This window comes from Ottowia sp. VDI28, assembly GCF_049532675.1.
Lineage (GTDB): Bacteria > Pseudomonadota > Gammaproteobacteria > Burkholderiales > Burkholderiaceae_C > Ottowia.
Genome location: NZ_CP149820.1, coordinates 226925 through 457610 on the forward strand (window position 1 = coordinate 226925; position 230686 = coordinate 457610).

Below are 230686 nucleotides of genomic sequence, written 5' to 3' on the forward strand. Positions count from 1 at the left end.
GCATCCCCAAGGCAAGCGCCGAAGCCAAGTCAGCATCGGACTCGAAAATGCTGAAGGAAAAAGGCGAGTAGCCTGAGAACGTATTCGGCATTGTGCCGGGCCTCACCGCCGAACTTTTCGGCGAAAGCCCCCAACCCTTGGGAAAGGGGCTGAGGAAAAGAGGGCGGTGCTTGTGCATACCGCGCTGGCTCGGCAACGCCGCTCCCCCTCCCTCAACCCCTCTGCCGCAAAGGGCCGGGGGGAAAATGGCCTGCACACTTTCTGTGGTGAGATGGCTCGGCGGCCCCTGCAAGGGGTTTTTCGATAATGGCTGCGGAGAAAAAGCCCGTTGCTGCCAGTGGCCGCAGCGGACTCTCCTTCGCTTCTAGCGCTTGGGCGCGGGCATGGCGGGCGCAGGCATCGTGCCCGAGGTGCCCGTGCTGCTGCCTGAACCAGGCGCCATGCCTTGCGGTGCCGTTGGCGCGGCGCCGGAAGCGGTGCTCGCGGGCATTGCAGGAACGATGGCAGGCGGTGTGCGTGCCGAAGGAGCGCCAGGGCTGCCGTTCGGGTTGCTGGTCAATCCGCCGGAGTTGCCGGAGGCTTGTGCCACGTTCATCGGGGCCTCGGAGCGCGAAGTGGCCACGGCCGGTGCGCTGCGACTGGACTCCATGCCGACGCTGCTCAGTGCGGCGGCCGGCAGGCACCAGGCTGCCGCAGTCGTCACCAACAGGGCGGCGGGAATTGCACGCAAGGTACGTGTGTTCATGAGAAAGACCTCTTCATCAAGTTGAACAGGTGGCCCAGTCTGCACGCTTTGTCCGTTACAAGGTAGCTCTGGGATGTTGGTGTTGTAACGGTATGAATGCATACTGACATTACAAATTTCCACGTGCCCGAGTAAGGCGGTCCCGCTAACGAGGCCGCAGCTTGCGTGCTCCCCCATTTCGCCTGTCGGCCTTTTCCGCCACGGGCCGTGAGGCTGCCACACGTTCGGCATGCTCGGTGAGCTTGCTGAGCGCGGTGTCGAAGGCCGTTAGTTCGGAAGGCGTCAGTACCGACAGTACCTCGGCATTGAAAGCCATGGACTGCGGGAACAGCTCCGCATAAAGGTGCTTGCCGGCCTCGGTCAACTCGATCTTGGCCCGCCGGCCGTCTTCCAGTACCGGCACACGCTGGATGAGTTGGCGCCCGGCCAGCTCGGTGATGTGACGCGAGGTCCGGGCGCGTTCGAGATGGGCGCGCTCGGAAAGCTCCGAGGGCGACATCGCTCCGTGCGCCGCCAGCAGCGCAATTAGGCGCCACTCCCTTCGGGTGATGCCGTAGCGGCCTTCGCACAAGCGGATGACCATGGCGCCGCTGGCGGCGAACAGATGGCTCAGCCGGTAGTTCAGCAAGTCATCAACCGTGCGTGGGTGTGCCAGCGACATGGATACGTGCGTCTCCAAAGTAATTGTTTAGATGAATTATGGGGTCGGCTTCTAGACTTGGTTCGACCTTATCAGGAAGACGCCAATGACGACCCCGCAACTCATGCCAGGTGCCCGGATTCAGGGCTCCGAGGTTTTCGATCTCGCCAGTTCATGGCGTGGCTATCGCATCAACAAGATGTGTAATGCGCTGTCGCAGGCGCCTCACCGCGACGCCTTCCGGCAAGACGAGGAAGCCTTCATGGCAATCCACCATCTCACGGAAGAGGAAAAGCAGCTCGTACGAGACCGCGACTTCTCCGGGTTGCTGGCCGCTGGTGGCAACATCTATTTTCTGCTCAAGCTCGGCGTGGTCACGGGCAACGGCCTCTATCACATGGGCGCCAGGATGCGCGGCGAGACTTATGAGCAGTTTCTTGCCACACGCAACGATCGGGGAGCCGTCTGATGGGCCGTATCGTCGCCGGCATCGGCACTTCTCATGTTCCTTCGATCGGTGGTGCATACGACCGCGGGAAGACGGCGCTTCCTGCCTGGAAGCCCTTGTTCGATGCGTATATTCCGGTTCGCGAGTGGCTGAAGGCGCAGCGGCCTGACGTCTGCATCATGGTCTACAACGATCATGGCGCGGATTTCTTCTTCGACAAATATCCCACTTTCGCTGTCGGCTGTGCCGACCGCTATGCGATCGCGGATGAAGGGTTCGGCGTGCGGCCCCTGCCCGCCATACGCGGCGACCTCGCGTTCTCTCAGCACCTCTGCCGGTCGCTGGTGTATGACGAATTCGACATCACGATCTGCCAGGAAATGGCGGTGGAACACGGTTTCCTGGTGCCGATGCATCTCTGCTTCGACCCGCAGGATGGCGGCTGGCCTGTGGCTTGCGTCCCTCTGGAAGTCAACGTGCTGCAGCACCCCTTGCCGACAGCGCGCCGATGCCTCCATCTCGGCAGGGCTATCAGGCGGGCGGTGGACAGCTATGAAAAAGACATCAAGGTCGCGGTGATCGGCACAGGCGGCATGTCCCACCAATTGACGGGCCCTCACTTCGGGGCGATGAACCGCGCCGAAGACCTGGAGTTTCTGGAGCGCATCGAAAAGGATCCCGAAAGCCTGGCTGGATTGACGCACCAGGAGATGATGGAGAAGTATGGCGTCGAGGGTATTGAGTTGATCATGTGGCTGGTGATGCGGGGCGCCCTGAATGGTCCGCTGCGCAAAGTGCACCACAACTACTACGCGCCCATGACTACCGGCATGGGCCTCATCACGCTCGAGGAGGCTGCCTGATGCGCACACAAGTCGGCATCATCGGTGCGGGGCCCTCGGGTCTGATGCTCGCGCAGATCCTGCATACGCAGGGCATCGAATCGGTCATCATCGAGCGCTCAGCCAAGGAGCATGTACGCACCCGGCTGCGGGCAGGCGTTCTCGAGCAAGGTACGGTCGAGATGATGCAGGAGTTCGGGGTCGGTGACCGCATCGGGCGGCTAGGCCTCAAGCAACGCGCCATTGATTTTCGGGTGAACGGAGAGTCGCGTCCGATCGACTTTGAATCGGTATGCGGCCGCAACACCTGGGTCTACCCGCAGCATGAAGTGGTCACCGATCTGATGGCCGCGCGCGAGCGCAGCGGCCTGCCAGTCATCTACGACGCACCGGTTTCGCGCATCGAGGAACTGGAGGGCGCGCGGCCCACTATTCATTTCGAGCGAAACGGAGAAACAAGCACGCTCGAATGCGACTACGTGGCCGGTTGCGACGGCTTTCACGGCATCGCGCGCGCATCGATTCCCGTCAGCAAGCTCAAGGTGTACGACCGTATCTACCCTTTTGGCTGGCTCGGCATCCTGGCCGAGGCGAAGCCCGCAGTAGAAGACATTGTCTGGGGCTGCCACGAAGACGGCTTCGCGATGATGAGCATCCGCTCGCCCAGTGTCACGCGCTTGTACTTGCAGTGCGAGCCTGATGAGCATCCGGACAACTGGTCAGACGACCGAATCTGGGCCGAGTTGCACAAGCGCCTCGATGTGCCTGGCCTGCCGCCGCTGCAGGAGGGGCGGATCACTCAGAAAGGCGTGACGGCGATGCGCAGCTTTCTGGCTGAGCCCATGCAGCACGGGCGCCTGTTCCTGGCAGGCGACGCGGCCCACATCGTCCCCCCCACGGGCGCCAAGGGCCTGAACTCCGCCATGGCCGATGTGAAGGTGTTGGCCAACGCGCTCACCGAAAAAATCGTGCATGGCCGCGGCCAGCGGCTGGAGAACTACTCTGACATCTGCCTGAAGCGTATGTGGCTGGTGCAGCGCTTTTCCGCCGGACTGTGCACCATGGTTCACCAGTTTCCTGGCGACAACGCTTTCACCCGCCGGTTGCAGCGCGCCGATCTGGAGTACATGACCACCACCGGCCCAGGCCGCCTCGAATTCTCCGAAAATTTCACCGGGCTGCCGGTGGACGCATGAAAAGGCAGGTCATGAATCACGCTTTCAGTCTCTCCCGGCGCTGCTTGTTGTCACGGGCAGGTCTTGCGGCTGCAAGCCTCGGCTTGCCCGCTCTTGCGCGAGCCCAGGCGGACCGATGGCCTTCGCGACCCGTCAAGATCGTGTGCAATTTTCCTGCCGGCAGCTCGCCGGATGCATTGATCCGCGCGGTCTCAACACCGCTGCAGCAAGCACTGGGCCAGCCCGTGGTGATTGACAACCGCGCCGGCGCCAGCGGAATCATCGGCGCGGACATCGTGGCCAAGTCGACGGCGGATGGATACACATGGCTCATGACGGCCGGCAGCACCATCACGACGAGTCCGCACCTTTTCGCGAAGATGCCTTTCGATCCCCACAAGGATCTGGCACCCGTCGCCGCGGTGGCACGGCTGAACCTATTCCTCGTGACCCGCGGCGATTTTCCCGCCAGCGATGCGCGCGAGTTTCTGGCCTACCTGAAAAAGAACCCGGGCAAGGTGACCTATGGCTCGGCGGGCAATGCCACCGGCTTGCACCTGGCGGGGGAGATGCTCAAGAGCCAGGCCGGGGTCAACATCGTGCACGTGCCCTACCGCGGCGCCTCTCTTGCCATGCAGGACCTGCTGGGCGGCGCGATCGATTTCTACTTTGATCCGGGTATCGCATTGCCGCATGTGAAGGCCGGCAAGCTGAAGATGCTGGCGATTGGCGCTCCTCAGCGCTCGCCGCTGTATCCGGACGTCCCCACGCTGGACGAAGTAGGCCTCAAGGGCTTCGACGCAGGCACGACCCATGGCTTGTACGCGCCCGAAGGAACTCCCGCAGCCATCGTGAACAAGGTCAACAAGGAAGTGAATGCTGCATTGATCCTTGAAAACGTCAAGGCCCAGATCGCTTCGCTGGCTGCCGATCCCACGCCCCTGACAGCGGCACGGTTCGCGGCAATCATGCAGAGTGACAGCAGGCGCTACGGAGCCCTGATCAAGGAGCAGCACATTACCGCCACTTGAGCCTCCTGCCGCGAGGGGCTGGGTGGCCGCCGCCCACTCCTAATCTTTTCTGCAGGAATTTCCGCATCCCAGTACAATACCGGGTTAGCCAAAAAGGGTGAGTGGTGCCAAGGCGGGCAAATTGCCCGAGTTGCCTCGCGTGCGGCGCCCGCATGCGGGCGCCGCCAATGGACCTTGATGAGGGCCGCCGCGTTGACCGTCTGGCGCTGATTGTCATATTTTCGCCGCGCCCTTTTCTTGCCGCCGCCCGCGCATACGCCAAGCGCCCGCGCCGGCTGTATCTGTTCAAAGTACAAGGAGTGGCGTATGGCCAAAGAAGAACTGATTGAAATGCAGGGCGTCGTCAACGAGGTGCTGCCCGACACACGCTTTCGCGTCACGCTGGACAATGGGCATGAGCTGATTGCCTATTCCGCCGGCAAGATGCGCAAGAACCACATCCGCATCCTGGCAGGCGACCGCGTCTCGCTGGAGCTGTCACCCTACGACCTCACCAAGGGCCGCATCAACTTCCGCCATCTCAATGGCCGCGGCCCGATGCCGCCGCGCAACCCGAGGTAAGCTGCTTGCAGCTGGCTGCACCTGTCCCTTGGGGGGCGAGGGAGCAGCATGATGTCTGGAAATGGAAAAGGAGCGCGTTTGCGCTCCTTTTTTTATGTGTCCAGCGCTCCCTTGCAAGGCGTTGGCTGACCCGCTGGCTGCGGTGAATGCAGCGCCAGGAAAGTACAACTACCCGTCTTCAGCATCAGCGACATTGGCGCATCTCAGTAGCTTGCTATGGCACTATCAGGCACTTGAGCGGACGTAATTGCCCGATTCAGCGAAGATGGGGTGAGGTGATCCGCAAGAACAACCTGAAGGTGGATTGATGACAACGACTGAAATGCAAGTACCTGTGCTGTGGCGTGTCGAAGAGGGAGTGGGCCATATCATCTTGAACCGTCCAGACGCGGCCAACGCGCTCGACAGCGCGACTGCTCTGGCATTCGGCCAGGCGATAGAGCAAGCCGCTCGGGCTGACATCGGGGCCGTACTCATTTCGTCGACTGGCAAGCAGTTCTGCGCGGGTGGCGACATTCGCGAGTTTGTGGAAAGGCGCGCCGACCTGGATCGGTTGGTGCAAGCCATGCTGGACATACTGCATCCTGCGATGCGGAAGCTGGCCGCGTTGCCATTGCCGGTGGTCAGCGCTGTGCAAGGGCCGCTCGGCGGCGCGGGCATTTCCGTGGGGCTGTGCGCGGACATCGTGTTGGCTTCCACCGCCATGAAACTACGTGGCGGGTACTCTGCCATTGGCCTGAGTCCCGATCTGGGCGCTTCGTATTACCTGGCGCGCCGCGCTGGCGCCGTGCGTGCCAAAGTCATATTGATGACCAATCGGGTGATTGGCGCCGAAGAATGCCTGCAGTGGGGCTTGGTCGATGAACTCCATCCCCCTGAAGCCTTGGCCGATGCCGCACGCAAGCTGGCGGCCGGCCTTGCGCGAGGTGCCACCGGCTCGCTCGGCGGCATCAAGCGCCTGTGCGACAGCGCGCTCTCGCATGATCTGGGCACTCACCTCGATCTTGAACGCCAAGCCCTGTTACGCTGTGCCCTATCCGCCGATGGGCGTGAGGGTGTCAGCGCCTTCATCGAGAAGCGAATGCCCCAGTTTACAGACAAGCGATTTTCCTGATGGAGGTTTGAAACCATGTCATTGCAACAGCCGCTGCAAGGCGTACGCGTCGTCGAATTCGAAGGCATCGGCCCGGGGCCGGCAGCCGGCCGCATGCTGGCCGGCATGGGTGCTCAGGTGACCGTGCTGGCACGCCCCAATGCGCGTCCTGTCGTTGGCGAGCTAGCGGATGACGCTGTCAATCCGTTGCGGGAGGGCAAGCAGATCATCAGCTGCAATCTGAAGTCCGCGGAAGGTCTTGCACAAGCGCTTGAACTGGTGGCCAGCGCGGATGTGCTGATCGAAGGCAACCGGCCCGGCGTGATGGAGCGTCTCGGCCTGGGGCCTCAGGAATGCCTGGCCCGCAATCCGCGCCTGATTTACGCGCGCATGACCGGCTGGGGGCAAAGCGGGCCCCTCGCGCAGGCCGCGGGACATGATCTCAACTACGTCGCACTCACCGGGCTGCTCTCCCTGGCAGCGCGCCCCGGACAAGCGCCTGTCATTCCGCCCACGGTGGTCGGAGACGCTGGTGGCGCACTGGGCTTGGCGTTCGGCGTGGCTTGCGCGCTGGCCGATGTCCGTGCGGGCGGGCCTGGGCGCGTGGTCGACGCAGCCATCGTCGACATCGTGGCCATGCTTGGCATGATTACCCAATGGGTGCGGGGACGAGGCGAAATTGACAACGGCAAGCCGAGCCCTTTCCACGACTCGCCTCACTACGATACCTACGAGTGCGCCGATGGCCGGTATGTGAGCGTGGGCGCCCTGGAGCCGCAGTTCTATGATCTGTTGCTCACCAAATTGGGACTGGACGAAGTCGATCGAGGCCGGCAGAACCAGAAGGCTGACTGGCCCGCATTGAAAGAGCGGGTGGCGGCGATCTTCAAGAGCCGCACGCAGAAGCAGTGGTGCGAATTGCTGGAGGGCACCGACGTCTGCTTCGCTCCGGTGCTCTCGATGGCTGAGGCCGCAGTGCATCCGCACAACGTGGCGCGTGGAATATTTCGGCAAGCAGGCGAAGGCGATATCCGCCCTGCCGTGGCACCTCGGTTCCTGGACGGGCGCTGAACGAACGATGGAGGCATGGCGCTTGAATTCAAATCCTAGCTTCGAGATCCTCCAGACGCTTCAATCACGGCGAGTTGATGAGTGACCGTTCGCAATTCCTTGAAGAGGGCGGACATGCGGGAATCCGGGATTCGTGAAGAGATGGCCGCAATGCTCACGGCCAGATAGGGAACGCCTATCTGCGTGGGCACGACAACGGCGATGCCAATTACGCCTTCCGTAATCGTTCCGTAGCTGATCGCATGGTCTGGCTGCGCGTTATTCAGACGCTCGAAAAGCGTGTCGAGCGAGAGCCCGTGCCGGTTCAGGCTATCCACGTTGCGTTCCATCATCGCACGTGCCTCGCTCGCAGGCTGCGCGGCCAGCAACGCCAAACCGGCCGCTCCCATGCCCAGGGGGCGCCGGGCGCCGATCTCGAAGGTGCGTGCCCGGATCGGGTAGCTGCCCTCTGCCAGGTCGAGACAAACGGCTTCATCCCCGCTTCGCATGACCAGATAGGCCGTATCGCCTGTCAGGTCCGCCAAAGCTTGCAGCCGAGGACGCATTCGATCCAGCCTCTGGATGGGCGAGGGAGCGGCCAGCCCAAGCTCGTACAGCAGGGAGCCCGGCAGGTATCGGCGGTCCTGCCCCTGGGTGAGCAACCGCTCGGCACATAGCTGCTTCAGCAGGCGATGGGCGGTAGGGCGAGCAAGGCCGGTTTCCGCCGCTACATCCAGAAGACGTGCGCCATCGGGGCCGTGTGCGGCTACCACGCGCAACAAAGCGGCCGCACGCTCCACGCTTTGCGCTGCGGAGGGGGAGGTGTTCTTTGAAGAGTCCATTATTTGAACTTTAATTGAATTCTTTTGACGCCAAGGTAGATGGTTCTATATCTTCCATCATTGTTGAATGGATTTAATGGAAAGTCCATTTATTGGAATCATGATCAACTACGAAAATATCCTCTACGAAAGCCTTGGTCCGGTTGTTCGCATTTCGCTCAATCGTCCCGAGTTGCGCAATGCACAGAGCCGCATGTTGTTGCGCGAGTTGGACGAAGCGCTGCGCCGTGCGGAGGCTGACGAGGGTGCTCGGGTGGTCATCCTCGCTGGCGTGGGCGATCACTTTTCGTCTGGCCACGACCTGAAGAACGCTCGAGCGGAGCGGCCCAACCCCACGGTGGAGGAACGATGGCTCTACGAGGAAGAGCACTTCTACGACTACTGCCTGCGTTTGCACGACTTGCGCAAACCCACGATTGCGCAAGTGCAAGGGGCATGCATCGCCGCCGGCTTCATGCTGGCCAACATGTGCGATCTGATCGTCTGTGCCGAAGATGCATTCTTTTCCGATCCTGTGGCGCATTCGATGGGAACCGCCAGCCTTGAAGTGCTGGTTCATCCCTGGGTCATGGGGATGCGTCTCGCCAAGGAACTGCTTTTTACGGGCAGGCGTTTGCCGGCTGTGGAGGCACTGCAGATAGGAATGATCAACAAGGTCGTGCCGCGAGCAGCGTTGGAGGACGAAACACTTCGGCTTGCCAACACCGTTGCCGATGCACCCCCTTCGGGTTGAAGCTGGTCAAGCGATCGCTTAACCGCACTTGGGATGCACAGGGATTCCGGGTCGCGTTGAGCGCTCACTTCGACGGACATCAACTCTCGCACGTCAGCGGCGAGTTTCAGAAGAACTTGCAGCGCGGCCTCGATGCCACGATCTCCGCCGCGAAGAACATGGGTGCCAAATGAGCCGCGGGATCAAGCGTCTTCACCCGCTGCTGGAACCGGGCTCCATCGTCGTAGTGGGTGCTTCGCAAGAGCCTTCGCGCATCGGTGGGCGGCCGCTGCAATTGGCGCGCATGCATGGTTTTGCAGGGAAGGTGGCGGGTGTCAACCCGAAGTACACGTCAGTACAGGGTTACCCATGCTTTGCACGCCTGGCTGAGGTTCCGTTCGTGCCTGATCTGGCCATCCTGGCGGTCGGCGCGAAGGACGTTCTGGGAGCGCTGCATGAATGCGCGGAACGCGGCGTACGAGCCGCAGTGGTCTTCGCCGGAGGATTCGCGGAGCTTGGCACTGTGGAAGGCCGGCAGCTGCAGCAGGCGCTGCAACGCTTTGCCGAGCGCACGGGCATGCTGGTGGCGGGGCCCAACGCGATCGGCCTCGTCAACGTGGGGCGGCGCATGTATGCCACGTTCATGACTGCGATGGCAGAGTCGCCGCCAATGGACGGCGGCGTGGCGATCGTGGCGCAAAGCGGTGGAGCGGTGATTGCCGTACACAACACGCTGCAGGCGCGCGGAGTTGGCGTGCGCTATTTGCTCAATACCGGAAATGAGGCCTGTGTCGATTTCAGCGACTATCTGGAACATGTTTCCGCCGACACCGGTACAAAGGTCGTTGCCGGCTACATCGAGGGCTTGGATGATGGCGGCCGTTTCATCGAGCAATTGCAGACTTTGCGCGACCGCGATGTGCCCGTCGTGCTCTACAAAGTTGGAGAGACTGCGCAGGGTGCTGATGCCGCGGCCTCGCACACGGCCCGGCTGGCCGGAAGCCACGCTGTCTTCAAGGCAGCGTTCGAGCAACTAGGTGTGCTGCGGGCTGATGACATGGAGCAACTGGCGGAATTGAGCTACCTCGCAAGCAAGGGAGGGCGTAGCAGCGGCACGCGCGTTGGCATCCTGACGACTTCAGGCGCGTTCGCCGCCATCTTGACTGACAAGTTCGGGCCAGCCGGTGTCTGCGTTCCGCGGCTCAGCGAGGACCTGCAGGCGCGTTTGCGCCCGAATGTGCCAGCCATGGCCAGCACGGCCAATCCCGTGGACATCACTGCCAACGTAGTGAATGCGATCGGTGGTTTCGGAGCAGCGTTATCCAGTCTGCTGCAAACACAGGAGCTGGACTTTGTCGTGCTTTTTTCCACGTCCAACTTGATCGACAAGTTGGCTGACGAAATTCTGCGGGCAGCAGAGGGATCGACGCGCATGCTGGCGGTCATGGTGACCGGTGTCAGCCGGGCGCAGCCAGCCCTTGAAGCAGCCGGTATCCCCGTATTCCATGATGTAGGACGCGGCGTCTCAGCCCTGGCGGCGTTGGCGCGCCGGGATACCCAGCGGCGGGCCGGCAGGCCGTGGCGGCGCGACGTCGATCAACCACGTACTGCCGCGTCGGCGGAAGCCCGGCAGATACTGACAGAGGCGCGCGCTCGTGGCGCGTCCAGCCTGACCGAGCGCGAAGGCAAGTGGCTTCTTGCAAGCAAGGGCGTGGCGGTTACACAGGACATTGTGTGTGGCGATGCGGACGCGGCGGTGATGGCTGCGCGCAGAACGGGTTTTCCTGCTGTGCTCAAGATCCTTTCGCCTGATATCCCGCACAAGACCGAAGTCGGAGGCGTGCGCTTGGGACTTGTGAATGAGGATCAGGTGAGAGCGGCTCACGATGCGATGCGTTCGGCGGTGGCCGCCGCGGCTCCTGGGGCCCGTGTCGAGGGGGTAGTGCTGCAGCGTCAGGTACACGCCGGCATTGAGTTGCTGGTGGGCGTGCATCGGGATCCTTTGTTTGGCCTGGTGTTGACGCTTGGGTTCGGAGGAGTCATGGCCGAACTGGTGGACGATGTGCAGCATCGCCTGCTGCCCGTAGACGCAAGCGATGTGCGTTCCATGCTTGAACGTCTGAGGACGTTTCCCTTGTTGGCGGGGTATCGCAACCAACCCGGCTGCGATATTGAGGCAGTGGTGCGCGCCGTTATTGCCGTCGCCAGCCTGGCTGAGGAACTGGATGATCAACTGGATGAGATCGAGATCAACCCGCTCATCGCTGAAGTGGGTGCGGAAGGCAGCGCGGTTGCCGTCGACTGCGTGGTGAGGTTGCGTGCAGAGGAGAGGCCGAGTGAGGGATCACCGGCGTTGGCGGAGATGGCATCGTGAGCTATATCGAGTTCAGCAGCAAGCCACCGGTGCCGGAGTTCGAGGACCGCGGCACCCATATGGCCAACTACAGCCGCGTATATGCCTCCACCAAGGAGGATGTCATGCCGGTAACCGATCGCGATGCGGCATTACGTCGCTATCTGGATACCTACGAGCGCACCGGTGCGAAGCGTGTCATTCTCAAAGGACGTGACCTCACTACCAGCCAAGGTTTCAAGGTTTCCAACGAGGACGTTGCCGGCTTTTGCCGTGCTCACGGCGATCGTTATGTGGGATTGGCGGGCGTCGATCCCTATCAGGGCATCAAGGCCGTTCGTGACCTTGAGCATGCAGTGCGCGATCTGGGCATGCGCGGGCTCAACCTGCCGTGCTTTGAACTCAAGTTGGCCATCAACGATGCGCGCATGTACCCGCTCTATGCGAAATGCATCGAGCTAGACATCCCGGTGGTGCTGCACAGTGGCGTCAATTTCTCGACTACCTCGCCGATCCGCAACAGCCACCCGCAGTTGCTCGATGAGGTCATGGTTCATTTTCCTGAATTGACCGTGGTGGTCTCACCGCCGGGCTGGCCCTGGATTCAGGAGTTGATCGCGGTGGCGTGGAGACACCGGAGCGTCTATATCGGCCTGGCCGCCGTGCGTCCCAAGTACCTGGGCGTGGCGGGCAGCGGTTACGAATCGCTCCTGCAGTACGGTGGCAATGTTCTGAAGAACCAGATTCTTTTCGGCTCCGCCTTCCCGCTCATGACGGTGGAGCAAGCGCTGGCCGACATCGATGCACTGCCGCTGGCCGATGACGTACGGCGGAAATGGCTGCATGACAACGCCGTTCGCGCTTTCCAGCTCGACACCTGACCATATTTGCTACGGAGGAAACACCCATGAAATTTGCTCGCTTTCTTTGCGTTGCCATAGCGGCCTGCGCATCTTTTGTGTATGCGCAGACGCCAGCCTCAGGCTACCCGGTACGTCCTGTCAAAATGGTGGTGGGCTATCCGCCTGGCGGGACGCTCGATATCGTGGCGCGCAGCCTTGCCAATGAACTGCAGAAAGAGCTGAAGCAATCCTTCGTGATTGAAAACCGTGCTGGCGCGGGAGGGTTGGTCGGAGCGCAATCCGTACTTAACGCCCCGCGAGATGGTTATACCCTTCTAATGGCCATTGGGAGCCACACGGTACTTCCGGCGGTCCAGCCGAAGATGCCCTATGACACGCTCAATGACTTTGTCCCGGTGACCATGGTTGGAACCTCTCCCAACATGTTGGTGGTTCGGGCTGATAGTCCGGCACGTACGCTGGCGGAGTTCTTTCAACAGGCCAAGGCGTCGGGGTTGCCGCCGAACTATGGGACACCCGGCATCGGAACCACTACCCACGTGACCGCCGTGATGCTCGAGCGCGCCAGCGGCGTGCCTATGAACCATATTCCTTTCAAGGGTTCCGCCGATACCAATCAGGCTTTGCTGTCGGGGCAGGTGCCTGTGATCTTCGCCTCCATCGTGTCAGCTGGCCCCGCCATTCGGGACGGCCGCGTGCGAGCCCTGGGTATCGTGGGCGAGAAGCGCTCTGCGCTGCTTCCCGATGTCCCGACCTTCGCGGAGAGCAAGGTACCCGGTGTTCTGGGCAACAACTGGCTTGGCCTCCTGGCACCGGCCGGTACGCCTGCGGCGATTGTCAACAGGCTATCGGCAGCCATTGCCACGATTGGGGCGCGGCCGGAGTTTCAGGCAAACCTGCGCTTGCAGGGGGTTGAGCCGCAGAACGTCGGCCAAGCTGAGTTCGGACGCATGCTGGCGCATGAAGTGGCGGCATACAAGGAAGTGGCACGTTCCGCGAAAATTTCCAACGAATGAGCGCAGTGGCCAAACCGGGGCAGTTTTCCCCGAGCACCATGCGGGCGGTTGTATGCGAGGGCTTTGGTGACCCCAGTGTGCTGCGGGCCGTGGAGCGGCCTGTCCCCGGGATTGGTGCCGGGGAGGTGCTGGTGCGGGTGGCCGCCGCTGGCGTGAATCGTCCGGACGCCACGCAGCGGCTCGGCCTTTATCCGCCACCGCCAGGTGTCACGGATATTCCTGGTCTCGACATTGCGGGAGAGATCGTGGCGTGTGGGGCAGAGGTCGGCGCATGGCGTGCCGGCGATGTCGTCTGCGCGTTGATTCCAGGGGGAGGCTACGCAGAATATGCGGCAGCTCCTGCCGCGACTTGTCTTCCGGTTCCCGCAGGACTGGAGATGCGCTCTGCGGCTGCTTTGCCCGAAGTTTGTTTTACCGCCTGGACGAAATTGATGGAAGCCGGGCGCTTGGGGTTCGGAGAATCGGTGCTGATCCAAGGGGGCACCAGTGGCGTTGGCTTGGCCGCGATTCAGATGGCGAGGGCATTGCGTGGGGCGCGCGTGATCGTGACGGCGAGCACGGCTGAAAAGCGAGCCCAGGCTGAGGCGTTCGGTGCGGATGCAGCCATCGACTACCGCGTGGACGACTGGCCTGATCAGGTGCGGAAAGCTAACGCCGGCCTTGGCGTGGATGTGATTCTCGATGCCCAGGGTGGCGATTACGTACCTCGTGAGCTGGCACTGCTTTCCGAAGGTGGGCGCCTGGTATTGCTGGGCGCGCATCGCGGCGTGGAATCCACCATCAATGTGCGCGATTTGATTCGGCGGCGGCTTAGCATCGTAGGTTCCGTGATCCGAAGCCGCACACTGGCGGAGAAGCGAGCCATCGCCAAATCACTGGTCGAGAATGTCTGGCCGCTGCTGGCCAAAGGGGTCATGCGCATCCCGGTCCATGCCACATTTCCACTGGAGCGAGCCGAAGACGCGCATTGGATGCTGGAGCGAAACGAGCAAGCCGGCAAGATTGTGCTTGACGTCCGCTGAAGCCCTGTGTTCGGCAAGCATCTGCTTGCGCGCCTAGCTCAGCGTCCGCGCCAGCGCCTGAGCAGCCGCATTCAGGCGCGGCACTTTTTCAACGGCTTGCGCCAGCGTCATGCGGGCCACGGGGGCCTGCAGCGCCACGGCGCAGCGGACATGGCGTCCGTCGCCGCTGAACACGGGCACGGCGGCGCAGACGAGGCCGTCCACGAATTCCTCGGCGTCCACGGCATAGCCCACCTTGCGTATGCGCACGAATTCGTCTTCCAGCGCCTCGCTGCTGGTGAGCGTGGTGGCGGTGTAGCGCACGAGTGGCAGGCCGCTCAGGAGTTCGGCACGCTGGCGTGATGGCATGTGGGCCAGGATGAGCTTGCCGCTGGCAGAGCAATGCACAGGCACCCGTGTGCCAGGGCGCAGGTTGAGCTGCAGCGGAAAAGCGGACTCGATGCGGTCCAGATACACCACCTCCACGCCCGAGAGCGTGGTGAGGTTGCAGCTTTCACCGATGTCGGCTACCAGTTGGCGCAACACCGCATGGCGCACGCCCTGCTGGGTGCTGCCGGCCAGCGTGGCCTCGGCCAGGCGCAGCAGGCGCGGTGCCAGGGCGTAGCGGCGGCCATCGGGCTCGCGGGCCAACAGACCACCGCTTTCAAGCTGAGCCAACAACCGGTGCACGCTGGGTTTGGGCCAGCCGCTGGCAGCCACTGCCTCGGCCAGCGTGAGCGGCCGGGCCTCGCGGGCCAGGATTTCCAGCAAGTCGAACAGGCGTAGACCGGGAGAAGTAGCTTCTTGCATAAATCTCATAATCCGAGACGAATCATGAAAATTTTCCGAGATTTTTATTCATTCTAATAGAGTGACCTTCATGAACTCCACCTTAGCTCCGACGCCTCGCTTTGCGAATGTGGTCTTGACAGGTGCCTGTGGCGGGCTGGGCCAAGCCCTGGCCAGGGAGTTGATCGCCCAGGGCTCCAAGGTGGCGCTGATGGGGCTGCACCGTCCCGCTCTGCAGGAACTGGCCGCTCTGTCGCCTACGCACTGCCGCATCTACATGCTGGACGTGGCCGATGCCGACGAGATGCGGCGAGCGGTTGAAGATTGGATGGCGTATGCGGGCCTGCCCGATCTGGTGATTGCCAATGCCGGTGTGGCAGGAGGTTTCGATGGGGCGCGTGCCGAGGATCTGGCTGTGATGCGCCGCATGCTGGAGATCAATCTGCTGGGCCCCGCCACGACCTTTCAGCCTTTTCTGCATGCTCTGCGTGGACGACCTGAGGCGGCTTGCGCGCTGGTAGGCGTCGCCAGCATTGCCGGCTGGCGTGGCATGCCGGGCAATGGGGCCTATTGCGCCAGCAAGGGCGGACTGATCCGCTATCTGCAGAGCCTGCGGGCGGAGCTGCGCGGCAGCCTTGTCAGCGTGCATACCGTCAGCCCTGGCTATCTGCGTACACCCCTGACGGCCGGCAACCGCTTTGCCATGCCCGGGCTGATGGAGCCGCATGAAGCGGCCCGCATGATGTTGCGGGCTGTGGGCAGGGGGCGCGAGCACATCGTGCTGCCCCGGCGCATCGGCTGGCTCTCGCATCTGCTGAGCTGCCTGCCTGACGCCTGGCATGACAAGCTGCTTCGCGGCCAGCCGCGCAAGCCTCGGCCAGGGGAAGCTGGGGCCACTGATATTCCAGGGCTTGGCGCACCGCCTGCCAAGCGCTGAGAACGCCTGAGAATCTGACATCACAAGACCATGACGGAGACAGAGACGATGCGAAGCGACAGCCATACAGGGCCTGGGCCCGGGGGGATCGGGGCGCGGCCAGCTGTGTCCACCGAAGAGATGATCGCGCTCATCGGTGCCGGGCCATCGGGCCTGGCCGGCGCGCGCAATCTGCAGAAACTGGGAATTCCCTTCCAGGGCTTCGAGGCCCATACCGACGTGGGCGGGCTTTGGAACATCGGCAATCCTCGTTCCACGGTCTATGAGTCCGCGCACCTCATTTCGAGCAAGCGCACGACGGAGTTCTCCGAATTCCCCATGGCCGATGAGGTGGCCGACTACCCCAGCCATCGCGAGTTGAACCGGTATTTCGCGGACTTCGCGGATCATTTCGGCCTTCGCCGCCACTTCCGTTTCGGCGTGCGTGTGGAACGCGTCGAACCGCTGCGGCAGGACGACCCGGCAACACCCTGGCGCGTGAGCATCCGCAACGCCGCGGGCGAGTTGGAGAGCGCTGTCTACAAGGGCGTGGTGATTGCCAACGGCACGCTGGCAGAGCCTAATATTCCACGGTTTGAAGGGCAGTTCACGGGCGAGTTGCTGCACACCAGCCAATACAAGAGCGCCGAGCAGTTCAAGGGCAAGCGGGTGCTCATCGTCGGCGCGGGCAACTCCGGTTGCGACATCGCAGTGGATGCCGTGCACTATGCGCAGAGTGTGGATATCTCCGTGCGCCGCGGTTATTACTTCGTGCCCAAGTATGTCTTCGGCAAGCCGGCGGACACGTTGGGCGGGAGGAAGCCGCTACCGCGTTGGCTCAAGCAAAGGCTGGATACCGTCGTGCTCAAGTGGTTCACAGGCGATCCCACGCGTTTTGGTTTTCCCAAGCCCACCTACCGGATGTACGAGTCCCACCCCATCGTGAACTCGCTGATCCTGCATCACCTGGGCCATGGCGATATTCATGTCAAGGCCGATATCGCGCGCTTTGAGGGGCATACCGTGCACTTCAAGGATGGCAGCCGGCAGGACTATGACATGGTGCTGGCCGCCACGGGCTATGCGCTGCACTATCCGTTTATCGACCGCGCCCACTTGAACTGGCAAGGCATGGCGCCGCAGTTGTACATGAATATCTTTGCACCGCGTTACCGGCGCCTGGCGGTACTGGGGATGATCGAGGCCAGCGGTATTGGCTGGCAGGGGCGCTACGAGCAGGCCGAGCTGATGGCGCGCTACTTCAAGGGGTTGGATGGCCATACACCCGCGGCTGAGCGCCTGCAGGCGGCCATCGCCGGGCCGGCGCCAGACCTGACGGGCGGCTACCAGTATCTGCAGCTGGAGCGCATGGCCTACTACGTCCACAAGGACACCTACCGCAATGCCGTGCGGCAGGCCTCTGAAGCCCTGCGTTGAACACGCTCCAATAAGAAGAAGGAGGTTTCCATGCTGCCGGTAGATGAAATACGGCTGAACTTCAATCCCGCTTCGCTCATGCTGCTCAACGCGGTGCTGGCGTTCCTGATGTTCGGCATTGCGCTGGACACCAAGCTTGAGGATTTCCGCCGCGTGGCCCGCATGCCCTGGGCCATGGCCGTGGGCATTGCGGCGCAGTTCGTGGTGCTGCCTGCAGTGACCTTCGCGCTCACGTTGTTGCTGGGCGTGGGGCCCAGCATCGCGCTGGGCATGATCCTCGTGGCCTGCTGCCCGCCGGGCAATATCTCCAACATTCTTACGCACCGTGCCAAGGGCAATGTGGCGCTGTCGGTGTCGATGACGGCGATCTCGAACGCCATCTCCATCGTGGTCATGCCGCTCAACTTCTCGTTCTGGGGTGGCCTGCATCCTACGGCCTCAGCCTTGCTCAAGACAATTGCCCTGGATCCGCTGGAGATGCTGGGCCATATTCTCATCATCATTGGTATTCCATTCGTGTTGGGCCTGTGGTGCGCGCACCAGTTTCCGCGCGCCACGCAGAAGGTCACCAAGCCGGTGCGCATCGTCAGCTTCCTGGCGCTGATCGGCTTCATCATCGGGGCTATTGCTGGCAACTGGCGCTTCTTCCTTGACTACGTGGGCCTGGTGCTCCTGGCCGTGGCGCTGCACGATGCGATTGCGTTTGCCACCGGCTACTTGTGCGCCCGAGCCACCGGCTTGCAAGACTATGAACGCCGCGCGGTGACCATGGAAGTCGGTATCCGCAATGCAGGGCTGGGTCTTGTATTGATCTTCAGCTTCTTTGGCGGCCTGGGCGGCATGGCCGTGGTGGCAGGTGTCTGGGGCTTCTGGGACATCATCGCGGGCTTGGTGCTGGCCAGCGCGTGGGGCAGAAAAGCACCCAAGGGAGCGCCGGCATTGGAGGTGCGTGCCGTATGAATTCCATGGTTTCTTCGAGGGCCGCTCAGGGTGCGGCATATGCTCAGCGCGTGCTGGTTACCGGGGCAGATGGCTTTCTGGGCCGTAGCGTGATCCAGGCTCTGGGTCAACGCGATGCGACGGCGGCGGTCGCCCTGGATGTACGCCCCGTGCCTGCGGAGCGGCGGGTGGCTGGCGTGCACTATGCCGCCATGGATGTGCGCGATCCGGCGCTGAGCCAGGTGCTGCGCGAACACCGCATCGACACCGTAGTGCACTTGGCCTCCATCGTCACGCCCGGCAAGGACAGCAATCGCGCGCTCGAATACGACGTGGATGTCAACGGCACGCGCAATGTGTTGAGCGCGTGCGTGGCGCAGGGCGTACGACATGTGGTCGTTTCTTCCAGTGGTGCAGCCTATGGCTACCATGCCGACAACCCCGCATGGATCGAGGAACACCACGCGCTGCGCGGCAACCAGGCGTTCGCCTATTCCGATCACAAACGGCTGGTGGAGGAAATGCTGGCGCAATGGCGGCAAGATCAGCCGCAGCTGGCGCAGACCGTGCTGCGCATCGGCACCATTCTGGGCGAACGCGTGGACAACCAGATCACGGCCTTGTTTGAGAAGCCACGCCTGTTGGCCATCCGTGGCAGCGACAGCCCGTTCGTCTTCATCTGGGATCAAGACGTCACAGGCGCGATCTTGCACGCCCTCGATGGCGGCGCACCCGGCTGCTACAACCTGGCGGGCGATGGTGCGCTCACCATTCACCAGATCGCGGCAAGATTGGGCAAGACCACGCTGGATCTGCCCGCAGGCTTGCTGCGCGGCGCGCTGTTCGTCGGTTCGCGCCTGGGCGTGAGCCGCTACGGGCCCGAGCAGTTGGATTTTCTGCGCTACAGGCCCGTGCTGCTCAATACCGCGCTCAAGCGCTGGGGCTATGTGCCGAGCAAGACCAGTGCCGAAGCCTTTGATGCATTCGTGGCCGCGCGCCGGGCGCAGGGCCGGAGCATCACTGCATGAGCACCCAGGCGGTGAGTCTTTCGCGCGGGGACCAACTGCGCGTGCTCGGTGTCGTCCTGATCTGGGGGCTGAACTTCGTGGTGATGAAGCTGGGCCTGCAAACGCTCAGCCCCATGCTATTGGGGGCACTTCGTTTCATGGTGGCGTCGCTGCCCTTCATTCTGTTCGTGAAGCCACCTCCCGTTCCGGCGCGGTACGTGCTGGCCTATGGATTGGCGCAGGGCCTCGGCCAGTTCGGCCTGCTGTTCCTGGGGCTGAAACTGGGGATGACGGCGGGTATGGCTTCGGTGGTCATGCAGACCCAGGCCTTCTTCACGCTCGTACTCGCCGTGGCCATGCTCCATGAAAAAGCCCGGCCATCGCAATGGGCCGGGCTGGCGTTGGCTTTTGGTGGCCTGCTGGTCATTGCACTGGGGCGCGGCGAAGGCGCCGGGCAGATGACGCTCGCCGGGTTGGTGCTGACCGTGGGGGCGGCCCTGATGTGGGCGTTGTCCAATCTGGTGGTGCGCAAAGCCGCGCAGGCGGTGCCCGGCTACAAACCTTTGCCGTTCATCGTATGGAGCAGTTTGGTGCCCATCGTCCCATTCGTTCTGCTGGCCTGGTGGTCAGAAGGCTGGCCAGCGCTGACCGCCCAATGGCAGGGCATGGACGGCAAGGCTTTATTGGCCGTGCTTTATCTGGCCCTGCTGGCCACCTTGCTGGCCTACAGCTGGTGGACCGAGCTGCTGCAGCGCCATGCGGCCGGGCGGATCACACCATTCTCATTGCTGGTGCCCGTGGTCGGCTTGCTCGCGGCCATGCTCCTGCTCGGCGAGCGGCCCACCGTGCTGCAGTGGCTGGGCACACTGGGCGTGCTGGCGGGCATGATGGTCAATCAGTTCGGCGGGCGCTGGATCGGGCAGGGTGGAAGCCGACGATTGCGCTGGGACCGATAGAGGGTGTTGGAGGCTAGGAGCGGGGGCGCCGAGCCGCCCACGCTCCTAGGGCGCCTACCTGTTCCGCCGGGCACGCACCGCGTCAGCCAGCCCGCGCAGCACGGGCTGGGTTTGTTCAAAGCTGATGCAGGCATCGGTGATCGACACGCCTGGCTTCAGAGGCTGGCCGGGAACGATGTCCTGGCGGCCCTCTTCCAGATGGCTCTCGATCATCACGCCCATGATGCGCGCATCGCCTCCGGCCACCTGCCGGCCTACATCTTCGGCCACCACGATTTGCCGCGCGTGCTGCTTGGATGAGTTGGCGTGCGAGACATCGATCATGACCTGCTCACGCAAGCCGGCGGCTTTCAGGAGCGCGCAGGCCGCGCTGACGTCTTCACTGGAGTAGTTGGGCGCTTTGCCGCCGCGCAGGATCACGTGGCAATCGTCATTGCCGCGCGTTTCAAAAATGGCGCTCAAACCCATCTTGGTCATCCCCATGAACGCATGCGGAGAGCGGGCAGCCACGATTGCATCGGCCGCCACTTTCACGCCGCCATCGGTACCGTTCTTGAAGCCCACCGGGCACGACAGGCCGCTGGCCAGCTGGCGGTGGCTCTGGCTCTCGGTGGTGCGCGCGCCGATGGCGCCCCAGCTCACCAGGTCGCTGATGAATTGCGGGCTCAGCAGATCCAGGAATTCGCAGCCCACCGGCAAGCCAACCTCGAGCACATCGAGCAGCAGGCGCCGTGCCAACCGAAGCCCTTCGTTGATGGCGAAGCTGCCATCCAGATGCGGATCGTTGATGTAGCCCTTCCAGCCCACGGTGGTGCGGGGCTTCTCGAAATACACGCGCATGACCACGAGCAGGTCATCCGCCAGGGCGTCGGCCTCGGCCTTCAGTCGGCGAGCGTAGTCCAGCGCCTGGGCATGGTCGTGGATCGAACAAGGCCCGACCACCACCACAAGCCGGTCATCCTCGCCGTGCAGCACGCGGGAGATGGCCGCCCGGCTTTCCTCCACCAGGGCCTGGGCGGCGTCTGCCGCGGGTAAGTCTTCCAGCAGCAGGGCGGGCGTGATCAGGGGGCGCACCGCGCCGATGCGCGTATCGTCGATGCGGGTCGTGTCGTGGGTGGATTCCGGGTTCATCCCCGAATTATCGCCCTGGGACCGCCAAGCTCCAGCTTGGCACCGGCGCTACCTGGGTACGCTGCAATGCCAAGCTGGAGCTTGGCGGTCCCGGAAATACTCAGCGGCCCAACGGCGCAATACCGATCAACAGCGCATGAAGCCAGAACGCGAACACGGCCCAGATCACCACGCCAGCGACCACGGTCGTCAAGGTGCCGCCCAGCGTACCGGCCGGATAGGTAATGCCTTGCGCCCGATCGCGCTGGCGCGCCGCGCGGAACGCAAGAATCGCCCACACCAGAAACGCCCCGAACAGAATGGTGTCCGCCAGCGTCCTGGTGGCCAGCAGGTGGCCGAATGCCCATAGCTTCACGCCCAATATCATCGGGTGGTGCAGCTTGGCCTTGATCTGATTGCGCGGCACATAGGCCGCCGCAATCAGTATGAAAGCCACCAAGGTGAACAGCGCGTTGAGATGCCGCAGCCCCGTGGGCGGTGTCCACCACACCACGGGTTGTTGCCGCGCGAACCCGAATCCCCAGATGATGAGCGCGAAGCCCGCTAGCGAGATCAGAGTGTAGATGCCCTTCCAGCGTTTTTCGCCCACGCGCGCGATGGTTTGCGTGCGCCAGTCCTCGGCAAAAATGCGCGCCGAGTGAACGCCCAGGAACAGGATGAGGCCGAGAATCAGAATGGACATGGCAGCAGAACTCCAGATGCGCGCGGCGCGGATGGGCCATTATGCGCAGGCTGGATGAATCCTGCGTCTCCCTCCTGGGACCGCCAAGCTCCAGCTTGGCATTGCAGCGTGTCTAGGTGGCGCCCATGCCAAGCTGGAGCTTGGCGGTCCCAGGGGCGTCTCTCTCAATCTGGCCGCGTGAGCGTGCCGGCCTGGTTGTTCAGTTCCATCAGCAAGTCGTAGTAGCTGATATGCACTGGTCCGCCCGTGCGCTTCTCTGCCTGGGCGATCCACTCGGCATCGTGGCCTTGTTTGGCCGCTTCCACCGAAGGCCAGACATAAACGCCCACGCCTTCGGTGTTGTCCTGGCTCGCCAGATAAAGCTTGCGCTGCAATTGCGCGTTGGCGCGCCAGCGGTCAACGGTGGCCTCCGCGCCCGCGAGGATGTCGCTTCGCGAACTGCCCGGCGGGTGCCTGAAGCGGACGATTTCCACGATCATGCCTATCCTCCTGGGTTATTCAGCCTTGATGCCGCGCGTGCGGATCAGCGCACCGAAGCGGTCGCTGTCTTCATGGCCCTTGGCCGCGAATTCCTGTGGGCTGAGGGCTGCCGGAATGCCGCCGATGGCGGTCATGCGGGTGGCGAAGGCGGGCGTGCGCACGATCTTGCCGATCTCCGCGTTCAGCTTCGCAATGACGGCCGGCGGGGTGCCGCCCGGCGCATAGAAGCCGAACCAGGTATCCGCATCGAAGCCCTTCAGGCCGACTTCTTCCATGGTGGGCACGTTGGGAAACTCGGGCGAGCGCTGCGAGCTGCCAATGGCCAGCAGCTTCAGCTTGCCGGCTTTCACATGCTGCAGGCCCACGCCCGGATCAAACATGAAATCGAGCTGGCCCGCCAACAGATCCTGTATGGCCGGGCCGCCGCCCCGGTAAGGCACGTGCAGCGCAAACACGCCGGCCTGCTGTTTGAACAGCTCAGCCGCCAGGTGCGGCGAGCTGCCAGTGCCGGGAGAGCCGAAACTCAGCTTGCCGGGGTTGGCTTTCACGTACTGGATGAACTCGCGGGCGCTGTTCACCGGCACCTTGGGATGAACTTCCAGATAGACCAGGATGCGGCCGGCCGACACCACAGGCACAAGATCCTTGGCGGGATCGAAAGGCATCTTCGCATACAGGTGCGGATTGATCGAGATCGTTCCGCCGGAGCTCATGAGCAACGTGTAGCCGTCGGCAGGGGCCTTGGCGACATAGTCCGCGCCGATGTTGCCGTTGGCGCCTCCCCGGTTTTCTACCACCACGGGCTGGTGCAGCGCTTCCTGCAACGGTTGGGAGATCGCCCGCGCAATCTGATCGGCCGCGCCGCCCGGCGGAAAGTTGACCACGATCTTGACCGGCTTGTTCGGGTAGTCGACCTGAGCCCAGGCCAGCGGGCTGGCGCTTGCCAAAGCCAGCGCGGCAGCGGCCAGCCAACGCCGGCGGGGGAATGGTGCAGTGTTCATCGTATGTCTCCGTTGTTATTGAATGAGCCAAAAATCGAGATCAAGTCCGGGCTGTACTCCGGTTCTGGGGATTGCGCATCCAGCGGATGGGCTGCTCACGCACCGGCCGCGCGGGCGCACCGTGGGAGCGCAAGGTAGCATCCAGGGCCTTGCCGCTTTCGTCTTTCAGCGCGGCTTCCCGGGCCACGGCCACGGCGGCAGCGCGTGCGGCAGGGTCTGGCATCTGAGGCGACTGGGCCAGGTGCTCCAGCACGTGCAGCAGGTTTTCCTTGCCGCGCTCGTTGGTAGACCCATAGCCTTTGATGAGCCGGCCGCAACGGGCGATCTCCAGGCCCAGCGCCGGGCTGGCCCGCAAGCCCTGCACGATGCCACCCAGCCATTGATCGATGAGCTTCTGTTCGGTGGCGTAGCGCTGGCCCTTGGCCCGCAGCCATTTCATCGACGCCAGCGTGCGCAGCGCCAGCATGCCGAACACGGTGTGCGTGCCCACTTTCATGGGGCGGGCCCAGGGCTTCTCGCCGCGTGCTACGCGGGCGGCATCCCACCGCGTCAGCCGGTCACCCAGCGAGCCGGGCAGCAGCCCGGCAAACTCGGGCACACCGGGCTTGAAGTGGTCGTAGATCTTGAGCAGATCCCCTTCGCGCGCTTTCACCTCGCGCTGAACCCGTTCGCGCCGCGAGGCAACCGCCTTCAGGTGGGCCACGCGCACGATGTCATCGAAAGCCATCCATAGCGCCAGCCAGCGCGCGGTCTCGTGCGTGGTTTCGCCTTGCGTACCGCCGGCAGCCTGCTCGGCGGCCCACACGCGTTGCAGGCGGTCAAGATACATCTGCCCATAAGCTTGATTCTGGTATTCGGCCGCGCGCGCGCAGCCCTGGGTAATGCGCTCACGCAGCCCCGCCGGAAAATCCGCTTCGATACGGTTTGCCAGTGCCGCCGCCAGAGCGGGCTGAGCGGGGTTTTGGGCCACCGGCGCTGCCTGCGCCAGCAGATCCAGAACAGACTGGCCCTGATCGCGTTGCCGCTGCACGGCTTCGAACCCCAGCGCGAAGCCGCGCAAGCTGGCCTTGGCTGACGCACCGCCGCCTTCACCCACCACCGATTCATAGTCGGCGCGCGCGAAGGGCAGCACGCCACTGGCGGCGATGCAGCCCAGCATCACGCTGCTGACGATTGTGCCGGCTTCGCGCGTCAGCGCGGCCATGTCCAGGATATGGTGGCGTGCCGCATGGGCCTGCACCAGCGAGGTTAGTTGTGCTTCGTCCCAACGCCCATCGCCCAGGTGTGTGCGCTCGGCGGTCGTGAGCGCGCGCGCCGTCGAGGCAATCACGCAGGTGCGTTCGTTAGAGGCCATGCCGTTGCCGATCTGCCTGGCGGTTTCCAGCAACTCGCTCGAGATCAGCAAATCCAGCTTGCCCGGCAACGGTGTCAAGCCGAAGATGGGCCGTTTGCCTTGCAGCGTGCGCTCGTGTTCGGGCCAGAACTCAAGATAGTAAGTGGTGGCACCGGTACGTTGGGCCACGCCTGGGATCGACGTCGCCTGGGCCGGGTAGCCCGCGTGGCGCGCCACGGCGGCTAGCCACTCGGCCAGTACGCCGCCGCCTTCGCCGCCCAGTGCACAGATCAGCAAGGTGACGGGTTGTTGTGGGTGGGTCATATCGATTTTTCTTTTTATGCAGGTTGCAAAGCTCGCACGATGGCGCCGCGCACGCTGTGGAGCAGCCGCTCATGCCACTTGGGGTTCTGGATCACCTCGCTCCGGTAGAACGAGGGGCACAAGGTGGCCGCATGGGCGTTCTCGCCGCACAGGCCGCAGCCCACGCAGCCGTCGATCACCGTGGCCACGGGATCCACCTTGAGTGGATCGGGGTTGTCTTTCAGCGTGAGCGTGGGACAGGCCGAGAGCCGGATGCAGGCATGATCGCCATTGCACACGTCCTCATCCACGCCATATTTCACGCGCACCACACGCTCTCCCTTTTTCAGGAGATTAGCAATCCAGGGCTTGAGCCGGCGTTGGCGCTCCAATTGGCATTCGCCCTCGGCCACGATCACTTTCAGGCCCTTGAAATCACTCGTCAAGGCGTCTTCTAGCGTATCGCGCATCTTGGAAACTTCGTACGAGTGCACCACCCGCATCCATTTCACGCCAAGGCCTTGCAGCGCGTTCTCGATCGTCTGGTTCGTGTGCACCAGGCTGCGCCCTTTGTCCTCGGCGTTGAACTTGGCGTCCTCGTCCGGCGTGGAAATGATGTCTTGCGTGCCGGTGGCCGAGGTGTAGCCGTTCTTGAAGATCAGCAGCACCGCATCGTCGCCGTTGAACAAGGCCGCCTGCACGCCGGTGACGATGCCGTTGTGCCACAAGCCGCCGTCGCCCATAATGGCCAGAACGCGGCGGTTCATGTGCGGCGACACACCCGCGCGGCTGGCCAGGCTCATGCCGAAGCCCAGGATGGTGTGCCCCGTGTTGAAGGGCTCGAAGGTGCCGAAGGAGTGGCACCCGATGTCGGCGGAGATGTGAACCGGCCCCACCGTCTGCTGCGCCAGCTTGATCGCCGAGAACACGGGCCGTTCGGGGCAGCCGATGCAAAAGCCCGGCGGGCGCATGGGCAGGGGCTCCGGCAATGCCTTGGCGGCATTGCTGCGGCGTTGCTGGTTGCCGGCGAGCCAATCCTGCACCGGTTGCGTATCCAGTTGAGGCGCCACTTTGGCCAGCCATTTCGCCAAGCCGGCCGCCATTACTTCCACCGTGTACTCGCCGCCCATCGGGAGAACGTCCTTGCCCGCGAGCGGTGTCTGGATATCCCGCCGGCGCAGCAGGGTGGCGATTTCCTGCTCGATGTATTCGGGCTGTCCTTCTTCCAGGACCAACACCGCTTCCTTGCCCTGGCAGAAACCGGCGATCTGATCCGGCACCAGGGGGCTGGTCACGTTGAGCACCAGCGTGGGCACATCGAGTTCGCCAAAGGCATCAGCCAGGCCGAACTGCTGCAAGGCCCGCACGAGTGTGTTGTAGAGCCCTCCCTGCACAATGAGCCCCAGCCCGTCTCTCTTGCCGGGGCGCAACTCATTCAGGCCGTGCTCCACGATGTAACGGCGCGCGGCCGGAATGCGCTCTTCATATTTGAGCTTCTCGTGCTGGAACAGCGCGGGGGCATGCGCCAGACGTCCATAGTCGAACCCGGCAGGGTCGTCCATCAGGGCCTTGGTGGAAATCGCGGGTGCGCGGTTGTCGCGCGCCTCGAAACTGCCGCGCACATGGCAGGCGCGAATGCGCAGCTCCATGATGGCCGGCATGTTGCTGGCCTCGCTCATGGCAAAGCCATGCTCCACCATGTTCACCATCTGCGCCAGATCGGGGCGCGGATCGAGCAGCAGGGTGCCTGATTTCAAGGCATACGCATGCGTGCGCTCCTGGATCACGCTGGCGCCTTCGCCATAGTCCTCTCCCACCACGATCAGCACGCCGCCTTTGACCCCCGGCGAGCAGAGGTTCGAGAGCGCATCGGCCGCCACGTTGGTGCCCACGATGCTCTTCCATGTCACGGCACCCCGGATCGGGTAGTGAATGGAGGCGCCCAGCATGGCACCGGCGGAAGCCTCGTTGGAGCAGGCTTCCACGTGCACGCCCAACTCGGCCATCAGGCCCTTGGCTTGCACCAGCACATCCATCAAATGGGACACGGGCGCGCCCTGGTACCCGCCCACGTAGGCCACGCCCGATTGGAGCAGCGCCTTGGTGATGGCCAGGATGCCTTCCCCGTGGAAGACCTCCCCCTGGCCCAGGCGCAAGGATTCGATTTCACTGGCAAACGAGACTTCCAAAAAACTTCTCCTTGATAAACCTGATCGAGTGTCGGGTTTTGCCGCTCATCCATCAATACAATGAGCCTAATAAGAGATATGCAATGAATGGATATCCATGGATATCAAGTCCCTCGATCTGAACCTGTTGCGCCTGTTCGATGCCGTCTGGCGTCTGCGCAATGTCAGCCGGGCAGCGGTTGAACTCGGTTTGTCCCAGCCGGCGGCCAGCCAGGGTCTGGCGCGCTTGCGGCGGCATCTGGGCGACGCGCTATTTGTGCGCACTGGCGTGGGCGTAGCGCCCACCAGGCGTGCCGAGCTGTTGGCGGTGGCGGTTCAGGCCGCGCTGGGTACGCTGGAGCAGGCGCTCTCCACCACGGAGTTCGAGCCGGGCAGTTCCCGCCGCGTGTTCCGGTTGCACCTTTCAGATATTGGCGAAGCGCGGTTCCTGCCTCGCCTGGTGGCCATGATCGAGGCCGAGGCTCCCATGGCCCGGATCGAAACGCGCCCGCTGCCACCCGAGGACATTGTTCCCGCGCTCGACAGCGGCCGCCTGGATGTGGCCATCGGCTACCTGCCCGCGATCGTCACCGAAACCCTCTCCGTACCGCTCATCCAGGACCACTATGTCATCCTGCTGCGCCGGGGCCACCCCATTCTGCGGGCATGGAAGCAGCGCCAGCCCGGGTCCGATGTCGAACTGCTCTCGCGCCTGCGGTACGCCTCCGTGCGTTCACACGCCGACACCTTGCGCATCCTGAACCTGCTGGGCCTCGAAAGCAGCGTGCGCCTGACGGCGGCCAATTTCCTGTCGTTGCCGGGTACTGTCAAAGCGACGGACCTGGCTGTGCTCATGCCCAGGGAAATCGCAGAAAAATTCTTGACTGGCCAGGACTACGCGATGATCGAGCCTGAACTGCCCAAGCGGCAATTCACGGTTTCCTTGCATTGGAGCCGACGCTTCGACCGCGAGCCTGCGCTGAGCTGGCTTCGCAAGGGTATCGTCGACATGTTTCAGGACGAGGTTGAGGCTCATCCTGACGGCCTGTAGCCGTAGGCACACGCACGCAAACGCGGCGTATCAACGCGCTTGCAGGTCCGTGGCAGCGGTCCGGATGGAGACGTCGTCCCGAAGCTTGAACTTGGCTACCCGATGAGTGGGTGTATGAGGCAATTCATCCACGATCGCGACATAGCGCGGCACTTTGATCGCGCTCAGATGATTGCGGCACCAAACTTCGATGTCCTCTGGTTTTACCGTCATTTCCGGCCGTGGCACCACGGCCACCAGAATGTCGTCCTCGCCGAGCTCTGAAGGCACGGGAATGGCCGCGGCTTCGAGAACTGCGGGATGATTGCCGATGACGCGGTCGAGTTCGGCTCCTGAGATATTCTCTCCGCGTCTTCTGATGATGTCCTTCTTTCGAGCGACAAACCAGTAGTAGCCTTCCTTGTCGTAATAGGCAAGATCGCCAGTCAAGAACCAGCCGTCACGGAAGGCGGCTTCAGTCTGTCCGGCATCCTTGAAGTACCCCTGCATGACGATGGGGGTCTTGACGACAAGCTCTCCGATTTCGCCAGGCGGCAGCAATGCGCCGGAATCATCTGAGATGCCCACCTGAGCCAGCTGTACTGACGCCTGGGGGTGCCTGCTAGGCTGGCCCATGCTCCGGATCTTGTGAGGGCCCGGAAACGGGTTGTTCAAGGCGCCTGGAATTTCCGACATCCCATAGCCTTCAATGAGCGTCGGTACGGCAAACTCCTCTTGGAACACCCGGTATGTTTCTTCATCGAAGGGGGCGCCATACATTTTTTGAAGATGATGCCCCTCCACGAACTCTGTGCGAGGCCGGCGCATCAGAATGCTGGCTGCCGCAGCAATGGTATTGACCTCGGTTGCTCTCGTCTCCTTGACGATTTTCCAGAAATTCGAGGCGGAAAAGCGGCGCTCAAGGACCAAGGTGGCGCCTGCCGCCAGCGCTCCGCCCAAGGAGTAGAAAATGGCGTTGACATGGAACAGCGGCAGGATGCACAGCAGGCGGTCCGCGGGCTGCAAGTGCATTCGCTCGACAAACCCTTCTCCTGCCGTGACCAGATTTCCCTGACTGTGCATGACCGCTTTGGGGAACCCGGTTGTGCCAGACGTATAAATGAATACGCAGGTGCTTGCGGCGCTCGCTTGATGGTTTTCGATAGGCGAGCTGCCTTTCAGAATTTCATCCTGCAAAGTGGCGTTGCCGCCGCTCGATTCCGCTGTGGCGGTGGATTCGTTCAGAATGATCCATGGCCTGGAGGGCATTCCTGAGCAAGCGAGAACAGCTGTTTCATACAAATCCGGCGCGCACACGATTCCGCAAACCTCAGCGTGGGAAAAGATGTACCGGACCTCCTCGGCCCCATATTCCGGATTGACCGGCGCCATGATGGCGCCGAGATCAGCGAGTGCGAGCAGCAAGAATACGCTCGTCGGGTGGTTGGTCGAGTAAACGCCAACTCTGTCGCCCGCCTTGACGCCTCTTCTCTTCAAGGCTGCCGAGGTGGCTTGAACATAGCGCTCAGCTTCCCGGTAGGAATAAGACTTGCCCTCAAAAACAATAAATTCCCGGTCGGCTGCAACTTTCAATCTGCTGCGGAACATGGATCCGACAGTGCCCTCGTGCGGCGGATACAGGTCCAGTACTTCAAGGGGGTCAACATGGATCAACTTCCCTTGTGGCGTAATTGGCCCCGCGTATGCGCTGAGGTTTCCTCTTCGGCGCGGTGCCAAAGCTCCATGGCGATGGGTTGGCGGGACTCTTCCAGAATGTGCCCGACCAGGCCGACAGCCCTGGCCATGACCCCCAGACCCCGGGAAACCTGCCATGGCATGCCCAGTTCGCAGCAAAGCGCACCGATGGCCCCTGTGGCATTGACGGGCAATGCCTTGCCGTAGATCTCGCTTGCTTGCTGCGCGACGCGCTCCATGAGATCCACATAACGCCCATGAAACCCTGTTTGCCTGGCGATTTCAAACAACCGTACAGCGCGCGGATCCTGCGGCTTGTGAGTGGGGTGACCTAACCCGGGAACAATCTTCTTTTGTTCCTTATGCGCCTGGACAATATCCTTGGCCATTCGATCCCGTTCCTGAGTCTGATCGCCGGGCGCTTCGGTGTCTGTCAGCGAAAGAGCATCCGACAGCATGCGAGCTGCGCCTTCCGTCGATCCGACAAAGACGCTCCCGAGGCCCAGCAAACCAGCCGCTACCGAGGCTTGCATGGCTTCCGGTGCGCCGGCGTGTGTCATCCGGGCCGCCAGTGTCGAAGGCACTATCCCGTGCTCGACCAGGGTGACAAGAATGGCGTTGAATAGGCGGGACTCATTCTGCGCGGGCAAGCGGCCTGTGACTTCCAGAAATGCCATGTCTCCGAAATTCAGAACACCGATCAGGTCGTTGCAGAGATCGAATCCATGCACGCCGATCTGGTCTGGGGTGCTCCAGGCAATATCGGAGCGCAGAGGTTTCTGTTCTTTCATCTTGATCCTTTGTCTTTAATTGATGGCGCTTGATGCCTCACTCCAGCTTGGCGCCGGAAATCTTGACCTTCTGTGCCGCCATGGCCCGGTCCTTCGTCAGGAACTCGGCAAACTGTTCCGGGGTATCGCCGACCGCGTCGAATCCCAGCGGCTCCATGTATTTCTTCTTGAACTCCGGCGTATTGATGACCTTGCTCATGTCTCGAGCAAATCGGTGGGCTATTTCTGCTGGTGTTCCCTTTGGGGCCACTACGCCAAAGTAGTAAGAGGCGTCAAAAGCGGGGAAACCCACTTCTCCAAAGGTCGGCACCTTGGCGGCTGCAGGTTGACGGTTTTTGCCGGATACCGCCAAGCCCTTGATTTTTCCGGATTCGATGTAGGGTGCGACGCCGCCCGTGACAGAGAACATGACATCGATTCTTCCGGCCATCAGTTCCTGGACAGCTGCAGGCAGGCTCTTGAAGGCGACGTGCTCGATCTGAAGCCCATTCATGTTGTTGAACCAAGCTGACGAGAGATGATTGACTCCGCCCACTCCGAGGGATGCATAGTTCATCTTCCCTGGCCTCTGCTTCGCATAGTCGATGAGCTCCTTGACATTGTTGACAGGAAGATCAGGCCGGACGACCAGCATGAGATTTCCAATGGCGAGCTTGGCGACCGGCACGAAATCCTTCGCGGGGTCATACGGGAGCTTGGGATAGAGGTATTGATTGGTGCTGAACGCTCCGTCGGATGCCACCAGGAACGTGTACCCGTCGCCGGGGCTCTTGGCGACAGTGTCCGCGGCAATGATTTCATTGGCGCCTGGCTTGTTGTCCACCACGAGCGGCTGGCCCCAGCTTTCCCCCATTTGCTGTGCGATGGCCCTCACCATGACGTCAGCCGGCCCGCCCGCACCATAGGGCAAGACGATCCGGATGGGCTTGGCGGGATAGGTTTGCGCGTGGGCGGTCAAGCCACAAGCTGCCACGGCAGCGAAGCCAAGGGCCGCCATTCGGCGAGTCAGTTGCATTTTCATTCCTCAATTAAATTTAAAAAGTACGGTATATGGTCAATTCAATGGAGCTCATTTATGATAGGGATATGAGAGAAAAATTAGACGAGTTGAGAGTCATATCTAGCGTTTGTCCTAATCTTTTTATTATTAGTAGTCCGATATATGGACTATTCAGGAGGCTGCTTGAAAACTGACGATCAAAGTGATGCCGGGGTGCAGGGTGCGCAAACGGTGGACCGCGCATGCCGGCTTATGAGGGAGATTGCGCTGGCTGGCTCGGCAGGGGCTCGAATGCTTGATCTTTGCGAGTCCTGCGGCTTGAGCAGGCCTACAGTTCATCGGATACTGCGGTCGCTTCAAGCGGCAGATCTCGTAAGCCAGGATTCCAAACGGCGCTATAGCCTCGGCGCTGGCCTGTTCGAGCTCGGGTTGGCCGCTCCGAACCCTATCAAGCGATTTCCTCAGGTGCGGGATGTCATTGACGAACTCGCCGCAAGAACCGATGACACGGTGTATCTCATGTTGCGAAGCCATGAGGATGTGGCGTGTGCATGGCGGGCGCAGGGGGGCTATCACATCAAGGCGAATGTGGTCGCCTTGGGAGATCGGCGTCCCATCTCGGCGAGCGTCGCAGGGCTGGCGCTGCTCGGCAGCCTTCCCGTATCCATGGCCGCTGAAATCATCTCCGCGAATCGGCCTTATCTTCCGGATCGCTGCAGTCTCAGCTTTGCCGAGGTGCAGGAGCACGTCGAAAAGTGCCGCGCGACAGGCTATGTCGTAGGCATTGGCGCTGTCATGGACGGCGTGACCGCGGTGGGCGTCGCGGTACCGTCAAGTTATGGGCGTCCGTTTCTCGCTTTGAGCGTATCAGCGATTTCCTCCCGCATTCCTTCAGAGCGCATCCCGCAGCTTGTGTCGGAGCTTCGATTGGCCGCGAAGAAGATATCCAATCTCACGTCGCTTGATCTGAATTAGTCTGTAGACAAAGCCGCCACCAACCGGCGGATCGCGGCACTGTTCCTGGCGGGCCTGCGTGGCCAGAAAAGGCACACCTCGTAATGGGGAAGCCGCTCGTCGACGCGCAGAGGCACGATCCCAGGGAGCCTGGATTGCGGAACCAGGCGCGGGTGAGGAAGCGTGCCCAGCAGATCCGTCTCCGCCACGATCTGAGCCAGCATCGCGTAGTCCGCGCAATGCACCGCAATTCTTGGCGGGGCCCAGCGCCGGACGCGAAAGGCCTCCTCGACCGTGTTGCCGGGCGTGCCCGCCTGGCCCGCGACGACCCATTGGGCACGGGCGATGGCGCGCAGGGATGTGGCGTTAGCCAGAGGATGTCCAGTGCGGCAATAGATGACCGGCTGGCTTACGTACATCAGCCGCTCGAACAGATCCGCGCGGTTCAGGCCGCGTGGCCGGGGCGTGATCACAAGATCGAGTTCCTCGCGCTTCAAGGCATCCAGCATGGCCGGCGCCGTTCCCGTGACGATGGACAGCTTGGTTCGCTTGCCCCCAGCGGCCAGGGCATTGACCATGGCAGGGCTATAGAGCAGGCCGGCCGCCGGGGCGAGGCCCACGCGAACGGCGGAGGCATCTATGCCGGGGTTGGCTGCTCCCCGGTGCCCGCTGTGCAGGCTGAAGCTGTCTTCGGCAGCGCGCATCGCGTGCGCGAGTTCCAGGGCCCTGGGCGTGGGAACCCGTCGGCGGCCTTGTTTTTCAAACAGCGGTTCGCCTACCTGGCGGGTCAGCCGCTGCATGGCTTGCGAGACAGCAGGCTGCGAGATGCCCGCTGCCCGTGCCGCCTGTGCAGTGCCTCCGCTGTCAATGATGCATCGCAAGAGTTCCAGCTGGCGCCATTCCAGTTCCATAACTTCATATTATGTTTTAGGTTCTGTTGAATCTTGTGCTCTGTTTCCAAGATCCGAACAATGGGTGCCTGGAACACGCTCTTAGAACACCCACGGGGACGCACATGCCTGAATCGAACCGCCGCCACTTCCTGGGCTCGCTGGCAGCGAGCCTGTCCTTCGGGAGCCATGGCCTGGCTTTCGCACAGGACTATCCGGCCAAGCCGCTGCGCATGCTGGTTGGCTTCGCGCCGGGCGGGCCGACCGATATCCTGGCCCGCATCGTGGCGGCGGCGCTTGCCAAGACGCTAGGCCAAAGCGTGGTGGTCGACAACCGCCCTGGGGCGGCCGGCGCGCTCGCGGCGCAGGTGCTGGCGAAATCCGATGCCAACGGCTACACCGTCATGTTCGCAGGAGATGGGCAACTGACGCTGCTGCCCCAGCTTTCAGCCAATGCGGGCTACGTCACACAGAGAGATATCGCACCGGTCCGGACCGTGGCGGGCCAGTCGAATGTGCTGCTGGTCAACAAAGCCTCCGGTCTGACGGATCTGCCCACCTTGATCCGCCAGGCCAGGAGCCGGCCGGGCAAGATCAGTTTTGGCTCCGCGGGCAACGGCACGCCCACCCATCTGGTGGGCGCTCTGCTCGAAAACGCGGCGGGCATCGAGCTGTTGCATGTCCCATACAAGGGTGCCGGCCCAGCCATGACGGATTTCCTGGGCGGGCGGCTGGATCTGATGTTTGTGGGCATGCCGGTGGCCACCCAGTACGTGCAGAACGACAAGCTCGCCTTGCTGGCGGTCACCGGCGCGCAACGCGCGGTCCGGCTGCCATCGGTTCCGACTTTCACCGAACTGGGCATCAAGGGCCTGGGCGAAGAAACGGACGTCTGGTGGGCAGTGACGGTTCCCGCCGGAACCCCGGCACCCGTGCGCGCCCGGCTGGATGCAGCCCTGAAGACGGCCATGGACGATCCGCAGCTCAGGCAGGCGTTCACCACCCAGGGCGTCGACCGGCTGGACCGGGATGCCGCTGCCACCCTGCAGCGCATCGATGCCGATCACGCGCGTTGGGCGCAATTGATCAAGGCCGGAAAAATCAGCAATGAGTGAATCTTCCATGCGCCAACCCAACTTCCTGATCTTCCTGACCGATCAGCACCGCGCGGATCACTTGGGGTGCTATGGCAACGAGACTGTGCGCACGCCGAACATCGACGCAATCGCCGGACGGGGGTGGCGTTTCGAGCGTTGCTACGTGAGCAATCCAGTCTGCATGCCCAACCGCGGGGCCATGATGACAGGGCGTATGCCTTCGGTGACGGGCGCCAGAGGAAACGGCGTGCCGTTGCCGCTGGAGAGCGTGACCTTTGCGGATGTGCTCTCGGAATTCGGTTACCGCACGGCGCTTATCGGCAAGAGCCACCTGCAGAACATGGAGGATCGTCCGCCAGCGTTGCCCCCGTCGCCGCCGGTCTCGACCCGGCCCAGCCTGCGCTATCCCGAGGCGCGGCGGGCGGATCTGCGTGATCCAGCGTACAGGCAGGAACTACGCTCCAGCTGGGAGCGCCCCGAACACCAGTTGAGCCTTCCCTACTACGGGTTTCAGGATGTGGTGCTTTGCAACCACCACGCTGACGAATGCTTTGGCGACTACCTGCGCTGGCTGCAGGTGAAGCACCCTGAGGTGGCTGACCGCATCGGGCGGGAACATGGGCGGCGAGACCCAGGTTATGTGGCCCCCCAGGCATGGCACACCCAATTGGATGAGTTCCAATACCCGACCCATTACATCGCCGAACAGGCCATGGGCTGGCTCGGCCGCCATGCGAGCGAACGCCCGGGCCAGCCGTTTGCCTTGATGTGCTCCTTCCCGGACCCGCACCACCCCTGGACACCTCCCGGGCGCTACTGGGACATGTACGACCCCGATGACATGGCGTTACCCGCCTCTGCCATGCAAGCGGGACAGGCTGAGCGTCACGTGCAATGGCTGCAGCGCGAGCGTGCCGAAGGCCGGGCGCAACTGGAGACACCGCGCATGTTCGCAGCCCAGGCGCGCGAGATCCAGGAAATCATGGCCTTGACCTACGGCATGATCACCAACATCGACGATCGCATCGGCATGGTCATGGACAAACTCCGTGCGTTGGATCTGGAGCGCGACACGGTGGTCATCTTCACTTCCGACCACGGTGATCTCATGGGCGATCACGGCATCATGCTCAAGGGGCCGCTCCACTACCAGGGTCTGGTGCGTGTGCCCTTCATCTGGGCCGATCCCGAGGGTGGCATCGGCGCCAGGGACGATTTGGGCAGCAGCATGGACCTCGGGCCCACGATCCTGCGCCGGGCCAACATCGGGGCACCTCATGGCGTCCAGGGCTGCGCGTTGTTTGATGAACAAGGCAAATCGTTACCGTCCGGTCGGCATGCTGTGTTGATAGAGGAAAGCCAGCAGCGCGCCTACGTAGGTTTTGACACGCCAGTCCAGGTGCGCACCCTGGTAACTGCGCGCTACCGCCTGAGCCTCTACCACGAGGGTAGCTGGGGTGAGCTCTACGATCTTCAGGCAGATCCCGAGGAGTGCCGCAACCTGTGGGACGATGAAAGTAGCCGCGCGGTGCGGCAGGCACTGGTCGAGGAACTGGCGCGCACGCTGATACGCCATGCCGACATGTGCCCCAGGCCTACCAGCCTGGCGTGAGGAAGATCACGCTGGCGAGCCCTGAGCCTGCCTCGCCGTGCTCAATGCAAAGCCTTGATAGCCGTTGCGCGCCACTTCATCGCAATGCGCGCGAAACGCGCCCACGCCACCCATGTAGGGAATGAACCCGCGCGGTTTACCAGGGATGTTCGCGCCGGTGTACCAGGACGATGCTTTAGCCAACAGAGAGCGGCCCGCCACTTCGTTCACGTGATCTCCCCAGGTCTGCTGAGCATCGGCGAGCGCCTCAATGTGATCCAGACCGCGTTCTTGCATGTGCGCCAGGCAGTTCGTGATCCACTCGACGTGCTGCTCGATCGAGACCACCACGTTGCTCAGCACCGAAGGGCTGCCTGGGCCGGTCACCATGAACAGGTTCGGCAAACCGGCCACCATGAGACCCAGGTAGGCATGCGGGCCGTCCGCCCACAGTGACCTGAGAGTAGGGCCGTTCTCGACACCGATGTCAATGGCCAGCAGCGTGCCGGTCATGGCGTCGAAACCGGTGGCGAAGATCAAGGCATCTACCTCATAGGTGGCCTCTCCGGTCTCGACGCTGTGCGGTCCCATCGCGCGGATCGGCGAGCGCCGGATGTCGACCAGCGTGACATTGTCGCGATTGAAGGCCTGAAAGTAGCCGGTATCGGCGCACAAGCGCTTGGTGCCGATGGGGTAAGTCGGTGTGAGCGCATCGGCCACCTTGGGGTCTTTGACCACCTCGCGCATCTTCCGTTTCACATACTCGGAGGCGATGCGGTTGGATTCTTCGTTGAACAGCACGTCGTTGAAGGCGCGCGTCAAGCCGATGCCGCCCCAGTTCCAGCGGCGCTCGAATGCGGCCTCGCGCTCCTCGGGCCGCACTTCCAGCACGGATTGGGTGGGCACATTGAAGCCCGCCACGCCCGATGGGCTTTCCCGTGCCTGCTTGCGCACTGCGGCGTACCGGCCCTTCACGTCGCGCTCGATGCCAGCGTCCTGCGGGCCATTGCGCAGTGGGATGCAGTAGTTGGCGGTGCGCTGGAACACATACAGGTGCCGCGCCTGTTCGGCGACCCGAGGTACCAGTTGGATACCTGTGGAGCCCGTCCCTACCACGCCCACACGCAGCCCGGTGAAATCGACGGGCTCCTTCGGCCAGGCGCTGGTGTGGAACCACCGGCCCTTGAAGCTCTCGATACCCGGAATGTCGGGCACGCTGGCCTTGGAGAGATTGCCCGTGGCCATCACGCAGTAGCGCGCGCGGTATTGTTCGCCGGCTTCGGTATTCACGGTCCATTCGTTGCGGGCCGGTGAGAACCGTGCGCGGGCCACGCGGGTGTTGAACAGCACGTCGCGCCGCAGATCGAAGCGGTCGGCCACATGCTGCAGATACCGGAGGATTTCAGGTTGGCCCGCGTAGCGTTCCGACCATTTCCATTCCTGCTGAAGCTCTTCGGAGAACGAGAACGAGTATTCGAGGCTTTCCACATCGCAGCGCGCGCCGGGGTAGCGGTTCCAGTACCAGGTGCCTCCCACGTCATCGCCCGCTTCGAACACCTTGACGCGCATGCCCTGCGCGCGCAGGCGGTGCAGCAGGTACAGTCCCGCGAAACCCGCGCCGACCACGAGCACGTCGTAGTGTTGATCATTATTTTCCACAGACATCATCCATTCCTTCCTGTCATTGGAGTGTGTTTACGATCTCGTCGCGAACATTTCCCCCGTCATACCGGCGAAAGCCGGTATCCAGCAACGGCCCTTCATTTACCGCTGCAGGTGGATACCGGCTTTCGCCGGTATGACGAGGAAAGGAAGCTCTATAAGCCCCTCGAGAGGAGATCGTGAGCACGCTCTTAAGCCTGCTTCGCGCAGGCTGATGCCATCGCCGCGGTGGCGTTCTGAACGGCGTCGCGCGCGGTGTCAACCAGGTTGAACATCCGCACGAAACCGTGAGGCACGCCGGGTATCCGATGCAGCTCCACCTTGGCGCCAGTAGCGCGCAGGCGTTCGGCATACTCTTCGCCTTCGTCGCGCAGTACGTCGTACTCGGCAGTGGCGATCCAAGTGGGGGGCGTGTCCGAAAGATCACCGCGGAGCACGGCGATGCGCGGATCACTCCAGAGCTCCTGGGGGGCATAGTGGCCGAAGAACCAGCGCATGTCGCTGGCGAGCAATGGCATGCCATTGCTATAGTTTTGGTAGCTCGGGCGGTCCATGTCGCAATCCGTCACCGGATAGAAATAGACCTGCAGGGCCACCTCAACGCGCCCGCGCGTGGCGTTGACCGCCGCAATGCCCAGGTTGCCGCCCGCACTGTCGCCAGATACGATCAGCGGCGCGCTCCGCCCGAGCAGCTGTTGCAGGCCTTTCTGCTGAACCCACAGAAGGGCATCTTCGCTGTCCTCCAAGCCCGCCGGAAACGGATATTCGGGCGCGAGCCGGTAATCCACTACCAGCACCGCACAGCCGCTTTCGGCGGCAAGAAAGCGAGCCAGGGCGTCGTAGTCTTCCAGCGCGCCGCAAACCCAGCCGCCGCCATGCAGATAGACCACCAAGCCATGTGTGGGGACGGCAGGCCGGTAGCAGCGCGCCGGCACGGAGCCTGCACGGGTGGGAATCTCAAGCGCTTCCATGCCGACCTCCGCCGGACCAGGGCCCAGCGCCTCGCGCGAGGCGATCAGCAATGCGCGCGCATCATCCGGTGTGCCGGCGCCTAGCGCGGGGCGTCCGGCCGCGCGTCCAGCCGCCAGCATCTTGTCCACGAATGGGTGTAAGGCCATTGAATCCTCCAGAGGTATTCAGGGGACGAGAACCACCCGGCCCACCACGCGCCCGGCACGCAAATCCTGCAGCGCCTGGTCTGCGTCGGCCAGCGGGCGGCGATCCACCCGCACGGCCAAGCCTCCATTCTTCCGTACCAGCGCAATCAGCTCACGCAACTCGCCCGGGCTGCCGATGTAGCTGCCCTGGATGGTGGCTGCGCGCATGGGCAAAAGCGGTACGGGCAGTGCCATGGCGCCGCCGAACAGCCCCACCACCACCATCTTGCCTGCACGGTCGAGCAACTCGAAGCCGATGCCCGCCGATTCAGCGCTGCCCACCAGATCCAGCACGAAGCTCACCGGATGGCCCAGCGCGGCGCGCACCTGCTGCACCGCGTCCGCCGCGCCAGGGTCGATGGCGGCCACGGCACCAGCTTCGAGTGCCGCCTGGCGCTTCTCGGCATTGGGCTCCAGCACCACCGCGCCTTTCGCGCCCAGCAGGCGCATGAGGTTCAGCGCCATCAGCCCCAACCCGCCCGCGCCGATCACGACGATGCGGTCTTGCTGCAGCACGGGGCCGGCCTTCTTGAGCGCACTGTAGGTGGTCAGGCCCGAACACACGAGCGGCGCCGCCGCCACCGGATCGAGATCGCCGATGTCGATCAGATAGCGTGCGTCAGGCACCAGGATGTGGTCCGCGTAGCCGCCGTCGCGGTTCACGCCCAGAAAGCGTGGGGCCGCGCAGAGATGTTCGTCGCCAGCCGCACAGAAGCGGCATTCGCCACAGCCGATCCAGCTGCATACCGCGTAGCGGGAGCCCACGGAAACGCCTTTCGCCTGCGGGCCCAGGGCCACGACTTCGCCGGAGGTCTCATGCCCCATCACCAGCGGAAAGCGAATGCGCTCGGCCATGGACATCAGGCGGCCGCCGCCCAGGTCATAGTGGCCTTCCCAGATGTGGGCATCGCTGTGGCATACGCCGGCGCCCAGCACCTTGAGCAGGACTTCCGTGCCCATTGGTACGGGCGTCGGCTTGTCCACAAGTTCCAGGAGGGACTGAAAACCCTTCAGGTGTACGCATTTCACTTTGATCTCCTTTTCATAGTGATGAAGGCACGGAAGGTGCCGGCGATGCCGCGGGGCAGCACCAGAACGGCAAGCACGAACACAACGCCTTGAGCGACAGGCATCCACTGCGCCAGCCCCTGCAGAAGGCCTTGAAGCGTCAGCATGAAGGCGGCGCCGAGCAAGGGCCCTGTGACCGTGCCGATGCCGCCGACGAGCGCCATGAGAATCACCTCGCCGGATGTGCTCCAGGAAACGTCCACCAGCGTGGCCAGGCGGAACACGAGCACCTTGAGCGATCCGGCCAGACCTGCCAGCGCGGCGGAGAGCACGAAGGCCAGGAGCTTGTAGCGACCCACCTGGTAGCCCAGTGACACCGCGCGTGCTTCGTTGTCCCGGATCGCCCGCAGCACCTGGCCGAAAGGCGAGTTCATGACGCGGTAGACGAACAGGAAGCAGGCGAAGAAGCAGGCGAGCACCACGTAATAGAGCACGCGGTCATCCGCGATCTGGATCACCGAGAACAGCGCGCGCCTGGGCACGGAATTGATGCCGTCATCACCGCCTGTGGCGGGGAAGGACACGCAGAAATAGAAGAACATCTGCGCCAGCGCCAGCGTGATCATGGCAAAGTAGATGCCGTGCCGGCGAATGGCCACCAGCCCCACGATCAAGCCCATGACAGTGGCGAACGCCACGCCCAGCAGAATGGCCAACTCGGTGGGAAGCTGCCATTCCTTGAGCGCGTAAGCCGCTACGTAGGCCGAGCCGCCAAAGAACATGGCATGGCCGAACGACAACAGCCCGGCCTGCCCCACCAGCAGGTTGAACGCCATCGCGAACAGGGCGAAACACAGCAGCTTGGTCATGAAGATGGGGTAGACCATCAGCGGCGCCACCGCCAGCACCAGCAACAGAACGGCAAAGAACCCCCATTCGCGTGGCCGCGCCTGGCTGCGCACAGCGTTGTCCGTGCCGGAGATCAGGGCCGACGCGGAGACCGATGTGGGTGTCGATATGGATGAACTCATGCCGGTCTCCCGAACAAGCCTGCGGGGCGCGTCAGGATTACCGCCGTCATGACCAGGAAGATGACCATGCTCGAAGCCGGCGGGTAGTACACCTTGGTCAGCGCTTCCAGCAGTCCCAGCGCGAAGCCGATCACGACCGAGCCTGGGATCGATCCCATGCCGCCGATCACCACCACGGCGAATACCGTGATGATCAGGCCCGAACCCATCGCGGGCTTGACCTGGTCCATGGGAGCCGCGAGTACGCCCGCCAGCGCGGCCAGCGCCACGCCGAAGCCATAGGTCAAGGTGATCATGCGCGGCACGTTGATGCCGAAGGTGCGCACCAGTTGCGGCGACTCGGTGGCCGCGCGCAGGTAGGCGCCCAGGCGCGTGCGCTCGATCAGCAGCCAGGTGGCCAGGCAGACCAGCAGCGAGGCCACGATGATCCAGGCCCTGTAGTACGGCAGGAACATGAATCCCAGGTCGATGCCGCCCGGCATGGGGTTGTCGTAGGGCAGGCCCGAGGAGCCATAGAGCACCGACAGAAGCCCCTCGATGATCAGCGCCAGGCCGAAGGTGAGCAGCAACTGGTACAGCTCATCCATCCGGTAGACACGGCGCAGCAGGGTGCGCTCCATCAACACGCCCAGCAGGGCTGTGGCCAGAGGCACCAGGAGCAGCGCACCCCAGTAGGGAAGATGAAAATACTGCATCGCCGCCCAGGCCCCGAATGCGCCCAGCGTGAACTGCGCGCCATGCGTGAAGTTGATCAGGCGCAGCATGCCAAAGATCACGGTCAGGCCCAGGCTGAGCATGGCATAGAACGCGCCGTTGATCAGCCCGAGCGTGAGTTGCCCCGCCAGAGCCGGTAGTGGAATTCCAAAGAGGTCGGTCATAGGCTCACACACCCAGGTAGGTTTGCAGCTGGTCCGGATCGGCCAACAGCGAATCATTGGTGAAGGCGCCGACCACTTGACCGTGCTCGACGACGTAATGGTGGTCTGCCACCGACATCGCGAAATCCAGGTTCTGCTCCACCAGCAGGATCGTGTAGCCGCGTTGCTTGAGGTTGCCCAGCACCTCGCCGATGTGTTCGACGATGACAGGCGCCAGGCCCTCGGTGGGCTCATCCAGCAGCAGCAGGCGTGCACCGGTGCGCAGGATGCGCGCAATGGCCAGCATCTGTTGCTCACCGCCCGACAACTTGGTGCCCGGGCTGCGCGAGCGCTCGGCCAAACGGGGGAACAGCGCCAGCACGTCTTGCGCCGACAGCCCGCCCGGATTGAGCACGGGCGGCAACATAAGGTTTTCCTCCACGCTCAGTGAAGCAAAGATGCCGCGGTCTTCCGGGCAATACGCCATGCCGAACGGGGCGATTTTTTCCGGCTGCAGGCCAATGGTTTCGTGGCCGTTCACGCGCACGCTGCCGGTGCGTTGGGAGAGCAGCCCTATCAAAGCGCGCATGGTGGTGGTCTTGCCTGCGCCGTTGCGCCCCAGCAGTGTGACCACCTGGCCGCTCGGCACGTCGAAATTCATCCCGTGCAGCACGTACGATGGGCCGTAGTGGCCATGCAGATCGCGTACGCGCAAGGCCAGTTCAGCGGCCGGAGCCTGTGCATCCATCTGTGCATTCATCTCAGGCTGCTGCATGTTTCTTCTTCCCGATATAGGCCGTGCGCACTCGCTCGTCTGTCGAGACCTGCGCGTAAGTGCCTTCCGCCAGCACTTGCCCTTCGGCCAGCACCGTGATGCGGTCGGCCAGATCGGCCACTACGCCCAGGTTGTGCTCCACCATCAGCACCGTGCGCCCCTTGGAGACGCGGCGGATCAGGGCGGCAGTGGCTTGCACATCTTCCAGCCCCATGCCGGCGGTGGGCTCGTCCAGCAGCAGCATCTGGGGCTCCAGCGCCAAGGTGGTGGCAATTTCCAGGGCGCGCTTGCGCCCGTAGGGCAATTCACCTGCCACACGCTCGGCCAATGCCGTCAGCCCCACGTCGTTCAGCAGGGCCATGGCCTGTTCATCCAGGGAACCCAACACCCGGTCGGATTGCCAGAAGCGCATCGACATGCCCCGCTTGCGCTGAAGCGCCACGCGCACGTTGTCCTTTACGGTCAAGGTGGGAAAGATCGCGGAAATCTGGAAGCTGCGCACCATCCCGAGCAAGGCCACCCGCGCGGGCGGCAAGCCGGTGATGTCGCGCCCGTCATAGAGAATGCTGCCGCTGGTGGGCTCCAGCGCTTTGGTGAGCAGGTTGAAGCAGGTGGTCTTGCCGGCCCCATTGGGGCCGATCAAGGCGTGGATATGTCCACGCTTGACCTGCAGATCAACACTGCGAACCGCCTGGAAACTGGCGAACTGCTTGCACAGTCCGCGCGTCTCGATCAGATGCTCGCTCATGAAAGTGGCGCTTCGCCTACTTCACCAGCGGACAGACCGACTTGTCCGCAGGCTGGAACGCTTCTGTGGCCGGCACGGTGGAGACGGGCGCGTACAGATCCCACTCGTTCTTGGATTCAGAAGGCTTCTTGATCCGGAAGATATAGAAGTCGCGCATCATGCGGCCGTCTTCCCGGATCGAGCCGTTCTTGGTCATGAAGTCGTTGACGGGCGTGCTCTTCATCTTCGCGAGCACGGCTGCTGTGTCGTCTGTGCCCGCGGCAGCGACTGCTTTCAGGTAGTGCGAGACCGAGCTGTACATACCCGCCTGAACCATGTTGGGCATTTTTCCGAAGCGCTGCTTGTAGCGGTTGGCGAACTTCCGGGTTTCGTCGTTCTGGTCCCAATAGAACGCTTCGGTCACGTACAAGTCCTGCGCGGGCTTCAGGCCCAGGGCCTTGACATCGTTGAGCACCAGGCTCAAGGGCGCAAGCTTCTGTCCGCGCGCCCGCAGTCCGAACTCATCCGCTTGCTTGATCATCGCGGCGGCATGGGCCGTGGTGGTGGCCAGCGCGATCACGTCAGCCTTCGAGGCCTGTGCCTGCAGCAGTTGCGACGAGAACTCGGTGGCGCTGAACGGGTGCGTGGTGGAGCCGATGACCTTGCCGCCGCCCTTCTCGATGATGGCGGTCGCGTCGCGCTGCACGTTCTTGCCGTAGGTGTAGTCGACGGTAATGAAATACCAGGTCTTGCCGCCCGCAGCCAGCGCGCCCTTGATGGCGCCATAGGCCTGTGCATAGGAGTTGTAGGTCCAGTGGATGCCGTTGGGCGAGCAGTTCTTGCCAGTGAGGTCGGAGCTGGCCGAGCTGCCATAGATGACGATGCGGTCTTTCTCGCGTGCCAGATCCTGCATGCCCAGCGCCACGGTGGTGATGCCGATGTCGAAAATGGCGCGCACGCCGCTGTCATACCACTGGCGGGCCATGGTCAACCCGGTGTCGGGCTTGTTGAGGTGATCGCCTTGCAGCAACTCGATGGGGCGTCCCAGCACCTTGCCCCCGAAATCCTCGATCGCCATCTTGGCGGCCGCCACGGACCCCGGGCCCGACAAATCCACCACGATGCCCGACATATCGCTGAGCAGGCCGATCTTGAGCGGGGCTGGCTGTTGCGCCCATGTAGCCCACGGCGCCATGCCCAGGCTCAGGGTGGCCGCCGCGCCCAGCAAGGTGCGGCGCGCGGCGCTGCGGACGCCGGCCGGATTGAACGAACTTTTCTTCATGCTTGTCTCCTTTGCTTGTCAAATGGCTTGAGTTATCAGAGCGTGTTCTCAGGCGTGGTGCACGTACTTCTGGTGCATGTAAGCCTCCAATCCTTCGGGGCCTCCCTCGTGGCCGTACCCGCTGTCCTTGAGACCGCCAAACGGAGCTTCCACATGAGAGACCGCGAAGGAATTGATGCCGATACCGCCCGCATGAAGGCCTTCACTCACGGCCACCGCCGTTTCAGCGGAGCGGGTAAAGGCATAAGCGGCGAGGCCATAAGGTGTTTGATTGGCGCGTGCCAGGCCTTCTTCCAGCGTGTCGAAGGCGCTCGCCAAGGCCAATGGTCCAAAGGGCTCCACATTCATGGCTCGTGCGCTGGCGGGCACCTCGGCGACCAGCGTGGGCCGGTAGAAGTTGCCGCGTTCTGCCGAGCGTTTACCGCCAGCGACCACGCGGGCTCCGGCGCCTGCCGCGTCGGCCACCAGCTCTTCCATGGCCGCGAGGCGCCGGCGGTTGGCCAGAGATCCCATTTGGCTGGATGCATGGGTGCCATCCCCCACGACCAGGGCATCGAAGGCTTTCCCGAGGGCAGAGATGAATCTGTCGTGAATGCCGCGCTGCACGAGAAATCTCGTGGGCGAGGTGCATACCTGTCCTGAGTTGCGCGTTTTGCCCAGCACGCAGGTAGCTACCGTGCGGTCGAGATCGGCGTCGTCAAAAATCAGCACGGGCGCGTGTCCGCCCAACTCCAGCGTGCAGGGCTTGGGCGCTTCCGCAGCCAGCCGCGCCAGTACGCGGCCCACGGCGGTGGAACCCGTGAATGTGATCTTGCGGATGATGGGCGAGGCGATGAGATGCTCGGAAATCTCCTGCGGCACCCCTAGCACCATGTTCAGCACCCCGGCAGGCAGGCCTGCATCCGTGAGCGCCTCGGCCAAGGCCAACGCCGAAGAGGGGGTTTCCTCGGCGGGCTTCATCACCATCGTGCAGCCTGCGGCCAGCGCGGGTGCGATCTTGCGTGCGGGCAGCAGAGCCGGGAAATTCCAGGGGGTGAATGCGGCCACCGGCCCCAGGGGCTGCGGCAGCACCATCTGCCGGCCGCCGCGTACGCGCGAGGGCATCACGCGGCCATTGGCGCGCAACCCTTCGGCGGCATACCATTCGAAGGTCTCCGCGCTGAGCTCGACTTCCATGCGCGACTCGCCCAAGGTCTTGCCTTGCTCGAGCGTCATGCGCAGCGCGATGGCGGGCGCTCGCTCGCGCAGCAGCTGAGCGGCCCGGCGCAGCACAGCGCCGCGCTCATGGGCGGAGGTGATGCTCCATCCGGTGAAGGCGCTCCCGGCAGCGGCCAGGGCGTCATCCAGATCCTGGCGGCTGGCCCGTGGCACCTCGGCCAGCACCTCGTCCGTGGCGGGGTTGGTCACGGTGCCTGCCGTACCGGCACCGCCGTCACGCCATTGGCCATTGATGTACTGGCGTGGCGCAGGATAGATGGAAGGGTCTTTGGCGTTCATGATGGTCTCCTTTGGCGCGCTGGGCGGGTCGTTCTTTGATGGCCAGGCTGCCCCGAAACAAAAAGCACCCCTCACCGGGGGCGGCGGACCGCTCGAAGCGGCATCTCTCTCAGGCCGCGGGCGAGGGGTCGTGTTCCCATTGCCGCGTGACCACGCCCTGGCGCAGCAGCGCATCGATCTGCTCCTCACCGCAACCAGCTTCGCGCAGGATTTCCACGCTGTGCTCTCCCACCATGGGCGGCGGCAGCCGCTGGGCCGAGCGCTCGCCATCGAAACGCAGGGGCTGGGCAATCCCCTTCAGCGATCCAAAATGCGGATGCTCATAGCGCAGCAACATGCCAGATGCCTCGGTGTGCGGATGCGTCGACATCTCTCCCAGCGTATGCACGGGCGAGCAGGGAATGCCGGCTTCGTCCAGCAGTGCCAGCCAATGCCCGCGTTTGTGTTGTCTGAGGGCATGGCCTACCAGCGCCTCGGTGTCCTCGCGGTTCTGAACCCGGGCGTGGTTTGTGGCGTAGCGCGGGTCATTGATCACGTCCTCCAGCCCGGCCAGCGTGCAGAACTTGCGCCACAGGGCGTCATTGGCAATGCCCACGATCACTGGCTTATCGGCCGCCTCGAACACCCCGTAGGGACAAAGCGAGCCGTGGCCCACGCCCACTTTGCGCGGCTCGTTCCCGGTGAACCAATGGTTCTGCAGAAAATAGCCGAGGAACGCGGCCGAGGTATCGAACAAGGAGGCTTCCACACTGCAACCCTCGCCCGTGCGGTCGCGCCGCAGCAAGGCGGCCAGGATGCCGATCAGGGCATGCATGCCCGTCCCTTGGTCGACTGGAGAAAACGGACTGCGTGTCGGCGGACTGCCTTCCTCACCGGTGATCGCCAGCATGCCGCTGAAGGCTTGCAGGATCAGGTCGTAGCCTTTTCCATGGCGCATCGGCCCTACGCTGCCAAAGCCCGAGATGCTGCAATGGATGAGCCGCGGATTGAGGTTCCGAAGCGTCTGGGCATCCACGCCAAGCCGCGCTGCCACGCCGGGTGCGAAGCTCTCGATCACTACGTCCACCGAACCGGCGAGGCCATGCACGACGGCCCGCCCCGCTTCACTCTTGAGATCGAGTGCCAGGCTGCGTTTGTTGCGGTTGGCGCTGAGGAAAGGTCCCGAGGCGCGTTGCCCATCCGCAGAAGCGCGGAAGTCAGGCCACGAGCGTGTGTCATCGCCTTCGCCAGGTGCTTCGATCTTGATCACGTCGGCCCCCATGTCACCCAGATACTGCCCGCACAGCGGTCCGGCCAGTACCCGGGACAGATCGAGGACGCGGATGCCGGAAAGCAACGCGGTGGATGAAGGGGCCGGCGAATGGATAGACATTGACGGGCATTGTGGAAATTGCCCTGCCATATGTAAAATTAAATTAATATCTATATCAAGTAATTTTTCTAATTGAATGGGGTGCCCTCATGCACATCTCCGATCACGTGCTGCGCTGCTTTCTTGCGGTGGCGGATACGGGCCAGTTCACGCTGGCGGCGGAGCAATGCCACCTCACGCAATCGGCGCTCAGCCAACTGATTTCCCGGCTGGAGGAAAGACTGGGTGTTCTGCTTTTTCACCGAGAGCCGCGCTCCGCCACCTTGACCAACGAAGGGCGGCGGCTGGCCGAAACGGCGCGGCGTGTGCTGGCTGAGCTCAACCAGGTCGCGGCCGAATTCCGCGACATCACCACCTTGCACACTGGCTCGGTCTCGCTGGCTGCGGTGCCCTCGCTTTCGGTGATGTGGCTGCCCAAACTGCTGAGCCTCTTCAGCTCACAGCACCCGGGCGTCAGGTTGCGGCTTTACGACCAGTCTTCGGTCCGTTGCCTGGAGCTGGTGCGGCAGGGCGCGGTGGATTTCGCGCTCAATTCGCAGCCGGGCACGCAGCACGAAATGGATGCCGAGCTTCTCTTCGAGGAGTCGCTCTACGTGGTCTGCGCGCCCGATCACCCGTTGAGCCGGGTGAAGGAAGTCACGCCGGCGGACTTGCGCGGCGTGCGCTTTCTGCATCTGCAGGGAACGGACGACATGATCGTGAACACCCCGACGGGACTGCGTGGTGCCCGGCTTGTATTCTCCGAAGCCGGCGTGATCGACACGGGCTTCGAAGTCAGCAACCTCGCCACGCTGGCAGGCCTGATTTCGTCTGGGTTAGGTGTGGGCCTGGCGCCCGAGACCTCGCTGGCGCAGTTCAGCGTGTTGCCTGCGCATGCGGCGCGCATCAGCTCCAAGATGATGACGCGTCCGATTTATTTCGTGTACCCGAAAGGCCGCGCGCTCACCCATGCGGCCACCGCCATGCATGCGCTGTTGCTGAAGAACCTGCCCAAGCTGGCGGCTATTGCATGAGGTTGCCTGCGGCTCGTTCTACCGTCACTCCGGTGTTGGCCAATTGAACTTCGCCGGTTGGCGCTGAATGAATCGCTCCACCGCATCGCGGTGATACTCGGATGAGAAAGCGATGCCCTGTGCCGCGGACTCGAGTTCGACCATGGTCGCGAGATCGCTGGAGAATGACCGGTTGAGCGCGGCCTTGGTCATGGCGCTGGCGCTGGATGAGGCTGTGGCCACGCCCTGGGCGATGGCGATAGCACGTTGCAGGGCCTCACCATCGCTCACCACTTCCATGGCGATACCCAGTTCCCGAGCCTCATCGGCATGCACTTCGCGTGCGCTCAGCATGATCTCCTTGGCGCGCTGAAGGCCCACGATGCGCGGCAAGGTGTACATCGACGCGTTGTCCGGAACCAGGCCGATGCGCGAGAACGACATGCAAAAGCGCGCGGATTTCGCCGCGATGACCAGATCGGCCAGCAAGGCCAGCCCAAACCCTCCACCGTATGCGGAGCCTTCCACGGCGGCCACCACGATCTTGTCGCCGCTGTAGAGCCTTTCGGCATTCTGCAAGGTCCTGCGCATGCGGGCCCGGCCGGCTTCGGCCGTCATGGGTTTGCTGCCTTGCATGTTGGAAATATCCCCACCCGCGCAGAAATGCCCTCCGCGGCCGGTGATCACGATGGCCTTCACTTGCTCGTCTTCCATCGCTTGCTGTACTGCGGACGCGAAGTGCTCGCGTGCGGCCATGTCCAAGGCGTTGCGCTTTTCCGGGCGGTTCAGCGCGATCACGCGAACGGGGCCATGTGTCTCGAGTGCAATGGTTTCAGGGGCATTCATGGTGTGGGATCTCCTCGTGTATGAGCTGAATGGCTATTTCTCGCCAGGCAGCAGCGTAACGCCAAAGCCAGGCGTTTTCCTATTGCCTGGCACGCATATTGCGTGAGTGACTCCATGCACGCTTGCGCCAATAGATTTCTTGATCCGCGGTCACCTGCCTCCGATGACATGACGCTGCTGTTGGAGTCCACCAGCGAGGGCGTCTACGGCATCGACAACACGGGCGCCTGCACTTTCATCAACCGGGCTGGCGCGCGCCTGCTGGGTTGGCCGGTGGAGGATCTGGTGGGGCGCAACATGCACGCCGTCACGCACCATTCCCATGCGGATGGCCACGGCTATCCGGAATGCGATTGCCCCATCTTTCAGGCTTTCCGGCTGGGGCAGCCTTGCCGGGTGGATGCCGAGGTATTCTGGCGGCGCGACGGGAGCAGCTTTCCGGTCGAGTATTCAAGCTCTCCGATCATCGACCAGGGTCAGGTACATGGCGCGGTGATCACCTTTGTGGACATCACGGAGCGGCGCGCCCTGGCCGATACGCTGCAGCGCGCCAACGAAGGTCTTGCGCAGACCAACGAATTCCTGGAAACGCAGGTGCGTCAACGAACGGCGGCGCTCTCGGCCGCGCTGGCGCAGGTGCGCGAACTGGCCGCGCACGCGGAATTCGTACGGGAACAGGAGCGCACCCGTATCGCGCGCGAGGTGCACGACGAACTCGGCAGCCTGCTGGTGGCGCTGAAGATGGATGTGAACTGGTTCGAGAAGCGCCTGCGCGAGCAGGACGGCCGGACGCCTGAGGATGCCCACCTTGTGCGAGACCACTTGCGCGCCAAATGCCGCCACATGAGCCGCCTGATCGAGGACGCGGTGTCCAGCGTGGGGCGCATCATCACCGATCTGCGTCCCAGCGTGCTGGATCATCAAGGGTTGTGGGCAGCCTTGGAGTGGCATGCCCACGAGTTTCTGCCCGCGGCCGAACTCTCGCTCGACTGGCACATGGATGTTCCCGGCGGGCTGGTGCTGCCTGAGGCACAGGCCATTGCCGTGTTCCGCATCTTTCAGGAAATACTGAGCAATGTGGTGCGCCATGCGCAGGCAACGCAGGTGCGCATCAGCATCAAGGCCCATGCCGACGCGCTGTCTGTCCGGGTAAGCGACGATGGCCGGGGTGCCGAGCCGCAGGTCTTCGAGGCGCACGATGCTTACGGTGTGATGGGCATGCGCGAACGTGCGGGCCATTTTTTCGGCGCGATCGAGATCCACAGCGTTCCCGGCGAAGGCTCCACTTTCTCGTTGTACTGGCCGCTCAAGCACCATGGCTGAATCTGTCATACCTGTCGTGCTGTGTGACGACCACCGCATCGTCCGTGAAGGTCTCAAGCAGATGCTAGCCGATGATTTCCGCATCCGGGTGATCGCGGAGGCGTCTACCGGCGAGGAACTGATGGTGCTTGTCACCAATTTGGTGCATGACGGTGTCAAGCCTGTGCTCATGCTGGATATCGCGCTGCCCGGCCAGGACGGGCTGACGATGCTCAAGTCGATCCGCGAGCGCTGGCCGCTGCTTCCGGTGCTCATGCTCAGCACCTACCCTGAGAAGCAGTACGCCGTGCGCTGCATCCAGCTTGGCGCTTCCGGCTATGTGCACAAGAGCGCCGATCCTGATGTGATGATGGCCGCGGTGCTGCAAGCCGCCAATGGCGAACGGTACCTGAGTGCCGCCACAGCGCAAGCCCTGGCGGCGGCTGCGGCCCGGAGGCACAGGTTCACAGCTGCGGCCGAAGGCATCCCGGCGTTGTCTCACCGCGAACATCAGGTCTTTCAACGTTTGATCGAAGGCCAGGCCGTGACCCAGATTGGTGCGGCGCTGGGTTTGGCCGCCAATACCGTCAGTACCTACCGCGCACGCATTCTCGAAAAAACCGGTGCCCGCAACGATGTGGAGCTGGCGTTGCTGGCTGAAAGGCACGGCCACAGAGGCTGAGATGGGCACTGCGGGGCGCCGGTTGTAGGGCTGCCACTACACGCTGTCGACAGTCCGGGCACGACATGGTGCTCCGGACGGCATGGGCTCCTGAGTTGGCCCGCACCTTGCATTGGAGGGCCTATCCATATCAGGAGTGCACCATGTCCAATATTTTCTCGCCCTACGACGCCGATCGCCCTTTGCGGCTGCGCTGCAGTTGCGGCCGTGACCACTCTGAAGCCGAGCATGCTGCGGAGGCCTCTTCCAGCTCGGCTATCGCCGAGCTGCGCCAACGCACCAGTACGCCTGACTTCGAAAGCTACAGCCGCCAGTTCATCGAGGCCACGCTGGTCAAGGCGTTGTTCCCGCAGGACGCGGTGCGCCGCCGTTTCCTGCGCGCCGTGGGCAAGGGCACGGCCATGGCCGCCATTGCCAGTGTGCTGCCCATGGCCAGCCTGCAGGCCATGGCCCAGGAAAAAAGCACGCTCGAGAAGAAAGACCTCAAGATCGGCTTCATTCCCATCACTTGCGCCACGCCGCTGATCATGGCGCACCCGCTGGGCTTCTATGAGAAGCAGGGACTGAAGGTCGATCTGATGAAGACCGCCGGTTGGGCGCTGGTGCGTGACAAGATGCTGAGCCGCGAGTACGACGCCAGCCACTTCCTCAGCCCGATGCCGCTGGCCATCAGCATGGGCCTGGGATCGAACGCCGCGCCCATGAACGTGGCCACCATCCAGAACGTCAATGGCCAGGCGATCACGTTGGCGATGAAGCACAAGAACAACCGCGATCCCAAGCAATGGAAGGGTTTCAAGTTCGCTGTGCCGTTCGACTACAGCATGCACAACATGCTGTTGCGCTACTACCTGGCCGAGGCCGGCCTGAATCCCGACAGCGACGTGCAGATCCGCGTCGTGCCGCCCGCGGAGATGGTGGCCAACCTCAAGGCCGGCAACATCGATGGCTTCCTCGGCCCTGATCCTTTCAATCAGCGGGCGGTGTTCGAGGAGGCCGGTTTCATCCACATGCTGACCAAGGATCTGTGGGACGGCCATCCGTGCTGCGCCTTCGGTACCAGCACGGAGTTCATCCAGAAGTACCCCAATACCTTTGCCGCACTCTACCGAGCCGTGCTGACTTCAGCCGCCATGGCCTCCGAGGCCCGCAACCGCGAACTGATCGCCAAGGCCATTGCGCCAGCGCAATACCTCAATCAGCCTGAGGTGGTGCTGCAGCAGGTGTTGACCGGCCGCTTCGCCGACGGCCTGGGCAAGATCCAGAATGTGCCGAACCGCGCCGGTTTCGATCCGATGCCATGGCAGAGCATGGCCGTGTGGATGCTGACGCAGATGCAGCGCTGGGGGTACATCAAGGGCGACGTTAACTACCGGCAGATCGCCGAGAAGGTGTTCCTGATCACCGACGCGCGCAAGTACATGAAGGAACTGGGCCAGAAGGTGCCGGAAGACAGCGCCTATCCCAAGTTCCGCATCATGGGCAAGGAGTTCGATCCGGCCAAGGCAGCCGAGTACGCGAAGAGCTTCGCCATCCAAAAAACGGCATGAGGAGGCGGCGATGAAAACACTCAACTTTCGCGCGGCGCTGTTGTCATTGCTGCTGTTGCTGGCGGTGCTGGGGATCTGGCACCTGGCCACCAAGCCGGCGGGCGTTGGCGGCACCACGGCCGGCATGACAGCCGAGCAGATCGAGTACGCCCGCATGATGGGCAAGAACGTCGGTGATGCCTCTTCCAGCGCCACATCAGGCGGCTTCCCCACCCTGACGCTGATGGGGCAGACCGCCTTGGGCCATCTGTCGAACCCGTTCTACGACAACGGCCCCAATGACAAAGGCGTTGGGATTCAGATCGCGCACTCGCTGGCGCGCGTGGGGCTGGGTTTCGGGCTGGCTTGCTTGGCCGCCATTCCGCTCGGCTTTCTGATCGGCATGTCGCCGCTGCTGAGCCGCGCGTTGGATCCTTTCATCCAGGTGCTGAAGCCCATCAGCCCGCTGGCCTGGATGCCGCTGGCCCTTTACACGATCAAGGACTCCTCGATCAGCGGCATCTTCGTGATCTTCATCTGCTCGATCTGGCCCATGCTGCTGAACACCGCGTTCGGCGTGGCTTCCGTGCGCCGCGATTGGCTCAACGTGGCGCGCACGCTGGAAGTCAATCCGTTGCGCAAGGCCTTCCTGGTCATCCTGCCCGCCGCGGCCCCCACCATTTTGACAGGCATGCGCATCAGCATGGGGATTGCCTGGCTGGTGATCGTGGCCGCGGAGATGCTCGTGGGCGGCACGGGCATCGGGTACTTCGTCTGGAACGAGTGGAACAACCTGTCGCTGCCCAACGTGATCTTCGCGATCCTGACCATCGGGATAGTGGGCATGGGCCTGGACTGGATCTTTGGCCGTTTGCAGAAGGCGGTGACCTATGTGGAGTGAAGACCGTTCCCTGATCCGCCACGTGGCGCGCGCCGCCGGCACTTTCCCTCACACACGAAAGGCGTCCGTGAAAGGCTTCCTCTCCGTCGAAAATCTCTCGAAGGCTTACGTGCCGGCCAAGCCGGTATTTGCCGACGTCTCCTTCACCATCGAGAAAGGTGAGTTCGTCTGCGTGATCGGCCACTCCGGCTGCGGCAAGACGACGATCCTGAACGTAATGGCCGGCCTCGATACGGCCACCTCTGGCGACGTCATCATGGACGGCAAGGAGATCACAGGCCCCAGCCTCGATCGCGGTGTGGTGTTCCAGGGGCACGCGCTGATGCCCTGGCTCACGGTGCGCCAGAACGTGGCGTTCGCCGTCAAGTCGCGCTGGCCGCAATGGAGCCGTGCCAAGGTAGACGAGCAGGTCGAGAAGTTCGTGAAGCTGGTCGGCTTGCCGCATGCCGTCGACAAGAAACCGAGCGAGCTTTCCGGCGGCATGAAGCAGCGGGTGGGCATTGCCCGCGCCTTCTCGATCGAGCCGAAGATGCTGCTGCTGGATGAACCCTTCGGCGCGCTGGACGCGCTGACCCGCGGCACCATTCAGGACGAGCTGATGAGCATCGTGCGGGAAACCCGCCAGACCGTGTTCATGATCACACACGACGTGGACGAAGCCATTCTGTTGGCCGACCGCATCCTGCTGATGAGTAATGGCTCCGAGACCCCAGGCGGCTACGTGCCGGGTGGCATCGCCGAGATGGTGACCAACCCGCTGCCTCGCGACCGCAAGCGGGCTGATCTGCACCATCTTCCCGGTTACTACGACCTGCGCAACCACATCGTCGATTTTCTGGTGAAGCGCGCCAAGGCAGGTCATTGAAGTACCTGAAGCTCTTTTCCCTTTTCTTCGCTCGTTCTTTTTTCTATTTTTCTAAACAGGAGTCTTCATGAACCGCAACGACGTCACCGAAAAAATCATCACCACCAAGGTATCCAAGGGCATCAAATGGGAGGATGTGGCCAAGAAGCTCGGCCTTTCCAAGGAGTGGACCACCGCCGGCTGCCTGGGCCAGATGACTTTCGATGCTGCCCAGGCCAAGATCGTCGGCAAGATTTTCGGCCTCACGCTGGAGGAGCAGAAGTGGCTGCAAGTGGTGCCCTACAAAGGCTCGCTGCCCAGCGCCGTGCCGACCGATCCGCTGATCTACCGCTGGTATGAGGTGGTGAGTGTGTACGGCACCACCATCAAGGAGCTCATCCACGAAGAGTTCGGCGACGGCATCATGAGCGCGATCGATTTCAGCATGGACATCAGGCGCGAGAAGGACCCCAAGGGTGACCGCGTGAACGTAGTGCTCTCGGGTAAGTTCTTACCGTATAAACAGTATTGATCCCCCCTGAGTCGCTTCGCGCCTTCCCCCAGGGGGACGCACCTGGCGGCCGGGCAAAGCCCGCTCCGCGGGTGCACGGGCATGGCCTGCTCCGCGGCCTTCGGCGCGTGTCAGCCCCGTAGGGTGTGCACGCGGAGGAACCTCTCCGGAGCTGTTCGCTACTGGGCAGCTTCCCCGAAACCCCCACCCCCAGGCGTGTCGATCTCGAAGATATCGCCGGTCAGCAGGTCGGCACGCGCCGCATGATCGAGCTGTTCCACGCGCCCATCGGTGCGGATCACGCGGGCGCGGCCCGGTGCGCCGGGTTGCCCACCTGCCAGCCCGAAGGCGGGATACCGCCAGCCATTGGCCAGTAGCGATACCGTCATGGGTTCCAAGAACCGCAGCGTGCGTGTGCCGCCATTCCCACCATGCCAGCGGCCTTTCCCGCCAGATCCCTCGCGGATGGAGTAGCCCTCCAGCCGCACCGGAAAGCGCAGTTCCAGGATTTCCGGGTCGGTCAGCCGCGAGTTGGTCATATGGGTCTGAACGACTGAGGTGCCGTCGAAGCCGCCGGTCTGCGCGCCATGGGCATCGAATCTGGCGCCAGAGCCCGACCCTCCGGAAATGGTCTCGTAGTATTGGTGGCGTTCGTTGCCGAAGGTGAGGTTGTTCATGGTGGGCTGGCTGCCCGCCAACACGCCCAGCGCGCCATAGATGGCATTGGTGACGCAGCTCGAAGTCTCGACATTGCCAGCGACCACGGCGGCCGGATAACGCGGATTGAGCATGGAGCCCTCGGGGACGATCAGCGTGAGCGGCTTGAGGCCGCCGGCATTCATCGGAATATCGTCATCCAACAGCGTACGGAATACATAGAGCACGGCAGCCGTGGTCACGGCGCGCGGCGCATTGAAGTTGTTTGGCAACTGGGCAGAGCTGCCGCTGAAGTCCAGCGTGGCGCTGCGCGCGGCGTGGTCCACGGACAGCGTCACCGACACCTGGGCGCCATTGTCCAGGTGCACGGTGAAGCGCCCGTCGTGCAGCCGTCCTATGGCGCGGCGCACGGATTCTTCCGCGTTGTTCTGTACGTGGCGCATGTAGGCGCTCACCACCTCCAGACCGTAGTAGCGCACCATGGCCAGCAGTTCCTCGCGGCCTTTTTCGTTGGCGGCGATCTGAGCCTGCAGATCGGCGATGTTCTGTTCCACATTGCGCACGGGATGGCGCGCTCCGGTCAGCAGCGCGCGCAATGCATCCTCACGGAATTCACCGTTCTCCACCAGCACGAAGTCCGTGATCAGCACACCCTCGTCCTCGATGGTGCGCGAATCCGGCGGCATCGAGCCCGGCGTCAAGCCGCCAATATCGGCATGGTGGCCGCGCGAGCCTACGTAGAAGAGAACCTGGGAGCCCGCCTCATCGAACACGGGCGTGATCACGGTGACGTCGGGCAGGTGCGTGCCGCCTGCATAGGGATTGTTGAGCGCGTAAACACTGCCCGGCCGCATGGTGCTGCCAAAGCGGTCCATCACGGCGCGCACGCTGGCCCCCATGGAGCCCAGGTGCACGGGGATGTGGGGCGCGTTGGCCACCAGTTCGCCATCGGTGTCGAAGATCGCGCAGGAGAAGTCCAGCCGTTCCTTGATGTTGACGGAGTGCGCGGTGTTCTGCAGGCGCCAGCCCATCTGCTCGGCGACCGACATGAAGAGGTTGTTGAAAATTTCCAGCATCACCGGATCGGCCTCAGTACCAATGGCCCGCCGTTCCGTACGGGGCAGATAGCGCTCCAACAGCAGATTGCCGCTGGCCGTCGCCGTGGCGCGCCAGCCCGCATCGACCACCGTGGTGGCATTGGCATCGGTAATGATGGCCGGCCCGTCGACGGCGTCGCCCGCGCGCAGGTGCTCGGCACGGTACAGCGGCGCGGTACCCTGGCTCGCGCCGTGGAAAGCGACGTGGTCCAGAGGCTGCAGGCTGGTGCCTGCCTCGCGGAGAGGGCGCTCGAAATGTGCGGTCTCTCCGGCTCGGCCATCGCCTGCCGTGGCCTCGGCGACGACGGAGTCGATCACCAAAGGCCGGCCTGGCATCAGGAAGGCAAAGCGCTGACGGTAGGCACTCTCGAAGGCCGTTACCATGCCGGCAGTTTCTCCCAGCGGGACGGGAAGCGCCGTATCAGTGCCCTCATAGCGCAGGTAAAGGCGCTGCACCACGCGGATGCTGGCCCCCGGGTTGCCCTGTGCTTCAAGCTCGGCCCGCGCAAGGCCGGTCACCTCCGCCAGCACGGCGCGCGCGGTGGCCTCGCCTTCCGCGTCCAGGCGCCGCTCGATGGAGCGCTCGCGCACCGCCGTCGATACCGCCAATCCCATGCCATACGCGGAAAGCACGCCCGCCAGCGGATGTGCCAGTACGCGTGGCATGGCCAGCGCGTCGGCCACGGCGCAGGCATGCTGCCCGCCGGCGCCGCCAAAGGTGGTCAGCGTGTAGTTCGTCACGTCATAGCCGCGCTGCACGGAAATGCGTTTGATCGCATTGGCCATGTTGCCCACGGCGATTTCCAGGAAACCTTCGGCGAGTGCCTCGGGCGTCGTGGCGGTACCGGTGGCTTGCGAGACTTCTTCGGCCATGCGGGCAAAGCGCTGGCGCACCACTTCGGCGTCCAGGGGCTGGTCACCATTCGGGCCAAACACCGAAGGAAAATGAGAGGGCTGTATGCGGCCCAGCAGCACGTTCGCGTCGGTCACCGTGAGTGGGCCGCCGCGCCGGTAGCTGGCTGGCCCGGGGTTGGCGCCCGCCGATTCCGGCCCCACGCGCAGGCGGGTGCCGTCAAAGCGCAAGATGGAGCCGCCGCCTGCGGCCACGGTGTGGATGCTCATCATGGGGGCGCGCAGGCGCACACCGGCCACGAGCGTATCGAAAGCCCGCTCATACTCACCGGCGTAGTGCGACACATCGGTGGAAGTGCCGCCCATGTCAAATCCGATCACGCGGTCATAGCCCGCGGCGGCAGAGACACCCGCCATGCCCACGATGCCGCCCGCTGGGCCGGAGAGCACCGAATCCTTGCCCTGAAAAGCCTGGGCATCGGTCAGCCCGCCGCTGGATTGCATGAACTGCAGCCGCACGCCAGGCAGCTCGGCGGCCACGCGGTCCACGTAGCGGCGCAGCACGGGCGAGAGATAGGCATCAACCACCGTGGTGTCGCCGCGCGCCACGAAGCGTATCAGGGGCGAGATGCGGTGGGAAACGGAGACCTGGGTGTAGCCCAGCTCACGCGCCAGTTCCGCCAGCTGCTCCTCGTGCGCCGGGTTGCGATAGCCGTGCATCAGTGCAATGGCAATGGCCGTGAAGCCCTGTTCGCGTCCTTCCGCCAATGCTGCGCGGGCCTGGGACTCGTCCAGTGGCGTGACCACACTGCCATCCGCCGACAGGCGTTCCTCGATTTCCTGAACGCGGCTGGCGAGTTGCTCGGGCAGCACGATCTCGCGGTCGAACAGGCGGGGGCGGTTCTGGCAGGCGATGCGCAGCGCATCCTTGAAGCCGCGAGTGACCGCCAGCAGCACGCGCTCGCCCTTGCGCTCCAGCAGCGCGTTGGTGGCGACCGTTGTGCCCATGCGCACCACGGCCACGCGTTCGGCAGGCACCGGCTCGCCGGCGGCCAGCCCGAGCAGCCGGCGGATACCTTCTACCGCGGCATCGGGGTACTGCTCGGGGTTTTCAGACAGCAGCTTGGCCGTGGCCAGGGTACCGTCGGGGCGCTGGCCGATCACATCGGTGAAGGTGCCGCCGCGGTCGATCCAGAATTCCCAGGCGCCTTGGGAGATGTCTGCCGAAGTCTTGTCTGTCATAGTGATGAAGCCGCGCGTGCGGCCTGGTCATAGAGCCCCGAAAGCAGGCGCAGGCGGCGGGCCACATCGGAGTGAGAGTCGCCATCGCTCAGTTCCCCCTCGATACCGGCCAGCAGGCAACGGCTGCGAACGTCGCGGAAGCGCTCGATCAGCGCAGCGCCTTCCGCCGTGGTGGAGTACAGCACTTCCTTGCTGGTTTTCTTGCCCTGGATCAAGCCCATGGAGGCGAGTTTCTTCAGTGCGTAGTTGATGACATGCGTGTCCTCGTAGTTGAGGGTGAAGCAGATATCCGCCAGCTTCTTGCCGCGCTCACGGTGGTGTACATGGTGCAGCACCAGAATGTCATTGGATGCCAGCTCAGGTACGCCCGCGGCGGCCATGCAGCGCATGACCCAGCGGCTGAAGGCATTGTGGGCGATGATGAGTCCGAACTCCAGCTCCGACAACTCGGCATGCGGGCCTTTGGCGAGATGGGCGGAGGACAGGATCCGCATCCGCCCGCCATCAGATGGTTCAGTGTCCTTAGTCGCCATCGGCGTCCTCTCCTGCATCGCCGGCAAACAAGCGCTCCTTGGAGGGCGCGATTTCGGTGACCAGATCGCGCACCAGCGCCTTGTTGGGCAGCGGTGCAACCTCGTAGCTCTGGCCGGACTCGATGCGAGCCGTGCATGCATACACCGTCTTGCCATTCAGCCTCATCATGCATTCCTTGCAGGCGTTGGCGTTGATGCATGCATAGCGGAAAGCGAGCGTCTCGTCCTGGTGCGTGCGGACCCAGCGCAGGCCATCAAGCAAGGATGCGGCGGCATTGCCCGGCAGGGTGTATTCATGGATGCGTCCTTGTGCTCCGGCGCCGCCGCGATGCACACGCAACTGTATGGTGTCCTGGTTCATGCGCTGATCTCCTGTGTGCGCTCCGTGGCTTTTGAAGTGGGAAGCAGAGTTTCCAGCCGGCTGACGGGCTGGGTTGACAGCGCGAGGCCGCTCTCACGCAAGGCGATGGTCTGGTTCAACGTCCAGGTCTCATCCTGGCCTGGATAGTCCTCTCGTTGATGCGCGCCCCGGCTTTCCTTGCGAGCCAGTGCGCTGAGGGCGACCGCCTCCGCTACCAGCAGCATGTTGCGCAGATCCAGCGCATCGAGCCGCACGGGATCTTGCGCACCACCACCGGGCAATGCGCCACCCGTGCGTGCTTTCAACGAGACGATGGCCTCTAGCGCACGGCGGATGCCCGCATCTGTGCGGAACGGCCCTACGTCGCGTTGCATCACAGCTTGCAGTTCTTCGATCAGCGCGGCCTGGCTGTGGCCGGTGTTTTCGGCGGCTGGTTCAAGCCACGCCAGCAGAGGCTTGGCCAGCGCATGCAACTCCTCCGGCGAAGGCTGTTCGGGTACCGCTTCGCTCGCAGCCAGGGCCGCCGAGCGTCCCGCGCGCAGGCCGAAGGCCACGGCTTCGGTGATGGCGTTGCCCGACAGGCGGTTGGCACCATTGGCGCCGCCCACGGCCTCGCCTGCGGCAAACAGGCCCGGCACATCCGTGGCCATCTCGGTGTCCACCCGGATGCCGCCCATGTGATAGTGGGCAATGGGCGCCACTTCAATCATCTGCTGCGTGAGATCGATGCCTGCCGCCGCCAGCTTCTTGATGATGGGGCCGAAGGCGGTGCGCAATGTGGCCTCGGGTACGTGGCGGAAGCTGAGGTACGCCCCGCCCGCGGGCGAGCCGCGCCCGGCTTCTACCTCCTTGATGATGGCGTAGGTGGCCGCATCGCGCGTGGTGGTGTAGCGGCCCTCCTCGTTGGCGTTGCCATACCGTTCGACGAACTCCTCGCCATCGCGGTTGAGCAGCTTGCCGCCCAGCTTGTAGCGGAACGGGTCCCACATGATCGGATCGAAACCCACCAGCCGGGGCGCGAGATGACCGATGGGGAAGAACTGCACGAACTCCATATCGAGAAGCTGCGCCCCGGCGCGCAGTGCCAGCGCGAAGCCGTCGCCTCCCATATTGAGCGAGGCGCTGTTGCGCCGGAACAGCCGCGTCAGCCCACCGGTGGCGATGATGGTGGCACCTGCGCGGATGAGCACCGCATCCCCGGTGGTCAGGTGCAGCGCCACGGCGCCAGCGACGCGGCCTTCATGCAGCAGCAGATCCACGATGGCCAGATCGCCCACGCGCTGCACGCCTTGGGTGTGCGCCACTTGCGTGCGCAAGGTCTTGGCCACCGCGGGGCCGGTATTCAGATAGTCCACATACACGCAGCGCGGGCGGTCATGGCCCGGCGCTTGGACCTGGGTCATGTGGCCATCCGCGCGGGCCCAGCCGGCGCCCCAACTGTCGAGCAGGCGGATCGCCTCCACGCCCTCTTCGCAGAGAATGCGCGCAAGCGGTTCGTTGCACAGGCCTCGGCCCGCCTGAAGGGTATCGCGCAGGTGGTGGCTCCAGTGGTCCTCTGTCTGCTCGCCCAGCGCCACCGCCACGGTCATCTGCGCCATGATGGTGGCACCGCCGCGGCCAATCAGGCTGCGGTCGGCCAGCAGCACGCGGCTGCCGGATTGGGCGGCGGCGATGGCTGCGCTCATGCCGGCGCCTCCGGCGCCGATAACCAGCACATCGGTGTCCAGGCTATGAACCGTGTGCGCCTTGGTCGGGAGGGATGGATCGTGGGTCATGGTTGTTTTCGCGGCCTTTACGCCGCTCCGAGATAGGCTTTCTGAACGGCGGGATCGGCGGCCAGATCGGCCGCGCTGCCTTGCAGCACGACATGGCCGTGCTGCAGCACATAGGCGCGGTCGGCCAGCTCCAGCGCGATGCGCGCGTTCTGTTCCACCAGCAATATGGTCTGGCCCGCGGCTTTCCAGCGGAAAAGCACTTCGTATACGGCGTCGACGAATCGGGGCGACAAGCCCATGGAGGGCTCGTCGATGCACACCAGCCGCCCGCGCCGCAGCCAGGCCCGTCCGAGCGCCAGCATCTGCTGCTCGCCTCCGGACAGCGTGCCGGCCGCCTGGTGGCGCCGCTCTGCCAGGCGCGGAAAGGCGGTGAAAACCTCTTCCAGGTCTTCGGCAATGGCGGCTTTTTCCTGGCGCCGCGGATAGGCGCCCATCAGCAGGTTCTCGTGCACCGACATCTCCGGGAACACGCGGCGGCCTTCCGGCACACTGGCGATACCCAGCGCGATGACGTCGGCCGGGAGCAAGCCCTGGATCTCCCGGCCTTCGAGCAGGATCCGCCCTTTGGTGGGCGTGACCAGGCCCAGCACGGACTTCAAGGTGGTGGACTTGCCCGACGCGTTGCCACCGAGCACCGAGACCACCTCGCCGGCATGCACCTCAAGGCTGACGCCATACAGCGCCTGCACGGCGCCATAGTGCACATCGATGGCGTCGATGGTGAGAAGGGGGAATTCGAAGAGCTCATGGCGATGGCGTTTCATTCTTGCGCGCGGACACAGGGGGCGTCCGTCAACCCAGGTGGGCATCCGAGCCCGCGGGCCGGGTGCGCGTGCGGCCGAGATAGGCCTCGACCACTTCGGGATGATCCAAGGCATCCGAGGGCGATCCGGACACCAGCACGCGCCCTTGGTTGAGCACGATGACCCGGTCGGCGATGCGGCGCACCAGCGACAGCTTGTGCTCCACGACCAGCATGCCCAGGGTGGGTTGTTCGGCCCGCAGCTCCAGCAGCAGCTCTGTCAGTTCCGCGGTTTCGCTGGGGTTCATGCCCGCGGCGGGTTCATCCAGCAGCACGTAGCGCGGTTGTGAAGCCAGCACGCGGGCAATTTCCAGGCGCCGCCGATTGGCATAGGACAAGCTGAAGGCTGGTTGGTCGCGGCGCGGCCACAATCGCTCGCCAAAGCGCTTGAGCGCGGCTTCGGTCCGGGCGTCGGCCTCGGCCTGCCTGGCGCGCCAGGAAGACAGGCCCAGCAACTCGCCGGCCACTTCGGTCAGCGGATTGACCAACCCGCCATGGGCGCGGCGCAGCAGCGTACTTTGCGTGCCCAGGCGCACGCTGTCCCAGACGGTGAGTGCGGGAAACACCCGCGAAGTCTGGAAGGTGCGGCCAAGGCCCCGGCGGGCAATGCGCTCCGGGGCCAAACCATGGATGGACTGGCCATCGAGGAGAACGCTGCCGGCGTTGGGTTTTTCCACGCCGCTGAGCAGTTGGATCAGTGTCGATTTTCCGGCCCCGTTGGGACCGACCAGCGCCACTGTTTCACCTGGAGCCAGTGTAAAGCTCACGTCGTCCACGGCTTTCACGCCGCTGAAATGGCGGCTGAGTCCCTGTACCTGCAGGCCTTGGGGCGAAGTTTTTCCAGAGGTCTGCATGGTCAGCGCGCTCCCAGCAAGCCATGGGGGCGCAGGCGCAGCATCAGCAAAAGCGCTACCCCGTAGGCGATCATGCGCCACTCGGCGAAAGGCCGCAGCAGCTCCGGCAGCAGTGTCAGCACAAACCCCGCCAGCGCGGCACCGGTCAGGTTGCCCAGTCCGCCCAGCACGGCAAGAGTCAACAGAAGGATCGAAGCGCTGACGGTGAAACTCTCGGGGCTCACCACGCTCTGCACATAGGCGAACAGTCCGCCTGCCGCGCCCGCCAGCACGCCCGACAATGCAAAGCCCAGAAGAATGTAGCGGCGCACTGGCAACCCAATCGCATGGGCCGCTAACCGGTCCTCCCGGATACCGCGCCAGACCCTTCCCACGCCGGAATTAAGCAACCGCTGGGCCAGTGCCAGCACGACGGCCACCACCGCGGCGATCAGCCAGAATTTCTGCGTCAGCGTGGATAGTGTTACACCGCCCAGCAGTGCCAGCTTGGGTGCCGGGATCCCGATGAAACCCATAGGGCCACGCGTCACGTCCAGCCAGGTCATGAAGACCAGATAACCGATTTGCCCCACCGCCAGCGTCCCCAGCGCGGCCGTATGGCCGCTGAGCTTGAGCAGGGGCAGCGCGGCCACCATGGCCACCAGGGCCGTCACGGCCGCGGCGCCCAGCAGCGCAGCTTCGGCTGACCAGCCGTGGCTGCGCGCCAGAATGCCCACCGCATAGGCGCCTACGCCGTAGAACGCCATATGGCCGATCGAAAGAATGCCCAGCGAACCCGAAACGAGCGTCACGCTGGACACGAGCAGCGCGAAGATCATGGCGTAGGCCACCGCCTGCAATACGTAAGCGCTGCTCACCGCCAGCGGCAGCAGCGCGAGTACCGCCCCAGCGGCCAGAAAGCCCCAGGGCGGCAGCTCCCAGACCCGCTCCACCCGGCGCTGGCTGGAAGAAGAGGCCAGCACGCTGGTGCTGGGCATGGCGCCAGACGCGCCTCCTGCGCCACCCAGCGCCTCCAGCCGGCGGTCACCCAGCAGGCCCTGAGGCCTGAACACCAGGAACACCAGCACCAGGGTGTAGGCCACCAGGTCGCGATAGCCCTCGCCCACATAGGCGCTCGCCAGCGTTTCAACGATCCCCAGCAACAGGCCGCCCAGCACGGCCCCGGGCGTGCTGGTCAGCCCGCCCAGCAGCGCCGCGGCAAAGCCCTTGAGGCCGTAGGGCAAGCCCATCTGCGGAAAGACGCTCTTGAAATACAAGGCCACCAGAATGCCGCTGATGGCGCCCAAGGCGCCGGCCAGTCCGAAGGCCAGGCGTTTGACATCAGCCGTGCGCACGCCCAGTTGCGCGGCCGCATCGCGATCCTGCGCCGTGGCGCGCAATGTGCGGCCCAGCCACGAACGTGACAGGAACAGGGTCAGCGCCACGGTGGCCACCAGGCCGAAACCGAAGATCATCAGGTCGGTGCTGGTCACGTAGGCCGCGCCGAAGAAGAAGGTGGTCTCCTCGAACGGAACGGGAAAGGCTTGCCCCTCGGGCGACCAGATGATCTCGGCCAACTGATCAATGATGAGGCTGATCGCCAATGTGGACAGCACCGGGGCGATATAGGGCGCGTTCTCCAGCGGTCGCAGGGCCAGCCGCTCCAGCAGCATGCCCAGCAGCGTGACTGCCACCACCGAGAGCACTGCCGCGGCCGCCAGCGGCAGGTGCAGCACCGTCACACCGGTAAAGGCAATGAAGGCGCCCAGCATGAACAGGGCGCCTTGCGCAAAGTTGATCAGGTTGGCGACACCGAAGACCAAGGAAAAGCCCAGCGCGATCAGTGCGTAGACCTGCCCTATGGCCAGACCGTTGACGATCTGGCTGATGAAAAGTTCAAGCACGGGGAGTCCTCACGGAAAGCGCTCGCGAGAAAATCACTTCTCTAACAAATGGAACGCGCCGTCGCGCACCATCAGGAAGGTCGGATCCTTCTTGACGTTGCCGTTCTCGAACTTGGACACGCCCGTCACACCCTGGTAGGCCGGCCCATTGGCCAGCTCATCACGCACGGCCTGGCCCGTCAGCGGCTTGCCCGACTGCACCACACGGCGAATCGCGGCCACGCTCACACCGGCTGCGTCGTAGGCCAGAGCGGCAAACTGATCGGGCAGCTTGTTGTATTTGGCCTTGTAGGCATCCACAAAAGCCTTCTTGGAGGGATCACCCGGGAAGAAGAGGCTGTGCACCACCGTACCTTCGGCTGCCTTGCCTGCCAGCTCGATGAACTTGGGTGAAGTCAGCGGAATACCGCCCCCCACAGGAATATTCACACCGGCCTGGCGCAATTGCTGGAGAAAGATCGAAGCTTCCTGATAGGGCAGGGCGAGGAACACGCCATCCGGCTTGGCGGCCTTGATCTTGCTGATCAGCGGCCTGAAATCCTTGGCGCCGGGAATCACGGCTTCTGTCAGAAGCACCTTGCCACCATCCTTTTCGATGGAAGCAGAAGTCGCCTTGACGGTGAAGACACCCCAATCGTCCTGAGAGTAAGGAATGACGATGCGGTTGGCCTTGAGCTTCTTGTGGATCGTGTCCGCGTTGTATTGCGCCAGCACGTCGTCCGTGTTGTTCTGGCGAAACTGATACGGGCTCTGGCGGCTGTAATCGGGGTGCGATGAAGTGGGGCTGATCTGGGCGATCTTGGCCTCCGCGAAGATCGGGGCCGCGGCCATCGAGGCGGTGGTGGACCATGAGCCGATCGCCAGCACCACGCCCGGCGTGGCGACGATCTTGCGTGCGACCGTGGCCGCTTCCTGGGGTGAATTGCGGTCATCTTCCACGACCAGCTTCACGGGCCGGCCGTTGATCCCGCCATCCGCGTTGACCTTGTCCAGGAACAGGTCGATCGCGTTCTTGGTGCTGGCGCCGTATTCGGCAAAGTTGCCCGAAAGATGGGTGAACAGGCCCACGCTGATGGGATCAGCAGCCTGTGAAGGGGCAGCGAAGGCCACGGCCAGCGAAGCGACCGTGAGGATCTGAGGGAGGCGGTTGGGCATGATCATCCAGGGAAGGAATGTTTTCAGAGGCCTTATGTTGAGGTTTTATCAACAAAACGACAACGTTTTTTTATAAATATCCATATATGAAATTCAATTGAATCATGCGTAATTCGTTCTTTGAAGACGCTCTTGGCTTCCCCTCCAGGGGCGTCATTCCTAGCTCGAATCCATCAGCAGGGGGCGGCCAGGCAAGTCAGCTGGACTCCTGTTTTCGCCAGCCTCGGAAAAATCAACCCCGAACGGTTTCGGAAAAAATTTCCCACCGGTTACCGGCTTTGCGCCAGTACTGCCGCAGCGACAGAGGTTTACCGGCACGTTTGCTGCTCACCTGCAGGTCTACGATCCGGATCTCGCCCTTTGCATCTTTCCAGGCGTAGACGGATATGTTCTTCATTGCGGCTTCGGGCCGCTGAAAATGTTCGCCTATGCGATTGCCGGAAAGGCTTTCGAGAGGATGGGGCGAATACAGCTTGGCGAGCGCCTGCTGGTCTGCTCTTTTCCAGGCTTGCTGCCAGGTATCCATGACGCTGAGAAAAGGGTCGACGCCGGGGTGGGCCGCTTTCTCCGGCTGAGCCGTCCATTGAATCTTGTCGCGGATCAGAACAGGGGTCTGACGATCGACTGTCTTCATCAGCGAGATCAAATCAGGGTTAGCCAGGACCACGCAGCCATCGCTGGCCTCAGGAAGGCGCGCGAACTGATCTGGCGGGGAACCGTGCAGCCAAATGCCGTCGCCCGATCGCCCGACGGATTTATCCCACTCGTTGGGATAGTTCATGGTGAGGGCGCCCTTGCCGTAGAACTCCGGCAGCCTGGGTCCCGGAATCTGGCGGCCGATGAAATACACGCCTTCCGGCGTACGCTGATCACCCTCCAGGGCTTTGCCTGTTCCCAGCTTGCCCACGGAAATATAGTAGTCGGCCTTCAAGCGCAGCTTACCGCCCTCATTGGAGAAAAGATAAAGCCGCGATCTGCTGGCATCAATGGCCATGGCGTACCGTACGGACGCTCCAAGCTGCGTGAATTCGTGCGGCACGCTGCCAGCCGGTGGTGAGGCATTGGCGCTTTGCACCCGGCGCCGGAGTTCATCGCGCAGGCCGCGCAATTGCACCTGCCAATCCTGGGCGCTGGCGTCGGGGGCCGGTGAAGCGGCCGCAGGCGAAGGGACGCTGTACTTGACAAGCACTTCCTTCACGGGAGGGTGCCTGCCGGCCGCCGAGGTATGCTGGGCGGGGCTGTTGAGGACGGGAGCGGCCAATACAGGCTTGCCTGTTTTGAAGCGCAATAGATCGGCGTAGACCAACTGAGCCGCTTGAAAGTTGGGCACGTCTGCGGTCAGTTTCGCCGCGGCTTGCAGTGCCGCGTCGAGCTGCTTGCCTTCGATCAATTCGATCACGCCAAGCAGCCTTGCTTCGGCGTTGTTCGGCAGGGGTTGCGAGCGGTTTTTTGGGATTACTGCAGTGGCGGCCGTTGCTGCGGCAACGGCTTTTTCGCGCGGCTGCGCGATTTTGCTGCCGATTTGGAGGCGGATTTTGCCGATGACTTGACCGCGGCTTTGGGCTTCCTGTCCTTCCCCACGGCCGCTTGGGCAGGAGCGATGAAGACCGCTCCCATGGTAATGGCGGTGGCGGCCACTACTGCTTGCCAAAGCTGCTTGCGAAGAAACATAGCCCGAAATTACCTGTTACCCGACCATGCCCGCGCATAGGCAAAGCGAAAAGTGAGAGAGATTAGCAGACTTAGCCGCCGGTAGTTTCCCTCAAGATCTTCCAGTGCCCCTTCTCGCGTTGCAAGGCCAAGGTCTTTCTCGTGGTGGTTTTGAGGCTTCCCGCGGCATAGTTCTGGCGGAACTGGGCGGTGGCCTGCTCGCCATTGACCTTCACCTGCAGATTGCGCAGCGACACCGAGATGCTGTTCTTGCCCACGATACGCACGCGGCGAGCCTCTTTCCATTGGGGCAGGCTGGAGCCATCCGCAGGCGTGAACTTGTCGCTATAGGCATCCAGATAGCGCTGCATGTCTTGCTTTTCCCAGGCGGCGGCCCAGGCGTTGACAGCGGACTCCACCTCCGAGGCAGCTTGCTGAGCAGCCGATTTGGACGGCGCTTCAGGCGGTGGTTTTGCCGCGGGCGCAGCCGGCGCTGACGCGGGAGCTGGCGCAGGCTTGGACGCATTGACCTCGGCTTTGGCGACGGTCTTGGGTTCGGCTTTGGGCTCGGGCTTCGCTTCTGTCTTGGATTCGGGCTTGGCCTCTACCTTGGGCGCAGGCTTCGCCTCCACTTTGGGGGCCGGAAGCACTTCCACCTTGGGCTCAGGCTTCGTTTCCGCTTTGAGCTCCGGCTTGGGTGCAGGCTTGCTTTCAGGTTTCGGTTCGGGCTTGGGCTCGGGTGCTTTGTTCTTGAGCGCTGGGGCCGGGGGAGCTGCGGCAGGTGCTGAAGGCGCACCCGCCTCAGCTACCAGTGTTTTGCCGGCAGCTTGCTGCAGCGGTGTGAGCTGCGTGATCAAGGCGAGCTTGGGACGAAGTCCTTGCCTGGATTCATCCAACTGGAGTGCTTTGGCGTACGCCTCGCTGGCCATGCGTGCGTAGAGATCACCCAGATTCTCGTGGGCTGTGGTGTAGCTGGGGTTGGTCCGGATGGCTTGCTCAAGCGCTTCGGCGGCCTTGCGCTCCTGCCCTTCAGCTGCATACAACACCGCGAGGTTGTTGTAGGGCTCAGGCATGCTCGGATACTCACGGGTCAGTGCCGAGAATATCTTGATCGCCTGTGCATTCTGTTTTTGCTCCGTGGCGATCACACCCCGCAAAAAGCGCATCTCCACATCGTTCGGGTTTTGCTTGAGATAACCATCCGCCTGTTTGGCAGCCTGGTCAGCCTTTCCCTGGTCGAGCAATTGGCCTACTTCATCCGCCACGCGCGCAGCGAACGCGGGCAGGTTGCAAAGGGAAATGCCGCAGCCCACAAGTATGGCGAGCATGACGCGGGAGAAACGCGAAGGGTGTGGCGAGAGGTGTGAACTGGCGCGATCGCGCTCACAGGACATGGCTTGGGACGCAATCAGCATGTGGCGTTCTTCTCTATGCAGTGAATGGACGGGCAATAGCCTGGAACGTGAACACGTTTCCTGGAGACGCTTCACCCAATTTCGACCGATAGATTCCTGTGCGCCTGCGGTCGAGAGCCGACTCATTATATAGACGCACGTCACTGGCCGGCAGCTTCGCCGGGCTGTATTCGGAGGCGGTGCAAAGCCCGAAACAACGGGCCTTTTAAGGTCCGGCGTTACGTTACGCCAGCCGTAGCACTCCGCGTAACGTCGCGCGTAACACGCGGTCCCCAAGCTCTTGACGTTACTGGCGGTTACTGATCGTCATGGAAAAAATCAATGTAAATCAATGAGTTAGAAGTCGGCTGACAAATTATCAAAGATTCTCATACTTTGGCATACATATTGCGTTGATGTTGTCCAGACGAGCTTTCCGGCACCTGCCGTGGCTTGCCGAATGATCTTCTAACTCATCTGGAAAGTACACATGACGACCTCTGCAACACAACCTTCTTCCGTTACGGTCGCGCAGTTGGGCGCTACGAAGACGGACTCCAGTGCTTCCGCTGCTGGCGCCGGTGCCGGTGCCGGTGCTGCAGCGGCTTCCGGTGCCAAGGCTGCGCCGGCGGTGATTTCCGAAGCTTCCCCAGGTGTACAGATCGTTCGCAATGGGCAGCCGATCGCCGCCGAAGCGGGTGCTCAACTGCAATTTGGCGACAAGATCATGGTTCCCGAGAATGGCAGTGCCAAGGCGGTATTTACCGGCGACGGCGGCCAGAAGCTGGTGGGTACGTTCGCAGGGGGCACCGAAGCCACGGTGAGTTCCCGCGAATCAAACGATGGCGGTGGCGCCGTGGTGTTGGATCTTGCTTCCGGGAATGTGGATGTGGCGCCGGCCAGCGATTCGGATGCAGTCGGCCTGGTGGTTACCAAGGAATCTGCTGACGCGGGTGGCTCGGCACTGGGTGATTTTCTGCTGGCAGGTCTTGTCGGCCTGGGCGCAGGCGCGCTGATTGCCTCCACTGGGGGCGACGATGATGATGATGACAACTCTCCGAGGCCGACGGAGCCCACGGACAGCACGGATCCGACGGACAACACTAATCCAACGGACAACACTAATCCAACGGACAACACCAATCCGACGGATAACACCAATCCAACGGACAACACCAACCCAACAGACAACACCAATCCGACGGACAACACCAACCCAACAGACAACACCAATCCGACGGATAACACCAATCCGACGGATAACACCAATCCGACGGATAACACCAATCCGACGGATAACACCAACCCAACAGACAATACCAATCCGACGGATAACACCAATCCAACGGACAACACCAATCCAACGGACAACACCAATCCGACGGATAACACCAACCCAACAGACAATACCAATCCGACGGATAACACCAATCCAACGGACAACACCAATCCAACGGACAACACCAATCCAACGGACAACACCAATCCGACGGATAACACCAATCCGACGGATAACACCAACCCAACAGACAATACCAATCCGACGGATAACACTAATCCGACGGATAACACCAACCCAACAGACAATACCAATCCGACGGATAACACTAATCCAACGGACAACACGAATCCGACGGATAACACCAACCCAACAGACAACACCAATCCGACGGACAACACCGATCCCACGGATGGAAGCCATGGCCTGGTGACGTCGGTTCAGGAGCTGGTAGATCATCTGCTGGATGGCACGGTGGCGGCGCCGGTGATCGACCTGATCAATTCGCTGGTCGACCCCGAAAACAGCACGTTGTCATCCGTGACCAGCGTGCTGGAAAATCTCACTGACACCGAGGGCGCCCTGGGCGCGCTGACGGAACTGGTGGATGCGCTGGTCAATACCAACAATGAAGCGCTGGATCCCCTGATCGACACCTTGAACGGTCTGCTCACCGGACTCTCGGATACTTCCGGCGGCGGCAGCTTGCAGGATCTCGTCAATGACGTGGTGGGCGGCCTGCTGGGTGAGGGCGGACTGGGTGGTTTGCTGGGCGGTTTGCTCACGGGCGGCAGTTCCGGCGGCGGTGAAGGCGAGGGCCTCATCACCACCGTGCAGGATGTAGTCGACCACGTGGCCGGCGGCACCGTGGCCGAACCGGTGGCCCATCTGATCAACGCCCTGGTGAACCCCTCCACCGGTACGCTCTCCGCAGTGACCGGCGCGCTGGAAGCTCTAACCACCGCCGATGGCGGCCCGCTGGGTGTGTTGACTGAACTGGTCGATGGGTTGACCAACGTGCAAGGTGAAGCCCTGGAACCTCTGGTTGACGCCCTGAACGCCCTCATCGGTGGCCTGGCTGAAGCCGGTGATGGTGCAGGCGGCCTGCAGGAGGTGGTGGAGTCCGTGTTTGGTGACGACGGCCTCCTGGGCGGCCTATTGGGCGAAGATGGCCTGCTGGCCGGCGTCGGCGATCTGCTGGGCGGCCTGCTGGGTGGCGGTTTGGGCGGTGGCGGTGGTAGCGGCGGTGAGGGCGAGGGCCTGATCACCACCGTGCAGGATGTGGTCGACCACGTGGCTGGCGGCACCGCAGTTGAACCGGTGGCCAACCTGATCAACGCCCTGGTCAACCCCTCCACCGGCACACTTTCCGAAGTGACCGGCGCGCTGGAAGCGCTGACCGCCGTCGATGGCGGCCCATTGGGCGTGCTGACCGAGCTGGTCGATGGGTTGACCAACGTGCAAGGTGAAGCACTGGAACCGTTGATCGAAACTCTGAATGCGCTCATCGGCGGCCTGTCGGAAGGCGGCGAGGGTGGTCTGCAGGAGCTCGTCGCCTCCGTGTTGGGCGAAGACGGCCCGCTTGGCGGTCTGTTGGGTGACGATGGCCCGTTGGCCGGCGTCGGCGATCTGCTGGGTGGCTTGTTGGGTGGCGGCTTGGGCGGTGGCGGCGGTGAAGGCGAAGGCCTGATCACCACTGTGCAGGATGTGGTCGACCACGTGGCTGGCGGCACCGCAGTTGAACCGGTGGCCGACTTGATCAACGCCCTGGTGAATCCTTCCACCGGCACGCTTTCGGCAGTGACCGGCGCGCTGGAAGCGCTGACCGCCGTCGATGGCGGCCCGCTGGGCGTGCTGACCGAGCTGGTCGATGGGTTGACCAACGTGCAAGGCGAAGCCCTGGAGCCGCTGATCGAAACTCTGAATGCGCTCATCGGCGGCCTGTCGGAAGGCGGAGAGGGCGGTCTGCAAGAGCTTGTCGCCTCTGTGTTGGGAGAAGACGGCATCGTCGGCGGCCTGCTGGGCGATGATGGCCCGCTGGCTGGCGTCGGCGACCTGCTGGGCGGTTTACTGGGTGGTTTGGCCAGCCTGCCTGATGGCGGCACTGGCGACACCGGCGATGGTCTCGTCACCACGGCGCAAGAGGTGGTCGATGGTCTGCTGGGCGGCACGGTGGCCGAGCCCGTCAACCAACTGCTGAACGAGTTGCTTCATCCGAGCGATGGTGCCTTGTCGGTGGTGACGGGCGCCCTGGAGAGTCTGACTGGCGTTGAAGGCGGCCCGCTGGGCGTGCTGACCGAGCTGACCAGCGGCCTGACCCAAGTGCAAGGCGAAGCGCTGGAGCCCGTGCTCAGCACCCTGCATGATCTGATCGCCGGCCTGTCCGGGGCAGAGGGTGGCACTGAGGGGCTCGGCTCCATCGTGGAAGGCGTGCTGGGTGACCACGGCCTGCTCGGCGGGCTGCTGGGCGGCGAAGGCGGTTTACTGTCCGGACTGACCGGTGAAGACGGCCTCCTAGGCGGCCTGCTCGGCGGCAGCGGTTCAGGCAGCGAAGGCGACGGCCTTGTCACCACAGCGCAGGAGGTGGTTGATGGCCTGTTGGGCGGCACAGTGGCTGAACCGGTCAACCAACTGCTGGGCGAGCTTCTCCATCCGAGCGAAGGCGCACTGTCCGTGGTGACAGGCGCCCTGGAAAGCCTGACCAGCGTCGAAGGTGGCCCGCTGGGCGTGCTGACCGAACTGACCAGCGGCTTGACCCAGGTGCAAGGCGAAGGGCTGCAGCCTGTGCTGAGTACCCTGCATGACCTGATCGCCGGTTTGTCGGGCGCAGCAGGTGGCACTGCGGGCCTGGGCTCCATCGTGGAAGGCGTGCTGGGTGACCACGGCCTGCTCGGCGGGCTGCTGGGCGGCGAAGGCGGCTTGCTGTCCGGGTTGACCGGTGAGAGCGGTCTGGTTGGCGGGTTGCTCGGCGGTGAAGGTGGTCTGCTCGGTGGCCTGACCGGTGAGGACGGCCTTGTGGGTGGCCTGCTGGGCGGCGAGGGTGGTTTGCTCTCCGGCGTGACTGGCGAGAACGGCCTGGTCGGCGGCTTGCTTGGTGGCAACGGCGGTCTGCTCGCGGGCCTGACCGGTGAGGACGGCCTTGTGGGAGGCCTGCTGGGCGGTGAGGGTGGTTTGCTCTCCGGCGTGACTGGCGAGAACGGCCTGGTCGGCGGCTTGCTTGGTGGCAACGGCGGTCTGCTCGGTGGCCTGACCGGTGAGGACGGCCTTGTGGGTGGCCTGCTGGGCGGTGAGGGTGGTTTGCTCTCCGGCGTGACTGGCGAGAACGGCCTCGTGGGCGGCCTGTTGGGCGGCAACGGCGGTCTGCTCGCGGGCCTGACCGGTGAGGACGGCCTTGTGGGCGGCCTGCTAGGCGGTGAGGGTGGTCTGCTCTCCGGCGTGACTGGCGAGAACGGCCTCGTGGGCGGCCTGTTGGGCGGCAACGGCGGTCTGCTCGCGGGCCTGACCGGTGAGGACGGCCTTGTGGGCGGCCTGCTAGGCGGTGAGGGTGGTTTGCTCTCCGGCGTGACTGGCGAGAACGGCCTGGTCGGCGGCTTGCTTGGTGGCAACGGCGGTCTGCTCGCAGGCCTGACCGGTGAGGACGGCCTTGTGGGTGGCCTGCTGGGCGACAATGGGTTGCTTAGCGGACTGCTTGGTGCCAACGAGGGCCTCCTGTCAGGCTTGATCGGTGAAGATGGCCTCGTGGATGGCTTGTTGGGCGATCAAGGCGCGGTCAACGGCCTTGTCAACGGTTTGCTGGGAAGCAACGGCCTGATCGGTGGTCTGCTGGGTGGCAACAGTGGCTTGCTGGGTGAGTTGCTCAGCGCCAGCGCTCAAGGGACTGCTGGCAGCACCGTGCTCGCATCCGAGCTCATCCAGAGCATTGCCTCTCCGATCAGCAGCCTGGCCGACGCCACCAGTGATGCAGCGCAATCCCTCCTGACGGACCAACTGCACCACAACCTGGTGGCCTGATCACCGGCTCAACCGCGGCGAATGAACGCCGCGATATCGCCCACGTCGCAACCTCTTTCTCAAGAAGCCGCGACGTGGGCATGCAAAGGAATCTCATGTTCAAGAACTACCAGCTCTACACCACCCTGCTGCTGGCCTGCGGTCTCGCCGCGTGCGGCACGGTCTCAAGCAGCAGCTCGCAGCGGAGCGAACATCATTACGCGTTCGGGAAGCCGCGTGAGGCAACCAACGCGGGCAGTTCCTCCGCCGTGGCTCCAATCGTCGTTCAACCGCAGCAAGGCAGGAAGGGGCCGGACAACACCGCGCACATTGTCTACTTCGACTTCGATTCATACGTCGTGCGCCAGGCTGACTACGGCACGCTCGAAAGCCATGCGGGCTGGATGCGTGCCCATCCTCAGCAATCCCTGATGCTGCAAGGCCATACTGATGCGCGAGGCAGCTCCGAATACAACCTGGCTCTCGGACAAAAGCGTGCCGAGGCAGTGCGCAAGAGCCTCGAAGTCATGGGGGTGGAGCACAACCGGATCGAGGCGGTGAGCTACGGTAAGGAGCGCTTGGCCGATCCTGGCTCCAGTGAGGAGGCGCACCAGCGCAACCGCCGCGTGGAGTTCGAGTACCGCTGACGCAGGCACAGGGTTGTCTCACCCCTCGGCGTTCCATGAGCACGTTGATCAGCAGCCTTCCTTTCAATGGAGATGTGTACTTCTTGCGAGCCGAGCGTGATTTCATGCCACCTGAGCGCGGAGTCACGCTGTCGCACCAGTTGAGCACGAGCTTCAGGTATGTGGAAGAGCACATCACTCATCTGCCGGAGCCTTACTCCTGCTGCATGCTGTTTTTTTCTGTGGCGGCTCCTGGGCAGGAGGCGGGCGTTTTCTTTGTCCGCCGGCCGACCCTTGAGGCTGCCTGGCGCGAAGGCTCTACCCGCGTCCGCCAGTGGGCCTGGGTGCGCAAACTGAAGGCGGTGGAGCTTCGTATCGACTGGCCGCATCAAATCTTTTCACTCGAAGGACGTCCTTTCGATGAAAGCATGGTGAAGCCCTACCAGGGGTCGGCATGGGCGCTGGCCGATGAAGACCTGGAAAACGCCGAACTCATTCCCCCGGTCCGGCTGCGTGGCGATACCCGGCGTCCTGCCGGACCTATTGAATCACCCAGCACCGCCGCTCCTGCTCCTCATTGGCTGTTGCTGATGCGCGGCATGCACATGGGCAGCGACGGCTCGCAACTCGCGTTGCCGAGGGTTCACACGCCCTTTCAATCGACCTTGTTTGGAGACGCCCGTTCCGCGGCCTCCCGGCTGCCCTATGTGGCCACTTTGAAGATGCTGTGCGACCAGCAGCAACCAGAAGGCAGTTGGGAAAGCGCGGTGGATGTCTGTGAGCATCTGGGCATGGCTTATGCCTTGCTCCTTGCACAACGCCATATCCCCGAGTCCGAGCCTGTGCATGGCACCTTGGCAGACACGATCGACCGGGCTGTGGCCTACCTCAAGGACAACCTGGCACCTCTGCTACTCGGGCCGGGCGGCCTCCACGTCGAGCAGGCCATATGCATGGTGGTTTTTGCCCGTTACCTGGAGAGCCGCAACGATTTTGGCGAGTCTTCGGACCTGGCAGTTCCCATGGAACAGCTTGAGGAAAGCCTGGGCTCCGCCGAGAGCGTGGAAGCATCGGCCAGCCAGGAGTGGGTTGCTTTGGCGCGCGAGATATTCAAGCAGTTGCGGGTACATGGCGGTCATCGGACTTCACCCACGTACCCCGCGGATACAGCAGCAGCGGAAGCCTATAAGCTGGAAGGATTGCTGGGGTCCTTTCTGGCCTCGCTACCAGTCAACCAGGACGGCACCAGTGATTGGCTGAACGAGGGCAAAGGGCCTGAGCGCTGGCACGCGATGGCCGTTGCCGAAAGCCTGTATGTCATGCCGTATCCGCAAATGTGGCGGGATCATCATCTGCGGCGCCGGAGCGCCGATCTGCAGGCGTTTCTATCGTCGGCGCGCATGCAGATCGTTCAGCCGGAAATCGCGCTCTTCTGGCCGGCGGCCATCCGGGAAAACGCCGCGTTCATCCGCATCGCCCGCGAAGGTAACGAGCTGCTTACGAATGCTTGCGCCGCAGCCCGGTTGTTGGTGAGTTTTTGCGTCGTTTGTGAGTTACTGGACATCTGAAAAACCTCACCTAAGACTGTGTTTCGTTACATGAATGGGTACTTTGTAATTAAGTACTGCATATAACGATTCCTCATGTAACCTTGATACATAATCAATAAAAAATTAATTAATGCAATAGTTTTTTGTAAAAAGCTGACGCTGCAACGTTGATAGATGTGTAGAAGTTTGATACAAATCACTGAAATTGTTGCAAACTCGCTCATTGGCTCACGGAGGGTGCCACGGCTTATGCAGTCAGATGTATTAAGCCGAGCAGTATCAGATCACCGGCGAATTTTGTTTTGAATCGCTACCGGGAGACAGCCTGACATGATCGAATACCTGCTTCCCCGCAAGTTGGGGGCTGCAGTTGCCCAGGAGGTACAGGGAGAGAAGCGCTCCGGGTATTACTCGGCCATTGCCGACGCCTTTGACAGGGCATCCGGCCATCTGCGCCAAGCCGCATGGCTCTCCTTGCCGATCAGCCTGCTGGGTTTGCTGCCTTCCATCTTCATCCTGCAGGTCTACAACCGGGTGATTTCGCGGGGAGGTACGGCCACGCTGACGGCCATGGTGGCTGGCGTGCTGTGTTTCCTGTGCTTGGAGTTGTGGCTGCGTCGCCGGCGTGCCCGCGCCCTGCGTGAAGCAGGGGCCACGATCGACCGCCAGGTCTCGCGTGCGCTCATGGATTCCATGCTGCGCCGCCCTCTTCTGACGCTTGAACAGCGCTCGGCGAGCCAATGGCTGCAACTGTTCCGGGACATCAGTTCCATGCGTTCTTGCGTCACCGGCGGCCTGGCCATGTCCATGCTCGATCTGCCCATGGCGCTGGTGGCCTTGATCCTGGTGGGCATCATTGCCTGGCCGGTATTGCCCGTGATGCTGGTGGCCATCGTGATTCTGGGAGTGCTCGCCTGGTGGTGGGCGGATGAAGTGCGCAGCGGCCGCGTGGAGGAAATCGAGCAGGCCCGGCAACTCGACCGCGGCACGGCGGAGATCTGCAATGCGCGATCCACGCTCAAGGTGCTTGGCTATGACGGCGCTGCCAAGCAGGCCTGGCAAACCGGCTACGACCGCTGGCTGGCGGAGAGCTTCCGCAAGAACGGTGAAATGGAAAACGCCAAGGAGACCAGCCATGTGCTGCTGACCTTCTTCTCCATCTCCGTCATCACCATGGGTGCCATTGCCATCAACGAGCAGTGGATGAGCATAGGCAGTCTCATGGCCGTCAACCTGTTGTCCGGCAGGGCATTGGGGCCCATCGCGCAGTTGGCGGGCAACTGGCGCTCTCTGGCGCGGGCCAACGAATCCACGGCCCGCCTCCAGGCGGTTCTGGAGGAGCCGCTTGAACACGAAGCGCAGACCATCGACTTGCCTCGCCCGCGAGGTCTGTTCCAGCTCGAACAGGTCAGCTTTCAGTATCCGAACGGTCACGTCGCGCTCGATCAGGTATCGCTGCAAATGGGCCCCGGCGGTATCCACGTCGTCCTCGGGCGCAACGGCGCCGGCAAGTCGACTCTGGCGAAGTTGCTGGCGGGCCTTTATGCGCCCACGCAGGGCAGCATCTCGATCGATGAGTACGATATCGCGCAGTTCTCGCGCGGCGATCTGGGCCGTTGGGTGGGTTGTCTGGCGCAGCAAACCTATTGGTTCGGCGGCCCCATCATCGACTCGCTGCGCATGGTCAATCCAGAGGCCGACAGCGGCAACATCGTCACGGCTTGTCAGCTCTCAGGCGCGCACGGATTCATCAGCCGCCTTCCCAACGGATATCAGACCGTGCTTGGCGAGGGGGGCTCCGGCATATCGGCGGGAGAGCTGCGCAAGCTCGCCCTGGCTCAGCTGTTCTTGCGCAATCCGTCCATCCTGATCCTGGACGAGCCCAGCAATGATCTCGACTTCGAAAGCGAAACTTCGCTACTGAAGACGCTGCGGCAAATCGCGCAAAAGCACACGGTCATTGTCGTGACCCACTCGCTGCGCGTGGCATCGCTGGCCAACCGGATCTATCACGTGCGCGGCGACGGCAAGGTCGATCACGGATCCCCGCAGGAAATGCTACCCGAGCTGTTCGGTGTTCCGCAAAGCGGCGGCGCTGCGGCAGGCCAGGCCGACACCACGCCGGCAACGCTTGACACGCCTGAAGCGCAGGAATTGGTGTCGTGATGAAGGCTGGAGTTCATAGCGATCTTCCCCAGGTTTTGCGTGATGCACGGGCAGAGGAAGAGCGTGCTCAAGCCGCTGCGGGAGATGTGGCGGCGGGCGAAGGGGCCACGGCTGAGGCGGGCCGTGGCCACAAGGCCAACAGATTCAGCTTCAAGCAGAAGCTGCTGGTCAACGCCATCGTCGTGCTCGTGATGATCGGCCTTTTCTACCCGGTAGAGAACGTGGTGGTGGCCAGCGGCCAGGTCATCCCGTCGGACCGCGTGCAGACCGTGCAGCATCTGGAGGGCGGCATCGTGACTGCCGTCAAGGTGAAAGAGGGCGATGCGGTCATCCAGGGGCAGCCGCTTCTCGAAATCGATCTGGGCGGTACCAGCCTCAACCTGGAACAGCTCACCGCACGCAGAGGCTCGGCCATGGCAGCCAAAGTGCGCCTCACCGCGGAAAGCCAGGGGCAGCCACTCAGGGCGGCTGATTTTCCTGCAGAGCTCGAACTGAAGATCGTGCACGCCGAATTGGGCGCTTTCAATTCGCGCGAGTTGGAATACCAGGGCACGCAGGCTTCCGCCCAGGCCATGCTGGAGCAGGCGCACGGCGACGTCGCCCAGATTCAGGCGCGTATCCAGGGCCTTGAGAGAAGCCTGCGCCTGTACGAGCAGGAGGCCGAGATCGCCAACCAGTTGGCGGCGGAGCAGCTGATCGGCCAGCTTGAGGTGATCGACAAGCAACGCGCGCTGGAACAGGTGCGCGCCGATCTGGCCGCTGCCCGCCAGAACCTTGTGAGCAACCGCGCCAAAGTGGAGCAAGCCAAGGCCAAGATGCTGGAAGCGCGTGGAGCCTTCCGCAGGCGTGCCTCGGAAGAGCTCGCCCAGACTGAGCGCGAACTGTCGACACTGTCGGAGGATCTTTCCCGGGCGCAGAGCCAGCGTACGCGCACCGTCGTGCTGGCGCCCACCGATGGCATCGTCAAAGGCCTGCGCAGCTCCGGAGCCGGCTGGGTGGTCAAGCCTGGCGAGCCGATTCTTGAAGTCGTGCCCGATAAGGACGAAATCATTGTCGAGGCGCGCCTGAACCCTTCGGACCGCGGCTACGTTCATGCGGGGCAGGCCACCAAGGCCAAGATCTCGGCTTACGACTATCTCCGGTACGGTTTCGTGCCCGGGAAGGTGCGGCTGGTGTCTGCCGATGCCGATCACGATCCCAATGTGCAGGATTCCCCATCCTATTTCCGCATTCAGGCCACATTGCAACAGCCGTGGGTGGGCCGTGTAGACAACCGCATCACCGCCGGCATGCAGGCCGAACTCGATCTGCTGCTCGGTCATGAGCCCTTTATCTGGTATTTGCTGCGCCCGGTGCTGCATATCCAGAGCGAAGCCTTCAGGGAGCCGTGATCATGATCACTCGTCTCCCTTTCCGGCTCGGCTCCAGTCATACCTGGCAGGCATTGGTCGCGGTGCCGTGCGCGCTTGTCATCCTGGCGGTCCAGGCTCAAGAAAACCCCGGCGCTGCCACAGCGGCGCCGCAGGCCGAAGCACCCTCTCTCCGGCTGGCGCACAAGCTCACGCCTCTTTCGTTGTCTGACAACGCTTCTCGCAACCAACTGCTGGAAGCGCTGAACGCCATGCTGAGCGAGCACCCGGATGTGCTCAAGGCCCGCTCCACGCTGGATTCGGCGCGATACGACGTCAACACCGCCAAGGGGGCGCGCTGGCCGAGCTTCAAGGTCGGCACCTCCTACGGCAATGCGTCGCTCGGGCAGAACCGGGAGCGGCAGTCCTATAACGCCATCAACGCCGAAGTGCGCATGAATCTGCTCGATGGCGGTGCCATTGACGCGGGCATCCGCTCCGCCGAAGAAATGGAATCTGCTCAGGACAGCGTGCTCTTCGGAACGCGCCAGAACGTTCTGCTGGATGCACTGACCGCGCTGCTCGAGCTTCATCGCTTCGATGCCAAGGTGCGTATCGCCGCCGAATCCGCCAGCGTGATCGGCCAGCTCGCGCATGTCGAGGAGCGGCGGGCGGAGTTGGGCGCCGTGGGCCGCAACGACCTGCGCCGGGCGGCTTCGCGCCAATCCAGTGCCTTGGCGCAACAGCATGCCCTGGAGTCGCAGCGCATGGATGCGCTGGCCCGCTTCACGCGCTTCTACAACTACACGCCCATCAGCAATACGTTGCCCGATCTGCAGGTGCCCGCTCGATGGATGCCTGCCAGCGAAGAAGCGGCGAAGGTGTCTTCTGAAAGCCAGAGCGCCGAACTCACGGAAATCGCCCACATGATCGAGCGCGCCACGGCGGAAGTCGAGCGCAGCAAGGCGCAACGCTTTCCCACACTGGCCGCCGTGGTGGCGCACACGCGCGATCCCAAGGGCGTGCTCTACAACGAAGGCACGCGCTACGGCCTGGAGCTGAACTGGAACATCGGCAACGGCTTTGAGCTGCGCGACCGCATTCTCAAGTCCATCAGCGAGCTGCAGGCGCAAGAGGCCCAGCAGGAGTCCGTGCGCCGGCAGGTGCATGAGGCCGCATCCGCCGCGTGGGGCCGCACGCAAGCGGGCCGACAGCGTGAAACGCAACTGACCGATGCGGTGCGCGAAGCACGCTCCGCGTTCGAGGGTTATCGCCGCCTGCTCGAAGTCGGCCGAGGTAATCTTTCGCTCGTGCTCGATGCCCAGCTCGACATGCAGCGCCTGATGCTCGACGAAGCGGACGCCATCTATGACCAGCGCATCAACGAGCTGCGGCTGGTGCGCACCACGGGGCAATTGCTTCCCAAGGACATGCCCGAGCAATGGCTCAGCCAATTGTTTGACACCCCCCTCGGCCAATCCGCCTCCCGTCGTGGCTCGCAAGGGGTTCCCAGTGCCCTACCCCTTCGCCAGGCCAAGCTCGCTGTCGCGAGCACTGATCTTCCGCCTGGCCAACCCCCTCTTTCCTCTTCTCTACCTCTTCTGAACACGCAGCGTGCGCAACTACGTCTGGAAAAGAAACTGGACTCCACGTTGTTCGCGCTCCCCCGAAGCACTCCCGAATCCATGGCGGTGCGATGGTAAAGCTCTAGTTTCCCCAGCAGTAGCTGATGCTGGCCCATCGTCAGCGACTGCTTTTTCCCATGGGCTTTTGAGCAATGGAGATTGAATCATGTCCAACATCATTAAGCAGTTCTTGAAGGACGAAGAGGGTGCGACCGCCATTGAGTATGGGCTGATCGCAGGGTTGATTGCGGTGGCGATTCTTGCGACCGTCGGCGATATCGGTACGCAGCTCGAACGACTCTTTGGATTGATCAAAACCAAATTGACGGCTGCAGGCACCACTACAGGCGGAACAGGCGGAACAGGCGGGGGGACGACTACTCCATAAGGCGCGCTAGTGCATATCCCAGGCTTGGTTGCGTTTACCAGCCTGCTGTGGCTTGTCGTCATAGCAGTGATGGATCTACGCGTCCGCAAAGTCCGCAACTGGATGGTGCTGCTAGGCCTCTTCATGGGACTGGCTGCCATCTTGGTTGGGGTTCAGCCCTTCCAGGTTTCGATCTGGAATGGGTTGAACGGCATGCTCGTGGCCTCTACCGCACTATTGCCGTTTTATGCGTTGCGCTGGATGGGCGCTGGCGACGTGAAGTTTGCCGCCGTCATGGGCCTATGGTTTGGTTTGTCAACGAACCTGTTGCTCATCTGGATCGGAGGCAGTTTGCTGGCGGGAATGCATGGCTTGCTGGTGCTGCTGTGGCGCAGCTTGCTATGGAGTCCTGTCGCGAGCTGGGTTCAAGCTCATGTGCCATTGCGCATGGCGGCAGTGCTGGCCGTTCCTGCGAATCAATATCTTCCGCAATCCAATGGACGCCAGCAGATTCAGCGCAGCATTCCTTATGCAGGTTACATGGCTCTGATGGCTATCTGGGTGCTGATGAACCGATAACGAGCACTGGCTAATACCCCGCAGTGCTATTGAGCATTGTCAACTTCATTCGTTTTCTCAAAACAAAAATTATTCAAGGAAGTGCGCACCATGAACCTCACCAAGATTCTTGCCGGGCTATTGATCGTGGCAGCTATCGGTTTGGCCGTGGGAGCATGGATGCTGAGCCGCCAACCAAACCGCCTAGTGATGCAATCCGCAGCCTCAGCGCCTGCCGTTGCACCCAAAACACCTTCCGAACAGCACGCCGTGGTAGTGGCGGCCAAGGCTATTGCCGCAGGACAGCGCCTGGTGGCTGAAGACGTCAAGGTGGCCCAGATGCCCGCCGCCGTGGCTAACAGCTTTGACAGCACGGACTTAGTGGTGGGCCGCACCACGGTTATGGCCTTGCCAGCTGATGCGCCATTGTTCGATCAGAATCTGCTGAGCGGGCTTGCTCTACAGCTGGAGAGCGGCCAGCGCGCAGTATCAATCGCCGTCAAGGAGGCCATGGCTGCAGGGAACCATGTGCGCCCTGGCGATTTCGTGGATGTGTTTTTCACACTCGACGGTAAGAGCGAGCATGCGAGCGTGGATACACAAGCCCGCTTGCTGCTATCCCGCAGTCGTGTGTTGGCCTACGGCCCAGCCAGCGTGGAGAGCCCTCCACCCACCGCTGCGCAGCGAAAGGCTCAGCAGGAAGAGGCGAGCAGTGCTGTTGGACGCCGTGGTAGCGGCAGCCGCGATCAGCAAGCCGGTCCTGCCAGCGCGAACACAGCCGTCCTCGCCGTTCCCCTGGAAGACGTGGAGCGCCTGACGCTGGCTGAGAAATATGGACAGTTGACACTGGCCCTGCGCCATCCAGACGATATGGCCGTACCCGATTCCTCGATGTTCGCTGCGCTTCCCACTGTTCTTCAGCCCGTTGCAGGCCGGCTCAAGAAAGGCGAACAGTTGCAGGGCGCTGACCGTTCGTTTGCCGGCTTGCGCTTCAAGGATCTGGCCAGTGGTGCAGATGCGAAAAGAACCCGCAGCCCGGCTGCCAGTCCCGTTCTTCAACAAGCCGGTGCAGCGCGCGTGCCCGCACCACATCTCGCGCCGCGCCAGAACACCGTCGAGATGTATCAGGGAACCGCTGTCCAGATCGTCAGTTATTAAACGGCCACAGATCACCGATTCAGAGACAACCCTTGCGGGCCTACATGGGCGACCATATGAAAGCAGTTTGCATGAAACCGTCCACGCTCCTCTGCCTTGTGAGCAGCATGGCCTTGTATGGCTACACGCCATCCAGCCTGGCACAAGCCGCCGTTGAGCAGGTGGGAGCGGGCGTATCCACTCCGCTAAGCCTTACTACTGGCAATCAACGCATGATCAAGACGGCGGGTGCAGTAGCGCGTATTGCCGTAGGAGACCCGAACGTACTGGATGTGAAGGTGCTGCGCGACTTGTCCAAGGTCGGCGCGGGAGCCGGCTCGTCGCGGGCAGCGCAGCTACTGCTTACGCCCAAGGCGCCGGGCCGAACTACCTTGACGGTCTGGCCCACGGAGGGTGGATTGCAGAGATGGGACGTGCAAGTCAGCGGTCCACGGCTGATATTGGAGAAGCGGCTGGCATCGTTGCCTGAGCATGGCGAGGCGCTGGCGGAGTTGGCGCTGAGCGCCCCCAAGGGCGCGGCATTGTTTGACCGCTCCTCGGTGGATGCCGCAAGCAACACCGTGCAGGTCGACGTGCAAGTGGTCGAATTCAAGAAATCCGCTCTGCGCAGAGCGGGCATGAACCTGAGCAGCGGCGGTCCCAATAACCACGGGTTCTCGTTTGGTATCACCACGCCAGGATCGGGAGGTGGAGATTCTGGTTCGGAGGGCAGCGGAAGCGGCGGCACCTCGGCTATCGCCAGCGCCATGAATTTGGTCCTCGGTTTTGGCCGAGCTTTTTCGGGACGGGGTATTACCGCGCAGCTCGGATTCATGGAAGGCAACGGCCTTGCTCGCGTGCTGGCCAAACCCACGCTCGTGGCGCATACCGGCCAGAGCGCCAGCTTTCTGGCCGGCGGTGAAATCCCGATCCCGGTGCCCAGCCGCGATGGCAACGTGGCCATTCAGTACAAGGAGTTCGGCGTGAAGCTGCAGCTTACGCCCACGATTCTTTCCAATGAGCGCATCGCGCTGAAGGTAGCGCCGGAAGCAAGCGATCTGGATTTCACGCAAGGCGTCACCATCAGCGGTGTTTCCGTACCTTCCGTTCGCACGCGGCGCGCGGACACCATGGTGGAGTTGGCCGATGGCGAGAGCTTTGTCATAGGCGGGCTCGTCAGCCGCTCCACCATGTCCAGTGTCAACAAGGTGCCTTTGCTGGGTGATCTGCCGATCTTGGGTACCTTCTTCAAGAACCTGAACTACTCGCAGGAAGAGACCGAGCTGGTGATCATCGTGACGCCGCATCTGGTGCAGCCTCTTCCGCCAGGCACCGATCTGGAAGCCATGTTGCCGGGCGAGCGCTCCGAGCAGCGCAACGCCGGAAAAGTTTGGGGCCCCTATGTGGTGGGTGCTCCGTACGTCAACTCGGCCGTACCGGGATTTTCGTATTGAAATGCCATGCTCAACGAACCCGTCCTCCATCAACCGCCACCCAGCCCACGGCCTGAGGCGCCTTCGCTCGCGGAGTTGCTCGCCGCTCGTCCGAGAGTGAGCATGAACGACGGCGCGCCCGAGGCGGCGGCCCAACCGGCCGTGCCGAATAGCGAGTCCGCGCAGCCACGGCGATCCTCCCCAAACTTTCAGTCGAGGCTTGGACCTTCGGTACAGCCCCCTGGTGCACCAGCTTCCGTTCCGGAGCCCGGCGTGGAGGACCTTGCAGAGGTGACGAGTTTGCAAGAGCAGGACACAGTGGAACTCGATGCAAAAGTGCCGCTGCTGCTCGTGCATGCCGGCCAGTCCGAGGGGGCGCTCATTCAAAGCTGGATGCGCAACATCCTCAAGGGCGCTCAGCCGCATCTTGCTCAGTTTCAGGACGCAGTGGCTGATGTCGTGCAGTACCACCAGCCGCACGCTGTCTTGATTCAGTTCGACTCGGGGTGTATCGATGCAGCCGTTGCGCTGGCCGCCTATTTGAAGTTGCATCATCCCCAGATTCCCCGGTTGGCAATTGGCCGCACACGCGACCCATCGTGCATGCTGGCGGCGTTGCGCTCAGGCGTTCTGGATTTTCTTGATGTCGATGCTCCAAGCGCGGCCACTCAGCAAACCATTCAGCAACTGATCAATAGGCCACCAGGTGCTGCGCCCGGGGCGATCCAGGCGCCGCAGACAGCGATTCTTTCTGCACGGGCCGGCCTAGGTTGCAGCCTGCTTGCGGCGCATCTGAGCTGGTACTTGCAAACTCGCCTGGCCCGCTTGGCGCCATCAAATGCCATTTCAGGCGATGCATCCGCGGCCGGCCACGGCAGCGGGACCGAAGCCCTGGCTAGTTTGCTGATCGAGCTTGGCACGCCAGGCGGTGATTGCGCCATTTACCTGAATACGCCTGGCGAATTCAGTTTCACCGACGCGGTAAGTCAGCAGCTCCGTCTGGACCGGCGGATGGCCCAGACCGCGCTCGGGCGCCACGAGAGCGGGCTGCGCCTGCTGACTCAGCCGAGCCGGTCGTATCCATCCGCGCCCACTGAGGTGGAAGCCTTGCTAAAGAGGTTGAGCCAGTATTTTCGCCACATCGTATTGGATCTCGGAGCGGTTGAATCGCCGCAGCTCAGCAAGAACGTCCTCCCGCATGCCAGCGAGATCTGGGTGGTCTGCGATCAGAGCGTGGCCAGCGTAGTTTGGACCGCTGAGTTGCTTCAGCAGATCGAGCAGATTCCGGTAACGCGCGATCGGATTCAGCTGATCGTCAATCGCCATGATCCGCGCCTGGAGCTAAGCGCCGAGCAGGTCGCCCGTCAACTCAAGCTGCCTTTGCTGGCTGTGATTCCTGAATGCCGGAGAGAGCTATCCGAGGTGGTCAACCAAGGCATGCTGCTGGCGCCCGGCAGCAAGCGCGAGCCCTATGTGCACGCTGTTGAAAAACTGGCGGCCCACTTGCTTGCCGCGCATCACCCAGGCATGGGGGCGCCGGAAGCGGCTTCGGAAAAATTACTGACTGGCTCCGCCACTGCTCACATTGCAGGCTCAATCACCGGCCCGATTGCACGCATGCTGCAACGCATCAGAGGACATTGAAAGCATTATGACCACTACGGTTTATCCTCCTGCTGCGCAAGCCAGCATGGCCGAGTTCGAAACCAGCGCGTTGTTTGCCGATCTCAAGAACAGCGCCTACGAACACCTGCTGAGCCGCATAGAGGAGCTTGGCGCCGAGTTCGGCCGCTGGTCGCAGGCGGCGATCGCACAGTTCGTGGCACTGGAGATAGACAGCTACATCCGCCTTCATGCGGTGCCTGTCAATGAGCAGGAAGCGCAGAAGGTGGTGAGCGCCCTTACGCGCGAACTTACCGGGCTCGGTCCGCTGCAGCCGCTGCTCGACGACCACAATGTGGAAGACATTCTGATCAACGGTCATCAGGACATTTATGTGTCGCGCGGAGGCATTCTGCAGCGCGAAACCTCCCACTTCAAGGATGACGAGCACGTGCTGCGCATCGTGCGCCGCGTGCTCGCGCCTCTGGGCCGCAGGCTTGACGAATCCAGCCCGATGGTGGATGCCCGGCTGCCTGACGGGGGGCGTATCAACGTCATCATCGCGCCTTTGTCCATCGACGGCCCCTCCGTTTCCATCCGCAAGTTCCGCAAGGACCCGCTGACGCCGCAAGATCTGGTCAAGCTGGGAACGTTCAATGAAGATATCTGCCGCATCCTGGAGATGGCCGTGCAGGCGCGCTGCAACATCCTGGTCAGCGGTGGAACGAGTTCAGGCAAGACTTCGCTGCTCAACGCGCTGGCCAGCTTCCTTCCCAGCCGCGACCGCATCGTCACTATCGAAGATACGGCGGAACTCTCACTCAATCACGCCCACGTGGTCCGCCTGGAAAGCCGGCCCGGCAGCTTTGACGGCACAGGCCACGTGAGCATCCGGGATCTCCTGGTCAACAGCCTGCGTATGCGGCCCGACCGCATCATCGTGGGCGAGGTGCGCAGCGGCGAAGTGTTGGAACTGCTGCAGGCCATGAACACCGGGCACGACGGTTCCATGGGAACGATCCACGCCAGCTCGCCGCGGGAATGTCTGTACAGGGCCGAGATGCTCGCGGGCTTTGCCGGCTTTCAAGGCAGCGAGGTCAGCCTGCGCCGGCAGATTGCCAATGCGGTGGATTTCATCGTGCAGATCGGCCGCCTTTCCAATGGCCGCCGGCGCATCCTGTCTTTGACCGAAGTTACCGGTATGACGGACAACGTGATTTCCATGCAAGAGCTCTACCGCTACGAGCCGAAGATGGGCGCGGACGGGCAGGAGATCGATCAATGGGTGTCGATGGGCATCTCGCCGCACTCGCCCAAGCTGCTGAGTTGGTGGCGCTCACAGCAGGGTAGCCAAGGGGGCGCAAGATGACAGGCCTCGCGCCGGGTGTTCTGGTCTTGAGCGCCATCGCTTGCGTGTTGCTGGCACTGGCGCTCTGGCTTTTTGCCCGCGCCAAGCACAAGGCTAGCCAACAGTCCATTGACAGCAACATGCAGCGTAGCCTGGAAATTCAGCGCGATCTGCGTGTCAGCGCGCCGTTGGTATTGCCCGGCGCGTCAGTTGCACAGGCGCTTGCGCTGAATGCGCAAACCCGTACCAGTACATGGCGGCGGCTTGAAGACCGTCTTGGGGTCGCAGCCTGGGGCATTCCTCCGCGCGCGCTGGCCCTTCTGTCTGCCGCCGCTTTGCTGTTTTCCCTGGGTACGGGGGTGCGCGGTGGGGTGTTCATGGGCGTCATAGCGTTCGCGTTGTGCATATTGCTCGGCACCTTTGGCATCTGGTGGCGCATGAGCCGGCGCCGCGCCAAGATGCTGTCACAACTACCCAGCTTCCTGGATAACGTGGTGCGGCTCATCTCCATTGGTAACTCGCCGCACGCAGCATTTCAGTTTGCCACGAGCAACGTGCCCGAGCCCTTGAGTGGCGCCTTGCAGGACGCGTCGGCATCGTTGAGTGTCTCGCCCGACTTGGGTCAGGCCATGGCCCAGCTTGAGCGTACCTGGGGGTTGCCGGAGTTTGGCCTGCTGGCAGCCGTCTTTCGCATGAGCACCCGATATGGAGGACGCGCCGATCTGGTGCTAGAGCGTGTTTCCGCCTATATCAGGGACCGCCAGTCGGCTGAACGCGAATTGCACGCGCTGTCGGCGGAGGTTCGTCTGTCGGCCTGGATTTTGGCGCTGCTACCAATTGTGGTGGGGGCCATGATCATGTTCCTCAACAAAGGTTATTTCATGCGCATGTGGAACGACCCCGCAGGCCATAAGCTGATTTTGATGGCCGCTGCTTTGCAGGTTTTCGGCTCATTCCTTCTGTATCGCCTGGCTCGCCTGAAGTAGAGCAGCTTATGCAGGAAAAACCCATGATACTGAGCTCAATCCAGTGCCCTATGATGGGCTTCGAAGGAAGCTCGGCATGACTTCGCAGCAACTGTGGATCATGAGCCTTGCCTGCGGCGCATTCGGTATTGCCGTGTTTGCGGGAGGATTGGTTTGGCATTTGCGCCGTTCGGCTCGCGCCGAAGCTCGTGTGGGCGAGATCTTGCAAACGCGCGAAGCCAGTGCAGCGGCGTTCAATCCATTTCTGATGCCTGGCGTCAGTTCGTCTGCAGTATCTAGCGAAACCAGCCAGGACGAAGCCGATGCAGCTCAAACGGTAGCCGACAGCTTGAAGGTCCCGGCATGGTTGGAGTCTGGCCTGTCGAAGGTGTTATTGGCTGACGAAGACCGCAAACTGATGGAGCAAGCGGGGATCGAGATTGCTCGCGGCGGCCTGATTTATCTGGTTAGCCGGGTGGTGCTGGCAGCGGTGTTGCCCATGCTGACGCTTCTCCTGCTCCAACCCAAAGGCAACTACACGCTGCTCTATGGCTTTCTTGCATTTGGCCTAGGCTTGATGTTGCCAAAATGGATCATGCGCTCGAAGGCCAGCAAGCGCCGCACGCAGGTGGTAGAAGAGTTACCGCTGTTTGTCGATCTGCTCCGACTTTTGCAAGGTGTCGGGTTGAGCATTGACCAGAGTTTGCAGATTCTGGCTACAGAGTTCGGTAGCGTGCTGCGAGTGATCAGCTCAGAGTTGATCTTGGCCAACCGTCTCCATAGTAGCGGGCGTACGCGTGCGCAATCGTTGCAACGGCTTTCCCTGCTGGGCGCCGACGACGACATGAATGCCGTGGTCAACTTGCTTGTGCAGGTAGATCGCCATGGAGGCGCCGTCCAGGAGCCGCTAAAGGAATTCAGTCTGCGCCTGCGCGAGAAGCGTCAGGCCGGGTTCAAGGAAAAAATCGGAAAGATCACGGTCAAGATGACGGGCGTGATGGTGCTCACCCTTCTCCCCGCGCTGCTGGTGATTACGGCCGGCCCGGGCTTCACGGCGGTCATTCGCTCACTCTCATCCATGGGAGGCAAATAAGCCATGCTCTTCCGTATTTTGATGCCAACTATCCGCCGCTTGCCTGCCCGAGCCGCCTGCGCGGTGGTTGCAGGCGCGCTGACATTGACGGGCTGCGGTTTCAAAGGGCCGCAAGGCTACGGTGTAGATGATCAAAGCACGGCCGTCCAGGCGCAGCAGCAAATGGAAAAGGCAGAGCTCTCTACTCAGGTGGATCCCCAGAAGACCTATCTGAACCTGATCACGCAAATGCAGCAGGCCAACCAGTGGTACGCCTCGCTGGCACACACGGAAGCATTTGAGCGTCAATACGGTACGAACCCTCAGATCCGCTTGTTGCGTGCCGACGCGCTGCGCAACACCGGCCAACCACAACAGGCGGAAAAAGAGTACCGGGATTTGTTGCTGGTACCGGACGTCAACACGCAGTCCCGCGCGCGCCGAGGCCTGGGCCTGCTGTATGCCAGCCAGAAGCAATTCACCTTGGCCGTTGCGCAGTTGGAATCGGCGAGGCAGCTCAACCCTATCGATGCCGACGTACTGGGCGATTTGGCCTACGCCAACATGTTGGATGGACGGCTATCTGCTGCGTCTCTGCCTATTTTTCAAGCTGCACAACTGGCGCCGGCCAATGCGCGTGTGCAGTTGAATCTGGCCTTGTACTGGCTCGCGAGTGGAGAGCAGGGACAGGCGGCTCAACTGCTGCAACGGCTGCGCCAGCCGCAAGCCAAGAATGCGCCGCCATTGATCAACGAAGCATCGCTGAACGATTTGCACAGTCAGCTTCTCATCGTTCAACAAGCCGTTCGGGCCCGCGCCGATGCCTCATTGATGCCTGCAGCACCTGGAACATCCGAGGCGGAAGCGCCCGCATCGCATCAGCCGAGAACCGATCCGCCTGGACCTACTGCCACGATGCGCACGGTGGTGATCAGGAGAGAACCCAGCAGCGATCCGGCGATGCAAGTTACCACATCCGATGCCGAATCGGCCGCAAGTGGCGAAACGGCTGTACCCCATTGATCAGGAGCACGCGATGATTTTTTCTTTTTCCTTGAAGTCCAGGTCGCTGTTGCCGATGCTGTTGAGTTTGGCCTTGACAACCTTCGTATGTACGGATCGCGCCGAGGCAGATCAATCCGCCAATCAGGCCGCGGTCGCTGCAGAGAGCAGTGCTGCCTTGAATGCATCTTCCAGTGGACCCACGACGGCTGAACAGGTTACGGCCATGCCAGAGCATGCGAATGGCGGTAGACATATCGATATCGGCGCCGCGACTGGCGGCTTGTTCGCCATGCAGCGCCAATCAACGGGAGTACGTCCTCGTCCGATCGATGGTGAGCAGGCCAGGCGCAGTTATCAACGCTACCTCAAGAGCTTCGAAACCACCATTCCCGAGTTCTTCGACACCGGGTTGGGCGTCAAGAAGCAGTAGCGCTTCCATCCGTCTGAATAGAAGATAAACGTTATGGATCCGCGAACGCTCTCCGCATTTGCCGCGTTGCCCAAGTGCCGCCATCAGCGGGGGGTGTACGCGCTTGAGTGGGCGCTTATCTTCGTGCTTTTCTTCATGTTGTTGTACGCCATTGTGAGCTTTGGCTTGGGGTTCCTCGTGCGCGAATCCATGCAGTGGGCTGCAGAAGATGGTGTACGCGCAGCGTTGCAGCATCAATATGGGAGGGACTTGCGCAAGCAGCGTGCCAAAGAGGTTGTGCAATCCAATCTTGCCTGGTTGCCCCCGGAGTTGTTGGCCGCCATGAATCAAGGCGACAACTTCAGCTTCAAGGTCTGCAGGCTTAATGACGGCACCACTTGCACCGACGATATGGCACCTACCGCAATGAAGTGCGACTTGGATACGAACAGCCCCTGCATGCTCCAGGTGCAGATCAAGCTGCCTTACGCGCGCTATTCGTTCACTCCGTCCGTCACCATGGGCTTGCTGGAGTTGGCCATGCCCGATTTGCAGGCGCAGGCGCAGATCCTGGTGGACCAGAAGGGGTTCTGAAATGCGTTATCTCGCATCCTCTATCTCCTTTTCGCTGAGGCGCGGCAAACAGCGAGGCATGGCGGCGCTGGAGTTCAGTTTGTTGGTGTTGTTTGTGATCATTCCGGTTTTTCTTGGAGTTTTTGTTTTCTGGGAGGTTCTTCAAACTCAGCAAGTCGTGACCCGTGCTGCAGGCGATGGTGCACGCGAGGCTTATCGGCTGTTGCAGAGTGCGCGAACACCTAACGCGGATGGCTCGTACCCTACGGATGCGCAGGCCATCAGTGCCGCGGAGACCCGTGTGCGCGAATCGGTTAGTGCCGCACTACGCAACCATCTTGGCGGTTCGGCTGACATGGACAACCTGATCACCGTCACGCTGGCTCCCTTCGAAGCCAACCAGTTGGCGCTGAGCGTGAGCTACGCCAGGCCAGCATTGCTTGGTACGGGCGGGCTGAACTTCATTGAGCCGGAAACGCTCGAGGCGCGAAGCCTCATTAGCTGGCATTGACGAGGCTTGGTCATACAACAATGAAAACCGAGGAGAGCACCTTGAGCCAGCCGATAGCTTTACAGCGCTCATCGCGCATCTGTGCGAGCAACGCTGCATTACGTACCGATCAGAACGGTAGCGTGTTGATCCAGTTCGCCGTTTTTCTTTTCATCATTGTTGCGATACTTGGGGTAGCTGACTTGGGCTATTCGTTCTATGCCAAAAGGGATTTGCAGCGCATCGCTGATCTGGCAGCTATTGAAGCGGTTCAAGGTATTGATTTTCAAACGCCCAACAACAGCGCTCCCTGCAAGGCGGCGGGTGATCGAAGTGTTGAGAATAATTGGCCGTCGCCTCTCAATGCAATCACCAAGACCGTGGTTTGCGGGGAGTGGGATGCAGGGAAGTACGCTAGTCCTCGTTACTTTCAGGGCGAAGCGAAGCCACTGAATGCTGCCCACGTGGTGCTGGAAGGCGAAACTCCAAGTTTTTTTCCAGCACGATGGGATCGCAATGTTCGAGCCGAAGCCATTGCCCAGCGAAGTGCGCCTAGCGCCGCCTTTCAGGTGGGATCTCAATTGCTCAATCTGAACAATGACGCACCTCTGGGTAGATTGCTCACGCTCATGGGCTTGGATCCGGAAAAGCTTACCGTTCTGGATGCGAATGGTCTTGCAAATGCCAAGATTTCTCCATCAGGTTTGCTTAAGACACTGGGCGTGGATCTTGGCATTAACGGACTTTCGGCTCTAACACCTCAGCAGCTTGCTGATCTCAACAACTTGACGTTGCTGCAAATCATGGATGCGTCTTTGGAGCTGGTTTCCGATGACACGCTCAAAGCCGACATTGACGCGGCCATAGCGGTACTCAGGGATCTGAAAATTGGCAGTGTCAGGCTACTGGATATGAAAATTCCCTTGCTGCGTGATTCAAGCTCATCGGACAGCGGCATTTTCACTTTTCTCTCGCTCGGCAGAAGTGACTCTCCCGATGGGGCCGCGTTGAATTCTCAAATCGGCGTCGGCGACTTGCTGAAAACAGCGATCATGATCGCAGCGAAAGACAATGCGATAAAGATCAGTGGTGCGTCTCTGACGGATGCTGTTCAGTTGGGTTTGACGGTCGTCGAAGCACCAACGATCGCGGGTGGTCCTATCGGAACGAAGGCGAACAATGCACAGGTTCGCGCGGAATTGGATATTGACTCATCGAAGATACCTCTGCTCGGATCTTTGTTCGAAAGTCTGCTAGGCGGCTTACGTATCAATCTACCCGTCAAAATTCAAGGTGTAAGTGCTGATGCCACTTTGACTGATGTGTACTGCCCAGACCCGGATCGCGGAAATCAGCCCTCCATCGATCTGGGCGTGAAGTCACGTGTGGCAAAGGTTGTCATTGGGGATGAGAGCGCGAGTGCATCTGATCCGAAAAATCTTTTGATCAAGACACCTATTTCGGGGATCAATGTTCGCGGTCCGATTACGACAGATGTGCTGGCGGCGCGTGAGGAGACCGTCAACTTGGTAGTGGGACAAGTTGACTGGACTAAGGAAAACACGCTTTTGTTGGGCGACACCGTCGGATCGCTGACCGACGCGCTATTCAGCCTGCTTGGCGGTATTTTTTCACCCCCGCGCTGGCGTCCAACTGGGAAGGCATGACTCTCGAGGGGAGTTCTCAAGACATCACGAATAAGCAGATCGAAGCCCTCTCTAAGTTCTATCTTGAGGAATCCAAAGTCAATGGGTTTTACAACATAGAGGGCGCTTTGAGCCTCCTCCTCGGCGGCAGAGGGACAGCGGGCTCTGACGGATACATAGGTGCCTTAGTAAAAAATGATTTCAATATCGACCACGGGATTCCTACTTCGTGTGTTGTTTCCGCATGTCCGCTCGGAAACTGGAGGGCAGGGACTTTCTCCGAGTCGTTTACGGCATTGACAAGCAAGCCAATAGGGCTACTCCCCTTGATCGGTATTTCTCCTTTGGACGGGGGTTTTTCAGTTGCGCGGGGGTACTCTCTGCTCTGTTAGCCTGGAACTCCTGCGTTCTCGACAATTTGAATAACCTGCTGAAGCGCAATGTCGTTCAAGTGAACATTACTGATGCCAATGCATTGACTGCCTCACTGACCGGCAACACGACATGTCCTGGCGCGCTCTGCGCACTTCTGAAACCTCTTCTTGACCCAGTCAAGTGGCTCCTCAACGGCTTGGGCGAAGGCATTCTTTCTCCACTGCTTACCAAAGTGTTGGGTCTTGAGTTAGGCCGCAATGAGGTCAAAGCGATCGATATCAGCTGCAATTCAGCTCAATTGGTGTTCTAAGAAATGCTGCATGGGACCACGTTACCCGCGAATGAACGATAATGAATAGCACAGTGAATCCGAGCGATCTGGTCATCTACGTTTGGGAAGGCCAAGCCGATATTGCCGAGCGGGTGGAGCGCTGCATGCTCAACATGGACGTGGAGGTGATTCGCGCGGACGGCCTGAACCTGCCGCCCGCTTCCACCGCCACACCCAACGCCATTGCTGTCGTGAGCGTCTCGGTGCTGGAAGGCGCGCGCTTTACGCGCCAGAACGTGGAAGGCACTTTTGGCGGCATGCCGGTGCTGTGGGTCAGCGCCAATCAACGTGGCGCCAGTACGGGAACCTACGCCACCGAGTATTCGCATGTGCTGCCGTTCGACTTCACCGGCGCGGAACTGCGTGCCATGCTGGCGCGCATTCTCAGGCGCCTGCAAAGCACCCAGCGGCAAGCACAGCGCTCTGAGGACATCATTGCCGTCGCGGAGTGCATGCAACGCCTGCTGCACGACGTGGACACCTTTGCGGACTGCGAGCACAGCGTATTGATCATCGGAGAAACCGGTACCGGCAAGGAGCGCATTGCGGAGCGCCTGCACGAGCGCAATACGCATTACGGACAAGGCCCGTTCGTGGTCGTCAACTGTGGCGCCATTCCGGATGGCCTGTTTGAATCCCTCTTCTTCGGCCATGCCAAGGGCTCGTTTACCGGCGCCGTGACCGCGCATAAAGGTTTCTTCGAGCAGGCCAACGGCGGCACGCTGTTCCTAGATGAAATTGCCGACCTGCCGCTGTATCAGCAAGTCAAGCTGCTGCGCGTTCTGGAGGAGCGCACCATCACCCGGCTGGGCTCCGCCTCTCCTGTGCGGCTTGATTTCCGGCTGGTGGCAGCCACCAACAAGCCTTTGCGAGAGCAGGTGCATGCCGGCAAGTTCCGCGCGGATCTATTCTTCCGCCTGGCGGTTATCGAACTGCAGGTCCCTAGCCTGGAGGAGAGGGGCGAGGCCGACAAGCTCGCGATTTTTTCCAGCATCCTGAACAAAGTGGTCGGCGAAGAGCTCATGGCCGCGCTGGGTGAACCGCCGTTCTTCATTCTCGATACCGTGGCCCAGATGTACTTTCCCGGTAACGTGCGCGAGTTGCGCAATCTCACCGAACGGGTCGGGGTGGCCGCACGCCAGACGCAGGACTGGATGGCGGGTGGCGCCACCGAGCGCATCCTGCGCCAGGCGCAGAGCATGTCCGCGCTGACGCTTCCGGCTGAGCCCACAGGCGCCGGCGAAGCCGTCCTGGCCGACCGCAGCAGGTGGGACATGGACGAGCGCAACCGCATCATCGCGGCGCTCAATGACAACGCCTGGAAACGCCAGAACACGGCGCAGCAACTGGGCATCAGCCGCAAGGTACTTTGGGAAAAGATGCGCAAATACCAGATCAGCAATGGCGAGCCCGAGGTGCCTATGACCTCTGGTGCCACGGCAGACGCAGATATGGAAGAGTGAGGGCGCTCGCATTTGTGAGTCACATGCAGATAGCCAAGGTCCGTCATTCCCGCGCAGGCGGGAATCCAGTGCACCCTTCCAACGCCCTCTGGATTCCCGCCTGCGCGGGAATGACGGCCGGGAAAGATGTCAGTGCGTAGACCAAAAATGCTCTAGTGGCTTGAGTGCACTCCTTCATACCAATACCAAAGAAGAGATAGAGAACAATGCAAAAACCGCTAATCGTTTTTGTAGGAGCGGTGTATCCGAGCCAATACAGCCTGCTGTGCAGCTACCTGCGTTCGACCGGCATGGCCGACAGCTGGTTCATGACCACGCCGGGCCACAAGGCCAACCACGAGAAGAACTGCGATCACCTTCTGTCCTTCCAACCGGACGGCAAGATCGTCGGCCCCCAGAGCTACTACTATTCCAGCAAGGTCGAACGTTCCGCGCGCATTTGCCGTGGCGTACTCAAGGCGCTTCAGGATTTCGAGAAAGCCCAGGGCCGGCCGATCGATCTGGTCGTGGCGCATTCGCTCTGGGGCGCACCCAACTGGTTGTACGGTGAAATCGAAGCTGCGGTGGTCAGCTATATCGAGTTTCCGAGCTACCTGGCACATGGGTGGGATCCTCAGTATCCTCCCGACGCCTCGCAACGCCTGGGTGACCGCAACATGGAGATGCTGCATTTCCACCAGGTACTGTGCAGCGATCTGACCATTGTCCCCAGCGCCTATGCGCGTTCTCTGTTTCCCGCGCTGCTGCAAGACAGAATCGCCGTGCAATTCGAAGGCTTCGACATCAAGCCTCCATTGCCACCGCCCGCACCGTCAGGCGCTTCGACAGCCAAACCCTTCACTATTGCGTTTTCGGCGCGCGATCTTTCCAGCTCCAAGGGGTTTGAGACCTACATGCGCCTGGTCGATCGTCTGGTGCGGGAAGGCCATGCGGAGAACACGCGCTTTCTCGCGATCGGAGATGCGGAAGCAGTGACCTATGGCTACGAGCAGCAATGGGTGGAGCGCCGGTACAAGGGTCAGGTCAAGAGCTTCCGAGATCATCTCCTCAAGACCTATCCGGCCGCTCAGGTCGTCGAGTTTCCTGGAAGACTGCCCTACGATGAGTTTGCCGAAATGCTCGGCAGCGTCGATCTGTTTCTCTATCCTTTGCGCTATGGCGTTGCCAACTGGGGCTTGATGGAGATCCTGGCCCGCGGCGGTTGCGTCATTGCGTCCAACTGGGGGTTTGTTCCTGAACTGGTGCAGCACGACGTCAATGGTCTGCTCATCCCTGACAACGATGATGCTTGGATCGCCGCCATTCGCTTGATGCGCGCAGACACCGCACGCCGCGCGCGCTATTCAGCTGCGGCCCAGGAGACGGGCCAGCGGTATCACATCTCCAAGGTGGCGCCGCGCTACATGGCCCTCTTCGAGCGGGCCATGACTCAGAAGCGGGCGCCCCTGGTTTAGCGCCAATACGGTTCAACTGGCCACTCTCCTCGTAGGCCGGATGTGTGCTCAGCCGTTGTACAACGCGCTCAGCGCGCGCTGTTGTTCGGGAGATTGGTTGAGCATGTCCTTGATCACTTGCTGGCGTGTGAGCGGCGGCTGAGCGGACGCCTTGCCCGGCACAGGCACGTTCCACTGGTAATACCGCAGCGTGCCATTTGCGATGATTGTGTTCAACTCCGCGTTCACTTGTGCGCGTGTCTTGGTACTCGCCACATGCTCAGGCGTGAAGCGAACGATATCGCCATTGCCCTGGTGCCAGGCGGAATTTGCCTGTGCCAAAGAAGGCAAGGTCAGCAGTCCGGCGATGATCGCCCATGCGGAAATTGCGATGAATCGGCTTTTGTTCATGAAGAAGACTCCTAAGCGTTGAAAATACGGCCTCAGACCGCGCTGCATGCCGGGAAGGCATGAGCCCAACTATAGGAATCGGTCCCCAACAGGAAGGGGACATGAACGTGACGGTTTTGTCATATGCGCGCAGACGGCGCGCTATGGGCTGTATATACAGGCTGTGTGCTATGGGCTGCGCGTTTCCCAGTTCGAGAGCTGCGTGCGCAGTGCGGTGACCAGCGCCAACGGTTCGTCGAGCATGATGTGATGCCGCGCATTGGGAATCTCCACCATCGGCAGCACGCCGGTGAAAGTCTCGTAGCAGAAGCGGCGCACGGAATCATCAAGCCGCGCGCTCAACTCGCCCCACATCAGGGAAACAGGGCAGAGCATGCTGAGCAAGTCCGGAACGAAGTCACGGGGGCGTGGATGCGCGAGCGCGGCGGGATCGAATTTCCAGCGCCAGCCCCCTGCCTCCTGCTTGATCGAATGTTCCGCAATGTAGCGCAGGTAGAAAGCGCAACTCACCTCCTGCTGAGGCAATACCTTGAAGCGTGCCAGGGCGCTCTCGCGATCGGGGTAGATCTTTGGTACCGGATTGACCTGCACGAATGGCGAGGTACCTCTGTTGACGGGTTCGCGGGGCGGCGAATCAATCACGATGAGGCCGGCCAGGCGCTCGCCATAGGCGCTGCCAACCATGATGGCCACGAAGCCGCCGAGGCTGTGCCCCACGATCATCGGTTTTCGGCCAGGAGCCAGGGCATCGGCCACGGCCATGACCTGCTGCGCGTAGCGCTCACGCTCATATTGGCCACTGTGCGCGCTGTCACCCATGCCTGCCAGATCCGTGGCGATCACGTGATATTGATCCACCAGAAGCGGTGCAATGAAGCGCCACCATTCGGCGCTTGCCGCATTGCCGTGGATGAGCACGAGCGGGGGCTTGGCGGTGTCGCCCCAGGCAATGTAGTGGATCGCGCAGCCCTCCACATCAATGAAGCCTTCGCGGCTGGGCATCGCCAATGCGGCTTGTGCCCAGGCAGGCATGAGGTTGTTGTTCTGTGAGGTACTCAATTTGTTTCCGGTGATCATGCGATACGTTCAGAGCTTACCGCGCAAGTGGCGCCCCAGATCTTCCCAATCGCTGGCATGTGCCACATCAAGAATGGTGCCGAGATGCTTTTTGAGCGCCGCATTGCTTACGCCGGTCAACGCCAGGCTGTCAGCACGGGCATGCCCAAGGCCCGCGAGCACGGCGATCTCGCGCTGCAGCGGGGTCAGTGGCATTTCCACGATACGCCGCACCATCTCGATCTGATAGGGGCGTTGGAGCTGCAACGTCAGCAGCAAATGGGTGGCGGTTGACGCGGGATTCCGCACAACGGCGTTCAATGGGCTCGTACGCATGTCCAGCAGCCCGTGAGGCACCGGCAGGATGCGGTTCTCGCCGGGTTGAAGGCCCAGCAAGGCGAGCAAATCTTTCGGCAGTACCACGGCGTTGGCGCCATACAAGCCCAAGCCGCGCACGTGGGCGGTCCGCAGGAGTTGCAGCGCCTGGCTGTCGGCCGATAGCGGGCAAAGGCTCGCGCCATCAAGCAGAACATGGCCAGTGGCGCTGTGAGTCCCGCCGGGCCAGGAACTGTTCTGCAGCAGGAAAGCGCGCTGAAGGCTGCCCGAGGCGCGCTCGAGCATGCTGGCCTCCGCTGCGCTGAAGCCATTGACTGCGCTACGCGAGCGGAACAAGGCTGCGACGGCACGGGTCACGGGACCTGTCGGGCTCGGGACTTCCACGCGCAAATCCAGCGTGTAGTGATGCCCATTGGGCCGCATCAGAAGGTTATGGCTGTTCGAACGGTAATACGATGCACCGGGTGACAGCAACCGTCCCACCCGCGGGCCTTCAGGCTTGGCCAAGGCGAGGATATTGGTTTCCCCGGGCCCCGTGAACAGATGGAACTCGTTCAGGAACAGGTTGCGTACGCTGGCCGGAGAGTCTTCATGATGAAAGCCCGCCGGCAGCCCCTGCTCATCGAGCCAGAACAAGGCAGCCGCATCGGCTCCCACCAACCCCCGCAGCACGGAACATACCTCGGCAGCGATTGGCGCAAGGCCCAGGCCAAGCCGGCACAGCAGGTCTAGCTTGTGCCAAAGCCTTTGCCGTTCGGCTGCACTCGGGGATGGAGACGGTTTCATCTTTGAAGCATGGAGCTGCGTATTATCTCCAGCCCCATGGGGGCATGGCCCCTGGTTTTCTCTATGGATATGCCGCATGAATGCGGATGATCTCGCCGCAGAGAACATTGACCGTTGCCCAATATCAGTGGGCGCGGACGGTAGCCCTTGGGGGATGGCAGGCGCCAACACCGGACTCAATAATCGATCAGCAAGCCCAGCGAAGGCCTTGACAGGCGCTTTGCCCGGCTCGCGATTGACCATTTGCCTAACCACTTGCTGTGCAGCCCTCTCCAAATAATCTGCTCATCTCCATCATGAAACCCTCCTTATTCTCTCGCCTGGCTTGGGCGGTCTCTGTTGCGTTGACACTGGCTGCCTGCGGTGGCGGAGACTCCGATTCGCAGCCCCAACCCAATCCCAATAGCCCCAAGCCTGCCATCACGCCTGTCGGCTTGGCTCAGGGCGCTCCAGTAAACATCGCTTTGACCTCAGCCGGCGGCAGTTTGAGCAGTGCGGACGGTAAGTTGACGATCACCGTGCCTGAAGGTGCCTTGACGGCGGCGACAACCCTGACCATTCAACCTATTGCCAACAATGCGCCCGGGCGCATCGGCGCGGGGTACCGCCTGCTGCCTGAAGGTGTCGCATTTGCCAAACCGGTGCAACTCAGCTTTGTCTATGACGACGCCGGCCTGTCTGGCAGCCATGCGCAAGCGTTGGGTATCGCGTTCCAGCAATCCGATGGCACCTGGCGATGGCAAGACGGTGCCCTGAATGAGGTAACCCGAACCGTGACGGCCAATACCACCCATTTCAGTGATTGGTCACTGGTCAAGGGGCTTCAACTTCGGCCCCTAAGCGCCACTGTCAAGGTGGGCGGCTCTGTCCCTCTGCGGATCGCTTATTGCTACGCGCCTTCATTCAGCAATGACGATCTGCTGGCGCCCCTTGCGTTTGACTGTGAAAGCGATAATGCGCCGGCGCCGTTGAACACGCCGGTCACTTGGTCTGTCAATGGAGCGCGTGGCGGCAATGCCGCGGCGGGTACGGTAACTGGCAACGAGGTGGCTGCCCAATACACAGCGCCAAAGCAAAAACCCGAAGCGAACCCGGTGGCTGTGTCGGCTGAAGTGCAAGGCGCCAAAGGAAAGTTGCTGCTGGTCTCGAACATCACGATCGCGGATGATTTCACGGGCTACCAAGGCAGTATTTCCGGCACCATGACGGAGGAAAACACGGAGATCACCTATCAGGCAGGAACGCTTGAATTCATTCCGTTCGAAGACCTGCCTGGCGATCTGAAGAAATATGTCGCGCGCGGAAGCCTCACCATCAAGACGCGCTACGGATCAGGCCGTATTGAAACTGAAGTACTGAGCCTGAGTGGAGAACAAGGCGTGCTCGTCGTTTACGACCCCGTACGCAGTGGTACCCCACTGGCTGGGCGATATTGGTTCAGCCTCTATGGGCTTCTCAACTCCTGCCCTGAAGAGGTGATTGCCGGAGGCGGAACGCTCCCTTCATATGGCGCCGACTCCGCCAAGCTGGAAGGGGCGCGGGGGATTACTTGCACCGCAGGGGGAGCAGCGTCAGTTTCAATACGCAATGGTCATTGGGGGCGAGCGAGCCAGCGCCGTAGCCGCCGGCGGCTCCAGCGCAGCGGTCGGGGGCAGGGGTGCCATCATCACGCCCGCGCGCGCCGTGCAGAAGAATGCCGCGGCATATTCAATGGACGAAGCCACGCAGACAGCTACGATGGCCCCGGCCCCGACGGGCCATCGAGCTGCAGTGTTAAGGATTGAAACTCATTCTCATTTAAAATGAGGCCTTCTTTCAATCGCGCCTCTGGAATGGAATGCCGCTTCTTGCCCCGGCTTGGAGGTATACGCTGCCGTTCTGAACGATGAGGTATCTGGAGGCTGAGGCGGCATGATGGCCTCGCGTTTTCACTGGTTGTGGCTGCACCGCTGGCTGGCGCTCAGTTTAGGCTGGGTGCTGATCCTTGCAGGTCTGACTGGCGCTTCGCTGATCGTTGCCAAGCCATTGGACCGATGGGCCAATGCGGAGTTGTTCATCGCCAGTGGCACCACCAAAGCCGCGGGTGCACCGCCCTCGCTGGCGCAGATCGCCGAACGCCTGCATGACGAGTTTGGCAAGCAGGCGTCCTTATCATTCCGCTTTCCTCGCAGCAGCGACGAAACGCTCTGGGTGACCGTGCGAGGCCGATGGCACGGCACGGTCTACCTCCATCCGCAAACCGGCCAGGAACAAGGGCGCCGAGGAGAAGCGCAGGGCGTTTTCAACTTCCTGTTCAAGCTGCACAGCTCCCTGCTGCTGGACTCCACGGGCAAAGCGCTCCTGGCATGGGTAGCCATGGCCTATCTTGTGCTGGTGATCACCGGCGTGGTGTTGTGGTGGCCCAAGCGCTGGCCGCCCCAATGGCATATCGAGTGGCGCAAAAGTACGTTGCGGGCGCTGTTCGATCTGCATCGCATTGGCGGAGTGGTGCTCGGCCTGTTCATTGCAGTGTCTGTGGCCACAGGTGCCTACATGGCATGGCGCCCCCTAGCGGCCTACATCACGATGGTGAGCGGCGACAAACCAGTGAAGCCTCCTCAGCTCCCCAAAGACTCGTTGTCCAGCGCGGGCGCGCCGACCCCTGACACGATGCTGCAGGCCGCACGGACCTTTTCCCTGGCGCGCAGCCCACTTTCATGCAATTGCCCGCCAAGCCGGATCGCCCTGTGCGCATCCGCTTTCTCGCCGACAAGGATCCCCATCCCAACGGCGTCAGCTCGGTCTGGATCGATCCGCGCGACGGCAAGGTTCTTGCCGTGCAACCTTGGCACCAGCTCGATGCTGGCTCCCGGGCCGTGGTCGTGATCTTCCCGCTGCATACTGGTGAGCTGGGAGGGCCCTTGCTGGAAGCTGTCATGCTGGTGAGCGGCCTGGCGCTTGGCGGCTTGGGCATGACCGGTGTCTGGCTCTGGTGGCTGCGCCGCCGGGCCAAGACACAGGCGCACCGAATGCAGACCAGGAACAAGCGCCGTACTGCCAAGGTTGGACTCGGTGATGAATTTGTGTAAGTGCTTCTTTTGTACGGCGAGTTTGCTGCTTGACAGCTCAACGCTTTTCAATACCCATCTCTGCAGCGATTTCCGCAACGGGCTCCTTGAAGCGGGCCAGCCCGGCCGCTACTTCGGCAGCGATCTCACTGCCGCGCAGAGGTGACAGGCGAGTGGTACCGAGCCGTTCGGCGAACTGACGCAGCGCCTCGCCTGTCAATGTCTTGCGTAGCTCGGTCTCGAGAATGCGTGCGTGATTGCCGGGGTGCCGGCTCGCACGGCCAATGCTGTCCAGAGCGCGAAATCGAAATCGGTACCGCTTTCGTGAACCGTTGGAACACTCGCCAACATGGGCTCGCGCTCTTTCGACGCAGTGGCAAGCACCTTGATCTTGGCCGCGGTGGCCAGTGGCACGACCGGGGTGGTGTCGACCAACGCGATGTCCAGCACACCACCGATCAAATCACCCAAGATTTGGGGGAAGCTCTTGTAGCTGACGTGACGAAACCGGCCTCCCAGCTTCGTGCCCAGCAGTGTCGCGCCGACTTGATACGACAAGCCCGAAGTTCCGAGCGACACCGCTTCGGGTTCTTTACGCACTGCTGCCTTGAGATCGGCCAGCGTGTTAAATCTTGAATTGGGGCCCGCAATCAGCACTGTCCAGGCGCGCGAGACGCCGATAAGCGGGACGAGATCCGCCGGTTTGTAGGGCAGATTGATGCGGAGCAGAGGATTGAAGACCATGGGCTGTGGGCCGATCAGCAGCATGGTGTAGCCATCGGCAGGCGCAGACAGAAGTGACTGCATGGCGATCAAGCCATCGGCGCCAGGCTTGTTGTCCACGACAACCGGTTGCTTGATTTGCGCAGAAAGCTGATCGGCTATTGCACGACCAAGGGTATCGCCGCCGCCGCCGGTGCCGACGGGCAGCACCATGCGCAGGCTTCTGGATGGATAGGTGTCGGCTCGCGCAGGAAGCGAGCAAGCTAGCGCTGAAAGCGCGAGCAGGCCGTTCAAGCGGCGCCGGGTAAAGTCACGGTTCATCAAGTCGTCTCCGTCTATTTGGGGTATTGGGGATGTGCCAGGCGATGGTTGAATCAGGGCAGTGCTTTTGTTGCGATCCCTTCGCCTGGTGCACGAATCAGCCTGACAGCGGTGTACGTCATGACCGTCGCGCCCTCCTGGTTGACCACATCGATGCACGACCGCAGGACCGCACGTCCAGGTTTGGACGTCAGTTTGCGCTCGACAACTTCGCACTCGACATGGATCGTGTCGCCCACGCGCGTTGGCGCTCTCATGACGAGTGTGGCTTCCAGGAAGGCAAGGCCAACGCCCTCCATCGTGCGCTTGGCCAGCCCTTCGGCATATGCATAGACGAGGGCGCCGGGAACTACCCGGCCGGAAAGCACGCTGTGCTCACGTTCGGCGGAATCCACACTCGTGAACAGACCTTCGGTCAACCAACTGGCGTTGACGAAGTTCACAAGGTCGGCTTCGGTGATCGTGCGGCCGCCGGAGCGATGACGCAACCCGGGCGCCAGATCATCCCAATAGAGCGCCCTGTCCATCGTCTTCATTGAAGTCCTCGGTAAACGCTTCCTGCCGCTGCAGCAGGAAGACCAGGAAATTTTGCGTTCGATGCGGGATCCGGGCACCACCCGCAATGGGTGGCAAGCCATGCTGACGATACACGGGCATAGGTGCGCTGTATCATGAAATCATGATATCTCGGCACGGTAATCTCGCGTATCCTGATTCCCTGTTCAGGCCGCCCACCCGCTCACCATGACCCGGCTCGTAGCCCCACGAATCGCTTCGGGCATGGTGCCTCGGGCATCGCTGGTGGACAGGCTGATGGACGCGCGCCGCAAGCGCTGCATAGTGGTCCAGGGACCACCTGGCAGCGGCAAGACATCCTTGCTGCTGGCTATGCGCGGGCAATTGATGACGCACGGTTTCGAAGTGGCCTGGTTGTCACTGGCCGCGGAAGAAGCCGAACTCGATACTTTTCTGCAGGGACTGATCGCCAGCCTGGGCAGTTCGGACCGTGCCTCGGTTCGGGCGGCGTGGCTTCTGGCCAGCGAAGGGCCACGTAACTCCGACGCTGTCGAGCACTGCATGATCGCGTTAGCTCAAGGCTTGGCAACCCGCAGCGGCGAATTGGTGCTGATGGTCGACGACACTCACCAGCTTTCCAGCGCTCCTGCCCTGCAGGCCCTCACTTGGTTGCTGGAGTATTCGCCGCCAGGTTTTCACGTGGTGCTTGCTTCGCGGGAAATCCTTCCGCATCCATTGGGTACCGCAGTCGCGCGTTTGCGGCAACGCCAGATGGCGGTAGATTTTTCATGGCCCGATCTGCGCTTTACTTTGGCCGAGTCGGAGCTTTTCCTTCGCGGACGGCTTGGCACAGTGACGCAAGAGGAGGCGAAGAGCTTACACGAGCGTACCGACGGCTGGATCGCCGGCCTGCAATTGCTTTGTCTCCACTACAGGGACCAGGAAGCGGCCGTGCGTGAGATGCCGCTCAAGGACGCGGGGAGTTTCGCGGCCTATTTCGAGCAGCATGTACTGGAACACTTGTCCCACGCTGACTTCGAGTTGCTCAGCCGTGTTGCCATCTGCCATCGCTTCAGCGCTGATCTGGCCGTCGCGTTGCTCGGCGGTGCGTGGAGCGCCGGGCAAATCGAACAACGCCTGTCCATGCTGGACCGCGACAGTCTGTTCATCTATCAGGAGCAAGACCGCGAGACACGCATCTGGTGGCGTCTGCATCCGCTGTTACGCGAAGTCCTGGAGGCCAAGGCCGAAGATGGGCTGGGCGGAGCTATGGCGATGTTGCACCGCCGCGCATGGGCTTGGTTCGCGGCCCACGGCATTGTGTCCGAAGCCGTGCACCATGCTGTCCAGGCTGGAGAAGGAGAAGCTGCCGCACAAATGGTTCAGGCCTGCTCGCGCGAGCTATTGAACACGGGCAATTTCCCGTTGATCAGGGCGCTGCTGCGGCAGATTCCGCCAAACATTGTCGAACGGCATGCGGGCCTGCGCTTCGCACTCGCCCATGTCCACCTCAACTCGCGCGAACTCGATGCGCTGGATAGTGACATCGAAGTGCTGGAACAGGAGACGCTCGATGCGCTTCAACGCGCCGAACTCGAGCTTTTGCGATGTGCCGCAGCGCTTCACCGCGACGATGTGGATGCCGCCGCGCACTTGCTTCCCCAAATCGAATGTCTTCCGGGAGGCGCGGATCAGCTTCTGACATCGACCAGCGCGAACCTGCTGGCGTGGACCCATCTGGCGAGGGGCGACTACGCACTCGCGCGAGAGGTGCTCGGTCAGCGCAATGCGCAGCAAGATGGGCCCGTGGCGCGGTTGACGGGCCTGTGCCTGGAAGGTTTGCTGTACACGCTCGAAGGACGCATGACCGATGCGGAGCACTTGTACCGTCAGGTGCTGGACGCGGAATGCGAAGGTGCCGCGGGCGTACAACTGTCTAACTTAGCGGCGGCGCTTCTGGGCGACGTCTTGTATGAACTCGATGAGCTTGACGCGGCCTGTAACTTGCTGGACCCGCGCATGGATCTGATTGAGCACACGGGCATTCCCGAGGCCATCCTGCGCGCTGCCATCGTGCTGGCCAGTGCACACTGGCTGTGCGGCCGGCGGCTCGAAGCACTGGCCCAGCTCGATCGGCTGGAAGACTATGCCTTCCAGCGTGGGCTGCCCCGATTACACGCGCACGCGCTATGCCTGCGCGTGCGCATGCAGCAGCAGCGCGGTGAGATGCTTGCGGTGTCGGACGCGCTGTGTAAATTGGACGAACTGGTGGCGCAGCGCCGCGGCCAGGACGATTCGGTCTCACAGGAAATCATGCGCTTGGCCGAGCGGGCGCAAATCGCGGTGCACCTGAATCGCGGAGAACTTGCTTTGGCTGCGGACGGGCTTCGCGATTTGCTGCAGCGCTTTCATGCCATGGGCCGGTTGCGGCCTGCGGCGGCGCTCATGATGCAGCTTGGACTGGTGGAGCGCAACCGCGGCAACGAGCCGGCGGCATTGCCTATATTGGTCGATGCTCTGCGGATGGGGCATCGCTTGGGTTTGATCCACACGGTGCTGGACGTATCGCGGCGCGTGCCAGCCGCGCTGCATGGGCTGGTGGAGTCAGGCGTGCTTGATCCGGTGCTGAATTTCTACGCACAACGCCTGCTGAAAGTAGCGGACCGCAAGCGTACGCTCAAAACCACCGCACAGGAGTCCGCCGCGCAGGACAAGCCCCTTGAGCCGTTGAAGGAGCGCGAACTGGAGATCCTGGGATTGCTGGCTCAGGCGCTACCCAACAAGAAGATCGCCCGTGTTCTCGGTCTATCACCCGAAACGGTGAAGTGGTATCTGAAGAATATCTATATCAAGCTGGGCGTTACCGCGCGGGATGCCGCCGTCGCACGAGCGCGCGACCTGCAGCGCTAGCGTTCGAGCTCAGAAGCCACCACGGCCACCACCGCATATGACGGTTTGCCCGCTGATGTAATCAGACTCGGGCAAGCAGAAGAGATAGATCGCCCCGGCGGCTTCCTCGGGCGTTCCCAGCCGTCCGAGCGGGATTTCTCGGCCAGCCAGCGCTGCGCGCTCAGCTGGAACGCCGACGCGAATGTCATGGCCCTCTATCGAGACAAAGGCACTTTCGCCTTGGGGCACACGCTGGGTGAGCCGTGTCTCGATGGCCCCGAATGCCACGCAGTTGACGTTGACCTTCATCCGTCCCCACTCCTTTGCCATCGCCTTGGTGAGGCCGATCACGCCAGCCTTGGCCGCCGAGTAGTTGGCTTGTCCAGCGTTGCCGCCAGTGCCCGAGACCGAAGACACGTTCACGACCTTGCGAAAGACTTCGCGGCCTTGCTCCTGCTCGCTGCTGCTCACGTTCCGAAAGTATGGTTGGGCGGCACGAAGCAGACGGAAAGGCGCGGTCAGGTGACAGGCCAGGATGGCTTCGAACTGCTCGTCGGTCATCTTCTGGATTACGTTGTCCCAGGTGTAGCCGGCGTTGTTGACAATGATGTCGATCGCACCGAAGCCATCGAGCGTAGCGGCGACGATTCGCGTGCCGAAGTCGGGCGCCGCTACGTTGCCTGCGACAGCCAACGCCCGTCCGCCAGCGTGTTCGATTTCCGCGGCCACTTCATTGGCGGGTGTCTCATCAAGGTCATTGACGACGACGGCCGCGCCTGCGCTGGCCAGCTTGAGCGCGACGGCGCGGCCAATGCCGCGGCCGGCGCCAGTCACAATGGCCACTTTGGATTGGAGCGTTGGATGCATGATTTGTGTTCCTTTGTCTTCAGTGCGCGTCCGCGCGGCCATAGAGCGTCACCACGCAGGCGCCGCCCAGTCCCAGATTGTGTTGCAGTGCAATATCGAGCTTGTCGACCTGGCGCGCATCAGCGGTGCCGCGCAACTGGTGCGTCAGCTCGTAGCACTGCGCCAGGCCGGTTGCGCCGAGCGGATGCCCCTTGGAGAGCAGGCCACCTGACGGATTGGTCACGCACTGCCCGCCGTAGGTGTTGCTACCATCCAGCACAAAACGTTCTGCTTGCCCTTCCGGGCAGAGACCGATAGCCTCGTAGGTGAGCAGCTCGTTGTGAGCGAAGCAGTCGTGCAGTTCGCATACACGCACGTCCTTCGGCTCGACGCCGCTCTTTTCATAGACGTTTTGCGCGGCGGCGCGAGACATGTGAAAGCCGACATAGCCGATCAACGATGGCGGATCGAAAGATTCCACGACGTCGGTAGCCATGGATTGCGCGAGCACTTGCACATCGGTGCGCAGACCGTGGCGGCGGGCGAACTTTTCCGAAACCACGATGGCAGCAGCCGCACCGCAGGTGGGGGCAGGCCATGAGGCGGGTGGCGACACCAGGCCAGAGCGCCTTGTCGTTCATCACGTCGTCCACCGAAAGAACTGTGCGAAACATCGCAAGCGGGTTATTGGCCGCATGGCGGCTGGCCTTGGCGCGGATCGCCGCGAAGGTTTCCAGTTTCGTGCCGTACTTCTGCATGTGCTCGCGCCCGGCGCCAGCAAAGCAGCGCATCGCGCGTGGCACGCCTTCCGCATCTGCGGTCAGGTCTTGCCAGACGTGGTGAAAGCGGGTTCGCGTCTCGGGCCTGTCGTTCCAGTGTGATTGCAGTGCACCCGCTTGCATTTGCTCGAATCCTACGGCCAGCGCGCAGTCGACCTGGCCCAGTTCGACGGCCGTGCGTGCAAGAAACAGGGCACTGGAGCCTGAGGAACAGTTGTTGTTGACGTTGAAGATCGGCACGCCGGTGCGTCCCACTTCATACAGCACGGTTTGGCCGCAGGTGGAGTCGCCATAGACATAGCCCGCATAGGCGGACTGGATCTTGTCGTAGGAGAGTTCGGCGTCGGCCAGTGCTCGACGAACTGCTTCTGCGCCCATTTCCACGTAGGTTGGGCTGGCGCCGGGCTTGGTGAAAGGGATCATGCCAACGCCGGCAATAAAGGTCTTCTGGCTCATGGATTGAATGTTCGGAGGTGTGAAGGTGTGACCGTCATCTTGGAGCAGCCCGACCTTCGAGTCACCACCCCGGTCGGGGGAGAGCGCCGTCGCATTCACATACATCGCGCGCAATTCGCGCTTGAGCACCTTGCCCACCGGGTTGCGCGGAAGGTCACCGACCAATCGGACGGCAGCCAGACGCTGGGTCTTACCCACCTGCGCGTTGCACCATTGCTGAATTTCTTGCGCATCGACATCAATACCGGTGCGCGGCACTACAAAGGCGATGGGCGTTTCACCCCAGCGTTCGGAGGGTACCCCGACGACAGCGGCATCCTGGACTTGCGGATGACGGCGCAACTGCAACTCCAGATCGCTCGGATAGATGTTGAAGCCACCGCTGATGATCATGTCCTTCTTGCGATCTACCAGGACGAGAAAGCCATCGGCATCGAAATAGCCTACGTCGCCGCTGCGCAGGAATCGTTTGCCGTCCTTATCGAACCAATCAAGGCTGGTGCTGCTTTCCTGGCCGTGATATCCATTCATCATGGTGCTCGATCTACCCACGATCTCGCCAGGCTCGCCCTGCGGAAGGGGTTCATTCTGTTCACCGACGATGTGAAATTCGCTGCCCGGCGCCGGTCGGCCCACCGTGTGCAGCTTGTCGGGATGGTTGTGTACCTCCAGCATGCAGCTGCCCCCGCCTTCGGTGGTGCCATAGAACTCCGTTAGCGCTCCAGGCCAGTGCCGTGCTACCTCGGTCTTGAGCTGTGGAGAGAAGGGGGCGCCGGCACAGAACTTCATCCGGAAGCTACCGAGATCGAAGGCGCCGAAATTGGGCTCCGACAGGATGCGTTGGTATTGCACGGGCACCAGGATCGTGTGGGTAGCCCGTTCTTGCTGTGCAAGTTCGAGGTAGCGGCGCGAATCGAACTTGGGCATCAGCACTACGGTTCCTCCTCCGGCCAAGGCAGGAAACAGGGCGACTAACGTGGTATTGGAGTACAACGGGGTCGCGAGCAAAGTGACGGCATCAGGCCCATAGCCAAGCTGTTCGCGGCGCGCGACCTGGCTGGCTCTGCGTTCATGCGTCTGCACGATCCCCTTGGGTGTGCCGGTGGTACCCGATGAGTAGATGATGTTGAACGGCCACTGCGGCTCGATCGTGATTGGTTCGGATTGACTGTCCTCTTCAGTGCCCTCTTCAGGTAGCCAACTCTGCAGACTGGCATCGCCGTCGCTCAGATTGATGCACAGGTCGGAGAGGCCAGCGTTGCGCACGAGCGCCATAGTGCTCGCATCCGCAAACACAAGGTTGGCCGGTCCGTCTTGCACCATGACCGCCAGCGACTCCGGCGTAGCAGTTGGGGGAAGGGGCGCCATCACCACGCCCGCGCGCACCGTACCGAGGAATGCCGCGACATATTCAATGGACGAGGCCGCGCAGATGGCCACGACGTCCCCCGGTCGGAGCCCATCGCGCTGCAGTGCCAAGGCGATGCGGCCGGACAATCTGTCCAGTTCTTTGTAGGTGACCCTATGGACGCCGCAGATCAGCGCCAGCGCTTCGGGACGCTGCCGTGCCTGGTCGTGCACGAGGTCGGATACTGGGCAGAAGCGGGGTAAGGACGGACGGAGTTCGTGGGGTGGCATAGCGGCGGGACGCGGGCAATCGTCTTGCTGAAGTTTGCAATCCGTCCGCATGCTACTCAGGCGCCGAAGAACCGCACCACCCATATCGGGTGGCGTAGATCATGAGGCATAAGGCTATCTTTATGCACTTATACATCAGTATGAATTAAGCCATCTCATACTGATGTGTCGGTATTTTACTGACTGAGCCTATTCTTTTTCTATCATGGTTGACTTGGTGATTTACCGATATATAGGTACAATTTATGCTATTTCATACCTATATATAGGCATGTCAGGCACGCCAAAAGCCATAGACCGACTTCCGCCCGCCACTCTTGCCGCCATTGAAAAGCTGGGTGCTGACTTGGCTGTTGCCCGGCTTCGCCGCAAAGAGTCACTGGCGAGCTGGGCAAAGCGCATAGGCATCAGCATCTCCACGTTGCAGCGCCTGGAGTCGGGCGACCCGACCATCAGCATAGGAATCGTGGCCAGTGCTCTGTGGCTTATGAGCCGTGATGGTGCGATTGCAGAGCTGGCGGCGCCAGCCAATGACCGGGGCGCCTTGGAACTGGAGGTTCGCGAGGCCGAAGAGCTTGGCCGTGCACGCGCACGTGCTTCTCAAGAGGCGCGAATAAAGGCGGCCGCCAACAAGCCCCGAAGAGCTGCCAATGCGCTGCGATAACCTGTTTCTTTGGTACTTGGGCGAGGACGCGCCTCGAGCAGAGTCAATGATGCGCGCGCACCCGCGTTGCGGCCACCAGCGGACCTCAGATTTGATGCTCGAAGGCATCTCATCCTGCTGGCAGGATTCAATTGAGGCAGAACTAGCATGGGAAATTTCTCGCTGATGGGACTGAAATCGCCTATGTGGTACCATTTAACTTGGCCCTTCGATTCACGAACGCCCAAGTTCCACTTGGGACGCTGATGTAGTGAACGCGGGGCCTTTTATTTTTTACCGTGCTGCTTCTTGGCAAATTCCGGGCGGATGGCAGCATCGGCTGGCTTGAAGAGCCAATGTCGATAGGGATCAAGCCATAAGCTCAACATGCCTTGTGACTTTCCGGTATTGATTCCAATATTGAACGCATTTCCGCTATAGGTTGCGCGGATCTCAGACAGGACGTGCTTATAGACTCGTTCTTTGGCGATGGTCCGCTTGCCTCGGCGGTTGCTGCCAACGGGCTTTTCTTTGTGCTTGTCGTTCAACCTGAACTGCATAGCACCTAGCACTAAGTCCAGTGCTTGCAAGACGACATGTTCTTTGGAGTCAATTTCTGCCAATTGATCTTGTCGAATAACGATGCCGGCCCGCTTGAAATCTGCCGCTTTGCTGAGACCTGTCACGAAACCTTTGAATGCGGCGCACTTTTCGGCGGTGTCGGGAAGCTTGTCAAAGTAGATACGTACCCCCGCGGCAGGCAAGTGCGGGAGACCGGCATGCTTTAGCCCGAAAGCATGCTTGATGAATTGGTAGTACAGCAGGAAGAAGCCGTTTTCCCGCTGCTCTGGCGTCAGCCGATATGCCGAAAAATAGTTCTGGGTGAACATGATGCGTAGTTTGAGTTTGTCTTCTCGCACCAAGTTGAATATTTCGGAAGCAAGCTCAATGTACTTCTGCGCGTAGGGTTCGGTAATTTTTTGCCATTTCACTTCTCCCAGAAGGTTCAGTCGGAGCTTGCAAGCTTCAAGCCGCTCAATAACCTCCATCAACTGAGATGACTCTACTAAAGCACCACCATAAAAGTTGGCAAAGTGTTTTCCGGAGGAGTCAGATTCATCGCAATAGAGAACTAGCTCGCGAGCCATGGATATGTGATTGGCTCAAGCATCAATATTCATCGCCCGCAGCGCATTCGTCTCAATGAAGTCCCTCCGCGGCTCCACCTCATCGCCCATCAAAGTGGTGAACACGCGGTCTGCCTCAATGGCGTCGTCGATCTGCACGCGCAGCAGGCGGCGCACTTCGGGGTCCATGGTGGTTTCCCAGAGCTGCTCGGGGTTCATCTCACCCAGCCCTTTGTAGCGCTGGCGCGTGGTGGTGCGTTCGGCTTCGCTGATGAGCCAGGCTATGGCTTCGCGGAAGTCGCTGACGCGTTCTTCCTTGGCGCGTTCGCCTTCACCTCGTGCAACCTTGGCACCTTCACCCAGCAGGCCACGGAAGGTCTGCGCGGCTTCGGCCAGGGCGGCGTAGTCGGCGCCGTGCACGAAATCCTGCGTGATGATGCTGCTCTTGATGTTGCCGTGGTGGCGGCGGCTGATGCGCAAAATGGGCTTGTCGGTGCGGACGTCGAATTCGCTCGCGACCTCGGTGCCGCCGCCGTTGCTTTCCTGGGCGCGCAAGTGTGCCTGCAGTGCCACGGCGCTGGCTTCGGCTGCTTCCACAGTATCCAGATCCAGGGCCACGCCGTCGGCCATGGCGCGCAGGGCTTCACCGTCCATGAAGGCAGAAAGGCGCTCGATCACGGCTTCGGCCACCTGGTGCTTGCGGGCCAACTCGGCCAGGGTGTCGCCCGTGAGGGTTTGCGCGGGCGCGCCGTTCACGGCGGTACCGGTGAACACACTGGCTTCCTTCAGGGCCACGCGCAGCAGGAAGGCATCGAGCGCGCTGCCGTCTTTCAGGTAGAGCTCTTCCTTGCCGGCCTTGACTTTGTAGAGCGGCGGCTGGGCGATGTAGATGTGTCCGCGTTCGACCAACTCCGGCATCTGCCGGTAGAAGAAGGTGAGCAGCAGGGTGCGGATGTGGGCGCCGTCCACGTCGGCGTCGGTCATGATGATGACGCGGTGGTAGCGCAGCTTGTCGATGTTGAAATCGTCGGTGCCGCTCTTGCCGGAATCAGCGGCTGTCTTGCCGATGCCGGTGCCCAGGGCTGTGATGAGCGTGATGATTTCGTTGCTCGTCAGCAGTTTTTCGAAGCGTGCGCGTTCCACGTTCAAGATCTTGCCGCGCAGCGGCAGGATGGCCTGGAATTTGCGGTCACGCCCTTGCTTGGCGGAGCCCCCTGCGGAATCACCCTCCACGATGTAGATTTCGCACATGGAGGGGTCTTTTTCCTGGCAGTCGGCCAGTTTGCCGGGCAGGCCGAAGCCATCGAGCACGCCTTTGCGCCGGGTCATCTCGCGGGCCTTGCGGGCGGCCTCGCGGGCGCGGGCGGCGTCCACGATCTTGCCGCAGATGATCTTGGCGTCGGTGGGGTTTTCTTCCAGGTATTCGGCGAGCGCCTTGGCCACGATGTCTTCCACCGGAGCCCGGACTTCGCTGGAGACGAGCTTATCCTTGGTCTGGCTGGAAAACTTGGGCTCAGGCACCTTCACGGAAAGCACGCAAGTCAGGCCTTCACGCATGTCGTCGCCGCTGACTTCGACCTTCGCCTTCTTGGCGATTTCGTTGGTTTCGATGTACTTGCTGATGATCCGCGTCATGGCGGCGCGCAAACCCGTCAGGTGGGTGCCGCCGTCGCGCTGCGGGATGTTGTTGGTGAAGCACAGCACCTGCTCGTTGTAGCCGGTGTGCCATTGAATGGAGACCTCTACGCCGATTTCCGTGCCGGGAATGCCGCCGTAGGTGTCGGCCGGACGGGTGCCGGTGGCATTGAAGGAGTTCTTGTTCAGTACTTCCTTGCCGGTGTTGATGAAGTCGACGAAGCCCTTGACGCCGCCAGCGCCGGAGAAGTCGTCTTCCTTGCCGGTGCGTTCGTCCTTCAGGCGGATGCGCACGCCGTTGTTCAGGAAGCTGAGCTCGCGCAGGCGCTTGCTCAGGATTTCATAGTGGAAATCGCTGTTTTCCTTGAAGATCTCGGTATCGGGCAGGAAGTGCACCTCGGTGCCTCGCTTGTCCGTGTCGCCCGTGATTCTCATGGGGGAGATTTCGAAGCCGTCCACCACTTCCAGCAGGCGGTCCTGCACGATGCCGCGGCTGAACTGCAGCTCGTGCTTCTTACCGTCGCGCCGTACCGTGAGGCGCAGCTTGACCGAGAGCGCGTTCACGCAGGAAACGCCCACGCCGTGCAGGCCGCCGGAGACCTTGTAGCTGTTCTGGTTGAACTTGCCGCCGGCATGCAACTCGGTCAGGGCGATCTCGGCCGCCGAGCGCTTGGGCTCGTGCTTGTCGTCCATCTTCACGCCGGTGGGGATGCCGCGGCCGTTGTCGGTGACGGAGATCGAGTTGTCGGAGTGGATGGTGACGACGATGTCGTCGCAAAAGCCGGCCAGGGCTTCGTCGATGGAGTTGTCCACCACCTCGAACACCAGGTGGTGCAGGCCGGTGCCGTCGCTCGTGTCCCCGATGTACATGCCGGGGCGTTTGCGTACCGCTTCCAGGCCTTCCAGGATCTGGATGGAGCCTTCGCCGTAGCTTTCCACAGCCCGCGCCGGGGCGGGTTGCGGGTTGTCTTGCGGGGGGCTGGAATCGGTCATCTGCGGTCTTCTTTCGCTCTTTTGAAGCTCAAAACCCGCCTAGGCTGGCGGGTTTGCGGGGTGAAACGCTATGAAACAAATAGCGTTGTCAGATGCGCATCGGCATCACGACATACTTGAAGGTGGTGTTGTCGGGCAGGGTGAGCAGCGCGGAGCTGTTCGAATCCTGCAACTCGATCTTCACCATGTCCTGGCTGATGTTGGAGAGGGCGTCGATCAGGTAGGTCACGTTGAAGCCAATCTCGATCTGATCGCCGCCGTAGTCGATGTCGAGCTCGTCCACGGCTTCTTCCTGCTCGGCATTGTTGGCCGCTACCCGAAGCGTGCCTGGCTCGATGTTCAGGCGCACGCCCTTGAATTTCTCGCTGGTCAGGATAGCCGTGCGCTGCAGGCTGGCCAGCAGCGGCGCGCGTCCCAGGGTCACGCTGTTCTTGTGATTCTTGGGGATCACGCGGTTGTAGTCGGGGAACTTGCCTTCGACCAATTTGGTGACGAACTCCATGCCGCCGAAGCTGAACTTGGCCTGGTTGCTGGCAAAGCGCATTTCGATCATGGGGGCCTGTGCGTCATCAGGCACGGTGGCGTCGGACAGCAGGCGCTGCAGTTCGATCACGGTCTTGCGCGGGAGGATCACTTCCTGCTTGGGCACCTCGGTTTCCAGCGTGGCGCTGGCGAAGGCCAGGCGGTGGCCGTCGGTGGCGACCAGGCTCAACTCCTTGCCCTCGGCCACGAACAGGATGCCGTTCAGGTAGTAGCGGATGTCGTGCACCGCCATGGCGAAGGCGACCTGATCAAGCAGGCCCTTCAGCGTTTTCTGCGGCACGCTGAATTCGGGGCCGAAGCTGGGGGCTTCCTGCACCAGGGGGAAATCTTCGGCCGGCAGGGTTTGCAGGGTGAACTTGCTCTTGCCGCCTTTGAGGATCAGCTTGGATTGGCTCGATTCCAGGCTCACGGTCTGGTCGGCGGGCATGGTGCGCAGGATGTCGATCAGCTTGCGTGCGCCCACGGTGGTGGCGAAGCTGCCTTCATCACCGCCGAGCTCGGCCGTGGTGCGGATCTGGATTTCGAGATCGCTCGTGGTCAGCTGCATCTGTCCGCCTTGCTTGCGGATCAGCACGTTGGCCAGCACCGGCAAGGTGTGGCGCCTTTCCACGATACCCGAGACCGACTGAAGCACGGCCAAAAGTTTGTCTTGGGTGGTCTTCAGAACGATCATGTCTTCCTCATTGATGGCGCCGTAACGGCAATGGATTGGCGTTGTGTTGGTGTGGCAGCCGGCGTAGGGGCAACCCTTGTGGGGCTGTGTAACAAATGGGGGCGCCGGCCAGAAAAACAACGCTTATTGTCGCTGCTTTTACCACTGTTTTGACGGGAGCTTGTTCTTAGCCTTTAAGAGTCTGCTCCAGGACGTGCAATTGCTGGTTGAGTTCGGTCAATTGCTGGCGCTCGCCACCGATTTTTCGTACGGCGTGCAGCACGGTGGTGTGATCCCTGCCACCGAACAGCTCGCCGATCTCGGGCAGGCTTTTCTGGGTCAGTTCCTTGGCCAGGTACATGGCGATCTGGCGCGGCCGCGCGATGGAGGCGGGGCGCTTCTTGCTGTACATGTCGGCCACTTTGATCTTGTAATAGTCGGCGACTGTCTTCTGGATGTTTTCGACGCTGATCTGGCGGTTCTGGATGGACAGCAGGTCGCGCAAGGCCTCGCGCGCCAGCTGGATCGAGATTTCCTTCTGGTTGAAGCGGGAGTAGGCCAGGATCTTTCGCAGGGCGCCTTCCAACTCGCGCACGTTCGAGCGCACGTTCTTGGCGACGAAAAAAGCGACCTCTTCCGGCATTTCGGTGCCTTCGGCGGCGGCTTTGTTGATTAGAATCGCCACCCGCATTTCGAGCTCCGGGGGTTCCAGAGCCACCGTCAGGCCGGAATCGAAGCGCGAGACCAGCCGCTCGTGAATGTCGGCCAGCCCCTTCGGGTAGGTGTCGCTGGTCATCACGATGTGGCTTTTCTTGGCCAGCAGGGCCTCGAAGGCGTTGAAAAACTCTTCCTGCGTGCGATCCTTGTTGGCGAAGAACTGTACGTCGTCGATCAGCAGCAGGTCGAGCGAGTGGTAGCGCTCCTTGAATTCGTCGAAAGTCTTGCGCTGATAGGACTTGACCACATCCGAGACGAATTGCTCGGCATGGATGTAGAGAACTTTGGCATCAGGCTGGCTGGCGAGCAGTTTGTTGCCGACCGCGTGCATCAGGTGAGTCTTGCCAAGGCCGACGCCGCCGTAGATGAACAGCGGGTTGTACAGGCGCCCGGGCGAGCCCGCCACGTGAAGCGCGGCGGCACGCGCCATGCGGTTGGCGGAGCCTTCGACCAGCGTGTCGAAGGTGAGGGCAGAGTTCAGGCGGTTGCGCGATCCATTGCGTGCCGGCTCGGGTTCGGGCGCGGCCAGTGGGGCTTCGGCGGCGGCATCAGAAGCGCCTTCCGAGCGCTTCACTGGATTGGCAATGCCAGATTTTATGGGCTGTACGCGCTGAGCAAGTGCTAACTCCACTTGCACGGGTTGACCGTGCAGCTGTTCCAGCAACCCGGCAATGCGGCCAGCGTACTGGGCGCGGATCCAATCGAGTTTGAATCTGTTGGCTACGTAAATGGTGAGGCGTGAAAGGTCGGGCTCGACCTGGACGGACAAAGGCTTGATCCAGGTGTTGAACTGCTGCTCAGGGAGCTCCTGAGCCAGCACATCTAGGCAGGCAGGCCACAGCGAGGAGGCTGCGTCTGGGGGTAAATCTGGTGCCACGCCGTCGGAAAATAGCGGCGTGTTGGGCTCGTACATGAAAAGGATCCGGTTGTGGACAAGATCCCGCGTAGGCGGCTGCCGATTGTATGCGCAGAGCAGGTTATCCACAAGGACTGAGAACCTGTTGTTTGCCGTCCGGCGGGTCAAGGATCCCCTTTCACAAAGCAACATTTGAGACTTGGCCGAAACTTTGCGATAATGCAGGGTTTCCTTGCGGCGGCCTTCAAGCCGCTTTTGGCGTTTGGCCCATAACTGGCTTTGAGCAATCAGCTTAGAAGTCAGCTTGAAAAGGGGCGCCAGTACAGCAATGGATGTGGGGTGCTCTGTCAGGTCTCTATTAGGTTAGAGGTTGGGGCGCCCTTCCCATCAAGGTCAAATTCAAGCGTGAAAGCGCAAGGGTGAAGGCGAAAGCGCCTCGCCCCAATTTTTAAATTAGTCAAAAAGGACGAATTGTCATGAAACGCACTTACCAGCCTTCCAAGACGCGCCGCGCACGTACGCACGGTTTCCTGGTTCGCATGAAGACCCGCGGCGGTCGTGCTGTCATCAACGCACGCCGCGCCAAAGGCCGCAAGCGCCTGGCTGTCTGAGTCTTGAGGCGCCTGTGCGAGCAAGCGCGACACCGCACAACGCTGCGGGTGGCGTGAGCGCGCATGCGTCCCAGGCATTTGCGAATTCGGCCTCAGTTCCAGGCCTTGCTGGCCGGTCCTGCCGTGGCGCGAACAGCGCATTTCGCTTTGCATCGGCTGAGTGCCGACGGTTTGGCGCGCGCGCCCGAACCGACGCAGGCGCTGTTTTTACCGGCCGACACCGTGTGGCTGGGAGCCATGGTGCCCAAACGCTGGGCGCGCCGTGCCGTGACGCGCAATGCGATTCGCCGGCAGATTTACGCCGTGGCTGAAGAGATTTCTTCTCCGCTTACCGCTGGTGCGCACTTGGTGCGCCTTCGCGCCGCGTTCGCGCCGGCGCAGTTTCCGAGCGCCACTTCGGCCGCGCTCAAGCGTGCCGTGCGCGCTGAGTTGATGACACTTTTTGGCAGGAGAGGCGCATGATGCGCAGGCTCCTCATTGGTGTGGTCAAGGCCTATCGCCTGCTGCTTTCCCCCTGGCTCGGATCGGCTTGCCGCTTCGAGCCTACTTGTTCTGTCTATGCCATCGAGGCGCTTGAGCGCCATGGTGCGGCTGCCGGCAGTTATCTTGTCCTGCGCCGGCTGGCCCGCTGCCAGCCCTTGTGCGCAGGCGGCTGCGATCCTGTGCCGGCCGAGCGTTCGCGCCTGTTTACCCGATTGACCTGCCCACCGGCCTCGCCGAGGAAGTCTTCATGAACGATATTCGCCGTACCATCCTGTGGGTGGTCTTTGGTTTCTCGCTGGTCATGCTCTGGGACCAGTGGCAGGTTCACAACGGCCGCAAGGCGACCTTCTTTCCCTCGGCAGCACCGGCCGCGACGGCCAGCGCGCCGGCATCTGCAACTGCGCCGGCCAGCGCGGTGCCCCCGGCGGCTTCTTCGGCTGGCGCCGCGGCAGTGCCTGGTGCAGCGCCTTCTCCTGCGGTCGCCACGGCTATTCCGCGCGAGCGCATCGAGGTGAAAACCGACGTATTGAAGCTGGTCTTCGATACCGAGGGCGGCTCGGTCATCAAGAGCGAGTTCCTCAAGTACAACGAGCAGGGGCATCCAGATCAACCCCTGGTGCTGCTCGACGACAGCACCAACCGTCTCTATATGGCCCAATCGGGCCTGACGGGTGGTTCAGCGCCCAACCACAAGACGCCGATGAAGTTCAGCGGCGAGCGGCAATTGGCCGATGGCGCCAAGGAGCTGGTGCTGCGTTTCGAATCGCCGGACAGCGGTGGCGTCAAGCTGATCAAGACCTACACCCTTACGCGGGGCTCCTACGTTCTCAACGTGAAGCATGAGGTGGTCAACACCGGTGCGGCGCCGGTTTCGCTCGAGCTCTACACGCAGCTGGTGCGCGACGGCAACAAGCCGCCGGGCGAGTCCTCGTTCTATTCGACCTTCACCGGCCCGGCTTTCTATACCGACGCCAAGAAATACCAGAAGGTCGAGTTCAAGGCCATCGAGAACGACAAGGCTGACTTCGTGAAATCTTCACCCGATGGCTATGTGGCCATGGTGCAGCACTATTTCGCGAGCGCCTGGCTGCTGGGCAGCGGCACGCCGCACGAGAACTTCGCGCGCAAGCTGGATACCAACCTGTATGCCGCCGGCATGCTCACGCCCCTGGGCGAATTGGCGCCGGGTGCCGCCAAGGCCGTGGATGCGCGGCTGTTCATTGGGCCGCAGGAAGAGAAGATGCTGGAGAGCATTTCTCCGGGGCTGGAACTGGTCAAGGATTACGGCTGGCTCACCATTCTCTCGAAGCCGCTCTACTGGCTGCTCGATAAGCTACATGGGGTGATCGGCAACTGGGGCTGGGCTATTGTGGCGCTGGTGGTGCTGCTGAAGATGGCTTTCTACTGGCTGAATGCCAAGGCCTATTCGAGCATGGCCAAGATGAAGGCCATCAATCCGAAGATCACGGAAATGCGTGAGCGGCTGAAAGACAAGCCGCAGCAGATGCAGCAGGAGATGATGCGCATCTACCGCGAGGAGAAGGTCAACCCGATTGGCGGCTGCCTGCCGATCATGATCCAGATTCCGGTGTTCATCGCGCTCTACTGGGTGCTGCTCTCCAGCGTGGAAATGCGTGGCGCGCCCTGGATTCTGTGGATCAAGGATCTGTCGACCAAGGACCCGTATTTCATCCTGCCGGTGATCATGACCTTGTCCACGATGCTGCAGACTGCGCTCAATCCGGCGCCGCCTGATCCGATGCAGGCCAAGATGATGTGGTTCATGCCGCTGATTTTCAGCGTGATGTTCTTCTTCTTCCCGGCCGGCCTGGTGCTGTACTGGATCACCAACAACCTGTTGTCGATTCTGCAGCAGTGGATCATCAATACCCGCATGGGTGTGCCTCCGCAGTTCAACTTGCCGAAGTTTTGACCACCCCCGAAGCGCGGGGCGCCTCCCCCTACGCCGGGCGCCCCTCAAGGGGGCGCACCCAGCGGACCGGCGAAGCCGGCTCCGCGGGTGCTCTGGAACACAAAAGCCCGCTTTCGCGGGCTTTTGCTTTTCTGGTGGCTCGGGTCGCTGCTGGGGCTATTCGGCTGGGCAGAGGCGAGTGTAAACACTGAGGTGCGGGTAGGGGGATCTTTGTAGGATGGCCGTTTCCAACTTTTCTGGGGGATCTTTATGGCTCGCCTTTCTTTTGCGAGGAGCGCGCTGGCGCTGACGATTCTGGCGGCAGCCACGATGTCGCAGGCTGCCACCTTGCGCATCGCCGGTGCCAACGACATCCTTACTTTCGATCCGCAGGGGCAGAACCACCAGACCACGCTGGCTTATCAGCAGATGGTGTATGAGGGCTTGGTGCGCTACGACGAGAAATTCCAGATCGAACCCGCGCTGGCGACCAAATGGACGTTTGTCTCGCCGACCCAACTGCGTTTCGAGTTGCGCAAGGGCGTGAAATTCCATGATGGCGCTCCGTTCACGGCCGACGACGTGGTGTTTTCCATTACCCGCGCCATGACGCCGCCTTCCAACCTCACCTCGTCGGTGCAGAGCGTCAAGGAGGCCAAGAAAGTCGATGACTTCACAGTGGACCTGATTCTCAAGGGGCCAAGCCCTGTGGTGCTGCGCGAGATCTCCGAGGCGCGCATCATGAACAAGACCTGGGCCGAGAAGAACAATGCCACGAAAGCACAGGACTTCAAGGCCAACGAAGAGAGCTTTGCCGCCCGCAACGCGAACGGCACCGGCCCCTTCATGCTGGTGGCCTGGCAGCCTGATACAAAGACCACGCTCAAGAAAAACCCCAACTGGTGGGACAAGCCCAAGGGCAATATCGACGAGGTGGTGTTCACGCCTATCAAATCGGCCGCCACACGCTCTGCTGCCTTGATTTCGGGCCAGGTGGATTTCGTGGTTGATCCTCCGGTGCAGGATCTGGAGCGCCTCAAGCGCGATGCCAACATCAAGATGATCGAAGGGCCGGAGAACCGCACGATCTTCCTGGGCTTCGATCAATTCCGCGATGAGTTGCCCGGTGTCAAGGGCAAGAACCCGCTCAAGGACAAGCGCGTGCGCCAGGCGCTGTACCAGGCGGTGGACATGGCAGCCATCGAGAAGACCGTGATGCGCGGTCTTGGCAAGGCCACCGGCACCATGATCGCCCCCATGGTGAATGGCTGGACGCCGCAGCTCGGTGCGCGGGCGTCCAAGTATGACGTTGCCGCTGCCAAGAAGCTGCTGGCCGACGCTGGTTACCCGAATGGCTTTGAGCTCACGCTCGACTGCCCGAACGACCGCTACGTGAACGACGAGGCCATTTGCCAGGCGATTACCGCGATGTGGACACGCGCTGGGGTGAAAACCAAGCTGCAGACCAATCCGATGTCGATCCATGCGGCCAAGATCCAGAAGTATGAAACCAGCGCTTACATGCTGGGCTGGGGCGTGGCCACGTTCGATGCGCTGTATTCGCTGGATTCGCTCATCAGTACCGTCGATCCGAAGGGCGGCGCGGCCGGCAACTTCAACTGCGGGCGCATGAGCAACCCGCAGGTCGATTCGCTGATCCAGCAGATCAAGACCGAAATGGACACCAAGAAGCGTGACGGCATGATCCACGAGGCTTTGCAGATCGTGAAGGACGACTACAACTATCTGCCGCTGCACGACCAGATCCGCCCCTGGGCCATGCGCAAGGGGGTGACGACGATCCACCGTGCGGATGACCGGCCGATGCCTACTTGGACGACAAAGAAATAGAGTTCCCCCTGAGGCGCTGGCGCGCCTTCCCCCAGAGGGGGACGCAGCCAGCGGCCGGGCCAAGCCCGCTCCGCGGCTGTCCTGGTATGGCCTGCTCCGCGGCCTTCTGACTCTGTTGACGAACCCTGCTTTTCGGTGTGAAAGCGGGGTTCTTTTTTGGGAAGCGGGGTGATGCGGGGAGCGGGTGGCGGACAATGGCGCCATGCTGAGTCCCAACGCAGATCCTATTGTGGCCATTACGACTGCGCCTGGCCGTGGCGCTGTTGGTATCGTGCGTGTGTCGGGCCCCGATGTGGCGCGGCTGGCGCAGGTAATCTGCGCGCGTGCGCTGGCGCCCCGGGTGGCGAGCTATGGGCCGTTTCAAGAGGCGGACGGCAGCCCGATCGACCATGGCCTGGCGCTGCATTTTCCGGCGCCTAACTCCTATACCGGCGAAGACGTGCTGGAGTTGCAGGCGCATGGCGGACCTGTCGTGCTGCAACTGTTGCTGCAACGATGCCTGCGCGCGGCGGCAGAGATGGATCCCGCCACCGGTGTGCCCCGGCTCGCGCGCCTGCGCCTGGCGCGTCCTGGAGAATTTACGGAGCGTGCGTTTCTCAACGGCAAGCTCGATCTGGCGCAGGCCGAGGCCGTGATGGATCTGATCGATGCCAGTACCGAAAGCGCGGCGCGTTCAGCCAGCCGTTCGCTGGCCGGCGCGTTCTCGAATGAGATCCATCAGCTCACCGACGGCTTGATCAACCTGCGCATGCTGATCGAGGCCACGCTTGATTTTCCCGAGGAGGAGATCGACGTGCTTTCGACGCACGATGTGAGCGGAAAACTGGGGCACCTGCGGGAGATGCTGGCCGGGGTGCAGGCGCGCGCACGCCAGGGGGCGTTGCTGCGCGAGGGCATCAAGGTGGTGATCGCCGGCCAGCCCAACGCCGGCAAGAGCAGTTTGCTCAACGCGCTGGCGGGCGCCGAACTGGCCATTGTCACGCCGATCGCCGGCACCACGCGCGACGTGGTGCAGCAAACCATTCAGATAGAAGGCGTGCCCTTGCATGTGCTGGATACGGCGGGTTTGCGCGAGAGTAGCGACGAAGTGGAGCGGCTGGGCATAGAGCGTGCCTGGACGCACATCGCCTCGGCTGATGCCGTCTTGCTGCTGCACGATCTCACACGTTCAGGAACACCTGAGTACGCGGCCGAGGACGCGGCCATTGCCAAGGTCATGGCCGACAAACTACCTGCCTCGGTGCCCGTGATCCACCTGTGGAACAAACGCGATGCCGCACCAGAGGCCGCCTTGCCCGAAGACGCCATAGCGCTTTCCGCGCGCACGGGCGCAGGGCTGGATGCCTTGCGCCAGCGCTTGCTGCAGGTCGTGGGATGGCAATCAGGCGCGGGCGAAGGCGTGTTCATCGCGCGCGAGCGCCACCTGCAAGCGCTGGCCCGTGCTGCTGAACATCTGGAGGCTGCCGGCGCGCACCTGGGCGGCGCCCCCATGCTTGATTTGCTGGCGGAAGAGCTGCGCCTTGCCCAGAACGCCCTGAGCGAGATCACCGGTGAGTTCACAGCAGATGACCTGCTGGGTGTGATCTTCTCGCGCTTCTGCATTGGGAAGTAATGGAAGTTCTGGGACCGCCAAGCTCCAGCTTGGCACACGCGGCGTGTGCGGAGAACACGAATGCCAAGCTGGAGCTTGGCGGTCCCAGAGGGTGGCACTCGCGGGGCTACGTGCCACATCTGGATGCGATAGGCATTTTGCAGTCCGTCACATTCCGACTGGCGGACTCCTTGCCCCAGGAGGCATTGCGGCAATTGGAGCGAGACTTGGCCGGCTTGGGTGATGATGAGCGTGATCGCAGGCGGCGCATGCAGATTGAGCACTGGCTGGATGCAGGCATGGGATGCTGTGCCTTGCGGCATCCCGCGGTTGCTGCGGTTGTTGAAGAAGCGCTGCTGAAGTTCGATGGTGAACGTTATCGGTTGATCTGTTGGTCCATCATGCCCAATCACGTGCACGTGTTGCTTGAGCCGCAGACTGATCTTGGGAGGATAGTTCAGTCTTGGAAATCATTCACAGGGCGTTGGGCATTGGCAAAAAACGTGGAACTGGATTTGGGAATTCCCGGGCCATGTTTCTGGATGAGAGACTATTGGGATCGTTACATCAGAGGTGAAGCGCATTTCAAGGCGGTAGCTGAATACATTCACCAGAACCCTGTCAAGGCGGGGCTCGTGGAGGCACCCGATCAATGGCGCTGGTCGAGTGCGTGGCACCTGGGACCGCCGAGCTCCAGCTCGGCTCTTTTGTCATCTGCGGAGGGGGTCAATGCCAAGCTGGAGCTTGGCGGTCCCAGGGGTTCTCAGGCCATGACGCGCAGCCATTGCGGCTTCCACGTCAGCGCGAAGGCGATGGCAAGCGCGGAGGCTGCCAGCCCCATTACCCATACGAGCGCGGCCATGGACGCATGATCCGCGGTCAGGCAGAACCCCAAGCTGATGGCCAGCATGAATGCGCCTTGGGTACGCAGCCGAACGGCGGTTTTGGGCAGGAGCGCATCGTTGCGCACCTGCTCCCAATGGGACTGCATGGCCAGGGCGAGCCAGGCCATGCCGAACAGGCTGGTGAGCTGTGCGGCTGCAAGGAAAACGGCTTCACGCATGGGCGGCTTTCGAGGGTTGCATCTGTACGGCGATACCCGCGCGTTGGCCCAGCCGGCGTGCGGCAGTGAATGCCAGCCATGCCGCGGCCAACAGGCACAAGTCGACGCCGGCCACCGGCCAATAGGTGTCGGTCCAGATGGTCTTGATGAGGTGATCGCCGGTGGTGATCCAGTTCAGCAGCACGGTGATCAAGGCCATGGCGGCGGCGGCCCAGCATTGTTCGCGCCAGGCCGGGTTCATGAGGCCTCGGGAGACCGGCTCGCTGCGCACGAAGGCATGGGCCATCGCGACGACCCAGGAGGCCCAGAAGATGTATTGCTCCAGATCGCCGCGGGCAGGCCAGTGGGCGGGGAGTGACTCGGGCAGCAGGCGGTTGGCGATAAGGATGCTCAGTGCCGCGAGGACCATGCCGGTGACTGTGGTGACGGCCAGCGCATCCACCACGCGCGCACCCTGGCGGCCGGCTTTGGCATGCTGCTTCTTGCGCTTTTCCACGAAGAAGATGAAGCCCGTGGCAATGCACACGCATCCCATCAACCCGCCGAAGACGTACAGCCAGCGCAGCATCCAATGGCGGAAGTGCTGCAGATGCAACCCCGTCAAGAAGGTGTTGACGCTGTCCACCGCGGTGCGTGGTGGATCTTCGCGCAACACCTCGCCGGTGCTGGCCTTGAAGTGGATGCCGTCGCCTACCAATGCGATGCGGTCCGTGCCGGCGCGGTAGACGCTGACGTAGCCGTTGGCGTCGCCCACGTGGGTGAGCGAGAGCAGCCCTACCTCCCCTGCCATTCCCTTGGCCGCCCAGCGCCGCCGCGCCTCGCTCACCATAACATCGACCGGGGCCAAAGGCGCCGCAATGCCCGAGCGGTCATGCGGCAAGCCGGTTTCCTGCGCCTCCATTTTTTCATGCAGCTCGTGCAGCGGCTCCAGTTGCGTATGCGAGACCGGAAAGTAGATGCCCGCAAAGATCACCAATCCAGTGAATGCGAAGAAAAAATGAAATGGCAACGCGAGCACGCCGGTCATGTTGTGCAGATCGAGCGCGCTGCGCTGGGTGGCCTTCTTGGGGCGGAACGTGAAGAACTCGCGGAAGATCTTGCGGTGCATGACCACGCCGCTGACCAGGGCCACGAGCATCACGAGCGCGGCGAAGCCGACGATCCAGTAGCCGACGCTGTTCCACTGAAAGTTCAGGCTGTAGTGCAGGGGGTAGAAGAAGCGGCTGCCGATCTTCAACTGGTCGTCGGGCAGCGCCACGCCTGTGCGCGGATCGATGGTGCGGTTACCCCAGACGCCTTCCTCTGGGTCTTTGGCGTTGGGCACGACATAGCCCGAGAACAAGCCCAGCACCGGGTCGCGGTGCGTGGTGTAGGCGCCCCAGGTGCGAACGGTATCGAAGCGATCGGGCAACGGGCCGTTGACGCGGTCTCGCATGAAATCAAGGCTTTCCTTTGTCGGCTGCATGTTCTCGAACACCGGGCGCAGCACTTTCTCGAACGAGGGCATGGGCTGGGGTTCGAAGCGCGATGACGGGATGGCCCAGCGGTCGATCTCGCGGTCGAAAACCGAGAGTGATCCGAAGAAAAAGCAGGCCATCAGCACGAAGCCGAGCAGCAGCCCGAACCACGTGTGCAGCCAGGCCATGCTGAGTCGAAAATTCTGGAACATGTACGTCTCTCCCTTTGTCTTCAGGTCAGCTTGGCTTGGAGCAGCGAGGCGGCAATGGCCATGAGAGCCCCGCCCCCTGCAAGCACGAGCCACACGCGCCTGAGACTGCGGGCGGCGAATGCCCATAGAAATACGGTGAGGTAGATCAGAAAACCGAGGATGGCGCTCAGATGCTCCGCATCATGGAATTCCATGCCCAGCGCGAACATGCCGGCCGTGCCAAACGCAATGAAGCCCCACGTAAAGCCATAGCCCATGAATATGGCGGTGAAGATTCTCAGCGTCACCAAGACCCACGGATGATTGTTGTGGTTCGACGTGGAGTTCATCTCAGGTGCGTTCCTTCATGGTGGTATGCAGAATCAATGAATGAGTAGACAAATGAGAATCATTCCCATTATATGACCATGATGGTCAATCACTTTGGGGCGTGCGTGATACCGCCCGCCGGGGTTTCCGCGGGTTCCTGCTCCCTGCTGCGGGGAGAGTTGGAGCTGGGGCCGGGCTTAGTGCCCTGAGAAATCGACCAGCGTGAACAAGGGCAAGCCCGCTTCTTGCAGCCGCGCCGAGCCGCCGAGTTCCGGCAGGTCGACGATGGCGGCGCCTTCGGTGACCGTGGCGCCCAGCTTCTCGAGCAGCTTCTTGCCGGCCATCATGGTGCCGCCGGTGGCGATGAGGTCGTCGATCAGCAGCACACGGTCGCCGGGCTTCACGGCATCGGTGTGCAGTTCGACCGTGGCGCTGCCATATTCAAGCTCGTAGGTCTCCTGGACTGTGGTGAAGGGCAGCTTGCCCTTCTTGCGCACCGGCACGAAGCCTACCTGCAGCTCATAGGCCACGACCGCGCCGATGATGAAGCCGCGGGCATCCAGTCCGGCGACTACGTCGGGGCGCAGCTTCGGATCCTGGTAGCGGTCCACGAAGGCTTTGATCAGCACCCGGAAAACCTCATGGTCTTGCAGCAGAGGCGTGATGTCGCGGAACTGCACGCCCGGGGTCGGCCAGTCGGGCACGGTACGGATATGGTCGCGCAGATAGTCGGTGATGGAGGATGGCGTGCTCATAGGGACGATTGTGCAGCCAGAAAGGCCATGGCCCTCATCCCGCACTCTCTCCCGCTTGCGGGAGAGGGAGAAACCCTGTCCCCACGCTTCCCTAACGCGTCAGCGCCCGCTCGGCGGCCGCCAGGGTTCCAGCCTTGCCGGACAGGAGCAGCGTATCACCGGGCTCGAGCGCCATGTCGTCGGCGACGGTGGCGTGCGCGCTGCCGCGCCGGCGCAGGCTGACCACGCGCACCTCTTCGCCCAGATCGGCCAAGGCCTCGTTCAACCGGCGTCCGATGGGAGCGTGGGGCGGCAGCGTGACGGTCATCAGGCGCTCTTCCTGCAATTCATCTTCGCTGACGTCGTCGGTACCGTGAAAATAGCCGCGCAGGAGGCGGTAGCGCGCATCGCGCTGGTCCCGCACGATGCGGATCACTCGCCGCATGGGCACGCCGACCAGCGCCAGGGCATGGCTTGCCAGCATCAGAGAGCCTTCCACGGCTTCGGGTACCACTTCGGTGGCGCCGGCGGCGCGGAGTTTTTCCAGATCGCGGTCGCCGTAGGTGCGCACCAGCACCGGTACCTCCGGCGCGAGATCGCGGATCGCGGCCAGTGCCTTCAGGACGCTGTGTTGATCGAGATAGGTCAGCGCTACCGCGCTGGCGCGCCCCAGGCCCGCGGCGATCAGGGCTTGAGGACGCGCGGCATCGCCATAGGCCACGGAGTCACCCGCCGCGGTGGCCTGGCGCACGCGGTCGGGATCGAGATCGAGCGCCATGTAGGCGATGCCTTCCTGCTCCAGCAGGCGCGCCAGGTTCTGGCCCGAGCGGCCATAGCCGCAGATGAGCACGTGGCCGCTGGTGTTGATCGACTGGCGGGCAATGTTGGTCATCTGCACCGACTGCTGCAGCCATTCGCTGGTGACCAGCCGCATGACGATGCGGTTGCTGGCCATGATGATGAAGGGTGTAGCTAGCATGGAGAGCACCATGGCCGCCAGCACCGGGTTGAACAGCTCAGGCGCCAGCAAGTTCTCGCGGCGGCTGAGCGTGAGGAGAACGAAGCCGAATTCGCCCGCCTGCGCCAGGTACAGGCCGGTGCGCAGTGCCACGCCCGCGCTCGCCCCCAGCCACTTGGCCAGGCCCGCTACCAGCGCCAGCTTGAACAGTACGGGCAGGATCAGCAGCGCCAGCACCAGCGGCCACTGCAGCAGAATCAACCGCCAGTCGAGCAGCATGCCGATGGTGATGAAGAACAGGCCCAGCAGCACATCGTGAAACGGACGGATCTGCGATTCCACCTGGTACTTGAATTCGGTCTCGGAGATCAGCACGCCGCAGATGAATGCGCCCAGCGCCAGCGAAAGGCCGGCCTGCTCGGTGAGCCAGGCCAGGCCTAGTGTCATCAGCAGCAGGTTCAGCATGAACAGCTCTTCACTGCGGCGGCGCGCCACCAGGGTCAGCCACCAGCGCATCACGCGCTGGCCTCCGACCAGGAGCAGCGAGATCAGGAAGACGGCTTTCAGGCCCGCCAGCGCCAGTGCGCCGAACAGGCGCTCCGGGTTGGAGCCGAGCGCGGGGATCAGCACCAGGAGCGGCACCACGGCCAGATCCTGCAGCAGCAGCACGCCCATCACGCGCTGGCCATGCTCGGATTCCAGCTCCAGCCGGTCGGCCAGCATCTTGACGACGATGGCGGTGCTGCTCATCGCCATGGCACCCGAGAGGGCGAGGGCGGTTCGCCAGTCCATGTGCCAATGGGAGGGGGCCAGGTTGGCCAGGAGGATCGAGCCGAAGGTGACCAGCACCATGGTCAGCGCCACCTGGGCCAGGCCCAGCCCGAACACGTGCTGGCGCATGGCGCGCAGCTTGGGCAGGTTGAACTCAAGCCCGATGACGAACATGAGAAACACCACGCCGTACTCGGCCAGGTGCTTGACGCTTTCCGCATCCTGCCCGAAGGACAGGCCGAGCGTGTGCGGCTCGATCAGCACCCCCACCACCAGGTAGCCCAGAATAGCCGGCAGCTTGAGCCAACGGCACACCGCGACCCCCGAGACGGCGGCCAGCAGATAGATCAGGGCGAGTTCAAGCGAGCTCATGAGGACCATCCTAAACGAGGACGCGCTATCGATACCCGCCCACTCGATAAAATCCCTCTATGCCATTCGATCCTGCCGAAGCCCTGCGCCTGGCCCACGAGACGCTCGATATTGAAGCCGCTGCCGTGCTGGGCCTGAAACGCCAGCTCGACAACGGCTTTGCCCGTGCCGTGCAACTGGTTTTGCAGGCTACCGGCCGCGTCGTGGTGATGGGGATGGGGAAAAGCGGCCACGTGGGCCGCAAGATCGCCGCCACGCTGGCGTCCACGGGCACGCCGGCCATGTTCGTGCATCCGGCCGAGGCCAGCCACGGGGATCTGGGCATGATCCAGGCCATGGATGTCGTGCTGGCCATCTCCAACAGCGGCGAGAGCGCGGAACTCACCTCGATCCTGCCGTTGGTCAAGCGGCTGGGCGCGCCGCTCATCGCCATGACGGGGGGGCCGGGTCGGCGTTGGCACGGTATGCAGACATCGTGTTGAACAGCAGCGTCGAGAAAGAGGCCTGTCCCTTGAACCTGGCACCCACGGCCAGCACCACCGCGCAGTTGGCGCTGGGAGATGCGTTGGCCGTAGCGCTGCTGGACGCGCGCGGCTTCAGGGCCGAGGATTTCGCACGTTCGCATCCCGGTGGTGCGCTGGGGCGCCGCCTGCTCACGCGTGTGACTGACGTGATGCGCGAGGGCACCGGCGTGCCAAGCGCCGCGCCGGAGGCGTCATTCAGCGAGCTGATGCGTGAGATTTCCGAGAAAGGCCTGGGCGCGGCGGCCATCGTGGATACGGACGAGCGCGTGCTGGGTATCTTCACCGATGGCGACTTGCGCCGGCTGGTGGAAACCGGGCGTGATCTGCGCACTCTGACGGCGCGCGAGGTGATGCGCCCTCAGCCGCGCACCATCAGCCAGCATGCCCTGGCTGCAGAAGCCGCCGAGATCATGGAGAAGAACCGCATCACCGTGCTGCTGGTGCTCGACGATGAGGGCCGGCTGTGCGGCGCCCTCAACAGCAACGACCTGATGCGCGCAAAGGTGATATGAAGTTCCCCCTGAGTCGCTTACGCGCCTTCCCCCTGGGGGAAGCTCCCAGCGGCCTGGCAAAGCCAGCTCCGCGGGTGCTCTGGAATGGCCTGCTCTGCGGCCGTTGGAGGTTTTTGTTGCGGGAACTGATATGACAGACCACTTTTCTCCGGCGCTGGCTTTCCCGCCCGAGTTGCTGCTGCGCGCGCAAGGTGTGCGCCTGGCGATTTTTGATGTCGATGGCGTGCTGACCGACGGCGGCCTGTATTTTTCCGGTGAGGGCGAGGCGCTCAAGCGCTTCAATACGCTCGACGGGCACGGCCTGAAACTGCTGGCGCGCGCCGGCATTACCCCGGCGGTGATTTCCGGCCGCGATTCGCCTGCCCTGCGTAACCGCCTGACCGCCCTCGGGGTGACTCACTTGCGCCTGGGCACGGAAGACAAATTGCCCGCGGCCGCAGCCCTCATGGCCGAGCTGAGCCTGGATTGGTCGCAAACGGCCGCCATGGGTGATGATTGGCCCGATCTGCCGGTGATGCAGCGCGTGGCTTTCGCTTGTGCGCCCCCGAACGCGCATGCCGAAGCCCTGGCCCTGGCCCACCATGTGACGGCGCTGCGCGGTGGCGAAGGCGCGGCACGGGAATTCTGTGATCTCCTGCTCGTGGCCAGCGGGCACTATCGGGCGTTGCTGCAGCCATACCTGGCCCCCAAGGAGGGTGCATGAATACCGCACGCCTGTGGCGCCAGGGACGGGACCATTTCCTGACCTGGCTTCCGGTACTGCTGATGGCGTTGTTCGCGCTGGGCACCTGGTGGCTGGTGCGCAATGCGCCGCACATGCCGGGGACGGGCACCGAGCAGCCGCTCAAGCATGAGCCGGATTACTTCATGCGCGATTTTTCGGTGCGCAGCTTTGATGCCACTGGCCGGTTGCAATCGGAAATTATCGGTATCGAAGGCCACCATTACCCGGATACCGACACGCTGGAGGTTCAGAAGCCGCGCATGCGCTCATTCGATGAACAAGGCCGGCTCACGGTGGCAACTGCCCAGCGGGCCATTTCCAACGGAGATGGCTCCGAGGTTCAACTGTTCGGCGATGCCCGCGTGGTGCGCGATGCCACGCCTGCCGAAGATGGCAGCACCTTGCCGCGGCTGGAGTTTCGCGGCGAATACCTCCACGCCTTCGTGGACGACGACCGTGTGAGTTCGGACAAGCCCGTGGAGCTGCTGCGCGGCAACGACCGCTTCACAGGCGATACCTTCGACTACGACAACGGCAGCGGAGTGGCCAACCTGAAAGGGCGCGTGCGCGGCGTTATCCAGATGAAGGGGGCGCCGCAGCCCGGGGTAAATGAGCGCCGCGCTGGGCCGCCCCGAGCAAGCTCCACCCCCTCGGGGGGCAGCGACGACACGAAGTGCAGAGCGTGGGGGCATCGTAATGAGCGCCGCGCTGGGCCGCCCCGAGCAAGCTCACCCCCTCGGGGGGCAGCGACGACACGAAGTGCAGAGCGTGGGGGCATCGTAATGAGCGCCGCGCTGGGCCGCCCCGAGCAAGCTCCACCCCCTCGGGGGGCAGCGACGACACGACGTGCAGAGCGTGGGGGCATCGTAATGAGCGCCGCGCTGGGCCGCCCCAAGCAAGCTCACCCCCTCGGGGGGCAGCGACGACACGAAGTGCAGAGCGTGGGGGCATCGCATGACCTCCCGCTTGGCCTTCATTACCGGTGCTTCTAGCGGCATCGGGCAGGCCTTGGCACAGTGCTTTTTCGGCGCTGGCTGGCAATTGGCCCTGGTGGCCCGGCGCGAGGCGGAATTGAGGGCCTGGGCGGTTGGGCAGGGCTGGCCGGCCGAACGCTGGCGGGTGTACGGTGCCGATGTGGCACAGACCGACAGCATCGTGGCTGCCGGCCATGCCTGCCTGGCCGCGCAAGGCGTCCCCGACGTGGTGATCGCCAATGCTGGCATCAGCGTCGGTATCGATACCGCTGAGCGTGGCGACATTGATGTCATGGCCCAGACCTTTGCCATCAACAACGTCGGCATGGCGGCCACATTCCATCCGTTCATCGGGCCCATGCGTTCGCGTGGCAGCGGCACTCTGGTCGGCATTGCCAGCGTAGCCTCCATCCGAGGCTTGCCTGGGCACGGCGCCTACTGTGCCAGCAAAGCAGGGGTGGTCAGCTATTGCGAAAGCCTGCGGGGCGAATTGCGTGATGCGGGCGTCAAGGTGGTGACGATCGTGCCCGGCTATGTGGATACGCCGCTGACCCGCGGCAACCGCTATGGGATGCCATTCCTGATGTCAGCGGAGGCCTTTGCCAAGCGTGCTGTCCAGGCCATCGAGGCGGGCACGAGCTACCGCGTCATTCCATGGCAGATGGGGGTAGCGGCCAAGCTGCTGCGTGTGTTGCCCAATGCACTGTTCGATCGTTTGCTGGCCGGCAGGCCACGAAAAGCGCGAAAAACCTGAGGATATATTCACGTTTTAAACACGAACACCCATGAAAAATGGCCCCCACGCTTCCCCGCGTCGCGAGGTCCGCTGCCCCCGAGGGGGCTTTTTCATCTTGGGAACGGCCCGGCGATGAAAAAAGGCTCCTAATGGAGCCTTTTTGTTGACAGTTCAGGCAAGCGCCCGAGTGGAGGGGGCTTGCTGGGGACTGATCAATAGTCGTCGCCGCCGTAGCCGCCACCGCCGTCACGGCGACCGCCGCCGCGGGGGCCGGAGCCGTAGGGGCTGCGGAAACCGCCGTCGCCGCCACCGCCTTCACGGCGACCACCGCCGTAGCCACCCTCGCCACGGCCACCGCCGTAACCGCCGCCGCCTTCACCACGGCCGCCGCCATAACCGCCGCCACCTTCGCCACGGCCACCGCCGTAACCGCCGCCGCCTTCACGACGGCCACCGCCGTAGCCGCCGCCGCCACCACCGTAGCCGCCACCGCCGCCGCCGCCAAAACCACCACCACCGGAACGCGGTGGGCGGGGTTCCATGGGACGTGCTTCGTTGACGACGACGTTGCGTCCGCCCAACGATTGGCCGTTCATGCCGCTGATGGCTGCTTGTGCTTCCGCATCGCTGCCCATCTCGACAAAGCCGAAGCCTTTCGAGCGGCCGGTGTCGCGCTCCATCATCACCTTCGCGCTGGTGACGGCACCGAATTGGCTGAACGCCTGTTGCAGATCGCCGTCGCGCACCGAGTAGGGAAGGTTGCCGACGTAAAGTTTGTTGCCCATTAAAGGGACTCCTCAATGACGAATAAAAAGCGATGGAGTCCGCAAAACGCCTTCAATCAGACCTGGCAAAAAACACCGAGGGGGAAGCGAAACTGACCTTTTCACCGCAAGACCACGCGCCTTTCAAATTAGGCACTCGTCAATTATGCGCCATAATAAGGAAAGTCAAGCAAGCCTTTTAATTCCTACTAAATTGAGCGGGTAATAGGAAATCGGCTTTCCGGAGGCTGCTTTCCGGCGATTTTGAGGGGCGGCCACATCATGACACACCCCGGGCGCGAGGGCGGCAGAATCCTGGCCGACATGGCTACAAGAAAACAACGCTTCGGCGGTTTCAGTGCGGTTCGGTGTGGCCTTAGCGGCCCTTGAATTCCGCTTTGCGCTTTTCCTTGAACGCGGCCACGCCTTCCTTATAGTCTTCGCTTTGGGCGATGCCCGTCAGGTAGCCCATCTGGGGGTACGCCAACTCGGCTGGTGACTTGGGTAGTGTTTCCAGCGTGGCCCGCTTGATGGTTTGCAGCACGAGAGGTGCGGAGTCAGCCAGGCGCCTGGCCATCTCAAGGGCCGTATCGTAGGCCTTGCCTTTCTCGGTCACGCGGTTGACCAATCCCACCTCATAGGCGCGCAGGGCGGACAGGGGGTCGCCCAGCATCAGGAACTCCAGGGCCACCTTGTGCGGAATACGGGACACCAGACTGGCCGTGATGCCGCCGAACAAGCCGAGCTTCGCCTCGGGGAAAAGGAACTGGGCTGTTTCGTCCACCACGCAGAGGTCGCTCATCATGGTCAACGTGAATCCGGCGCCCACGGCCCAGCCTTGGACCGCACTGATGAGCGGCTTGTCGACCTTGGCGCCGACATTGGGCACGCCCTTCCATGCTTCCTTGGACGGATCGGTCACGTCCACACCGGCACAGAAGTGATCGCCCTCCGCCGACAGCAGCGCCACCCGCTCTGGGCCATTGGCGAAACGCTGCCAGTATTCATTAAGGAGCGAACTCATTTCGGCATTGAGGGCGTTGCGCCGCTCGGGCCGGCGCAGAGTGATGAAAGCGATGTGGTCCTGGACTTCGTAGGTAACGGGAGCGTTCATGTCAGTTCCTCAGAAAAAAGCAAAAGGCAAAGAGGCCAAGAGACCAAGAGGCCGCGGAGCAGGCCACGCGTGGAACGCCGTGGACGGACCTGCGCCGGCCACTGGCGTTGTCCCCCTTCCAGGGGGAAGGCGCCGAAGGCGACTCAGGGGGTGATGACATCAAGGGGTGATGGCATATACCGCCCTGGCGTCTGCCACAACGATCTGATCGCCATGCACCATGACGGGATTGGCTTCGCATTCGGGTAGCCGCGCGCCCAGTTGGACGGCCATGCGCCCGAAGCGCTGCGCCAGGTTTACCAAGGCATCCAGGTCCGCCCTGGGTTTGCCACGATAGCCATTCAGCAGCGGGAACAGGCGCAGGCCCTGGATGGCTTGCCGGACGGCCTGCGCGTCGGCGCCAGCCGGCAACAGGGCCGTATCCTCCAGAAGTTCCACCAGGGTGCCGCCCATGCCGATCATGAGCATGGGGCCGAACTGCGCGTCCCACTTGGTGCCGATCAGCACCTCGGCATCGGCGCGCGCCTGTTGCTGGACCAGGGCGCCCTCGAAAACCGCTCCGGGTACTTGTCCTGCGGCTTGCTGCAGCGCATGAAAATGCCGCCGCACGGAGGCGTCGTCGGCGACACCGAGCACCACGCCGCCCACGTCGCTCTTGTGCGAGATCTGCGCCGAGACCAGTTTCATCACCACCGGATAGCCGATGGTGCGTGCGATCCGCACGGCGTCGTCCTCGCTGCGCGCCACTTCGCCTTGTGTCACAGGAATGCCGGCGGCGGCCAGCAGGCGCTTGGTGTCATGCTCGGTGATCAGGCCGGGTGCCCAGGAAGCCGCCACGTGCTCCACGGCAGTTCGCGCAGGGGCGTCTTCCGGCGCTGAGATGGCGGGCGAATGGGCCTCCCAGGCCAGGCGGTTGCGCAGGTAGCCCAGCGCTTCCTTGATGTTGGCGAAGTTGACCAACCCCGCCGCCTTGAGCCGGGCGCCCGCCTCAGCACCGGCGCTGCCGGCCGCGTTCACGAAGGTCACCGGCTTGCTGTTTTCGCGGTTGACCTCGACGATGGTGTTGGCTGCCTGCACCATCTCAGGCATGGTGGTCATGAGAAACAAGCCCGCGCCAACCTGAGGGTCGGTCAGCATGGTGTCGAGCACCTTGCGCAGCCACTTCGGATCGTTGGCACGCATGGGCCCGGGGATCGCGCCCAGATCAAATGGCAACCGCGCTCCGGCTTCGGGCATGAGGGGCAGCAGGCGTTGCACCGTATCCGGACCGAGCGCTGCCGCCTGCAGACGGGCTTCCCCCACTAGATCACTGGCCACCGCGCCACCCCCGCCGGAACCGGACAGCACGGCCACCTGCGGGCCGCTGGGCGCTGGCAGACGGGTCCAGGCCGCGGCTTGGGCGATCAGTTCGAGGAAGTCGTCCACCAGCACTGCGCCAGCCGCCATCACAGCCGCTTCAAAGACACGGAATTCCCCTGCCAGGCTTGCCGTGTGCGATTGCACAGCCTTCTGGCCCAGCGCTGTCCGCCCAGCCTTGACGATCAACACCGGCTTGCCGGCAGTCCGGGCACGGCGGAGCAATGCCACGAACCGGGCGCCATCCTTGATGCCTTCCACGTAGAGGGCAATCACTTTGGAGTTGGCATCATCGATGGCGTACTCGAGGAAATCGCACACCTCAAGATCGGCCTGGTTGCCCAGCGAGACGCAGATCGAAAAACCAGTACCCAGGTCATAGGCGCGCGACAGCATGGCGCCGGCCAGCGCGCCGCTCTGGCTGATGAGCGCGATCTCGCCCTTGACCAGCACCTCGTTGCGCATCAGGGCCTGCGAATTGAGCAGGTTCATGCTGGCGTGGCTATGAAAATAGCCCATGCAGTTGGGGCCAATGATCCGCATGCCGGCCCGCGCCGCGATGCCCAGAAGCCTTTCCTGCAGCGCGGCACCCTCCGGCCCGCTTTCGGCAAACTGCGAAGTGACCATCAGGATGATCTTCACGCCCGCCGCCGCGCAGTCCTCAAACGCGGCCTCGGTGCGCTCTTGGGGGACGGCAATCAGTGCGACATCGACAGGTTGGCCGATGGCGCTGACGCTCGGGTAGGACTTCAAGCCCTGCACCGTCTCGGCGCGCGGATTGACGGGGTATATGGAGCCGTTCCAATGGAACTTGCGCAGCAGATTCAACATGCTGCCGCCCCATTTCAGCAGATCATCCGATGCCCCCAGGATAGCCACGGCGCGAGGATTCAAGGCCGTGCTAACAGCCTGCAATGAAGACGTTTGCGGTGCGATTTCCATCATCAATTCAATTTTTCGAGAATGCATCACTAAGCCAGCAACACAAAAAAACAAAAGGCCGCGGAGCAGGCCAACCCAGGGCAGCCGCGGAGCTGGCTCCGCCAGGCCGCTGGCTGCGTCCCCCTGGGGGAGGGCACGCAGTGCCTCAGGGGGATCAATTCTCTAGCTTGAGCCCCAGATCCTTGATGGTCTGGCCATAGAGCGCGTAGTCCTGCTCCCATTGCTTGCGGAAGGCAGCAGGGCCCGCAAAAGCCGTCACCATCGCATAGGGTGCCATGCGCGCGGCCACTTCCGGGTTCTTGAGCGCTTTCTCGAACTCGGAGGCCAAGCGGTCGACCACGGGCTGGGGAGTGCCTTTGGGCGCGAAGGCGCCGAACCAGGTGCCCGTGGTGCGCGCCTCGGGCACGCCCGTTTCATCCACCGTGGGCACATCGGGGAAATCAGGCAGGCGCTTGGGCGACTGCGTGGCCAGCAGGCGCACCTTGCCTTGCTTGGCGTACTGCAGCATGGTCACATCGCTGCTCATGTTCACTCGCCCAGCCAGCAGATCGGTGGTGATGTCCGCAGCGCCCTTGTAGGGCACATGGGTCATTTTGATGCCCCAGCTTTTTTGCAGCATCTCGCCGCCCAGGTGGCCCTGCGAGCCAATGCCCGAGGTGGCATAGCTGACCTCGCCCGGATGGGCTTTGGCGTAAGCGATGAATTCGGGGAGCGTCTTGACCGGCAGGTTGTTGGAGACGGTATAGGCCGGATAGAACTCCGACAGCTTGGCCACAGGGATCAGGTCTTTCTGCGCGTCATAGGGCAGCTTGCGCAAGTGCGGCGTGATGGCCGCGATTCCGACGGGCCCCACGAACAGCGTGTAACCATCGGCTGGTGCGGTGGCCGCCGCATTGGCGGCGATGGCTCCGCCGGCGCCGGTCCGGTTGTCGACGATCACTGGCTGGCCCATGGATTTCTGCATCCCCTCGGCCATCACGCGTAGTACCACTTCCATGCCGCCGCCGGGCGAGAAGGGGTACATGATGCGCACGGGTTTGGACGGAAAGTTTTCGGCCGTCTGTGCCGAGGCCGTGGTGCCCAGCAGCAGCGAGCATGAGGCCATGCCAGACAGCAGCGCGGCCACAGATCTCAGGATCATCTTGTTCACAGTGTCTCCTCAGGTTGGAACTTAGAGCGTGTTCAACGTCTCCTCGCGGGTCCGTTGCGCCCGAAAAACTGCGTCTGCCGCGTTGAAAATCCTCGCGATACCACGAGGTATCCCTGCGGTTTTCGCCTTGCAGCCACAGCTTTTCGAACACAACGGCCCTCGCGCCGAGACGTTGAACACGCTCTTGGATTATGAACATCTACCTGCAGCGCGGCCTTGACCCCTTCGCGCTATACTGCATCGCATAGCGCCGATTTGCCTCTGCTTGCGGGCGCTCAATAAATACCGCTAAATTCGAGCCTGAGCACCCAACCCGGTTTCGATTTGGCGAACCGGGTTTTTTGTTTTTGGGCCGCCCCGAGACAAAAAAGCACCCCTCGGGGGCAATGGACCCAAGCGAAGCGGGGAAGTGTGGGGGTCTTTTTTTATTGCCATGCCGTTCATTGCCACGCCGCAGACCATGCATTTCGAGGCGCCGCTGCCTCTCCAAAGCGGCGCGTCGATCCGTGGTTACGACCTTACCTACGAAACCTACGGCCGCCTCAACGCCGATCGCAGCAATGCGGTGCTCATCTGCCATGCCCTGAATGCGTCGCACCACGTGGCGGGTGTTTATGAGGGGCAGGCCCGCAGCGAAGGCTGGTGGGACAACATGGTCGGTTCCGGCAAGCCAGTGGATACCGACCGCTTCTTCGTGATCGGCGTAAACAACCTGGGATCCTGCTTCGGCTCCACAGGGCCGATGCATGTGAATCCCGATACGGGACAGGTCTACGGCGCTGATTTCCCGGTGGTCACCGTGGAAGATTGGGTGGATGCGCAAGCGCGCCTGCTGGATGCCCTGGGGATTCAGCAGCTCGCGGCCGTGATGGGCGGCAGCCTGGGCGGCATGCAGGCGCTTTCGTGGACGCTGCAATACCCTGAGCGCGTGCGCCATGCAGTGGTGATCGCCAGCGCGCCCAATCTGTCAGCCGAAAACATCGCCTTCAATGAGGTCGCGCGCCGCGCGATCGTGACCGACCCAGACTTCCATGGCGGCCACTTCTACCGCCATGGTGTTGTGCCCCAGCGCGGCCTGCGCATTGCGCGCATGATTGGCCACATCACGTACCTGAGCGATGACGTGATGAACGAGAAATTCGGCAGGGAGTTGCGTGAGGCCGTGACCCAGAACGCCAGCGGGTATCGCTTTTCCACACAAGATGTCGAGTTCCAGATCGAAAGCTACCTGCGTTACCAGGGCGACAAGTTCAGCGAATACTTCGACGCCAATACCTATCTGCTCATCACCCGCGCGCTGGACTATTTCGATCCGGCGCGGGCTTACGGCGGCGACCTGACGAAGGCCCTGGCGCAGACCAAGGCCAAGTTCCTACTGGCCAGCTTCACGACTGATTGGCGCTTCTCACCCGCGCGCTCACGGGAGATCGTCAAGGCGCTGCTGGAGAACCGCCGCGAGGTGAGCTATGCCGAGATCGATGCACCCCATGGCCACGATGCGTTCCTGCTGGAGGATCCTCGTTACCTGAGCGTGGTGCGTTCTTATTTTGAAAACATCGCGGCCGACGGGAAAGCAGGCGCCGCAACCCGAAGCGTGGAGGTGCCCAATGAGTGAGGCCAGCATTCAGCATCTCATTGCCTCCCTGGTGCCAGAAGGTTCGCACGTGCTTGATCTTGGTTGCGGCGACGGCGCGCTGCTGGAGGAGTTGATGCGCGAGCGCCGCTGCACCGGCTACGGCATCGAGATCGACGATGCCAACGTGCTTGCGTGCGTACAGCGCGGCGTGAATGTCCTGCAGCTCAACTTGCACCAGGGGCTGAAGGCTTTTCAAGATCAGAGCTTCGACGTGGTGCTGCAGATCGACACCCTGCAGCATCTGCGCAATGTCGAGGTCATGCTGCGCGAAACCGCGCGGGTGGGGCGCACGGGCATCATCGCCTTTCCCAATTTCGCGCACTGGCCGAACCGCCTGCAGGTGCTGCGCGGACGCATGCCCGTGACGCGGCGCCTGCCTTACCAGTGGTATGACACGCCCAACATCCGCGTGGGCACCTACAAGGATTTCGAGGTGCTGGCGCGCAGGAACGGCCTGAAGATCCTCGATGCCTTCGGCTTCGAAGGTGGGCGCGAGGTGCGCAGCCTGCCCAACTGGCGGGCCAGCACAGCGGTGTTCAAGCTGCAGCGCTGAGCACACCCCGCACAACAGTGCGCGGGATCATGCCGGGAAAATCTGAGCGGCCTCATACAGGGCTTTCCATTTCGGGAAGTCCTTTTTGACATACTCATCCGACTGCTGGGGATTCAGGTTGAGTGCCCGATTGCCTTCAACCTTTCCGCGTTCGATGATCTCGGGATCCAGCAGCACTGATCGGACGTCCTGCCAGAGTTTCTCGACGATCGGCCGCGGTGTCGCCGAAGGAACAAAGAAGCCGCTCCAGCTCTCGACCACCGCATCAGGAAATGTCTCGGCGATGGTGGGAATTTCAGGAAACTGCGCGAGCCGCTTGGCGCCAGTCACCGCCACGATGTGCAGGTTGTTTTTCCTGCCGAAGTTCAGCGCAGTACTCATGGGACACCAGGCTGCATTCAGCACTTTGCCCATCAGGTCGGTGTAGAGGCTGTTCGAGTTGTACCGTGCGTAGGGAAATTTGACCCCCGCGGCTTTTTCCAGCAGCCTGTGGGCCACCTCCGCAGTCGTGCTGCCGCCGCCCATGGCGTTCCCCCCGGGATCAGCCTTGATGCGTTTTACCAGGCCCTCGACGCCGAGATGCGCATCTTCCGCGCGCACCAGAATGCAGAACACGGATTCGAGCATGACCGTCACGGCGGAAAAATCCTTCTCCGGATCGTAGGGCAGCTTCTTGAAAATACCCGGCGCGGCCGTGAGGGATGAATTGGTCGCATACAGCATCATCTGGCCGTTTGGCTTCGCCTGGGCCGCGAGCGCTGTTCCAATGGTGGTGCTTGCGCCCGGCCGAAGCGAGATGACCACGGGTCTTCCCATCTTCCTCGAGAGCTTGTCTCCAAACAGGCGGCTGAATATGTCAGGCGGAGACCCTGAGGAAAAAGGTACGAGGAGCGTGAACACTTCTCCGCCCATCTGCGCCTCGGCCACGGCCGGCGCAAGCGCCAGGGAGGAGCCGGCCGCGGCCATCAGGCCAAGCGCCTGGCGCCTGTTCACGCCCTGGAGCGCGTTTTCTGAAAACGGGACCTGTGCGGTTTTCAGTTCGTCGTGATGAACCATGCGAGTCTTTCCTTGTTCAATGGCCATTCGGCGCGTTTGTGAGCCAGTGCGCGGTTGTCCCAGATCACGATGTCGCCTGCCTGTGGTTCGTACTCCCAGCCGCTGCCGTGCGGCTCGAGGTGCGACCACAGAAAATCCAGAAGTTCAGCGCTGGTGCGCTCGCTCCATCCCTGGATCGGGCTGTCAGGGCGGGCAGGCAGGCAGAGGAAGGGCCGGCCGGCGCTGTCATGCATGACCAGGGGGTGTGCGGTGCCCTGGTGGCGTTCGTCCCATGAAAGGGCCGCGGCTTGGCCAGGGGGCTCGACATCGACGCCGACAGGGTGTTCGTAATGAATGGCCCAAAGATTCTGGATCTGGGTCTTCGTGTGTTCGGGCAAAGCGGCGTGAACTTGCCTCATGTCGGCAAAGCCCAGCGTGCCGCCGCCTGGATCGGCCTTTACCGTGTATTGGGCTGAATACTGGGGAATAGGTCCTGAGGTGCTGTAGTCTACGTGCCAGACATGCGCCACGTCGCCGCGCGTGAGCTTTTGCGGCGTATCGGCAGTTCGTTGCCCGACAAACACATAGTCGCTTGCGGGCAGCGGCAACGAAGCGTGCTTGACGCGAGCAGGCCTTACCTGGCCGAAGAGGCCGAGCAAATCTACAAAATCGTTTGCGCCGATGTCCATTCCGGACAGCACCAATACCCCTTCATGACGCAACCGCTGCCGGAGCTTCTCGGTGGCTTCGGGGTGAGCCTGCAGCAGGTGCGGCTGCACACCCCGGACCCGGGTGCCGAAAGTATTGCCGATCGAGGTGAATTCAAGTGAGCTCATGTCTGGGGTCGTGGCCACGTCTCAGTGAGTGAAGGCGCGTGGAAATCCTGGATATCGTATGCATATGTGAACGACTGATGCGCTCATTGAAGGAATAGCTTATCTCTGAAAGGCGAGGAATGTTTGAGGGTATTTACTTAAAAATAGCCAAATCAACAGCAAATGGAATATTCATTCACATCGCGTCCATGTTCGCTTATTATTTACATATGCGAATTTCAAGCGAACAAACTGATCAGCACATGCAGCGAAAAGCCCCGCGCCCGGGGCCGATGGCGGTAAACCGGGTGCTCAATTTGCTGCAGACGCTGGCCAGTCCTGACGCGCCCTATTCCCTCGGCCGCCTGAGTGCGCTGTTGAATACGCCGAAGCCCAGTGCGCTTGCGCTGCTCAATGAGCTGGTTTCCCTGGGTTATGTCCGCAGGGTGGATAACGGGTTCGAATTGGGGTCCCGTGCCTTCCGGTTGGGCCTGCAGATGATGTCGGTGGGCTCGGTCAGCCGCTTGGTTCGAGACAGTCTTCGCCAGGTCAGCGATGAATTGAAAATGACAGTGGCGTTCGGGTTTCTCGACCGGCTCGGCAGAACCCTTGTGTATGGCGATCGCTACGATGCCAGCGGGCCGGTTCGCTATGTCGTGCAGTTGGGTACGCCGCTGGCCATTCATTCAAGGGCGCTTGGCAGATTGCTGCTGGCATATGAGCCAGAGGCGGATTGGCCCTTGTGGCTGGGCGAGGAGCCTTATCAAGCGTTCACACCTTGTACGACCACGGGGTTGGGGCCATTGTCGGAAGAGTTGAGAAAAATCAGGCGCGATGGCTTGGCACGTACGGCCTCTCAGCAATACGTCGGCATAGGAAGCTGCGCTTTGCCGATATTCGATCAGAACGGACTGGTTTCTTGCGGCATTGCCACTCAGACCTCGGTCCATGCGCTCGAGGCGCACGAGCCGAAAGTGATTGCGGCACTTCGCGCGGCGGCCGCTCTGCTGGGCAAGGAGTTCACGGCTCGAGACATCACCCGGGACACGCTGCCGGCACATATGTAGCGTGGCGCTTCGCGACGAGGCTGGGCCGCAAGGCGCTGCTACCATCACAGGCCTGCCGTGAAACTGACACCTGCATTTCACACCCTGGTGCGACAAACGGTACTTCATCGAGTGCAACGGTGCGAACGTGCCGTTGCCGAGGAGGAGGACCTTTTTCATGTTTGCACCAACCCTTTCCGATCGGGGACCGCTGGCTGCCGGAGCGCTGGTATTGGCTGCCCTGCTGGGCATGGCCACACCGGCGCTGGCTGCGCCGGTGGCGTTTACCGGCAACTACACACAGAATTTCGACACGCTGGCCACCTCGGGTGCCGACTGGATTCAGGGCAGCACGCTCGCGGGCTGGTATCTGTATACGGGCGCTGGCGCCGACATCGCGACTTATCAGGCGAGTGACGGCACCTCGAACTCTGGCGCGTTCTATAGCTTTGGGGCCAGCGGTAACTCGGAACGGGCCCTGGGTGGGACGGCTTCGGGCGGCGCTTATTTCGGCTCACCTGCTTCCGGTGCGGTGGCCGGGTACATCGCCGTGGCGGCCACGAATGCCACCAGCGCTGCCATCAACACGCTGACCATCAGCTTCAATGGCGAGCAGTGGCGCAACGGCGGCAACACCAGCGCGCAAGCCATGGTCATGCAGTATGGTCTCAGCAGCGACGGCAGCTTTGCCGGGGTGGCCACCTGGACGGATTCGCTCTCCTGGAATTCGCCCGTCACTGGATCGTCGGCCGCCTCCGTGGATGGCAACGCAGCCGGACGCGCGCCGGTCAGCGGAGCCTTGTCCAACTTGAACTGGCAACCGAGCCAGACGCTGTGGCTGCGCTGGATCGAGAAAAACGATCCCGGCAACGACCATGGCCTGGCGATCGATGATTTCTCGATGCTGAGCGGTAGTGCGGCTTCTGGCCCCACCTTCGCCATTTCGGCCTTGTCTGCCGATCAGAAGGAAGGCCAGGGCGGCACCGCGCCGTTTACCTTCACCGTTAGCCGCGATGGGGACACGGCGGTGGCTGCCACCGTGAACTATGCGGTCACGGGTACCGGTACCTCTCCTGCCGACGCTGCCGATTTCGGCGGCACACTGCCCAGTGGCAGCCTGGCTTTTGCTGCTGGCGAGACGAGCAAGACGATCACCGTCCAGGTATCTGGCGACACCACGAGCGAGTCCGATGAAGGTTTCACGGTCACGTTGAGCAATCCCAGCGCTGGCAGCGTGATCGCGGCCACAGCCTCGGGCGTCATCCGCAACGATGACCCCAGCAACAGCTTCACCAAGATCTCTGCCATACAAGGCAGCGGCGCGGCCAGCTCCCTCGCGAACAACGGCAACTCCTACATCGTGCAAGGCATGCTGACAGGCTGCCAACCCGGATTGAACGGTTTCATGCTGCAGGCCACGCGGCCCGAGGAAATGGACAGCGACCCCGCTACCTCAGAGGGCCTGTTCGTCTATTACGGCAGTCTTGCCGCCAACTTGCCGAGCTTCATGAGCGGCGGCGCTTGCCCGGTCGGCACGACCTATCAGGTGACCGGCAAGGTGACCGAATACAAAGGGCAGACGGAACTGTCCAACACGCATAGCTACACGGAGGTGTATTCGGGCGGCAGCCTGCCGGCTTCGGTCCAGATCACCTTGCCCGTGGCCAGCATGGATGTCTGGGAACGCTATGAGGGCATGATCGTCGAGGTGTCCTCGGCCACCACGGGCGGGAAGCTGGTCGTTTCCGATAACTACAACCTGGGCCGCTACGGCCAGGTGACGCTCGCGCCGGACGATCTGCAAGTGCAATACACCGAAACCCATGCGCCAGGCAAGGCAGGGTTCGACGCCTACAACGCCCAGCTCAAGCTCAGCCAGATTCTTCTTGATGACGCCTTCGGCCCGCAAAACCCGACCGGGGGCATCGTGGGCCGTGGCGGGCAGCCGCTCTCGGCCGCCAACCCGCTGCGAGCGGGCGATTACACAGACAAGATCGTTGGTATCCTGGATCAGTTCGTGTGGCAGAGCAGCAGCGACTCCAGCAGCGGCAGCAACGCTCAGCCTGAACCGGCCGCCCATGAGACGAACTATCGCATTCAGCCGATCGCGGGCGTCGTTCCCAACTTCAGCCCGGCCCTACGCCCCACGGCGGCGGACATTCCTGCAGCCATCCAGGGCGCAGAAATCAAGGTGGCTTCGGCGAACGTGCTGAACTTCTTCAGCACGCTGGGCACCACCCAGTTCGTGACCAACGGCGGCGGCAGTATCGCGGGCCGAGGGGCCAGCAATGCCACGGAATACCAGCGCCAACTGGACAAGATCGTCGCCAACCTGATTGGCTTGAATGCCGATGTCTACGGCCTGATGGAAATCCAGAACAACGGCTTCGACGCGCCCACGGACGCCACGGCCCATAACGGCAAGAGCGCCATCAAGTCGCTGGTGGATGCGCTCAACGACGCCGCTGGCGCCAACACCTTCGCCTATGTGAAGCAGGCCAACACCGGCACGGATGCGATCACGGTGGCCATTCTCTACAAACCCGGCAAGGTCACCCCAGTGGGCGCTGCGGTCACACCTGATACCGGCACCTACGATGCATTCGTGGGCACCACTTACGGCAACCGGGTGCCGGTGGCGCAGACTTTCCAGTCACAAGCCGACGGCGAGAAATTCACGGTGGTGGTAAACCACTTCAAATCCAAGGGCAGCGGTACGGCCCTGCAAGGCGAAGATGCCGGTGACGGTCAGGGCTCGAGCACCTTGGCGCGCGAGCGCGCGGCCGCGCATCTGCTGCAATGGCTGGGCACCCATCCCACGGGTGATGACGATGCGGACGTTCTGCTCCTGGGCGACTTCAACGCCTACAGCGCGGAAAAGACGATGACCGACCTGTTGGTGGGTGGTTTTCAGAAAGTATCGACCGGCTACTCCTATTCGTTCGACGGCCTGTGGGGTTCGCTGGACCATATTTTTGCCAGCAGCGCGCTGGCTTCCAGCGGCCAGGTCGCGGGCGTCTACAAGTGGCATATCAACGCCGAGGAACCGGGGGTACTCGACTACAACCTGGAGTACAAGAGCGCCGAACAACAGACGAGTTTCTACGCGGCTGACCAGTACCGTTCCAGCGACCACAACCCCATGGTGATCGGCTTGAACCTGGGCGAGGTGCCTCCGGAGCAGTTCACGCTGCCGCTGTCTGGTGGTGCGGGTGATCTCTCGGGCCAGTTCAGCCAGACCACTTGCCGTTTGGCAGGCACTCCGGCACTCTCGGGCACTTTGCCGGCCGCTGCACCGGCGGGCTGGAAAATCTCCTCCGACATGCTGTCGTTCACGGCTAATGGTTGTGGGGAGGGCGGTGGTCTGACACTGACGCTGACTTATCCGCAAGCCTTGCCGGCCAACGCCAAGCTCTGGAAATGGGGCCCCACGCATGACAACGCTACTGACCACTGGTATACGGTGCCAGCCACCATCAGCGGCCATACGGCGACGTTCGCATTGACCGACGGCGCTGATGGCGATGCCGATCTGGCGGCCAACGGAAGCATCACTGATCCAGTCGTTGTGGGCGTACCGCTTGGAGGCGGCACGGGAGGTGCATTGACCCCGGTGCCTACGCTCGGCGAGTGGGCGCTGCTGCTGATGACTCTGCTGCTGGCGGGGGCGGCTGCCCAGCAGCAGCGCCGGCGCAAATGATCGGCCAGTAGTTATTGACCTGAAGCGGTTTCTCGCGCCACGTCGGCCAGGAAATCGCTTCGCGCCAGTTCGCTCTGAAGGCCGGCCTGGCGCAGCCAGTTGGGGTAGGTCTGCTGAAAGTCGGCGACGATGCGAGCGAGCGGAAGATCATCGAAGCTGCCGCGCTCGTTGACGTACTCCATGTGCCGGTTGCCGGCCTTGTCGAACGGGTGGTAGATCGAATCCTGCACACCGTCGAAATCCAGCGGATGCAGGCCGAACTTCTCGCACAGGCTCAGGTTGAACGCAGGCGTGGCCTTGCGCCAGGCACCGTCGATCCAGATCTCGGTATAGCCGTGCCATATGAACATGTCGGTTTTCATGGTTTCGCGCATGCGCTCGGTCGACATATGGTTGCGCACGTCGGCAAAACCCAGGCGCGCCGGAATGCCGGAGGCACGGCAAACCGCTGTCAGCAGGGCGGCCTTGGGGACGCACCAGCCATAGCCATTGGCCAGCACGGTGCTGGCACGCATGCCTACAGGCGACAAATCGATGCGATAGGGGTCGTACAGAAAGCTGTCGCGCACCGCGTAGACCAATGCCACGGCGCGTTCGCGCTCATTGACGCCGCGCGCGTGGGTACGGGCAAATTGAATGACCGAGGGCTGATCGGCGTCGATGGCTTCCGTGGCGGCCAGATGGGCGGGGGTGGGTGTGTCTTGCATGGGGCCTACGGTACCAAATTTCCAGGCACACCACCGGCGCGCCGGAAATTCTCAGAGCTTGCAGGCAAGCCCGGATTGGACGATCTGTGAAACAGACCGAACATCGGGGAGGCTCAGCAGCGTATCCAAGAGCGCTTGGCGCGCGGCAGGTTCCACCGTGCGCGCGCAGTCGTGAAACTTGGCTGCCAGATCCCCATCCCGGAGGGGTGCGCTCGCCTCGCCCCGGGCCACGAAGACTTCACCGCTGTCCAGGCAACGCCCGTCGCTGAGATGCAGTACCAGCCGGTCGCTGGCAGCGAGTGTGGGCTCGGTCGGGTGAGACGTGTTCACGATGCGGATGCTCAGCTTCTCGAAGAGCGACTGCACATCGGGCCGCTGAACGAATGTATCCTCGAGTTGTTCAAGGCCGCACGCGTGGGCGACCAAGGGGGCCGCCACTGCGAACTGAAGACTGAACTTGGCCTCGAGCCCGGTGGCCGGCCGTGCGTTGCGCAGCATCGAGGCCTGTGCCGGGCCCACCGTGGCTTCCGCGGACACCAACTGCGCCGCGCCAAAATCATTCGCCTTGACGAGATCCATCGCGGCGTCGATCACGCGATGCGTGGCGAAGCACATGGGATATTTCTTGACGGTCAGCCCCAGGGATTCCAGGCGAGCTACGCTGCCGAAATCGGCGGGAAGAGGCTCAAGATTGACTCGCCCGCCGGCGGAAATGGCTGTGAGAAAGCCCTTGGGATGCTCCAGCACATCAGGTGCCGCAGTCATGCCCGCTTGCGCCAGGTCAGCCGCATCGATGCCGTGCGCCGCTGCCTGGCCGGCATGGAATGGTTTGGCCATGCTGCCGAAGTTGGCGGCCAGGCCTGACGCCATGCTCGCGGCCAGGCCCAAGGCGTGGGCGGCACGTTCGGCATCCAGTCCGCGCAAGGCCGCAATCGCTGAGGCCGCTGCCAGCGTGCCGAAGACGCCCGTCGGGTGCCAGCCCTTCAGATGATGAAGATCGTGGTCGCGTGAGATCAACTCGGCCCAGACCTCGTGCCCGGCCACATAGGCATTGATCAAGTCGTTTCCGCTGGAGCCCAGGCGCTCGCCTTCGGCCAGAAGCGCGGACACCAGCACCGCGCTGGGGTGGCCTTGCAGCCCCACATCGTCATAGTCCAGTGCATGAGCCGCCACGCCGTTCACGAGGGCGGCGTCTCGCGCGCTCATCTGTTCCTGGCTGAGCAAGACATGCGCCTGGCCACGACCAGGGCTCTGCCTGGATGCCGCCCAGCGCCGCGCGATCTGGGCGGCAGGTTCCATGCGGCCGGCGATCATAGTTGCCACGGTATCGGCGAATCCGTTGCGCACGATGGTCTGCAGGCGCCCAGAGAGGCTCCGCCGGGGAGAGCCGGCGACGAACGCGCCCAGGCGCGCGGTCAACCCCAAGAGCGCAGGTGTAGAAGGGCCTGAGCGTGTCATAGGGTGACGATGACCGTTTTGAGCTGGGAGTAGTGGTTCAAGGCCTCGCGGCCTTTCTCGCGCCCGATGCCGCTTTGCTTGTAGCCGCCGAATGGGGTTTCCACGCCTCCCGACGGATACTCGTTGATGTACACCTGACCAGCCTGCAGCTTGCCCGCCACCCGATGCGCACGCGAGAGGTTTTGCGTCCACAGGCCTGCCGCCAGGCCGTAGTTCGAATCGTTGGAGATCTTGATGGCTTCGGCCTCATCGGCGAACTCGATGACCGCGCATACGGGGCCGAAAATTTCCTCGCGCGCGATGCGTGAATCAGATTTCAGGTTCGCGTAGACCGTAGGCTGTACGAAGTATCCCGGGCCTTTCTGACGCTGGCCGCCGGTGACCAACTCGGCCCCTTCATCGCGTGCAATGTCGAAGAATTCACACACCTTCTGAAACTGCGGCTGCGTGATGATCGGGCCAATCTGGCAGTCATCGCTTGCGCCCACTTTCAGCTTTTCCACCTCGGCTTTCAGCAGGGGCAGGAATTGTTCGCGCACTGATTTTTCAACCAGGATTCTGGTCCCCGCGATGCAGGCCTGTCCGGCGTTGATGGTGAATCCGCGCGCGGCACCCCTGGCTGCCGCTGCGAGGTCAGCGTCTGCAAACACGATGTCTGGCGATTTGCCGCCGAGCTCCAGCGTGACGGGGACGATCCGCTCTGCTGCCTTGATGCCAATTTCCCGCCCCGCCCGAAGAGAACCTGTGAAGGCAATCTTGGACACCAGCGCATGCGAGACGAGCGGTGCACCAGCTTCGAGGCCATTGCCGGTCACCACGTTGAACGCGCCGGCCGCCAAACCGCATTCATGCGCGATCTCCGCCAACCTCAGTGTGGAGACGGAGGTGAATTCAGAGGGCTTGGCCACGACGGTGTTTCCCGCAGCCAGAGCCGGTGCGACGGCCCTGGCGGCCTGATTGATGGGCGCGTTCCACGGCGTGATGCAAGCGACCACCCCATAAGGCTCCTTGACCGTGTAGCAGAGTTTGCCAGGACCGATGTCGATGGTCTCGCCTTCGATGGAAGGCGCGAGGCCGCCATAGAACTCGAAATACTGAGCCGCGATTTCGATGTCGACGCGGGTCTGGGCGAGAGATTTACCCATCTCGGTTTGCTCGATCAGCGCCAGCTCCTCGGCCTTGTCGCGCAGGGCCTGGGCGATTTTGACCAGGATCCTGCCGCGGTCGAGCGCTTTCGTGCTTCGCCATGAATCCAGCGCGGCATGTGCCGCGTGAACCGCACGGTCGATATCGGAAGCCGAGCCGCGCGCGATGTGGTAGGTCGCCTCGCCCGTGACGGGGCTGGTTTCGTTCAGGTATTGATTGGAGTCCGGCGGGTAGTAAGCGCCCGAGATGAAATGATTCCAGGTGGACAGGCTCATGATCAGGCGATGGGTTTGAAGTCGATGAGTTTGGCGATCTCACCCCACTTGCGGTGCTCACCCGCCACGTACTTCGCGTAGTCGGCCGGCGAGGCGCTGGTGCCTATGGTCAGGCCGAGGTTTTCCAGTTGCGCCATGACTTTGGGAGTCTGCGCCGCGGCGGTCACTTGCCGGTGAAGCGCCTGCGCCGATGCGTCGGACGCTCCTTTGGGCAGAAAGAACCCGAAGTAATCCTCGGTCACCACCTGGGGGTAGCCCAACTCCTTGAACGTGGGTACCTGCGGAAGCGCTTTCTGGCGTTCCGCGCTGGACACTGCCAACAGCCTTATCCGTCCAGACCTCGCATGCTCGATGAGCGAAGGGATGACCGAAAACTGCGCAGGAATCTGCCCGCCCATCAAGTCGGCCACGGCGGGGGCGCCGCCGCGGTAAGGCACCATGTTGAGCGGCGTGTTGGTCACCTTGGCCAAATACTCGCCGGTGAAGTGAATGCCCGTGCCCGCGCCGCTCGTGGCGTAAGACAGGTTCTTGGGATCCTTGCGCGCCCATGCCAGATACTGCTCCAGTGTCTTGACCTCAGCGGGGGTACCTGGTCCCACGGCCAGCGCAATGGCGGACGTGGCGACATTTCCCACAGGCTTCAGGTCAACCAGCGGGTTGTACGAGAGCTTCTCGAAGACATGGGGAAAGAGCGAGATCATCGCACCCGGAGTGAAAAGCGCCTCGGAGCCGTCAGGCTTGTAGTGAATGAACGAGCTGATCGCCAGGCGGGCGGCCGCGCCGGGCTTGTTGTCGATGATGATGCCCTCCGCGTACTTCCCCCGAATTTCTTCGGTGATCAGCCGGGCGACCACGTCTGCCATATCGCCTGCCGGAAACCCGACAGTGACTCGCGCGGATCTGAGGCTGTTCGGCTGGGCGAAGGCATGAGGATGCGCGAGTGAAAGTCCTGCTGCGGCACCTCCAATGAGGGCTGTACGGCGCGTGATGCGGGTCATGAGGTCTCCTGGCGTTTTCTTCAGCTAATGAAAGTGGATGCCTTTTCTCCCACGACGAAGGAGATGGCATTGGTGTTGGCGGATACGATCCGCGGGAGGATCGAGCAGTCGGCCACGCGCAGATGGCGAATGCCGTGCACGCGCAGTTCGGAGTCCACAACGGACTCTTCGTCGGTGCCCATCTTGCAAGTGCCTGCCCAGTGGTGCATCGACTGGGCGGTCTGGCGGACGTAGTCCAGAATCTGTTCATCGCTTTGAGCGGCTTGGCCGGGCGCGAGCTCTGCCCGCACGCGCTGTGCGAGAGGCGCCTGCTCGAAGATCTTCCTGACGGTACGCACGGAGCTGATGGCCACAGCTTGATCCCGGGGCGCCCGCAGATAGTTGGCATGAATGCGTGGCGCCTCGAAGGGATCGTGGCCGGCCAGCTTCACCTGTCCGCGCGAATCCGGCCGCAGGTTGCAGACCGACACGGTGAGCTCGGGGTTCTTGCCGATCTCCATGCTGCCCGCGGGTGTGAACACCCAACTCACTGGGCGGAAGCAGATCTGCAAATCTGGCCGGGAGACAGCCTGGCTGCTGCGGACAAACGCGCAAGCCTGGGAAGCCCCTGTCGTCAGGGGACCTTGCTTGGTGAGCAGGTACTGAACGCCGCGCAGGATGGAGCGCGCGCCCCGGAACTGGGCGTTCAGCGAAGCGGCGTCATCACAGGCGAACGTATGGTGGATGTACATGTGATCCTGCAGGTTGTGCCCCACGCCCCGAAGGGCATGGCGTACCGGGACACCGGCTTCCCGCAAGGCATCTTCCGGCCCGACCCCCGAATTGAGGAGCAGTTGAGGTGATCCGAATGCGCCCGCGCACAGAATCACTTCGCGGCGGCACCGGATTTGCCGCAAAGGAGCGCCTGTGGGGCGCACCTCGATACCGGTCGCGGTACGTTGCTCGTCCAGCAGCACGCGCGCCACCTGCGCATCGGTGAGAACGGTCAGGTTGGGGCGGGTCCGCATCGCCGGATATAGAAACGCCTTGTCGGCGCTGTGCCGCTCGCCCTTGTCGATGTTGAACTGGATCAGACCCACGCCGTCGGCGCCTTCTTCGTTGAAGTCCGCGTTGGCCCGGACACCCATGCCCTGCGCCGCGTGCATGAAGTCCCTGGTGGACTCGTGCACATATAGAGGGTCGGTGATGTGCAGCTCGCCCGACCGGCCGCGTTGCGTGGAGGTGCCTTCGTCCCGGCGCTCGATCTTCCTGAAAAGGGGGAGCAGATCCGACCAGCCCCAGCCCTGCACGCCCAGGGCTTTCCAGTCCTCGTAGTCCTGCGGCTGGGCACGAAAGAAGGCCATGCCGTTGATCAGGCTTGAGCCGCCCAAGCCCCGGCCGCGCGGCGCATAGATGCGGCGGCCGGCCAGCTCTGGTTCGGGTTCGGTATGGAATCCCCAGTTGTAGGGGCCAGGGAAAATGAGCTTGGACACACCGGCAGGCATGTTGACCCACAGCCCCCGCGGCCGCGGACCCGCCTCGACCAGCAACACCGATCGGGAAGGGTCTTCGGATAGCCGGTTGGCCAGCACGGATCCAGAGGTTCCCGCGCCAACGATGATGAAATCGTAGCAATCAAGCATGATCGGCAGGCGTGTTGCTGTATTTCAGTAGGATCGCGGCATGCCGAGCACGTGCTCGGCAATGAAGGCGAGCACCAGATTGGTCGAGATGGGGGCGATCCGCTGAATACGGGACTCGCGCCAGCGGCGCTCTACGTTGTATTCGCGCGCATAGCCAAAGCCGCCATGCGTTTGCATGCAGGCTTCGGCGGCATTCCACGCGGCTTCTGAAGCCAGCAGCTTCGCGATATTGGCGTCTTCACCGCAAGGCAGCTTGGCCTCGAAAAGGGCGGCGGCCTTGCGCAGCATCATCTCCGCACCTTGCATCTCGGCATAAGCACGGGCAATAGGGAACTGCACGCCCTGGTTCTGGCCGATGGGCCGGTCGAACACGATGCGTTCGCTGGCGTACTTGGAAGCTGTGCGGATGAACCACTGGGCATCGCCGATTGATTCGTGGGACACCAGGATGCGCTCGGCGTTCATGCCGTCCAGAATGCAGCGGAAGCCCTTTCCTTCAGGGCCGATCAGGTTCTCGGCGGGCACGCGCAGACCGTCGAAGAACAGCTCTGTCGTGTTGTGGTTGATCATGGCATCGAGCTTGCGGATTTCCAACCCGTTGCCCTTGGCCTCCCGCAGATCGACCAGCAGCACCGACAGACCGTCCGTTTTCTTCGTGACTTGATCCACCGGCGTGGTGCGGCACAGCAGCAGCAGCAGATCAGAATGCAGAGCGCGGGAAATCCACACTTTTTGACCGGTCACCACATAGTGATCGCCGTCCCGCACGGCTTTGGTCTTGAGCTTCGTCGTGTCCGTGCCCGTGGTGGGTTCGGTGACACCGAAGGCCTGCAGACGGAGCTCTCCGGTGGCGATCCTGGGGAGATACTTGCGTTTCTGTTCCTCGCTGCCATGGCGAAGCAGTGTTCCCATGGTGTACATCTGCGCGTGGGCTGCTGCCGCATAGCAGCCGTTAGCGTGGCATTCCTGCAGGATCACGCCCGCCGCTCGGATGGGAAGGCCAGCGCCACCATACTCCTCGGGGATCAGCGAAGCCAGGTAACCTGCATCCGACATGGCTTTCACGAACTCTGTCGGATAGGCTTCCTCCTTGTCGAGGGCGCGCCAATAGGCATCGGGGAAATCCGCGCAGATCCGGCGCACGCCTTCGCGGATGTCGGGGTAGTCTTCACCCAGGGGAACGTGGACGGTCTCGGCATCTGTGTTCATGACATTTGTGCTCATGAAAATATCTCTCGAAAGAATAGGAAGGAATGTGAAAGGAACCAGGCTGCTGTCATTCAGGCAGCCGCGGCTGGGGTGCGGTAGTTCACCGGCAGGCCGGCGCGAGCCAGCGCGCCATAAAGCGGTGTGCTGGGGAGGTTCCGGGCCACGATCTCCCTGACGGCCACCAGCTTCTCCAGATCCACGCCGGTGCGCATACCCATGGCATCCAGCATGAAGCACAGGTCATCCATCACGATGTTTCCCGTGGCGGCTGGCACGAACTGGCAGCCGCCCAGCCCCGCGAGCGAGGCATCGAACCGGCGCACACCGCATTCCAGTGCCGCCGCCGCGTTGGCGAGTCCCAGTCCTCGTGTGTCATGGAAGTGAGCAGATACCGGCAAGCTGCCTACGTCGGCCATCACGGCGCGGAAGGCTTCCTTGACATGGACGGGGTCGGCATACCCTACGGTGTCGGCGATCATGATCTCATCGGCACCAGCCTCGGCATAGGCCATGGCCCAGTGGCGCACATCGGCCACCGGAACGCGCCCCTCATAACCGCAACCTAGCGCGCTCGACAAGCCGCCGAGCAGGCTGGGGCGCCGGTCTTCGGGCAACGTGCGGATGAGATCGGCGATCCGTTTGAAATCAGCCAGTGATTCTTCGCGTTCGCGCCGTACGTTCTTGAGGTTGTGCGTGCGGCTCACGGACATCACGTAGTTGAGCCTGTGTACGCCCAACTCGATGGCGCGCTCGGCGCCCTTGAGATTGGGCACCAGCGCAACCACGGTCAAGCCAGGGGTGTCCAGCGCGCCTTGCACCACTTCCCGGGCATCCACGAACTGCGGCACCAGTTTGGGCGGAACGAAGGAGGTGACTTCGATTTCGCGAACACCCGCCGCCCGCTCGGCTTGGATCCAGGCGAGCTTTTCCGCGGTTGGGAACGGCGTATTGAACATCTGCAGGCCGTCGCGCAGACCAACCTCGCACACCGCGACATCCAGATCGGATGAGTTTGATTGCACCATACCAAGCCTCTCTCAACGTGCCTGAAAAACCGGCGCGCGTTTTTCATTGAAGGCGCGTACGCCCTCCAGCCGGTCTTCCGTGACGACCAGCCGGTTGTAGGCTTCGATTTCGAACCGGTAGCCGGTCATCAGGTCGGTCTGCAGCCCGTAGTGGATGGATTTCTTGGCTTGCTTGACCGAAAGCGGTGCGTTACCCGCGATGGTCTTGGCGGTCTCCAGGGCCGCAGCCATCAGCGAAGGGATATCGTCCAGTACACGATTGACGAGGCCCCAGCGCTCGGCTTCATCGGCGGAGAATGGCCGGGCTGAAAAAATCAGCTCCTTGGCGCGGCGTTCTCCCACCGCACGGGCAAGGGTTTGTGTGCCGCCACCGCCAGGCATGATGCCCAGGCGCGTTTCCGAAAGCGCAAATTTCGCGGTCTTGGCGGCATAGACGAAGTCGCAGCCCAGTACCGTTTCGCAGCCGCCGCCATACGCATGCCCGTTGACCGCCGCGATCACGGGAACAGGGCATTCGACGAGCGCCATGAAGCCGCGCTCGAAGAGCTCATGCTGCATGCGCCAGTCCTCGCTGCTCATGCCGTTGCGCTCCTTGAGGTCCCCGCCGGCGCAGAATGCCCTGTCGCCAGCGCCCGTCAGGACCACGCACCGGATCTGCCCGGGATCCACCGTCAGGCGTGTCCATAGATCGAACAGATCACGGCCTACCTGCGTGCTGATGGCATTGAGCGCCTCGGGCCGGTTCAGTGTCACCCTCAGCACGTGGGCTGTGAGGGTGTCGAGCAGAAGTGTCTGGTAGGAGGGGAATGAAGTGCTCATGAAACCACTGACGTTGGGTGAAGGATGTGATTGGTGTCGGCACCCAGCGCCGGCGAAGCGGCGCGAGACTGTGGGCGCGCGCCGTCGAAGCTCAAAGGCAGGCCGATGAGCGGAATGCTCGCACCCGGAACCTCCTGAAGAATGCCCAGTTCTCTGGTCTGCTCGTGATCCAGCATCTGCTGGACGTTCTGCACAGGCGCGTTGGGCACGCCCTCGGCTTCGAGCCTGGCCATCCAGTGCGCCGTGCTTTGCATGCTCATCCGTTCTTCGATGAGCGCATAAAGCTCGGCCGCATGGCGCACGCGATCCGGGTTGGTGGCGAAGCGCGCGTCCGTGACCCATTCAGGGTGGCCGAGCACTTGGCTGAGGCCTGCGAACAGCTTGTTGTTGCCTGCGGCGACGACCAGTTCACCGTCGCTGGTGCGGTAGGCACGGTAGGGCACGATGCCGACCTGCCCTGAACCCACCTTGCGGGGCATTTCCCCTGAAGCGAGGTACTGTGCCGCCGGCATGGTCATCCATGCGGCCGCTGTCTCGAAAAGCGATACATCCACGACACCGCCCGCACCGGTCGCATTTCTTTTCAGCAAGGCTGACTGAATGCCGATGACGGCCCACATGCCGGTGCCGATATCGATGATGGATGGCCCCACGCGTACCGAAGGCCAGCCTTCTTCGCCCACCACACTCATGATGCCTCCAAAGGCCTGCATGAGCGGGTCATAGCCCGCGTGGCCTGCCAGCGGCCCCCGGGCGCCGAATGCGCCGAGATTGCAATAGATCAATGAAGGCTTCAGCCGCAGGAGCGCTTCACTGCCCAGGCTGAGGGCATCGACCTGCCCGGGCCGGAGATTCTGCAGGACGACGTCTGCCCGTTCGAGGATCAACCCCAGCAGGGCCTCGCGATCACCCACGTCTCTAAGGTTGGCCACGACGGATCGCTTGCTGCGGTTGAGGGCCTGGAAGGTTGCGGAAGCGCCATCAACGAAGGGAGGACCCCATTTCCGGGCGTCGTCACCGTCAGGTTTTTCGATCTTGATGACTTCCGCGCCAAGATCGGCCAGGACCTGCCCGGCAAAGGGGCGGCCACGCTGTGCCCGAGTTCGATCACGACGATGCCCTGAAGCGGCAGGGCTGAAGATGGCTTGGATGCGGTACTGCTCATATCGTTGGATGAAGATCCGTCATTCGATTTTGACGCCCGCCTCGCGGATGATCTTGCCCTTGAGCGCGTAGTCGCGCTGTTGCAAGTCCGCCAACGCCTTGGGGCTCGGGTCCGCAGGCACCACCACGCCGGAGGAATCCAGCTTGGCCTTGATCTCCGGGTCTTGCAATGCAGTGAGGATGGCGCCGCTCAGGCGTTGCGCCACGGGCGCTGGCATCTTGGCTGGGCCGAAGAAGGCCAGCCACGAAGGCACGTCAAAGCCTTCGTAGGTTTCGGCGATGGTGGGTACATTGGGAAGCCCCGGATAGCGCTTGGCTTCCGTGACGGCGAGCGCGCGCAGCCTGCCGCTCTGGATGTAGGGAAGCACCGAGACCACGCTCGAGAAAATGGCCGGAACCTGGCCGCCCAGGACGTCCGTGACGGCCGGGCCGCCGCCGCGGTAGGGCACGTGCAGGAAAGGCGCCTTGGTGTGGCTCTTGAGGAGCTCTCCCGCGAGATGGTGCGGGGAGCCCGTACCGGAGGAGCCGAACGCGCCGGAGATCTTGCCAGACCTGACGCCATCCACGTATTCCTTGAGGTTGTGGGCTGGCACGGAAGGGTGGACCACCAGCACGATGGGGTTCATCACCGCCAGCGCGAGCGGCGTGAAATCCGTCAGCGGATTGAACGTGGCCTTGGCGATGAGATAAGAGTTGGCCGCATGCGTGGCGTCTGTGCCCAGCATGAAGGTGTAGCCATCGGCCGGTTGCTTGGCGACGAATTCCGTGCCGATGTTGCCGCTGGCGCCGCCTTTGTTGTCGACCACCACCGGTTGCCCCAGCAGGGTCGACACTTTCTGGCCGATCAGGCGGGCGGTGACATCTGTCGAAGCACCCGGAGGGTAAGGCACGATGAGCTTGAGAGGCTTGTCAGGGTAACCCTGGGCGAGGGCGAGCGAGCTGGCAACCAGCGTAGCGGCCATCAGCAGCCGCTTGGCAAAGCGCGTATTCAATCTTGTCTCCTTGAAAGGGGCTCAGGCGGGGTGAAGCAATGTTACTTTAAACATCCGGACGTCCGAATGTTAAACTGAGATTCATCGCGTCGTCAATGCCCTGCTCTGCTAGGCTTCTGCGTCATGAATCGTTCAGCTGAAATCGGTCTTTTGCGAGAGCACGCTCCTCGCTATCTCCAGGTGGCGGACATCCTGGCCAAGGAAATCAGGGCGGGGGAATTCCCTGTGGGCACCTTGCTCCCCCGAACCTCAGCTGTGCCAGCGCTTCGCGGTTTCCCGCCACACCGTGCGAGAGGCGGTCCGCTTGCTGTGCGAGCAAGGCCTGCTCCAGAAGCAGCAGGGAGTGGGCACACGCGTGCTTGCGAACAAGGTGGAGACCCGTTATGTGGCGTCCTTGTCGTCGCTGGGTGACCTCATGGCCTATACCCAGCAGACCAGACTGAAGTCTCTGGGCCATCGCTGGGTGAAGGCAGATGAGGCGTTGGCGCGCCTCTTGCGGTGCGAGCCACAGGAGCGATGGTTGGAAGTGAATACCTACCGGTTTCCTGTGGCCGGTGGCGAGCCCATCGTTCACATGCGTATCTTCGTGCGCCCTCAATGCGACGGCATACAGAACGCCGTCGAGGATGGCGATGCCTGGATCTATGGCTTGGTGGAGAAGTTCGGAGGCGAGCGCATCGTGGAGGCGCAGCAGGTCGTGGGAGCCATCGGCGTGCCCAAGGAGAGCGCCAGGATTCTGGGCGTCGAAGAGGGATCACCAGGGCTTTTCGTGCGGCGCTACTATCTGGGACAGGCCGAGCGTCTTCTTTCCGTCTCTCTCAATGTCTATCCGATCGATCGGTTCGAGTTTTCCACCCACTGGCGCCTTGAGGGGTAGCACGCCCCCTCAAGCCATTGACTGAAGTTCGCAATGCCACGCTTTGCCGCCAATCTGAGTTTTCTTTATCAGGAGTTGCCGTTTCTCGACCGCTTTGAAGCGGCCGCGCGCGATGGCTTCGAAGGTGTCGAGTACCTGTTTCCCTACGCCTGCGACCCGCGTGCGCTGGTTGAGCAATTGGCGGCCAATGGGCTCAAGCAGGCCTTGTTCAACGCTCCTCCTGGCGGCTTTGATGCTATGGGTGCCACGCATGCCTGGAGCGAAGGCATGCGTGGCACCGCCTGCCTGCCGGGCCGTGAAGCCGAATTCCGCGCCGGCGTGCAGTTGGCGCTGCGCTATGCGGAGGCGCTTGAGTGCCCGCGCATCCACTGCATGGCGGGCCTGCGGTCTGAGGGCGTGGCGCATGAGACCGCCCGCGCTACCTATTTCAGCAACCTGCGGTGGGCTGCGACCGAAGCAGCCAAGATCGGATGCGAAGTCCTGATCGAGCCGATCAACCTGCGCGACATGCCAGGTTTCTTCCTGAACCGCCAGGACGAGGCACACGCCATCGTGCAGGAAGCAGGCGCGCCCAACCTGAAAGTGCAGATGGATCTCTACCATTGCCAGATCGTGGAAGGCGACGTGGCCACCAAGCTGCTCCGTTACCTGCCCACGGGCCGCATCGGCCACATTCAGATCGCCGGCGTGCCTGAGCGGCACGAGCCCGACATCGGCGAACTGAATTACCCTTATCTTTTCCGGCTCATTGACGAAGTGGCGGCGCAGACCGGCTGGCTGGGTTGGGTGGGGTGCGAGTACCGGCCCGCGAGGGGATTGGAGCCAGGGGGAACCTCACTGGGGCTGGGCTGGCGTCCTTGAAAACCCGTCATTTCGGAGAAAATTCCCTCATGATCCTTTCCATTCTTAAAGTCGTTCACGTACTCGCTGCCGTTTTGTGGGTGGGCGGCATGGCGTTCGCTCATTTTTTCCTGCGTCCCTCGGTGCAGGCGCTTGAGCCGCAGGTGCGCCTCACACTGTTGCACGCAGTGATGAAGCGCTTTCTGGGGGCGGTGCTGACGGCTTCGCTCGTGGTGTTGGTGTCAGGCTTGTGGATGATCGGCCGCGTGGCCAAGGAAGCGGTGCAGGCAGGCCTGGATTTCAAGATGCCGCTGGCCTGGACCATCATGGCTACGCTTGGCATCGTGATGGTCGCGATCTTCGGCCATATCCGATTCGCGCTGTTCAAGCGCCTCTCACGCGCGGTGGAGGCTGGCGATTGGCCTTCCGCGGGCGCAGCCATGGCTTCGATCCGCACATGGGTTTTTGTGAACCTGTGCATCGGCATTGTGGTGATCTGCGTGGCGGTCTACTGAGCATTCCCGAGCCATGACAGTATTCCATCCGCACTCGAGCACCCGGCGCCACAGTCTCGGTGCGCTGGCCGGCATGGTGCTGGCGGGTCTCCTGCCCGCTTTGCCTGCCTGCGCGAGCCGGCTGCCCGTAGGAGAGGGGGTGCGCGCTCATACACGCTGCCTTCGGCGCAGCTGCAGGAACTGATCGGCAAGAGGTTCCCGGTGCGGCGAAGCCTTTCCGGTCTGATCGAACTTACTTTGCTGAACCCTCGCCTGCGGCTGCTCCCCGAGACCAACCGCCTGGGCACCCAGATCGATCTTTCCGCCGCCGAGAAAATCATGGGGACGCGCTATGCCGGCGCCATGGATCTGGACTACGGCATCCGCTTCGATGCCAAGGACGGGCGCATCCGCATGGCAGATGTGCATGTGGCCAAGGTGGATTTTCCGGCGGTGCCTGGGGAATACCAACCGCTTTTCACGCGCAACGCACCGCGCTTGGCAGAGCAACTACTGGATGGCATGGTGCTGCATGAGATCAAGCCGGAACAGCTCGCCATGGTCAATGGGTTGGGTTTTCGGGTCGGCGAAGTGCGTGTGACGCGCGAAGGGTTGCGCGTGGAGTTGCTGCCGGTGCTGGGCGGGCCCTGAGGGGCGGACTCCTTGGTGGCATCGCTCCTGCACGTGATGACATGTGCTTCTGAACGGTAGTTTTGGCCTGAGGACGTGTTTGCGATCTCAGATCTTCTTTCACAGGGGTGCTCCTATGATGTCCTTTCCACACATCAAGACGATAGGAGACGACTGTCATGCCCAATACTCATCTGATCATTGGCGAAGGGCCGCACAAGGTCATCGCCCTGCATGGCTGGTTCGGCCATGCCAACGGCTGGGGGCCATTCCCGCAGCACCTCAACGGCAAGGATTTCAGCTACGCCTTCATGGACCAGCGGGGCTACGGGAGCATGCGCGGATCGGGCGGGCCTTACACCGTGGAGCAAATCGCGCAGGATGCGCTGACATTGGCCGACCGCCTGGGCTGGAAGCGCTTTTCTCTCATAGGCCACTCGATGGGCGGCGTGGGGATTCAGAAAGTGCTGCTGGCGGCACCTGACCGCGTGCGTGCGCTGGTTGCCATCACACCCGTACCGGCCGCCGGCGGGGGCCTGGATGAGCAAAGCTGGCAGCTTTTCTCCGCGGCGGGCACGGATCCAGGGGCGCGCCGCACCATTATTGATTTCACTTCTGGCAATCGCCTCACGAGTGTCTGGCTGGATGCCATGGTGGCCAGCACGCAAGCTCATTCCGACGACGAAGCCGTGGCCGGCTATATGCCCTCCTGGGCCAAGGCCAGCTTCGTCGATCAGGTGAAAGGCAAGACCCTGCCCGTGCTGGTGCTCCCTGGCGAACACGATCCGGCCTTGAGTGAAGCGGTCTGCCGGGCGACCTGGATGGAGTACTACCCGAATGCCCAACTGGAAGTGGTGCGCAACGCCGGCCACTACCCCATGGATGAAACGCCCATCATCCTGGCGACGGCGATCGAGAAATTTCTGGCGGGCGTGAAGGGCTGACGAAGCGCTTTTTCCGCGAGCCACGAGGCGATTGTTTCCTAATCAGAAAAGATCTTGTTCCAGTTTGCTAGTGTTTACCCTTAGTCTTTAAGCGCAAACTACGTCTTACGGAGCCGGCCAAAGCCTTCCAAGCCAAAAGCCTCCTCCGCGGTGAATCCCAAAGTAGTCCAAACGGATTCAACGAAGAGGGGGCTGCCACGGTGGCAGTCTCGCTGGTCCAAAAGATTGAACAGATTGAACTGAAAAGGAAAGAATCATGCAAGCCAAGAACATCGCCCTCGCTACCGTCCTCGCCGCCGTTTTCGCCGGTAACGCTTTTGCCGCCCAGCCTGCTGCTGGTGAAGGCCCTCTGTTTCTGAATGAGCCGGTGACGGTCAGCGCGCTGACCCGCACGGAAGTGACCCGGCAAGCTGTTGCCAATCCGCCTGCCACGAACGCAGCCGACTTCCGGTCTGCAAAAGCCGTGACACCGGCCAGCAACGTGACCCGCGCTGAAGTGCGCAAGCAGACCCGTGACGCCATCGCTGCTGGCTACCAAGTCAAAAGCGGCGAAATGAGCTGATCTTTGATCTTGATAGGGTGGGTTGAATGCCCGCCCTGCGAGACCCGAAAAAGACGAGATGCCATGCATCTCGTCTTTTTTTGCTCAAGCGTCGCAATAATCACTTCACTTTGACTACTTGCAAAATGAAGCGGATATCGAATGGCTGGCTCAAGCCCACAGTGGCAGGCCAATCACCGTTGATATGCCTTGGGTCATGAACATCAACTTGAAGTTGCTTCAGAGCTTCCTTCTGGTGGCAGACACCCGCAGTTTTCGCAAAGCTGCGGAGGAATCAAATCGAACGCCGTCAGCGCTCACCGCACAGATCAAGCAACTTGAGATTCAACTGGGCGTACCGCTGTTCACCCGCACCACGCGCAGTGTCAGCTTGACGCCCGAAGGGCGGCACCTTCTGGACAAGGCACGGCAGGCACTTGCCATGGTGTCAGAGGGACTCGACGAGATTCGCGATGCGGCGGAAATGCGGCGCGCGGCGGTGAGCCTTGCTTCGTCTCCGACCATCACCGCCACCATGCTTCCTGCGATCTTGCTGAACTTCCAGAAGGAGCAGCCGCGCATCACAGTGCGGGTGCGTGAATTGTTGTTACCTGATCTGCTCGAATCGATCCGTCGCCAGGAAGTGGACTTCGGTGTCAGTTGGCCGGGGCAAGGTATGGGGGACTTTCACTTCGAGCCGCTGGTCCGCGATCCTGTCTGCGTCATCATGCTGCCTGATCATCCACTGGCCAAGCGGCGGCGCATCACCATTGATGACCTCGCTAATCATGCGTTGGTCTTGTTCTTAGGCACTGGTGCGGCCACCCTGCGCCGCCAGATTGACGATGCAGCGGAGGCCAGGAATATCAGGCTTTCTGTCTGCTACGAAGTACAGCAACCTCCAACGGTAGCCGCCTTTGTGGCCATGGGGCTTGGTATCGGTTTGATTCCCCGGGTTGCTGTCCCGCCAGCTGAAGCATCCCGGCTGCGCATTGCGCCGCTTAGCGAACCGGCGCTCGTCCGGGAGTTGGGCCTCATTACGGTCAAGGGAAAGGCCATGAGTGCGCCTACGGCGGCGCTGGCTGAGCAGATTCGCCGCACACTCCGTCCAAACAGTACTGAAAAAAACTGAGTAATCGTTCTTATTAATTCAACGATCTGGACTTCATTGTTCCTAGACTTTCAGGTCTCGCATCCCGCCTGGAACCGCGGTGCGTATCAAAGCAAGGAGACTGAAAATGTTGAAACCCATCGCTTGGGTGCTGACGGCCGTGCTGGCCGCCGTGTCGAGCATGGCCGCTGCCCAGGTCTACCCCAGCAAACCCATTAAGCTCATTGTTCCTCAGGCGCCAGGCGGAGCCACCGATGTGTTTGCCAGATACCTGGCGCAGCAACTCGGTGCGGTTTGGAACCAGCCCGTGGTGGTTGACAACCGCGCTGGTGCTGCTGGCGTGATCGGTACCGACGCGGTGGCCAAGGCGGCTCCAGACGGCTATACGCTCCTGTTTACCTACGCAGGTTCGCAGGCCGTGAATCAGAGCCTGTATTCCAAACTGCCATTTGACTCCGTCAAGGACTTTGCGACCGTGACGCCAGTGGCCACCACGCCGTTCTTTCTGGTGGTCGCGTCGGGCTCGCCGATCACCGACTTCCATGACTTGATCGCGCGTGCCAAGGCGCAGCCCGGCCCGGTGACCTATGCCACGTCTGGCAATGGTTCCATCAACCAATTGCTGTCGGAATCGCTGAATATCGAAGCTGGAACCAAGATCGTTCACATACCCTACAAAGCGATCTCTGCGGCTCTGATGGACGTCGCCAGCGGGCGGGTGGACAACGCGTTTGCCGCAGTACCCTCGGCCCTGCCCCTTCTCAAGGGAGGCAAGTTGCGGGCCATCGCGGTATCCAGCTCCAAGCGCAACTCCAGTTTGCCCGACGTGCCGACCATCGCTGAAATGGGGTATCCACAGTTCGATGTTCGTCCGTGGTGGGGCGTTCTGGCGCCTGCTGGAACGCCGAAAGCCATCATCGACAAAGTGAACACGGATGTGGCCAAAATTCTGCGCACACCCGAGGCCCAGCGCTTCTTCCACGATCAAGGCGCAGACGTTTTTGTCACAAGTCCCTCGGATTTTCAGCAAATCCTGGAGTCCGATGTCATCAAATGGGCGAAGGTGGTCAAGGCTTCAGGTGCCAGGCTGGATTGAAGGCTGCACGCAACGACCGCACGAACAGAGCAATCATATGAATGAACCGACTGTCTATCTTCGCGTGAATCGGGTGGCTTCCGATACCTGTGCGCAGGCACGCGAAGTCACCGTTGCAGACCTGCATGAGAGCACGGCCATGCTCGGCTTTCCAGGGCTGATGGCATCGCGCATGAAGCGCGTGACGCCAGGCAAGATCGCGGGCCCCGCGGTGACGGCTTTATGCCTGCCGGGTGACAACCTGATGATGCACCGCGCATTGCGTCTGGCGCAACCGGGTGATGTCCTGGTGGTGGTCTGCCAGAGTGAAACTTCCGCCGCACAATGGGGTGATGTCGCCACGCGCTACGCCATGCACAAGGGCTTGGCCGGCGTGGTGGTGCAGGGCTGTGTGCGTGACGTGGATGTTGTGGCGTCCCTGGGGTTCCCTGTATGGGCGACCAATGTGTGGCCGATCCATGCGGAAAAGAGCAAAGGCGGCGCCGTGAACATGCCCGTGGTTTGTGCTGACGTGCTTGTGCGGCCAGGCGATTTGATCGTCGCGGATGGTGACGGAGTGATCGCCATCGCGCGTCAGGACGCGCAGGCGGTGGTAGCGGCCGCGAAAGCCAAAATGCGCAAGGAAGACGAGATCGCGGCAGCCATTCTTGATGGTCAAGCCCTATTCGATCTGAGCGGTGCGGCCGCCTCCTACGCCGCACTCGGTATCGTCGAGCGCGATGCCGCTTTTGACGACAGTGAATGAGAGTGTGTGTTTTCGGCGCCGGCTCCGTCGGCGGTTATCTCGCAGCGCGTCTGCTGAAATCCGGGGCTGCCGAGGTATCGGTCGTCGCGCGCGGCGAGCAATTGCGCGCTATTCGAGAGAATGGATTGCGGCTGCTTGCTCCGGGCGAGGATTTTGTGGTCCATCCACACAGGGCGACGCAGGATGCGCGCGCATTGCCGCCACAGGATCTCGTTTTCGTCACGCTGAAGTCACAATCTCAATCGGCTGCGGCAGCGGGTATCGCGGAAGTTCTGGGACCACACGGATCGGCCGTATTCGTCAACAACGGTATTCCCTGGTGGTGGAAATATCGTGGAACAGGAACCGGCACTCCCTTGCCATTGCTGGATCCGGGGAATGATTTGTGGCGCCTGGTGCAGCCCGGACGAACTCTGGGTTGTGTGATCTATTCGGCCAATGAGGTTGTCCGCCCCGGAGTTGTCCGGCACACGGCCAATAACCATTGGCTCATCGGCGAACCCGACGAAAGGATTTCGCCCCGATTGACCGCCGCAGTATCTCTGATGAAATCTGCAGGGTTGAATGCCGAGGCTGTGGACAACATTCGTACACGCATCTGGGCAAAGCTGCTGCGCAATACTGCGTTGAATTCGCTATGCGCGCTCACCCGCTTGCCAGTCAATGATCTGTCCGTGATGCCGGGCATGCAGGCGCTCTTCGCATCGGTGGTCGACGAAGTTGCAGCCATCTCCGCGGCGGATGGTGTGGATCTATCCGAGCATCTGGAGGTGGCTAAGGCCACCTTGATGCGCGGAGCTGCCATCGACGAGACAAAAGCAGCGAGCATCCGGCCCTCCATGCTGCAGGATGTGCTGCAGGGCCGCAGCCTGGAGGTGGAGGCGATCCTGGGGCAGGTACAGGCTATTGCGGGAGAGCGCGGCATGCCGTGTCCAGGGCTGGACGTTCTGGTGCCGCTGATGAGAGCTCTGGATTCTTCGATCCGTCACTGAAGTTCTTCCAGACCACTTGGCAGCAGCCTTCGAACGTATGCATTGATGCGAGCCAGTTGAACCGGGAATGGCTTAACTGGTGAAGCTCGTTTCTCCGCTCTTGGTTGCGGCCGCTCGCTCCCTGACGGACGGCCGCCACTCCACACCATGCGCCGCCAGCGTCTGCACGCAGGCGCGCGCGGCTTCTTCTCCCTTGGTGACGAAATGAGCGGAGAAGAATTCGCGGTGTGTGGAGTGCTCATGAAAGTCCTTTGGGGTGAGCACCACTGAGAAAACCGGGACGCTGGCGTCGAGCTGAACGCGCATCAGGCCGTCGATCACGGCGCCGGCTACGAAATCATGGCGATAGATGCCGCCATCCACCACCAGCGCGCAGGCCACGATGGCCATATATTCGCCGCGCCGGGCCAGCGTTTGCGCCAGCAAGGGGATTTCGAATGCGCCCGGCACGTCGTGTACGTCGATGGGAGGCGTATCGCCTGGGGCCAATCGGCCCAGTTCGGCGGTGAAGCCCTCCAGCGCGCGCGAAACAATGTCGGCATGCCAGTTGGCGCGGATGAAGGCAATGCGGGAAGCGGAACGAGATGTTGACTGATTCATGGAAAGCTCCGTGAAGGACTATGAATCAGGGCGCACACGAAGCCATGCCCGCCAACGTGCAGCATGGAAGCACCGCCCGTAAAAGGCAGGTACACGCCGCGACGCCGCACGGCAGACGGCCTCGCACGCTCTCTTTCATCCGGACTATGACCGTCGGCCCTGGCATCGCACCAGGTCTGCTGACCTCCGGCGGATACCGCCGGAGCGCTCGCGGGCTCCTGCTTCTTTCGATGCAGATACCGCCGGTGGGGACTTTCACCCCGCCCTGAGAACGTTCTTGATGACGGCGCATGGCGACGTCACACCAGAATGATACGACGAATACCGTGAACGCGCTCTCAGGCGCTACTCATAGTCGAATTCCGCCTTGTAGTCGTCAGGGTTGATGCCCTCGGCCCGCAGCGGCTCGATCAGCCGGGAGCGCGTGACCTTGGCGGATGAGGTGATGTAGCCCTTGATGACCAGCTCGCGCGTCACGGGGCTCTGAGCTTCCTTGGCCATCATCTCGATGACGCGGGTGGTCTTGCGCCGCGCCAGCATACGGAACAGGGCAGGCACATGGCCAAGCAGACGTTTGAGCAGGTCTTCGGCCTCGGCGGACCATTCCCCCTGCTTGGGCAATTCAGGGACGAAGTCCCATTCGTCTTCAGTCAGTGCCCGCCAGAGCACCACCGAGTGCCCGTTGGCATCGGTCACGCATGCCATTTCTTCCAGCTCGGGGGTCTTCATTGGGGCATAGCGCGATTCAGCGCCCGCCGAAAGCAGGGTCTGGTACGCATCGCCGACATTGCTCACCGTCACGCGCAATGAGACTTTGGATTCAATGTGGGCAACCCGAACCAGCCTCAATACCGCACTGCCGGTGTCGATGTCGGCGTGACCTTCTCCCCGGTGCTGCGCGGTGAAGCCCATCACCTGGCTCCACAAGCGGACCGCGGCGTCCAGGTCGGTCACGGGCACTACAACATGGCTGATTCCGAAAAACATGGGAAAACCTATCAATGACAAGAAGAAATCGCACGGAGTCTATTCGCTCGCCAACGATGGAACAGGGCGCCGCAAACCGCTCAATGGCGGGAGCGGGCCAGAGGGTGTGTGATTCCTAGCCGAGCTGCGCCATCAGCGCCTGAGCCGCCGCCGGATTGCGCGCCTTGGCGGCAGAGATGAAATAGATGAACACATCGCGCGGCGCGTGCGATGCTTGCGCGGCATTGCCGGGATCCGCCAGCGGCAGATCGCGTGGCGCCTCGCCTTGCCGCCACGCTTCGGCACGCGAGGCCCAACCGCGGAGATCGGCCGGCGGATAGCCCGCCGGCTCGCTGGCTTCGGAGCGCATCAACCGCGCATAGACGAAGCTCCCGGTCACGTCGGCGATAGAGGGGTAATCTGGCGAATCGGTGTAGACCGTGGCAACGCCATAGGCGCGCGCCAATTGCACATATTCAGCGCAGGCAAAGCTGTCATGGCGCGGCTCCAGCACATGGCGCAGTTTCAGGCCGTCCAGCGTGTCGGGCAGCAGTGCGAAAAAGTACTCCAGGTCGTCCGAATCAAAGCGGTGATAGGGCGGCAACTGCCAGACAATGGGACCGAGCTTGGGGCCCAGTTCGGTGATGCCGCTCTCCAGAAAACGCGCCGCGCTCTCGGCGCCTTCGCTCAAGTGCTTGCGCTGCGTGGCCAGGCGATGCGCCTTGAGCGAGAACTGGAATCCTTCGGGCGTTTCGTCGCGCCAGCGGGCATAGACGGCCGGCTTTTGCGCGGTGTAGAACGTGGAATTGATCTCGATGCTGCTCAGATGGCGGCTGGCGAACTCAAGCTCCCGGGCGGCCGGCAGACCGGGGGGATAGAACACGCCGCCACGCCACTCGGCAAAGTTCCAGCCGCCAATACCGACGCGGATCAGCGGCAAGGCCGGAGCGGACGCGTTCGCCATGCAAGCCTTTTCAGTTCGGCTGCGGTATCAGCAGCCCGCGTTGTACCGCCGGCCGCGCGACGAAGGCAGCCAGCACGCGCCGCACCTCCGTGAAGCGCTCGAAATCCACCAGCGCCCCCGCTTCGTAGAAGCCGACCAGGTTGCGTATCCACGGAAAGGTGGCGATGTCGGCGATGGTGTATTCGTCCCCCATGATCCAGCGGCGGCCCGCCAGGTGCTTGTCGAGCACGCCCAACAGGCGCGCGCTTTCGGCCACATAGCGGTCGCGCGGGCGCTTGTCCTCGTAGTCCTTGCCGGCGAACTTGTTGAAGAAGCCCAGCTGGCCGAACATGGGGCCGATCCCGCCCATTTGGAACATCAACCATTGCAGCGTTTCATAGCGCGCCGCCGTACCGGCAGGCAGAAACTGCCCTGTCTTGCCGGCCAGATACACCAGGATCGCACCCGATTCGAACAGGGCCAGCGGTTTGCCGTCCGGGCCGTTCGGATCCAGGATGGCCGGGATCTTGTTGTTAGGGTTGAGAGAGAGGAATTCGGGCGACAACTGGTCGTTCTTGCCGAAGTCGACACGGTGCACCTCATAGGGCAGGCCGGTTTCCTCCAGCATGATCGACGCCTTCACCCCGTTGGGCGTGGGCAGGGAGTAGAGTTGCAGCCGTTCCGGGTGTTGGGCGGGCCATTTGCGGGTAATGGGGAAGGAGCTGAGCGGGTTCATGGGCTCCCAATATACGCCCGCCGTGATATCCGTGCAGGGGTACACCCTTGCGTGCGATGAGCGTAAAGTACCTGTTTTGAACATTGCATGAAAGCACGGTCATGAATGCTCCCTTGCACCGCGAAATGCCCGCATTGAACTCTCAAGCCGCCGCCCGGCAGATCGATGCCCAATGGGATGGCGACATCGTGGGCCGCCTTACCGATTACATCGCCATTCCCGCCAAATCGCCTGGTTTCGATGCCGACTGGGCCGCGCATGGTTTTATCGATACCGTGGTGCGCCAGGCGGCTGACTGGGTGAACGCGCAGAAGGTGCCGGGCCTGAAGCTGGAGGTGATCCGCCTCGAAGGCCGCACGCCGGTGATCTTCTTCGAGATCGAGGCCACCCGAGCCGGCAGCACGCAGACCGTGCTCATGTACGGGCACCTCGACAAGCAGCCTGAGTTCAGCGGCTGGCGCAATGACCTTGGCCCCTGGACGCCCAAATACGAGGACGGCAAGCTCTATGGCCGTGGCGGCGCCGACGACGGCTATGCGGTGTATGCCGCAGTCGCCGCCGTACAGGCGCTCAAGAGCCAGAACGTGCCGCATCCGCGCATCGTCGGCCTGATCGAGACCAGCGAAGAAAGCGGCTCGCCTGATCTGCTGCCCTACATCGATGCCCTGCGTCCGCGCCTGGGGGATGTCGGCCTCGTGGTCTGCCTGGATTCGGGCGCCGGCAATTACGATCAGCTATGGCTGACCACCAGCCTGCGCGGCATGGCGGGGGGTACGCTGAAGGTGGAGGTGCTCACCGAGGGCGTGCATTCCGGCGATGCCTCGGGCCTGGTGCCCAGCAGCTTCCGCATCATGCGGCAGATGCTCGACCGCCTGGAGGATTCAAGCACCGGGCGGCTGCTGCCGGCCAGCTTCCATTGCAGCATTCCTGCCGAGCGGGTCGAGCAGGCGCGCACGACGGCGGCCATTCTGGGTGACCAACTGTTCAAGAGCTACCCGTGGATGCATTACGACTGCGGCGGACGCGAGCAGTCCGTGCTGCCGGTCACGGGGGACCCCACCGAGGCGCTGCTGAACCGTACCTGGCGCCCCACGCTGAGCGTGATCGGTGCCGAAGGTTTCCCGGCGCCACAGGATGCTGGCAACGTGCTGCGTCCCTACACGGCCTTCAAGCTCAGCCTGCGCTTGCCGCCCCTGGTGGATGCGGCGCGTGCGGTGCAGGAGATGAAGGCGCTGCTGGAGGACAACGCGCCTTACCAGGCCAAAGTCACCTTCCATAGCCATGGCGGTGCCACCGGCTGGAACGCGCCGGAAATGGCGCCGTGGTTCGCCAAGGCGCTGGATGGCGCCTCACAGGCGCATTTCGGCGCACCCTGTGGCTTCATCGGCCAAGGCGGCACGATTCCCCTGATGAACATGCTGAGCGAAGGTTTTCCTACTGCCCAGATGATGGTGTGCGGCGTGCTCGGCCCCAAGAGCAACGCGCACGGGCCGAATGAGTTCTTGCACGTGCCCTATGCCAAGAAGCTCACGGCGGCGGTGGCTGAGGTGATCGCGCAGGTCGCTTGAGGGCGATTTCCGCCGGTGATTTGACCAGCCACCGTTACACATTCTGATCGGAGAACATGTGAATCACCACGCATTGCGACTTGGAGAGTCTGCGAAGCACAATGCCCGAAAAAGGAGCTGCGAACCGAAGAAGGCGCATCACTTCATGCGCTGGGTTCTGATGTGCTGCCTCGGATGGGCCTTGCATTTGAGCGCCAGCGGATTGGTGCAGGCGCAGCCCCTTTCAGCGCCTTGGGAACAGGTGGGCACGTCTCCAGGCGCCAGCACCGGGGAGGCCTCCTACACTTCCCTGGCGTTTGGCACAGACGGCAAACCCTATGTGGCCTATACAGATGTCAGTAACGGCAGTAAAGCCACCGTAGCGCGACTGAATGCGCAGGGCTCGGGCTGGGAGGTGGTTGGCGGGGCCGGGTTTTCCGATGGTGCGGCGTATCGCATCAGCTTGGCTTTTGGCCCCGACGGCAAGCCCTACGTGGCCTATACCGATGCGGTCAACGGAAATGGTGTCACGGTGATGCGCCTGAATGCGATGGAAACCGGCTGGGAGGTCGTGGGTGGTGTGGGGTTTTCTGACGGGCCAACCTCCTACAAGGCTCTGGCTTTCGGTCCCGACGGAAGACCGTACGTGGCTTTTCAGGATGGAAGCCACGCTTCCAAAGCCTCCGTTATGAGGCTGAATGTGGGAGGAACGGACTGGGAGATTGTGGGCACGGCGGGCTTTTCGACAGGCCAAGCCGACCATCTTTCCCTTGCGTTCAGCGCCGCTGGCAAGCCCTATGTGGCCTATCAAGACCACGGCCATGGCAACAAGGCCACCGTCATGCGATTGGATGGCGCGGACGCAGCTTGGGAAGAGGTCGGCGCGATAGGCGGCTTCTCGGCGGGTCTGGCCGAGTTCCTTTCCCTGGTCTTCGGCCCGGACGGGAAACCCTACCTAGCGTATCAAGACGATACCCAGGACGACAAAGCTTTGCTGGTGCGGCTGAACGCGGCTGAAACAGGGTGGGAATTGGTCGGTGGTAATGTTTTTTCGGCTGGTGAGGCCGATCACATCTCGCTGGCGTTTGGCCCAGACAGCAAGCCCTACGTGGCCTATACCGATGAGTCTTATGGAGACAAGGCCACAGTGATGCGCCTGAATGCTGCCGGCACGGCTTGGGAGACCGTGGGCGGTATGGGCTTCTCTGCGGGTGCGGCCGATTACACCTCGCTCGCCTTTGGCCCCGACGGCAAGCCCTACGTGGCTTTTCGCGATAACTCTCGGGGCAATATGGCGGCCGTGATGCGTTGGACGAGGGCGGTAGGGCCAGTGAACACGTCCGGACCAGCACCTGTACCAACCCTTAGCCATTGGGCTTTGCTATTGATGGGCCTGATCCTTGCAGCATCCGCAGGCGCTGCTCGGCGCTTCCTCATTGCGACCAATGGCCGCAAAAGGAATTCTTTGAGGAGCGGTGCTTACTTTTGAAGCATGCGGCTCAGCATGCCAACGATGTCATCCGCGCTGCCCAGGCCACCCGCGGGAGCCTGGCCTCCAGGGGTAAGCTTGTCGATCAACTCAGGCAGCACGGCGGCAATGCCTCCGGCAGCCATGCCCTGATCCACGCCCAGCTTGGCGGCAATGTCGCTGATGGTGCCTTGGCCCAGCGCATCGGTGACCTGGCTGCCGGTCACCGGGGCGTTCTGGCCACTGCCGACCCACGAGTTGGCTACATCGCCGTGGCCCGCTTGCGTGAACTTGTTGAGCAGTTCGCCCAGGCCGCCGCCGGAGCCGGAGTTGCTGTTGGAAAGCATGCTCATCAGCATGGGCAGCAGCGCGGCGATCAGCGCCGGATTGATATTGAAGCCGCCCGGTGCGGCTTGCGACTGATGTTGGCCGCCGCCGAGCATATCGCCCAGCACGCCGCCTAGGCCACCACCTTGCGCGCCGCCTTGTGCGCCCCCCAGCAAGCCGCCAAGTACATCGCCCAGACCACCCAGGCCGCCTGGACCACCTTGCGCGTTACCCTGGCCTTGTTGTCCCGCAAGCACTGAACCGAGAACTGAATCGAGCAGACCCATGGTGATCTCCTTTGGTCAAAAAATTGAAAAAACCTAGAACGTGTTTACGCCTTCGCAGGCTGTCGTTGGCGCAGGGCCAGCCAGCCCAGCGCGGCACCTGTCAGAAGCACCGGCAGCAACGAACCCAGGTTGAGCAATGCCCAGCCTTGCGTAGTCACCAATGCTCCTGATGCAAACGAGGTCAGGGCCATAAAGGTAAACACACAGACGTTGATAGCGGCCTGAGCGCGGTCTTTTTCCTCAGGTCTGTAGGCTTTCAGCGACAACGTGGTGCTGCCGGTGAACAGGAAATTCCAGCCTACGCCCAACAAAAAGAGCGCCAACTCAAACTGGCGCAACTCTACACCTGAGAGCGCGACCATAATGCACACGACATTGAGCACCACCCCGATACCCATGATCGTGAGCGTGCCGAAACGCCGGATCAGGTGGCCTGTGAAGAAGCCGGGCGCGAACATGCCGATGACGTGCCACTGCAGGACCGTGGCCGTGTCGCCGAATTCGAATCCGCACACTTGCATGGCCAGTGGCGTGGCGGCCATCAGCAGGTTCATCACTCCGTAGCTCAGGGCCGCGGCGGCCGTGGCCACGAGGAATGTCGGCTGGCGCATGATTTCGCTGAGCGGCCGGCCGGTTTCATGGGTGGCCAGCCGCGGCGGTGGCGCGGGAAAGCGGATGAGCGCCATGACCACCATGGCGATGACCGCCACCAGAGCCAGGGCCAGGTAGGCGCCGACGAAAGGGATGGGTAACAGGGCGCGCGTCCAGGCTGCCAAGTTGGGGCCGATGACGGCTCCCAGCAAGCCGCCGGCCAAGACCAGCGATACGGCCTTCTCGCGCCACGCCGGCACCGTCAGTTCGGCGGCGGCGAAGCGGTACAGCTGGCCGTTGGCGTTGTAGTAGCCGGCCAGCAAGGTGGACGCGACCAGCAGCCAGAACTGGCGGGAGTAGGCGGCCCAGGCGCACAGCAGTGCGGAGGCCAGGGCCACCACCAGGCCGATCTGGAATGATCCCTGGCGGCCAAAGCGTGTTTGCGAGCGGGCCACCAGCGGCGCCGCCACCGCCCCGCCGACCACATACCCCATGATCGGCAAGGTGGCCATCCAGCCAAAGGGAGCCAACTGCAAGCCCACGAGTCCGTTGATGGCAATGAAGACGATGCCATTGACTTGGAACAACCCTTGGCACAGGGTGAGCAGCAGCAGGTGGCGGTTCATGTTTGCAGTGTAGCTGGAGGCCGGGAAGGTATTCCCGCCTTAGATCGTGAACACGTTCTTACTGCAGGTGGCTGCACTGGGCCGAAATCACCTCGGTGACCAGCGCATGCAGGGCCAGCACCGATGCGGAGGGTTTGGAATTGGCGCGGACGGAGAGTTCCAGCTCATGCCGCAGGTCCGGCGAACCCAACGGGATACCAACCGTGCCGAGCATCTGGGCCAAGGGTTGCACGTACGCGGGGAAGACGGCAATGCCCGCTCCCGCCGCGGCCATGGCGATGCCGGCTATGGCCGTAGGCGCGTCGTGGACGTTAGCCAGGGCGTTTTTCCGGCCCAGCGCCGCGCAAACGCGCAGGTAGTTGACCGATTTGGTCATGAAAAGCGGCTCGCCCGCAATCGCACTCCAAGGCAACTGCTCGTGCTGCGCAAGGTGGTGGCGCGGGCTCAGGAACGCAAACCAGCGAGAACTGAAGAGAGGGCTGGTCTTGAACTCCTCGCGGTTGGACAAATTCACGCCAATGGCCATGTCGGCCCGGTTTTCCAGCATGGCCTCAGCAATGCCGGAGGCGGCCACATCGACCGGCTGCAGGCGCACGCGCTCGAAGTGCTGGTGCACGGAGGGCAATACGTAGGTCAGGAGGGTAGCGATGATGGTTTGCGTGGTGGCGATCCGCACGACTTCGTAGTTTTCCCGTACGTTGCTGGCGTAGCGGGAGGCGGCTTCCAGTTCGGCCAGGATGCGTTGGGCGTGCGCCAGGTAGCCGCGGCCGTGCTCGGTCAGGTGTAGACGCCGCGTGGTTCGCTCCAGCACCCGGAAACCCAGGATGCCTTCCAGTTCGCGGATGGCCAGGCTCAGCGCAGCTGGCGTCACGTGCAGGGCATGCGCGGCCTCGGTGAAGCTGCCTGTGCGCACGGCGGCATCCAGGGCGCGAAGTTGGCGGATCTTGACTTGCATGCCCATCAATTTATATTGATTTACTTGAAAATCACCAAGAAAAAATCGTTTTTTATTTTGAATGGCGGCGCTTAGAGTCGTGCCTGCTTATTTACTTGACGCTCGCCTCCATGCAGAACCAGATCCTCGCCGGCACCAAGGTGCTGGACCTCACACGCGTGCTGGCTGGCCCCTGGTGCACCCAGGCGCTGGCCGATATGGGCGCGGACATCTACAAGATCGAGCGCCCTGGGGTGGGCGATGAGATGCGGAACTCGCCGCCGTTCCTGAAGGATCTGCAGGGCAACGCCACCCGGGAGACGCCGTCCTATGTGGCTGTCAATCGCGGCAAGCGCTCGCTGGCGGTGGACTTCACCAAGGAAGCGGGCCGCAAGTTGCTGCTCGATCTGGCCGCGCGTTGCGATGTGCTGGCCGAGAACTTCAAGGCGGGTGATCTCAAGCGCTATGGGCTGGACTACGAATCCGTGCGCGCCGTTAACCCGGGCATCGTGTACTGCTCCATTACCGGCTACGGCCAGGATGGCCCCTATGCTTCATGGCCGGGCTACGATCCCGTGCTGCAAGCCATCTCGGGCATCATGAGCACCTGCGGCGTGCCTGATGGACAGCCAGGGGCCGGCCCCATGCGTTCCATGGTGCCCCTGGTGGATGTGATGACGGGGATGATCTCCACTTCGGCCGTGCTGGCCGCTTTGCTGCACAAGCACAAAACCGGCCAAGGCCAGCATATCGACGTCGCCCTGCTGGATGTGGCCGTGACCGCCACCAACTACATGGCGCAGAACTACCTGAACACGGGCCACACGCCCAAGCGCGCAGGCAATGGCAGCCATTTGTTCGCGCCTTCGAATTGCTTCCCGTGTGCCGATGGCCCCTTGCTGATCCAGATCGGCAACGATGGCCAATGGGTGAAGCTGTGCAAGACGTTGGACCGCGAGGCCTGGCTCTCCGATCCGCGCTACGCCTCCAATGCCGAACGGGTGCGGCATGCGGCAGAGCTCAACGAGGAGGTCATGGCGGTCACGCGCACCTTGAAGCGTCATGCGCTGGCGCAGGTGCTCGGCGAAGCCGGTGTACCCTGCGGGCCGGTCAACAACATTGATGAGGCTTTCCAGCACGAGCAGGTGCGGCATCGCGGATTGCGCGCCGAAGTGGAGCATCCCGTGCTGGGCACTTTGCCGGTGGTGCGGAGCCCCTTCCGCTTCTCCGAAACACCTGTGCAACTGAAGGCGCCGCCCCTGCTGGGCGCCGATACGGATGCGGTGCTGGGGGCGGAGTTGAACCTGCCTGGCGAAGTCCTCTCCGCACTGCGGGCGCAAGGCGTACTGGGGTGAGCGCTGTAGGGCGGGCATTCATGCCCACGCGCTGAATTCAGACGACGATCGCCGACAGCGCTGCCAGCGGTGCTGTCTCGGCGCGCAGCACACGTGTGCCAAGTGTGACGGGCGTGAAGCCGGCGGCACGAGCGGCCGATTCTTCCTTCGGGCTAAATCCCCCTTCAGGGCCGGAAAGCAGCGTCACGGCTTCGTTCCCGGGGTGCAGTGCTTCGCGCAGCGGGAGAGCGCCATCGGCGAGTGAGAGGATCAGGCGGTGGCCTGCCGGAGGAGAGCGCATGAGTTCATCGAAAGACAGCTGCTCCTGTACGGTCGGGACTTGATTGCGGCCGCTTTGCTCGCAGGCGGCGATGGCGACGGCCTGCCAATGGGTGCGTTTCTTTTCAGCCCGCTCGCCGGATAGGCGCAGGCTGCTGCGCTCGGTGAGCACGGGCGTGAAGCCGGAGGCGCCCAGTTCGGTGGCTTTCTCGATCAGCCAATCCATGCGGTCGCTTGCCATGAGGCCGGCAGCCAGGTGGACGCGGCGCGTTGGCTCGCACTCGATGGCATGGTGCGCGCTTACGGTCACCTGCACGTCGCTCCGGCCCATGCGCAGGACCTGCGCCTCCCACTCGCCGCCCCGGCCGTCGAACAATGTGATGGCCGAGCCGGGCTGCAGCCGCAGGACCTGGACATGGCGGGCGGCGCCGGGCGGGAGTTGCAGTTCGGCGCCGCTGGCGAGATCGGTGGGGACGTGGAATCGGGGCATATCATTCGCGAAAGAGCCCACCGATGGTAATGAACTCCCGCTCGGCCTGTCCAAAAGCGGTCCAGGAGCCGCCAATGCGCCGCCCGCTACACTGTACTGCTGCTCCTATCGGAAGGAATGGTTTCCCATGAATCTGCGCCAGTTGCGCTACTTCGCGAAGATCGTCGAGGTCGGCAACATGACGCGGGCGGCCGCTGAACTGCTGGTGGCGCAGCCTGCGCTCGGCATGCAGGTGCGCCAGTTGGAAGAAGACCTGGGTGTGGCGCTGCTGCAGCGCCATTCACGCGGTGTCACGCCGACCCCGGCTGGCGCCTTGCTGTACGAGCGCGCGCGTGACATTCTTGAGCGGGTCGAGGCCACGCGGCGCGAGGTGGCCGCCCTGGCGCCTGACACGGCCGAGCCTGTACGCCTGGGTTTGACGCCAAGCCTCATGCTGTATCTTGGGCCCGATATAGCCGTGCGCTTGCGCGAGACCTTGCCTCAGGTGCTGCTCAGCATGGTCGAGGAAATGAGCCATGTGCTGGTGGAGCGCCTGGTGCGCGAGGAGCTGGATCTGGCGTTGGCCTATGGCGTGCCCGAGCATCCGGCGCTGGCGCGGCTGCCTTTGCATCACGAGGACCTGGTGCTGGTGGCGCTGCCGTCCGGCAAACCCGGCCGCCCGGTGACGCTGGCCGAAGCGCTGGAAGAACGGCTGGCCATTCCCGAGCGGCGCGATGTGGTGCGCGAAACCGTGGCCCGCGCTGCCGAGAGCGCCGGCCTGGAAGTGCGCATGGCCTACGAGGTCCGCTCCATTGCAGGCATCAAGGGGCTGATCTTGCGCGGCGAGGCGGCCAGCATCCTGCCGCTCGCGTCGGTCATCGACGAGGTGCAGGCCGGCTTGCTCGATGCGCGCCCCATTGTCCAGCCCACACTGCAGCGCACGCTGTATCTGGCCTGGCCTCAGCGCCGCGCGGCGCTGCACAGCGAGGCCGCCTTGCGGACTCAGTTGCTCGCCGTTCTGGATGGCTTGCGCCAGCGCCTGGGGCCGCTGGCCCATCCGGCTTGAGCGAAGGCAACTCTAAGAAACTGTTCTAAGAAAAACTTCGGTCTGCCCCCCGTCATTCGGTATTGGACGCCGTGCGGCGCACGCGCTTCAATCATGGGTTTTCAACCACGCTGATACCAACATGGGAATGAATGTGCCCGAGCAACTCGGCCGCGAACTGGCCTTGGCCAATCGCATCCTCTATGACCATCAGATTGTCGATGGCCTGGGCCACGTAAGCGTGCGCCACCCCGATGATCCGGAGTTGTTCCTGCTATCGGCCAACCGCGCACCGGGCCTGGTGCGGCCAGCGGACATCGTCTGCTACCGGCTCGATGGCAGTTCGCTGGATCCGCAGGCGCCGCGCCCGTATCTCGAGCGCTTCATTCATTCCGAGATCTACCGCGCCCGCTCGGACGTGCACGCGGTGGTGCACTCGCATTCGATGAGCGTGATCCCCTTCGCCTGCACCCGCACACCCTTGCGCCCGATGTTCCATATGGCAGGTTTCCTGGGCCAGGGTTCGGCGCACTTCGAGATCCGCGAGGCCGGCGGCGATACCGACATGCTGGTGAGCAGTCCTTACCTGGGGCAGGCGCTGGCGCGTTCCCTGGGCTCGCACAGCTGCGTGCTGATGCGCGGCCATGGCTCGACCGTGGTGGGCACGCATCTGCGTCAGGCGGTCTATCGGGCCATCTACGCGGAAGTCAACGCCAAGTTGCAACTGTCCACGCAGGCGCTGGGAGAGCCAGCCTACCTCAATCTGGAGGAGGCGCGCCTGTCCTCGGAGACGAACGATGGCCAGATCTCGCGGTCATGGGACCTCTGGGTCGGCCGCCTGGGCGAGTTGGATCTGGCCGCATGACGCGTTCTTTGCACCTTTAGATTCCTGGAGTTCGTGATGAAGATTTCCCGCTGGATCGCCGCCGGCTGCCTGAGCCTGGTGGCCGTGGGCACAGCTCTGGCCCAAACCTACCCCGTCCGCGGTGTGCGCATCGTGGTGCCCTATGCCACGGGCGGTGGCTCCGACATTCTGGCGCGCCAGATCGGTGCCGGCCTGCAGCAGGCCTGGGGACAAGGGGTGATCGTGGACAACAAGCCCGGCGCCTCGGGCAACATCGGCAGCCAGGAAGTCGCGCGCGCCCCGGCTGACGGCTATACCTTGCTGCTGCAGAACAGCACCATGGTGACCAATCTCGGGATGATGGGCAAGCTGCCCTACGACCCCGAACGCGATCTCACGCCCATCATGCTGCTGGGCGTCACCCCCATCGCGGTGGTGTCCCACCCCGATGCCCGCATCAGCGACGTGCGCGCGCTCGCGGCAGCCGCCAAGGCGAAGCCGAATGGGCTGAGCTATGGCTCATGCGGCATCGGCACGCCGCAGCACTTCGTGATGGAACTGGTCAAGCAGAAGACGAACATCGAAGCCGCGCACGCAGGCTATCGCGGCTGCGCACCGGCCGTCAGCGATGTGCTCGGCGGGCAGATCCCATTGGCCGTCGTCAGCGCCAACCTGGTCGCGCCCTATGCCAAGAACGGCCGGTTGAAAGTGGTGGGAGTGTCCACGGCCCAGCGCTACGGCTTGATGCCGGACGCGGCGACCTTCGAGGAGCAGGGACTCAAGCCTTTCGACTTCTCGATCTGGTATGCCCTCATGGGTCCGGCCAAGCTGCCGCCGGCCGTGGTGTCCAAGATCGTGGCCAGCGTGGAGAAGGTGTTGGACGACGCGACGGTGAAAGCCAATCTTTCCGGCGCAGGTGTGGAGCCGCTGCGTGGCGACGGTGCGGCGCTGGCACGCTTGATTCGTGCAGATACCGCCCGGTATGCCGACCTGGCCAAGCGGGCACACATCAAGCCCGAATAAGCGCTTAGGAGCGGTGTGAGTTCCCTGCCGGGCACCTGGCCCAGCAGGGGGCGGGCGGTCAGGCGCTCACGGCCGGGAGCACCATTCCCCGGCATTCACCAAAGCCGATGCGTGCCGCGCCAGCGCGTTCACACCAGCCTCGCAGGATGACCGCGTCGCCGTCTTGCAGGAAGGTGCGCTGCTCGCCGGTGCCTGCCAGGGTGACCGGCTTGGTGCCGCCCTGACTCAGCTCGACGATGGCACCGGCTTCGGAGGGGGTCGGGCCGCTGATGGTACCCGTGCCGCAAAGATCGCCGGGCTGCAGGTTGCAGCCGCCCACGGTATGCTGGGCCAGCATTTGCGCCATGGTCCAGTATTGGTGGCGGAAGCTGGTGCGCGACACCTCAGCGGGCGCCAGCTTCTGTTGGCGGTGCTGCGGAGATTCGATGCTCACGGTGAGTTGCACGTCCACGCCGCCTGCCTGGCGATTGCCGGCGTTGTCCAGGTAGGCCAGTGGCTGGGGCTCATTCGCGGGGCGCTCGAAAGGCACCCGGAATGGGGCCAACGCATCCATGGTGACAATCCACGGGGACAGGCTGGTGCAGAAGTTCTTGCCCAGGAAAGGACCCAGCGGGTTCATTTCCCAGAACTGGTGGTCGCGCGCGGACCAGTCGTTGAGCAGGCACATGCCGAAGATGTGCTGCTCCGCTTCGGCGAGCGGCACAGGGCGGCCCATGGCATTGCCAGGGCCTACGAAAAAGCCCATCTCCAGTTCGTAGTCGAGACGCGTACAGGCGGTGTACACTGGCGCGCTGGCGCCTGGCGGCATGGCCTGACCGTGAGGGCGGTGATAGTCCGTGCCGCTCATCACCACGCTGCTGGCGCGTCCGTGATAGGCAATAGGCAGCCACTGGAAGTTGGGCGTCAGCGGATCCTCGGGCCGGATCACGCGGCCGACATTGCGTGCGTGGTGGATGGAGGTGTAGAAATCGGTGTAGTCGCCGATACGGGCTGGCAGGCGGTGCTCCACGGTGGCGAGGGGGAGCAGGCAAGCTTGCACGGCTTGCCGTGCGGAAGCGCCGTCTTTCAGCACCTCGAACAGCGCATGCCGCAAGGCGCGCCAGGCGCCGGGACCGGCGCCCATGAATTCATTGAGCGCATCTTGCGCTGCCAGCCGCAGTGCATCGCCCGCAGCACCGGTGATCAGGCCCTTGCCCGCCAGGGCCGCCAGATCAAGTGCCTGATCGCCAATGGCTACGGCGCCACGGAAGGCTTCAGCGCTGCCTCGTGGGCGCAGCACGCCGAAGGGCAGGTTCTGGATCGGAAAGTCGGCATCGGCGGCATTGGCAGAAGCCAGCCAACTGCGTGACGAGGGGTCATGGGTGTGATCGAGTGTGGCCATGTGCGTTTCCTGGATAGACGATGTTTTTGTTCCCGTCATTCCCGCCTGCGCGGGAATGACGGAGACTGGCGGGAATACTGAGGCTTCTCTGTCAGATCAGTTCGTACTAGCCATCAGGACGTCATCGAAGATCGCCACGGCGCGCGTCCAGCCTGCCGAGGCGCCACGGATCTTGTGGGGGAAGCACGAGATATAGAAGCCGGTGGGCGGCAGCGCCTCGAGGTTGTGCAGTTTTTCCAGGTGGCAGTAGCCGATGTCGCGCCCCGCCTTGTGGCCTTCCCAGATCAGGCCGGCGTCGTGGCTCTCGGCGTATTTTTCGGCGGTGTAGACGAAGGGGGCGTCCCAGCTCCAGGCGTCTGTCCCTGTCAGGCGCACGCCGCGTTCCAGCAAGTACATCGTGGCTTCATAGCCCATGCCGCAGCCTGCGGATACGAAGTCGTTGTGCCCATAACGGCTGCCCGCGCGGGTGTTGACGACGACGATTTCAAGCGGACTCAGTTCGTGGCCGATGCGCTTGAGCTCGGCTTCGACGTCGGCGGCGGTGACCACATAGCCGTCGGCAAGGTGGCGGAAATCCAGTTTCACCCCTGGCTGGAAGCACCATTCCAGCGGCACTTCGTCAATGGTCCAGGCCGGTTTCTTGTTGCCAAGGGCCTTGTCCATGGTGCTATGGAAATGATAGGGCGCATCCAGGTGCGTGCCATTGTGGGTGGAGAGCTGGATTTGTTCCACGGCCCAGACCTCGCCATCCGGAAGATCTTCCTTCTTCAGGCCGGGAAAGAAGGGCGCCATTTGCTCGAACGAGTTCTGGTGGTTGAAGTACTCGATCTTCGGCGCGAAAGCCGGCGGATCGGAGATGACGTCGTTTTCCAGATAGATGGATAGATCAATGAATTTGCGTGCCATGGAAGCCTCCAGGGGAATGAATGAGTTAAGGGTGTTGCCAACGCAGCAGGCGCCGCTCCGCCATCGCCAGAAGCGCGTTGCTGACAAAGCCGATAGCACCCAGCAAGACGATGCCGGCGAAAAGTTCGCTGGCGCGGAAAGCGCGCGCAGCCAGCAGGATGGCCTGGCCAAGGCCAGGTTGCGAGGCGATCATTTCGCCCACCACGCTGACGATCAGGGATATGGTCATCGCCAGCCGCATGCCGGCCACGATGTCAGGCAGCGCGTTGGGCAGGCCGATCTTCCAGAGAAATTCTCCACGCCCCATCTGCAGTGCGGCAGCCACTTCCCGCAGGCGAGGGTGGACACCAGCCAGCCCATGCACCGTGGCCAGCAGCACTGGCCACATGGATCCAAAGGCCACCACCGAAAGCACCATGCCGCTGGAAAGGCCGAAGATGGCAATGGCCAGCGGCATGACCGCCGAAGCCGGCAGCGGGCGGATGAACTCGAGCGTGGGGCCAATCCATGCGCGCGCGGCGGCGCTGCTGCCGATCAGCGCGCCCAGGGCGATGCCAGCGACACCAGCAAGTCCCCAGCCGGCCAGCATGCGGCCGACAGTGGCTGCCGTGAAGGCGCCCAGTTCGCCTTCGGCCAAGCCTTCCCGAAGGCTCGCGAGCGTGGCCTCGGGCGTGGGCAGAAACACCTTGCTGACCCAACCGCCGTGGCTGGCCAGCCACCACAGGGCCAGCAGGGCCGCCAGCACGGCGAGGGAGCCGGCCATGTCGGCAGGAGTGAAGCGCCGGTTCATGCGGCCACCTCACCCATGCGCTCGGCCACCTTGCGCTGCACCCACTCGGCGCCCGCGTTGATGGCAAAACCCACCACGCCGATCCAGAGCAGCCAGGCCAGCATCAGAGCGGGATCCAGGCTCTGCTGCGCGATCATCATGGCGTAGCCCATGCCGTTGGGGTTGGCGGCGATTTCCACCGTCACGGCGACCACCAGCGCGATCGCCACGCCCAGACGCAGCGCCACGAACAAGCGGGGGACGATGGCCGGGCCGACGATCCATGAAAAGCGCTGCCAGGCGCTCATCTGCAAGGCACGCGCCACTTCCAGCAGGCGAGGCTCGACCTGCTGCACGGCGGCTTGCGTCAGCATGCCGATCGGCCAGAGGCAGGCAAAAGCCACCACGCTGACTTCCATGCGCAGCCCAAAGCCGAAGACCAGCATGGCGAGTGGAATCAGGGCGACGGAGGGCACAGGCCTCAGAATTTCCACGCTGAGAAAAGACAGCCGCGCCGCGCGGCGGAGAGCCCCAGCAGCGTGCCCAGCGCCACGCCCAATCCACCCCCGATCAGCAGGCCGAGTGCCGCGCTGCCGAGGGTGAAGCCGGTAGCAGCCAGCAGCGAACCATCGGTCAATGCACCGCCGAAGGCGTGCAGAGCCGCGCTTGGCGGTGCGATGGCATCGCTTTGCGCGCCCACGGTGCGGGCCCAGAGCTCCAGCGCCGCCAGGATCAATACCGGAAAGACGAAGGGGCGCAGCCGCCTGATCATGCTGGACCCCGGGGGAGGGAGAAACACAGAAGCGGCTTCATGAATGATGCCCCAGGTAGTGGTAGAGCTCGCGCCGCAGCCGCAGGAACTCCGGGTGCTCCTTGGTGGAGAGTTGCTCGCGGGGCTGGGGCAACGGGACGTCGATCAATGCTGCCAGGCTGGGCTGCTCCGGTGTAGGGTTGGCACGCAGGGCCAGCACGCGATCGCCCAGATACAAGGCTTCTTCCAGATCGTGCGTCACGAACAGCACCGTAAGGCCTTGCTCGCGCACCAGGCGCGCTACTTCGTCCTGAAGGCTTTCGCGCGTCATGGCATCCAACGCACCGAAGGGCTCGTCCATCATCATCAGCTCGGGCGTCTGCGCAAGGCAGCGCGCGATCTGTACACGCTGCTGCATGCCGCCGGAGAGCTGGGCCGGAAATTTGTGCGCATGGGCGCTGAGGCCTACCGTGGCCAGCACACGCTTGATGCGTTCGGGCTGCTCTGCAGCCGGCACACGCGCCGCCTCCAGCGCCAGGGCCACGTTGCGCTCCACCGTGCGCCAGGGCAGCAGGGCGCGTCCGTAGTCCTGGAATACGAAGGCGGCTTCACGGGAGGGGTCAGTCACTGGCTGGCCGCGCCGCGTGACCTGCCCGCTCGTGGGCGAGACGAAGCCAGCCGCCGCCCGCAGCAAGGTGGTCTTGCCGCAGCCAGAAGGGCCGATGATGCAAACGAATTCGCCGCGCTTGATCTGAACACTGGTGGGAGAGAGTATTTCGCGCCCGCCCAGGTGAATGGCGACACGATCGAATTCAAGAACGCAGTCCGTCATCTGGCTTCCGTTACTCACTATTCACTCGTCACTTGAACAGCAGCGAGGCGACGTTGGGCGAAGTCTTCAGCATGCCCTGGTCCTTCATCAGGCCTACCCAGTAGTCGAGCTGCTTGGTCGTGACCACCGGGCCGGGCGGAGAAATCTGCGCGTGCGCCAGCACCTCCGGCGGCAGCTTGATGTATTTGCCGATGGCAGTACGTACCGCGGCGTTGTTCTTGGGGTTCTGTATGAAGGTGCCTGCTTCCTGGATGGCTTGCTGGAAGTTGCGCACCGCGGCGGCATTCTTCTGCGCCCAATCGCGCTTGGCGACATAGATGATGGTCGGCTGGCCTTCAGGCAGGAAAGTGGAATAGTACGAAGCCACGTAGCCCGCACCGGTTTCCGTGATGCGGCTCATGAAGGGATCGGCGCTGATCACCGCATCGACCGAGCCGCCGCGCAGCATGTCGCCATGTTGGGGGAAGGCCGCTTCCACGAAATTGACCTTCTTGTAATCCACGCCCTGGTCCTTGAGCCATGCACGGAAGGTGACATGCAGGAACGCGCCCAGGCCCGGCACACCGATCTTCTTGCCCAGGCAATCGGCGGCGGTCTTGATGCCGCTGCCCGCGCGCGCCACCAGGCCGAAGCCAGTGATTGATTTCGAGGTGACGCCACCGCCGGACACCACCACCTGATCCAGCCCGCCGTCCACCGATTGCAGGTACACGCTTGGTGTCGGTCCGCCGATCTGCAGCGAATCGGCCTGAACGGCTGCAGGAATGGTGGAATTGAGCGGGATGAACTTCAGTTCGACATCCAGCCCGCGCTTCTTGAAATAGCCCTGCTCGGCAGCCACGAAGACGGAGGCGAAATCAGTCACCGCCGTGTAACCGAAGACGATCTTGGTCGTCTGGCTGAGAGCGGGGCGGATGAAGCCGGCAGCGGCCAGCGCGGCCATGGCTTGCAAGGTATTGCGGCGTTTCATGAGGGTCTCCTTGGGGTTGTTTGAGTTTGAAGGGCGGCGTCTATGCCGGCGGTGATGAAGCGAACCAGCAGCGGGGCTGCGTCCGCATCGTTAGGGGTGCTGACGCCATGAGAAAGACGCTCGATGCGCCGGTCGCTGATGTGATGCAACAGGGCGCCCAGCGCGAATTGATAGCTCCAGGCCACTTGCGCGCGCGAGACCCCGGGCCGGGCGCTATGCAGCGCGTCGATGAAGGCGTGTGCGAGGGGATCGAAGAAATCGTGCAGAACGCGGTCAGCTTCGTCGCGGGCATAGGACAACTCGCGGCTCACCAGCAGGGCATAGGACTCGCCCTCGGGGCTGGCACGCATCCGCAGCACGGGCTCCACGAACGCGCTCACGATGCGGGGCAGGGCTGACGGTTGCTCCCGTGTTTCCGACACCGCTTCGCGCAGCAGCGCCAGGCGCGCTTCGATGGTGGGCTGCCAACGCTCGAAGATGGCGTGGAACAACTCGTTCTTGGCACCGAAATAGTAGCCCACCAGGGCCAGTGGCACGCCTGCCTCGCTGGCGATCTGCCGCAGCGATACCGCGTGATAGCCGTGCTGGGCGAAGAGTTTTTCCGCCGCCAGGAGGATGTCCGTGCGGCGGTCGCGCCGCTCCGCGGATGCCGCGCGCCGCGAAGGAGGCGTTGGCGATCTGGAAGGGGGCAGCACGGGAGCGGGCATGAGCGGATTGGACAGGTGTACAAGTTTTTTGAACATTCGTACAAACCCGCGAACCCCAACTCGCTGGGGCGGATGGCCGGCAGGCTCAGAACGTGTTCACGTTCTAAGGCCGGGCCTGATACTCTTGAGGCGAGTGCGGGAAAATGGCTGTCGATCCCCGCACCACCAGGGACGGCGCAAAGCGCGAGGCTTCTCCTGTGCTGCCGGCTGCCATGGTCGAACTGCCCTCGAAGCGCATCAACAGCAGGCTGGTTGCATATCGCCCCATCTCCTGAACCGGCAGTTGCACCGTCGTCAGTCCATGGCCGATCAATTTGAACCAGACCGGGTCGCCGTAGCCCACCAGCGAAATGTCTTCCGGCCACCGCAGCCTCAGGCCGCGCAGCGCCTCCAGCGCGCCGATGGTGAGGCTGGAGCTGCCCACCACCAGCGCGGTGGGGCGCTGGTTTCCCGCCGCCAGCAGGGATGTCACGGCATGCTGGGCGAATTCCGGGCGTGGCGGCCCGAGCGCGGTGTGTCCCGCATCCAGCCCATATTCGGCCATCACCGAGCGGAACCCTTCATGCCGGTCGAGCCCGCAGCTGATGTCGGGGTGTGTGCCCACGTAGGCGATGCGGCGGTGCCCGTAGTTCACCAGATGCCTGGTGGCCGAAGCAACGCCCGCGAAATCGTCGATCAGAACGGCCTCGTGCGCGATACCGGGGTGGCGCCGCACGAGTTGGGCCGCATTGATGCCGCGCAGCATCTCCAGGGTCTCGGCCCGGGCCTTGCTGGTGGGGGTGATGATGACACCCGCTGCCCGGGAGACGAGGAGCGCGCGCACATCGCCCATCTCCCGGTCGGGATCGTCTTCCGTGATGCTGAGCGCCAAGTGAAAGCCGCGCGCGGCGGCAGCGTCGGCCACGATCTGTGCCATGGCGGCATAGAACTCGTTCTGGATATCGGGGATGACGAGCCCCAGCACCGGCCCATGCGTGCCGCGCATGCTCTGCGCCAGCCCATTGGGCACGTAGCCGAGTTCGCGGGCCCGCGTCTGCACCCGCAGCTTGGTATCGGGCTTGACGCTCGGGTGGTTCGCGAGCGCGCGCGAGACAGTGGCATGCGACATCGATAGGTCATTCGCGATGTCGCGGATCGTCACGGCACTCATGCCTGCGGGCAGTGGTTTCATTCCGGCATCCTACCGATCACGGCGTGCTTGCCCTGGCGGGGCGGTTTCCGGATAAATTTTGCAAGTTTTGCACACGTCATCATTTTTGTGTGCTCATTATTCCATGCACACTGCCCAGTGAAAAATCATTGAGATTGATAGGACGTGACGATGCTCTTTGCGTTTTAAATGAACACGTGTACATTTCTGCCTGTTTCATGCCTGCACCTCCATGCGCATTACCGACATCCGCGAACTCACTGTGCCCCTTGAAGGCAACATGGCCAATGCCGTCGTCAATTTTTCCGCGCACACAGTGTCCATGGTGGCGGTTTTCACCGACGTGGTGCGCCAGGGGCAGCCGCTGGTGGGCCTCGCTTTCGACTCGATCGGCCGCTTCGCGCAGGGAGGGCTGCTGCGCGAACGCTTCATTCCACGGCTGCTGGCCGCGCCGCCGGCGGAACTCCTCGCTGACGACGGCACGGCTTTCGACCCTGCCCGCGCGTTCAAGGTGATGATGCGCGACGAGAAACCCGGCGGCCATGGCGACCGCGCGGCGGCCGTGGGCGCACTCGAACTCGCGCTGTGGGATCTCAATGCGAAACTGCGCGACGAACCAGCCTGCCAGACCATCGCTCGCCACTTCGGCCGCACGGCGGCTGACGGCGTGCATGTGTACGCAGCTGGCGGCTACTATTACCCCGGCGAGGACAACGTGCGCCGGCTGGTCGACGAACTCTCGGGCTACCGGGACCTGGGCTTCAGCGCCTTCAAGATCAAAGTCGGCGGAGCCCCGATGCCGCAGGATATCGAGCGGGTGCAGGCCGCGCTGGAGATTGCCCGCGAGGGCGGCCATCTGGCGGTGGATGCCAACGGCCGCTTCGACCTGCCGACGGCCATCGCCTACGCCGAATGGCTCCAGCCCTTGCGGCTGCGCTGGTACGAGGAGGTGGGCGATCCCCTGGACTTCGAGCTCAACCGGCAAGTGATCGAGCGCTATGGTGGGCCGGTGGCGACCGGTGAAAACCTTTTCTCGGTGGCCGATGTACGCAATTTGCTGCGTTTCGGCGGCATGCGCCCCGGCGTCGACGTGTTCCAGATGGATGCCGGGCTGGCCTATGGCCTGACGGAATATGCCGGCATGCTGGCGCTGATGGAGGCCTCGGGCTACGACCGCACGCAAGCCCATCCCCATGGCGGCCACCTGATCAACCTGCACATTGCCACCGGACTTGGCCTGGGCGGGTGCGAGGCTTACCCCGGTGTGTTCCAGCCCTTCGGGGGCTACCCGCCGGGCTGCATCGTGGGTGGGGGCCTGGTACGGCCGACCGATGCGCCTGGCTTCGGCCTGGAAGAAAAACGTGAACTGGAACCCGCGCTGCGGCAACTGCTGTCGTGAATGAAAGAGAGTGCCAATGAAGATAGCTGTGGTGGGATGCGGCGCCATGGGTTCGGTATACGCCGGGTTGCTGGCCAGCGCGGGCAATGAACTTCAGGTGGTGGACCATTGGCGGGCGCACGTGCAGGCCATCGGCGAACAAGGCTTGCGTGTGGAAGGCGCCAGCGGCGACCGCAGGGTGCGCCTGGCGGCTGCCACCGAGGCGCCGCGCGAGCCCATGGACCTGGTGATCATCGCCACCAAGGCAGCGCAGACCGCGCAAGCCGCGCGCGATGCACACGCGATGTTGGCACCGCACACGGTGGTGCTGACCATACAGAACGGCCTGGGCAGCGCCGATGCGGTGGCCGCCGAAATAGGTGCCGACCGGCTGCTGGTGGGCGTGGCCGCGGCCTTCGGCGCGTCCCTGCGCGGCCCAGGCCACGCCCGGCACGAGGGCATGGCGGCGATACGCATGGGGCCTTATGCGGGTTTGCCTTTGACGCAGGCCGAGGCGGTGGCCAGGATCTGGCGCGATGCGGGATTCAATGCCGATGCGGTGGAGGATGTGCTGGCCATGCAGTGGGAAAAGCTGATCTGCAACGTGGCGTACAGCGCGCCGTGCGCGTTGACGGGTTTGACGGTCGGGCAGGTCATGGACGATCCGGAGATCGGCCCCGTCAGCCGGGCCGCCGCCGTGGAAGCGTGGACTATGGCCCGCGCCTGCGGTATCGGCATCCGGGTGGAGGATGCCGTGGCGCACGTGCGGGCCTTTGGCAAGCGCGTCGCTGATGCCAAGCCCTCAGTGCTGCTCGACCACGAGAAGCGCCGTCCGAGTGAAATCGACGTGATCAACGGCGCGATTCCCCGGCAGGCTGCGCGCCGCGGCCTCGAGGCTCCCGTCAATGCCACGCTCACCGCGCTCGTGAAGCAGCGCGAGCGCGGATTCTGAGCGGCGAAAGGTTCTGCAGCCCGGATGAACGCGGACCGCGTACCGAACGCACTGAAGTTTGAACCCACCGAAACTACATCAGGAGACCTCCCCATGCACCTGCTACGAGTTCTTGCCACGGCTGCCGTGGCTGTACTGGCCGTATCCCATGCCGCGGCCGATACTTTCCCGAGCCGTCCCATACGGATTCTGCTTCCGCAGGGCGCCGGCGGAGGCGCGGACATCGTCGCGCGCATGATGGCGCCCGAGATGCAGAAGCGCCTGGGGCAACCGGTGCTGGTCGAGAATCGCCCTGGAGGCAACGAATCCATCGCGCCGGATGCGGTCGCCAAGTCGGCGCCGGACGGCTACACCCTGGGTGTCATCAGCGCCACGCACTCCGTCAATCAGACCTCGGCGGGCATCAAGCTGCCTTTCGATCCGCAGATGGCCTTCGTGCCGGTCGCACCGATGATGAGCCTTCCCATGGTGGTGATCGTCAACAGCAGCCTGGGCATAGGCGATGTGAAGACGCTGGTGGCCCGCTCCAAGGCCGCGCCGGGCACCTTCAACTACGGCTCGGCCGGGCCCAAGACCTTCGCGGGCATTGCCACCGAGTGGTTCGTGCGCGTCAGCGGGGCCGACATCACCGGTGTCACCTACGGTACCAAGGGCATCCTGCAGGGCTTGGTGTCCAACGATATCCAGATGGCGTTCGGAGGGCAGGCGGCCAGCGCCCCGATCGTGCAGACCGGCAAGGCCAAGGTCATTGCCGTGACCAGTGGCAAGCGCGCGGCCAGTTTGCCCGAGATACCCGCCGTGGCCGAGACCTATCCTGGCTTCGATGTCACGCCGTGGTACGGCTTCATCGCCCCGGCCGGCACGCCCGCGCCTGTGGTGGAGCAGCTCAATCGTGCCATCGGCGAAACCATGCGGGCATTGACACCGCGCTTGCTGGAGATGGGCAATGAGCCGATGGTGATGGCACCCGCCGAATTCCAGGCGTTCCTGAACCGCGATGTGCAGGCCTGGACACGGATCGTGGACGCGGTGAAGTGAACGGAGGCACTGCGCATGCCCATTCGTTGCCAATGACGCCCGACTGGGGGCGCCTTGAGGACGCATTGGGGACGCATTGGGGGTTTCAGGGGATGACATACCTGGGCCCTCGGCCTAATAATCCGGAGCATGAGCATCGTCAGTACCCGCGCCGCTACCCGCACATCCCCCCGTGTTCCCCAGATCCGCCGCTACCAGAATTGGTTGAGCGAGAAGCACGGCCTCTCGTTCAACAACTATCACGACCTCTGGCGTTGGTCGACGACCGAGGTGGAAGCTTTCTGGCAGAGCATCTGGGATTACCTGGATCTTCAATCGCCCACGCCTCACACGGCCGTGCTGGAGCGCAATGTGATGCCGGGCGCCCGGTGGTTCCCTGGCGCGCAGACGAACTATGCCCGGCAGGTGCTGCGGCACGTGGAGCCGGCGCATGCCGCCGGGCTGCCGGCGATCATCAGCGACAACGAAAAAGGCCAGGCGCGCGAGCTTTCATGGCCCGAGCTGCGGCGGCAGGTGGCCGCGCTGGCACTGCACTTGCGGGCGCAGGGCGTGGAGCCCGGCGATCGCGTGGCGGCCTACCTGCCCAACATCCCGGAAACCATGGTGGCCTTTCTGGCCACCGCCAGCCTCGGTGCGGTCTGGAGCGTGTGCGCACCCGACATGGGTACCAATGCCGTGCTGGACCGCTTCAAGCAGATCGAGCCCAAGGTGCTGATCGCCTGCGACGGTGTGACCTGGGCGGGGCGCGACATCGACCGGCTGGAAGTCGTGCAGCAGTTGCGTGAAGCGTTGCCCACGGTGAAGCACACACTGGTGTACCGCAATTTGAAGAGCACGGCGGACATCAGCGGCGCATCGGATTTCGAAGAGGTCGCGGTCCGCGACGATGCCGGAACGGCGGCCTTCGAGCCTTTGTGGGTGCCTTTCGATCATCCGGTGTGGGTGGTTTATTCAAGCGGCACCACGGGCCTGCCCAAGCCCATCGTGCATGGCCATGGCGGGATGATCATGGTCATGATGATGCAGGGCAGCCTGCACAACGATATCGGCTGCAGTTACGCGCCAGAGACCTTCGGCGAACGCTATCACTGGTACAGCTCCACCGGCTGGGTGATGTGGAATGCCCAGATGTCCGGCCTGATGTCCGGTACTACCTGCGTTCTTTTTGACGGCAGTCCCGGCGGCAGCAAGGACGCACCCGATTGGACGGTGCTGTGGCGCTTTGCCGCACGCCATCAGGTGAGCTTTCTGGGGGCCGGTGCCGCGTTCTATGCCAACTGCATGAAGGCGGGCGTTGATCTGGGCGCTTGTGGAGATCTGTCCCGTGTCCGCGCTCTCGGCACCACGGGCTCGCCGCTCGCGCCCGACGTGCAGCAATGGGGCACCGCGCAGTTCAGCCGCATCGCGGCCATCCCCGAGCAAGAGGATATCTGGTGGTGCAACATCTCCGGCGGCACAGATTTCGCGGGCGCATTCATTGGCGGCAACAGGGAGTTGCCGCAGTCACCGGGCGTGATGCAATGCCGCTTGCTTGGTGCGGCGGTGGAGGCCTGGAACGATGCTGGTGAGCCGGTGTCCGGCCAGGTGGGCGAGCTGGTCTGCACACAACCGCTTCCCTCCATGCCGCTGTACCTGGTGAATGATCCTGACGGTGCGCGCTACAAGGGAAGTTATTTCGAGATGTACCCGCCCGGCCACGGCCGCAAACCCGGCGGCGGGGATCTGGATGCTTCGGCCGGCAGCGTCTGGCGCCACGGCGATTGGTTGCGCGTCGGAGACGAGCAAGGGCAAGGCGATTGGTGCGTGATCTACGGCCGCAGCGATGCGACCATCAACCGCCACGGCCTGCGCATGGGCACCAGTGAGATCTACAGCGCGGTGGAAGGCATCGCCGAGGTGCTTGATTCCATGGTGGTCGATCTCGAATACCTCGGCCGCGACAGCTACATGCCGCTGTTCGTGGTGCTGCGCGCTGGCGTGGCGCTGGATGAGGCGCTGAAGGGGCGTCTCAAGGCCGCCATTCGCCAGTCCTTGAGCCCCCGGTTCGTGCCGGACGATATTTTTCAGGTGCCCGAGATTCCCCGCACCCTTTCAGGCAAGAAGCAGGAACTGCCCATCAAGAAACTCCTGCTGGGCCAGCCTCTAGAGAAAGTCGTCAACAAGGAGGCCATGGCCAATCCGCAGAGCCTGGATTGGTATGTCGCCTTCGCGCGGACCCGGCAAGCCTGACATGGGTGGAGCGTCCGGGATCATGAAGACACGCTGACGTGCGGGCATCAGCTTCGCTTCATGTTTCTGCCGTACGCTCTGCCGCATGCGCATTCTCCTGATTGAAGACGATCCTTCCCTGGGCAGCTCGCTGCAATCATGGCTGCAGATGGATGGCTATGCGGTCGATTGGCTGACACGCGGTGATCAGGCCGCCGCCGCGCTGGCCACGCATGAATACCACTGTGTGCTGCTCGACAGGGGCCTGCCGGGCCTGGATGGCGATGCCGTGCTGCGGGCCTTGCGTGCCGGCGGTACCTCACGCGCGCAGTTGCCGGTGATCGTGATCACTGCGCGCGATACGTTGGCCGACCGTGTGCAGGGCCTGGATTTGGGCGCGGACGATTATCTGGTCAAGCCGTTCGATCTGGAAGAGCTCTCGGCACGGGTTCGCGCGGCCTTGCGCCGGAGCGCGGCACAACCGGCACCTGTGCTGCGCCATGGCCCGGTCGTTCTGGACCCCGCCGCCAAGCGCGTGACGCTGGATGGAGAGCCATTGACGCTCACCGCACGGGAGTTCGCCGTTCTGCAGGCCTTGATGCGAAGGCCAACCCATATCCTGAGCCGGGCCCAATTGGAGGAGGCTCTCTATGGCTGGGGCGAGGAGGTCGAAAGCAACGCCATCGAAGTCCATATCTACAACCTGCGCAAGAAGCTGGGCACCCGTTTCATCGTGACCGTGCGCAATCAGGGTTACGGATTGGCGCCAGCATGACATTTTTCCGATGGTTGCCGAGCCGAAACCGAATGGACGCGGTAAACCCCGCGCCCCCGCGCGGCGGCTGGTCACTGCGGCGGCGCTTGCTGTTAATGGTGATGGGCACCAGCATCAGCCTGTGGCTGGTTAGCCTTGCCATTGTGGTGGGCGTGGCCTGGCTGGCGACCAGCGAGGTGTTCGATGATGCGCTGGAAGAAGGCGCGCGCCTGGTATTGCAGCTGGGCGTGCCGGGCGATGCCGCCCTCGGCGCAGACCGCAGCCCTCGCCTCGGGCGGGACGAAGCACTGAAGCTTCGCATGTATTACCAGCTCGTGGCTTCCGACGGCCGGGTGCTGGTGCGGGGAGAGGGCACTCCTGTAACGGCTTTTCTGCCGCATGCCCGGCACAAGGAGAAAACCACGGTTTGGGTGGATGGCAAGCTCTGGCGGGTCTATGTGCGCCCTGGCCGGGCGGGTGTCACCGCTCAGGTGGGGCAGCCGATGGAGGAGCGCCTGGAGTTGCTGGAGGACATGGCCGAGAGCCTGATCTGGCCGGCGTTGGGGTTGCTGGCGCTGCTGGGCTTGTTGAGCTGGCTGCTGATCCGGCGCCTGCTGCGGCCGCTGGAAGAGGCGGCCGAGCGGATTGGTGCGAAATCGCCGGATGATCTGGCGCCCGTGCAGGCTCAGAACCCGCCACGTGAACTGCAGTCGATCCTGAACGCCCTCAACACTCTGCTCGCCCGCCTGGGGGCCGCGCTGGACCGCGAGCGGCGTTTCACCGCCGATGCGGCACATGAGTTGCGCACGCCGCTGTCGGCCCTGCGCATGCGCGTTCAACTCATCGAACGGGAGCTGAAGCTGCCGGAACCGCACCTGCGGCAGTTGCGCGCCGACCTGGACCGCTGCACCGCGCTGGTGGAAAGCCTGTTGGCGCTGGCCCGGCTGGAGCCGCAGGCAGCCCCTCTGAACCGGGAGGCCGTTGATCTGGGTGCCCTGCTGGACAGCTTGAATCTCGAAGCCGCGCAAGCCAGGAACATGCGCGTGGAGCAGTCATTGGCCGAGCCGCGGGTATGGGCTTCACCGCCTCTGCTCGCGAGCGCATTACGCAATCTTCTTGACAATGCCGTGCGCTATGGCCGCGAAGGAGGCCGGGTGCGCATCGAAACCCTGCGATTGCCGCAGGGCGGCACGCGCCTGGCTGTGCGGGATGATGGCGCCGGTGTTCCGGCCGAGCAGCGGGCGCGGCTTGGGGAACGGTTCTTCCGGGTATTGGGTACCGGGCAGACCGGTAACGGCCTGGGCTTGTCCATCGTGGCGCGCATCGCGCAACTGCATGGCGCCTCCCTGCATTTCGAGGAAGGATTGGATGGCGGGGGCTTGAGTGTGGTGATGGACTTTCCGGCAGACCAGGTGTGATCAGGGGTGATGCGGCGCACGGGCCACATCAGATTGCCTTCATGTTCGACGGCTCCAATAGGGTTATTCCACAAGGGGTGGAATAACTTTTTACCTACGATAAGGAGTTGAACCATGCGCAAAACCGTTTCCGCGTTCGCCGCTGCCGCCCTGCTGGCCTTGGGCGCGACCACCGCCGCGATTGCACAATCCGCGAGCTACAGCGGCCCCAGCACAGCCCCCAAGGCCGCCGCTTCCGGCGTGTATTCGGGCCCGAGCACCGTACCGCTGATGACGGTCAAACAATTGCTCGATACGGGCAAGGACGATCAGCATGCGCGCCTGCAAGGCCGCATCGTGTCGCACGACGGCGGGGAGCATTACACCTTCGAAGATGCAACGGGCCGTATCACGATGGAGATCGACGACAAGAAATTCCCGGCTGGCCAGACGGTCAGTGCCGAGCAGCGGGTCGAACTGCTGGGCGAACTCGACAAGGGCTTGAGAAAGACCGAGTTCGAGGTAGACCGCATGGCCTTGCTGCCTTGATGGTCAGAGGGGAACCAGACTCGCCATGGGGGATCAATAAGTGAACCGCATGGCGGCCCCATACGCACGATACCGCCCGACTTCACAAGGAAACTGATGAGCACTGAAGAAATCCGCGCCATTCTGACCGTCTGCCTGTTGGCGGCCTATGCCGATGGGGACAAGCACGACCGCGAGCGCGAGCAGATTCGCCAGGTGGCTGAAGGGCTGGCTCAAGACCAGCAGATCAATCTGCCCGGCCTGTATCAGGACGTGCTGATGCGCCGCGTTCAATTGGCCGATGTGCTGCCGAAACTGGCCAGCGGCGAAGCGCGCCAGCTAGCCTACGAGATGGCCCTTTGCGTGTGCGAGGCCGATGGCCAGACCAGTCCGCAGGAGCAGGATTTCCTGACGCAACTGCGCGAGGCGCTGGACCAGGCGCCAACGGCGTTTGCCGAGCAGGCCAGTGCCGTATCGGCCGCACCGCTGGACGGACCCGTCACAGCGCTGCCGGAGGTGGCCAAGCCAGGCCAGGCGGTACCGCATCCTGTCGCCGTCGATACCTTGCAGGGCACGGCCGCGCAGCGGCGCCCAGGCAATCTGTCTGCCGCTGACATGGACCGGAAGATTCTCAACGCATCGATCCTCAACGGCGCGATCGAGCTGCTGCCAGAGAATCTGTCCACCCTGGCCATCATCCCGCTGCAGATGCGCCTGGTCTACCAGGTCGGCCAGAGCTACGGCTATGAGTTGGACAGCGGCCACATCAAGGATCTGCTGGCCACCCTGGGGGTGGGCCTTACCTCGCAGTACCTGGAACAGGCGGGCCGCCGGCTGCTCTCCGGTCTGCTGGGCAAAGGCATCTTCGGTGGCCTGGGCCGTCAGGCGGTGAGCAGCGGCATGAGCTTTGCCGCCACCTATGCCCTGGGGCACGTTGCCAACCAGTACTATGCGGGGGGCCGCACGCTCAGCACGCAGATGCTGCGCGATGCCTACCAGCACGTCATGGCCGATGGCCGGCAGTTGCAGACGCAATACCTGCCGCAGATGCAGGAGACGGCGCGCGGGTTGAATACCGCCAAGATCATGCAGATGGTGCGCGGCGGCTGACCTTGAGAGCAGGAGGTGCGGCCAAGGAGCGGCCGCGTCTCCGGTATTGAGGGTGTCGGCGGGTGTTCGCTATTGGCGCAAGATCTTTTCCATGGCCTTGCCTTTCGCAAGTTCATCGATCAGCTTGTCCAGATACCTTATTTTCTGCATGAGCAGCTCCTGCACCTCCTCCACGCGGACACCACACACCACGCCTTTGATCAGCGACGCATTCGGGTGAATGGCTGGCGCCTGGGCAAAGAAGGCCGCCAGATCGCTTTGTTGCTGGAGTTGCTTTTCCAGCCCCGCCTGGTCATACCCGGTCAGCCATCGGATGATCTGATCCACCTCGTCCTTGGTCCGATTTTTGCGCTCCGCCTTTTGCACATAGAGGGGGTACACCTTGGAAAACGCGGTGGCATAGATTCGATGCTCAGTCATTTTCTTGGCTCCAGCCAGTCGGAGAGACGCAACTACCTTAGCCCAAGAACGTGTTCAAAGGGCCGGCCAGAGGGAACGGGAAGTCAAGTTTCCACGCTCCTATGGTTATCCCTAGTATTCTTTTTATCTAGTTTATTAAATAGATAGTTGTAGTAGAGCTTTGTGGATTTGTGGAAATGATTCGAAAATCATTCAGTTTCAAAGGCTTACGATGAATTGTCGGGTGTGCGGAACGTGTTTGGCGCGCCCGCTGGCCAGAGGAACAACTTGAGCGTATGGTTTCAGGCTGTGGATAGCTCTCAGGTTGCGCTGTTTTTTTCCACAGACTTACTCAGTGGTCTGCGTGAACGGGCTTCAGAATGAGCAGTGAAGGGCCGTCCAGGCGCCGCGCTTGTGAATCGCGAGTAAAGCTGGTCGGCCAGGGGGTACCGAGCGGCGTTGGATGCGAAGGAGCGGCTGCGCCACGCGCCGCCCTTTCTTGTGTTCAATGGTGGAGAACGGCATGAATTCACTTGCGCTGGCTTGCAAATCTCTTGCATTGGCTGGCTTGGCATTAGGTGCCTCGCTGGCTGGGGCGCAGCAAATGGTCACGGCGCGTGTGTTGTCTTCAACGCCCGCGTGGGAGGCCGTTCCGGTGCAGGGTTGTGCGCCTGGGGGCTACGCGGCTACATCCGGCCTCGGTGCCATGGTGGGGGCCGTGATCGGCGGTGTGGTGGGCAATGCCTTTGGCCATGGTGATGGCCGGGCGCTGGCTACGGCGGCTGGTGTGCTGGGGGGCGCCGCTTTGGGCAATACGGCTGAAGCCCAGCAGCGCTATGCCGGCGGCTGTGCCACGCGCTATGAAAACCGTGTCACGGGTTATGACGTCAGCTATGAAATCGGCGGCCGGCGCTACCAGAGCCGGATGGCCAATGACCCCGGAGCCTGGGTTCAGGTGCCAGCGCCCGCCGGCAACGTGTACGGCGGCTATGAGCCATCCGAAGTGCAGAGCTACCCGGTGGCGCCGCAGCCCGTGGCGGGGGCTTATCCATTGCCGGGCGGTTATCCGGCACCCTACCCCGAGGCCGGCAACCTGCCGCCCGGCGCGGTGGTGACTGCTCCAGCCTATCCGCCACCCGCGTATCAGCAGCCTTACCCGGTGGCGCCGCAGGTGGTTTATGCCCCTGCGCCAGCGCAGCCGGTCTATGTGCAACCTGCTCCCCTGTACGCTACCCCGGTGGGTGTGACGCTGTCAGTGGGGGGTGTCCTGGGCGGGCATCACCACGGGCGTGGCGGTTGGGGCGTGGGCCTGGGGTTCTGACTAGGGTTCTGAGAGCGCCCCGAGGGGTTTTTGAGGGGGCTCAGAGCCAGGTTCCAGTTCCTTGCGGCATCTGGATGGTCATGCTCGGATCGTTGCCGGTGACGAATGCGCCGATGAGGAAGCTGAGCACCGAGACGAACAGGCTGGCAAACAGGGCAGTCCAGAAGCCGGAAAGGCGAAAGCCCTTGACCAGGGCGGATACCAGCAGGATCACGAGGGCGTTCACCACCAGGAGGAACAGGCCGAATGTGAGCACGGTGAGCGGCAGCGTGAGCACGATCAGCAGCGGCTTGACGATGGCGTTTGCAAAGCCCAGCAGCAGCGCCGAAACCACCAGCGCGCCCGTGCTTTCGAATTTCACGCCTTTGAAAATATGGCTGGCCACCCAGAGTGCGAGCGCGGTGATGGCCCACTGGACGAGAAATGGCGTGAGGTTGGCAAGCATATGTGACGTTCTGGATCCGGGGCCGAAGCCTGATTTTTAAATTTGCAGTTGCCGGCGTAGCACGGCGACTTCTTCCATCAGGTCGGCCGTGAGCGCGGCCAATTGAGGGTCTGCGTCGAAGGTGTGTTCCAACTGCGCGATGCGGCGCGCCCGTACCAAGGTGGTGCTGGTAAAACGCCATTCGGTCACGGCTTGGCCGGCACACGGCTGGAAGACGCCCGCTTCCACATGTGTGACCACCCAGTCGGGCTCCATGCGAACGCCGCGTGCCAGGTCCTGAACGGTCAGGCCATCATCGGCCAGCAACTCGACCAGATGCGCTGGGATAGGAGTGGGGTTCATATCAATAATCCATCATTGTGCGCAGCCCGCATGGCATGAAACGAAAGAGCCGAAAGGCCGCGGAGCAGGCCATGCGTGGAACGCCGTGGACGGACCTGCGCCGGCCGCTGGCGTTGTCCCCCTCCCGAAGAGAGGGGGAAGGCACCAAAGGTGACTCAGGGGGTGTTTCATTGAGCTCTTGGATCAAAGCCGGGGTAGGTATCGGCGAGCGCCTGCCAGGCACTTCGTTGCGCGTCGGTTACGGCGCCAGGGATCGCGGGCTCGAGTTCCAGATACAGATCGCCAGGGGTGGTGGACGACGGAATGCCGCGGCCCTTCAGGCGCAGCTTGCGGCCCGTGCCGGAGCCGGGCGGAACCGTGACTTCGACCGTGGTGCCTTCCGGCGTGTCGACCCGTACGCCCGCGCCGAGGGCCGCTTCCCATGGGGTTACGCGCAACCGCTGCGTGATATCGCGGCCGTCGATGCGCCAGCGCGGATCGGGCCGGAAATGCACTTCCAGCAGCAGATCGCCTGCCGGGCCGCCGCCGAAACCGGGACTGCCCTGACCGGCCAGGCGGATCAACTGGCCCTCTTTCACGCCTTTCGGAATTTTCACTTGCAGCGCGCGTTCCTCGGGCACGACATGGCCGCTGTCGTCAACGCGAGCGCTTTGCAGGTGGATGGTGCGTTCGGCGCCCCGGTAGGCGTCAATCAGTTCCAGTTCGATCTTGGCATGGTGATCGTTGCCGCGCATCTGGGCGCTTCCCCGGTGCGCGCTGCCGCCGCCGGCACGTTGTGCGCGTGCGGCCCGGCCGAACATGTGTTCGAAGAATTCGCTGTAGTCGGCGTCATGGCCACCGCCGCCGCCTCCTCCGTCGCTGAACTCGAAGCCCGTATCCCAGCCGGGTGGCGGCCGCACGTCGTCGCCCGATCGTGCACCGCGCGCCCAGGCCTGCGCTCCGACAGTGTCATAGGCGGCGCGTTTTTCCGGGTCGCCCAGCACCTCGTTGGCCTCATTCACTTCGGCCATGCGCGCGGAAGCGTCGGCCTCCTTGCTGACGTCCGGGTGGTACTTGCGTGCCAGCTTCCGGTAGGCTTTCTTGATGTCGTCGGCACTGGCGCTTTTGTCCACGCCGAGGGTCTGGTAGTAGTCCTTGAACTCCATGGATGCAATGGTAGATGAAAGTGGCGGAAAACGCCGCTCACCCGCATATGGTGCCGTTCAGACGGATTACCAGTACCTGAACACGCTCTTATGGAAGCTGCCTCAGCCGCGCGCCGGGGCCTTCCTGTTGACCAGCACAATGCCAACGGCCACCAGCGCCATCGCCGCCAGCAGGTTGACCGTCACGGTCTCGCCCAGCCACAGTGTGCCGAAGAGCAGGGCAAACAGCGGGGTAAGGAAGACGAAGGCGGAGACCTTCGTAGCCGGGTAGCGCGAGAGCAGCCACATCCAGGCGAGGTAGCTGGCGAAGGCGCCGATCACGGTCTGCAGCGCAACCGAGGTGGCGGCAAACGGGCTCCAGTGCCATTGCCAAGGCTCGCCAAGGGCCAGGGACAGGATCGGCAGCACCACCGCGCTCACCGTGACTTGGTAGGTCAGCAGTGGCTCAGGTGCCGCGGTGGCCAGCCGAGTGCTGCGGATCACCACTGTGGTCAGGCCCCAGAACAAGCCCGCCCCCAGCCCCAGCAGGTCGCCCGCCCAGGTCGAGCCCGGGCCCTGGTGGGTGAAACTGTCCCACAGCGCGAAAACCACCGCGATGAAAGCGCACGCGAGGCCGAGCCACTGCGCGGGCCGCAGGCGTTCGGTCGGCACGAAGAGCGGCACCAGAAGCGCCACCCAGAAGGGAGAGGTGTAGAGAAAGACCGTGAGCCGAGAGGCCGTGGTGTGCTCCAGCCCGATGAACATGCAGGCGAATTCGCCCGCGAACAGCAGGCCGGCGAGGAGGCCCGGCGCCAGCGAGCCGCTCGGCCCCAGCATTTTCACGCCGCGCCAACGGCACCAGAGCCAGAGCAGTACCGTGGCGCCTACGAAGCGGACGGAGGCCTGGAAGATCGGCGCCAGCTCGGGTAGGGTGGCTTTCACCAGTACCTGCTGGAGGCCCCAGAAGAAGCAGCACACGACCAACAGACTCACGGCACGGCCGTCCAGGTGGTCGTGGCGCATGATCGGCGTGGTGGTCATAGCGGATGCTCGGTATAGAACCGCCCGCCGTGAAACAGCAGCGGCGAAGCGCCGGCCCGGTGGGAGCAATGCTCGACCTGGCCGACAAAAATCACGTGATCGCCTTCTTCATAACGGCTTCTGTTGAAACACTCGAAGCTGGCGGCCGCCCCTTCGATCAATGGCGCGCCCGCCATGCCCGAGCGCCAGGGCACATCCTGCCAGCGGTCACCGGAAGAGGCGGCAAAGCGCAAAGCCAGCTCTTGCTGGTCAGCCGCCAGCACGTTGATGGCGTAGTGCGTGCCGGCACGAAACGCGGGCATCGAACCGGAACGCAGCGCCAGGCTCCACAGCACCAGCGGAGGATCGAGCGAGACCGAATTGAAGGAATTGGCCGTGAGCCCAACCGGTTCGCCGGTTTCGCCGCGTGCCGTCACGATAGTGACGCCTGTGGCGAACATTCCCAGCGCGGTGCGGAATTCGGTGGCTGAAAAAGCGGCGGGCTTGGCGGTACGAGGGGACATGGGGGCTTGGCAGAACAAGCCATGATAGCGGCACGCTATCAACCCTAGGGTCTGTGGGATGCTAGTGCGCGGCGATCAGGCAGGCATGGAATGCCTGGGCGATCCGGGAAGGCGCAGGCGAACGGCGCAGGACGCTGACGAAATCACACGCATAGTGCAGCAACTCGGGGCGTACGGCGCGCATCTGGCCTCGTTGCACGAAGGCTTCGGCGTAGTGATCGGGCAGAAAGCCGAGAAAGCGGCCGGAAAGGATCAGCGTGGCGATGGCCTCCTGCTCGAACGCGGTGGCGGCGCGGCGCAGGCGCTGGCCGTGGGTGAGTTCCATGTTCGGCGAGTGGTAGCCCAGCCCGGCAAAGTCTTTGCGGGCACGCAGGGTGGTCCAGTCGAGCGCGTCTTGCTCCGGTGCAAACATCGGATGCCCGGCCCCGCAATACAGGTGCATGGTTTCACCGAAGAGCCGGTGGTAGCGCAGGCTGGCCGAGGCTCGGTGCGTGGGGATGATGCCGACGGCGAAGCTGCCGTCCATCACGCCGCGCTCGATGGCCTGGATGCTGCCCACATGCAGGTGCAGCTTTACGTCCGGCGCCTTGTCCGTGAAGGCGGCAATGGCCGCATGAATGCGTGCCTCGGGGTTGCTGGCCGTTTTGTCGAACACGGCCAGGGCCAGCGTGCCGCCCATGCGCTGATGGATGTCGTCAATGCCGGCGCGAAATCCGTCGACAGCGGCCAGCAGACGCAAGGTTTCGTCGTATACCCGCTGGCCCTCTGTGGTCAGGGCGAAACCCGCGCGCCCGCGGCGGCACAGAGTGAGCCCCAGGCGCGTTTCCAGGTCTTTCACGTGGCGGCTGACCGTGCTGGTGCCGATGTTCAGTTCCAGCTCGGCCGCCGACAGCCCGCCGCATTCCACTACCGCCTTGAAAACCTGTAGCAGGCGCAGATCCATGTCGCTGACCTGGCCAAGCAGAGCGCGAGCTCGGGGGCTTTGTCGATTACTTGCATTTTTCGGCAACTAAACTTGAATATTTGCGTATTTAACCCATTAAAGCGGATGCTGACAATGCCTGCATCCGACCTGATCCGAGGAGAACCTCATGAGCGTGACCACTGCCCCCCAAAACGCCGCTATCCGCCAGGACGCTGCCTGGCTCGATGCGCATTGGATGCCTTTCACGGGCAATCGCCAGTTCAAGCGCGATCCGCGCATGATCGTGGCAGCGCAAGGCGCCTACTACACCGATGCCGATGGCCGGCAGGTGTTCGACGGCCTCTCCGGCCTGTGGTGCTCCGGCCTGGGACATGGCCGGCGCGAGATCGCCGAGGCGGTGGGCAAGCAGGCCGCCAAGCTCGATTACGCACCCGGTTTCCAGTTCGGCCAGCCGCTCTCCTTCGAGTTGGCCAACCGCGTGAAAGGACTGGTGCCCGAGGGGCTCGACTACGTTTTCTTCACCAGCAGCGGTTCCGAGGCCGCCGATACGGCGCTGAAAATGGCGCGTGCCTACTGGCGCCTGAAAGGCCAGGGCGGCAAACAGCTGCTGGTGGGGCGCGAGAAGGGCTACCACGGCGTGAACTTCGGCGGCATTTCGGTGGGCGGCATGGTGGCCAACCGCAAGCTCTATGGGCAGGCTGTGGCGGCTGACCACATCCCCCATACCCAGCCGCCGGCGGGAAGCTTCGTGAAGGGACAGCCCGCCGAGGGCGGCAAGGCATTGGCAGACAAGCTGCTGGACGTGATCGCCTTGCATGACGCCAGCAATATCGCGGCCGTCATCGTGGAGCCCTTCAGCGGCTCCGGCGGGGTGGTCGTGCCGCCCGTGGGCTATCTGCAGCGCTTGCGCGAAATCTGCACGCAGCACGATATTCTGCTGATCTTCGACGAAGTCATTACCGGCTTTGGCCGCTGCGGCACCATGACGGGGGCCGAAGCCTTCGGCGTGACGCCCGACATCATGACCTTCGCCAAGCAGATCACCAATGGCGTGCAGCCGTTGGGCGGCGTGGTGGCCAGCAAAGGCATCTACGACACCTTCATGGCCGCTGGCGGGCCGGACTACATGCTCGAGTTCGCGCACGGCTATACCTATAGCGCCCATCCGGTGGCTTGCGCCGCTGCCCTGGCCGCGCTGGATCTTCTGGAGGCCGAAGACGGCCCAGGGCGTGTGAAAGCCCTCAGTGCCCATTTCGAGGCCGCCGTGCACAGCCTTCAGGGCGCGAAGCACGTGGTGGATGTGCGCAACTACGGCCTGGCCGCGGGGATCACCATTGCCGCCGTGCCAAGCGAGCCCGCCAAGCGGCCCTACGAGATCGCCATGCACTGCTGGAAGAACGGCTTCTACGTGCGCTACGGTGGTGACACCATCCAGCTCGCGCCGCCCTTCATCAGCGAGAAGGCCGAACTCGACCGGCTGGTGAGCGCGCTTGGCGATGCGCTGGCGGCAACGGCCTGAGATCGTAAACACGTTCCGATCACGTTTTTTCTGATTTGACGCTAACTAACCATGAACCGCGATAAACCTGTTACCCAGACCATAGGCCACCTCATCGACGGCCAGATCGTCCACGACGCTGCGCGTACGCAGCCGGTATTCAATCCCGCCACCGGCCAGGTCAGTGGCCACGTGGCGCTCGCATCGCAAGCCACGGTGGAGCAGGCGATCGCCGCGGCCGAGAAGGCTTTTCCGGCATGGCGCGACACACCGCCGCTCAAGCGCGCGCGGGTGATGAGCAAGCTGAAGGGGCTGCTGGAAGAGCATGCCGAGCAGATTGCCCAGATGATCACCGCCGAACATGGCAAAGTGCTCAATGATGCGCATGGCGAACTGCAGCGCGGCATCGAGAACGTCGAGTACGCGAGCTACGCGCCGGAGTTGCTCAAGGGTGAGCATTCGCGCAACGCGGGCCCTGGCATCGACTCGTGGGCCGAGCACCAGGCGCTTGGCGTGGCCGCGGGCATCACGCCTTTCAATTTCCCGGCCATGGTGCCGCTCTGGATGTGGCCGATGGCCGTCGTGTGCGGAAACACCTTCGTGCTGAAGCCCTCGGAGCGCGATCCGAGCAGCGCCCTCTTCATCGCGGAGCTGGCGCAGAAAGCCGGCTTGCCGCCGGGCGTACTGAACGTGGTCAACGGCGATAAGGAAGCCGTGGACACGCTGCTGCGCGATGCGCGCGTGAAAGCTGTCAGCTTCGTCGGCTCCACGCCGATCGCCGAGTACATCTACGCCGAAGGTTGCAGGCATGGCAAGCGCGTGCAGGCGCTGGGCGGTGCGAAGAACCATGCGGTGGTGATGCCTGATGCCGATATCGCCAACGCGGTGAGCGCCATGATGGGCGCCGCTTACGGCAGTTGCGGCGAGCGCTGCATGGCTGTGCCCTTGATCGTGTGCGTGGGCGATGAAGTGGCCGAGCAGATGATCTCCGGCCTGAAGACCGAGATCGCCAAGGTCAAGGTAGGCCCTGGCACGGACAACGGCAACGATATGGGGCCGCTCATCACCAAGCCGCACTTTGAGAAGGTCAAAGGCTACGTGGACCATGGCGTGGCCGAAGGCGCGGAGCTGCTGGTTGATGGCCGTGGGCTGCAGGTGGCTGGCCATGAGGAAGGCTATTTCCTTGGCCCTTGCCTGTTCGATCGTGTGAAACCTGGCATGAAGATCTACCAGGAGGAGATCTTCGGGCCAGTGCTTGGCATCGTGCGCGTGAAAACGCTCGAAGAAGGGATGAAGCTTATCAACGATCACGAGTACGGCAATGGCACGTGCATCTTTACCCGCGATGGCGAGGCGGCGCGGTATTTCACAGATCACATCCAAGTGGGCATGGTGGGGGTGAATGTGCCGCTGCCGGTGCCGGTGGCCTACCACTCTTTCGGCGGCTGGAAGCGCAGCCTGTTTGGCGATCTGCATGCCTATGGACCCGACGCGGTGCGCTTCTATACCAAGCGCAAGACGATCACGCAGCGGTGGCCTTCGGCCGGGGTGCGGGAAGGGGCCATGTTCAGCTTTCCTTCCAGCCGATGAGGCGGCGCGCTCTTTGACAGGCTCTGCGGTATCGGCCCCTCAATAAGTTCCGTGGTCTTACTCCTTCCCCTCTTGGGGGAAGGTTGGGATGGGGGCTTTCACTGGAGGTTGATCTGAACGGCCTTCAGCTTCCTAGTGGCCTTCTGTAGTTTGAATTGAGGCCGGAGGCCGGGATTGCCCTCGGCAGTGCAGTCACCTTCTTTTGCGTCGCCAAAAGAAGGTGACCCAAGAAAAGGCGACCCCACTTGCCGTGTCCCTGCGCTTCGCTACGGGCAACCTGCGGTGCTCGATCAAGGGGCGGTGCCGTCGAACTCGCTATGTTCACTTCGTTCACGCCGCTCAAACAACGCCGGCAAGCTAGAGCACGAAGCAAGGGCATCTTGCAGTGCCCTTGCCCACCCCTCGCTCTGTGCTCCTCGGCACGGCCAGAGGGGACCCGTGGCTCGCGCCATCGCTTCGCTTGGCCCGCGAATCAACAGGCTCCGCTGTATTGGCTCCCTCTTCCGCCTGCGGGAGAGGGTTGGGGTGAGGGTCAGCGGCGGTTGATTGATTTGCAGCGCTGGTAGGTCGGGCGTGCATGCCCGCGTGTATCTCCCTCGGCTTGTGACCTTCCTCCGCTGCTTGACCTGAGGCCAGGGTTGCCTCTTGCTATGCGGTCTCTTTCTTTGCTCGCCCCCCGAATGGCCGGCCCCCGGATCGCCACACTAGAATCAAGACATGACGCGCCTTAGTGACGCCACTGTTTACATCATTGATGACGATGCCATCGTGCGTGAGGCGATGGCATGGCTGCTGCGTTCGCGCAGGCTGCTGTCGGAATCGTTCGACAGCGCCGAGGCCTTCGAGAAGATGCTCGACGATTCCGCGCGGGGTCAGGCATCGCCCAGGCAGCCCGGATGCATTCTGCTTGACGTGCGCATGCCCGGCATGAGCGGGCTGGCCTTGTTCGACCGCCTGGCCGAGCGTGGGCTGACGCAGGCATGGCCGGTGATCTTTCTGACCGGGCATGCCGATGTGCCCACGGCGGTCGATGCGGTCAAGCGCGGGGCCTTCGATTTTTGTGAGAAACCGTTTTCAGACAACGGCCTGGTTGACCGGGTGGAGCAGGCGCTCACCATATCGGCCGAGCGTGTGGCGCAACTGGCTGAGCAGCAGGCTGTGCATACCCGGGTAGCGGAACTGACGGAACGCGAACAAGGGGTGATGCAACTCGTGGCGAGCGGGCGGCCCAACAAGCTGATTGCCGACGAATTGGGCATCAGCGTGCGTACCGTGGAAGTGCATCGCGCCCGCGTGTTCGAGAAAATGGACGTCAAATCGGCCGTCGAATTGGCCAATTTGCTACAAAAAATCTAGCCTGCGGGAACCCTGCCGGACAGCCAAGGCCACTGGCTGACCCATAATCAGCTTTTTGGCGCTGAATTGTCTCGCACGGATTCGCCCGGCTCGCTGGGCGCTGCCTCGGCTTGAGCCGTGTCTGTGTGCTCGTGCCGGTTTCGCAGCTCGCCCTTGTTGCGGCCAGCAAACATGGTCCACCACACGATCAGCGCCAGCAGCAGTAGCGCCCCGAGGGCTTCCAAGAGAATCACCGTCATGAATCGATTGTTCCGGTTTTTTTGTTGCTGGGCCGCCCCGAAACAAAAAGCGCCCCCTTGGGGGGCAGCGCATCACGCGAAGCGGAGGAGCGTGGGGGCCATTTTATTCGTAGCCTGCATTGTAGGAATGCTGGCCAGTTGCGCCATCCGGCCCTCCTCTCCGCCCCCTTCGACGGTGCCCTCCGCACCGCCTGATGCGCCCATGCCGCCGATGGTGGACCCGGGCGATGCCGCGCCCCTGCCGCCCGCTCGCCAGAGTTCGCGCAGCCGCTGGGTGCCCGTGCGCTGGGCCGAGCTGCCGGGCTTTGAGCAGGACGCCATGGACGAAGCCTGGAATGCGTTCACCAAGAGCTGCGAGCGCCCGGGCCGTACCTTCGCGAATCTGTGCAGCGAAGTGCGGCGCCTGTCGCTGGGCACGCCGGAGGAGCAGCGCCTGTGGCTGCGCGCCAGGCTGCAGCCCTACCGCGTGGAACCTTTGGCCGGCCCCAATGCACAGGGCGCCGAAGGGCTTCTGACGAGCTACTTCGAGCCGGTTTACGAGGCTTCGCGCGTGGCACGGCCCGGTTATTCCGCGCCCATCTACCGCGTTCCGCGTACGCTGGGCCAGCGCAAGCCCTGGTATACGCGCCAGGAAATGGATGTGCTCCCCGAGGCACGTGCGCAACTGGCCGGGCAGGAACTGGTGTGGCTGGCCGATCCGCTGGACGCGCTGATCCTGCAGATCCAGGGCTCCGGCCGCGTGCACGTGCTGGAGGCCGACGGCAGCCAGCGCATGGTGCGGCTGGCTTTCGCGGGTACCAACGATCACCCCTATCGCAGCCCCGGCAAGTGGCTGATCGATCAAGGGCTGCTGCGTGGCGACGTGACCTGGCCGGGCATCCGCAACACGCTGGCGGCCAACCCGAACCGGCTGCAGGAGTTCCTGTGGAGCAATCCGCGCATGGTGTTTTTCCGTGAGGAAGCGCTTTCACCGCTGGACGAGAAATTCGGTCCGCGTGGCGCGCAGGGGGTGCCGCTGACACCGGGACGTTCGATCGCGGTGGATCCGCAGAGCATTCCGTACGGTACGCCCGTGTGGCTGGCATCGCAGGGGCCGGTGGCCAATCTGCAACGCCTCGTGATGGCGCAGGACACGGGCAGCGCCATCGTCGGGGCCGTGCGCGCCGACTATTTTGCGGGGTGGGGTGCCGAGGCCGGCGATTTCGCGGGCCGCATGAAGCAGCAGCTGCGTTTGTGGGTGCTGTGGCCCAGGTGATGCGCCGGCCGAAGCTGGAGGCAAGATGCCGCGCTGCTTTCTCGCGCTCTCGCTCATCGCTGCGCTGACGGCTTGCGCGGCTTGGCGCGATGCGCCCCGCTTGTCTTACCGCTGCGCCAATGATCTGCGCTTCGAGGCGCGCCTGTACCAGGACATGGCGATTCTGGAGGGCACGACCGGCCACGCGGTGCTTGCACGCGCCAACGACGACAAGGTGGCCAAGGAGCCTGTCTATGCGGACGACACTGTGCAAGCCCGGTTCGGCCTTGGCGTGGATGGGCGCCTGACGCGGCTGGACTACACCAACATCCCGGAGCCGGTGTATTGCGAACGCGTCCTGGCGCCCGGCGAAGAAGCGCAGGCACAGGCGGCAGACCGTCCTGGCCCGCGACCGCCCCCGCCGCCGCCGGATCCCAACGCACCGGTACTGACCAACATACGCACGGGTGAAGGGCCGATCGGAGGGGGTTAGGGGATGCGGGCAGCCAGCGCTTGCGCAATGCCAGGGAAGGACCTCTCCCGGGCGCTTTGCAGAGCATCGGCGCCCACATGGTCAAACCCCAGCGACCGCACGATGTCCTGAATATGCTCGTCTTCTGCAAGCGCGCCGGTTTGCAGAAGACGATCCGCCGCGTCCAGGTGGTCTTGTTCAAGGGCCAGGGTCAGTGCGCCACCGCAGCCGGGCGTGGATACATTGATATCGCCGCCGGTTTGCTGCAGGGCATCGGCCAGCATGTATACCACCTCCCAGTGCCCCATGTAGGCGGCGCGCGTCAGCGGCGTGAAGCCATACTCGTTCGCGGTATTGAGATCACCGCCTGACTGCACCAGGGCGTTGATCAGCACCGATGCGGCTTCCCGGTGTCCTTTATAGGCGGCCTCCGACAGGGGAGTGAACCCCTGGTTGTTGGTGGCATTGATGTCGCCTCCCGATTGCAGTAACGCATCCGTCAGGGCCGCCACCACGTCCTGATGCCCATCCCGCGCGGCGACTGCCAGCGCGGTGTCGCCGTGCGGATCGAGGGTATTCAGATCCACACCGGCGTGCTGCAGCACTTTGATCAGGTGGCGAACCTGCGCCAGATTGTTTTCCTGGGCCGCCATCTTGAGCGCCGCAGGGCCTGCCTGAAGGGTGTCCGCGCCTTCCTGCATCAGCCCCAGCAGTTTGTCCAGGTCCCAGCGCTGAATGGCATCAGCGACGGCCACGTCCATATCGTGCGAGCAAGTGGGGCCATTGCCGGGGCGGTCCAGCGGGAATGAAGGAGCGCCTGCGTAGAGTAGTGGCGCAGGTAAGGCATTGCTCAGCGGTTGAGCGGATGAAGGTGCCGTCGGAGAAGTGGCGTAGTGGGGTGCGATGGTCTGGCTAAGCTGCATGGCGTGTGTGTTCTGAAATGAGCGGGTCGCGATTCGCGTTCAGACGCAATGAGTAACCGCCACTGCGAGCAAGTTCCATTCGAAAGCGTGTGACTGTCTTAAAAGTTTCATGTTGCTTTTGCACACTAGCAACCGTTCGGACACCGAGCCCGGGGAGCATCGCCGCCACAAACGGCAATGAAGGTCAGCTCTTCGGCCACCTATCAATAGATTACCCACGGAGTTGCACTCTCATGACTAACCCCACCGCCTCGCGCCGCCGCATGCTGCAACTGTTTGCCGGCGTGCCGATGCTGCCGTTGGCTTCTTCCCTCACCGCTGCCGGGCTGTTGGCAGCCTGCGGTGGCAGTGACGACAACGATACCCCCGCTGTTTTCAAAGGCGTGACGTTCAGCTCGATGCCGGCACCCGGCCTCAGCAATCCTGCCGCCATGGCTACTACCAGCACCACAGCCGTGATGAGCGTACTGTATGACGACGACAGCAAGATGGATTTCGCGCTGGCCTACCAGCCCTTCTTCGTAACCGGCGACCTGGTGAGCGACGGCAAGGGCGGCCAGATCCTGGCCGGCGGCTACTACAATATCAACAACCAGCCCATCATCGACGCCTCCGTGGCTGGCAAGGAGCGCCAGTTCTTCTCCGACTCACCCGATGGTTCGTCGCTGATCCATATCGAAGGCGCCAAGGTCGACGGCGTCAAGGGCAAGCCGGTCTTCTTCGTCGTGCAGTTCGAGTACACCTCCAAGGATCAGGGCGGCAACAGTGCCTACGGCACGCTGCCTTCACCCATTGCAGTGCTGACGCTGGACCAGGACCAGGACACCGGCAAGCTCAGCCTGGTCAAGTACCACAACGTGGATATGTCCCAAGTGCATGGCCTGTGGATCACCTGCGGCGCGAGCCTCTCGCCCTGGAACACCCACCTGTCGAGCGAAGAGTATGAGCCCGATGCCTTCACCGCCGCGAGCTCTGCGCAGTTCAAGGCCTTCAGCAAGAACGTCTACGGTGATGAGACGACCGCCAATCCCTACCACTATGGTCATCTGCCCGAAGTGACGGTGAACGCGGACGGCACCGGGAGCGTGAAGAAACACTATTGCCTGGGCCGCATCTCGCACGAACTGATCCACGTCATGCCCGACAACCGCACGGTGCTGATGGGCGACGACTACACCAACGGCGGCCTGTTCATGTTCGTGGCCGATAAGGCCAATGACCTGTCCGCCGGCAATTTGTATGTGGCGCATTACACCGCTAAGCTGACCAACACCTCCACCGCCAGCATGCAGTGGATCCATATGGGTCATGCCACCAGCGACGAGATCAGAGCGCTGGCTGACAGCCTGAAGCCCACCGACATCATGGAGTCCCTGACGGCCGATCCGCAGGACGCCAGCTACACCAAGGTCTTCCTCGACGGCAAGGCCGCGTGGATCAAACTCAAGCCCGGCATGGAAAAGGCCGCCGCCTTCCTGGAAACCCACCGCTATGCCAACCTGGTCGGGGGCAGCATGGCCTTCACCAAGATGGAAGGCACCACGCTCGACATCAAGGACAAGATCGCCTACTCGGCGCTGGCCAACATCCAGACCTCGATGATCGAAGGCGACGCACTCTGGGATGCCAAGCACAATGTGGCTTTCCCCAAGACCCTCAAGGCTGGCGGCGTGCTGGCGCATCAACTGGGCGGTGGCGCCAAGGACACCTCGGGCGCTGCCATCAACAGCGAATGGGTGCCGGCCAGCTCGCATATGGAACTGATGGGCGAAGACATCAGCGCCGACGCCCTGGGCAATACCGCCCACCCCGACAAGATCGCCAGCCCGGATAACCTGAAGTTCTCCGAGAAGATGCGTACCCTGTTCATTGGCGAGGACAGCGGCAACCACGTGAACAACTTCCTGTGGGCCTATAACGTCGATACCAAGCAGCTTTCCCGCATCCTTTCCACGCCCGCCGGCGCGGAATCCACGGGCCTGCACGCGGTCGACGAGATCAACGGTTGGACTTACATCATGAGCAACTTCCAGCACGCTGGCGACTGGAGCAGCCTGCACGCCAAGGTGAAAGACGTGCTGGATCCGCTGATCAACGCCAACTACAAGGACAAGTTCGGCGCCGCGGTGGGTTATCTCACGGCTTCGCCATCGCAGATGCGGTTGTCCAACAAGGACTGATAGCGATCGAAGCGGGACGCAAAAAAGGAGTCGTAGGCTCCTTTTTTGTTGCCGGGCCGCCCCAAAACAAAAAGGCGCTCCCTCGGGGGGCAGCGGACCACGCGAAGCGGGGAAGCGTGGGGGTTGTTTTTGTCCTGCCGCTTGATGGTGGGCGATGGGGATGGCGCTTGCCAGGAAGACGCCGCAGGGTTATTGGGCTTCGTGGGCCCGCGGCAACACCAGCGTGAAGCGGGTGCCTCCATGGGACGAAGGTTTCACGCGCACATCGCCGCCATGCAATCGGGCTACGCGTCGGGCAACCCATAGGCCCAGCCCAAAGCCGCGTGCCTGATCCATGCGGTCGCCTTGCTCGAAGCGGTCGAAAATATGCTGGATCAGCTCCGGTTGCAGGCCGGGGCCTTGATCGGTGACAGAAAGCTCCAACCGGCCCTCTGCGTCCAGGTGCGCGGCTACGGTGATCTCTCCGGAACTGGCATGCTTGACCGCGTTGTCCACCAGATTCGACAAGGCCATGTGCACCAGCGTCGAGTCGCAGAGCCAAGTGGCTGGAGCGTCCTGGGTGAGCAGACGCAACTGGTGGCGATGCGACCAACGCACGAGTTGCGCGGCCTCTTCCGCCAGGGCGGGCACTGCCGTCTCGCTGATGCGCAGCCCGAAGCTGGGGGCATCCAGCCGTTCGCTCACCAGACAGTTTTCCACGAGGGCTGTCAGCCGCCGGCAAGCGCGGCGGATCTGCACAGCCCTGTCGACCTGCATGGATACCTCGGAGGCAGGGAACGTGGCCTGCTCGGTGGCTGCGCTATCGATCACGGTAATGGGGGTGCGGAATTCGTGATTCACCATGTCGAAGAACTGGCGCTGTTCCAGGCGCAGCTCGCGCTCGCTTTCCAAGGCCGCCTGCAGTTCGTTGCGTGCTCGCATTAACTCTCCGGTACGCTGTCGCACGCGCTCTTCCAGTGAATGCTCCGAACGTGCCAGCGATTCCACCAGCTGCGCCTGCCGCGCGGCCGAGAGCCGGAACTTCTGCATCAGGCCGACGCCCACGGCCACCGCGACCAGCATATTGAGCAGAAGAACCATGAACTGCCAGTAGGTGCCGGTATAGATGGCGCCACCCGGGAGTGTTCCCATGGCAGCTGCGGCCACGTAGACGCCCAGCACGGCATAGATGGTGTAGGGCGTCAGTATCAGCAGGCTGGGAATGGAGGGCCCCTCATGCCGGATGTTCGACCAGCCTACCCAGACCGCCACCATGCTTGTCAACCAGGGAGCGGAGATGGCAAAGGCTGCCATCGGTGGATACCAGGCTTGTCCCATACTGGACAAGCCCAGCAGTGGTATGGCGGTCAAGGCCAGCAGTACTTTATCCAACTGCCGCCAGCGCGTACCTTGGGTCAGCAACTGGCGCGCCAGCCAGGCGAAAGTGGCGGGCAGCAGGAACACCCCTATGCTGACCAGCGTGTCGCCCCATATCGACCAGGCCGAAGGCAGCCACAACTGGGCATAGCCTTGCACGTTGAGGCCATGTACGAAGCCAATGCCCGCGAACACGGCCATTGCCGTGACCACACGCGCGCGCAGCGCCAGGGCCGCGCCGGCCAGCAGAAGCGCCAGCAACAGGCTGATGCCGAGGAACGCGCCGGAGGCCCATTCCATCGCAGCCAGCCTGGCCATCAGGTTCGAGCTGCGCAAAATGATGGCATAAGCGTGCGAGGCACTCAAGGTTTGCACGCGCAACAGCATGGGCTGTCCGTCCCGCAGCGGAAATACCAGCTGCCGAACGCGAACACGGTCCGCCATGGGGATCATGTCGCCGCTTTCGGCCTGATGCCAAGCCGAGCCGTCGATGCCGGGCTGATAGAGCGTGACCCTGTCCAGGTAGGCCGGCATCACCATCAGCCATGGTGGATCGCTGGTGTCGCCCGCCAGGCTGGGGACGGAGGCGCGCAGCCAGTATGTGCTGCTGCTGTAGCCCTCGTTCAAGGGACCCCGAAGGGGGTGAAGTCAGCGTCTGGCAAGGCCACAACCTCGGCGGCTGTAAGCCGTCCGTCTGGGTCTTCGAGCAGTTGCGCGGGCAGGCCGCTGCCCAGCTGTATGCCCGTGGCCTGTGGCCACAGGCGCGAGGGGCCGAAAATGCACAGCGCCATCAGGCTCATCGAGATGATGAGCCAGCACACGAAGCTCCCGATAGCCGCCGGGCTAATTTTTTGCTGTTGCATAAGGTTGCCCGGAAGATAGCGATGGAGCGGAGGTAGAGGGCTTGGGGGCCGAGTGCGGCAAGATCAGCGTGAAGCACGATCCTCCCTGGGGCGCGGCTGCTACCTCTACATCGCCTCCATGCAATTGGGCAATGCGGCGAGCTGCCCACAACCCCAGGCCGAATCCGCGTATCTGCTGGGCCACGCCACGCTCTCCGCGCTCGAACAGCCGCTCCACCGCCCCTGGGGGCAATCCTGGTCCCTGATCGCTGACCGACAGGTACAGGCGGTTCTGCTCATCTACCCGCGCGGCGATACGGACCTCTCCCGGTAGCGCGTGTTTCACTGCGTTGTCCGTCAGGTTGGACAGCGCCATGCGTGCCAACAGCGGATCACAAGGCCATGCGGGGGTAGCCCGCCTATGTCTAGCACCAGCCGGTGGCGCGGTGACCACTGCACGATCTGGGCTGCGTCGTCCACCAGATTTTGCAGGTTCACCATCTGGCGCTGGGGGCTCATGGAGGCAGCTTCCAGCCGTTGGTCGGCCAGGCAGTTGTCCATCAAGTCCGCCATGCGCCGGCACATGCGGCGCATCTGGGCCGCGCGCCGCTTCTGCTCTTCCAGATCGGTGGACGGAAAGGTCCATTGCTCTGTTGCCGCGCTATCCATCACCGCCAAGGGCGTGCGGAACTCGTGATTCACCATGTCAAAGAACTGGCGTTGCTCCTCGCGCATCGTTCGCTCGCTTGCCAACGCAGCCTGAAGCGTGTTCTGCGTCTGCAGCAGTTCCGTCGTGCGCTGGCGTACCCGCTCTTCCAGCGTATGTTCCGATTTCGCCAGCTTTTCCATCGAGTCACGGAACTGTCGCACCAGGCCCGCACCCACTGCGACCGTGACAATGACGTTCAGCAGCAGTGTGTTGAGCTGCCACAGCACGCTCGTCTCGATCTCCGGTAGTGGCGCCCACCCCAGGTAGGCAGCCGTCACGTAGAGCCCTATAAGACCGTAGGAGGAGCCGGGCAGCACCAGCAGCACATGTTCCAGCGAAGGGCCGTCCCGCATGAGATTGCACCAGGTAACCACGGCTACCACGGCGCTGATGGCCCACGGCGCCCCCACGCCGATCCAGGCCCAATCTGAATAGCGCCCGAGCGGAATGCTGACCAGGCACAGCAGCGGCACCGTGCCCAGAGCGAGCAGCAGCCGGTCCGTATGGCGCCAGCGGGTGCCGATCGTCAGCACCTCCCGGAACTGCCAGGCCAGCGCCGCCGGCAGCACCAGCGTTCCCACCTTCACGGCAAGATCGCCCCAATGCTCTAAGGACGCGGGCAGCCAGAGTTGCAGATAGCCTCTGTCTGCTGCACCATGCATCAGGCACACCACGGAAGCCACCGCCAGGGCCGCCAGACTGCGCATGCGCAGCGCCAGGGCCGCGCCGATGATGAGCAGCGCATGCATCAGGTTGATGCCTTGATGGAGCCCCGAAGCCCATTCGGAACTCGAGAGATAACTCATCAACCCTGTGGAATGCCATAGCGTGGCATCCATTTGCATCGGGCTCGTGGTTTGTACGCGCAGGATGAATGGCTGCCCCGGCAGCAAGGGCAATACCAATTCACGCGCACGGACTCGCTCCGCCATGGGCACGGTATCTCCACTGCTTTGCTCATGCCAGGCACCGTCGGCCTGTTGGAACAAGGTGACCTTGTCGAGATAAGTCGGCACTATCTCCAGCCAGGAGGCCCCTTCCCGGGCGTTGGTCCCGGCAGTTGATATAGGCACTTCCACGCGCAGCCAATACACGTCACGGGTATAACCCTTGTTCAACGGTTGCTTGACAACCTCGAACGTCTCTTTGGGCAGGACGGCTACTTCCTCGACCGACATGCGTCCGCCGCGGTCTGGCAGTACCAGGAAGGGAATATCCGTTCCTAACCGCTGACCGGGGGGCTGGGGCCGGGCGAATGTCGCCGGGCTCAGCACGAAAAACACGACAAAAGCAATCGACGCCAGGAACCAAAGTGCCAGAGGGCTCCAGAGCGCCGGCCATCGCAGGCCCTTTGGGGGTGTGATAGCTTGTGAGTTTTTATGCATGGCGGAGAGTAAGCGGTGTAACAATAATTGAATGTTTGTTTGATTTCACCATGCAATTGCCTCAGGGATGACACACCCCAGTTCCACCTCTCCCACCATAGCCGTGGTCGAAGATGACGAAGACATCCGCGCCAACGTCTGCAGTTTTCTCAGCAAGAGCGGGATGCGTGCCTGGGGTGCTGATTCCGCCGAGGATTTCTACGTCCGCTTGCTGCGCGAGCGGGCTGACCTGATCGTGGTTGATCTTGGCCTGCCCGGCGAAAGCGGCATGAGTCTTGTGAGCCGCCTGGCCAAGCAGGGCATCCCGGTGATCGTGCTGACCGCACGGGGAGATCTGGAGAGCCGTATTGCCGGGTTGGACGCTGGCGCGCTCCAGTATTTCGTCAAACCTGCCGACCTGAACGAACTCGTGGCCGGCATTCGTTCTCAACTGCGCCGCACCGTTGGCGGAGGGGCCCCGGGGCCGCAAGCTGGCCAAGCCGTGCCGTGGCGCCTGGATACCGCCGGGGCCCGGCTGGTGGCGCCCAATCAGCAGGCGGCTTCTTTGACGACACGTGAACTCGATCTTCTAACCTGCCTCATGACGGCCGAGAGCGGTCTTGTCACCAAACACGACCTGGTACGCGCCATGGGCGCAGGCGAGGTGGAAGATGGCTTTCACCGCATCGAATCGCAACTTACCCGCTTGCGGCGCAAGACACTGGAAGCGACGGGCTTGCCGTTACCGGTGCGGGCGGTGTTCGGTAAGGGACTGGTGTTCGTGCAGTAGCTTGGTGAGTGCGAATTCTCAAATGTGAGTAAATGTATAAATTTGATTATGGCGAGTGACTGATGTAATCAATAGATTCTCGAACTAAAGCAAAGGCGCATGCGTTGGGGCATGTCCTTTTTCTTTTGTTCGGGATTCATCACGCCTGGCGCCGAGTGGATTCCGGTTGTTCATAAAACAAACGAGGGATTCATGAAGCTCCTGAGAAAACCATCCAAGAGAGGCGCCATCGCGCGCGTTTTGCTGCCAGCCTTGCTGGCTGCGGCGGCGATGCCGGCGGTGCACGCGCAGAACATCGCGAACCTGCAGAACCTTGACTTCGAAAACGCCACCGATTTTCAAGGCTGGACCCGCAAGGCCTATACGGTCGACGGCACCAACGGCATTCCCGGATTGCAACCCGGCGCCACTCCGAAGCGCTCGCCCACGAACCTCGCCGATCTGAACCTGACCGAGGTGGCCGCCAGCGCCAGCACATCGGCCGTGATCCGTGGGGCAGCAGTCAATGACAACCACAACGCTGGCCTGAGTGTGCCCTCGTGGGGCAGCGCTGTAGCCCGTATTCACTCTGGAGACGGCGGGTCTCCCTCCGGAACGGGGGGCAGCAGCAACCATTCGAGCGGTATCGAGCAGACCTTCACGGTCACCGCCGCTGACATCGGCAAGCGCATTACGTTCGCGGCGGCGCCAGTGCTGGGCGAGCCGGCGCAACCCCACCCTGACCACCGGCAGGCCTATTTCTTCATCTCCATCACCAACGTCACTCAGAACACGACGCTCTACACAGCGTTCAACTTCGCAGGCGAGTCTGGCGTGAACTGGCAAAGCGCGTCCAATTGGAAGTTCACCAATTGGCAACTGGTGGATGTCCAACTGGATGCCGCCAAGGTGGCGCCGGGTGACGACATCAAGATCGAGGTGATCGCGGCTGGCTGTGCTGATGGCGGTCACGCGGGCTATGTGTACCTGGATGTTCCCAAGGGCCTGGAGGTGGTAGCCACGGCGGACAAGCCCGCCTATGAGCTGCACAGCAACCCGGACGGCAGCACCGACGTGGTTTATACCTACACCTACCGCAACACGGGCGACACCGCTGTGAGCAATGTGACGGTGCGTCCCACGATTCCTGCGCTGTCCGCGGGAGCCTCGGGTGCCGGCAACACCACCTTCAGAGGGGTGGATGCCAATGGCGGCACATGCACGAATGTGCCTGCGCAAGGCGCCACCAGCACCACCATGGTGTGCGATTTCGGCACGCTGAATCCAGGCGCATCGGGCACGTTCACCATGACGGTTCGCGTGCCCCCGGGCGTTTCCGCCGACAAGGTGGTCAACGGCAGCTACCCGATCAGCGGCACGGGCGCGCAGACCATGGACGGTCCGGTTGTCCGCTCCGACCTGCTGGCCGACATGGTGCCTGATCTGACGGGTTTGCCTGGCACCTATGCCCTGGGCCAATCCTACAGCGGTTCATTCACCTGCACCAACCAGGGTTCGACAGCGGCCACTGGAGCCACCTGCAGTGTGGCCAATCTGCCGCCCGACGTGACCACGGGCCAGTGCACCATGGGCGGTGTCAACTGGAACGCGCCCGCCGCGGTGCCCGCTGCCGGCGTGGTGACGTGCCCGGTTTCGGGTACGCCGCAGACCGAAGACGGCGCGCACAACGTGACGGTGACGACTGGTGCCGGCAATGATGGCGACACCGGCAATAACACCGTGCAGAAATCGGTCACGGGTTCACCCGACATCAGGATCGATCTTACGAACCTGCCATCTACGGCCACCGTGGGCCAGCCCTATACGGGCAGTTTCACCTGCACGAACATCGGCTCGCTCGATGCGGCGGCAGGCACGACGTGCTTGGTCGCCAATCTGCCTGATGGCTTGACGCAGCAGGCCTGCTCCATCAGCCCGAGTGCGGCGCCCTGGGCGGCTGGCAATGCCATTCCGGTGGGCGAGGTGGTGACTTGTCCGGTCACGGGTACGCCCACGAACAACAAGGGTACGAAAACCGTGGACGGCAGCACTGGCGCCGACGGCGACGCCAATACCGGCAACAACACAGCGCAAAAGCCGATCGATGTGGTGGGGGTGCCGAACGTGGTGATCGACCTGGGCGGCCTGCCGCCGACCGGTACCGTGGGCAGACCTTACGAGGGTAGTTTTACCTGCACGAGCAACGGCACTGCCGACGCGCCGGACGCGGCCTGCACGGTGGCGAGCCTGCCCCCCGGCGTGACCCAGGGTGCATGCGCCATTACGCCGGCCAATGCGGCCTGGACTTCCGCTGCCACGATTCCTGAAGGCGAAGTGGTGACCTGCCTCGTCAGCGGCAAGCCGACCAAGATGGGTGATTCGACAGTGGACGGCACGGGCGGCTCCAGCACCGCGGCCACGGAGGTGAGGATCAGCGCGGCGCCCCTTATGCCGGTGCCCACCTTGACGGAATGGGGTCAGATCCTGATGGCCGGCTTGCTGGCTGTCATCGGGGTGTTCATGGTGCGCCGTGGCCGGCACATGGGCTGAGCATTTTTAGTCTCTCCCTCCAGGTAAAACCTGAAAACAAGGAGCTGCGCGATTGCGCAGCTCCTTATGTCTTGGTTCCTTCGCCTGCCGGTGGTGGCGATCGGAGCGCGGTGCTCCTGCCGGAATGTGTGGTGAATTCCCATCTATAGTGTGAAAAAGTTGTGATTGGGAACTAAGTGTCTCATTTGTGTATTTTTGTGAGTATTTGAATATGGCGCGACATTGATGCGCTCCATATGCTCCCGGCCAAAGGCGACGCGCTGGACGGCGCCTTCTTTTTTGTCCGGGATTTGCGAGCGGTCTTTGTCATTGAGAAGGTGCGCAGATTCCGAAGGCTTTCGGAAAGGCTTGCCTTGTCACTTCGACTACTTCCCCCTCCCATCGCTGGTTCGCAGGCTTCACCACCCGATGAAGTTCGCGGACTGATTCATGCCGCTTCTGCCTTGGCTCCCGCTGGGAATGCCGGCCCATCCGCATGGGCTCGATGGGGGCGCACAGGCCTCATCGTGGCCGCATTGGCGGGTGCTTCCGCTGCCTCGGCTCAGAGCTTCCTGGCCAACAAGAAGTTCAGCGCGTCCGAGGCCTATCCAGGCGGCACCGTGGGCTTGACGTTCGACTTTTTCAACTCGAGCGCCGGAACATTGAGTGCCGGCTTGCAGGACAAGCTGCCTGACACCTCACCCGCGGGCCAATTGTGGTTCTCTACCGCCGATGCGGCCTCCGCCAGTGGTGTTGCAGGCTGTACGGCTGGCACCATCACATTCTCGGATTTTCTGGACTCACCCGCCGATACCAAGGCGCAGACGATCACCATCACAGGCGCGCAGGTGCCTTCGCAGCCGGCGGGCGTCGAAACGCCCAACTGCCAGGTGACGCTGCCGGTGCATGTCGGCAATGTCGGCACCGACAGCAACGTGACCAACAGCATCGCGGACGGTGTAGCCAGCGCCACCAATGCGAACAGCGAGTCATTTCCCTCGGAGGCATTCGCAGCTTCCCTGCTGATCAAGGCGCCGGTGAACCCCCTGGTGGCGAGCAAGTCCTTTGCTCCCGCCACGATCCCCACGGGCGGCACCTCGACGCTGACCATTACCATCCGGAACAACACCAGCCCGTCAGCATTGGCTCAGAACGTGGCCGTGGCCGACAATCTGCCCACCGGCTTGACGGCGGCAGGCATTCCTTCCTTCTCGACAGGCTGCGGCTCACCCACCAGCGCGACGGTGTCGGGCTCGACGGCAGTGGCCATGTCGGGCGCCACTATCGCGGCGGGCGCCACCTGTACCATCACGGTTCCGGTAACGGCCATTGGCAATAGCGCTCTGGTGAACACCATTCCAGTGGGCGGTGTCACGGCCACCGGCTACAGCAACACCGTCGCGGCCAGCAGCACGCTGAACGTGCGCGACACGATCAAGATGACCAAGGTCATCCGCAGCCCGGCCAACAGCAACCAATGGCGTACGGATTCGTTGCCGGAGCCCAGCAACTTGCACGGCACGAGCTTTACCCAGGGGGTGGCATCGGCCCAGGTCAACCAACCCGTGCCGGTGCGCGTGTATTTCAGCAACCCCAACAGCACGGCTCTGACCGGCGGAACGCTGACCGACAGCCTGCCCACGAGCATCGTGGCGGTGGGCGGTGCGGCCGGGGGCACCTGTACCTGGACCAGCGGGGCACCGTCCATCGCGGCGGGAGCTACGGCAGTCTCCCTCAGCAGCTTCAGCGTTCCTGCTGCCAATCCTGCGACCGGCAGCCTGGGCAGTTGTTATGTGGAGTTCTGGGTCAAAGCGACCACGACGTTTACCAACAACACCAACGCGCTCAGCACGTCGAACGTGAGTTTCGCGGGCATCAATTCCGGCGACATCGATGCCGCGACCTCCGCCACCATGAACGCCACCGCTGCGGGTGGTAACGGCGCTGGTGCTGTGACGGTTGAAAAGCGCTTCTACAAGGAAGATGGCACTTCCCAGACCGGTACCGGTACCCCCTGCGCGTGAGCAAGGGCGAAGTGTTCTGGATGCGCGTGGCCGTCCGCAATACTGTCTATGACGTCGCATACACCGACGGCACTGTCTCTGACACCCTTCCCTTGGGGCTGAAGGCTGTTGCGCCTCCAGTGGTGCGCTTGTTGCAGAACCCGCCGACCAGCAGCAATCAGTCTTATCCGGCTGGCTGTGGAAACCAGAGCGCCACTGCGCATGCCACGGATGGCACGGTCAGTGTCACCAACGTGAGCGGCCACGACGTGGTCACTTATAGCGGCTGGACATTGCACAGCGGCGCAGGTGCCAACGACGCCACCGCCACCAACCAGGGTTGCTTCTACGCCATTCAACTGGTGAGTGATACCGACGGCTACCCGGGAGGCGGCGATTTCATCAACACCATCAGCGCCAATACGGTAGAGGCGTTCAATGGCGAGCGGCTCGTGACGAACCCCGCTGGCGTTTCGGCGCGGGTCGTGGTCGCCTCTGATCTGGATACCACCAAGGCCTTCAGCCCGAACACCATTGGCTCGGCGGGTGGCGCCAGGACGCGTCTGGCCATCACGTTCACGAACAAGAACGGCACCACTCCCATTACCAACCTGGGTGTGACCGATCCTCTGCCCTCCAGCGCCGCCTTCGGTACACTGACTGTGGCTTCGCCAGCCAACGTGAGCAATACCTGCGGCGGCACGCTCACCGCGGCACCTGGCAACACTTCAGTGGTGCTCAGCGGCGGGACGGTTCCAGCCGGCGGCTCCTGCTCGGTCGAGGTGGATGTACTGCACAGCGGCGGCAATGGCAACACGGGCTCGATCACCAACACGATCGCCGCCAAGGGTGTGACCAATGACCAGAACCAGAGCAACAACGAGAACGTGACCGCCACCCTGACGAAGGGGAGCATGGGCGTTAGCGTGAACAAGACCTTCGCAGTCAGCCAGGCCTTGGGCGGGCGCGCCGTGAAGCTCACGCTGAATTTCAACGCCACCACCGCCAGCACCGTGGCTCAGAATCTGATCACCGTGACGGACAACCTGCCTGCCGGCATGGAGGTCGCCTCGAATGCCAACATCGCGACCACCTGCCTGAAGCAAAATGGTGACCCCGCCGACGTGGCGGTGGCGTCCGCGCGGAATGCGTTCACCATCTCGGGCTTCCGTTTCGCGGCCTACAGCAATGGCGCAGCCCCTGCCAATAGCTGCACGCTGACGCTCGATGTGATCCTGACCACCACCGGCAACAAGACCAACACCATTCCAGCAGGTGCCGTAGGCACGGACATGGGCTCCAGCAACGCGAGTTCGACCTCGGCGACGCTCTCTGCCTTGGCCAATACGTCGCTGCAGAAACAGTTCAATCCCAAGCGTGTGGAAGTGGGTTCGCCCAGCACGATGACGCTGACCGTCATCAACGTCAATTCGGAGGCCCGCACTGATTTTGCGCTGACCGATGCGCTTCCGCAGGGGATGATCGTGGCGGCCGGTTCTCCCTCTCATACCTGCGGCAACGGCGTGCTGACCGCCGTGGAAGGCGGGGCCTCGGTGGCTATGACCGGGGGTGACGTGGGTGCGAACGCGAGCTGCACCATCACCGTGCCGGTGACACTCCTGGCGGCCGGTGCCTACGAGAATGGCCCGAGCAACTTCAGCGGTACGAACTACATCGACTGGAGCGAAGCGCGTGATGAGCTGGAGGCCTACGCCAGCTCGCTGCGCGGTACGGTGTTCGTTGATCCCGATCTGAACGGCGGCACCACCGGCTTCGTGCCCGCAGCCGACACCGGTTTGGGCGGCGTGACCATGGAATTGCTGCGCGACGGCAACGTGGTCGCGACGGCGGTCACGGCTGCCACCGATCTGGCGGAGGGTGAAACTTTTACCAATACCGTGAACGGAGCTCCCGTGAGCTGCACGGTGCCCGCGGGCGGCCTGGCGGCTGGCCAATACCTGTTCTGCAACCTGCCCTCGGGCACGGACTACGCCGTGCGCGAAACGCAGCCAGCAGGCTATACCTCCACCGGCAACAAGGCCGGAACGGCAGGCGGTGCGCCGGGTGCACTGGGTGGTGTCACCGAACTGATCGAGACCATCACCGTGCGCCCCGAGGAGAACGAATCCGGCTACGACTTTGGTGAATATGAGCAAGGCATCACCAATGTGTCGGGCCGCGTCTACGCGGAAACCGGAAACAACGCCACCGACGATGGCAACGCCATCGATTCGGGTCTGGTGACCACGGTGGCCATCACCTGTACCGGCCCTGGCGACGCTCCGGCCTACTCCAACAGCATGACCACCAATGCGGATGGCACCTACAGCTTTACCGGCATGCTACCGGGCGCCCAGTGCCAGATCACCGAGACGCAGCCTCTGGACTACAGCAACGCCTATACGCAAACCGGCATGACCGGCGAGCCGGGTGCTCTTGGCCCCGTGGACGCCAGCGAATATGGCAATCCGGGCGACAGTGTGATCGCCAGCATCGTGGTGCCGGCCGCGGGCTCGCCCTACAACAACTTCGCCGAGATCCGCTTGGCGGACATGAGCAGCACCACGGTGTGCACGCCCACCAAAGGAATGCCTGGCACCGTGGTGAGCTGCACGGTGACCTGCACCAACGCGGGTCCGAACAGCGCGGCCAACGCGTTCTGCTCGGTGCCCAACGCGCCCAGCCTGCCTGGTTCACCGGCGCCTGTTTGCGAGAACTCGCCCGCAGCGCTGCTGGGCATGGGTGAGTCGCTGGCTTGCACCGTCAGCTTCAAGCTGCCCAACACGGCCGGCACCATCACAGTGCAGGGCGGCACGGGCGCCGACAACGACACCAACGGCAGCAGCGTGCCCACCGAAGGCAACAACCCGTCGGGTGCCTCCGTGGCACCGCAGATCCTTACCCCTGTGCCCACCCTGGGCGAGTGGACGATCATGCTCATGATGGCCATGCTGGCCGGTCTGGGTGCGACACGCCTGCGCCGCCGCTAAGCATCGGTAAGGGCTGAAAAGAGCCTGGGGCAGCAACGCTGCCCCAGGCTCTTTTCGTTTGCCCGAAAGGACTTTGTGATTGGGCGCTCTTCAGGCGTCCCGCCGAACGAAGAACGTCAGACCTGCCAGCCGCTCCAGTGCCAGGATGGCCAGGAAAGTCACCAGCACCGACAGCGTCGAGATGGCCGCCAGCACGGGCGTCGCTTCATCCTGGATGAAGGTGAAGATCTGCACGGGCAGGGTTGTGATGTTGGGGCCGACCAGGAACATGGTGATGGTCACCTCGTCGAACGAAATGATGGCTGAGAAAAGCAATGAGGTGAGCAGGCCTGAGCGGCACAGGGGCAGCACAATGTCCCGTAGCGCGCGCCACTCCGATGCGCCCATGACCTCGGCTGCCCGGATCAGATCCGGGTCGATGGAGCGCAATGCGATGTGCACCGGGCGGTAAGAGAAGGGCAGGACAACCATCAGGTGCGCCAGGACAATGGCCAGCGAGGTTCCGATGATGTCGAACTTGGCCAGCAGCACCACGGTGGCGACACCCATGGCCGCATGGGGGAAAAAGAGGGGAGCAAAGATCAGCAGTTCCAGCAGGGTATTGAGCCTGGGCGCATACCGGATGGTGAAATAGGCTGTCATGAAGCTCGTGGCCGTGATGAGCACGGAGGCCACTGCGGCGATCCATACGCTGGTCCAGGCCGCACGCAGCCAGCGCGGATCGGTCAAGGCCTCGATGTACCAGCGCCACGACAGACTTTCAGGCGGGAACTGAAAATAGCCGGTACCGTTGAACGAGGCGCCGAAAACGATGAAGATGGGCAGCGGCAGCGCCACCAGGAGTGCGAGGCCCAGGTAGCGCAGGAAGCGGTTGGTGTCGGTCATGGTTCACGGATGCCCACGCAGGACTCGGCGTTCGATGGCTTTGAAGCACACCAGCGAGAGGAAGGAAACAGCCAGCAGGCATAGCGACCAGGCAGCGCCCTTGTTCATGTTGTAGGTCGACATGACTTCCTGGTAGATCTGCGAGCCGACGAACTTCTGTGTGACGCCACCCAGCAGCATTGGCGTCACGATGGCCCCGATGCAGGCGAGGTAGACCACCATCAGCGCGGTGAACGCACCGGGCAGCGACAGCGGAAAGACCACGCGGAGAAAGGTCTGCAAGCCCGTGGCGCCCAGCACGTTCGAGGCTTCCTCCAGATTCTGCTCGATGGCCAGCAATGAAGACAGGATGGAGATCACCGCAAAGGGCATCAGCACGTGCGTCAGCCCCAGGATGATGCCGAAGTCGTTGAACATCAGCGGCAAGGGATCGTCCAGCACGCCGATCCATGCCAGCATGGCATTGATGAAGCCCTTGGGGCCCAGCAGAATGATCCAGCCGTAGGAGCGCACCACCAGGCTCACGAGCCAGGGCACGAGCACCACGATCAGCAGGCGGTTGCGCCAGCGGTCACCGGCGCGCCAGAGCAGCAGCGCGATGGGATAGGCGAGCAGCACGGCCGAGAAGGCGACAACGATGGACGACAGCACGGTCCGATAGAAGGCTGTCTGGTAGTCAGGCCGGTCGAGGATCTGCTGGAAGTACCGGAACGACACCGTCCCGTCTTCGATGAAGGCGTTCGAGAACAGCATCACCACGGAGGTGAAGAACAGACCCAGCACGGCGGTGACCGGCAGCAGCAGCAATAACCGGGAAGGCGGCAGGCGTTCCGCGGTGTCCATCACGCCGTCTCTCCAAAGGCCCGAGCGCTCGCGTCCGCAAGAGGCGCATACACGCGCGCTTTGTCCGGATTGAAATGGACCTGGCAATGAGCACCGGGTATCAGACCGGGCAGGCGCTGATCGGACATCACGATCGATGTCATGCGCCGTCCTGCCACTTCCAGGATGAGACGCGACACGGGTCCGAGCGAAACAATATCGATCAGCCGTGCCGGAAGCTGAACTCCTTGTGCCGTGGCTTCACCACAAGAGACCACCAGGTTCTCCGGCCGCAGGCACAGCGCCGCCGCATCGCCGGTCACGGGCGCGAAACCTTGGGCGGCTGAACTCGGCAGGGTCATGGGGCCGGCGGCGGTGTCCAGCGCCAGGCGGGTGCCCGCGCTCGACACCCGGGCCGGCAGTTCATTGAGTTCGCCCACGAACTTGGCCACGAACAGATTGGCCGGCGCGGCGTAGATGGTGGAAGGATCCGCGACCTGCTGCACGCGGCCCTGGCTCATCACCACAATGGTGTCGGACATCAGCGTGGCCTCTTCCTGATCGTGCGTGACGAATACGAAAGTGGTTCCAAGCTGGCGCTGGATATCCTTGAGTGCGACCTGCAACTGCTTGCGCAACTGGAGATCAAGTGCCGAGAGAGGTTCGTCGAGTAACAGGATGGACGGCTCAAGCACCAGCGAACGTGCCAGGGCCACCCGCTGTTTCTGCCCGCCCGAGAGCTGGGAAATGCGGCGCTCGCCCAATCCCGAGAGCCCTACGATCTCGATGAAGTGCGCCACCCGGCGCGAGATTGCGTCCTTGGGCCGCTTG

At 62.7% G+C, this 230686-nt stretch carries 204 protein-coding genes, 4 pseudogenes and 1 riboswitch (2 of these 209 cut by a window edge); of the genes and pseudogenes, 106 read left to right on the forward strand and 102 right to left on the reverse strand.

The features are described from left to right. On the forward strand, positions 1-71 hold the end of the coding sequence (locus WJU18_RS01050) for a hypothetical protein (RefSeq protein WP_423458330.1). 622 nt of this gene lie to the left of the window's left edge; only the last 71 of its 693 coding nucleotides appear in the window; its start codon lies off the left edge, out of view; it ends in the stop codon at positions 69-71. Between the two features lie 293 nt (positions 72-364). Here the strand turns inward: WJU18_RS01050 and WJU18_RS01055 are convergent, their stop codons facing one another. Then, entirely contained in the window at positions 365-745 is a 381-nt protein-coding gene (locus WJU18_RS01055; RefSeq protein ID WP_423458331.1) for a hypothetical protein, read from the reverse strand. A 145-nt stretch (positions 746-890) separates the two neighbouring features. After that, a complete protein-coding gene (locus WJU18_RS01060; protein WP_423458332.1) occupies positions 891-1406 on the reverse strand; it encodes a MarR family winged helix-turn-helix transcriptional regulator in 516 nt (171 codons plus the stop codon). An 85-nt stretch (positions 1407-1491) separates the two neighbouring features. On the opposite strand from WJU18_RS01060, the gene WJU18_RS01065 reads away from it, so the two are divergent. The 7 genes from WJU18_RS01065 to WJU18_RS01095 all read left to right on the forward strand — a co-directional run bounded on the left by WJU18_RS01065 (position 1492) and on the right by WJU18_RS01095 (position 7606). Beyond that, positions 1492-1854: a protocatechuate 3,4-dioxygenase gene (locus WJU18_RS01065; RefSeq protein WP_423458333.1), complete on the forward strand. Its 363-nt coding sequence runs from the start codon at positions 1492-1494 to the stop codon at positions 1852-1854. Next, the gene (locus tag WJU18_RS01070) at positions 1854-2696 is read left to right on the forward strand and encodes a class III extradiol dioxygenase family protein (RefSeq protein WP_423458334.1); all 843 of its coding nucleotides are present in this window, start codon (positions 1854-1856) and stop codon (positions 2694-2696) included. The genes WJU18_RS01065 and WJU18_RS01070 overlap by 1 nt, the downstream gene beginning before the upstream one ends. Further along, entirely contained in the window at positions 2696-3871 is a 1176-nt protein-coding gene (locus WJU18_RS01075) for a 4-hydroxybenzoate 3-monooxygenase (RefSeq protein ID WP_423458335.1), read from the forward strand. Before WJU18_RS01070 ends, WJU18_RS01075 begins: the two co-directional genes overlap by 1 nt. A gap of 11 nt (positions 3872-3882) precedes the next feature. Then, positions 3883-4881 (forward strand): Bug family tripartite tricarboxylate transporter substrate binding protein, encoded by a 999-nt coding sequence (locus tag WJU18_RS01080; RefSeq protein WP_423458336.1) that lies wholly within the window; start codon positions 3883-3885, stop codon positions 4879-4881. A 306-nt stretch (positions 4882-5187) separates the two neighbouring features. Beyond that, entirely contained in the window at positions 5188-5442 is a 255-nt protein-coding gene (infA, locus tag WJU18_RS01085; protein WP_423458337.1) for a translation initiation factor IF-1, read from the forward strand. Positions 5443-5749: 307 nt separating this feature from the next. Next, positions 5750-6556 carry an enoyl-CoA hydratase/isomerase family protein gene (locus WJU18_RS01090; protein WP_423458338.1) on the forward strand — a complete coding sequence of 269 codons (807 nt, stop codon included), beginning with the start codon at positions 5750-5752 and terminating at the stop codon, positions 6554-6556. A 15-nt stretch (positions 6557-6571) separates the two neighbouring features. Then, positions 6572-7606: a CaiB/BaiF CoA transferase family protein gene (locus tag WJU18_RS01095; protein WP_423458339.1), complete on the forward strand. Its 1035-nt coding sequence runs from the start codon at positions 6572-6574 to the stop codon at positions 7604-7606. 35 nt (positions 7607-7641) lie between these two features. On the opposite strand, the gene WJU18_RS01100 is transcribed toward WJU18_RS01095, so the two are convergent. Beyond that, positions 7642-8427, reverse strand: coding sequence for an IclR family transcriptional regulator (locus WJU18_RS01100; protein ID WP_423458340.1), 786 nt, complete (start codon positions 8425-8427; stop codon positions 7642-7644). A 103-nt stretch (positions 8428-8530) separates the two neighbouring features. Between WJU18_RS01100 and WJU18_RS01105 the strand changes: the two are divergent. The 5 genes and pseudogenes from WJU18_RS01105 to WJU18_RS01125 all read left to right on the forward strand — a co-directional run bounded on the left by WJU18_RS01105 (position 8531) and on the right by WJU18_RS01125 (position 14393). Continuing rightward, a pseudogene (locus WJU18_RS01105) lies at positions 8531-9333 on the forward strand (enoyl-CoA hydratase). Continuing rightward, on the forward strand, positions 9330-11513 hold the full coding sequence (locus WJU18_RS01110; protein WP_423458341.1) for an acetate--CoA ligase family protein: 2184 nt from the start codon (positions 9330-9332) through the stop codon (positions 11511-11513). The pseudogene WJU18_RS01105 and the gene WJU18_RS01110 overlap by 4 nt, the downstream one beginning before the upstream one ends. After that, complete coding sequence (locus WJU18_RS01115; RefSeq protein WP_423458342.1) at positions 11510-12373, forward strand: amidohydrolase family protein; 864 nt, start codon at positions 11510-11512, stop codon at positions 12371-12373. The genes WJU18_RS01110 and WJU18_RS01115 overlap by 4 nt, the downstream gene beginning before the upstream one ends. 26 nt (positions 12374-12399) lie before the next feature. Further along, on the forward strand, positions 12400-13371 hold the full coding sequence (locus tag WJU18_RS01120) for a Bug family tripartite tricarboxylate transporter substrate binding protein (protein WP_423458343.1): 972 nt from the start codon (positions 12400-12402) through the stop codon (positions 13369-13371). A gap of 38 nt (positions 13372-13409) precedes the next feature. Further along, positions 13410-14393 (forward strand): NAD(P)H-quinone oxidoreductase, encoded by a 984-nt coding sequence (locus tag WJU18_RS01125; protein ID WP_423460907.1) that lies wholly within the window; start codon positions 13410-13412, stop codon positions 14391-14393. A gap of 33 nt (positions 14394-14426) precedes the next feature. On the opposite strand, the gene WJU18_RS01130 is transcribed toward WJU18_RS01125, so the two are convergent. Continuing rightward, entirely contained in the window at positions 14427-15182 is a 756-nt protein-coding gene (locus WJU18_RS01130) for an IclR family transcriptional regulator (RefSeq protein ID WP_423458344.1), read from the reverse strand. Between the two features lie 70 nt (positions 15183-15252). Between WJU18_RS01130 and WJU18_RS01135 the strand changes: the two genes are divergently transcribed. From WJU18_RS01135 to WJU18_RS01155, 5 genes are all read left to right on the forward strand, one after another. Next, entirely contained in the window at positions 15253-16098 is an 846-nt protein-coding gene (locus WJU18_RS01135) for an SDR family oxidoreductase (protein ID WP_423458345.1), read from the forward strand. 120 nt (positions 16099-16218) lie between these two features. Continuing rightward, positions 16219-17514 (forward strand): flavin-containing monooxygenase, encoded by a 1296-nt coding sequence (locus WJU18_RS01140; protein WP_423460908.1) that lies wholly within the window; start codon positions 16219-16221, stop codon positions 17512-17514. A 30-nt stretch (positions 17515-17544) separates the two neighbouring features. Then, on the forward strand, positions 17545-18474 hold the full coding sequence (locus WJU18_RS01145) for a bile acid:sodium symporter family protein (protein ID WP_423458346.1): 930 nt from the start codon (positions 17545-17547) through the stop codon (positions 18472-18474). After that, on the forward strand, positions 18471-19481 hold the full coding sequence (locus WJU18_RS01150) for an SDR family oxidoreductase (RefSeq protein ID WP_423458347.1): 1011 nt from the start codon (positions 18471-18473) through the stop codon (positions 19479-19481). Before WJU18_RS01145 ends, WJU18_RS01150 begins: the two co-directional genes overlap by 4 nt. After that, positions 19478-20416 (forward strand): EamA family transporter, encoded by a 939-nt coding sequence (locus WJU18_RS01155; protein ID WP_423458348.1) that lies wholly within the window; start codon positions 19478-19480, stop codon positions 20414-20416. Before WJU18_RS01150 ends, WJU18_RS01155 begins: the two co-directional genes overlap by 4 nt. 54 nt (positions 20417-20470) lie before the next feature. Here the strand turns inward: WJU18_RS01155 and WJU18_RS01160 are convergent, their stop codons facing one another. From WJU18_RS01160 to WJU18_RS01185, 6 genes are all read right to left on the reverse strand, one after another. Next, positions 20471-21547, reverse strand: a complete 1077-nt coding sequence (locus WJU18_RS01160; protein ID WP_423458349.1) for a 3-deoxy-7-phosphoheptulonate synthase — start codon at positions 21545-21547, stop codon at positions 20471-20473. 100 nt (positions 21548-21647) lie between these two features. Then, positions 21648-22229, reverse strand: a complete 582-nt coding sequence (locus tag WJU18_RS01165; RefSeq protein ID WP_423458350.1) for an NnrU family protein — start codon at positions 22227-22229, stop codon at positions 21648-21650. Positions 22230-22393: 164 nt separating this feature from the next. Continuing rightward, positions 22394-22708 (reverse strand): hypothetical protein, encoded by a 315-nt coding sequence (locus WJU18_RS01170; protein ID WP_423458351.1) that lies wholly within the window; start codon positions 22706-22708, stop codon positions 22394-22396. A 15-nt stretch (positions 22709-22723) separates the two neighbouring features. After that, positions 22724-23710 (reverse strand): Bug family tripartite tricarboxylate transporter substrate binding protein, encoded by a 987-nt coding sequence (locus WJU18_RS01175; RefSeq protein ID WP_423458352.1) that lies wholly within the window; start codon positions 23708-23710, stop codon positions 22724-22726. Between the two features lie 40 nt (positions 23711-23750). After that, a complete protein-coding gene (locus tag WJU18_RS01180) occupies positions 23751-25367 on the reverse strand; it encodes an indolepyruvate oxidoreductase subunit beta family protein (protein WP_423458353.1) in 1617 nt (538 codons plus the stop codon). A 14-nt stretch (positions 25368-25381) separates the two neighbouring features. After that, the gene (locus tag WJU18_RS01185; RefSeq protein ID WP_423458354.1) at positions 25382-27535 is read right to left on the reverse strand and encodes a thiamine pyrophosphate-dependent enzyme; all 2154 of its coding nucleotides are present in this window, start codon (positions 27533-27535) and stop codon (positions 25382-25384) included. Between the two features lie 97 nt (positions 27536-27632). On the opposite strand from WJU18_RS01185, the gene WJU18_RS01190 reads away from it, so the two are divergent. Beyond that, positions 27633-28565, forward strand: a complete 933-nt coding sequence (locus tag WJU18_RS01190; RefSeq protein WP_423458355.1) for a LysR substrate-binding domain-containing protein — start codon at positions 27633-27635, stop codon at positions 28563-28565. Between the two features lie 30 nt (positions 28566-28595). Here the strand turns inward: WJU18_RS01190 and WJU18_RS01195 are convergent, their stop codons facing one another. From WJU18_RS01195 to WJU18_RS01205, 3 genes are all read right to left on the reverse strand, one after another. Beyond that, complete coding sequence (locus WJU18_RS01195) at positions 28596-30152, reverse strand: class I adenylate-forming enzyme family protein (RefSeq protein ID WP_423458356.1); 1557 nt, start codon at positions 30150-30152, stop codon at positions 28596-28598. Positions 30153-30214: 62 nt separating this feature from the next. After that, positions 30215-31030, reverse strand: a complete 816-nt coding sequence (locus WJU18_RS01200; protein ID WP_423458357.1) for a citryl-CoA lyase — start codon at positions 31028-31030, stop codon at positions 30215-30217. A gap of 37 nt (positions 31031-31067) precedes the next feature. Continuing rightward, complete coding sequence (locus WJU18_RS01205) at positions 31068-32045, reverse strand: Bug family tripartite tricarboxylate transporter substrate binding protein (RefSeq protein WP_423458358.1); 978 nt, start codon at positions 32043-32045, stop codon at positions 31068-31070. Between the two features lie 168 nt (positions 32046-32213). Here WJU18_RS01205 and WJU18_RS01210 point away from each other — a divergent pair, with 168 nt between their 5' ends. Next, positions 32214-33005, forward strand: a complete 792-nt coding sequence (locus WJU18_RS01210; RefSeq protein ID WP_423458359.1) for an IclR family transcriptional regulator — start codon at positions 32214-32216, stop codon at positions 33003-33005. Here WJU18_RS01210 and WJU18_RS01215 read toward each other — a convergent pair. Beyond that, positions 33002-33895 (reverse strand): LysR family transcriptional regulator, encoded by an 894-nt coding sequence (locus WJU18_RS01215; RefSeq protein ID WP_423458360.1) that lies wholly within the window; start codon positions 33893-33895, stop codon positions 33002-33004. The genes WJU18_RS01210 and WJU18_RS01215 overlap by 4 nt on opposite strands. Positions 33896-33999: 104 nt before the next feature. Here WJU18_RS01215 and WJU18_RS01220 point away from each other — a divergent pair, with 104 nt between their 5' ends. Both WJU18_RS01220 and WJU18_RS01225 read left to right on the forward strand, forming a co-directional pair. Further along, positions 34000-34989, forward strand: a complete 990-nt coding sequence (locus tag WJU18_RS01220) for a Bug family tripartite tricarboxylate transporter substrate binding protein (RefSeq protein ID WP_423458361.1) — start codon at positions 34000-34002, stop codon at positions 34987-34989. Next, a complete protein-coding gene (locus WJU18_RS01225) occupies positions 34982-36583 on the forward strand; it encodes a sulfatase family protein (RefSeq protein WP_423458362.1) in 1602 nt (533 codons plus the stop codon). Before WJU18_RS01220 ends, WJU18_RS01225 begins: the two co-directional genes overlap by 8 nt. A gap of 6 nt (positions 36584-36589) precedes the next feature. On the opposite strand, the gene WJU18_RS01230 is transcribed toward WJU18_RS01225, so the two are convergent. The 10 genes from WJU18_RS01230 to WJU18_RS01275 all read right to left on the reverse strand — a co-directional run bounded on the left by WJU18_RS01230 (position 36590) and on the right by WJU18_RS01275 (position 47930). Continuing rightward, on the reverse strand, positions 36590-38230 hold the full coding sequence (locus WJU18_RS01230; RefSeq protein ID WP_423458363.1) for a flavin-containing monooxygenase: 1641 nt from the start codon (positions 38228-38230) through the stop codon (positions 36590-36592). A gap of 185 nt (positions 38231-38415) precedes the next feature. Beyond that, complete coding sequence (locus WJU18_RS01235) at positions 38416-39342, reverse strand: alpha/beta hydrolase (RefSeq protein WP_423458364.1); 927 nt, start codon at positions 39340-39342, stop codon at positions 38416-38418. A gap of 18 nt (positions 39343-39360) precedes the next feature. After that, on the reverse strand, positions 39361-40410 hold the full coding sequence (locus WJU18_RS01240; protein ID WP_423458365.1) for an alcohol dehydrogenase: 1050 nt from the start codon (positions 40408-40410) through the stop codon (positions 39361-39363). Continuing rightward, entirely contained in the window at positions 40407-41420 is a 1014-nt protein-coding gene (locus WJU18_RS01245) for a branched-chain amino acid ABC transporter permease (RefSeq protein ID WP_423458366.1), read from the reverse strand. Before WJU18_RS01245 ends, WJU18_RS01240 begins: the two co-directional genes overlap by 4 nt. Then, entirely contained in the window at positions 41417-42298 is an 882-nt protein-coding gene (locus WJU18_RS01250) for a branched-chain amino acid ABC transporter permease (RefSeq protein ID WP_423458367.1), read from the reverse strand. Before WJU18_RS01250 ends, WJU18_RS01245 begins: the two co-directional genes overlap by 4 nt. Before the next feature lie 4 nt (positions 42299-42302). Then, the gene (locus WJU18_RS01255) at positions 42303-43052 is read right to left on the reverse strand and encodes an ABC transporter ATP-binding protein (protein ID WP_423458368.1); all 750 of its coding nucleotides are present in this window, start codon (positions 43050-43052) and stop codon (positions 42303-42305) included. After that, positions 43039-43800: an ABC transporter ATP-binding protein gene (locus WJU18_RS01260; RefSeq protein ID WP_423458369.1), complete on the reverse strand. Its 762-nt coding sequence runs from the start codon at positions 43798-43800 to the stop codon at positions 43039-43041. The genes WJU18_RS01255 and WJU18_RS01260 overlap by 14 nt, the downstream gene beginning before the upstream one ends. 16 nt (positions 43801-43816) lie before the next feature. Continuing rightward, positions 43817-45061: an ABC transporter substrate-binding protein gene (locus tag WJU18_RS01265; RefSeq protein WP_423458370.1), complete on the reverse strand. Its 1245-nt coding sequence runs from the start codon at positions 45059-45061 to the stop codon at positions 43817-43819. Positions 45062-45109: 48 nt separating this feature from the next. Then, on the reverse strand, positions 45110-46558 hold the full coding sequence (locus tag WJU18_RS01270) for an NAD-dependent succinate-semialdehyde dehydrogenase (RefSeq protein ID WP_423458371.1): 1449 nt from the start codon (positions 46556-46558) through the stop codon (positions 45110-45112). A 109-nt stretch (positions 46559-46667) separates the two neighbouring features. Beyond that, the gene (locus WJU18_RS01275) at positions 46668-47930 is read right to left on the reverse strand and encodes a CaiB/BaiF CoA transferase family protein (RefSeq protein WP_423458372.1); all 1263 of its coding nucleotides are present in this window, start codon (positions 47928-47930) and stop codon (positions 46668-46670) included. A gap of 89 nt (positions 47931-48019) precedes the next feature. Here WJU18_RS01275 and WJU18_RS01280 point away from each other — a divergent pair, with 89 nt between their 5' ends. Then, entirely contained in the window at positions 48020-48943 is a 924-nt protein-coding gene (locus WJU18_RS01280) for a LysR family transcriptional regulator (RefSeq protein WP_423458373.1), read from the forward strand. 24 nt (positions 48944-48967) lie between these two features. On the opposite strand, the gene WJU18_RS01285 is transcribed toward WJU18_RS01280, so the two are convergent. Then, a complete protein-coding gene (locus WJU18_RS01285; RefSeq protein ID WP_423458374.1) occupies positions 48968-49768 on the reverse strand; it encodes an enoyl-CoA hydratase/isomerase family protein in 801 nt (266 codons plus the stop codon). Between the two features lie 114 nt (positions 49769-49882). Between WJU18_RS01285 and WJU18_RS01290 the strand changes: the two genes are divergently transcribed. The 6 genes from WJU18_RS01290 to cynS all read left to right on the forward strand — a co-directional run bounded on the left by WJU18_RS01290 (position 49883) and on the right by cynS (position 55558). Next, a complete protein-coding gene (locus tag WJU18_RS01290; RefSeq protein ID WP_423460909.1) occupies positions 49883-51091 on the forward strand; it encodes a PAS domain S-box protein in 1209 nt (402 codons plus the stop codon). Continuing rightward, entirely contained in the window at positions 51084-51752 is a 669-nt protein-coding gene (locus WJU18_RS01295) for a response regulator transcription factor (protein WP_423458375.1), read from the forward strand. Before WJU18_RS01290 ends, WJU18_RS01295 begins: the two co-directional genes overlap by 8 nt. Positions 51753-51895: 143 nt before the next feature. Continuing rightward, positions 51896-53302, forward strand: a complete 1407-nt coding sequence (locus WJU18_RS01300; RefSeq protein ID WP_423458376.1) for a CmpA/NrtA family ABC transporter substrate-binding protein — start codon at positions 51896-51898, stop codon at positions 53300-53302. Positions 53303-53312: 10 nt separating this feature from the next. After that, positions 53313-54182, forward strand: coding sequence for a nitrate ABC transporter permease (gene ntrB / locus WJU18_RS01305; RefSeq protein ID WP_423458377.1), 870 nt, complete (start codon positions 53313-53315; stop codon positions 54180-54182). Continuing rightward, positions 54172-55047, forward strand: coding sequence for an ABC transporter ATP-binding protein (locus WJU18_RS01310; protein ID WP_423458378.1), 876 nt, complete (start codon positions 54172-54174; stop codon positions 55045-55047). Before ntrB ends, WJU18_RS01310 begins: the two co-directional genes overlap by 11 nt. A 67-nt stretch (positions 55048-55114) precedes the next feature. Beyond that, complete coding sequence (cynS, locus tag WJU18_RS01315) at positions 55115-55558, forward strand: cyanase (protein ID WP_423458379.1); 444 nt, start codon at positions 55115-55117, stop codon at positions 55556-55558. Between the two features lie 158 nt (positions 55559-55716). Here the strand turns inward: cynS and WJU18_RS01320 are convergent, their stop codons facing one another. The 10 genes from WJU18_RS01320 to WJU18_RS01365 form a co-directional block, all read right to left on the reverse strand. Then, positions 55717-59385 carry a hydantoinase B/oxoprolinase family protein gene (locus WJU18_RS01320; RefSeq protein ID WP_423458380.1) on the reverse strand — a complete coding sequence of 1223 codons (3669 nt, stop codon included), beginning with the start codon at positions 59383-59385 and terminating at the stop codon, positions 55717-55719. After that, positions 59382-59918 (reverse strand): winged helix DNA-binding protein, encoded by a 537-nt coding sequence (locus tag WJU18_RS01325; RefSeq protein WP_423458381.1) that lies wholly within the window; start codon positions 59916-59918, stop codon positions 59382-59384. The genes WJU18_RS01320 and WJU18_RS01325 overlap by 4 nt, the downstream gene beginning before the upstream one ends. Continuing rightward, complete coding sequence (locus tag WJU18_RS01330) at positions 59908-60279, reverse strand: 2Fe-2S iron-sulfur cluster-binding protein (protein ID WP_423458382.1); 372 nt, start codon at positions 60277-60279, stop codon at positions 59908-59910. The genes WJU18_RS01325 and WJU18_RS01330 overlap by 11 nt, the downstream gene beginning before the upstream one ends. Next, positions 60276-62054, reverse strand: a complete 1779-nt coding sequence (locus WJU18_RS01335) for an FAD-binding protein (protein ID WP_423458383.1) — start codon at positions 62052-62054, stop codon at positions 60276-60278. The genes WJU18_RS01330 and WJU18_RS01335 overlap by 4 nt, the downstream gene beginning before the upstream one ends. 17 nt (positions 62055-62071) lie before the next feature. Next, positions 62072-62818, reverse strand: coding sequence for an ABC transporter ATP-binding protein (locus WJU18_RS01340; RefSeq protein ID WP_423458384.1), 747 nt, complete (start codon positions 62816-62818; stop codon positions 62072-62074). A 28-nt stretch (positions 62819-62846) separates the two neighbouring features. Beyond that, positions 62847-63710 (reverse strand): ABC transporter ATP-binding protein, encoded by an 864-nt coding sequence (locus WJU18_RS01345; RefSeq protein WP_423458385.1) that lies wholly within the window; start codon positions 63708-63710, stop codon positions 62847-62849. 2 nt (positions 63711-63712) lie between these two features. After that, complete coding sequence (locus tag WJU18_RS01350) at positions 63713-65593, reverse strand: ABC transporter permease (protein WP_423458386.1); 1881 nt, start codon at positions 65591-65593, stop codon at positions 63713-63715. A gap of 33 nt (positions 65594-65626) precedes the next feature. After that, a complete protein-coding gene (locus WJU18_RS01355; protein WP_423458387.1) occupies positions 65627-66748 on the reverse strand; it encodes an ABC transporter substrate-binding protein in 1122 nt (373 codons plus the stop codon). Between the two features lie 232 nt (positions 66749-66980). After that, a complete protein-coding gene (locus WJU18_RS01360; protein ID WP_423458388.1) occupies positions 66981-68147 on the reverse strand; it encodes a L,D-transpeptidase family protein in 1167 nt (388 codons plus the stop codon). A 343-nt stretch (positions 68148-68490) separates the two neighbouring features. Beyond that, positions 68491-69813 (reverse strand): L,D-transpeptidase Cds6 family protein, encoded by a 1323-nt coding sequence (locus WJU18_RS01365; RefSeq protein ID WP_423458389.1) that lies wholly within the window; start codon positions 69811-69813, stop codon positions 68491-68493. A 469-nt stretch (positions 69814-70282) separates the two neighbouring features. On the opposite strand from WJU18_RS01365, the gene WJU18_RS01370 reads away from it, so the two are divergent. From WJU18_RS01370 to WJU18_RS01475, 22 genes are all read left to right on the forward strand, one after another. Then, positions 70283-75082 (forward strand): hypothetical protein, encoded by a 4800-nt coding sequence (locus tag WJU18_RS01370; protein ID WP_423458390.1) that lies wholly within the window; start codon positions 70283-70285, stop codon positions 75080-75082. Positions 75083-75162: 80 nt separating this feature from the next. Next, positions 75163-75708 carry an OmpA family protein gene (locus tag WJU18_RS01375; protein WP_423458391.1) on the forward strand — a complete coding sequence of 182 codons (546 nt, stop codon included), beginning with the start codon at positions 75163-75165 and terminating at the stop codon, positions 75706-75708. Positions 75709-75743: 35 nt separating this feature from the next. After that, positions 75744-77255, forward strand: a complete 1512-nt coding sequence (locus tag WJU18_RS01380; RefSeq protein WP_423458392.1) for a hypothetical protein — start codon at positions 75744-75746, stop codon at positions 77253-77255. Between the two features lie 312 nt (positions 77256-77567). After that, complete coding sequence (locus WJU18_RS01385) at positions 77568-79403, forward strand: peptidase domain-containing ABC transporter (protein ID WP_423458393.1); 1836 nt, start codon at positions 77568-77570, stop codon at positions 79401-79403. Then, positions 79403-80794, forward strand: coding sequence for an HlyD family type I secretion periplasmic adaptor subunit (locus tag WJU18_RS01390; protein WP_423460910.1), 1392 nt, complete (start codon positions 79403-79405; stop codon positions 80792-80794). The genes WJU18_RS01385 and WJU18_RS01390 overlap by 1 nt, the downstream gene beginning before the upstream one ends. A 2-nt stretch (positions 80795-80796) precedes the next feature. Further along, positions 80797-82455 (forward strand): TolC family protein, encoded by a 1659-nt coding sequence (locus WJU18_RS01395; protein WP_423458394.1) that lies wholly within the window; start codon positions 80797-80799, stop codon positions 82453-82455. Positions 82456-82543: 88 nt separating this feature from the next. After that, positions 82544-82765: a Flp family type IVb pilin gene (locus WJU18_RS01400; protein WP_423458395.1), complete on the forward strand. Its 222-nt coding sequence runs from the start codon at positions 82544-82546 to the stop codon at positions 82763-82765. A 9-nt stretch (positions 82766-82774) separates the two neighbouring features. Continuing rightward, positions 82775-83323 (forward strand): A24 family peptidase, encoded by a 549-nt coding sequence (locus tag WJU18_RS01405; RefSeq protein WP_423458396.1) that lies wholly within the window; start codon positions 82775-82777, stop codon positions 83321-83323. 90 nt (positions 83324-83413) lie between these two features. After that, positions 83414-84460, forward strand: coding sequence for a Flp pilus assembly protein CpaB (gene cpaB / locus WJU18_RS01410; RefSeq protein ID WP_423458397.1), 1047 nt, complete (start codon positions 83414-83416; stop codon positions 84458-84460). Between the two features lie 71 nt (positions 84461-84531). Beyond that, on the forward strand, positions 84532-85893 hold the full coding sequence (locus WJU18_RS01415; protein WP_423458398.1) for a type II and III secretion system protein family protein: 1362 nt from the start codon (positions 84532-84534) through the stop codon (positions 85891-85893). Positions 85894-86145: 252 nt separating this feature from the next. Then, positions 86146-87516 (forward strand): AAA family ATPase, encoded by a 1371-nt coding sequence (locus WJU18_RS01420; protein ID WP_423458399.1) that lies wholly within the window; start codon positions 86146-86148, stop codon positions 87514-87516. Between the two features lie 7 nt (positions 87517-87523). Further along, the gene (locus tag WJU18_RS01425) at positions 87524-88843 is read left to right on the forward strand and encodes a CpaF family protein (RefSeq protein WP_423458400.1); all 1320 of its coding nucleotides are present in this window, start codon (positions 87524-87526) and stop codon (positions 88841-88843) included. Continuing rightward, entirely contained in the window at positions 88840-89808 is a 969-nt protein-coding gene (locus WJU18_RS01430; RefSeq protein ID WP_423458401.1) for a type II secretion system F family protein, read from the forward strand. Before WJU18_RS01425 ends, WJU18_RS01430 begins: the two co-directional genes overlap by 4 nt. Before the next feature lie 202 nt (positions 89809-90010). Next, positions 90011-90880 (forward strand): type II secretion system F family protein, encoded by an 870-nt coding sequence (locus WJU18_RS01435; RefSeq protein ID WP_423458402.1) that lies wholly within the window; start codon positions 90011-90013, stop codon positions 90878-90880. A 3-nt stretch (positions 90881-90883) separates the two neighbouring features. Next, positions 90884-91882: a hypothetical protein gene (locus WJU18_RS01440; RefSeq protein ID WP_423458403.1), complete on the forward strand. Its 999-nt coding sequence runs from the start codon at positions 90884-90886 to the stop codon at positions 91880-91882. Between the two features lie 73 nt (positions 91883-91955). Continuing rightward, positions 91956-92294: a DUF3613 domain-containing protein gene (locus WJU18_RS01445; protein ID WP_423458404.1), complete on the forward strand. Its 339-nt coding sequence runs from the start codon at positions 91956-91958 to the stop codon at positions 92292-92294. Positions 92295-92327: 33 nt separating this feature from the next. Then, the gene (locus tag WJU18_RS01450) at positions 92328-92867 is read left to right on the forward strand and encodes a TadE/TadG family type IV pilus assembly protein (protein ID WP_423458405.1); all 540 of its coding nucleotides are present in this window, start codon (positions 92328-92330) and stop codon (positions 92865-92867) included. A gap of 1 nt (position 92868) precedes the next feature. After that, positions 92869-93357 (forward strand): TadE/TadG family type IV pilus assembly protein, encoded by a 489-nt coding sequence (locus WJU18_RS01455; RefSeq protein ID WP_423458406.1) that lies wholly within the window; start codon positions 92869-92871, stop codon positions 93355-93357. A gap of 41 nt (positions 93358-93398) precedes the next feature. Continuing rightward, the gene (locus WJU18_RS01460; RefSeq protein WP_423458407.1) at positions 93399-95003 is read left to right on the forward strand and encodes a TadG family pilus assembly protein; all 1605 of its coding nucleotides are present in this window, start codon (positions 93399-93401) and stop codon (positions 95001-95003) included. 397 nt (positions 95004-95400) lie between these two features. Further along, positions 95401-95667 carry a hypothetical protein gene (locus WJU18_RS01465; RefSeq protein ID WP_423458408.1) on the forward strand — a complete coding sequence of 89 codons (267 nt, stop codon included), beginning with the start codon at positions 95401-95403 and terminating at the stop codon, positions 95665-95667. Positions 95668-95708: 41 nt separating this feature from the next. Next, a complete protein-coding gene (locus WJU18_RS01470; RefSeq protein WP_423458409.1) occupies positions 95709-97151 on the forward strand; it encodes a sigma 54-interacting transcriptional regulator in 1443 nt (480 codons plus the stop codon). 206 nt (positions 97152-97357) lie between these two features. Next, the gene (locus WJU18_RS01475) at positions 97358-98605 is read left to right on the forward strand and encodes a glycosyltransferase (RefSeq protein ID WP_423458410.1); all 1248 of its coding nucleotides are present in this window, start codon (positions 97358-97360) and stop codon (positions 98603-98605) included. Positions 98606-98653: 48 nt separating this feature from the next. Here WJU18_RS01475 and WJU18_RS01480 read toward each other — a convergent pair whose 3' ends face one another. The 3 genes from WJU18_RS01480 to WJU18_RS01490 form a co-directional block, all read right to left on the reverse strand. Further along, positions 98654-98995 (reverse strand): DUF4148 domain-containing protein, encoded by a 342-nt coding sequence (locus WJU18_RS01480; protein WP_423458411.1) that lies wholly within the window; start codon positions 98993-98995, stop codon positions 98654-98656. Between the two features lie 168 nt (positions 98996-99163). Continuing rightward, positions 99164-100054, reverse strand: coding sequence for an alpha/beta fold hydrolase (locus WJU18_RS01485; protein WP_423458412.1), 891 nt, complete (start codon positions 100052-100054; stop codon positions 99164-99166). Between the two features lie 27 nt (positions 100055-100081). Beyond that, the gene (locus WJU18_RS01490; protein WP_423458413.1) at positions 100082-101173 is read right to left on the reverse strand and encodes a hypothetical protein; all 1092 of its coding nucleotides are present in this window, start codon (positions 101171-101173) and stop codon (positions 100082-100084) included. A gap of 296 nt (positions 101174-101469) precedes the next feature. Between WJU18_RS01490 and WJU18_RS01495 the strand changes: the two genes are divergently transcribed. The 3 genes from WJU18_RS01495 to WJU18_RS01505 all read left to right on the forward strand — a co-directional run bounded on the left by WJU18_RS01495 (position 101470) and on the right by WJU18_RS01505 (position 104241). Further along, positions 101470-102957, forward strand: a complete 1488-nt coding sequence (locus WJU18_RS01495; protein ID WP_423458414.1) for a hypothetical protein — start codon at positions 101470-101472, stop codon at positions 102955-102957. A gap of 127 nt (positions 102958-103084) precedes the next feature. Further along, entirely contained in the window at positions 103085-104038 is a 954-nt protein-coding gene (locus tag WJU18_RS01500; protein WP_423458415.1) for a PepSY-associated TM helix domain-containing protein, read from the forward strand. Continuing rightward, positions 104029-104241, forward strand: coding sequence for a PepSY domain-containing protein (locus tag WJU18_RS01505; RefSeq protein ID WP_423458416.1), 213 nt, complete (start codon positions 104029-104031; stop codon positions 104239-104241). Before WJU18_RS01500 ends, WJU18_RS01505 begins: the two co-directional genes overlap by 10 nt. 37 nt (positions 104242-104278) lie before the next feature. Here WJU18_RS01505 and WJU18_RS01510 read toward each other — a convergent pair whose 3' ends face one another. The 3 genes from WJU18_RS01510 to WJU18_RS01520 are packed head-to-tail and all read right to left on the reverse strand — an operon-like array spanning position 104279 to position 105800. After that, positions 104279-104440 (reverse strand): hypothetical protein, encoded by a 162-nt coding sequence (locus tag WJU18_RS01510; RefSeq protein ID WP_423458417.1) that lies wholly within the window; start codon positions 104438-104440, stop codon positions 104279-104281. After that, positions 104437-105264, reverse strand: a complete 828-nt coding sequence (locus tag WJU18_RS01515) for a Bug family tripartite tricarboxylate transporter substrate binding protein (protein WP_423458418.1) — start codon at positions 105262-105264, stop codon at positions 104437-104439. The genes WJU18_RS01510 and WJU18_RS01515 overlap by 4 nt, the downstream gene beginning before the upstream one ends. Before the next feature lie 53 nt (positions 105265-105317). Then, positions 105318-105800 carry a MaoC family dehydratase gene (locus WJU18_RS01520; protein WP_423458419.1) on the reverse strand — a complete coding sequence of 161 codons (483 nt, stop codon included), beginning with the start codon at positions 105798-105800 and terminating at the stop codon, positions 105318-105320. A gap of 208 nt (positions 105801-106008) precedes the next feature. On the opposite strand from WJU18_RS01520, the gene WJU18_RS01525 reads away from it, so the two are divergent. Then, a complete protein-coding gene (locus tag WJU18_RS01525) occupies positions 106009-108690 on the forward strand; it encodes a LuxR C-terminal-related transcriptional regulator (protein ID WP_423458420.1) in 2682 nt (893 codons plus the stop codon). A 9-nt stretch (positions 108691-108699) separates the two neighbouring features. Here WJU18_RS01525 and WJU18_RS01530 read toward each other — a convergent pair whose 3' ends face one another. The 3 genes and pseudogenes from WJU18_RS01530 to WJU18_RS01540 form a co-directional block, all read right to left on the reverse strand. Then, positions 108700-109536: an SDR family NAD(P)-dependent oxidoreductase gene (locus WJU18_RS01530; RefSeq protein ID WP_423458421.1), complete on the reverse strand. Its 837-nt coding sequence runs from the start codon at positions 109534-109536 to the stop codon at positions 108700-108702. A gap of 19 nt (positions 109537-109555) precedes the next feature. Beyond that, a pseudogene (locus tag WJU18_RS01535) lies at positions 109556-110750 on the reverse strand (lipid-transfer protein). 99 nt (positions 110751-110849) lie between these two features. Further along, a pseudogene (locus WJU18_RS01540) lies at positions 110850-112388 on the reverse strand (class I adenylate-forming enzyme family protein); the annotation flags it as partial. A gap of 205 nt (positions 112389-112593) precedes the next feature. Here WJU18_RS01540 and WJU18_RS01545 point away from each other — a divergent pair. Next, positions 112594-113052, forward strand: a complete 459-nt coding sequence (locus WJU18_RS01545) for an XRE family transcriptional regulator (RefSeq protein WP_423458422.1) — start codon at positions 112594-112596, stop codon at positions 113050-113052. Positions 113053-113318: 266 nt separating this feature from the next. On the opposite strand, the gene WJU18_RS01550 is transcribed toward WJU18_RS01545, so the two are convergent. The 4 genes from WJU18_RS01550 to dnaA all read right to left on the reverse strand — a co-directional run bounded on the left by WJU18_RS01550 (position 113319) and on the right by dnaA (position 119611). Then, the gene (locus tag WJU18_RS01550; RefSeq protein ID WP_423458423.1) at positions 113319-114179 is read right to left on the reverse strand and encodes a DUF3800 domain-containing protein; all 861 of its coding nucleotides are present in this window, start codon (positions 114177-114179) and stop codon (positions 113319-113321) included. 15 nt (positions 114180-114194) lie between these two features. Then, positions 114195-116786 carry a DNA topoisomerase (ATP-hydrolyzing) subunit B gene (gyrB, locus tag WJU18_RS01555; RefSeq protein WP_423458424.1) on the reverse strand — a complete coding sequence of 864 codons (2592 nt, stop codon included), beginning with the start codon at positions 116784-116786 and terminating at the stop codon, positions 114195-114197. An 88-nt stretch (positions 116787-116874) separates the two neighbouring features. Further along, positions 116875-118002, reverse strand: coding sequence for a DNA polymerase III subunit beta (gene dnaN, locus WJU18_RS01560; protein ID WP_423458425.1), 1128 nt, complete (start codon positions 118000-118002; stop codon positions 116875-116877). Between the two features lie 166 nt (positions 118003-118168). Beyond that, positions 118169-119611 carry a chromosomal replication initiator protein DnaA gene (gene dnaA / locus WJU18_RS01565; RefSeq protein WP_423458426.1) on the reverse strand — a complete coding sequence of 481 codons (1443 nt, stop codon included), beginning with the start codon at positions 119609-119611 and terminating at the stop codon, positions 118169-118171. Positions 119612-120030: 419 nt separating this feature from the next. Here dnaA and rpmH point away from each other — a divergent pair, with 419 nt between their 5' ends. The 7 genes from rpmH to WJU18_RS01600 all read left to right on the forward strand — a co-directional run bounded on the left by rpmH (position 120031) and on the right by WJU18_RS01600 (position 126874). Then, the gene (gene rpmH, locus WJU18_RS01570) at positions 120031-120165 is read left to right on the forward strand and encodes a 50S ribosomal protein L34 (RefSeq protein ID WP_005798102.1); all 135 of its coding nucleotides are present in this window, start codon (positions 120031-120033) and stop codon (positions 120163-120165) included. Positions 120166-120228: 63 nt separating this feature from the next. Further along, on the forward strand, positions 120229-120627 hold the full coding sequence (locus WJU18_RS01575) for a ribonuclease P protein component (protein ID WP_423458427.1): 399 nt from the start codon (positions 120229-120231) through the stop codon (positions 120625-120627). Beyond that, positions 120624-120899, forward strand: a complete 276-nt coding sequence (yidD, locus tag WJU18_RS01580; RefSeq protein ID WP_423458428.1) for a membrane protein insertion efficiency factor YidD — start codon at positions 120624-120626, stop codon at positions 120897-120899. Before WJU18_RS01575 ends, yidD begins: the two co-directional genes overlap by 4 nt. Beyond that, positions 120896-122581, forward strand: coding sequence for a membrane protein insertase YidC (yidC, locus tag WJU18_RS01585; RefSeq protein ID WP_423458429.1), 1686 nt, complete (start codon positions 120896-120898; stop codon positions 122579-122581). Before yidD ends, yidC begins: the two co-directional genes overlap by 4 nt. 249 nt (positions 122582-122830) lie before the next feature. After that, entirely contained in the window at positions 122831-124411 is a 1581-nt protein-coding gene (locus tag WJU18_RS01590) for an ABC transporter substrate-binding protein (RefSeq protein WP_423458430.1), read from the forward strand. Positions 124412-124613: 202 nt separating this feature from the next. Further along, entirely contained in the window at positions 124614-126023 is a 1410-nt protein-coding gene (gene mnmE / locus WJU18_RS01595; RefSeq protein WP_423458431.1) for a tRNA uridine-5-carboxymethylaminomethyl(34) synthesis GTPase MnmE, read from the forward strand. A gap of 278 nt (positions 126024-126301) precedes the next feature. After that, a complete protein-coding gene (locus tag WJU18_RS01600; RefSeq protein WP_423460911.1) occupies positions 126302-126874 on the forward strand; it encodes a transposase in 573 nt (190 codons plus the stop codon). On the opposite strand, the gene WJU18_RS01605 is transcribed toward WJU18_RS01600, so the two are convergent. The 5 genes from WJU18_RS01605 to WJU18_RS01625 form a co-directional block, all read right to left on the reverse strand. Next, on the reverse strand, positions 126766-127065 hold the full coding sequence (locus tag WJU18_RS01605; protein ID WP_423458432.1) for a DUF3325 domain-containing protein: 300 nt from the start codon (positions 127063-127065) through the stop codon (positions 126766-126768). The genes WJU18_RS01600 and WJU18_RS01605 overlap by 109 nt on opposite strands. Then, positions 127058-128734 carry a PepSY-associated TM helix domain-containing protein gene (locus WJU18_RS01610; RefSeq protein ID WP_423458433.1) on the reverse strand — a complete coding sequence of 559 codons (1677 nt, stop codon included), beginning with the start codon at positions 128732-128734 and terminating at the stop codon, positions 127058-127060. Before WJU18_RS01610 ends, WJU18_RS01605 begins: the two co-directional genes overlap by 8 nt. Positions 128735-128754: 20 nt before the next feature. Then, positions 128755-129063: an iron uptake protein gene (locus tag WJU18_RS01615; protein ID WP_423458434.1), complete on the reverse strand. Its 309-nt coding sequence runs from the start codon at positions 129061-129063 to the stop codon at positions 128755-128757. Between the two features lie 177 nt (positions 129064-129240). Continuing rightward, a complete protein-coding gene (locus tag WJU18_RS01620; protein WP_423458435.1) occupies positions 129241-129798 on the reverse strand; it encodes an adenine phosphoribosyltransferase in 558 nt (185 codons plus the stop codon). A gap of 91 nt (positions 129799-129889) precedes the next feature. After that, on the reverse strand, positions 129890-131878 hold the full coding sequence (locus WJU18_RS01625) for a cation:proton antiporter (RefSeq protein ID WP_423458436.1): 1989 nt from the start codon (positions 131876-131878) through the stop codon (positions 129890-129892). A gap of 59 nt (positions 131879-131937) precedes the next feature. On the opposite strand from WJU18_RS01625, the pseudogene WJU18_RS01630 reads away from it, so the two are divergent. From WJU18_RS01630 to WJU18_RS01645, 4 genes and pseudogenes are all read left to right on the forward strand, one after another. Then, a pseudogene (locus WJU18_RS01630) lies at positions 131938-132914 on the forward strand (KpsF/GutQ family sugar-phosphate isomerase). Positions 132915-133044: 130 nt separating this feature from the next. Beyond that, positions 133045-133617, forward strand: a complete 573-nt coding sequence (locus tag WJU18_RS01635; protein ID WP_423458437.1) for a KdsC family phosphatase — start codon at positions 133045-133047, stop codon at positions 133615-133617. After that, positions 133614-134630 (forward strand): LPS export ABC transporter periplasmic protein LptC, encoded by a 1017-nt coding sequence (gene lptC, locus WJU18_RS01640; protein WP_423458438.1) that lies wholly within the window; start codon positions 133614-133616, stop codon positions 134628-134630. Before WJU18_RS01635 ends, lptC begins: the two co-directional genes overlap by 4 nt. Further along, the gene (locus WJU18_RS01645; RefSeq protein WP_423458439.1) at positions 134593-135366 is read left to right on the forward strand and encodes an SDR family oxidoreductase; all 774 of its coding nucleotides are present in this window, start codon (positions 134593-134595) and stop codon (positions 135364-135366) included. The genes lptC and WJU18_RS01645 overlap by 38 nt, the downstream gene beginning before the upstream one ends. 194 nt (positions 135367-135560) lie before the next feature. On the opposite strand, the gene WJU18_RS01650 is transcribed toward WJU18_RS01645, so the two are convergent. The 4 genes from WJU18_RS01650 to WJU18_RS01665 form a co-directional block, all read right to left on the reverse strand. After that, entirely contained in the window at positions 135561-136133 is a 573-nt protein-coding gene (locus WJU18_RS01650; protein ID WP_423458440.1) for an RNA recognition motif domain-containing protein, read from the reverse strand. Positions 136134-136488: 355 nt separating this feature from the next. Next, a complete protein-coding gene (locus tag WJU18_RS01655; protein WP_423458441.1) occupies positions 136489-137226 on the reverse strand; it encodes an enoyl-CoA hydratase/isomerase family protein in 738 nt (245 codons plus the stop codon). A 159-nt stretch (positions 137227-137385) separates the two neighbouring features. After that, a complete protein-coding gene (locus WJU18_RS01660; protein ID WP_423458442.1) occupies positions 137386-139551 on the reverse strand; it encodes an acetate--CoA ligase family protein in 2166 nt (721 codons plus the stop codon). Positions 139552-139678: 127 nt separating this feature from the next. Further along, a complete protein-coding gene (locus WJU18_RS01665) occupies positions 139679-140665 on the reverse strand; it encodes a Bug family tripartite tricarboxylate transporter substrate binding protein (protein ID WP_423460912.1) in 987 nt (328 codons plus the stop codon). Between the two features lie 442 nt (positions 140666-141107). Here WJU18_RS01665 and metX point away from each other — a divergent pair, with 442 nt between their 5' ends. Continuing rightward, positions 141108-142289, forward strand: a complete 1182-nt coding sequence (metX, locus tag WJU18_RS01670; RefSeq protein ID WP_423458443.1) for a homoserine O-succinyltransferase MetX — start codon at positions 141108-141110, stop codon at positions 142287-142289. After that, on the forward strand, positions 142282-142863 hold the full coding sequence (gene metW / locus WJU18_RS01675; RefSeq protein ID WP_423458444.1) for a methionine biosynthesis protein MetW: 582 nt from the start codon (positions 142282-142284) through the stop codon (positions 142861-142863). The genes metX and metW overlap by 8 nt, the downstream gene beginning before the upstream one ends. A 27-nt stretch (positions 142864-142890) precedes the next feature. Here metW and WJU18_RS01680 read toward each other — a convergent pair whose 3' ends face one another. Both WJU18_RS01680 and WJU18_RS01685 read right to left on the reverse strand, forming a co-directional pair. Next, complete coding sequence (locus WJU18_RS01680) at positions 142891-143919, reverse strand: Bug family tripartite tricarboxylate transporter substrate binding protein (RefSeq protein ID WP_423458445.1); 1029 nt, start codon at positions 143917-143919, stop codon at positions 142891-142893. Then, positions 143898-144734, reverse strand: coding sequence for a TauD/TfdA dioxygenase family protein (locus WJU18_RS01685; RefSeq protein ID WP_423458446.1), 837 nt, complete (start codon positions 144732-144734; stop codon positions 143898-143900). Before WJU18_RS01685 ends, WJU18_RS01680 begins: the two co-directional genes overlap by 22 nt. Before the next feature lie 119 nt (positions 144735-144853). Here WJU18_RS01685 and WJU18_RS01690 point away from each other — a divergent pair, with 119 nt between their 5' ends. After that, positions 144854-145780 carry an IclR family transcriptional regulator gene (locus WJU18_RS01690; RefSeq protein ID WP_423458447.1) on the forward strand — a complete coding sequence of 309 codons (927 nt, stop codon included), beginning with the start codon at positions 144854-144856 and terminating at the stop codon, positions 145778-145780. A gap of 157 nt (positions 145781-145937) precedes the next feature. Beyond that, positions 145938-149459: an ExeM/NucH family extracellular endonuclease gene (locus WJU18_RS01695; protein ID WP_423458448.1), complete on the forward strand. Its 3522-nt coding sequence runs from the start codon at positions 145938-145940 to the stop codon at positions 149457-149459. 11 nt (positions 149460-149470) lie between these two features. Here the strand turns inward: WJU18_RS01695 and WJU18_RS01700 are convergent, their stop codons facing one another. From WJU18_RS01700 to WJU18_RS01745, 10 genes are all read right to left on the reverse strand, one after another. Then, positions 149471-150166, reverse strand: coding sequence for a transglutaminase-like domain-containing protein (locus WJU18_RS01700; protein ID WP_423458449.1), 696 nt, complete (start codon positions 150164-150166; stop codon positions 149471-149473). 51 nt (positions 150167-150217) lie between these two features. Continuing rightward, positions 150218-151624 carry an MmgE/PrpD family protein gene (locus WJU18_RS01705; protein ID WP_423458450.1) on the reverse strand — a complete coding sequence of 469 codons (1407 nt, stop codon included), beginning with the start codon at positions 151622-151624 and terminating at the stop codon, positions 150218-150220. Beyond that, positions 151621-153045, reverse strand: coding sequence for an aldehyde dehydrogenase family protein (locus tag WJU18_RS01710; RefSeq protein ID WP_423458451.1), 1425 nt, complete (start codon positions 153043-153045; stop codon positions 151621-151623). The genes WJU18_RS01705 and WJU18_RS01710 overlap by 4 nt, the downstream gene beginning before the upstream one ends. A 2-nt stretch (positions 153046-153047) precedes the next feature. Next, positions 153048-154043 carry a Bug family tripartite tricarboxylate transporter substrate binding protein gene (locus tag WJU18_RS01715; RefSeq protein WP_423458452.1) on the reverse strand — a complete coding sequence of 332 codons (996 nt, stop codon included), beginning with the start codon at positions 154041-154043 and terminating at the stop codon, positions 153048-153050. Positions 154044-154063: 20 nt separating this feature from the next. Then, positions 154064-155665, reverse strand: coding sequence for a GMC family oxidoreductase (locus WJU18_RS01720; RefSeq protein ID WP_423458453.1), 1602 nt, complete (start codon positions 155663-155665; stop codon positions 154064-154066). 24 nt (positions 155666-155689) lie between these two features. Further along, entirely contained in the window at positions 155690-156874 is a 1185-nt protein-coding gene (locus tag WJU18_RS01725; protein WP_423458454.1) for an acyl-CoA dehydrogenase family protein, read from the reverse strand. A gap of 71 nt (positions 156875-156945) precedes the next feature. Further along, a complete protein-coding gene (locus WJU18_RS01730) occupies positions 156946-157899 on the reverse strand; it encodes a hydroxymethylglutaryl-CoA lyase (protein ID WP_423458455.1) in 954 nt (317 codons plus the stop codon). Between the two features lie 12 nt (positions 157900-157911). Further along, complete coding sequence (locus WJU18_RS01735) at positions 157912-158718, reverse strand: enoyl-CoA hydratase/isomerase family protein (RefSeq protein ID WP_423458456.1); 807 nt, start codon at positions 158716-158718, stop codon at positions 157912-157914. Then, a complete protein-coding gene (locus WJU18_RS01740) occupies positions 158715-159782 on the reverse strand; it encodes a CaiB/BaiF CoA transferase family protein (RefSeq protein ID WP_423460913.1) in 1068 nt (355 codons plus the stop codon). The genes WJU18_RS01735 and WJU18_RS01740 overlap by 4 nt, the downstream gene beginning before the upstream one ends. 120 nt (positions 159783-159902) lie before the next feature. Further along, positions 159903-160874, reverse strand: coding sequence for a Bug family tripartite tricarboxylate transporter substrate binding protein (locus tag WJU18_RS01745; protein ID WP_423458457.1), 972 nt, complete (start codon positions 160872-160874; stop codon positions 159903-159905). A 253-nt stretch (positions 160875-161127) separates the two neighbouring features. Here WJU18_RS01745 and WJU18_RS01750 point away from each other — a divergent pair, with 253 nt between their 5' ends. The 10 genes from WJU18_RS01750 (at position 161128) to WJU18_RS01795 (ending at position 169144) form a co-directional block, all read left to right on the forward strand. Further along, a complete protein-coding gene (locus WJU18_RS01750) occupies positions 161128-161751 on the forward strand; it encodes a GntR family transcriptional regulator (RefSeq protein WP_423460914.1) in 624 nt (207 codons plus the stop codon). 33 nt (positions 161752-161784) lie between these two features. Next, positions 161785-162612, forward strand: a complete 828-nt coding sequence (gene otnI / locus WJU18_RS01755) for a 2-oxo-tetronate isomerase (protein ID WP_423458458.1) — start codon at positions 161785-161787, stop codon at positions 162610-162612. A 29-nt stretch (positions 162613-162641) separates the two neighbouring features. Beyond that, positions 162642-163106: a CopD family protein gene (locus tag WJU18_RS01760; protein WP_423458459.1), complete on the forward strand. Its 465-nt coding sequence runs from the start codon at positions 162642-162644 to the stop codon at positions 163104-163106. Between the two features lie 201 nt (positions 163107-163307). Then, a complete protein-coding gene (locus WJU18_RS01765) occupies positions 163308-163736 on the forward strand; it encodes a hypothetical protein (RefSeq protein WP_423458460.1) in 429 nt (142 codons plus the stop codon). A gap of 158 nt (positions 163737-163894) precedes the next feature. Further along, positions 163895-164659, forward strand: coding sequence for an alpha/beta fold hydrolase (locus tag WJU18_RS01770; protein WP_423458461.1), 765 nt, complete (start codon positions 163895-163897; stop codon positions 164657-164659). 256 nt (positions 164660-164915) lie between these two features. Next, complete coding sequence (locus tag WJU18_RS01775; RefSeq protein WP_423458462.1) at positions 164916-165221, forward strand: hypothetical protein; 306 nt, start codon at positions 164916-164918, stop codon at positions 165219-165221. A 196-nt stretch (positions 165222-165417) separates the two neighbouring features. Next, the gene (locus WJU18_RS01780; RefSeq protein WP_423458463.1) at positions 165418-166332 is read left to right on the forward strand and encodes a LysR family transcriptional regulator; all 915 of its coding nucleotides are present in this window, start codon (positions 165418-165420) and stop codon (positions 166330-166332) included. Between the two features lie 106 nt (positions 166333-166438). Beyond that, the gene (locus tag WJU18_RS01785; protein WP_423458464.1) at positions 166439-167407 is read left to right on the forward strand and encodes a Bug family tripartite tricarboxylate transporter substrate binding protein; all 969 of its coding nucleotides are present in this window, start codon (positions 166439-166441) and stop codon (positions 167405-167407) included. A 37-nt stretch (positions 167408-167444) separates the two neighbouring features. Further along, positions 167445-168152 (forward strand): RraA family protein, encoded by a 708-nt coding sequence (locus tag WJU18_RS01790; protein ID WP_423458465.1) that lies wholly within the window; start codon positions 167445-167447, stop codon positions 168150-168152. Next, positions 168149-169144, forward strand: a complete 996-nt coding sequence (locus tag WJU18_RS01795) for a ketopantoate reductase family protein (RefSeq protein ID WP_423458466.1) — start codon at positions 168149-168151, stop codon at positions 169142-169144. Before WJU18_RS01790 ends, WJU18_RS01795 begins: the two co-directional genes overlap by 4 nt. A gap of 72 nt (positions 169145-169216) precedes the next feature. Here the strand turns inward: WJU18_RS01795 and WJU18_RS01800 are convergent, their stop codons facing one another. The 4 genes from WJU18_RS01800 to WJU18_RS01815 all read right to left on the reverse strand — a co-directional run bounded on the left by WJU18_RS01800 (position 169217) and on the right by WJU18_RS01815 (position 172389). After that, on the reverse strand, positions 169217-169744 hold the full coding sequence (locus WJU18_RS01800; RefSeq protein WP_423458467.1) for a 6,7-dimethyl-8-ribityllumazine synthase: 528 nt from the start codon (positions 169742-169744) through the stop codon (positions 169217-169219). A 123-nt stretch (positions 169745-169867) separates the two neighbouring features. Further along, a riboswitch (FMN riboswitch) is annotated at positions 169868-170021 on the reverse strand. Between the two features lie 68 nt (positions 170022-170089). Next, positions 170090-170731 carry a VOC family protein gene (locus WJU18_RS01805; protein ID WP_423458468.1) on the reverse strand — a complete coding sequence of 214 codons (642 nt, stop codon included), beginning with the start codon at positions 170729-170731 and terminating at the stop codon, positions 170090-170092. Between the two features lie 115 nt (positions 170732-170846). Then, entirely contained in the window at positions 170847-171674 is an 828-nt protein-coding gene (locus WJU18_RS01810) for a DUF72 domain-containing protein (protein WP_423458469.1), read from the reverse strand. Positions 171675-171684: 10 nt separating this feature from the next. Further along, entirely contained in the window at positions 171685-172389 is a 705-nt protein-coding gene (locus tag WJU18_RS01815; RefSeq protein WP_423458470.1) for a glutathione S-transferase N-terminal domain-containing protein, read from the reverse strand. Positions 172390-172490: 101 nt separating this feature from the next. On the opposite strand from WJU18_RS01815, the gene WJU18_RS01820 reads away from it, so the two are divergent. Continuing rightward, positions 172491-173957, forward strand: coding sequence for a M20 family metallopeptidase (locus tag WJU18_RS01820; RefSeq protein ID WP_423458471.1), 1467 nt, complete (start codon positions 172491-172493; stop codon positions 173955-173957). 145 nt (positions 173958-174102) lie between these two features. Further along, a complete protein-coding gene (locus WJU18_RS01825) occupies positions 174103-175425 on the forward strand; it encodes an IPTL-CTERM sorting domain-containing protein (RefSeq protein WP_423458472.1) in 1323 nt (440 codons plus the stop codon). On the opposite strand, the gene WJU18_RS01830 is transcribed toward WJU18_RS01825, so the two are convergent. From WJU18_RS01830 to WJU18_RS01840, 3 genes are read right to left on the reverse strand one after another with little or no spacing between them, the layout of a single operon-like run. Next, positions 175416-176018, reverse strand: coding sequence for a YidB family protein (locus WJU18_RS01830; RefSeq protein ID WP_423458473.1), 603 nt, complete (start codon positions 176016-176018; stop codon positions 175416-175418). The genes WJU18_RS01825 and WJU18_RS01830 overlap by 10 nt on opposite strands. Positions 176019-176062: 44 nt before the next feature. Then, positions 176063-177235, reverse strand: coding sequence for an MFS transporter (locus WJU18_RS01835; protein WP_423458474.1), 1173 nt, complete (start codon positions 177233-177235; stop codon positions 176063-176065). Between the two features lie 58 nt (positions 177236-177293). Continuing rightward, positions 177294-178190, reverse strand: coding sequence for a LysR family transcriptional regulator (locus tag WJU18_RS01840; RefSeq protein WP_423458475.1), 897 nt, complete (start codon positions 178188-178190; stop codon positions 177294-177296). A 110-nt stretch (positions 178191-178300) separates the two neighbouring features. Between WJU18_RS01840 and WJU18_RS01845 the strand changes: the two genes are divergently transcribed. Beyond that, on the forward strand, positions 178301-179524 hold the full coding sequence (locus WJU18_RS01845) for a CaiB/BaiF CoA transferase family protein (protein ID WP_423458476.1): 1224 nt from the start codon (positions 178301-178303) through the stop codon (positions 179522-179524). 37 nt (positions 179525-179561) lie between these two features. Here WJU18_RS01845 and WJU18_RS01850 read toward each other — a convergent pair whose 3' ends face one another. Continuing rightward, positions 179562-180272 carry a 16S rRNA (uracil(1498)-N(3))-methyltransferase gene (locus WJU18_RS01850; RefSeq protein WP_423458477.1) on the reverse strand — a complete coding sequence of 237 codons (711 nt, stop codon included), beginning with the start codon at positions 180270-180272 and terminating at the stop codon, positions 179562-179564. A 127-nt stretch (positions 180273-180399) separates the two neighbouring features. On the opposite strand from WJU18_RS01850, the gene WJU18_RS01855 reads away from it, so the two are divergent. From WJU18_RS01855 to WJU18_RS01865, 3 genes are all read left to right on the forward strand, one after another. Then, positions 180400-181317, forward strand: coding sequence for a LysR family transcriptional regulator (locus tag WJU18_RS01855; protein WP_423458478.1), 918 nt, complete (start codon positions 180400-180402; stop codon positions 181315-181317). Between the two features lie 121 nt (positions 181318-181438). Then, positions 181439-182161, forward strand: a complete 723-nt coding sequence (locus WJU18_RS01860) for a class II aldolase/adducin family protein (protein ID WP_423458479.1) — start codon at positions 181439-181441, stop codon at positions 182159-182161. Between the two features lie 36 nt (positions 182162-182197). After that, positions 182198-183163, forward strand: a complete 966-nt coding sequence (locus WJU18_RS01865; RefSeq protein ID WP_423458480.1) for a Bug family tripartite tricarboxylate transporter substrate binding protein — start codon at positions 182198-182200, stop codon at positions 183161-183163. Between the two features lie 58 nt (positions 183164-183221). On the opposite strand, the gene fahA is transcribed toward WJU18_RS01865, so the two are convergent. The 9 genes from fahA to WJU18_RS01910 all read right to left on the reverse strand — a co-directional run bounded on the left by fahA (position 183222) and on the right by WJU18_RS01910 (position 190650). Further along, complete coding sequence (gene fahA, locus WJU18_RS01870) at positions 183222-184544, reverse strand: fumarylacetoacetase (protein ID WP_423458481.1); 1323 nt, start codon at positions 184542-184544, stop codon at positions 183222-183224. 96 nt (positions 184545-184640) lie between these two features. Next, the gene (locus tag WJU18_RS01875; RefSeq protein ID WP_423458482.1) at positions 184641-185450 is read right to left on the reverse strand and encodes a cyclase family protein; all 810 of its coding nucleotides are present in this window, start codon (positions 185448-185450) and stop codon (positions 184641-184643) included. Positions 185451-185475: 25 nt separating this feature from the next. Continuing rightward, positions 185476-186240 (reverse strand): ABC transporter permease, encoded by a 765-nt coding sequence (locus WJU18_RS01880; protein WP_423458483.1) that lies wholly within the window; start codon positions 186238-186240, stop codon positions 185476-185478. Continuing rightward, complete coding sequence (locus WJU18_RS01885; RefSeq protein ID WP_423458484.1) at positions 186237-186695, reverse strand: ABC transporter permease; 459 nt, start codon at positions 186693-186695, stop codon at positions 186237-186239. Before WJU18_RS01885 ends, WJU18_RS01880 begins: the two co-directional genes overlap by 4 nt. Positions 186696-186700: 5 nt before the next feature. Then, the gene (locus WJU18_RS01890; RefSeq protein WP_423458485.1) at positions 186701-186991 is read right to left on the reverse strand and encodes a hypothetical protein; all 291 of its coding nucleotides are present in this window, start codon (positions 186989-186991) and stop codon (positions 186701-186703) included. A 37-nt stretch (positions 186992-187028) separates the two neighbouring features. Further along, positions 187029-187802 carry an ABC transporter ATP-binding protein gene (locus WJU18_RS01895; protein WP_423460915.1) on the reverse strand — a complete coding sequence of 258 codons (774 nt, stop codon included), beginning with the start codon at positions 187800-187802 and terminating at the stop codon, positions 187029-187031. 28 nt (positions 187803-187830) lie between these two features. Further along, positions 187831-188772 carry an ABC transporter substrate-binding protein gene (locus WJU18_RS01900; RefSeq protein ID WP_423458486.1) on the reverse strand — a complete coding sequence of 314 codons (942 nt, stop codon included), beginning with the start codon at positions 188770-188772 and terminating at the stop codon, positions 187831-187833. After that, positions 188769-189515 carry a TetR/AcrR family transcriptional regulator gene (locus tag WJU18_RS01905; RefSeq protein WP_423458487.1) on the reverse strand — a complete coding sequence of 249 codons (747 nt, stop codon included), beginning with the start codon at positions 189513-189515 and terminating at the stop codon, positions 188769-188771. The genes WJU18_RS01900 and WJU18_RS01905 overlap by 4 nt, the downstream gene beginning before the upstream one ends. Before the next feature lie 67 nt (positions 189516-189582). Further along, entirely contained in the window at positions 189583-190650 is a 1068-nt protein-coding gene (locus tag WJU18_RS01910) for a LacI family DNA-binding transcriptional regulator (protein ID WP_423458488.1), read from the reverse strand. Positions 190651-190861: 211 nt separating this feature from the next. On the opposite strand from WJU18_RS01910, the gene WJU18_RS01915 reads away from it, so the two are divergent. From WJU18_RS01915 to WJU18_RS01950, 8 genes are all read left to right on the forward strand, one after another. After that, on the forward strand, positions 190862-192028 hold the full coding sequence (locus tag WJU18_RS01915) for an enolase C-terminal domain-like protein (RefSeq protein WP_423458489.1): 1167 nt from the start codon (positions 190862-190864) through the stop codon (positions 192026-192028). A gap of 16 nt (positions 192029-192044) precedes the next feature. Then, positions 192045-192959, forward strand: coding sequence for a ketopantoate reductase family protein (locus WJU18_RS01920; protein WP_423458490.1), 915 nt, complete (start codon positions 192045-192047; stop codon positions 192957-192959). A 93-nt stretch (positions 192960-193052) separates the two neighbouring features. Further along, positions 193053-193997 carry a tripartite tricarboxylate transporter substrate-binding protein gene (locus WJU18_RS01925; protein WP_423458491.1) on the forward strand — a complete coding sequence of 315 codons (945 nt, stop codon included), beginning with the start codon at positions 193053-193055 and terminating at the stop codon, positions 193995-193997. Positions 193998-194126: 129 nt separating this feature from the next. Continuing rightward, entirely contained in the window at positions 194127-196226 is a 2100-nt protein-coding gene (locus WJU18_RS01930) for an acetoacetate--CoA ligase (RefSeq protein WP_423458492.1), read from the forward strand. A gap of 85 nt (positions 196227-196311) precedes the next feature. Further along, positions 196312-196980 carry a response regulator transcription factor gene (locus tag WJU18_RS01935; protein ID WP_423458493.1) on the forward strand — a complete coding sequence of 223 codons (669 nt, stop codon included), beginning with the start codon at positions 196312-196314 and terminating at the stop codon, positions 196978-196980. Positions 196981-197012: 32 nt separating this feature from the next. Continuing rightward, the gene (locus tag WJU18_RS01940; protein ID WP_423458494.1) at positions 197013-198377 is read left to right on the forward strand and encodes an ATP-binding protein; all 1365 of its coding nucleotides are present in this window, start codon (positions 197013-197015) and stop codon (positions 198375-198377) included. A gap of 114 nt (positions 198378-198491) precedes the next feature. Beyond that, a complete protein-coding gene (locus tag WJU18_RS01945; protein WP_423458495.1) occupies positions 198492-198905 on the forward strand; it encodes a YgiW/YdeI family stress tolerance OB fold protein in 414 nt (137 codons plus the stop codon). A 96-nt stretch (positions 198906-199001) separates the two neighbouring features. Next, on the forward strand, positions 199002-199994 hold the full coding sequence (locus WJU18_RS01950; protein WP_423458496.1) for a YcjF family protein: 993 nt from the start codon (positions 199002-199004) through the stop codon (positions 199992-199994). Positions 199995-200063: 69 nt separating this feature from the next. On the opposite strand, the gene WJU18_RS01955 is transcribed toward WJU18_RS01950, so the two are convergent. Next, complete coding sequence (locus WJU18_RS01955; protein WP_423458497.1) at positions 200064-200414, reverse strand: DUF2200 domain-containing protein; 351 nt, start codon at positions 200412-200414, stop codon at positions 200064-200066. A gap of 502 nt (positions 200415-200916) precedes the next feature. Between WJU18_RS01955 and WJU18_RS01960 the strand changes: the two genes are divergently transcribed. Then, the gene (locus WJU18_RS01960; protein ID WP_423458498.1) at positions 200917-201714 is read left to right on the forward strand and encodes a glycine zipper 2TM domain-containing protein; all 798 of its coding nucleotides are present in this window, start codon (positions 200917-200919) and stop codon (positions 201712-201714) included. Between the two features lie 40 nt (positions 201715-201754). Here WJU18_RS01960 and WJU18_RS01965 read toward each other — a convergent pair whose 3' ends face one another. The 6 genes from WJU18_RS01965 to WJU18_RS01990 form a co-directional block, all read right to left on the reverse strand. Continuing rightward, positions 201755-202159, reverse strand: a complete 405-nt coding sequence (locus WJU18_RS01965; RefSeq protein ID WP_423458499.1) for a phage holin family protein — start codon at positions 202157-202159, stop codon at positions 201755-201757. A 36-nt stretch (positions 202160-202195) separates the two neighbouring features. After that, a complete protein-coding gene (locus WJU18_RS01970) occupies positions 202196-202501 on the reverse strand; it encodes a MerR family transcriptional regulator (RefSeq protein ID WP_423458500.1) in 306 nt (101 codons plus the stop codon). Between the two features lie 167 nt (positions 202502-202668). After that, positions 202669-203646, reverse strand: coding sequence for a DnaJ C-terminal domain-containing protein (locus WJU18_RS01975; RefSeq protein WP_423458501.1), 978 nt, complete (start codon positions 203644-203646; stop codon positions 202669-202671). A gap of 102 nt (positions 203647-203748) precedes the next feature. Beyond that, positions 203749-204666 carry a DMT family transporter gene (locus tag WJU18_RS01980; protein ID WP_423458502.1) on the reverse strand — a complete coding sequence of 306 codons (918 nt, stop codon included), beginning with the start codon at positions 204664-204666 and terminating at the stop codon, positions 203749-203751. After that, positions 204663-205169 (reverse strand): flavin reductase family protein, encoded by a 507-nt coding sequence (locus tag WJU18_RS01985; RefSeq protein WP_423458503.1) that lies wholly within the window; start codon positions 205167-205169, stop codon positions 204663-204665. Before WJU18_RS01985 ends, WJU18_RS01980 begins: the two co-directional genes overlap by 4 nt. Before the next feature lie 61 nt (positions 205170-205230). Continuing rightward, positions 205231-206112: a LysR family transcriptional regulator gene (locus WJU18_RS01990; protein ID WP_423458504.1), complete on the reverse strand. Its 882-nt coding sequence runs from the start codon at positions 206110-206112 to the stop codon at positions 205231-205233. 148 nt (positions 206113-206260) lie between these two features. Between WJU18_RS01990 and WJU18_RS01995 the strand changes: the two genes are divergently transcribed. The 3 genes from WJU18_RS01995 (at position 206261) to WJU18_RS02005 (ending at position 210538) form a co-directional block, all read left to right on the forward strand. Continuing rightward, complete coding sequence (locus WJU18_RS01995; RefSeq protein WP_423458505.1) at positions 206261-207613, forward strand: aspartate aminotransferase family protein; 1353 nt, start codon at positions 206261-206263, stop codon at positions 207611-207613. A gap of 51 nt (positions 207614-207664) precedes the next feature. Next, complete coding sequence (locus tag WJU18_RS02000) at positions 207665-209182, forward strand: CoA-acylating methylmalonate-semialdehyde dehydrogenase (RefSeq protein ID WP_423458506.1); 1518 nt, start codon at positions 207665-207667, stop codon at positions 209180-209182. A 717-nt stretch (positions 209183-209899) separates the two neighbouring features. Beyond that, positions 209900-210538 carry a response regulator transcription factor gene (locus tag WJU18_RS02005; RefSeq protein WP_423458507.1) on the forward strand — a complete coding sequence of 213 codons (639 nt, stop codon included), beginning with the start codon at positions 209900-209902 and terminating at the stop codon, positions 210536-210538. A 47-nt stretch (positions 210539-210585) separates the two neighbouring features. Here the strand turns inward: WJU18_RS02005 and WJU18_RS02010 are convergent, their stop codons facing one another. After that, the gene (locus tag WJU18_RS02010) at positions 210586-210777 is read right to left on the reverse strand and encodes a hypothetical protein (RefSeq protein WP_423458508.1); all 192 of its coding nucleotides are present in this window, start codon (positions 210775-210777) and stop codon (positions 210586-210588) included. Here WJU18_RS02010 and WJU18_RS02015 point away from each other — a divergent pair. Together WJU18_RS02015 and WJU18_RS02020 are read left to right on the forward strand one after the other, a co-directional pair. After that, positions 210710-212032, forward strand: a complete 1323-nt coding sequence (locus tag WJU18_RS02015; RefSeq protein WP_423458509.1) for a murein transglycosylase A — start codon at positions 210710-210712, stop codon at positions 212030-212032. The two genes, WJU18_RS02010 and WJU18_RS02015, sit on opposite strands and share 68 nt — an antisense overlap. A 25-nt stretch (positions 212033-212057) precedes the next feature. Beyond that, positions 212058-212504, forward strand: coding sequence for a hypothetical protein (locus tag WJU18_RS02020; RefSeq protein WP_423458510.1), 447 nt, complete (start codon positions 212058-212060; stop codon positions 212502-212504). On the opposite strand, the gene WJU18_RS02025 is transcribed toward WJU18_RS02020, so the two are convergent. Continuing rightward, positions 212501-213406 (reverse strand): ankyrin repeat domain-containing protein, encoded by a 906-nt coding sequence (locus tag WJU18_RS02025; protein ID WP_423458511.1) that lies wholly within the window; start codon positions 213404-213406, stop codon positions 212501-212503. The genes WJU18_RS02020 and WJU18_RS02025 overlap by 4 nt on opposite strands. Positions 213407-213639: 233 nt before the next feature. On the opposite strand from WJU18_RS02025, the gene WJU18_RS02030 reads away from it, so the two are divergent. Next, a complete protein-coding gene (locus tag WJU18_RS02030) occupies positions 213640-215586 on the forward strand; it encodes a PhoX family protein (protein ID WP_423458512.1) in 1947 nt (648 codons plus the stop codon). A gap of 189 nt (positions 215587-215775) precedes the next feature. On the opposite strand, the gene WJU18_RS02035 is transcribed toward WJU18_RS02030, so the two are convergent. Genes WJU18_RS02035 through WJU18_RS02050 form a run of 4 tightly spaced genes read right to left on the reverse strand, consistent with a single transcriptional unit; the run spans position 215776 to position 219776 of the window. Then, positions 215776-217569 carry an ATP-binding protein gene (locus WJU18_RS02035; protein WP_423458513.1) on the reverse strand — a complete coding sequence of 598 codons (1794 nt, stop codon included), beginning with the start codon at positions 217567-217569 and terminating at the stop codon, positions 215776-215778. Further along, positions 217566-217805, reverse strand: coding sequence for a hypothetical protein (locus tag WJU18_RS02040; RefSeq protein ID WP_423458514.1), 240 nt, complete (start codon positions 217803-217805; stop codon positions 217566-217568). The genes WJU18_RS02035 and WJU18_RS02040 overlap by 4 nt, the downstream gene beginning before the upstream one ends. Then, a complete protein-coding gene (locus WJU18_RS02045) occupies positions 217786-218160 on the reverse strand; it encodes a sensor histidine kinase (protein WP_423458515.1) in 375 nt (124 codons plus the stop codon). Before WJU18_RS02045 ends, WJU18_RS02040 begins: the two co-directional genes overlap by 20 nt. After that, entirely contained in the window at positions 218142-219776 is a 1635-nt protein-coding gene (locus WJU18_RS02050) for a 7TM-DISM domain-containing protein (RefSeq protein ID WP_423458516.1), read from the reverse strand. Before WJU18_RS02050 ends, WJU18_RS02045 begins: the two co-directional genes overlap by 19 nt. A gap of 169 nt (positions 219777-219945) precedes the next feature. On the opposite strand from WJU18_RS02050, the gene WJU18_RS02055 reads away from it, so the two are divergent. From WJU18_RS02055 to WJU18_RS02070, 4 genes are all read left to right on the forward strand, one after another. Further along, positions 219946-220647, forward strand: a complete 702-nt coding sequence (locus WJU18_RS02055; RefSeq protein ID WP_423458517.1) for a response regulator transcription factor — start codon at positions 219946-219948, stop codon at positions 220645-220647. 192 nt (positions 220648-220839) lie between these two features. After that, positions 220840-223176, forward strand: a complete 2337-nt coding sequence (locus WJU18_RS02060) for an IPTL-CTERM sorting domain-containing protein (RefSeq protein ID WP_423458518.1) — start codon at positions 220840-220842, stop codon at positions 223174-223176. A 353-nt stretch (positions 223177-223529) separates the two neighbouring features. Continuing rightward, the gene (locus WJU18_RS02065; RefSeq protein WP_423458519.1) at positions 223530-225179 is read left to right on the forward strand and encodes a hypothetical protein; all 1650 of its coding nucleotides are present in this window, start codon (positions 223530-223532) and stop codon (positions 225177-225179) included. Then, positions 225176-228148: an IPTL-CTERM sorting domain-containing protein gene (locus WJU18_RS02070; RefSeq protein ID WP_423458520.1), complete on the forward strand. Its 2973-nt coding sequence runs from the start codon at positions 225176-225178 to the stop codon at positions 228146-228148. The genes WJU18_RS02065 and WJU18_RS02070 overlap by 4 nt, the downstream gene beginning before the upstream one ends. Positions 228149-228238: 90 nt before the next feature. Here WJU18_RS02070 and WJU18_RS02075 read toward each other — a convergent pair whose 3' ends face one another. The 3 genes in view from WJU18_RS02075 to WJU18_RS02085 are tightly spaced (at most 3 nt apart) and all read right to left on the reverse strand, a layout consistent with a single transcriptional unit that may run on beyond the window. Continuing rightward, entirely contained in the window at positions 228239-229033 is a 795-nt protein-coding gene (locus WJU18_RS02075) for an ABC transporter permease (RefSeq protein WP_423458521.1), read from the reverse strand. A gap of 3 nt (positions 229034-229036) precedes the next feature. Continuing rightward, positions 229037-229876, reverse strand: a complete 840-nt coding sequence (locus WJU18_RS02080) for an ABC transporter permease (RefSeq protein WP_423458522.1) — start codon at positions 229874-229876, stop codon at positions 229037-229039. Continuing rightward, a protein-coding gene (locus tag WJU18_RS02085) for an ABC transporter ATP-binding protein (protein ID WP_423458523.1) crosses the window boundary here: on the reverse strand, positions 229876-230686 show its 3' portion. The gene runs 323 nt beyond the window's last position; the window shows 811 of its 1134 coding nt (coding positions 324-1134); its start codon lies off the right edge, out of view — the gene reads right to left on this strand; the stop codon is at positions 229876-229878. The genes WJU18_RS02080 and WJU18_RS02085 overlap by 1 nt, the downstream gene beginning before the upstream one ends.

Excerpts from the sequence above, each read along its gene's own strand:
- WJU18_RS01055 (WP_423458331.1), bottom strand. The coding sequence starts at position 745 with ATGAACACACGTACCTTGCGTGCAATTCCCGCCGCCCTGTTGGTGACG.
- WJU18_RS01060 (WP_423458332.1), bottom strand. The coding sequence starts at position 1,406 with ATGTCGCTGGCACACCCACGCACGGTTGATGACTTGCTGAACTACCGG.
- WJU18_RS01065 (WP_423458333.1), top strand. The coding sequence starts at position 1,492 with ATGACGACCCCGCAACTCATGCCAGGTGCCCGGATTCAGGGCTCCGAG.
- WJU18_RS01070 (WP_423458334.1), top strand. The coding sequence starts at position 1,854 with ATGGGCCGTATCGTCGCCGGCATCGGCACTTCTCATGTTCCTTCGATC.
- WJU18_RS01075 (WP_423458335.1), top strand. The coding sequence starts at position 2,696 with ATGCGCACACAAGTCGGCATCATCGGTGCGGGGCCCTCGGGTCTGATG.
- WJU18_RS01080 (WP_423458336.1), top strand. The coding sequence starts at position 3,883 with ATGAATCACGCTTTCAGTCTCTCCCGGCGCTGCTTGTTGTCACGGGCA.
- infA (WP_423458337.1), top strand. The coding sequence starts at position 5,188 with ATGGCCAAAGAAGAACTGATTGAAATGCAGGGCGTCGTCAACGAGGTG.
- WJU18_RS01090 (WP_423458338.1), top strand. The coding sequence starts at position 5,750 with ATGACAACGACTGAAATGCAAGTACCTGTGCTGTGGCGTGTCGAAGAG.
- WJU18_RS01095 (WP_423458339.1), top strand. The coding sequence starts at position 6,572 with ATGTCATTGCAACAGCCGCTGCAAGGCGTACGCGTCGTCGAATTCGAA.
- WJU18_RS01100 (WP_423458340.1), bottom strand. The coding sequence starts at position 8,427 with ATGGACTCTTCAAAGAACACCTCCCCCTCCGCAGCGCAAAGCGTGGAG.
- WJU18_RS01110 (WP_423458341.1), top strand. The coding sequence starts at position 9,330 with ATGAGCCGCGGGATCAAGCGTCTTCACCCGCTGCTGGAACCGGGCTCC.
- WJU18_RS01120 (WP_423458343.1), top strand. The coding sequence starts at position 12,400 with ATGAAATTTGCTCGCTTTCTTTGCGTTGCCATAGCGGCCTGCGCATCT.
- WJU18_RS01125 (WP_423460907.1), top strand. The coding sequence starts at position 13,410 with ATGCGGGCGGTTGTATGCGAGGGCTTTGGTGACCCCAGTGTGCTGCGG.
- WJU18_RS01130 (WP_423458344.1), bottom strand. The coding sequence starts at position 15,182 with ATGCAAGAAGCTACTTCTCCCGGTCTACGCCTGTTCGACTTGCTGGAA.
- WJU18_RS01135 (WP_423458345.1), top strand. The coding sequence starts at position 15,253 with ATGAACTCCACCTTAGCTCCGACGCCTCGCTTTGCGAATGTGGTCTTG.
- WJU18_RS01140 (WP_423460908.1), top strand. The coding sequence starts at position 16,219 with ATGATCGCGCTCATCGGTGCCGGGCCATCGGGCCTGGCCGGCGCGCGC.
- WJU18_RS01145 (WP_423458346.1), top strand. The coding sequence starts at position 17,545 with ATGCTGCCGGTAGATGAAATACGGCTGAACTTCAATCCCGCTTCGCTC.
- WJU18_RS01150 (WP_423458347.1), top strand. The coding sequence starts at position 18,471 with ATGAATTCCATGGTTTCTTCGAGGGCCGCTCAGGGTGCGGCATATGCT.
- WJU18_RS01155 (WP_423458348.1), top strand. The coding sequence starts at position 19,478 with ATGAGCACCCAGGCGGTGAGTCTTTCGCGCGGGGACCAACTGCGCGTG.
- WJU18_RS01160 (WP_423458349.1), bottom strand. The coding sequence starts at position 21,547 with ATGAACCCGGAATCCACCCACGACACGACCCGCATCGACGATACGCGC.
- WJU18_RS01165 (WP_423458350.1), bottom strand. The coding sequence starts at position 22,229 with ATGTCCATTCTGATTCTCGGCCTCATCCTGTTCCTGGGCGTTCACTCG.
- WJU18_RS01170 (WP_423458351.1), bottom strand. The coding sequence starts at position 22,708 with ATGATCGTGGAAATCGTCCGCTTCAGGCACCCGCCGGGCAGTTCGCGA.
- WJU18_RS01175 (WP_423458352.1), bottom strand. The coding sequence starts at position 23,710 with ATGAACACTGCACCATTCCCCCGCCGGCGTTGGCTGGCCGCTGCCGCG.
- WJU18_RS01180 (WP_423458353.1), bottom strand. The coding sequence starts at position 25,367 with ATGACCCACCCACAACAACCCGTCACCTTGCTGATCTGTGCACTGGGC.
- WJU18_RS01190 (WP_423458355.1), top strand. The coding sequence starts at position 27,633 with ATGGATATCAAGTCCCTCGATCTGAACCTGTTGCGCCTGTTCGATGCC.
- WJU18_RS01195 (WP_423458356.1), bottom strand. The coding sequence starts at position 30,152 with ATGTTCCGCAGCAGATTGAAAGTTGCAGCCGACCGGGAATTTATTGTT.
- WJU18_RS01200 (WP_423458357.1), bottom strand. The coding sequence starts at position 31,030 with ATGAAAGAACAGAAACCTCTGCGCTCCGATATTGCCTGGAGCACCCCA.
- WJU18_RS01205 (WP_423458358.1), bottom strand. The coding sequence starts at position 32,045 with ATGCAACTGACTCGCCGAATGGCGGCCCTTGGCTTCGCTGCCGTGGCA.
- WJU18_RS01215 (WP_423458360.1), bottom strand. The coding sequence starts at position 33,895 with ATGGAACTGGAATGGCGCCAGCTGGAACTCTTGCGATGCATCATTGAC.
- WJU18_RS01220 (WP_423458361.1), top strand. The coding sequence starts at position 34,000 with ATGCCTGAATCGAACCGCCGCCACTTCCTGGGCTCGCTGGCAGCGAGC.
- WJU18_RS01225 (WP_423458362.1), top strand. The coding sequence starts at position 34,982 with ATGAGTGAATCTTCCATGCGCCAACCCAACTTCCTGATCTTCCTGACC.
- WJU18_RS01230 (WP_423458363.1), bottom strand. The coding sequence starts at position 38,230 with ATGATGTCTGTGGAAAATAATGATCAACACTACGACGTGCTCGTGGTC.
- WJU18_RS01235 (WP_423458364.1), bottom strand. The coding sequence starts at position 39,342 with ATGGCCTTACACCCATTCGTGGACAAGATGCTGGCGGCTGGACGCGCG.
- WJU18_RS01245 (WP_423458366.1), bottom strand. The coding sequence starts at position 41,420 with ATGAGTTCATCCATATCGACACCCACATCGGTCTCCGCGTCGGCCCTG.
- WJU18_RS01250 (WP_423458367.1), bottom strand. The coding sequence starts at position 42,298 with ATGACCGACCTCTTTGGAATTCCACTACCGGCTCTGGCGGGGCAACTC.
- WJU18_RS01255 (WP_423458368.1), bottom strand. The coding sequence starts at position 43,052 with ATGCAGCAGCCTGAGATGAATGCACAGATGGATGCACAGGCTCCGGCC.
- WJU18_RS01260 (WP_423458369.1), bottom strand. The coding sequence starts at position 43,800 with ATGAGCGAGCATCTGATCGAGACGCGCGGACTGTGCAAGCAGTTCGCC.
- WJU18_RS01265 (WP_423458370.1), bottom strand. The coding sequence starts at position 45,061 with ATGAAGAAAAGTTCGTTCAATCCGGCCGGCGTCCGCAGCGCCGCGCGC.
- WJU18_RS01270 (WP_423458371.1), bottom strand. The coding sequence starts at position 46,558 with ATGAACGCCAAAGACCCTTCCATCTATCCTGCGCCACGCCAGTACATC.
- WJU18_RS01275 (WP_423458372.1), bottom strand. The coding sequence starts at position 47,930 with ATGTCTATCCATTCGCCGGCCCCTTCATCCACCGCGTTGCTTTCCGGC.
- WJU18_RS01280 (WP_423458373.1), top strand. The coding sequence starts at position 48,020 with ATGCACATCTCCGATCACGTGCTGCGCTGCTTTCTTGCGGTGGCGGAT.
- WJU18_RS01285 (WP_423458374.1), bottom strand. The coding sequence starts at position 49,768 with ATGAATGCCCCTGAAACCATTGCACTCGAGACACATGGCCCCGTTCGC.
- WJU18_RS01290 (WP_423460909.1), top strand. The coding sequence starts at position 49,883 with ATGCACGCTTGCGCCAATAGATTTCTTGATCCGCGGTCACCTGCCTCC.
- WJU18_RS01295 (WP_423458375.1), top strand. The coding sequence starts at position 51,084 with ATGGCTGAATCTGTCATACCTGTCGTGCTGTGTGACGACCACCGCATC.
- WJU18_RS01300 (WP_423458376.1), top strand. The coding sequence starts at position 51,896 with ATGTCCAATATTTTCTCGCCCTACGACGCCGATCGCCCTTTGCGGCTG.
- ntrB (WP_423458377.1), top strand. The coding sequence starts at position 53,313 with ATGAAAACACTCAACTTTCGCGCGGCGCTGTTGTCATTGCTGCTGTTG.
- WJU18_RS01310 (WP_423458378.1), top strand. The coding sequence starts at position 54,172 with ATGTGGAGTGAAGACCGTTCCCTGATCCGCCACGTGGCGCGCGCCGCC.
- cynS (WP_423458379.1), top strand. The coding sequence starts at position 55,115 with ATGAACCGCAACGACGTCACCGAAAAAATCATCACCACCAAGGTATCC.
- WJU18_RS01320 (WP_423458380.1), bottom strand. The coding sequence starts at position 59,385 with ATGACAGACAAGACTTCGGCAGACATCTCCCAAGGCGCCTGGGAATTC.
- WJU18_RS01325 (WP_423458381.1), bottom strand. The coding sequence starts at position 59,918 with ATGGCGACTAAGGACACTGAACCATCTGATGGCGGGCGGATGCGGATC.
- WJU18_RS01330 (WP_423458382.1), bottom strand. The coding sequence starts at position 60,279 with ATGAACCAGGACACCATACAGTTGCGTGTGCATCGCGGCGGCGCCGGA.
- WJU18_RS01335 (WP_423458383.1), bottom strand. The coding sequence starts at position 62,054 with ATGACCCACGATCCATCCCTCCCGACCAAGGCGCACACGGTTCATAGC.
- WJU18_RS01340 (WP_423458384.1), bottom strand. The coding sequence starts at position 62,818 with ATGAAACGCCATCGCCATGAGCTCTTCGAATTCCCCCTTCTCACCATC.
- WJU18_RS01345 (WP_423458385.1), bottom strand. The coding sequence starts at position 63,710 with ATGCAGACCTCTGGAAAAACTTCGCCCCAAGGCCTGCAGGTACAGGGA.
- WJU18_RS01355 (WP_423458387.1), bottom strand. The coding sequence starts at position 66,748 with ATGCCCAACCGCCTCCCTCAGATCCTCACGGTCGCTTCGCTGGCCGTG.
- WJU18_RS01365 (WP_423458389.1), bottom strand. The coding sequence starts at position 69,813 with ATGCTGATTGCGTCCCAAGCCATGTCCTGTGAGCGCGATCGCGCCAGT.
- WJU18_RS01370 (WP_423458390.1), top strand. The coding sequence starts at position 70,283 with ATGACGACCTCTGCAACACAACCTTCTTCCGTTACGGTCGCGCAGTTG.
- WJU18_RS01375 (WP_423458391.1), top strand. The coding sequence starts at position 75,163 with ATGCAAAGGAATCTCATGTTCAAGAACTACCAGCTCTACACCACCCTG.
- WJU18_RS01380 (WP_423458392.1), top strand. The coding sequence starts at position 75,744 with ATGAGCACGTTGATCAGCAGCCTTCCTTTCAATGGAGATGTGTACTTC.
- WJU18_RS01385 (WP_423458393.1), top strand. The coding sequence starts at position 77,568 with ATGATCGAATACCTGCTTCCCCGCAAGTTGGGGGCTGCAGTTGCCCAG.
- WJU18_RS01390 (WP_423460910.1), top strand. The coding sequence starts at position 79,403 with ATGAAGGCTGGAGTTCATAGCGATCTTCCCCAGGTTTTGCGTGATGCA.
- WJU18_RS01395 (WP_423458394.1), top strand. The coding sequence starts at position 80,797 with ATGATCACTCGTCTCCCTTTCCGGCTCGGCTCCAGTCATACCTGGCAG.
- WJU18_RS01400 (WP_423458395.1), top strand. The coding sequence starts at position 82,544 with ATGTCCAACATCATTAAGCAGTTCTTGAAGGACGAAGAGGGTGCGACC.
- cpaB (WP_423458397.1), top strand. The coding sequence starts at position 83,414 with ATGAACCTCACCAAGATTCTTGCCGGGCTATTGATCGTGGCAGCTATC.
- WJU18_RS01415 (WP_423458398.1), top strand. The coding sequence starts at position 84,532 with ATGAAACCGTCCACGCTCCTCTGCCTTGTGAGCAGCATGGCCTTGTAT.
- WJU18_RS01425 (WP_423458400.1), top strand. The coding sequence starts at position 87,524 with ATGACCACTACGGTTTATCCTCCTGCTGCGCAAGCCAGCATGGCCGAG.
- WJU18_RS01430 (WP_423458401.1), top strand. The coding sequence starts at position 88,840 with ATGACAGGCCTCGCGCCGGGTGTTCTGGTCTTGAGCGCCATCGCTTGC.
- WJU18_RS01440 (WP_423458403.1), top strand. The coding sequence starts at position 90,884 with ATGCTCTTCCGTATTTTGATGCCAACTATCCGCCGCTTGCCTGCCCGA.
- WJU18_RS01450 (WP_423458405.1), top strand. The coding sequence starts at position 92,328 with ATGGATCCGCGAACGCTCTCCGCATTTGCCGCGTTGCCCAAGTGCCGC.
- WJU18_RS01455 (WP_423458406.1), top strand. The coding sequence starts at position 92,869 with ATGCGTTATCTCGCATCCTCTATCTCCTTTTCGCTGAGGCGCGGCAAA.
- WJU18_RS01470 (WP_423458409.1), top strand. The coding sequence starts at position 95,709 with ATGAATAGCACAGTGAATCCGAGCGATCTGGTCATCTACGTTTGGGAA.
- WJU18_RS01475 (WP_423458410.1), top strand. The coding sequence starts at position 97,358 with ATGCAAAAACCGCTAATCGTTTTTGTAGGAGCGGTGTATCCGAGCCAA.
- WJU18_RS01480 (WP_423458411.1), bottom strand. The coding sequence starts at position 98,995 with ATGAACAAAAGCCGATTCATCGCAATTTCCGCATGGGCGATCATCGCC.
- WJU18_RS01490 (WP_423458413.1), bottom strand. The coding sequence starts at position 101,173 with ATGAAACCGTCTCCATCCCCGAGTGCAGCCGAACGGCAAAGGCTTTGG.
- WJU18_RS01495 (WP_423458414.1), top strand. The coding sequence starts at position 101,470 with ATGAAACCCTCCTTATTCTCTCGCCTGGCTTGGGCGGTCTCTGTTGCG.
- WJU18_RS01500 (WP_423458415.1), top strand. The coding sequence starts at position 103,085 with ATGATGGCCTCGCGTTTTCACTGGTTGTGGCTGCACCGCTGGCTGGCG.
- WJU18_RS01515 (WP_423458418.1), bottom strand. The coding sequence starts at position 105,264 with ATGAACCGTGACTTTACCCGGCGCCGCTTGAACGGCCTGCTCGCGCTT.
- WJU18_RS01520 (WP_423458419.1), bottom strand. The coding sequence starts at position 105,800 with ATGAAGACGATGGACAGGGCGCTCTATTGGGATGATCTGGCGCCCGGG.
- WJU18_RS01525 (WP_423458420.1), top strand. The coding sequence starts at position 106,009 with ATGACCCGGCTCGTAGCCCCACGAATCGCTTCGGGCATGGTGCCTCGG.
- WJU18_RS01530 (WP_423458421.1), bottom strand. The coding sequence starts at position 109,536 with ATGCATCCAACGCTCCAATCCAAAGTGGCCATTGTGACTGGCGCCGGC.
- WJU18_RS01545 (WP_423458422.1), top strand. The coding sequence starts at position 112,594 with ATGGTTGACTTGGTGATTTACCGATATATAGGTACAATTTATGCTATT.
- WJU18_RS01550 (WP_423458423.1), bottom strand. The coding sequence starts at position 114,179 with ATGGCTCGCGAGCTAGTTCTCTATTGCGATGAATCTGACTCCTCCGGA.
- gyrB (WP_423458424.1), bottom strand. The coding sequence starts at position 116,786 with ATGACCGATTCCAGCCCCCCGCAAGACAACCCGCAACCCGCCCCGGCG.
- dnaN (WP_423458425.1), bottom strand. The coding sequence starts at position 118,002 with ATGATCGTTCTGAAGACCACCCAAGACAAACTTTTGGCCGTGCTTCAG.
- dnaA (WP_423458426.1), bottom strand. The coding sequence starts at position 119,611 with ATGTACGAGCCCAACACGCCGCTATTTTCCGACGGCGTGGCACCAGAT.
- rpmH (WP_005798102.1), top strand. The coding sequence starts at position 120,031 with ATGAAACGCACTTACCAGCCTTCCAAGACGCGCCGCGCACGTACGCAC.
- WJU18_RS01575 (WP_423458427.1), top strand. The coding sequence starts at position 120,229 with ATGCGTCCCAGGCATTTGCGAATTCGGCCTCAGTTCCAGGCCTTGCTG.
- yidD (WP_423458428.1), top strand. The coding sequence starts at position 120,624 with ATGATGCGCAGGCTCCTCATTGGTGTGGTCAAGGCCTATCGCCTGCTG.
- yidC (WP_423458429.1), top strand. The coding sequence starts at position 120,896 with ATGAACGATATTCGCCGTACCATCCTGTGGGTGGTCTTTGGTTTCTCG.
- WJU18_RS01590 (WP_423458430.1), top strand. The coding sequence starts at position 122,831 with ATGGCTCGCCTTTCTTTTGCGAGGAGCGCGCTGGCGCTGACGATTCTG.
- mnmE (WP_423458431.1), top strand. The coding sequence starts at position 124,614 with ATGCTGAGTCCCAACGCAGATCCTATTGTGGCCATTACGACTGCGCCT.
- WJU18_RS01600 (WP_423460911.1), top strand. The coding sequence starts at position 126,302 with ATGGGATGCTGTGCCTTGCGGCATCCCGCGGTTGCTGCGGTTGTTGAA.
- WJU18_RS01605 (WP_423458432.1), bottom strand. The coding sequence starts at position 127,065 with ATGCGTGAAGCCGTTTTCCTTGCAGCCGCACAGCTCACCAGCCTGTTC.
- WJU18_RS01610 (WP_423458433.1), bottom strand. The coding sequence starts at position 128,734 with ATGTTCCAGAATTTTCGACTCAGCATGGCCTGGCTGCACACGTGGTTC.
- WJU18_RS01615 (WP_423458434.1), bottom strand. The coding sequence starts at position 129,063 with ATGAACTCCACGTCGAACCACAACAATCATCCGTGGGTCTTGGTGACG.
- WJU18_RS01620 (WP_423458435.1), bottom strand. The coding sequence starts at position 129,798 with ATGAGCACGCCATCCTCCATCACCGACTATCTGCGCGACCATATCCGT.
- WJU18_RS01625 (WP_423458436.1), bottom strand. The coding sequence starts at position 131,878 with ATGAGCTCGCTTGAACTCGCCCTGATCTATCTGCTGGCCGCCGTCTCG.
- WJU18_RS01635 (WP_423458437.1), top strand. The coding sequence starts at position 133,045 with ATGACAGACCACTTTTCTCCGGCGCTGGCTTTCCCGCCCGAGTTGCTG.
- lptC (WP_423458438.1), top strand. The coding sequence starts at position 133,614 with ATGAATACCGCACGCCTGTGGCGCCAGGGACGGGACCATTTCCTGACC.
- WJU18_RS01645 (WP_423458439.1), top strand. The coding sequence starts at position 134,593 with ATGACCTCCCGCTTGGCCTTCATTACCGGTGCTTCTAGCGGCATCGGG.
- WJU18_RS01650 (WP_423458440.1), bottom strand. The coding sequence starts at position 136,133 with ATGGGCAACAAACTTTACGTCGGCAACCTTCCCTACTCGGTGCGCGAC.
- WJU18_RS01655 (WP_423458441.1), bottom strand. The coding sequence starts at position 137,226 with ATGAACGCTCCCGTTACCTACGAAGTCCAGGACCACATCGCTTTCATC.
- WJU18_RS01660 (WP_423458442.1), bottom strand. The coding sequence starts at position 139,551 with ATGCATTCTCGAAAAATTGAATTGATGATGGAAATCGCACCGCAAACG.
- WJU18_RS01665 (WP_423460912.1), bottom strand. The coding sequence starts at position 140,665 with ATGATCCTGAGATCTGTGGCCGCGCTGCTGTCTGGCATGGCCTCATGC.
- metX (WP_423458443.1), top strand. The coding sequence starts at position 141,108 with ATGCCGTTCATTGCCACGCCGCAGACCATGCATTTCGAGGCGCCGCTG.
- metW (WP_423458444.1), top strand. The coding sequence starts at position 142,282 with ATGAGTGAGGCCAGCATTCAGCATCTCATTGCCTCCCTGGTGCCAGAA.
- WJU18_RS01680 (WP_423458445.1), bottom strand. The coding sequence starts at position 143,919 with ATGGTTCATCACGACGAACTGAAAACCGCACAGGTCCCGTTTTCAGAA.
- WJU18_RS01685 (WP_423458446.1), bottom strand. The coding sequence starts at position 144,734 with ATGAGCTCACTTGAATTCACCTCGATCGGCAATACTTTCGGCACCCGG.
- WJU18_RS01690 (WP_423458447.1), top strand. The coding sequence starts at position 144,854 with ATGTTTGAGGGTATTTACTTAAAAATAGCCAAATCAACAGCAAATGGA.
- WJU18_RS01695 (WP_423458448.1), top strand. The coding sequence starts at position 145,938 with ATGTTTGCACCAACCCTTTCCGATCGGGGACCGCTGGCTGCCGGAGCG.
- WJU18_RS01700 (WP_423458449.1), bottom strand. The coding sequence starts at position 150,166 with ATGCAAGACACACCCACCCCCGCCCATCTGGCCGCCACGGAAGCCATC.
- WJU18_RS01705 (WP_423458450.1), bottom strand. The coding sequence starts at position 151,624 with ATGACACGCTCAGGCCCTTCTACACCTGCGCTCTTGGGGTTGACCGCG.
- WJU18_RS01710 (WP_423458451.1), bottom strand. The coding sequence starts at position 153,045 with ATGAGCCTGTCCACCTGGAATCATTTCATCTCGGGCGCTTACTACCCG.
- WJU18_RS01715 (WP_423458452.1), bottom strand. The coding sequence starts at position 154,043 with ATGACCCGCATCACGCGCCGTACAGCCCTCATTGGAGGTGCCGCAGCA.
- WJU18_RS01720 (WP_423458453.1), bottom strand. The coding sequence starts at position 155,665 with ATGCTTGATTGCTACGATTTCATCATCGTTGGCGCGGGAACCTCTGGA.
- WJU18_RS01725 (WP_423458454.1), bottom strand. The coding sequence starts at position 156,874 with ATGAACACAGATGCCGAGACCGTCCACGTTCCCCTGGGTGAAGACTAC.
- WJU18_RS01730 (WP_423458455.1), bottom strand. The coding sequence starts at position 157,899 with ATGGTGCAATCAAACTCATCCGATCTGGATGTCGCGGTGTGCGAGGTT.
- WJU18_RS01735 (WP_423458456.1), bottom strand. The coding sequence starts at position 158,718 with ATGAGCACTTCATTCCCCTCCTACCAGACACTTCTGCTCGACACCCTC.
- otnI (WP_423458458.1), top strand. The coding sequence starts at position 161,785 with ATGCCACGCTTTGCCGCCAATCTGAGTTTTCTTTATCAGGAGTTGCCG.
- WJU18_RS01760 (WP_423458459.1), top strand. The coding sequence starts at position 162,642 with ATGATCCTTTCCATTCTTAAAGTCGTTCACGTACTCGCTGCCGTTTTG.
- WJU18_RS01770 (WP_423458461.1), top strand. The coding sequence starts at position 163,895 with ATGCCCAATACTCATCTGATCATTGGCGAAGGGCCGCACAAGGTCATC.
- WJU18_RS01775 (WP_423458462.1), top strand. The coding sequence starts at position 164,916 with ATGCAAGCCAAGAACATCGCCCTCGCTACCGTCCTCGCCGCCGTTTTC.
- WJU18_RS01780 (WP_423458463.1), top strand. The coding sequence starts at position 165,418 with ATGAACATCAACTTGAAGTTGCTTCAGAGCTTCCTTCTGGTGGCAGAC.
- WJU18_RS01785 (WP_423458464.1), top strand. The coding sequence starts at position 166,439 with ATGTTGAAACCCATCGCTTGGGTGCTGACGGCCGTGCTGGCCGCCGTG.
- WJU18_RS01790 (WP_423458465.1), top strand. The coding sequence starts at position 167,445 with ATGAATGAACCGACTGTCTATCTTCGCGTGAATCGGGTGGCTTCCGAT.
- WJU18_RS01795 (WP_423458466.1), top strand. The coding sequence starts at position 168,149 with ATGAGAGTGTGTGTTTTCGGCGCCGGCTCCGTCGGCGGTTATCTCGCA.
- WJU18_RS01800 (WP_423458467.1), bottom strand. The coding sequence starts at position 169,744 with ATGAATCAGTCAACATCTCGTTCCGCTTCCCGCATTGCCTTCATCCGC.
- WJU18_RS01805 (WP_423458468.1), bottom strand. The coding sequence starts at position 170,731 with ATGTTTTTCGGAATCAGCCATGTTGTAGTGCCCGTGACCGACCTGGAC.
- WJU18_RS01810 (WP_423458469.1), bottom strand. The coding sequence starts at position 171,674 with ATGGCGAACGCGTCCGCTCCGGCCTTGCCGCTGATCCGCGTCGGTATT.
- WJU18_RS01815 (WP_423458470.1), bottom strand. The coding sequence starts at position 172,389 with ATGAACCCGCTCAGCTCCTTCCCCATTACCCGCAAATGGCCCGCCCAA.
- WJU18_RS01820 (WP_423458471.1), top strand. The coding sequence starts at position 172,491 with ATGAATGCTCCCTTGCACCGCGAAATGCCCGCATTGAACTCTCAAGCC.
- WJU18_RS01825 (WP_423458472.1), top strand. The coding sequence starts at position 174,103 with ATGCGCTGGGTTCTGATGTGCTGCCTCGGATGGGCCTTGCATTTGAGC.
- WJU18_RS01830 (WP_423458473.1), bottom strand. The coding sequence starts at position 176,018 with ATGGGTCTGCTCGATTCAGTTCTCGGTTCAGTGCTTGCGGGACAACAA.
- WJU18_RS01835 (WP_423458474.1), bottom strand. The coding sequence starts at position 177,235 with ATGAACCGCCACCTGCTGCTGCTCACCCTGTGCCAAGGGTTGTTCCAA.
- WJU18_RS01840 (WP_423458475.1), bottom strand. The coding sequence starts at position 178,190 with ATGCAAGTCAAGATCCGCCAACTTCGCGCCCTGGATGCCGCCGTGCGC.
- WJU18_RS01845 (WP_423458476.1), top strand. The coding sequence starts at position 178,301 with ATGCAGAACCAGATCCTCGCCGGCACCAAGGTGCTGGACCTCACACGC.
- WJU18_RS01850 (WP_423458477.1), bottom strand. The coding sequence starts at position 180,272 with ATGCCCCGATTCCACGTCCCCACCGATCTCGCCAGCGGCGCCGAACTG.
- WJU18_RS01855 (WP_423458478.1), top strand. The coding sequence starts at position 180,400 with ATGAATCTGCGCCAGTTGCGCTACTTCGCGAAGATCGTCGAGGTCGGC.
- WJU18_RS01860 (WP_423458479.1), top strand. The coding sequence starts at position 181,439 with ATGGGAATGAATGTGCCCGAGCAACTCGGCCGCGAACTGGCCTTGGCC.
- WJU18_RS01865 (WP_423458480.1), top strand. The coding sequence starts at position 182,198 with ATGAAGATTTCCCGCTGGATCGCCGCCGGCTGCCTGAGCCTGGTGGCC.
- fahA (WP_423458481.1), bottom strand. The coding sequence starts at position 184,544 with ATGGCCACACTCGATCACACCCATGACCCCTCGTCACGCAGTTGGCTG.
- WJU18_RS01875 (WP_423458482.1), bottom strand. The coding sequence starts at position 185,450 with ATGGCACGCAAATTCATTGATCTATCCATCTATCTGGAAAACGACGTC.
- WJU18_RS01880 (WP_423458483.1), bottom strand. The coding sequence starts at position 186,240 with ATGAACCGGCGCTTCACTCCTGCCGACATGGCCGGCTCCCTCGCCGTG.
- WJU18_RS01890 (WP_423458485.1), bottom strand. The coding sequence starts at position 186,991 with ATGATCAGGCGGCTGCGCCCCTTCGTCTTTCCGGTATTGATCCTGGCG.
- WJU18_RS01895 (WP_423460915.1), bottom strand. The coding sequence starts at position 187,802 with ATGACGGACTGCGTTCTTGAATTCGATCGTGTCGCCATTCACCTGGGC.
- WJU18_RS01900 (WP_423458486.1), bottom strand. The coding sequence starts at position 188,772 with ATGAAACGCCGCAATACCTTGCAAGCCATGGCCGCGCTGGCCGCTGCC.
- WJU18_RS01905 (WP_423458487.1), bottom strand. The coding sequence starts at position 189,515 with ATGTTCAAAAAACTTGTACACCTGTCCAATCCGCTCATGCCCGCTCCC.
- WJU18_RS01910 (WP_423458488.1), bottom strand. The coding sequence starts at position 190,650 with ATGAAACCACTGCCCGCAGGCATGAGTGCCGTGACGATCCGCGACATC.
- WJU18_RS01915 (WP_423458489.1), top strand. The coding sequence starts at position 190,862 with ATGCGCATTACCGACATCCGCGAACTCACTGTGCCCCTTGAAGGCAAC.
- WJU18_RS01920 (WP_423458490.1), top strand. The coding sequence starts at position 192,045 with ATGAAGATAGCTGTGGTGGGATGCGGCGCCATGGGTTCGGTATACGCC.
- WJU18_RS01925 (WP_423458491.1), top strand. The coding sequence starts at position 193,053 with ATGCACCTGCTACGAGTTCTTGCCACGGCTGCCGTGGCTGTACTGGCC.
- WJU18_RS01930 (WP_423458492.1), top strand. The coding sequence starts at position 194,127 with ATGAGCATCGTCAGTACCCGCGCCGCTACCCGCACATCCCCCCGTGTT.
- WJU18_RS01935 (WP_423458493.1), top strand. The coding sequence starts at position 196,312 with ATGCGCATTCTCCTGATTGAAGACGATCCTTCCCTGGGCAGCTCGCTG.
- WJU18_RS01940 (WP_423458494.1), top strand. The coding sequence starts at position 197,013 with ATGGACGCGGTAAACCCCGCGCCCCCGCGCGGCGGCTGGTCACTGCGG.
- WJU18_RS01945 (WP_423458495.1), top strand. The coding sequence starts at position 198,492 with ATGCGCAAAACCGTTTCCGCGTTCGCCGCTGCCGCCCTGCTGGCCTTG.
- WJU18_RS01950 (WP_423458496.1), top strand. The coding sequence starts at position 199,002 with ATGAGCACTGAAGAAATCCGCGCCATTCTGACCGTCTGCCTGTTGGCG.
- WJU18_RS01955 (WP_423458497.1), bottom strand. The coding sequence starts at position 200,414 with ATGACTGAGCATCGAATCTATGCCACCGCGTTTTCCAAGGTGTACCCC.
- WJU18_RS01960 (WP_423458498.1), top strand. The coding sequence starts at position 200,917 with ATGAATTCACTTGCGCTGGCTTGCAAATCTCTTGCATTGGCTGGCTTG.
- WJU18_RS01965 (WP_423458499.1), bottom strand. The coding sequence starts at position 202,159 with ATGCTTGCCAACCTCACGCCATTTCTCGTCCAGTGGGCCATCACCGCG.
- WJU18_RS01970 (WP_423458500.1), bottom strand. The coding sequence starts at position 202,501 with ATGAACCCCACTCCTATCCCAGCGCATCTGGTCGAGTTGCTGGCCGAT.
- WJU18_RS01975 (WP_423458501.1), bottom strand. The coding sequence starts at position 203,646 with ATGGAGTTCAAGGACTACTACCAGACCCTCGGCGTGGACAAAAGCGCC.
- WJU18_RS01980 (WP_423458502.1), bottom strand. The coding sequence starts at position 204,666 with ATGACCACCACGCCGATCATGCGCCACGACCACCTGGACGGCCGTGCC.
- WJU18_RS01985 (WP_423458503.1), bottom strand. The coding sequence starts at position 205,169 with ATGTCCCCTCGTACCGCCAAGCCCGCCGCTTTTTCAGCCACCGAATTC.
- WJU18_RS01990 (WP_423458504.1), bottom strand. The coding sequence starts at position 206,112 with ATGGATCTGCGCCTGCTACAGGTTTTCAAGGCGGTAGTGGAATGCGGC.
- WJU18_RS01995 (WP_423458505.1), top strand. The coding sequence starts at position 206,261 with ATGAGCGTGACCACTGCCCCCCAAAACGCCGCTATCCGCCAGGACGCT.
- WJU18_RS02000 (WP_423458506.1), top strand. The coding sequence starts at position 207,665 with ATGAACCGCGATAAACCTGTTACCCAGACCATAGGCCACCTCATCGAC.
- WJU18_RS02005 (WP_423458507.1), top strand. The coding sequence starts at position 209,900 with ATGACGCGCCTTAGTGACGCCACTGTTTACATCATTGATGACGATGCC.
- WJU18_RS02015 (WP_423458509.1), top strand. The coding sequence starts at position 210,710 with ATGGTCCACCACACGATCAGCGCCAGCAGCAGTAGCGCCCCGAGGGCT.
- WJU18_RS02010 (WP_423458508.1), bottom strand. The coding sequence starts at position 210,777 with ATGACGGTGATTCTCTTGGAAGCCCTCGGGGCGCTACTGCTGCTGGCG.
- WJU18_RS02020 (WP_423458510.1), top strand. The coding sequence starts at position 212,058 with ATGCCGCGCTGCTTTCTCGCGCTCTCGCTCATCGCTGCGCTGACGGCT.
- WJU18_RS02025 (WP_423458511.1), bottom strand. The coding sequence starts at position 213,406 with ATGCAGCTTAGCCAGACCATCGCACCCCACTACGCCACTTCTCCGACG.
- WJU18_RS02030 (WP_423458512.1), top strand. The coding sequence starts at position 213,640 with ATGACTAACCCCACCGCCTCGCGCCGCCGCATGCTGCAACTGTTTGCC.
- WJU18_RS02040 (WP_423458514.1), bottom strand. The coding sequence starts at position 217,805 with ATGCAACAGCAAAAAATTAGCCCGGCGGCTATCGGGAGCTTCGTGTGC.
- WJU18_RS02045 (WP_423458515.1), bottom strand. The coding sequence starts at position 218,160 with ATGGCGCTGTCCAACCTGACGGACAACGCAGTGAAACACGCGCTACCG.
- WJU18_RS02055 (WP_423458517.1), top strand. The coding sequence starts at position 219,946 with ATGACACACCCCAGTTCCACCTCTCCCACCATAGCCGTGGTCGAAGAT.
- WJU18_RS02060 (WP_423458518.1), top strand. The coding sequence starts at position 220,840 with ATGAAGCTCCTGAGAAAACCATCCAAGAGAGGCGCCATCGCGCGCGTT.
- WJU18_RS02075 (WP_423458521.1), bottom strand. The coding sequence starts at position 229,033 with ATGACCGACACCAACCGCTTCCTGCGCTACCTGGGCCTCGCACTCCTG.
- WJU18_RS02080 (WP_423458522.1), bottom strand. The coding sequence starts at position 229,876 with ATGGACACCGCGGAACGCCTGCCGCCTTCCCGGTTATTGCTGCTGCTG.